Source organism: Yersinia kristensenii (genome assembly GCF_900460525.1).
Classification (GTDB): domain Bacteria; phylum Pseudomonadota; class Gammaproteobacteria; order Enterobacterales; family Enterobacteriaceae; genus Yersinia; species Yersinia kristensenii.
This window is the reverse complement of sequence record NZ_UHIY01000001.1, coordinates 2247396-2478081: the sequence shown is the minus strand read 5'-3', so window position 1 is coordinate 2478081 and position 230686 is coordinate 2247396. Positions and strand designations below refer to the sequence as shown.

Sequence of the window (230686 nt, the reverse complement as noted above, 5' to 3'; positions counted from 1 at the left end):
ATTGCATTAAATCGTTAGTCACACTTGTATATTATTTTATTCAAAGTTAGACGTTTGAACTTTTTTTTATGCCGATTTAATTTTAATAATTATTTTTCAGTATGTTGTAAAAATATCCGTGATGAGCATCTCCATCCAAATAGGTATAAAAATGGTATATAAAAATCTAGTCACCAATATCCGGAAGTTAATAAATCATCAAGATGTTTCTGTGGGTGACTGCTTGCCCTCTGAAATTCAGTTAGCTGAACGTTTTGGCGTATCACGAATGACCGTCAGAAAAGCATTGGATGTTTTAATTCAGGATGGTTTATTAGAACGCCAACAGGGCCGGGGTACTTTTATTATTGGGAAAGACCTTAAACACGATAATAATCATCTAAACAGTTTTACTGAACACATGAAAATGCTCGGTAAGACACCACATACAGAAGTGTCTGAATTCAAGATTATTAGAGCTCCACAAGCTATTGCCAGCCAATTAAATATCCAACAAGATGATAAAACATATTATATCAAGCGATTACGCTATGCGGACAAACAGATTATTCAAATAGAGGAAAGTTACCTGCCTGTCACTTTGATGCCGGATTTAACCTACCACCATCTTGAATCATCAAAATATGACTTTATCGAAAAACAGGCTAATTACCAGATTGAGGGTTGCCGACAGACATTTTTACCCATTGTTGCTAGCCAGGAGTTCGCTTTACAGCTCCATTGCGACCCACGAACCCTGTTAATACAATTATTGGCCGTGTCTAATACTACTGATGGAGTTATTGTGGATTTTTCGGTGATTACCTTTAATCCGGCGGATTATAAAATCAGTTATTACCTCAAGCGCCATCCGTTAAGTTAAATATGAAATAAGTGCACTAACCCTGCTATTGGCAGATTAATGCACTGAGTGTTATGTCAACCTAATGATATTTCTCTTCACCCTACCCCGGCAATAAGTTCCCCAAACCGATAAACAAACCGGCAATAGTGGCACTCATCAAGTTAGATAATGTCGCCGCTAGTAATGCACGGAATCCTAAACGGGCGATTTCAGAGGCTCTTTCAGGGGCAACGGCACTAAAAGCCCCCACTACCACAGCAATCGAGCCAAAATTGGCGAAACCGCACAGAGCAAAAGAAATAACAGCAATAGTTTTTACATCTAACGTCCCGATAGTTTCTTTCAGATAAGGAGAGAAACTCAGATAGGCGACAAACTCATTAATTGCTAACTTTTGGCCAATAAAACCGCCAGCCAAGGAAGCATGTTCCCACGACACCCCCATAATATAAGCCAGAGGCGAGAACACATAACCAAGCATACTTTCAAGACTCAGGTGCTCAAAACCAAATAAGCCACCGATACCGCCAATAATACCATTAATTAATGCTATCAACGCGACAAAGGCCATCACCACAGTAGCCACCCCTACTGCAATTTTCAGCCCCAGCATCGCACCATTAGCGGCGGCTTCAATAATACTGGCTGGGCGTTTATCACTGAAAGTCATTTCATTAAACTCTACTTTTGACTCTTCAGTCGCAGGGCTGATAATTCGAGCAAACAGTATCCCCCCAGGGATAGCCATCAATGACGCCGCCAATAAATATTCAATTGGAACGCCGAGGCCAGCATATCCAACCAACATAGAACCCGCGATGGATGCCATACCGCTACAAATCACGGTAAACAGCTCATTACTGTTCATTTTATTAATAAAGGGCTTTACCACGGCAGGAATTTCATTTTGCCCCAAGAAAATAGTCGTCACAGCAGCAAATGACTCAACTTTGCTGATACCCAGTAATTTTTGAAAAATAGAACCAAGAATATTGATCAACCAGCCCATAATCCCCAGATAATAAAGGATGGATATTAGTGATGTGATAAAAATAATGGCTGGTAACACATGGAAAGCGAAAACAAAACCTGCACCATCAAATAACTCATTCATTTTGGGGCTAACTAAACCACCAAAAATAAATGCGCTACCGGCATCGCTATAAGAAATAACTCTATTAACTGCATTAGCAATAGAGGAGATAAACCACTTCCCTGCGGGGACATATAGCATCACTGCACCTAACGTTATTTGCAGTAATAATGCCGCCCCTACCGTTCTCAATCTTATTTTTCTTTTATTTACCGAGAAAATATAGGCAATAAGTAATAATATACACATCCCTGCTAAACTACGCAATAAATCCATAAATCCCCCGAAGTACCTATATAGATAGGCCCATGCCCGAAAAGGTGCCCCTCGGACAACGAATGTGTCAGGGCACCTCAAAGATATGAGCTATTATTTAGCAACTGTAATAAGGACACTATTTAAGGCGTATTACCTTTCTACATATTAAATAATACTTTGATATGAGCAGGCGATTTTAGCTGCCAATTTTGCATTATTAAATACCAACTGAATATTGGCATTTAAACTGTCCCCCCCGGTTAATTCAGCAACTCGGGCTAATAGGAATGGTGTACTTTCCTTACCAATAACGCCCTGTTCTTCTGATTCTTTAACTGCCTGCTCAATAGCAGCATTAATCATACTTTCTGATAGCGCATATTGTTCAGGAATTGGATTAGCAACAACCATCCCCCCGCGTAGCCCCATTCCCCACTTGGCATTCATTGCCGCAGCAATTTGTTCCGCTGTGTTTAAAGTAATACTGACCTCAAACGGACTGGTACGGCAAAAGAATGCAGGTAGTGAGCGGGTTTGATAACCAATAACCGGAACGCCATTGGTTTCCAGATATTCAGTGGTTAAACCCAAGTCCAAAATAGATTTAGCCCCCGCACACACCACGGTTACATTTGTTTTCGCCAGTTCTTGTAAATCAGCTGAAATATCAAATGTCGTTGCCGCGCCTCGATGTACACCACCAATGCCTCCGGTTGCAAAAACTTTAATATTGGCCATTTCCGCAATAATCATGGTGGAAGCCACTGTTGTGGCACCATGTTGCCCATTAGCCACCACAAAAGGTAAATCACGGCGACTGACCTTCATGATGCTATGGCCTTCTTTCCCCAACAATTCTATTTCATCACGTGATAATCCCGCTTTCATTCGGCCATTTATGACTGCAATTGTGGCAGGAATTGCGCCATTTTCACGAATTTTCTGTTCAACAAGTAAAGCCGTTTCAACGTTTTGTGGGTAAGGCATCCCATGAGAAATAATGGTAGATTCCAACGCCACGACGGCTTTATTTTGCGCCAAGGCCAGCGCAACTTCGGGTGATATATCTAAATAAGATTGTGCCATTTCATTATTTTTCATGGTTGTAATTCCAATAGTTTTTTGACACTGCCATTCGACAGATTGGGGTTATTGGTCAGTTCCGAAGAAAGTGTTAATGCTGAACACCCTTGAGCAAAACGGATACTCTCAGCAAACTCCATGTCATCGAGCCAGCAACTTGCCAGCCCTGACATCATGGCGTCTCCGGCACCAGTCACATTCACAATGTTGATATTCAATGGCAATGACCAGCCGGTCTGCCCATCAATTTCGCTGAAATAAACGCCATCTTTACCCATACTCAGTGCCAGCCGCTGAACACCTTGTTGATGGAACCAATTCGCTACAGCTGGAATATCATTGCGACTATCAATCTTCATGCCACTCAGTATTTCTGCTTCAAGGCGATTAGGTTTCAATGTATGAATATGAGACAGCCAGTTCTTAATTCTGGGCGCTTTGAAAGCGGATACCGTATCGACAAAGACCGGTACATTACCGGCGTTGGTAAATATCCATGAGAGTGATTCTTCTGTTAAATTACAGTCAACGACGAGAATTCCCGCATGTTGAATTAATTCTTTAGTGGTAGCCAATAATGATGGCGTTAATTTTTCTAAAATACGCATATCATTAATTGCCACCAGCATTTCACCACTATTATCCAGTAACGAAACATAAGTTGAGGTATTTTCCCCATGAAGACTATGGCAATTACTGACATTAACACCGGCTCGTTTGGCCTCATCAATCAATGTGGCACCGTAAAAGTCATCGCCCACCACTGAAATCAAATGACATTCTTTTCCTAATAACGCGATATTCTCAGCAATGTTTCGACCCACCCCACCCGGGGTGCATTTTATTTTTCCCGGGTTAGAGTCTTCATAAATAAGTTTGCTGGCAGCATAACCACAAACGTCCATATTGACAGAGCCAATCACCACCACGTAGCTGTGCTCAGATAATATATATCCTTTCCCTTTGATATAGCCCTTTTGCATCAGATTCATAATGTGGCCGGCAACACCCGAGCGACTTATGCCTATAATATCGGCAATTTCTTGCTGGGGGATCAACGGATCTCGTCTCAGAAGCTGCAATATTTGCTTTTCTCGGCTGGTCATAATGGACACTTGTTTGTTTTTAAACATGTGTCTGTTTTATTATTTTGATTAGATAGAGTAAAGCATATTTTATTAATCTGTTTCAAAGTTGGGAGAATGATCGTAAGCACGTTATCACGCAATTACAGTCATTTTTTTGTGAAGTAACTCAAGTTATTCCTGTTATTAAATTAAATTTAAACAGTGTTGATTTTATATACAGAATATTCCTCTAAAAATAAGGATAGATAATCAATAAGATAAGTATTAATCAGAAAATAACCAAACAAGTGTTTGGTTGTCTATTTTTTAGGAAAGAAAGTTATGAATAGCTATAACTGTGTTTCATTGAATAATGATCTATTTCACAATACAGCGGATTTATTATCTCAGGTTTCCGCAATGGGAAATGGCAAGATAAAAATAAAGCGACATCGGCAGGTGCCAAATGTCGCTTTAAAGTGATTGAAGATGCCAAGTATCTTAAATGCGGACTAAATCATCACCATAACCAATCCACTTATAAGTTGTCAGTGCATCTAATCCCATTGGGCCACGGGCATGAAGTTTTTGCGTACTAACGGCCACTTCTGCGCCCAAACCAAACTGGCCGCCATCAGTGAAACGCGTACTGGCATTGACATAAACAGCTGAAGAATCAACCGCACGAACAAAATGTTCGGCGCTGCTCAGCGAGCGGGTCAAAATAGCATCAGAATGGCTGGTACCATGTTCACGGATATGGTCGATAGCAGCATCGATATCAGCCACAATATCCACATTGAGATCCAGAGATAACCATTCATCATCGTAATCGGCAGCTTCCACAGGCATAACCTTGGCTTTACCTTCCGCCAGATACGGCATAGCTTGCGAGCTGGCATGCAATGTCACACCGGATGCATGCATTCTGGCACTTAACACTGGCAGGAAGCACTCGGCGATTGCCTGATGAACCAGCAAAGTTTCCAGTGAGTTACACGCACTTGGGCGCTGAACTTTAGCATTTTCGATCACCAGCAGCGCTTTTTCAAAGTCGGCACTTTCATCGACAAAGGTATGGCAAACACCAATACCTCCGGTGATAACCGGAATAGTCGATTGCTCACGGCACAGTTTATGTAAGCCCGCGCCCCCACGTGGAATCAACATATCGATATAGTTGTCCATACGCAGCAATTGAGTGACCAACTCGCGATCTGGGCTTTCGATCGCCTGTACCGCAGCGGGCGGTAAGCCACATTGCTCCAGCGCTTGCTGGATAACTTTCACTGTCGCCTGATTAGTATGGTGTGTCTCTTTACCGCCCCGTAAAATAACCGCGTTGCCGGTCTTCAAGCATAAGCTAGCCACATCAATTGTAACATTAGGGCGCGCTTCATAAATAACACCAATGACACCCAGAGGTACGCGGCGGCGCTCCAGCTTTAAGCCACTGTCGAGCAAACTGCCGTCAATCACGCGGCCTACAGGGTCATTCAGCCGGCATACCTGGCGCACATCATTCGCAATGGCGGCTAAACGTGCGGGGCTAAGCAGCAACCTATCCAGCAGCGCCTCACTCATGCCACTGTCACGTGCAGCCGCCATATCTTGTTCATTAGCCTGTAAAATGGCCTGACTTTCAGATTCAAGCAGATTGGCTATCACGGCCAAAGCCTGATTTTTCTTTGCCGTACTCAGCATCGCCAATTGCCAGGAAGCCTGCTTAGCGGCTTTCCCCATCTGTTCCAGTATGCTCATACTTGCTCCTTAGCTGACAATCATATCGTCACGATGAACAGCCACTGGGCCGTATTCATACCCGAGAATTTCACTGATTTGTTGCGAATGGTGCCCCGCTAACATGCGTAAAGCATCACTGTTGTAGCGCGATACACCGTGAGCCAAATCGCGCCCACTGAGATTGCGGATACGAATAACTTCGCCACGTGAGAAATTCCCCAGCACGCTACGAATACCTTTTGGCAATAGCGAACTGCCCCGTTCCATAATAGCAATAACAGCACCATCATCGACGGTGATTTCACCTGCGGGCGGCGCGCCAAAAATCCAGCGCTTACGGTTTTCCAGTGGTGTTTCCAGCGCGTGGAATCGGGTGCCTACTGGCGTCCCCTCAATCACATCAGCAATAACCCCCACCTGACTGCCCGCAGCAATCACGACATCAATACCAGCACGACACGCCACATCCGCGGCCTGTAATTTTGTCGCCATGCCGCCAGTACCCAAGCCGGAGACACTGTCGCCCGCCACTCCGCGCAAAGCATCGTCGATACCATGCACTTCGCGGATTAATTCAGCTGCTGGATTATTGCGCGGATCGGCGGTGTACAGCCCGGCTTGATCAGTCAGTAACAGTAGCTTGTCGGCACCGGCCAGAATGGCGGCCAATGCTGAGAGATTATCGTTATCACCCACTTTGATTTCAGCGGTAGCCACGGCATCATTTTCATTGATTACCGGCACGATACGGTTATCTAATAAAGCATTCATGGTGTCACGGGCATTGAGGAAACGCTCGCGATCTTCTAAATCAGCCCGGGTCAGCAACATCTGACCGATATGGATACCGTAGATTGAGAACAACTGTTCCCAAAGTTGAATAAGCCGACTTTGCCCGACCGCGGCTAATAATTGCTTCGAGGCAATAGTGGCGGGTAATTCCGGATAACCCAAGTGTTCACGCCCGGCCGCAATGGCTCCGGAAGTAACAATAACAATACGATGACCTTTTGCGTGTTGCTGGGCGCATTGGCGCACCAATTCAACAATATGGGCACGGTTGAGACGACGGGAGCCGCCAGTCAGAACACTCGTCCCCAATTTCACAACCAAAGTCTGGCTGCCACTCATAATTTTTCTGCCGTTGGGATGAAGAATAAAAGAAAGGGTATAGGAGTCTTTTTAACAGGCGGGAGCCGTTATGCCAAGTACTTTGCGTATCAGCTTCTTAATTGGCATTGCAGGTTGAGTGCAAGCCTGCAATGCCAGTTAAACAGGTCTATTTTTACGCCGACAACTTAACCGGCTGCTCACTGAAATCTTGCGCCGGCTCCAATCTCATTTCAATGGAAGTTAGCATCTCGGCCAGGCGTTTATGGAAACCACGTAGCGTAGTCTCCAGTTTCTCTTGTACTTCAGGATCTTTAATCTTTTCCGCTTTCCAGTTGCCATCTTTATTAAACAGGCCGAGCTGGTAAACATAGGTAAAATGGTCAACTGCGGGTTCCAGTTCTATCCACCATCCCCAGAACTCACGCTTCTCTGGAGCAAGCTTCACATTGACGCACACAGCCAAGCAATCAAAGAAAAATCGGTCATTCTGGCACTGCCCTTCACGTAGGTATGGCCCTAAAGCGGCAAAACGTTTCATAAGCTTACTTTTAGGATGAGCACTGGTTGACGTCATTCTTAAATCTCCTTATGTAGGCCCACCTTTTTAGCAAACTGTTAAAAATTAGCAACTCATTAACGCATTTTATCTTCTAACCACTGACTGGTTTGCAATAATGCGCGATGGAAATTGTCATACAGTGGTGTTGATGATATGGGTAATAATTTGCCATCGGCAGAAGAAGAACAAATCAATTTAGCTTCCTCTTTCGGACTGAAAGGGTCGTTTTCCCAAAAGCCTGCTAACATTGGTGTTTGGCAACGCCGCCCCAATAACCCCTGCGTTTTCAAAGAATAGCGGTTCATTTCTGCTCTGAGTATTTCATCCGCCGCATCCGCCATTCCCAAGCGGCTGGCCATCACATCCATATACATGTCGGGCACTTTGCGCTGACTATCGGCATTACACAGAAGATGATGAACAATCGGCCCAAGGCACGCTACAGCGCGCACACGTTGCGGTTCTAAATACCCCAAACGAACCGCCACATTGGCACCAAAACGGAAACCAAAAACACTGACGCGTTGGTGATCAATCCACGGAACTGTTGTCAATGATTGCAACACTTGCTGATGCAGGAAACTGGTGTCCTGAGTGAGCTTCCACCTTGATGAAGCCCCGACGGATGGCATGTCGATGGTCAACATCGCTATCCCTTTGGGAGCCAGATAGTCGCGGAACAGGCGATAATAATCACTTTGCAATGTATCCAACCCGCCGCACATCAGCACCGTCGGGAATGGCGCGCTGCCAATAGTCGGCATATGCAAGAACCCGTTAAGAGTGCCGCCATCCGAAATATCAAAACTGAGTTCTTTCAAAGTGTAAGGCAGATGCTTAGCGGCCTCTTCATAAGCACGGTTAGACAGCACCTCGACTTGCTCGGCCAGCTCGTCCCCTTTCAAATGCGGATAACCGGCGATGCTGTATAAATTAGCCGCATTTAACCAATACTGGCCCGCATTCATCGGGTCCGCTTCGTCCATGGCTTTTTGCTGCCACTGCATCCCCTGATGGGCCCATTCATAAATCCAGTTACCGTTACGATAACCCACCACCGTATCCAGCAGGTCATTATCGCTGTGTTCCGCTTTCGAGCAGGCAATTCGTGATAATACTTCTTCAATTTCAAGCGGATCGACACCGCGCCACGTCCATATCAGGCGGTTGATCATCCGGTACCAATGGTGGGTGGTATCGCCATCCAATGCCGAGTGAACCGTCATAGGATTGCTGCAATGAGCATGCCGCACTAAAGTTGAAGTTTCAGGGTGCTTGAATTTTGGTTTGAACAGAATTTCAGAAAGGTTGGCTTGTGCCATGGTAACAATAGCCTCCATAAGCCGTGATTCAGGCCCGTTAAGGGCTGGTCAGATGGAGTCAGTGTACTCATACTGCACGGAAAATGAAACGCCCGGTAGGCACCGGGCATTTAAATGGCACTAAATTATTTGCCGCTCAATGGAGCGACGAAAGTTACCGCCATATCCCACGGCTGCTCAATCCAAGTACCTTGAGGAATATCAACCACATAGTCATCAACTAATGGGCGGCCCGCTGGTTTAGCAAAAATGGTCACAAAATGTGCTTTAGGATACATTTCACGGATAGCTTTCGCAGTGCCACCAGTATCAACCAAGTCATCAATCACGATAAAGCCTTCACCGTCGCCTTCTGCGCGTTTCAAAACTTTAAGCTCACCTTGGTTATCATGGTGATAGCTGGCGATGCAAACAGTATCGACATAACGAATACCCAGCTCACGCGCCAGAATACCCGCAGGTACTAACCCACCTCGGCTAACCGCGATGATACCTTTCCATTGCTCAGCAGGCAGTAAACGCTGTGCCAATTTGCGGGCATGAATTTGCAACATATCCCAAGTAACGACGTATTTTTCGCTCATAAAGTGTAATCCCAGCCAGTTATAGAAGTGGCTTGCCATGATTCAGAAGGGGAAAAAAGGTTGCGCGAGATTATAAAGAGCCAGCCGAATAAAAACCAGCAATTATCCGGCTAATTAGCAAAAATTACAGGCATCAAGCAGATATAAAAAACAAAAATTACTGCCTCAAAGGCCATAAAATAGTGTAGGGCTGAATGCTGCAAGAGAGACTGTAGAGCCAAAGGTTCTCGCCATAATCAGAAGCATCGATGACCATTCTGCGTTGTCGTTTAACGAACCAGTTTTAACAAAAATCTAAATTTAAAAATGAGAAAACCTCGGTAATAACTTGCCGACAACTGCCCAAAAAACTCAATAAAGAAACATAACATTTCATTATAAAATCCTATTGTATAACAATTAGTTAAGTTTTTATTGATTTGATTGGCGGTTCTCGAATCAGTCTTAATACAAACAAATCCACTCATCATTTGATATACAGAGTGGAATGATGGGAAAGCAGCCCACATGCCATCACCACTCAAATTAGTAACATTAAACTAACTATCACCTTTCCCTTGTAATTCTAGAGTATAAATACGAAAATATAGCCCATATGTAGGGCCGTGATAACATAAACAAGCTAGACGACCAAGTACAAAAATACAGCAATACATCAGGGTAATTTCAGTTTAATGCTAAAATGGTAATTGTGTGAAAAAACAGCAATTTGCCACGAGAAGCACAATATCAGAGTGTTGGCAGCTGTTAAGCCAAGGGCGGTAGCGTGGATCATGGCAGCAAAGATAAGGTGTTGGCAGAACAGGCTAAAAGTATATTTTTTCGTAAAAACAATGAATTAAGTCTATTTATGATTTATATCTAGCTAAGAAGTACTCTCTGTAAATAATTTCATGCTAAAAAATAGGTTGCTTTAGGCTAGTCAAAGAAGATTTCATTTTGACTAAAAATAAAATAGTCAGATATATCAATGGATTCAGTAGTAATAACCTCATCATTTTCTGGAAAGAAGATATTTAATTGTCTTTTTTTTAATGGATTGGATATTTTAATATATGAATGATAGTAGCAATAAAAATGATACCACACCAATAAAAAGTCAACGTTATGACTTATCTCATTTATCTCCACAACGAGATGAGGTCGACTTTTTTGAATTGATTACCGTTATTTTAAATTCTAAATTTAAAATAATAATAGTCACTTTTTTATTTATAGTAGCCGGCCTCACTGTAGCCTATATGCTCCCTAATCAATGGACAAGTACTGCTATTATAATCAAACCCAGTGATGAGTCCATTCAAGTTTTAGATAAAATAACCACTGATTTAGCCGCATTAGATATTATAATAGATGTTGATGCGGATTATTTATTATCTACATTTAAGCAAAATTTTGACTCACGAGATATGCGTGCTGAATATTTGGTTAACACTAACTATTTTAAAAAATTAATGGCAGAAAATCCACAAGATGAGGTGCGGAGAAAATATCTAATTGAAAAAATAATTAATCAGGATATTAGCTCCGTTAGCTCTCAGCAAGATAAAAACGATGATAAATCTGAGTACCGTTATTATAAATTGTCTCATAAAGCAGAGACGGCCAGTGATGCTCACGATCTTTTACTAGGATATATAAATTATGTAAAGAAAATCGTTGATGCTGATATTACACATAAAATAAAACGGACTATTGATAGAGAAAAAAATCTTAGCATAGAAAAATATAATTTAGATTTATTAAGAGCTAAAAACAAACAAGACGTTAAAGTTGAACGATTAAAATATGCGATCGACATGGCTAATGCCGCGGGCATTAAAAAGCCTATTTATGGTAGTGGTACTGTCATTAATGATGACCCTGACTTCCCAATTACTATTGGTTCAGATACATTGAGCAAAAAATTAGAAATTGAGAAATCCATTACCGACCCAGTTTTAATTGATCCAGATCTTTTGAACCGTAAGTTATATATAGAAAAACTGAATAATTTAAAAATTGATAATATCGACATCGTTCCCTTTAAATATCTACAGCAACCCACAGAACCGACAATAAAAGATGCAACTAAACGCTTGCTGATTCTAATATTATTTACACTGATTGGTTTCGTAGGGTCTGTAACTTTCGTTTTGATAAAACATTTTAAACGTGAATGGGAACAAAAAAATCAAGATACCCATATTGGTTAATATCAACAATTAAACACAGTTCATTTATCCAATAGAGAAAGTAGCTTCACCGCTGATCTATTGGATAAAATCATTACCAAGATAGAAATCCATTACTTTGCATGCGTAATAGACTAACAATATAACCAGATGATTTATATAACAATAATCTGATATCAATCTCGATCTAACTTTGTACAGGAGACTTACAGTGTCTGAACTGTCTCAACTTTCGCCTCAGCCGTTGTGGGATATTTTCGCAAAAATTTGCTCGATCCCTCATCCGTCTTACCATGAAGAAGCTCTGGCACAGCATATTATGACATGGGCCAAGGAAAAAGGCCTCCATGCGGAGCGCGATAAGGTCGGCAATATCCTGCTGCGTAAACCAGCGACTAAGGGGATGGAGAACCGTAAGCCCGTTGCGCTACAAGCTCACTTGGATATGGTGCCACAAAAGAATAATGATACGGAGCATGACTTTACCAAAGATCCTATCCAACCCTATATCGACGGTGAATGGGTTAAAGCCCGTGGCACCACATTAGGTGCGGATAATGGCATTGGTATGGCCTCTGCCTTGGCAGTGCTATCTGACGACAGCGTCGAGCATGGCCCACTAGAAGTGCTACTGACCATGACTGAAGAAGCCGGTATGGATGGCGCATTTGGTCTGCAACCTAACTGGTTGAAAGCCGATATTCTGATTAATACCGATTCCGAGCAGGAAGGTGAAATCTATATGGGTTGCGCCGGTGGTATTGATTTTATTACCACTTTAGCACTAAAGCGCGAAGCCATCCCCGCAGGTTACCAAGCACTGAAACTGACCATAAAAGGTTTGAAAGGCGGTCATTCGGGCGCTGATATCCATTTAGGGCTAGGTAATGCCAATAAACTGCTGGCCCGATTCCTGTTCGACCAGGCCAAAGATTTAGACCTGCGGATATTGGATTTGAATGGCGGCACACTACGTAATGCCATCCCACGTGAAGGTTCTGTGACCTTAGCGGTTGCCGCAGATAAAGTCGACCAGCTGAAAAACCTGAGCCAGGAGTATCTGGCGACCTTGAAAAATGAGCTGGCCGCAGTTGAAAAGAATCTGACTGTATTGCTTGAGCCGATATTGATTGATAATGCTAAGGCTCTGACAAAAGACACCCAACAGCGCCTGATCGCCTTATTGAATGCCACGCCAAACGGTGTCATTCGTATGAGTGATGCAGTAAAAGGCGTGGTTGAAACCTCACTGAATGTGGGTGTCGTTACCATGAATGAGAACGAAGTAGAAATCATCTGCCTAATTCGTTCTCTGATCGACAGCGGCAAAGATTACGTGGTGGGCATGCTGACGGCGATTGGTCAGTTGGCTGGCGCAGATACCTCGCCAAAAGGCGGCTACCCTGGCTGGCAACCTGACCCAACCTCACCGGTGATGGCGTTGGTGCGGGAAACCTACCAAAAACTGTTTAACAAAACACCCAATATCATGGTCATCCATGCTGGTCTGGAATGTGGTTTATTCAAAAAACCTTACCCAGAGATGGATATGGTGTCGATTGGGCCAACAATGACGGGGCCACATTCACCGGATGAACAAGTTCATATCGAAAGTGTGGGCCAGTATTGGCAATTGTTGACGGCGCTGCTAAAAGCGATTCCTGAGCGCGCATAAGCAAATTGGTTTTGTTTGTATATGATAACGGCGGCGCTTAGGCCCGCCGTTTTTTCTTAATCGGGGTTATTCCCAACTCAACAATAATTGCCGCTCGAGTTGCGGATCCAGTAAAGTGACATGTAACCCCACCAAACGCACCCCCCGCTCCGCCCGCCGTTCATTCCATGCTGCCCGCGCTACTTGCAATAAATCCGCTTTATTCAACTCTGGCCAAACATGCTCTTGCGTCGTTTGCTGAAAATCATGAAACTTCAATTTCACCCCTTGCCGGGCGATATGCAGATCCGGCCTAACCTTGCGAAGACGGGTTTCCAGCTCAATATAAAGCTTTTCAATCAATAACTCACAGCTTTCCCAATCATGAATATCCTCTGCCAGAGTCCGCTCAACCCCAACCGATTTGCGCAAGCGATCGGGAGAAACTTCGCGTTCATCAATACCGTGGCTGCGCTCCCACAGCACATGACCAAACTTACCAAAGCGCTTTAATAATTCAGCCTGTGGATAGTGTTGTACATCACTACAGGTTATCAGCCCCAGTTCTTGCAGACGTTTCGCCGTCACTTTGCCCACCCCTGGAATTTTACTCAGCGGCAAATCATGCAAGAAGGGCAATACTTTATCCGGGGTTATCACATACTGACCATTGGGTTTATTTAAATCAGACGCGATCTTGGCTAAAAACTTGACAGGAGCAATGCCCGCAGAAGCTGTTAGATTTAATTCCATCGCAATAGATTGGCGAATCTCTTGTGCAATTAATGTGGCGGAACCGCTGCATGCCTGACAATCAGAAACATCAAGATAGGCTTCATCCAGCGAAAGCGGCTCAATCAAAGGGGTGTAGCGAGCAAAAATCTCACGGATATGCAGCGAAGCTTCTTTATACGCCGCCATTCGGCCAGGGATCACTTTCAGTTGTGGGCAAAGTTTCAGTGCCATGGCGGTAGGCATTGCGCTGCGAACCCCATAACGCCGGGCTGGATAATTGGCGGTGCTAATCACACCGCGCCGGTCCTTACTACCGCCAATCGCAATAGGAATATCACGCAAACTGGGATCGTCACGCATTTCGACTGCCGCGAAGAAGCAATCCATATCGACATGAATAATTTTCCGCATGTTTATCCCCCCGCCAAACCACTGTATAAGAATACAGTTAAATCGGAGAAATTCAAGATTATCCTAGATCCTGACCAGGCAAATTTCGTGATAGCGGGAAACTAACCTGGAAGCAGAGCAATCGCTTCAATTTCCAAGGCCAAATCATGATGTAAAACGGGCACTGGCACCACGCAACGTGCCGGTTTATGTGGCCCCAACCAATCAGCATAAAGCGCATTAAAATGGGGCCATAGGGCAATATCACACAGATAAACTCGCACCTGAATCAAACTATTTACACTGCAATGACAATCCGCAAGTATCCCTTCAATATTGGCAAAAACCTGCATAACCTGAATATCAAAAGGTTGATTTGATAATGCCACGCCCTGCGCCGTGACGGGCAGTTGGCCAGAAAGATAGACCATACCGCCCGCACAGACAGCATGGCTATAATGGCCCGCTGGCGGCGGGCCCTGTGTAGAATTTATTAAGATAGGTGCGGACATCATCAAGACTTATCAATAAAGTGGGCCAAACGGGCTAAATCGACATTACCGCCCGATATAATCACTCCGACTCGTTTACCACGCAAATCCAGCTCATCACTAAAAGCGACTGCCGCCCCTAAGCAACCCGTGGGTTCCACCACAATCTTCATTCGGCTGGTGAAAAATTTCATTGCCGAGATCAATTGGTTATCCGTGGCCGTCAGAATATTATCAACCCGCTCCTGAATAACCGGGAAAGTATAATGTCCTAAAGCCGGAGTTTGCGCGCCGTCCGCAATGGTGACTGGCGTGTCAATTTTAACAATTTTTCCGCTGCGGAAACTCTGTTGCCCATCATTACCGGCGGCAGGTTCCACCCCAATTACCTGACAATTGGGGTAGAGCTCTTTGGCCACCGTAGCACAGCCGGACAACAGCCCGCCGCCGCCCAGTGGCACCAGCAGCACATCCAACTCACCCACTTCTTCAAATAACTCTTTCGCCGCCGTCCCCTGCCCGGCCATCACATCCGGATGGTCATAAGGTGGGATCAAAGTTAGTCCCTGCTCTTGTGCCAGTTGACGGCTAATGGCTTCGCGGTCTTCAAGATAGCGGTCATACAGCACCACTTCGCCGCCATAACCTCGTGTCGCCGCGATTTTAGCGGCTGGCGCATCTTTAGGCATGACAATAACCGCGCGAATGCCTAATTTACGCGCAGACAAAGCAATAGCCTGCGCATGATTCCCCGACGAGAAGGCAATAACCCCTTTTGCTTGCTGTTCTGGCGCTAATTTCACTAACGCGTTATAAGCGCCACGGAATTTAAACGCTCCCATATGCTGGAAATTTTCGCATTTAAAAAACAACTGCGCACCAGTTTGCTCATTGGCGGTGGAGGAAGTCAAAACTGGAGTTTTGAGCGCAAAACCCGCAATCCGTTGATGTGCTTGAATAATATCTTCGTAACTGATGACTAATGGGGCCATCTTCAACTTCCTTCAGTGGGGAGATAGGTATAGACAGTGGAGCGGGCGACACCAAGATTATTGGCAACCACGGTCTGAGCATTTTTTAAATCCATCAAACCCGCTTGCGCCAGTTGGCGCACAATTTCACGCCGCTGTGCCGGGTTCAGCGCGCGTGGAGTGGTATTGTGCGCGGCAGCAAATTGTTCCAGCTGAGTGCGCAACATCTCAAGGCGAGGTGATGCCAGAGACTCCTGAACCTCTGCCGGTGTCGTTTGGGTCAGTTGAGATAAACTGGCGCTGACGGCGGAAAACAGCGAGATATCCATATTGAGACAAAGTGCTCCGATGAATTCCCCTTTGCTATTTTTCAAGCCAATTGATGTGCTTTTGGCCGGACGACCATCAGGAAATTGGTTCGGGTAATTAAGAATAACTTCAGGAAAGTTAGGGTCAGCAATACGGCTTAGCCCCAGTTCAGTCGCTGGCTCACCGACTTCGCGACCGGATAAATTGTTTGAAATTGCCGCAATGGCATGTTCCGGCTGAGTAAGGTCGTGCAAGACAAATTCCACTAAGGGTGCAAATGTTTTGCCCAGTGCCTCAACGATTTTTTTGCTCTCCCGCAACAGGAGTTGATCTTCTGTCAGTTTCATAATTGAAGTATTGTCATTTACTGACAATTTGTCAATTTGATTCTGCAAGTAATAAAAAAGCTGCGCGCAGCAGCTCTTTTCCAAAGGATTGTGGGAGTCAGTATTATTTCAGAATCGAGCTTTTCAGCGATTTATCTTGCTGGTGCCGCTCTAAAGCCAACTCAATCAGTGTAGTGATCAATTCCGTCGAGCCCACACCGGTGGCGCGCCACAATTTGGGATACATACTGATATTAGTAAATCCTGGTAATGTATTTATTTCATTGATAATTACGTGGTTATCTGGGGTTAAAAAGACATCAACCCGCGCCATACCGCAGCATTCGAGCGCTCTAAATGTCGCTAAAGCCACCGTGCGAATGTTGTCGCTGGCAGCACTGTCTATGGCCGCCGGGATGATGACCTGAGCACCAGTTTCATTAATGTATTTAGTGTCATAGGAATAAAACTCGTCGCTGATGACCACCTCGCCACACAAACTGGCTTGCGGGTTGTCATTGCCCATGACTGCACATTCGATCTCCCGCCCAACAATAGCCGATTCCACCAGCACTTTATGGTCAAAATCAAAGGCTAATGCTACCGCCTGCTCATATTCGGCCGCATTACGCACTTTACTCACACCCACCGAGGAGCCCTGATTCGCCGGTTTAATAAATAAAGGTAATCCGAGTTTTTCCGTAATTTTTTCAAAACAATAGCTGTCTTTATTACCACGTGTCAGTGTAATAAAAGGCGCGATATTCAACCCGGCATCACGCAGTAATCGCTTAGTGATGTCTTTATCCATGCTGACCGCAGACCCCACGACACCTGAGCCGACAAAAGGAATATTGGCCATACGCAACAGGCCTTGCAAGGAACCATCTTCCCCTAATGTCCCGTGTACAATAGGGAAAATGACATCCAACTGAGCCAATGCAGCTGCATTATCCGTAGCAATGAGTTGCTGACTCTCTTGGCCAAGGATCAGCGCCACATTTTTGTTTGAATGATTCAGGGAAATTAACGCCGGATGTTCTGCATTTAACAAGTAACTGGATGCATCATTAATATGCCATTTACCTTGTTTATCAATACCTAACAGTGTCACTTCGAATTTTTCTTTATCAATCGCATCCACGATATTCTTGGCCGACTGCAATGACACTTCATGTTCAGCCGATTTACCGCCAAAAATCACACCAACTCGCAATCTTGACACACTACATTCCTTCTTAAGACCAGGCATTTACACCCAATAAAATCACATGTATACCCTAAATAATTCGAGTTGCAGGAGGCCAACGCACATGCAGCTTGAAGATGACCAGCATAACCCTAATACAACCAGTGCCTGCTCAACTAATGTTTTTTAAGATTTATCCAGAATTTTCTTATGACACTGCGTCTTAGATGATGAATTTAGCCCCCCACGCCAACTCAAGAACATTACAAATTAAATTACCGTCAGTGATATTCATAATTATCCTAATCAATGTGACAACAAATTTATGAAATAACAGAATGGAATCCTGTTATTGATATTTTTATCCTTTTTGTCATTTATTTTTAATGAAAAGTCATTAAATTCGATAAAGCCGAAGATTATTGGCTATATGATTAACATCACCCTGAAAAAATTCATTATCAGTCAATGGATGGAAACTAAATATTATGCGAAATTATATAATGGCGACTTTATTACTCTCTGCTAGTTTTGTCACACATGCTAATTCAGCTTCTTCAATGATCCCCCAGCAAGCACCACAAATTATTGCTCATCGGGGGGGGACTGCGGACGGCCCTGAAAACACAATTCCGACCATTCAAAAAGCGCTGAGTAATGGTGCTAATGCAATTTGGGTCACTATTCAACTATCAAAAGATAATAAACTTGTATTGTATCGCCCTTCTGATCTCAAAGAATTGACGGATAAATCGGGTAAAGTTTCTGATTATACCGCGCAGCAACTCGCCCAAACTGATGCCAGCTTTAATTATAATAAAAAACATGATCTTCATCCTGATCCAAAGACACACATTGGCATTCCTACGCTTGATGACGTATTGAAAAAATTCCCTACAACACAATTTTATCTCGACATTAAGTCCCCGGATGCAAATCCAATAATACTGGCTAAAGCCCTGCAAAAAACACTGGAAGCGACCGGTAAAAATGAAGAAAACCGGCTAGTCCGAACCCGCGTCTACTCAACCGATGACACTTATTTGAAGGCGTTGGATAAAGTGAATGAAACCAGCGATATTGCACATAAAATCCAACGATTTGAAAGCCGCGACTTTACGCGAACACAATTAGCCAACATCACGATGGATCATAAATGTGAATTACCGGCAGATAATAAAGAGCGCTGGTATGGTCTGGAGTTACACCGGAAAGTTGAAGTTGTCGAGAAATATACTCTCGGTGAAGGCCGCTCTAACGCAGTATTAAGTTGGGATAAAGAAGCGGTTGATTGTTTCCGTAAAAATACCAATGCACATATTATTTTCTTCGGAATTAATACTCCGGAAGATTATCAGAAAGCGAAAGAATTAGGTGCCAATGGGGTAATGGTGGATTCTCCAGCTCAATTTAAGAAAATAGTCCACGACAATAAATAATTAAACTCATCATACTTCAAACTGCATGTACATTTGCTTCCTGCAACTCAAATTATTTAAGGTATTGAAAATAGCCCCCAATCAACATTCATTGAATGGGGGCTTTAAATACCTATTTTACAGCCAGTAAAACAGGATCTCAGTTAGAGAATACGATATTGCGCCAATGCTTTCTGGCGCGCTGCCTCTTTAGCTAATCGTTTCTTGCGCGAATCACAAGGTTCAGGGCAATCACACACTTTTTCCATCCCCAAAGCCCCAATACCTCCGCAACTGCCCTGCAAAGTTTTACGTTTTACGATATAACCCAGCGACATCCCAGCGATGGCTAAGAGAAAAAAAACAAAAGACGCGATAAAAACAGTCAACATAATCTTCTCCTATCAAAGCCGCTTTTGTAGATACGGTTTGAATGACTCAGAAGAACGCTCCTCAAAGCCTTCATCGGTTTTGACTATCATAAACACCGGAATGCCCAGCAAATTAGCCAATGCCATCCCCCGCTCTGGCCCAAGGACACCTAAACCGGTCGAAAGTCCGTCGGCCGTCATACAGCTTGGATCTAAAACAGTAATTGAGACTAAACGATGGTTGATTGGCCGGCCAGTTTCGGGGTCAATAGTGTGTGAGTAACGCACACCATTTTGCTCAAAATAATTACGATAATCACCAGAGGTGGCTATCGCCATGAGACCGGGTTCGATAATTTCTTGAGTACTTTGTGTAGAGCCTGCGACAGGTTTTTCAATCGCGATACGCCAGGGTTTATTTTCCCCATTGTTACCACGAGTCCGGACTTCCCCACCGATATCGACCATATAATTATCGATATTCTGCGCTTCTAAATATTCGGCAACCACATCTACGCCATATCCTTTAGCTATAGCAGAAAGATCGACATATAGCTCGGGAATACGTTTTACCAAGGCACCATTTTCTACTGCCAAATTATCAATACCCACCCATTCCTGGCGCTTAGCAATTTCAGCATCTGTCGGCACCACATTTGGCCGCCCTTCAGGGCCAAAACCCCATAGATTAACCAACGGCCCAACCGTCACATCCAGCGCCCCATCAGTCAAACGATTAATACGAATAGCCTCTCGTACCACTTTGGCTGTCGCGGGTGAAACAGGAAATGGCGTATCTACTTTCTGACTTTTGTTGAAGCGACTCAATTCGGAGTTTGGCCGGTAAGTCGACATTTGATCATTAACCTGTTCCAGCTCGCGATCTATTTCCTGCTGTAGCTTTTCCGGGCTGATAGTTGTTGAGTCACTCATATACTTAATTGAATATGAGGTACCCATGGTCTTACCTTCAAGATTGATTTGCTCAGGGCCACAACCCGTTAGCAGCAAAACGCCCACCGCAGCCATCAGCCAAAGCATTATATGTCTTCGCACAATATCCCCAATTACTGTAGAAACCCGAGTGGCTGCAAATCAGCCACCGAAGTCATCGAGCATAATATTTTCATCTTCCACACCAAGGTCTTTTAGCATCTTGATGACTGCCGCATTCATCATTGGTGGACCACACATATAGAATTCACAATCTTCAGGTGCTGGGTGATTTTTAAGGTAGTTTTCTAATAACACGTTATGAATGAAGCCGGTATAACCGGTCCAATTGTCTTCTGGTTGTGGGTCAGACAAAGCCACATGCCAACGGAAATTATCATTCTCAGCCTGTAACTGATCAAAATCTTCTTCATAAAACATCTCGCGCCGTGAACGCGCGCCATACCAGAAACTAATCTTGCGCTTAGAATGCAGCCGTTTAAGCTGATCAAAAATATGCGAGCGCATGGGCGCCATACCTGCACCACCGCCAATAAAGACCATTTCGGCATCAGTATCTTTGGCAAAAAACTCACCAAATGGCCCGGAGATAACCACTTTATCACCCGGTTTTAGTGACCAGATGTAGGAAGACATGATCCCCGGAGGGGCATCTGGAACTGACGGTGGCGGCGTAGCGATACGCACGTTCAGCAGGATAATACCGTGCTCTTCTGGGTAGTTTGCCATGGAATAAGCACGCACGGTCGGCTCGGTAACCACTGACTCAAACCGGAACAAATTGAATTTATCCCAGTCGCCGCGATATTCCTCTGGCACATCAAAATCAGCGTATTTTACTGTATGGGGTTCGGCCTCAATTTGAATAAAGCCCCCTGCACGGAATGGCACTACCTCACCATCAGGAATTTTAAGCTTCAGCTCTTTGATAAATGTCGCTTTATTATCATTAGAGATAACTTCACATTCCCACTTTTTCACCCCAAAGATTTCTTCCGGCAATTCGATTTTCAGGTTTTGCTTCACACTAACCTGACATGCCAGCCGGCAGCCTTCTTTTGCTTCCCGCTTGGAGATATGAGAAAGCTCGGTCGGCAGAATATCCCCGCCGCCTTCTTTAATTGTTACCCGGCACTGCCCGCAAGAACCGCCACCGCCGCATGCTGAAGAAACGAATATGCCATGGCTGGAAAGCATATTGAGCAGCTTATCCCCGGCCGGAGCGGTAAAACTTTTATCCGTATCTTCATTTATATCAATTGTAATATCACCGGTATTCACCAGCTTTGACTTGGCAAATAAAATCATCACCGTCAATGCCAGTACAATGAGGGTGAACATCACTACGCCCAGAATTATTTCCATGAATTATTCCTGCCTTTATAGGTTCACGCCGGAGAAAGACATAAACCCTAAGGCCATCAATCCGGTGGTGATAAAGGTGATCCCTAGCCCCTGTAAGCCCGCGGGCACATTGGCATATTTCATTTTTTCGCGAATACCCGCTAACGCCACAATCGCCAGCATCCAACCAATACCGGAACCAAAGCCATACACAATGGATTCAGGGAAGTTGTAGTCACGCTGGGCCATAAATGACACACCGCCGAAGATGGCACAGTTCACCGTAATCAGTGGCAGGAAAATGCCCAATGCGTTGTACAGTGCGGGGAAATAGCGATCAAGAATCATCTCCAGAACCTGTACAATGGCGGCAATTACGCCAATAAAAGTGATGAAGTTCAGGAAGCTAAGGTCAACACCTTCAACCAATGCACCATCGCGCAGAACCAGGTTATAAACCAAATTGTTAGCGGGTACAGAAATGCCCAAAACTACTGTTACTGCAATGCCCAAGCCAAAAGCAGTCGAGACTTTCTTGGAAACCGCGAGGAAAGTACACATCCCCAAGAAAAACGCTAACGCCATATTCTCGACAAACACTGCGCGGACAAACAGACTGATGTAATGTTCCATCGTCAATTACTCCTTCTCAATCTGCGCAGGTTTCAGGGTTCGTAGGCCCCAAATCAGCAAACCAATGATAAAGAATGCGCTAGGTGCCAGCAGGAATAATCCATTAGGCTGATACCAACCGCCATTCTGGACAGTTTCCAACACCGTCACACCAAACAACTTACCCGAGCCAATCAACTCACGGACAAAGCCCACCAGCACTAGCACCACGCCATAACCCAAGCCATTGCCGATGCCATCCATAAAGCTTTCGATTGGCGGGGATTTCATTGCATAAGCTTCGGCACGCCCCATCACAATGCAGTTAGTGATAATCAGACCAACAAATACTGAGAGCTGTTTAGATATCTCATAGGCATAGGCCCGTAGGATCTGATCCACCACAATCACTAGCGAAGCAATAATCACCATCTGAACAATGATGCGCACACTGTTTGGAATATGCTTGCGGATCAGTGAGATGAAGAAACTGGAGAACGCCGTCACCAAGGTGACCGCCAGCGTCATCACTAAAGCGGTTTCCAGCTTGGTGGTGACGGCCAATGCTGAACATACGCCCAAGATTTGCAGCGCAATCGGGTTGTTATCAAATAACGGCCCCAATAAAACTCGTTTAATCTCTTTGCTATCAGCCATTTTTTAACGCCCCTTCGCGCACTTTTTTCAGGAACGGGCCAAAGCCGTTTTCACCGAGCCAAAAATCAAAGCTATTTTGTACCCCATTGGAGGTCAGCGTTGCTCCGGATAAACCATCTATTGCATGGGGATCGTTAGCAGGTGCCCGTCCTTTAACAATACGAATAGCCGGTTGCCCTTGGTCATCAAATAAGCGCTTGCCAATCCATTGGTTACGCCAAATTGGGTTCTCAATCTCGCCCCCAAGCCCCGGTGTCTCGCCCTGGTCGTAATAAGTAATGCCGCGGACTGTTTTGCCGTCGGTATCTATGGCAACAAAGGCATACATCATTGACCACAAACCAGAACCGTAAATCGGTAACACGATTTTATTTATCTGCCCGCTGTCATTGCGTACCAGATAAATTTCAACCACATTCGCCCGACGACGGATACCCGCAATATCTTGTGCCGGAGTCAGCGCGATACTCATTTGGTTATCACGTAGTGCCTGTGCGCGATCAAACGTCGCGGGATCTTGTTGAATGAACTCACCGCTTTGTAAATCGAGCAGACGCGGTTCAATCCGCTGTGCAAACTCACTCTGCACTTCCTCCGCTGGCATTCTCGGTTGCAGTAAACCGGCCACCGCTAAAATATTGCGCTGTTTATCCAACAAGCGCTGTTCTTGTTGCTTGGCTTTCAAGCCCACCGCCGCGCCAGCCACGATGACTGAACACACCAAACACAGCACAATGACCACCAGCAGTGTTTTGCCGATGCTGTCATTATTTCTTGGTTTATCATTCGCCACGGGCTTTCCTCCGCTTGATATTGGCCTGAACAACCACATAATCGAACAGTGGCGCAAACAGGTTAGCGAACAGAATCGCCAACATCATTCCCTCCGGATACGCTGGATTGGCCACGCGGATCAAAACACACATCGCGCCAATCAAGCCGCCATACCACCACTTGCCTTTATTGGTAAAGGAGGCGGATACCGGGTCGGTTGCCATAAAAATCATGCCGAAAGCAAAGCCGCCGAGCACCAAGTGCCAATACCATGGCATGGCGAATAAGGGGTTGGTGCTGGAGCCGACCCAGTTAAACAGGTAGGCCGTCGCCATCATGCCGATCATGACCCCAGCCACAATTCGCCAGGACGCTACACGCCCGAAGATGATAATGGCCCCGCCAATCAAGATCATTAGCGTAGAGACTTCACCAATAGAACCAGGAATATTGCCGAGGAATGCATCCATCCAGGTGATAGGTTGGCCGCTAATCGTATTGACTAAACTGTGGCTACCGTTAACACTCCATTGCGATAAGGGCGTTGCGCCAGAAAAACCATCGGCGGCAGTCCAGACCAAGTCACCAGATATTTGCGCCGGATAAGCAAAGAACAGGAAAGCGCGCCCAGCCAGTGCCGGGTTGAGGAAATTACGCCCAGTGCCGCCGAAGATCTCTTTACCAATCACCACCCCAAATGAGATCCCCAGCGCCGCCTGCCATAATGGCAATGTCGGCGGAACTATCAGGGAAAACAGAATCGAGGTCACAAAGAAACCTTCGTTGATTTCATGCTTGCGAATAATGGAGAACACCACTTCCCAGAAGCCGCCCACCACAAATACGACTGCATAAATGGGCAGGAAATAGACCGCCCCCAGCACCATTTTACTCACCCAATTGGCGTCTGGTGCCAATGATGCACCCAGCATTTGTGCCAGCCGGTAATGCCAATCGCTGGCAATAATCTGTTGCAGCTCCGCGCCACTGTAAAGTTGGTTTAAGGCCGGAATCGACTGCCCACCGACGTTATACATCCCCCAGAACATCGCCGGGAATACTGCCAGCCACACCAAAATCATCATTCGTTTTAGATCGATAGCATCACGAACGTGAGAGGCACCCGGTGTCACTTTGCCTTGCGTATAAAAAATGGTGGCCGCAGCTTCATACAGCGGATAATACTTCTCGAGCTTCCCACCGGCTTCAAAGTGGTGCTCTATTTTCTCAAGAAAACTTTTCAGGCCCATCGGTTATCCTTCCTGCTCAATCTTGGTCAGTATGTCGCGCAATACCGGCCCATATTCATACTTACCGGGGCAGACAAATGTACACAGAGCCAAATCTTCTTCATCCAATTCCAGACACCCCAGAGCCGCAGCGCTGTCGGTATCGCCAGATAACAGGTCACGTAGCAAATGAGTGGCCAGAATATCCAGTGGCATAACGCGCTCATAGTTGCCAATCGGCACCATCGCGCGCTCCCCCCCTTGCATATCAGTGGAGAAAGCAAACAATTTGCGCTTGAAGAAATGGCCCAATGTGGTGCGAGTAATAGAGTATTTATCACGCCCAGGCATCACCCAACCGAATAGCTCTTTCTCTCGCCCTTCGCGGATAACGGACACTTGTTGATGAAAACGCCCCAGATAGCCATGAGTGGCGGAGAAGGCAGTACCACTGAGCACTGAACCGGAGATAATGCGATTATCCCCCTCTTTCAGCCGACCGGTGGTCAATTCAGATAAACTCGCCCCGAGACGAGTGCGCAGTAAAACCGGCTGATTTACCTGTGGGCCTGCGACGGCGACGATACGATCAGTCCACAACTCACCACGGGTAAATAATTTTCCAATAGCAATGACATCCTGATAACCCACATGCCAGACAATCTTGTTCAGACTGACCGGTTCAAGGAAGTGGATGTGAGTCCCCACCAGACCGGCGGGATGCGGGCCGGAGAACTCATTGTAAGTCACCTGCGCATTCGGATGGCTGGCCACTATTTGCCTCGGCGCATGACAAACATGCACTTTGCCCTCCGTCAGGCGGGACAATACTGTTAAGCCGTGATTGAAAGCAGCAGACTCAGTGGCAATAATCACCTGCGGATCAGCCGCCAGCGGTTGGGTATCCATGGCGCTAACAAAAATAGCTCGTGGACGGCTACCGAGGGCCGGGGTCTTGCTGAAAGGGCGGGTTCGCAGCGCAGTCCATAAGCCGGATACCTGCAAAAGCCGCTGCACTTGTTCTTCGCTCAGTTGGCTGAGAGAAGACTCGTCATAATGCTCGAACGGGATTTGCTCATCGCCGTCAATGTCAATCACCACAGATTGTAAAACCCGGCGCTCACCGCGATTGATGGCACTCACTTTGCCACTAGCAGGGGCAGTAAATATCACGCCTGGATTTTTTTTATCTTCAAATAGCGGCTGGCCTTTCTTAACCCAATCACCTTCCTGAATTAACATTGAGGGGCGCATCCCCACATACTCTTCACCGAGCAAGGCCACATGATGAATTGCTGGCCCCTCTTCTATTACCTGTGCAGGTGCTCCAGCAATGGGGAGATCTAGTCCTTTCTTTATTTTAATCATAGAGTTGAACTACTTTATCAGTTATATCAAATGCTGCACTTAGCCCAGAATGTACAGCCACACAAAGAGAATATTCTTTCATTGTTCAGTTAAATGGCACTTTAATACTGAGTCAATTAGACAAACATAAATATTGGCCGAAAGAGTCTCAGAAATTAATGCTGACCCCATACCAGGTGTCATTGAATAGAAAACAACCATTAATTGAGCAGGTCATCAGCAGTGGGCAATTTTAGCATTTCCCTTTGGCACTGTCTGACAAATGCAGTGACTTGAGTCAAGCAAATACAAATAATTTACTGCAAAATCGGATATGTATTCGGTAAAATCGTATCATTAATTCATCTTTACCGATTTTGTATTTATTTTATACAAAACATAGTTTGCTAAAAAATCTCTGACTGATAATCTGCGCATATAAATCAAAGAATGCAGTGGCATAATTTACATAATATAAGTAGGAATAATAAATGGGCAAAATCGCGCCATTTTTTGCGATGAGAATGTCTGCAACGGTAATGTTTGCAGCGATAATTTGTCTGCCTGCGGTATCTTTCACCAGCTCAGCCAGTGAGCCTGTGGCGGTATCTAAAGAACTAAAACAGCAATTACTCGGGTCATCGGTCTATATTCAAATCTTCAAAGAAGAACGTATCCTGGAATTATATGCCCGGTTACAAGGCGAATATCGTTTGGTACAAAGCTACCGTATCTGTGAATTCTCCGGTGGACTTGGCCCAAAGCGCCGTGAAGGGGATTTTAAAAGTCCGGAAGGGTTTTACACTATTGATATGCGCCATTTAAAACCCGACAGTAAGTTTTATCGGGCAATCAATATTGGCTTCCCAAATGATTATGATAAGTCGCAAGGTTATTCAGGCAAATATCTGATGATCCATGGCGCTTGCAAATCAATCGGCTGTTATGCAATGACTGACGCCTATATGGACGAGATATTTAACTACGTGCAAACGGCATTTATCTTTGGGCAGGAAAAAGTGGATATCAATATTTACCCTTTCCGCATGACCGAACAAAATATGCAACGCCATCGTAACTCTTCGGATTATAACTTCTGGCGTCAATTGCAACCGGGCTATGAGTATTTTGCCAAAAACCGCATGCCGCCGTCAGTTTCGGTGGTTAACGGGCAATATGTGCTTAGCCGCCCGCCAACCTCCAGTGCACCAGAATCACAGTATGCCCTGACAAAATCAGATGCTCTGACCAAAGCCAATACGCTCACCAAAACAGAATAATTCAAATTCGCCTGGTGCAATTTTGTGCCAGGTTTCATTGCCGGTTAAGGGCTGCGTAGCAATCACCGTGACCACATCGTTGGGTGTGGTCTGGCGCTGAAAATCGATTTCAACATCTTGATCCAGCAAAGTCGCTTTACCGAAAGGAGCGCGGCGTGTTATCCAATATAAATTGGTCGAACAGAACGCCATGACAAAACGCCCATCCGAAAGCAACATATTAAACACCCCTTTAGCGCGTAATTGCTCACACAAGGTGCCAATATAGCGAAATACCGCGGGCCAGTTACTCGGCGTGCGGGGGTAGCGTTTTGCCAGTTGATTCAGTAGCCAGCAGAAAGCATATTCACTGTCTGTTTGGCCAATAGGCCGGAAAGTTCCGGTATCCCATTGGCGATAGCCTTTAAGTTGGCCGTTATGGGCATAAGTCCAATTTCGCCCCCACATTTCACGGGTAAAAGGATGGGTATTTTCTAATGCGACTTCCCCCCGATTTGCCTGACGAATATGGGAAACTACTGCACAGGATTTGATCGGATAATCTTGCACCAATCGGGCAATGGGCGAATTAAAACTGGGTTGAGGATCTTTAAACGTGCGGCACCCATTACCTTCATAGAAAGTAATTCCCCAGCCATCTTTGTGTGGGCCTGTTCCCCCGCCCCGTTGCACCAAACCCGTAAAGCTAAAGCAAATATCCGTCGGAACATTTGCGCTCATTCCGAGCAATTCGCACATATATTCCTCCGCGCACCAAATAGGGCTTCAAGCGCCGTATTGTTCACTTAGCCATAAGGTGATCAACTGGCCGTTGATCACCTCAGAAAATCAGGCTTTTACCATCTCTTTTTCAATCAACTGAATCAAGATGTGAATCACTTTAATATGAATTTCCTGAATACGATCTGCATAGCCGAAATGAGGAACACGAATTTCGATATCCGCAGAGCCGGCCATTTTGCCGCCATCTTTACCTGTCAGGGTAATGACTTTCATGCCTTTAGCACGTGCAGCTTCAATGGCTTTAATGATATTACCTGAATTACCTGAAGTGGAAATACCGAGCAGCACGTCCCCTTCACGGCCTACAGCTTCAACATAGCGAGAGAAAACATAGTCATAGCCAAAATCGTTACTGACACAAGAGAGATGGCTGACATCTGAAATCGCAATAGCCGGATAACCGGGGCGATTCTCACGGTAACGGCCGGTCAGCTCTTCGGCAAAATGCATGGCATCACAATGGGAGCCACCATTACCGCATGACAACACTTTACCGCCAGCTTTAAAAGAATCAGCTAATAATACAGCTGCGCGCTGGATGGCATCAATATTGGCATCATCTTTCAGAAAGTTTGCCAGTGTGTCTGCGGCTTCGTTCAGTTCACTGCGGATTAAATCCTGGTACATAGGAGCCTCTTTATCGTTCTATACCTAAATATTCGTCCGCCGCCAGTGTACCGGATAGCATAAACTGCGAGAAGTACTGTAATGAATTAGCCAGTACAGTTTTCGCGGTTAGTGCTGTCAATTTGTGAGGTGAGTTGTAAATAACATGTAATGGTATTGATAAAAATAATGAGATGAACTACAACAAATGTATCACTCAACAGGTCAGACCTCCTACATCTCAGGAGCTTCATTATGATGGTTCTTAGTATTGTTGCCTTGCTGGTTCTTATTGGTGTGCTGTTCTATCACCGGGTAAACCTGTACCTCAGCAGTTTGGTTCTGGTGGTTTACACCGCCGCTATGGGGGCTGTGCAGTTATGGTCATACTGGGCATTATTGCCGCTAGTGATTGTTCTACTGCCTCTGACCTTCACGCCGCTGCGCAAATCCCTATTTTCAGCGCGTGCATTGCGCATGTTCCGTAAAGTCATGCCAGCTATGTCACGAACTGAAAAAGAAGCGATTGATGCGGGCACAACTTGGTGGGAAGGGGATTTATTCCAGGGCCAACCTGACTGGAAGAAGCTGCACAATTATCCCAAACCGCAATTAACTGCCGAAGAGCAAGCTTTTATCGATGGGCCGGTTGAAGAAGCCTGTCGTATGGCGAATGACTTCCAGATTACCCATGAATTAGCTGATTTACCGCCAGAACTTTGGGCTTATTTGAAGGAAAATCGCTTCTTTGCGATGATCATTAAGAAAGAGTACGGCGGCCTTGATTTCTCCGCCTATGCTCAAGCCCGGGTATTACAAAAACTGTCTGGTGTATCGGGTATTTTGGCCATCACCGTCGGCGTACCTAACTCCCTCGGCCCCGGTGAATTACTGCAACACTATGGGACTGAAGAGCAAAAAAATCATTATTTACCGGGTTTGGCCCGTGGCGACGAAATTCCTTGTTTTGCTCTGACCAGCCCGGAAGCAGGTTCAGATGCCGGTGCCATCCCAGATACCGGGATAGTGTGTATGGGGGAATGGCAAGGTAAACAGGTACTGGGCATGCGCCTGACCTGGAACAAACGCTATATTACCCTCGCGCCCATCGCCACGGTACTCGGGCTGGCATTCAAATTATCTGACCCCGAACATTTACTGGGTGAGACAGTTGATTTGGGGATTACCTGCGCGCTTATCCCAACCAATACCCCAGGGGTGGAAATTGGTCATCGCCACTTCCCGCTGAATGTGCCATTCCAAAATGGCCCGACTCGCGGTAATGATATCTTTGTGCCCATTGACTACATTATTGGCGGGCCTCAAATGGCCGGTCAGGGCTGGCGGATGCTGGTAGAATGTCTGTCAGTGGGGCGCGGTATTACATTGCCTTCCAACGCCACGGGTAGCTTGAAAAGTGTGGCGATGGGGATTGGCGCTTATTCCTATATCCGCCGTCAGTTCAAAGTCTCAATTGGCAAAATGGAAGGGATTGAAGAGCCATTGGCCCGCATTGCCGGTAACACTTATGTGATGGATGCCGCCGCAACCTTAATTACCAGTGGCATCATGCTGGGCGAAAAACCGGCGGTACTGTCCGCCATTGTTAAATATCACTGTACTCATCGTGGCCAACGCGCGGTCATGGACGCGATGGATATTGCTGGCGGTAAAGGCATCTGTCTTGGCCCGGCTAACTTTATTGCCCGCGGTTATCAGGGCGCGCCTATCGGTATCACCGTGGAGGGCGCGAACATACTGACCCGCAGCATGATTATCTTCGGTCAGGGCGCTATCCGTTGCCATCCATTCGTACTTGATGAAATGGCTGCGGCGCAATCTAACGATGTTGCCGCCTTTGATAAAGCGCTGTTTGGTCACTTGGGCCACGTGGGCAGCAGCAAAGTTCGTAGCTTCTGGCTCGGGCTGACCAATGGCCGTACCAGCGCCACACCGGTCAAAGACAGTACTCGCCGCTATTATCAGCATCTAAACCGGCTGAGCGCCAATCTGGCATTGTTATCTGATGTCTCGATGGGGGTTCTGGGGGGCAGCCTGAAACGCCGCGAGCGTATTTCTGCCCGCTTGGGGGATATTCTTAGCCAAATGTATCTGGCATCAGCCACCTTGAAACGCTATGAAGATGAAGGCCGTCAGAAAGAAGATTTACCGCTGGTGCACTGGGGTGTGCAAGATGCCCTGAATCAAGCGGAACAAGCGCTGGATGATTTACTGCGTAACTTCCCGAATGGCTTTATTGCCGGGTTAATGCGGTTGGTTGTCTTCCCGTTCGGCCGTGTACATCAAGCGCCATCAGACCATCTGGACCATCAGTTGGCGCAACTGCTGCAAGTTCCGTCAGCCACCCGCAGCCGGATTGGTCGTGGTCAATATCTGACACCGAGCGAGTTTAACCCGGTTGGTTTGCTGGAGGCGGCATTGCTGGATGTCATTGCCGCAGAGCCGATTCATAAGCGCCTGAGTAAAGACGCGGGTAAGAGCCTGCCATTTACCCAACTGGATAAACTGGCTAAACGCGCATTAGCTGAAGGGAAAATTAATGCTGAGGAAGCCGCAATACTGACCAAAGCAGAAGCTAGCCGCCTGCGCTCTATTAATGTCGATGAATTCGAGGCTGATGAACTGGCTGCCAAGCCGGTGGCCAAGCAGCCCGCTAAACAACGGCAGACTGAAGCCGCATAATGACATTAGCCTTATTGATGTGAGTGTCTAATGCTTAAAACTAAGCCTCCAGTCATTGGAGGCTTTTTTATCATCTTCATCCCGCAAGACAATGATATAAATCACGAGCAATCTTGCAGTAAATCACGAACTATCACCCCAAACTGCTGAGGTTTGCCGGTAAATAACACCTTATCGGGTTGAATCTGTAACAGCCGTTGGCGTAAATCATTCCGCCATTTTTTATCGGTAATCAGCCGAACCGCTACCGCAATATATTCAGCCAAATCATGGGCAATTAGTTCTTCATCCAGCCCCAAGCGGCGAAATAATCCCTCATCAATGTGCTCGTGGACTTCGGCCCCACTCAGACACACACCGGGCAACCCCTGACGCACAGTATCGACGATGCCATTGGTGTTACCAAAAGGAAAGGGATTGATAAACAGATCACACTGATTAATCACCTGCAAATAATCCAAATATCCCAAGTGTTCATAGATTTTAGCTTGAGGGATAATGTCATTAATCGCTTTTTCCATCACTCGATGGGTGATACCCCAACAGAAACCCACCAGAAAATGAAATACCACCGGCGTAGAGGTTTGCTGAGCAATTTCAGCGCAAGTGGCTAAAAAGCGAGGATTAATTTTCATCGCGGATGCACAAACAGCAATATGTACCGCTGGCCGATCATTAAAATGCGATATGGGTTCCGGCTGATTGATATTGGCAGGCGGCACATAAGGCAAGCAATCTTTGGGTAATGAGACCACTTTCTCTGAGAAACACGTAATATCCCCCAGATAATCCTCTTCGACTAAAACTGCATCAATATAGTCAGAATGGGTAGTCGCGGGGTGCCCCAATGCCATGACCTGCAAGGGGGCCAACCGCAAGTTAGTCAGTGCAATAGTCTGTGGGAACATACCGACACTGGGGAAATAAATTACGTCCGGTCGTAGTTTCTGCGCCAATGCTACAATGGTCTCCACCGCCCCTGCTCGGCTAACCTCAGTGAAGTCATCAAAGACCTCCCGAGTGATGGCGTCAGTCGCTTCAACAATAGTGACTCCATGAGTAGAAAATTGCTCACGGGCTGCGCGTAAGGTACTGGAATGCGTACGATAAATTGAATGACCGCTATTAAACCATTCTAAGATAACCAACATTAAGGGCTTAGTGCGTGATGGCGGTGACAAGTCATTATCAGATAACCCATTGTGAAGCAGTGTGTTACGCAAATGAAAATTGATACTGCGTTTTATGGCGTGTTTTTGTGCCATATCAGCATAACTGCAATGCATATAAACATCGTGCAATATACGTTCAGGAAGATGTTCGAGACTCTCCAAAGTTAAGAGTTTTTCAGGTAACCAATCCAACAAAAGTTCACGTTTGGCATGACCTGCCACACTGGGTAAAATACGCGGCGATAATAATGCCAAAAACAAAGCGGCGGCGGCGTGCGGATTAAATTGCCACAATGTATCTGGCTGAAGCGGAATTCCCGATTCAGGTAAGTACGCCAGACAAAATTTCAGGAAATTATTTTTCTCAAACCGCAGAGGATGAGCACACCCCTCCCCAGCCTGATTAAGATTAGTAATAACATGATCCGCATGACCAAATGGAGAGGCGGCGAAAATTAATGCAATCCAGCGATGGAAATTAATCAGTTGTAAAAACCCTTTATCTGATAGCACGAATCCGGGATCAGAAAATAGATTGCCAATGGCCGCAGCTAATCGATTACAATAATACTCTTTCTGTTGTAATGGCTGTTTGTTAAGAGAGAAAACCTCCCAGCGACCATAGTGGGTATCCAATTGTTCCAGCATCAATATCAATACCCGCCCCGCCTCCTCATAGCGCCGCACACAAACTAAAAACTCGAAATAAGGTAATGAAAAGGTTGTCGACTTCTCCACCTCTTGGGCTAATTCACCTGTTTCGTTCACCATTGTCAGTCCTCCTTGTCACTCTGACATCACGACTTATCTAACGAATTTAGATAGTTAAGAATCCCATCATTCCCGATTTGATAGCCAAGGTAGTGGTTTCCAACGGCCCAAAACATGTTCGTCACAAAGTGCCTGTTTGGTGGTGACATACTCTGGATATTGAGTGGTTAAACCCTCTGGGATACAGACCGCGACACTGATTTTTTCGGCGATATTATGCTCAGATTCAGTCACGGTAGCTGGAGGTAACTGCTGTTCTTCGAGGGAACTGAGGGCCTGGCTTAGAGTCTTCAGTAAGCTGCCCGTTTTATCCCCTGTCTGAGGTTGCGCTGTTGGCTCTGAGGTTGTTTTCTCTTCTGAAGTTGGGTCAGGTTTAGTTCGCCCCCCTGTTGTATCTTTATTAACTGGCTTACCATTAATGGTCACATTCTCACCAATGCTTTCCGGCAAACTGATAAACACGGGTGGCTTATCGGAGCCGGTATTCCCGCTAATCGCAATTTCATTTATCGCAGCAAAATCATCGACGTAAACACCGTGATTATTACTCGAATTACCGTTTACCTCACCACCATTGACCGAGCCATTGATATGTACGCCATGGCCATCACCCGCAGCGTTACCATTGATGGTGGTATTACCTTTATTCGTTGTCGGGCCGGTGATCTCCACACCATGCCCGTCGATGGAATGACCATTTATGGTGGTGTTATCCAGCGTGTTATTACCATCAATATGAACACCGGTACCTTTTTCGCCCGTCGCATTGCCATTCACCGTCAGTGGATCGCCCTGCCCGCCGCCGCTCAAAGTGGCATTCTCACCGACATCCACCCCGGTGCCATTGACGGTATCGCCGTGCACTGCGCTGCCGTTGTTGCCGGTGAGGTTACCGGCAATTTCGACGCCCTTGCCGTCAGTGCTGTTGCCATTCAGCGTGGCGTTATCCAGTTGGGTATCGTCATCGACTTTGATGCCCGAACCGCTATCTGAAGTGCCATTGACTGTACCGCCGGTGATCGCGCCGTTGAGTTCCACCCCGTTGCCTTTATCCGCGTTGCCATCAATGGTGCTATTGCCGTTATTCACCAGCGGGCCGGTGATATCGACGCCGGTGCCGTCGGTGGCATTACCGGCTAAGGTGGTGTTATCCAGCGTGTTATTGCCCTCCAGCTGCACCCCGGTGCCGCTATCACCCGTGGCATTGCCGGTCACGTCCAGTGGGTCGTCAGTGCCGCCGCCAGTCAGCGCCGCATTCGGCACCACATCCACCCCGGTGCCATTAACGGTATCGCCGTGCACCGCGCTGCCATTGTTGCCGGTCAGGTTACCGGCGATCTCCACGCCCTTGCCGTCCGGGCTGTTACCGTTCAGCGTGGCGTTATCCAGTTGGGTATCGTCATCGACTTTGATGCCCGAACCGCTATCCGAGGTGCCGTTGACGGTGCCGCCGGTGATCGCGCCGTTGAGTTCCACCCCGTTACCGTCAGTGGCTTTACCGTCCACCGTGGTATTGCCTTTATTGGTTAGCGGGCCGTCGATATCCACCCCCGCGCCCTTGGTGGCATTACCGGCCAGCGTGGTGTTATCCAGCGTGTTATTGCCCTCCAATCGCACCCCGGTGCCGCTATCACCCGTGGCATTGCCGGTCACGTCCAGTGGGTCGTCAGTGCCGCCGCCAGTCAGCGCCGCATTCGGCACCACATCCACCCCGGTGCCATTAACGGTATCGCCGTGCACCGCGCTGCCATTGTTGCCGGTCAGGTTACCGGCGATCTCCACGCCCTTGCCGTCCGGGCTGTTGCCATTGAGGGTGGCGTTATCCAGTTGGGTATCGTCATCGACTTTGATGCCCGAACCGCTATCCGAGGTGCCGTTGACTGTACCGCCGATGATCGCGCCGTTGAGTTCCACCCCGTTGCCTTTATCCGCGTTGCCATCAATGGTGCTATTGCCGTTATTCACCAGCGGGCCGGTGATATCGACGCCGGTGCCGTCAGTGGCATTACCGGCTAAGGTGGTGTTATCCAGCGTGTTATTGCCCTCCAGTTGCACCCCGGTGCCATTGTCGCCAGTGGCGTTACCGGTCACTTCCAGTGGGTCGTCAGTGCCGCCGCCGCTCAAAGTGGCTTTCTCACCGACATCCACCCCGGTGCCGTTAGTGGTGTTGCCATTCACCGAACTGTTGTTATTACCGGACAGATTACCGGCAATTTCGACGCCCTTGCCGTCCGGGCTGTTGCCATTGAGGGTGGCGTTATCCAGTTGGGTATCGTCATCGACTTTGATGCCCGAACCGCTATCCGAGGTGCCGTTGACTGTACCGCCGGTGATCGCGCCGTTGAGTTCCACCCCGTTGCCTTTATCCGCGTTGCCATCAATGGTGCTATTGCCGTTATTCACCAGCGGGCCGGTGATATCGACGCCGGTGCCGTCAGTGGCATTACCGGCTAAGGTGGTGTTATCCAGCGTGTTATTGCCCTCCAGTTGCACCCCGGTGCCATTGTCGCCAGTGGCGTTACCGGTCACTTCCAGTGGGTCGTCAGTGCCGCCGCCGCTCAAAGTGGCTTTCTCACCGACATCCACCCCGGTGCCATTGACGGTATCGCCGTGCACTGCGCTGCCGTTGTTGCCGGTGAGGTTACCGGCAATTTCGACGCCCTTGCCGTCAGTGCTGTTGCCATTCAGCGTGGCGTTATCCAGTTGGGTATCGTCATCGACTTTGATGCCCGAACCGCTATCTGAAGTGCCATTGACTGTACCGCCGGTGATCGCGCCGTTGAGTTCCACCCCGTTGCCTTTATCCGCGTTGCCATCAATGGTGCTATTGCCGTTATTCACCAGCGGGCCGGTGATATCGACGCCGGTGCCGTCGGTGGCATTACCGGCTAAGGTGGTGTTATCCAGCGTGTTATTGCCCTCCAGCTGCACCCCGGTGCCATTGTCGCCAGTGGCGTTACCGGTCACTTCCAGTGGATCGTCAGTGCCGCCGCCGCTCAAAGTGGCGTTTTCACCGACATCCACCCCAGTGCCGTTAGTGGTGTTGCCATTCACCGAACTGTTGTTATTACCGGACAGATTACCGGCAATTTCGACGCCCTTGCCGTCCGGGCTGTTGCCATTGAGGGTGGCGTTATCCAGTTGGGTATCGTCATCGACTTTGATGCCCGAACCGCTATCCGAGGTGCCGTTGACTGTGCCGCCGGTGATGGCGCCGTTGAGTTCCACCCCATTGCCTTTATCCGCGTTGCCATCAATGGTGGTATTGCCGTTATTCACCAGCGGGCCGGTGATATCCACACCGGTGCCGTCGGTGGCATTACCGGCTAAGGTGGTGTTATCCAGCGTGTTATTGCCCTCCAGCTGCACCCCGATGCCGTTATCGCCAGTGGCGTTACCGGTCACTTCCAGTGGATCGTCAGTGCCGCCGCCGCTCAAAGTGGCATTCTCACCGACATCCACCCCGGTGCCATTGGCGGTATCGCCGTGCACCGCGCTGCCATTGTTGCCGGACAGATTACCGGCAATTTCGACGCCCTTGCCGTCAGTGCTGTTGCCATTCAGCGTGGCGTTATCCAGTTGGGTATCGTCATCGACTTTAATACCCGAACCGCTATCCGAGGTGCCGTTGACTGTACCGCCGGTGATCGCGCCGTTGAGTTCCACCCCGTTGCCTTTATCCGCGTTGCCATCAATGGTGCTATTGCCGTTATTCACCAGCGGGCCGGTGATATCGACGCCGGTGCCGTCAGTGGCATTACCGGCTAAGGTGGTGTTATCCAGCGTGTTATTGCCCTCCAGTTGCACCCCGGTGCCATTGTCGCCAGTGGCGTTACCGGTCACTTCCAGTGGGTCGTCAGTGCCGCCGCCGCTCAAAGTGGCTTTCTCACCGACATCCACCCCGGTGCCATTGACGGTATCGCCGTGCACTGCGCTGCCGTTGTTGCCGGTGAGGTTACCGGCAATTTCGACGCCCTTGCCGTCAGTGCTGTTGCCATTCAGCGTGGCGTTATCCAGTTGGGTATCGTCATCGACTTTGATGCCCGAACCGCTATCTGAAGTGCCATTGACTGTACCGCCGGTGATCGCGCCGTTGAGTTCCACCCCGTTGCCTTTATCCGCGTTGCCATCAATGGTGCTATTGCCGTTATTCACCAGCGGGCCGGTGATATCGACGCCGGTGCCGTCGGTGGCATTACCGGCTAAGGTGGTGTTATCCAGCGTGTTATTGCCCTCCAGCTGCACCCCGGTGCCGCTATCACCCGTGGCATTGCCGGTCACGTCCAGTGGGTCGTCAGTGCCGCCGCCGCTCAAAGTGGCATTCTCACCGACATCCACCCCGGTGCCATTGACGGTATCGCCGTGCACTGCGCTGCCGTTGTTGCCGGTGAGGTTACCGGCAATTTCGACGCCCTTGCCGTCAGTGCTGTTGCCATTGAGGGTGGCGTTATCCAGTTGGGTATCGTCATCGACTTTGATGCCCGAACCGCTATCAGAGGTGCCGTTGACCGTGCCGCCGGTGATCGCGCCGTTGAGTTCCACCCCGTTGCCTTTATCCGCGTTACCATCAATGGTGGTATTGCCGTTATTCACCAGCGAGCCGGTGATATCGACGCCAGTGCCGTCGGTGGCATTACCGGCTAAGGTGGTGTTATCCAGCGTGTTATTGCCCTCCAGTTGCACCCCGATGCCGTTATCGCCAGTGGCGTTACCGGTCACTTCCAGTGGATCGTCAGTGCCGCCGCCGCTCAAAGTGGCATTCTCACCGACATCCACCCCGGTGCCATTGACGGTATCGCCGTGCATCGCGCTGCCATTGTTGCCGCTCAGGTTAGCGGTGACTTCCACCCCTTTGCCATTGGGGCTGGTGCCGTTCAGCGTGGCATTATTAAGACTGGATTCGCCATCGACTTTGATGCCCGAACCACTATCTGAGGTGCCGTTGACCGTGCCGCCGGTGATCGCGCCGTTGAGTTCCACCCCGTTGCCTTTATCCGCGTTGCCATCAATGGTGCTATTGCCGTTATTCACCAGCGGGCCGGTGATATCGACGCCGGTGCCGTCGGTGGCATTCCCCGCCAGCGTGGTATTATCCAGCGTGTTATTACCCTCCAGTTGCACCCCGGTGCCGTTATCGCCAGTGGCGTTACCGGTCACGTCCAGTGGATCGTCAGTGCCGCCGCCGCTCAAAGTGGCATTCTCACCGACATCCACCCCGGTGCCATTGACGGTATCGCCGTGCACTGCGCTGCCGTTGTTGCCGGTGAGGTTACCGGCAATTTCGACGCCCTTGCCGTCAGTGCTGTTGCCATTGAGGGTGGCGTTATCCAGTTGGGTATCGTCATCGACTTTGATGCCCGAACCGCTATCAGAGGTGCCGTTGACCGTGCCGCCGGTGATCGCGCCGTTGAGTTCCACCCCGTTGCCTTTATCCGCGTTACCATCAATGGTGGTATTGCCGTTATTCACCAGCGAGCCGGTGATATCGACGCCAGTGCCGTCGGTGGCATTACCGGCTAAGGTGGTGTTATCCAGCGTGTTATTGCCCTCCAGTTGCACCCCGATGCCGTTATCGCCAGTGGCGTTACCGGTCACTTCCAGTGGATCGTCAGTGCCGCCGCCGCTCAAAGTGGCATTCTCACCGACATCCACCCCGGTGCCATTGACGGTATCGCCGTGCACTGCGCTGCCGTTGTTGCCGGTGAGGTTACCGGCAATTTCGACGCCCTTGCCGTCAGTGCTGTTGCCATTGAGGGTGGCGTTATCCAGTTGGGTATCGTCATCGACTTTGATGCCCGAACCGCTATCAGAGGTGCCGTTGACCGTGCCGCCGGTGATCGCGCCGTTGAGTTCCACCCCGTTGCCTTTATCCGCGTTACCATCAATGGTGGTATTGCCGTTATTCACCAGCGAGCCGGTGATATCGACGCCAGTGCCGTCGGTGGCATTACCGGCTAAGGTGGTGTTATCCAGCGTGTTATTGCCCTCCAGTTGCACCCCGATGCCGTTATCGCCAGTGGCGTTACCGGTCACTTCCAGTGGATCGTCAGTGCCGCCGCCGCTCAAAGTGGCATTCTCACCGACATCCACCCCGGTGCCATTGACGGTATCGCCGTGCATCGCGCTGCCATTGTTGCCGCTCAGGTTAGCGGTGACTTCCACCCCTTTGCCATTGGGGCTGGTGCCGTTCAGCGTGGCATTATTAAGACTGGATTCGCCATCGACTTTGATGCCCGAACCACTATCTGAGGTGCCGTTGACCGTGCCGCCGGTGATCGCGCCGCTGAGTTCCACCCCGTTACCGTCAGTGGCTTTACCGTCCACCGTGGTATTGCCTTTATTGGTTAGCGGGCCGTCGATATCCACCCCCGCGCCCTTGGTGGCATTACCGGCCAGCGTGGTGTTATCCAGCGTGTTATTGCCCTCCAATCGCACCCCGGTGCCGCTATCACCCGTGGCATTGCCGGTCACGTCCAGTGGGTCGTCAGTGCCGCCGCCAGTCAGCGCCGCATTCGGCACCACATCCACCCCGGTGCCATTAACGGTATCGCCGTGCACCGCGCTGCCATTGTTGCCGGTCAGGTTACCGGCGATCTCCACGCCCTTGCCGTCCGGGCTGTTACCGTTCAGCGTGGCGTTATCCAGTTGGGTATCGTCATCGACTTTGATGCCCGAACCACTATCCGAGGTGCCATTGATCGTGCCGCCGGTGATCGCTCCATTGAGTTCCACCCCGTTACCGTCAGGGGCTTTACCGTCCACCGTGCTATTGCCTTGGTTGATCAGTGGGCCAGTGATATCGACGCCGGTGCCGTCGGTGGCATTACCAGCTAAGGTGGTGTTATTAAGGGTGTTATTACCCCCTAACTGAATACCAGTACCCACCTGAACACCGGTGCCTTTATCACCCGTCGCATTACCGCTAATCGCTAACAGATCGTCAGAGGCGCTCCCGGAAAGAATGGCATCTCTATCGATATACACACCGGTGCCATTGACCACATCTCCCTGCACTGAGCTGCCGTGGCTACCCGTCAGGTCACCTGCGATCCCCACCCCTTTGCCATCAGTGCTATTGCCAACCAGCGCAGTATTATTAAGCACGGTGCTACCATCAACGCTAACCCCGGTACCAGTAGCCGAGATACCATTGATGCGGTTATCGTCAAGCACGCCATTCATGACCTGGATACCAATGCCGCTGACCGCAGTCCCATTCACTACACTGCCACTCAGAGAGCCATTAATCTGTACACCAATACCGGTGCCAGACGCGGTACCACTCAATTCCGACTTGCCTTGATTGGTCAGTGAGCCGGTGATATCTAATGCAACACCATCTACCGCCGAACCATTTAAGCTGGTATTACTTAAATCGTTATTGCCATTGAGTTTTATCCCAGTACCGGTATCGTTTATTGCCACGCCCTTTAGGGTCAATAAATCGATTTCACTGGTGCCAGTGACATTTAAATTCTGTGCTATATCAAGGCCATAACCAATACCATTGGTGGTGCCATTAATAACACTCTGATGAATACCTTTGATATCACCGGTTACCTCTACGCCTTTACCGTGGGTACTGCCGCCATTGAGCGTGGCATTATCCAATACGGTATAAGTCACAATATTAGAACCTGGCAGTGAACCCATTTTCACGCCACTACCATTAATTGATTTTCCGGTCAGTACAGTATCGGTAATCGTCGCATTGCCGCTAATGCGTAGACCATCGGCATGGGTTGAACTTCCAGTCACATTAATACGATTAACTTGATGCTCTGCGCTGAAGAGATGAACCCCAGTGCCATCGGTACTGGTGCCTTCAATAGTGACCGAGCCGGGGCTGTTATTAACCACACCAGAAATTGCCACCCCACTGCCACTAACACTACTACCTTTAATTAACGTGTCACCCTCACCATTTAATACCACGGTATTATTACTGGTAGGGAAGTTAATGCCGACGCCGCTGGTTGCGCGCCCCTCCATTATTAAAGAACCATTATTATTAATCGTTAATTGTTTGGGGCTGGTATAGGCGATGCCATTGCCCCCTGCGGAAGCTTGCGCACCTTTATTTTCACCAAGCAGGGATAATTGACTCCCCTTGGCAATATTGAATGTATTGGCACCACTAAATTCAATCCCTTTGCGGGTCGCACCGGTGCCATCTGTCTCGCCTTGAAACGCGATATTCCCTTCAACCGACAAGGTACTGTTGGCTCTAAAAATAAGTGCCGTGCCCTGCGTAGTATTCAGTGCTTTGCCAACAAACGATCCATTATTAGCCACTATGGCACTATTCCCGCCCAAGCTTAAGGTGCCACTTTGGCCAGCCAGTAGTGAAGTCACCGATTCGGAATAAACCGCAACATTACCTCGTGAGGCATTAAAATTAATGTTATTAAAATAAACATTTCCTGACCCAGTAGAAGATCCATTAACATTAATATTTTTAGTAGCTGATGTCAGATTAACATTTTCCAAATCAATAGATGTGGCTTGATTACGATTACCGCCACCATTCTTCCCTATAATAGTGATATTCCCTTGGGCAGTAATATTATTACGGGAGTCATTCGAAGAACCTTCAATATTAATCCCTTCAGATGAAATAAGTGTCTCACCCTTCAAATTAATATCTTTTTGTGCATTTAACGAGCTATTAGATTTAATAAAAATCCCTTTATTACTGGATGAACTTACATTGGCATTAATATTACCTGTAGTTGCTGTGATATTGGCATTTTCAAAAATCAATCCGTCAGCAATATTAGTAGCAGAGATAAAGTCAATCTCATTTGCGGTAAGATTGGTATTGGTGAGGGCTATACTTTTTGAACCATTGCTATTTGCTGTAAAGTTTCCGTTGTTAGTTTCAATATTAACATTATCAATACCAATACCCGCGCCTGATTTATTGCCATAATTTTGAGCTGTTAATGATATATTTTTTCCCACAGTAATATTTATTCTATTAGATGAGTCCCCAATAATTGTCATTGCCTGCACAGACGAATTAGAGGTATTGCCAACTATTGATATATTCTGACCTGCACTCATCCCACCATTACCTTTGAAATAAAAGGCTTTATACTTGAGAGAGCTTAAATTAGTTCTAATATCATCTTTAGCCGTAAGAAAGGTGTTCGTCATCACCACGGCATCATTATCACTGATATTGCCATTCAGTAAAATATTATTAGCACTGATATTGACATTATTGATAGGGCTACCCTTGATGCCCGTAACATTTAAATTAAAATCTCCATTCTCAGCTGTTATAGTGGCAAAATCTCCAGCGACGGTACTGCCGATTTCCGTTCCATTATTAACCGCAACCAGCGATATATTGCCACCGGCAGTCATATTAACCAGAACATTACTGGCATTACCGTTTATTTTTATTGCTTCAGCACCCGCAGTAGTAGAGTTACTGGTCACACCTTGCAAATTGATATTGCCACTGGCCTTTACATTGGTATTACCTGAAAACCAAATCCCTTTGGCGGTGGTAGTGACATTGGCATTAATATCGCCGGCTATAGCGGTAAGATTACTGTCTCTGAATAAGAAAGCATCAACCCCAGTGACATTGATGTTAAAGTTAACATTATTGGCACTAACTTGTGAATCCAGTATCCGCAACCCAAGATTAGCCCGAGTAAAAATATCTCCATTGATATCAAATGAAATATTGCCAGACTTAGAAGAAATGTTCCCATTAATAATATCCACTCCTCCTGACACACCATTATCCCCACTAACATTGGCCTGGAATATAATATCTTTATCACTGGTAATGGTTGCATTAGTGAATGTTCCCATCCACGAACTGTTAGAGTTAGACTTCATAGTAAATGACATATTACCCGCACCAGTTAGCACTGAGTTATCAGATACATCAATACCACGCCACCCTTGCCTATTTACATTACTACTTTCACCGGTAATACGCGTTTCACCTGCCACGGAAATATTAACGGCATTAGTGATACTCACCCCAATGAGAGAAGCAACCCTGCTATTACCTTCCAGAGTAAGGTTACCGATCTCATATCGTCCGCCATTAATAATAATACGAGTTGCACTTTTATCATCGGCATATTTTGCTAGTAAATCCCCTTTATTTAATAAAATATTACCATTATTTAATGTAATAACAGAATCTGCGGTGGAGTTTCCCGCTAACAAATTAAGGCTCAGCTTGCCGGCATTAGACGAAATATTATTGTTAATGGTAATATTGCCATCAGCATGCAATGTCAGCGTAGCATCGCCTCCGGCGGTTTTATTAATATCAGCACTCACCGTAATATTACACCAACGGCAATTGGTTAAACTGCTATTACTAGTGGTTACCGTCACATTAGTGCCACGATCGAGCTGAGTATTGATGCTGGTATTCAGTATTTGTGCAACATTGGCGGTTGGCGTAAAAACCTGTGCATTTTTCACATATCCCGCAGGAAGATCCCCGGACTGAACCGATGAACCACTCTCAGCACCACTGTCAACAATGTTGACCTCGGCCGGATCGAGTAACCAACGGCCTTTATTACCGAGAGTTGCACTTGCATCAACCTGACCAAAAGCCTGTAAATTGTGCTTACTGGATGTTTCTACCTTCCCACCATCACCTGATTGTGATCCACCACGGGCATGAATATTGCCATAGAAAGCGGTGTAATCTTCAGACCATAGTACAGCAGTTCCGCCCGCTCCTTGATGCGAGGAGGAAACATCAATATTCGCCCCTTTATCCATGACGACTGCGCGGGCATTTTTTATTAGTTTATTTTTACCTTGCCAGTCGCCGCCGACCAGCACTTTGCCACCGCCCTTGGCTCCACGTGCATCAATTTTACTCGCAGCAACCAAATGTATGTTTTTACCTTGCAGAATAATATTGCCGCCGTGGCCTTGCGGGTCACTGGCATTAATGACTCCCTGCTGGCTCACTATCCCATCACTGCCACCATCGAGGTAAATAACACCATTTTTTTCAGCCAAACCGCGCGCCTGCAAAATACCGGTATTATCAATCACGGTATTCATTAACATCTCTTTACCGAGAGCAGTCAGTTGGATAACCCCGCCGTCAGCCTGAATCAGCCCGCCGTTTTTTAGCAAAGTGCTGACCTGTTCACCCTGAATTTGCACTCCGAGTAAACTGCCATGGTCCAGATTAAGAGTAACGCGGCCCCCACTTGCTAGTGCTACTTTCCCTTGCGGTGTATTGATAATACCTGAAGTTTGATTATCAACCTGTTGACCAATCAGCGCGATATAGCCGCCCGATGTGGTACGCAAATTAGCCTGATTAATCACTTGGCCTTCATGGCCACGGCTGGTCAGCGTATAGCATCCGCTAATAAAATCTTTATTAGACATAGATTTAGTACTGGCAACTAAACCCCCCGCATCAACTTGTGCGCCTTTACCAAATAGAATTCCATTTGGATTAAGTAAAAAGACCTGACCATTGGCCTTTAAGTTGCCATATATTTGTGATGCATCGCGGCCTAATACTCGGTTCAGTGCAATACTCTGCTGCCCGGGCTGGTTATAAATAACGCTGTTACCTTGCGCGATATCAAAACTGCCCCAATTGATCGCCAACTTATCACTTTGCTGAGTCACAGTAAGGGTGGTGTTATTAACATCCAATACACCTTGACCAATAACAACCTTGCCGTTAACCGGCAGTGAGGAATGAGCAAATACCAGTAAAGGGCAGGTGCCGAGCGCTAATCCCATCAATATAGCCAGATGGCTTAATATTCCGGTCTTATTATTATCATTAATTAATTTTCCTCCAGGAGACGAAAACGAACGCCCATAAGCTCGAGTATATTCCCCGACAGCAATCAAACATCCCAACCGATGACAAAAAACAAGTTTGTATAATTTACTGTTCATTATTCACGTCCATTAAATCTGACAAATATGCCGATAAGCGCTAAAACATCTTGTAAGCGCTAAGCCAAAGTTGGTCGTTATCCGATTGAGGAGTTGCAGCCTGGCCGGTACGATGTGCCCAGGTCAGATTCAAAGAATAATCTGCCGCACGAGAGAGATATATATAAGCACCGAAACCAGACAGGTTAATATTATTCCCCGTCAGGCCCTCGATAGGTTGGCGATAATAAGACCCCCACCCTTGATCAAAGAATGCCGCAAAGGTAATTTGATTTCCTACACCAGTCCAAGCAGGGAGAGGAGGTTGCCAGTGAGCACGTAATTCGGTGGTAAAAACAGTACCTTTATCCACCGCCCTTTCGCCAATACCATAAGCGCGAACCGCCAATGGTCCACCTAACAATAGCTTTTGTGAGCTATCAAGATTCTTACTGGCCATCTGACCGGTAAATTGATTGAAGAAAGAAAAGTTAGGGCCCAAACCCTGATCATGACCGACACGATAATTAAAACGGGCAAAAGTACCGCTAATATTAGTCAAAGAATTTATGTTCTTACTGAATTCATCATCCAGTGACAGGTGACCTGCCGTGCTCAGTAAATTAAAATTGCTGAGCCCGCGAGGGATTGCAGTAAAGGTGCCATTAATACCTAACTCCCCAGCATCTAAATTACGTTTTTGTTCCGGTAGCATTATCAATGAATCTCGCATCCGGCCCTGATAATAACCGATATTCACATCAATTCTTGCTGCCGAATGACGGGTCCACGGATGGCGTAAATCAATGCCCCAAGTATTAGAATGGCCGCGAGCATCCAATATATCGAAAGGCCCCTTAAGGGTATAATCCAGATAGCTATAATTCACTGCGGCACGGGTGCCATAAGTATTAATAGGAAAGTTATAGTCCAACATGCCATTGAATACATCGGCCGAACTGGATAGAATCAAATCTGCGCGTAATTGGTCCCCCCACCCCGTTATATTATTCAACGCGCCGCCCATTAATAACCGATTGTGACCGGAGTAATCATTACCCTGATTATCGGCACCAATATATCCCATAGCAGTTTGGCCCGGCGTCATATCAGCATAGACTCTTGTCATTCCCGATTGGGTTCCCGGTTTCAATGCTAACGAGGCGTCAATACCAGGTATCTCATTAAGGACAATGGCGGTTCTTTCAAGGCGGGATAATTCAGCTGGAGAAGCTGCGCAATATTTATCACCAAAAAAACCCACCTCCTTGCTGCAACTATTACTTTCAATCACCGCAGTAGCAAAGCCCGTATTTAACCTGCTCTGATTATTGACTTCCGGTTTATCTAATCTGCCAGCAAGAATACGGACGACGACAACACCCTCACGGATAGTTTGTGGCGGTAATATTGCCTGAGCTGCAACGAATCCTTGTTGTCGATAAAAACGCGTTACCGCTAACGTCATGGCTTGTAAATCGTTAAAGGTTAATCGTTGCCCCAACCAGGGCGTAATGACGGTTCGTAAAACTTTATTATTCCCATCGCTGGGCAGCAATAATTGGGTATCACCCTCGAACTTGACCTCACGTAAAACGATTTTTTCCACCACTGTAGAACGGCTGGATAATGAGGGGGAAACCAAAAGCGGAAGCTTGACTTCAGCTTCCGGTGGTGCGCGCAATGGCTCCTGCGTTGTTTGCCGTATTTCGTTACTAATCGTACCAGCATTCGGTACATTTATTATCTGAGGAGCGGAGACTACCTGTGAGCAAAAAAAAAGGGTCGTTATTATTGTTTGAGCTCTAAATTTATTCTGACACCATAATTTTTCTGGACAATAAAAATATCGCATAAAATACGCCTGCTTAGTATGATGATAACTCCAGTTTAAATAAAAATTATTAGTTATTTAACACTGGTCCATAGGGTTGGGTTTAAATTATCAAGTTACATATTTATTAAAGAATACAGAATAGAATTAAACAGGGTGTCGCAACCAAATAAATACAAACATACTAAAACAGTGTTCTTTGTAGTTTCAGACTAATATCCACTTCATATTTATAACAAATAGTTATTTGTGATAGATGCATCATAATTTACATGAGATAATAATAAAGAAAGATTAAAATTGAAGATTAAAATAATTTTAACTTATATAGATAGAATGGTAATTAAATAATCAACTGAAATATATACGTTAAAATAAAATACATCCTTATAAAACATATTAACCATAATTAAAAGCAACAAAACCATAATTTAAAAAAACAGAATGATAAGTTAAAAAAATAATTAAAATAACAGTGAAAAATATTAATCACATTTAAACCAGCCTAAATATCAATGATTCAGTCATTTTTTGTGATGCTACTTTCAATAATTATAGATACCATACGCAATAGTAATTTATATAATAAAAAACCCCGTATTACTTAACGGGGTTACTATATTGAGGCAATCATTAATCTATAGTATTACATCGAGCAATTTCACAACCCATTCTGCCTAATGCGAGCAATCAAATCATCAACACCACCAATGTGTGGCGCAGCCAATATCAAAGTACGCCCCAAACTCAAAACATGACGTTGGCACGCCCTACGCATCTCATCATCAACAATACTATCAAGATCAGCCACATGGGCCAGTCCAATGGTGCGACGGATCAATTCACTGCCACAATACCCCACCGCATCTTGCCAAACCTGCTGTAAAAACAGTTGTGCGTAACCAGCGGTTGCCAATGTTGAGTCTTGGGTTTTTTCCTCACTTAAGGCCAGAAAACGGCTAGCGAAGGTTTCCCACAGAATATGAATATCTTTCAGCCGCTGTTCACGACCTGCCGCCGCATCACGCGGGCCAGCTAATCCCGGTAACCCACAGTAATTAAGCAATAAATTTCCCAACGCGGTACCGATATCAAAACCTATCGGGCCATAAAAACCAAACTCGGCATCAATGGCTTTCAGGCGGCCATCCGCGACAAAAATGGAGCCACTGTGAATATCGCCGTGAAGGTGTGCCTCGGCTTTGCTCAAGAAACGGTGCTTTAGCGAAGCCACGGCTAACTTGAGTGCATTATCCTGACGTAAAGCCAACACATCCGCTAATAGCGCCGGGTCGAAATTATTACGTTCATGATCAATATAAGGATCAGTAAAGAATAAATCTTCGGTGATTTGGCACAATTCCGGGTTGGTATAGCGACTCACAGCAGCCTTTTTAGCTTGAGCCGATTGATAGAAATCTGAGGTATGGAATAAGGTTTGCGCTAAATACTCAGCCAGTTGTCCCGCAGCTTGAGGATAGTATTTTCCCTTAACTAATTCACTGCGCCAGATTTGATGATCAGATAAATCTTCCTGCACCATCACTGCCAATTCTGCATCATGGTGCAGGACATTAACCGTATGCTGTGGGCAAAATTGGCTATGAGTCAGCAGGGTTTCTGCTTCAATTCTGGCACGATCCAAGGTCAGCGGCCAGGATTCACCCACACAACGCACATAAGGTAATGCCTGTTTCACAATTACCCGACTAATCCCGGCAGCATCACGGATTTTAAACACCAGATTGAGATTTCCATCTCCAATTTCGTCGGCCGTCACCAAGGTCAGCGGGTCAGCTATCTGACCAAATTGGCGAGCATATTCAACGGCATCTGCAGCAGTAAATGTATGGTAGCGCGACATTTTCAACCTCTTTTTTCTTTATCTAATTCTGATTCACTCACCGCCAACCATTTGCTTAGCCGTGAAATAATTCCCTGTTCGAGCAAAAAAATTCCGTATTTAGGCGTAAAACCATATAGACGTCTACACATCCGTAAGATATGTTGGCAGAATAAGAAACCAGATGCAATAACGCAACATGGATTTAACTGACAATGCAGACGCTTAACACCTTCGATTTACAGACCACTAGCCTAAAAATTATCAATAATCAGCTTTGGATACTTGATCAACAGGCGTTGCCGCAGCGCCAGGAATGGCTATCTGCCGATACTGTGGAATTACTGATTGAGCATATTCAAGCGCTGCGGGTGCGCGGCGCGCCATTAATTGGCTTATCAACCAGCCTGTTGTTGGCTTTACTGGCTGATCGCGGCTTACCGCAAGTGCAGCTTGAGCAAGCCCTGATTGCGCTGCGGGAATCACGGCCCACCGCAGTGAATTTAATGAATAATCTGGCACGGATGCAGCAGGCATTATTGCAAGCCAATTGGGTTGAAGCCATGGCCCACGAGGCGCTGCGTCTGGTCGAAGAAGACCGCGAGTTATGTGAATGCATTGCCCAGCACGGCGCACAATTAGTCAAACCCGGCAGTAACTTACTCACTCATTGCAACACTGGCGGCCTGGCCACCGCGGGCATTGGTACCGCTATTGGCGTATTACTGCGCGCTCATCAGCAGGGCAAAATCCGCCAAGTGTGGGTTGATGAAACCCGCCCTTTGCTACAAGGCGGACGCTTAACCGCTTGGGAACTGGGCGAGTTGGGTATTCCATATCAATTAATTTGTGATTCGATGGCGGCCAGTTTGATGGCTCAGGGCAAAGTAGATGCTATCTGGGTTGGTGCGGACCGCATTGCTGCCAACGGCGATGTAGCGAATAAAATTGGTACCTATAGTTTGGCGGTATTGGCGCATTATCACCGCATTCCATTCTATGTGGCGGCTCCGCATACCACTCATGATCCTGATTGCCCGAATGGTGCAGCAATCCCCATTGAGCAGCGTGATGCCAGCGAAGTCCAAGGCGTGTCTGGGGGGTTTGGTCATTGCCAATGGGCACCAGAAGATGCTCCAGTATATAACCCGGCGTTTGATGTCACCCCAGCCGCATTAATTAGCGGTTGGGTATTAGACAGCGGTGTTATCACGCCAGAACAAGTCGCCGCAGGCTTCTTCCAGCCGAAGACGGTATTATCGCCTTAGATTTCATGCTGTTAATAACGTTTATATGCGGGGAAATGTGCCGAATGGGTCGTAGCGACGAGAGTCGCCGGAGCGCCCATCGGTGCAGTCGCCCCGCCAGTCTCCGTACTGAAAGATTTTATATTTTTAATCCAGGCGCGGGTAGGCATCGGCTATCTTATCGCCGGTAAAATGTGCCACCCAACCTTCAGGATTATCAAATACGCGGATAGCGGTAAAATTCGGTTTAGACCCCATATCAAACCAATGTGGGGTATCTGCTGGCACTGATAGCAAATCATTCTTTTCACACAAAATCTGATAAATTTTGCCATTCAGATGCAAGCAAAATAACCCGCTCCCTTCGACAAAGAAACGCACTTCATCTTCACCGTGGGTGTGCTCTGATAAAAACTTCTCGCGCAACACTTCGCGCTGCGCGTTATCAGGGCGCATGCTGATCACATCCCAACTCTGATAGCCTTTTTCTGCCACCAGCCGATCAATTTCATGCTGATAAGCGGCAATCACTGCTTCCGGTTGTGGGTTTTCACCCAGTTCGCGATCCGCCTGCCAGCGCTCAAAACGCACGCCAATAGCGGTCAATTGCTGTTGAATTTCATCAGCATCGCGGCTTTGCCACAGTGGCTGTTCTGGCTGCTCATCACTAAAAATGGTTAATCCACTCATGCTGTAAAACCCTCTATATCTATCTCATCAAAACGGCTGACCTGGGGATGACGGCTTTCGCTGTCGGGAAGATCTCGAATCAACTGACAAGTTTGCCAGCCAGCAAGCTGTGCTGCGTCCAATTCCTGACGAATATCAGATAAAAACAGCAATGCTTGCGGTGCAATACTCAGTTGCTTGGCAATATTCTGGTAAGCGCTCACTTCGCGCTTCGCCCCCACATGGGTGTCAAAATAACCACTGAATAATGGCTGTAAATCCCCCGCATCACTGTAACCAAACAATAATTTCTGTGCAGCAACCGAGCCGGATGAATAAACATACAGCTTCAGCCCTTGCAGCTGCCAATCCACCAGTTGCGGGGCAACATCGGAATACAAGTGACCACGAAAATCCCCTTGCAGATAACCACTGCGCCAAATAATGCCCTGAATGGCTTTTAGCGCAGTAGATTTGCGGTCTTCATCCATAAAACTGTGCAATGTGGTAATCAGAGTTTCAATATCTGCATCCGGTTGTTCAATCTCGCGCCGCAAACTGACCAATGCGGCAGCAACCTCTTCATCCTGTTGATGTTCTTGTAAAAAAGGCGTCAGTCGCTCGCGGGCATAAGGGAACAGCACTTGATGGACAAAGCGGATGTCGGTGGTGGTGCCTTCAATGTCGGTCACTATTGCCTGAATCATTTTGCCTCCGCTTTATAATTGACATCCAATAGGCGGCGTTGCAGTTCACACTGGAACAAAAACTCCAGCCCTTCCAAATGGCGGCGGGCTTCAGACACGCTATTGCCCCAACAATACAAACCATGCCCACGGACCAAAAAGCCGTAACGTAATGGGTGATTATCAGCCCGCGCGGCAACCCGCTGTGCCAAGGCCGGGATATCCTGATCATTATCGAAAATGGGGATCACCACGCTATCAAGGTGGCTGCGCTGACCCGCGAGAGATTTCTGCATCTCATAGCCGTGCAATACCAACTCATGACTCCGCTCAACGCGTGATAACACCGTAGCATTCACCGAGTGAGTATGTAAGACCGCATTGATTTCCGGATACAGACGATAGAGCAAGGTATGCAGGCCGGTTTCCGCCGATGGGGTACGTCCGCTAGGCACATGGTTATTAGCCGTCTCCACCAGCAAAAAATCATCAGCCGTTAAACTCCCTTTATCTTTGCCCGACTCCGTTACCAAACATTGAGCCGAATCCAGCCGCAAGGACATATTGCCGCCGGTCGCCGGGCACCAGCCCTTCTCACCAATCCAGTGGCAGGCGGCTAACAGCGCGCCAAGTTGTACATTTTCGGTCATTGCATATCCCTGTAGTGATGTTGGCTGTAGTGGTGTTGGCTGTAGTGATGCTGGCTAAAGTGGTGTTGCTGTCAGAGCATATTGCCATGCCCCTCGGTCAGACGATTACCCTTAGCACAAATTTATCTATACTTAGCCAATTATGTCATTTAGCCGTTTAAACATCCAAACGTCTTGATTGCCAAATATTAACATCGTGATATATTTACGGCAACATACAGCGCCAGGAGTATTCACCCGCGATGAGCACTTTATCTTTTATTCCAGACAGTAAATTACCCGCACAGGGCACCACCATCTTCTCGCAAATGAGTGCATTGGCGCAAAAACATCAAGCTATTAACCTGTCGCAAGGCTTCCCGGATTTCGATGGCCCCGATTATCTCAAGCAACGATTAGCCTATCATGTGAGTCAGGGCGCTAACCAATATGCCCCGATGACCGGCGTCGCGCCGCTGCGCACGGCTATTGCCGAGAAAACAGCTAAAATCTACGGCTGGCAGCCCGATGCTGACAGCGAAGTGACTGTCACTACCGGTGCCAGTGAGGCCTTATTTGCTGCGATTACCGCGCTGGTACGCCCTGGTGACGAAGTCATTTGCTTTAATCCCAGCTATGACAGTTATGCTCCGGTGGTGAAATTGGCCGGCGGCATTCTCAAGCGCATAGCGCTCAAACCCCCGGCATTCGCTACTGATTGGGCCGAGTTTGCTGACCTGATTTCAGAACGTACCCGGCTGGTGATTGTGAATACGCCGCATAACCCATCAGCAACTGTTTGGCACGCAGCAGATTTTGAGCAACTGTGGCAAGTGATTGCCGAACGCAATATTTATGTCCTCAGTGATGAAGTTTACGAACACATCTGTTTCAGCGCCGCCGGTCACGCCAGCGTATTGGCGCACCCACAATTGCGCCAACGGGCTATTGCGGTTTCCTCTTTTGGCAAAACTTTTCATATGACCGGCTGGAAAGCGGGTTATTGCATCGCACCCGCCGCGATCACTGCTGAAGTGCGCAAAATTCATCAATATTTGACGTTTTCAGTCTGTACTCCAGTACAGTTTGCACTGGCTGACATGCTGAATAGCGAACCGGAGCACTGGCAACAATTACCGGAATTCTATCGCGCGCGCCGCGATCGCTTCGTCAATGCGCTCTCCACCAGCCGCTTCAAAATTCTGCCCAGTGAAGGAACCTACTTCTTGCTGGCCGATTACAGTGCTATTTCTGACCTCGACGATGTTGAATTCTGCCAATGGCTGACCGAGCACGTGGGTGTGGCCGCAATACCTTTATCCGTCTTCTGCGCCGGCCCGTTCCCCCATAAACTGATCCGGCTGTGCTTCGCCAAACAGGATGCCACGCTGGACGCCGCTGCGGAGCGCTTGTGTCAACTTTAAAACTGACTGTGTTACAACAACCGCTAGTGTGGCTGGATACCGCAGCCAATCTACGTCACTTTGACATGCTGCTAGAACCCATACGGCAGCGTGATGTGATTGTGTTACCGGAAATGTTTACCACTGGTTTCGCAATGAATGCGGCGGAGAATGCGCTGCCAGAAACTGAGGTCATCGACTGGTTGCGCTATTGGTCGGCCCGCACCGATGCCCTGATTGGCGGCAGTGTGGCGCTAAAAACACCCGACGGCGCAGTTAATCGTTTTCTGTTGGCGCAACCGGATGGCAAAATCCATCACTATGACAAGCGCCACTTATTCCGCATGGCCGGTGAACACCATCACTATCTGGCGGGGGGCGAGCGCAAAATTGTCGAGTGGCGCGGCTGGCGAATTCTGCCGCAAGTCTGTTATGACCTGCGCTTTCCGCTGTGGTCGCGCAACCAACAAGATTATGATTTAGCACTATATGTGGCGAACTGGCCCGCCGCGCGCGCCAAACATTGGCAAACCTTGCTGGCGGCGCGGGCAATAGAAAATCAAGCTTATGTCGCCGGTTGCAATCGGGTCGGTGATGATGATAATGGCCATTATTATCAAGGTGATAGTGTAATTTTGGATGCCCAAGGTGAGATTCTGGCCCAAGCTGAGCCGGGGCAAGCGGCGCAGTTGGACGCAGAGTTATCTTTGGAAACGCAGCTGAGTTATCGGAAAGCATTCCCGGCGTGGCGCGATAGCGATAAGTTTTTGCTGTTGTAAGTTAACAACCCCCCAATCTTATGGGCTGAGGATAGACAGAAGAGTGAAGCCTCCGCGCCAAGAATGGCGCGGTTCGAGCCTACATGAATGCTTGTTTTAACCAAAGAAATACGGCGTCTTTAGGATCTGTCGGTTCTCACGGCGACTGATGCCGCCCACGACAACACCGTCTCCAGATAAGCTTGAAGAGCTTTCGCGACATCATCGCAAGTCACAGATTCATCCGGATGATGGCTTACCCCGCCTTTGCAGCGCACAAATAACATCCCCACCGGCCAACATTCAGCAACAGCAATGGCATCATGGCCCGCGCCGCTGGGCAATGCTAATGAGCGCCCTTGCACCTGACTAACACTGTCACCAATACACTTCTGCAAGTTATCATCACAGGCGGTGGCATTGATGCGGTAAAACTCTTCCGTGGCAAAAGTCAGGCCACGGCGCGCCGCGATCACCTCCGCCCGCGCCAATAAATGCGCTAATAACTCGCTAACACCATTGTCTTGCGGGCCGCGAATATCCAAAGTCAATCTCACCTGCCCCGCAATCACATTCACCGCACCGGGTAAACAGGCCAGCGTTCCCACCGTCGCCACCAGATGCTCGCCATAATGCTCGGCCAACTGCTCAACTGCACAAATCCATTCGGCAGCAGCGGCTAATGCATCCTGCCGCTGCCCCATTGGCACGGTACCAGCATGGCCCGCCAGCCCGGTAAATTGGCAATTTAAGCGGCGCGCACCATTAATCGCCGTCACCACACCCAATGCCAAATCGGCCTGTTCCAAACATGGCCCTTGTTCAATATGCAGTTCAAGATAAGCACAGAAATCACTCGCGGCCCGTTGCGCTTGCACCACCGCCGCCGGATCAAACCCCGCATTTTCCATCGCCTGCGCCACAGTGATGCCCTCGGCATCCGTCTTGTTCAGCCAATCTGCTGGCCAGCACCCGGTAATCCCTTTACTGCCGAGCAAGGTGATTCCAAACCGCGTGCCCTCTTCATCGGCAAAACCAATCACCTCAATCGCAACTGGCAACCGCCGCTGTTGGCGATGTAAATACCCCACCACTTCCAGTGCGCTCAACACCCCCAACATGCCGTCAAAGCGGCCTGCATTGCGCACGGTATCAAGGTGGGAACCCAATAAGATGGCTGGCGCATTGGATTGCAAACCTTCATAACGGCCACAAATATTCCCAACCGCATCCTGCCAAACTCGCATCCCATGCGCTTGCATCCATTTCCCCACTTGCTGATTTGCTCGCAAATGTTCAGGAGATAAATACACTCGCGTCAGCATAGCGGGTGACTCACTGATTGCCGCCAGCACATCACTGCGGGCTAAAACCCGTAATGCGGCTTGCTCTGCCTCGGCATCAGGCAGGGTAACGGCCATCAGTTGGCTCCATGTTGTTCAGCTTGATAAACATCCCACGCCGCTTGCAGCCCAGCGCCCTGAACAGTCGAAAATCCTAATCGATTCAATACCGCTTCCAATGCCACCAACGTTTGCATCACACAATCTTTGCGGGCGTTATAGCCCATGGTGCCAATGCGCCAAATTTTGCCATTCAGCGGCCCAAATGAAGTGCCAATTTCAATACCAAAATCATTCAGCATCAACTGCCGCACTTGCTCACCGGGAATGCCCGCCGGAATAACCACCCCCAGCACATTGTTCATCCGGTGCTTCAAATCACCAAACACCGCCAGCCCCATGCCCTGAATCCCCGCCAGCAATGCCGCGCCGTGCAAGGCGTGGCGGGCAATGCCGTTATCTAAGCCCTCTTCCAACATCACCCGCGCGCACTCTCGGGCAGCAAACAACATACTGGTGGCCTCGGTATGATGATTCAGGCGCTCCGGCCCCCAATAATCCATGATCATGCCCAAATCAAAATAATTGGAATAGATCATTTCTTCGTCGCCGTCAGTATGATCCGCCGTACGAATCCCCTGCTCAATACATTTACGACGACGAATTTGTTCGCCGAATTGTGGACTCAGTGTCACTGGCGAACTCCCCGATGGCCCACCGAGGCACTTTTGTAACCCAGCCGAGACCGCATCCAACCCCCAAGCATCGGTTTCCAATCTATTACCGCCCAAAGACGCGGTGGCATCGGTATAGAACAGCACTTGATGGCGGCGGCAAATGTCGCCCAGTTCAGCCAGTGGCTGCAACATGGTGGTCGAGGTATCGCCCTGCACCGTCAGCAACAGGCGCGGGCGGACTTTTTTGATGGCATCCTCGATCATATCCGGGGTGAATACTTCGCCCCACGGCACTTCAATAATGTGTACCTCGGCGCGGCAACGGCGGGCAATTTCACATAACAAATGACCGAAACGCCCAAAAACCGGCACCAGAACTTTATCGCCAGGGCGAATAGAAGAGAGCAAAACGGCCTCAATACCGGCGCGGGAGGTGCCATCAATCAACATCGTCCACGGGTTTTCAGTGCAAAAAACACCGCGATACAGCGCCATCACCTGATTCATATAATTTGTCATCGCCGGATCATATTGCCCGATCAACTGGCTGGACATCGCGCGCAGCACCCGCGGATCGGCATTGATCGGCCCTGGCCCCATCAGTAGCCGTGCTGGCGGATTAATCTGACTAAACAATGGGTTAGGATTTATTGCCGACATAGAAAATCTCCATCCTGATATCAATCAGTAAAATGTGTGTTACAAACCACGGACTGAGGATATAAATTGTTTGAATTCAGCGGTTTGTGGGTGTGCGAATAACGCGCGACTTTCGCCCTGCTCCCACACCCGACCCTGATGCATAAACACCACGCGGTCACCGACTTCACGCGCAAAACTCATCTCATGAGTCACCAAAATCAAGGTCATACCTTCCACCGCGAGCTGCTCGAGGACTTTCAGCACTTCCCCCACCAGCTCAGGGTCTAGCGCAGAGGTAATCTCATCACACAGCAAGACTTTAGGTTGCATCGCCAGTGCGCGGGCAATCGCCACGCGCTGCTGCTGACCACCAGAAAGATTGGCGGGGTAATAATCCATTCGGTCCGCCAGCCCGACTTTGGTCAGCATTTCTGTGGCCAGTTCGCGGCACTCGGCGGCGCTTTTTTTCAATACCCGCCGCGGCGCCAGCATCACATTCTCAAGTGCGGTCATATGCGGGAACAAATTGAAACTCTGAAACACCATCCCCACTGAGCGGCTGATTTCACGTGCTTGCGAATCACGGTGGGTCACTGTCATGCCCCCCAGTTTGATACTGCCGTCCTGATACTCCTCCAGCCCATTAATGCAGCGCAGCAAGGTACTTTTACCTGAACCGCTGCGGCCAATGATCGAAATGACTTCGCCCATCTCAATATCCAGATCCACACCTTTTAGCACATGGTTCTGGCCATAGTATTTTTGAACCTGATTAATGGTGATCAGCGGCATGGAATTTTCTCTCCAGATAATGGCTGTAACGCGACAGCGGGTAACACAGCAGAAAATAGCCCAGCGCCACCAGACCAAAGACTTTAAATGGCTGATAAGTCACATTATTGAGCATGGTGCCCGCCTTGGTCAGCTCAACAAAACCGATGATGGAGGCCAGCGCCGTCCCTTTGATAACTTGCACGGAAAACCCCACCGTGGGCGCAATGGCAATGCGCATCGCCTGCGGGGCGATCACGCGGCATAAGGTTTGGCTAAAACTCAGCCCCAAACAGCGCGAAGCTTCCCACTGGCTTTTCGGCAAAGCATCAATACTGCCGCACCAGATATCCACCAAAAAGGCACTGGTAAACAGAGTTAACGCCAAGGCAGCCGCCACCCACGGGCTGACATCAATGCCCAGCAATGCCAAACCGAAGAATGCCAAAAACAGTTGCATCAGCAGCGGGGTGCCCTGGAAGAGTTCGGTATAACCACGGACAAAACCGGCCATCCAGCGCCAACGACTCAAGCGCATCAGCATCAGTGGCAAGGTCACCAAAGTGCCGCCGAGAAAGGCAGTCAATGACAGTAATAGAGTCCAGCGGGCCGCCAGTAACAGATTGCGGATGATATCCCAGTCAGTAAACATCATGAGGCACAGCTCCCAAAGCATCGACGCCCAGCGGCTAACAACAACTGGCGCATCACGATGGACAACAACAGGTAGAGCAATGTGGTCACCAGATAGACCTCAAAACTGAGGAAAGTGCGCGACTGAATCAGGTTGGCGGCAAAGGTCAGTTCTTCAAATGACACCTGCGACACCACCGCAGAACCGAGCATCACGATGATGCACTGGCTGACCAGCGCCGGATAAATCCGCTGTAATGATGGCGGTAAAATCACGCGGAAAAAAACCTGACTGCGGCTCAGCCCCAGCACCCGTCCGGCTTCCCACTGACCTTTGGCACTGGCCTGGATCCCAGCACGGATAATCTCGGTGCTGTAAGCACCCAAATTGATGGTCATCGCCAGCACTGCCGCCTGTCCGGCACTTAATTTCAGCCCCAGCGCCGGTAAACCAAAAACGATGAAAAATAGCTGCACCACAAAAGGGGTATTACGCACAATTTCCACATAACCGCCCCATACCCGTCGCAATATGACCTTATCGAGTCGAGGGTTATGGCTACAGCGGATCGCTGCACCGACCACTCCCAGCGCAATACCGCCAATAGTCGCCATCGCCGTCAGCTCAATGGTCACCAGCAGGCCCGAGAGCAACTCGGGCAGATAGGGCCACAGAGCAGAAAAATTCAGCTGATAGGTCATCGCCCGCTCCTGTTATGCGCCGAGAGAGGCAGGTAACGGGGCCTTCAACCATTTTTCGGACAAACTATTGAGAGTTTGGTCTTGCAAAGCTTCGGCAATCAGCGCGTCCACCTTGGCTTTCAGTGCAGGCTCCCCCTGACGCAAGCCGATATAGCACGGAGAATCTTTCAGCATAAATTTTGCTACCGGTGCCTGGGCTGGGTTCTGGCGGGCCAAAGCACTCACCACCAGATTGCCGGTCGCCAGATAATTCACCTGGCCGGAGAGATAGGCCGATAGCGTGGTGCTGTTATCTTCGTAGCGTTTTATTTGTGCATCTTTCGGGGCTAATTCACTCAGCACCATGTCTTCCACCGCGCCACGCGTCACGCCCACGGTTTTACCCGCCAGTTGTGCGGGCTGTTGCAGCGCATCCTCTTTCGCCCCAAATACCCCAAGGAAAAACGGCGCATAAGCACGGCTGAACGCGATGGCTTTCTCCCGCTCCGGATTTTTCCCCAAACTGGAAATCACTAAATCCACTTTATCGGTTTGCAGATAAGGCACCCGGTTAGCACTGCTCACTGGCACCAATTGCAACTTTAGTTTCATCTTATCGGCCAGATAATGGGCCATATCGATATCATAACCTTGTGGCTGAAGGTCGGTACCGACTGAACCAAACGGCGGGAAATCCTGTGGAACCGCAACACGTAGCACACCACGCTGTTGAATTTGCTCTAATTGATCGGCTAACACGGTGGGAGCCTGAACCAATATCAATGCCGCACCCAGTATCGCCAACATCCGCTTTTTCATGTTCATAGCCTATCTCCGATAACTCAGTAATGAAACAATAGATTCTTAAATCAAGACAGTGAAATCTTAGTTGCAACTACTGTGCCAATAACCCTCCCACAAAAAATCCCATTTTCAGGGGGGTTAAGCTATATCCAGAGAGTAAATCGGCGGAAGAAATTCACAAAAAAAGTGCAGGGGGAACCTTGAAGCGCACTACTAATGTGCATCTGTAGCTAACGCTGCTCCAACTCCCCCAAAGAATCATATAAGTCAGCAATTTGATGAATCCGCTGCCGGCCTTGCACCAACATCTCATGCAACAATGCATTACTCAGTAAATTCGCCAAACTCATCGCCGAAGAATAACTGTCAAAAGCAGAAACACTGTCGAGCGGCGTGGTCAGCCGCCAGCGCGCCAATGGCAACAATGACTGCGCCTGCGGCTCACAAATCAATAAGGTAGGCACGCCTTGCACCTGCATTTGCAGCAAAATTTCACGGATAATCTTAGGACGACGACGGAATGCCACCACAATCACCACATCACGCGAGCTGATATCCACCAGCTCCTCCGACAATGTCTGCCCCGCTTGCGGTATCAATTGGACAGACTGGCGCACCTGCAATAACTGCTGACGCAGATGCAGCGCGATCGGATAACTGTTACGCAGCCCCAGCAACAAGATACGCGGCGCGCTGACTAATGCATTGATAACTTGACTAAATTGCTGGCCGTCCAACTGATTAATCCAATGGGTCAGGTTCGCCATTTCCTGCTTATAATGCCGCGCCAGCAAAGTATTCCCTTGCACGGCATCGCGATTATCCGTCAGTGGCATCCCGCTTTGGCGCAAGGTTCGCACCTCTTCCCGCATCTCGCGATAACTGCCGTAGCCCAGCCGCTTAAACAGCCGACTGACGGTAGCTTTAGATACCCCGCTTAGTCGTGCCAACTCGGCACTGTTATAACTGATCAGATCGTCAAAATGATCAAAAATAAAATCGGTAACTCGCTGTTCCTGCGGAGTTAATTGTGCGTAATGTGTCCGCAAGCGCTCATCAATCTGTTTCATACTCTTCTCCAGCCAATGAAACTGTTTTCTGGTTAATGAAACCATCGTTTCAATATTGGCATTTTTGCGGAACATAACACACAAGCCCCCGCCGCTAATATGAGAATTTCCATTCTCCCCACAAAATTCAACATTCTCTGCATAAACCCACCATTGTGGAACACCTCTTGCTTAATGAATGTCTGCTAGCCAGTTTTTCTATATTCAATACATCGGCAATAAGGAAAGCAGCAATGATCAACAGCAACATGGCCCCGCGAGGAATGGTGGTCACCCCGCATCATTTAGCCAGTGAAAGCGCTTTGGCCGTATTACGTGAAGGCGGCAATGCAATTGAAGCCATGGTCGCGGCGGCGGCCACTATTGCCGTGGTTTACCCGCATATGAATGGATTGGGCGGCGATGGTTTCTGGCTCATTGTTCCAGCCAATGGCGATCCGATTGCCATTGATGCCAGTGGTGCCGCCGGTTCACTCGCCACTCTTGAGCGCTACAGCGCCTATCAACACATCCCGCACCGTGGCCCGCAAGCAGCATTGACAGTTGCCGGCACGGTCGGCGGCTGGGAAGAAGCGCTGAATGTTGCGAGTGAACTCGGCGAGAATGCACTGCCACTGCGCCGCTTATTGGCGGATGCGATTACCTATGCAACGCGGGGTATTCCGGTCACCCCCTCACAGGCGGCAGCTACCCGGGCGAAATCCTATGAACTGGCTGAATTCACTGATTTTACTGACGTTTTCATGCCGCACGGCCATCTCCCTACGGCGGGCGAACACTTTGTTCAGCCGCAGTTGGGCCAAACCCTGATAGCACTGGCAGAACAAGGGCTTAGTAGCTTTTATCGCGGCCCGCTGGCCGAAAAAATCATCATTGATATCACCGCCGCAGACATGCCGATTACTGCCCAAGATCTGGCTGAATATCGCCCTAAACGCCGAACGCCCTTGCGGCTACAGCACCAGCAAGGGGAAATATTCAACCTAACCCCGCCGACGCAAGGGTTGGTATCGCTGGCTATTCTTGGGTTAGCTGACCGCAAACCGGTCGCCAAAATGAATGAGGGCCAAACCATTCACACCCTCGTGGAAGCTACCAAACTCGCTTTTCGCCTGCGAGATCAAGTGATTACCGACCCTCTGTGGATGAAACATTGCCCACAATCATTGCTGGAAAAAGAATCGCTCGACCCATTGGCGGCGGATATCAATAGTGAGCAAGCCGCCGATTGGGGCGGCGGGCGCGGGCCGGGCGATACTGTCTGGATGGGGGTGATAGACAAAAACGGGCTGGCGGTTTCCTTTATTCAAAGCATTTATCATGAGTTTGGCAGTGGGGTATTACTGCCCGCGACCGGCATTGTTTGGCAAAACCGTGGCGCATCTTTCAGTCTTGCCCCCCAACATTTGCTAGCGTTAGCGCCGGGGAAACAGCCATTCCACACACTAAACCCTGCCGCCGCGCGCCTGACAGATGGCCGAACGCTGGTGTATGGCGCGATGGGCGGCGATGGTCAGCCACAAACTCAGGCAGCGGTGTTTGTCCGCCACATTGTGCAAGGTTTGCCCTTACAGCAGGCCATCACGGCACCGCGCTGGCTACTGGGCCGCACTTGGGGAGAAAGCTCCGATTCACTGAAATTGGAGGCGCGCTTCGGCGCCGAAACCCTTGATTACCTGCGCCAGCGCGGGCATCAGGTGGAGCTGCTACCTGATTTCAGTGAAGTGGTCGGTCATGCCGGAGCAATAGTTCGCCACTCAAACGGCATGTTGGAAGGCGCATTTGACCCGCGCAGTAATGGCAGCGCCGCCGGTTATTAATTTCATATGTATTTATTCAGCACAGGAATGACCATGAAAGAAACATCAGAAAAAATCGCCATGGATTGGGCTGCATATATTCGGCAAATGGAAGTCTTATTAGCATTAGAGCTGGACGATACCCGCCGTGCGGCCTTGCTACTGCAACTGGAACGCATTGCCGCCATGGCTGGCCCATTGATGGCCGTGCCTTTGGACGAAAAGCAAGAGATAGCTGGAGTGTATCGGCTATGAAACAGATTTCAGCACTGAGCATCACCGAGATCCAACAAGCCCTAAATCAAGGTGAAATATCTGCACAAGAAATCGCCTTGCAAACACTGGACACCATCAATGCGGTTAATCCCGCTATCAATGCTTATACCCATATCACCGCCGACCGCATGTTGTGCGAAGCCCATCGGCTGGATACCCTGCGCGCCAAAGGCCAAGCCCTGCCGCTACTGGCGGCCATTCCTTACGCGGTGAAAAATCTGTTTGATGTGGCGGGCGAAACCACCCTCGCCGGTGCCAGTCTATTTTGTGAACGCGCCCCCGCCCGGCAAGATGCGCCGGTCATTTCGCGCCTTTCCCAACAAGGGGCGCTGCTTTCCGGCATGCTGAATATGGATGCCTACGCCTACGGTTTTACCACTGAAAATAGCCATTACGGCGCGACCCGCAACCCGCACGATCTGAACCGTATTGCTGGCGGCTCCTCGGGCGGATCGGCGGCGGCTGTTGCAGCGGGGTTGGTGAATTTCTCCCTTGGCAGTGACACCAACGGCTCTATTCGCGTTCCGGCCGCGCTGTGCGGCATTTTCGGGCTGAAACCGACTTTTGGCCGATTATCACGCGGCGGCACTCAGCCATTTGTCGCCAGTTTGGATAGCATCGGCCCAATGGCGCGCTGTACGCAAGATTTGGCCGCCGTTTATGATGTCATGCAAGGTGTGGATATTCAGGATAGTTTTCAATCAGATAAACCCAACACGCCCAGTCTAAATTTACTGTCACGCGGCCAACAAGGTTTGAGAAGCGCGGTGCTGGGCGGTTATTTCCAGCAATGGTGCGATGACGACGCCAAAGCAGCGGTGCAAGCCGTCGCCAAAGGACTGGAAGCAGAAACAGAAACTGAGATGCCGCAGAGTGATTTGGCCCGAACAGCGGCATTTATTATCAGCGCCGCCGAAGGGGGAAATCAGTATCTCCCCGCCCTGCGAGAATCTCCACAGCGCTTTGAACCACTCTCACGCGAACGGCTGTTAGCCGGAGCCATGCTGCCCGCCAGCTGGTATGTTCAGGCCCAACGTTTCCGCCATCATTTTCGCCAACAAATTCTGCCATTGTTTGAGCATTGGGATATTTTGATTGCGCCCGCAACGCCTTGTAGCGCCACACTTATTGGGCAAGAAATGATGCAAATTAATGATATCGACCTCCCCATTCGCGCCAGTATGGGGATGCTAACCCAGCCGATTTCATTCCTCGGTTTACCGGTGGTAACGGTGCCGCTGAAAACAGCTGGCGGCCTGCCCATCGGTGTTCAACTGATTGCCGCCCCATGGCGGGAAGACCTCTGCCTGCGGGCCGCCTATGCACTGGAACAACAGGGATTAGTCAGCGCCCGAGTGAGCCCTATCATTCGATGAGAACTTTTGAGAATAATAATATGAAAAATGAGTTTATTGATCGTCCGGCAATTCTTGCGCAGGTAAATGCAGCATTTTACCGCTATGAACAGGCGCTGATGAGTAACGACATTCCGGTATTGGATGAACTTTTTTGGCACGATAACCGCACTGTCCGTTTTGGTGCGGGAGAAAATCTATTTGGGATTGATGCCATCCGAGAGTTTCGTCAGAGCCGCCCCGCAAAAGGATTAGAGCGCACTTTAGAGAATACCCTGATCACCACTTTTGGCGAGGACATGGCGGTCGCCAGCACCGAGTTTTATCGCGCCGACCATTCACCAGTGGGCCGGCAGATGCAGACCTGGGTTAAGCTGCCCTGCGGCTGGCGGATTGTGGCGGCGCATGTGAGTGTGATTTCAGAATAAAGTTTTGGTTGATATTCTCCGATCTGCACTTCAGATAAAATCTAATAAAATTTATCCCTTGGCTTATCCCACTCATTTATCTAATACTGTCTCTCTTCTCAATTTCGAATAATTCCTCATGATACAAAAAACTGAAAAATCGGGGCTGAGCCCGGCCTTGATCGCGCTAATGTCGGTCGCTACCGGGCTGGCCGTCGCCAGCAACTATTATGCCCAGCCTTTGCTGGAAACTATCGCGCAAGCCTTTAATCTTTCAGTCAATCAGGCCGGTTTTATCGTGACCGCCGCCCAGTTGGGCTATGCGGTGGGCCTAATGTTCCTGGTTCCGCTGGGGGATATGTTTGAACGGCGCGGGCTGATTGTCGGCATGACTCTACTGGCGGCCGGTGGGATGTTGATTACCGCCATGTCGCAAAACCTCGCCATGATGATTGTCGGCACCGCCCTCACCGGTTTGTTCTCGGTAGTCGCACAATTACTGGTGCCACTAGCCGCCACACTGGCCGCCCCCGAAAAACGCGGTAAAGTAGTCGGTATTATCATGAGCGGCCTGTTGCTGGGTATTTTACTGGCACGAACCGTGGCGGGCGCATTGGCCTCGATTGGCGGCTGGCGCACCATTTATTGGGTTGCCAGTGTCTTGATGATAATTATGGCGTTGGTTTTATGGCGCTATCTGCCGCGCTATAAGTCTCATAGCGGCCTGAATTATGGTCAGTTGCTCGGCTCAATATTTTCTTTATTTATCCGCACTCCGGTATTGCGCACCCGCGCCTTGCTTGGCGCACTGTCATTTGCCAACTTCAGTGTCTTGTGGACTTCAATGGCCTTTCTGCTGGCTTCGCCGCCTTTTGGTTATTCAGAAGCCACTATCGGGCTGTTTGGTTTAGTCGGGGCGGCGGGGGCATTAATGGCCACCAAAGCTGGCCAATTGGCCGATAAAGGCAAAGCCCGCATCACCACCAGCATCGGCTTGGGATTATTGCTATTGTCATGGATACCCATAGCCTTGGGGCAACATTCAATCATCGCGCTGATTATTGGGATTATCGTGTTAGACCTGGCGGTTCAAGGGGTACATGTCACCAACCAGAGTGTGATATACCGCATGATGCCAGAAGCCCGAAATCGCTTAACTGCGGGTTATATGACCACTTATTTTATTGGTGGGGCCTTGGGGTCGCTGATTTCTGCCGCAGCCTATCAACATGCAGGCTGGTATGGCGTAGCTATCGCCGGGCTGGTGCTGTGTATCTTGAACATTACCACCTGGCTAGTCGGTAAACGATTTGATCCCCCGGCTAATCAACCTGTGGAGTGATGTTAATTAGTTAGCTAACTAATAATCAATGAAGATATAAATTTGGGTTATAGGGTGTTAAGACAATTACCACTCTGGTAATGTGACTTAACTTTATTCTATACCCTAAATAATTCGAGTTGCAGAAAGGCGGCAACGGAGGCAATCCCCAGTCACTTACATAAGCCAGTGACTGGGTGAGCGAAGGCAGCCAACACATATGCAGCTTGCAATATGACGGATATATAACCCAAATTATCGATAGTTGACTCTATGCCAAGCCAAATCACCGACGCCCCCTCGACGGATCAGTCGACCGCCACATTCACTGAAGGAATAACCGATAGTCTACCCATTGTTATTGGTTATTTACCCGTGGCTTTCGCCTTTGGTTTGAGCTCGGTAAAACTGGGTTTTACCCCGTGGGAAGGTATTTTCTTTTCTTGCATTATTTATGCCGGAGCCAGCCAATTCGTCATCACCGCCCTGCTCAGTGCTGGGATGTCATTGTGGGTTTCCGCATTGACCGTAATGGCCATGGATGTCCGCCATATCTTGTATGGCCCCGCACTGAAACACCGCATTGTGGCTAAGTTGTCCGGCAAAAAAACTGCCCTGTGGGCGTTTGGCCTGACCGATGAAGTGTTCGCCGCCGCCACCACCAAATTGATGAAAGACCAACGGCGCTGGAGTGAAAATTGGATGCTCGGCATCGCGTTCACCTCTTGGCTATCTTGGGTGGCTGGCACCGCCATCGGCGCGATGTTTGGTAATGGCCCGCTGGAAAATTATCCGGCCATTGAAGCTTCTCTTTCCTTTATGTTGCCAGCGCTGTTTCTCAGCTTTCTATTGGCGTCATTTAAACGCCAATACAGCCTCACGGTTATGGCCTCTTTGACCGGCGCATTGCTCGGTGTGTTGTTGTTCTCTATTCCCGTGGCTATTTTGGCCGGAATTAGCGGCGGATGTCTGGCGGCCTTACTCCAACCCGCGCCAGAAGTAGCCGCAGAATATGGCGAGAGTGATAAACAGGAGCAGAAACCATGAATATGGATGTGCTGATTATTGGCCTGGTGGTGGGAACTGTAAATTACCTGTTTCGCTATTTGCCGTTGCGCCTGGGGCCAGCACGCAAACAAGCGGGTCTGCAACGCGGTAAAGTGTCACTGTTGCTCGACAGCATCGGGATCGCCTCAATTTGTGCTCTGTTGGTGGTATCCAGTACACCGGAAATTATGCATAACCCACAGAAATTAGTTCCTACGCTTATTGGTTTTTTGGTTATCTGCGGATGCTTTTATAAAACTAACAGTATTATCTTTGCCACGTTACTGGGGGCACTCAGCTACGGTCTGACATTTAAGTTACTGATGATTTTGGCGTAACAATTTGCCTGATTTCTTGACTAAAACATAATATCCTTACAATCAATAAGACTAATGACTCACACACAGTGACTGAATAACACTAATTGCTAAATTTTTCTCTTATTAACCCGTTTACATTATTAGTCACTACCGTTACTGTACCACTTGAAATTAATGAGGCTCCTTATAATGGAAAGTTCGTTTAGTCCCATAGAACAGATGCTTAATTCTCGTGCCAAACGGCAGAAAGATTTCCCTTATCAAGAAATCCTACTGACGCGATTATGTATGCATATGCACAGTAAATTGTTGGAAAACCGCAACAAAATGCTGAAAGCGCAAGGAATTAACGAAACTCTGTTTATGGCACTCATTACGCTGGAAGCACAAGCGAGCCACAGTATTCAGCCGTCAGAATTAAGTGCTGCACTGGGATCTTCACGTACCAATGCCACTCGAATTGCTGACGAGTTGGAAAAAAAAGGCTGGATTGAACGTCGTGAAAGCCACAATGACCGCCGTTGCTTGCATTTGCATCTCACTGAAGCGGGCGTTGAGTTTTTAAATCAATTACTGCCCCCACAACATAAGTGTCTGCATTTTCTTTGGTCAACACTTGACGCCGACGAACAGCAACAGCTTGAAACGCTGACGCGCAAGTTACTGACGCGTTTAGACCAAATGGAAATACCGGAACAGTAATTCCAACATATCTACACCCTAAATAATTCGAGTTGCAGGAAGGCGGCAAGCGAATAAATTCCGATGAGTTGACGCCAGTCAATGATGAGGAAGAGAGCGGCCAACACCTATGCAGCTTGAAGTATGAAGGGTATATCCAGGTACATAACTATGCTATCCCCACATAGCTGGAGACTCACGCCCTTGTTCGCCGTTTTAGTACTGGCGGGCTGCGCCTCAAGCGATAATATTGCGCCTCAGTCTCAAATGCTGGATAACCAACAACTCCAATTGGCGCAACCTAAAGTCAGTTCGTTGGCGCTAAGTCCTCAGTGGTGGCGGGTACTGGAAGATCCCCAACTTGATGCTTTGATGACCCAAAGCTTGCAAACCTCACCTTCGCTGAAACAAGCGGCGGCGCGGGTACGTGAAGCACAAAGTGTAATGGGTCAAGCCGATGCAGCTAATGGCCCAAACTTGGATCTCTACGGCAGCAGCAATCGGGAAAAAATCTCGCAGAATACACTGCAACCCTTTTTACAGTCTTATCCCGACAAGCCTTTGTATGAAACCGCGAATACTCTTGGCCTGAATCTTAGCTATGAGTTTGATTGGTGGGGTAAATATCGCAATCGGGTCAATGCTGCCAATGCGCAGGTTAATGCTGCCCGCGCGGAACAGCAGCAGGCCACACTGACACTGACCAGTTCAGTGGCCTCGGTTTATTACCAGTTACAGAGCAATTTTGCCCTGCAAAACGTATTGCAACAGGAAGTCGATAATAATGACAGTCTGGCTGAGCTGCGCACTAAGCAATATCAGGCGGGTATCTATAGCATTGAAGTTCCACAGCAAACGCAAGTTCAGGCGGATACTGCCAAGCAGCAAATCATCCAACTGCAATCACAAGGTGAACAGCTGAAACATCAGTTGGCCGCCCTGACAGGTCAAGGCCCGAGTGCCACGCAAAACTTACGCCCAGTTCCCTTGCCAGAGCTAACTCGCCTGGCCCCTAAAGGCGAGTTGACCACAGATTTACTGGGGCAGCGGCCAGATATCACCGCCCAGCGCCAACTGGTTGAATCTTATGATCAACGGGTTAAAGCTGCACGCAAAGAGTTTTATCCCAGCTTATCCATTACTGGATTTGCCGGTTTCTCTACCACGAACTTCCAGGGCACTAACCCCAATCTGTTGGAAGCCGCCAGCCAAGCATGGAATTTTGCCCCTGCAATTTCACTGCCTATTTTCCACGCTGGCGCGTTGCGCAGTAAGTTAGGCGAAGAATCAGCCCTTTATGATGAAGCGGTTGAGTCTTACAACCAGACTATCCTCAATGCCGTGCGGGAAACTGCGGATGCCATCACTATCCAGCAAAGCAGCCAACGCCAATTACAGCAAGCCATATCAGCATCGCAATCTATGCAAAAGGTTTATAGCGTCGCCGATGCCCGCTACAAGGCAGGGGTTATTGGGCGCGATGAACTGTTAATTAGCCAGTCACAATATCTACAGCAGCAGCAATCAGAACTCAGTGCCAGCAACAATTTATTGCAGGCCAAGATTGGTTTGATCCGTTCACTCGGCGGTGGCTATCAAGCCCCTGTCAGTGATGGTTCACAAAATAAAACAATATAAAATGTGGGGAAAACCATGAGTGCAAGCGCGGAAGCTCAAGTGCCGCAACAACCGCAGAATAAAAAGAAGCAACGTAAACGCGTGCTGCTCTTACTGACGGGTATTTTCATTATTATCGGGGTGGCTTACTTTATTTATTGGTTCCTGGTGCTACGTCATCACCAAGAGACTGATAATGCTTATGTTTCTGGCAATCAAGTCCAGATAATGTCGCAGGTTCCCGGCAGTGTTGTCAGTGTTAATTTTGAGAATACTGACTTGGTCAAAAGTGGCGATATCCTGCTGACACTTGACCCAACGGATGCCGAACAAGCTTATGAGCAGGCAAAAACCGCACTGGCAAACAGTGTGCGCCAAACCCACCAGCTCATGATTAACAGCAAGCAATATCAGGCCAATATTGCGCTGAAAAAAACCGAGCTGAGCAAAGCACAAAATGACCTAAAACGCCGTGTGGTACTGGGTTCTGTTGATGCTATTGGCCGCGAAGAACTGCAACATGCCCGTGATGCTGTCGATGCTGCACAAGCTTCATTGGACGTGGCGATTGCACAATATAACGCCAATCAGGCGCTGGTGCTGAATACCCCGCTGGAGAAACAACCGGCTGTCGAGCAAGCGGCTGCCAAGCTGCGCGATGCCTGGCTTGCCCTGCAACGCACCAAAGTTGTCAGCCCAATCACCGGTTTTGTGTCACGCCGCAGTGTGCAAGTGGGCGCGGAAATTGCCAATGGCGCGCCACTGATGGCCGTCATTCCGGCTAACGAAATGTGGATTGACGCCAACTTCAAAGAAACCCAGTTAGCCAATATGCGCATCGGCCAACCCGCCACTGTGGTGACTGATTTCTATGGCGATGATGTGGTTTTCCAAGGGAAAGTTGTCGGTTTGGATATGGGGACAGGCAGTGCCTTCTCACTGCTCCCCGCGCAAAACGCCACCGGTAACTGGATCAAAGTGGTTCAGCGCTTGCCGGTTCGTATTCAGCTTGATGCCAAACAGTTGGCTGAGCATCCGCTGCGTATTGGCTTATCGACCACGGTGCGGGTAGATACCGCCAATGTCGAAGGCCAAGTGTTAGCGCAAAACGTGCGCAAAGAACCAGCATTTGTCACCAACGCGCTGTCCTTGGATTTAGCGCCGGTTAATCAAATGATTAGCGACATTGTTCATGCGAATGCGGGTTAATATTGATGCAAATGCAAGTTAAGCGCACCGGGGGCCACTGTGGCACAAAAACCGCTTGAAGGTGCCCAACTCGCCTGGATGACAGTCGCGCTATCATTAGCGACTTTCATGCAGGTGCTGGACTCCACTATTGCTAACGTGGCTATTCCGACCATTGCCGGGGATCTTGGTTCGTCCAACTCCCAAGGCACATGGGTTATCACCTCATTCGGCGTGGCAAATGCGATTTCCATCCCTATCACCGGTTGGTTAGCAAAACGCATCGGTGAAGTCAGATTGTTCCTGTGGTCGACGGGGTTATTCGCACTGGCTTCATGGCTGTGTGGCGTATCAAATAGCCTGGGGATGCTTATCTTCTTCCGGGTCATTCAAGGGCTGGTTGCGGGCCCATTGATCCCATTGTCACAAAGCTTGCTACTCAATAACTACCCGCCCGCGAAGCGAAGTATGGCCCTGGCATTGTGGTCGATGACCATTGTTGTCGCCCCAATCTTTGGGCCGATCCTTGGCGGTTATATCAGTGATAACTATCACTGGGGCTGGATTTTCTTTATCAACATTCCTATCGGGGTGGTGGTCATTTTAGTCGCGGGCAGCACCTTGAAAGGGCGAGAGACCAAAACCGAAATCAAACCTATTGATACCGTGGGGTTGGTATTATTGGTGGTGGGTATTGGTGCCCTGCAAATCATGCTTGACCAAGGTAAGGAGCTGGACTGGTTTAACTCGACCGAGATAATCGTCCTGACGGTTATTGCCGTGATTGCCATTACCTTCCTGATAGTGTGGGAGCTAACTGACGACCACCCGGTGATCGATTTGTCATTATTCAAATCGAGAAACTTTACCATTGGTTGTTTGTGTATCAGCCTGGCCTATATGTTGTACTTCGGTGCGATTGTCTTGCTGCCGCAGCTATTACAGGAGGTGTATGGCTATACCGCCACCTGGGCCGGCTTAGCATCAGCACCGGTAGGTATCTTGCCAGTGCTGCTGTCGCCAATCATTGGGCGCTTCTCACATCGAATTGATATGCGCCAGTTAGTCACATTCAGCTTCATTATGTATGCGGTTTGTTTCTACTGGCGAGCATATACATTCGAACCGGGAATGGACTTCGGTGCCTCGGCATGGCCGCAGTTTGTGCAAGGTTTTGCTATTGCCTGCTTCTTTATGCCATTGACGGCGATTACTTTGTCCGGTTTACCGCCGGAGCGTATGGCGGCGGCTTCCAGTTTATCTAACTTCCTGCGAACACTGGCCGGGTCGATTGGGACGTCAATCACCACCACCTTGTGGACGCAAAGAGAATCGATGCACCATTCGCAGTTAACGGAATTTGTTAACCCGTTCAACCCGAATGCCACGCAGATGTATCAGGATCTGGAAAAACTGGGCATGAATCAGCAGCAAGCATCGGCTTATCTGGCGCGGGAGATTACCAATCAGGGGCTAATTATCTCGGCCAATGAGATATTCTGGCTCTCGGCGGGCGTGTTCTTGCTGCTACTGGCGCTGGTGTGGTTTGCTAAACCGCCATTTACCTCCGGCGGCGGAGGCGGTGGCGCGCACTAGCAGCAAAAACTGACTCATAAAAAAAGGGTGCTGACTTATCATCAGTGCCCTTTTTTATTTTATGGTTCAGTTACATATACCCAAAGTCATTTGAGTTGCAGCCAGCCCCTGCGGCGTCAAGGGCGCAGGGTATTTTGACGCCACCATTCTGCTAAGAGAATCCCGGTCGCCACTGACACATTCAAACTTTCAACTTTGCCAGTACCGCCAATAGAGACACTCACATCACCCTGCTGCCAGGCGCTGTCGGTTAGGCCATCGCTTTCTTGCCCTAAAACCAGCACCATTTTGGCTGGCAATTCAGCTTTCGCCAAACTGACACCTTTATGGCTTGAAGTGGTCACTATGGTGTAACCCGCTTTACGGAAGGTATCCAACACAGAAAGAAAATCATCAGCATTGATTGCTTTGATATGCTCCGCACCGCCTTCTGCTGTCCGAACAGCCGCACCAGACTCTAACACTGCGGGGTCTTGCAGCAACACACCGTTGATACCAAAATGCGCACAGGTCCGCATAATGCCGCCCAGATTATGTGGGTTACCCACATCTTCCAGTGCCAACACGCAATCTTTCGCCTGAGTCTGCTGTTGCAGATAAGTTTCTGCATCCAAACCCTGACGTTTTTTAATCAGGAAGCACACGCCACCGTGGTGTTCAGTGCCAGATGCTTTCGCCAGCTCATCTTCTTCAACCACATGATAAGCCTTGCGGTTAGCCGCCATCCATTTCAATGCTTCACGGAAACGTGGGGTAACTGACTGCACAAACCAGGCGCGCACGATAGCATCAGGACGGCTTTCAAACAGCGCTTTACAAGCATTTTCGCCATAAACGCGTGTTTCTTCAGCCCGCTGACGGCGCAATTGCGCTGGGTCTACATGGCTTTTACCGCTGATACCGCCGTGATCAAACTCGGGTTCTTCAGTGGGGGCGCGAGACACCGTTTTCCACGGTGAATCGTAAGGGCCACTGCTGTCAGAACGCGCCGGACGGCTAGGACTCGTGCGTTCATTACGGCCTGAATCATTACGACGTGAGTCATTATTACGCGATGAGCTGCCGCGACCGGCATTATCACCCGGGCGGCCTTTGCCTGCCGGACGCGGGTTTTTACCACGGTTATTGTTACTACGGTCGTCGCTGCTGTTTTCGTCACTGCGGACGTACATCACTTTAACTTTGCCGTTTTTGCCACTAAATGAATCGTTCATTGTCTTCTCCACCAACGCGCAGGGCGCGAAGATTACCTGATGTCTGCTCGGTTAGCCATAAGCAAGCGCTAAAAGCTAGCAACTATCGTATTCATCGAATAAACCATTTTGGCACTAACTTCATTTATATCCATAATAGATAACAACAACGAAACAATTCAGGTCACATTGACTGTATGGTTTCCCTCAATCTACTCAGATACTCAATAAAGGCTAATTTATGAATACGGTATGTACAGCTTGTATGGCGACCAATCGCCTACCGGAAGCACGTATTGATGACGGCGCTAAATGTGGGCGCTGCGGCCACTCTTTATTTGATGGCGAAGTCATTAACGCCACCGCCGAAACACTGGATAAACTGCTGCAAGATGACCTGCCGGTGGTCATAGACTTCTGGGCACCATGGTGTGGCCCTTGCCGCAGCTTCGCGCCCATCTTTGAAGATGTTGCCGCAGAGCGAGCCGGAAAAGTTCGCTTCGTTAAAATCAATACTGAAGCAGAACCCGCACTCAGCGCGCGTTTCCGTATCCGCAGCATCCCCACCATTATGCTGTATCGAAACGGCCAAATGGTCGACATGCTTAGCGGCGCATTGCCAAAGGCACCTTTTGATAATTGGTTAAATGAGCAATTATCAGTGGAACCTACCGCGCGCTAAGCTAGTTTAACTCATTTATCACCCTTCGGGGCCACTCAAGTGCCCGATAAAGTGTGGTTATAATCCAAAACAGCACCCTGACAGTTTTCCGTTGGGGTGTTGTTTTTTCTTTTATGGTATGACTGAGCACCAGGGTTGATTAGAATAGCGCTATTTCTTCAGGAGTCCGTCGTGACTGAATCATTCACCACCGACCATATTTTACCGACGGTCATAACGACGGAAAATGCAGTACTACGTTTACGCCAGCAGCGGTTATCCGCATCCACTCGCCCTTATCGCGCCCGTGGTTGCCGCGCCATTCGCTGCCAAGGCTGCCTGCTAACTGAGCGATTTTGCTTATGTGACACTATCAAACAACAGCCGGCTAACAGCCGCTTCTGCCTGATTATGTTTGATACTGAACCCCTCAAGCCCAGTAATACTGGCCGCCTAATTGCTGATGTTCTACCAAATACTCACGCTTTTCTCTGGGCGCGAACAGAAGTTGACCCTGAACTGTTAGCCGCGATACGCGACCCTCAGCGCCAGCCTTATGTGGTCTTCCCGGAAAAATATGCCGACCCTGGGCGGCAAGTATTCAATCAATTACCTGTTAGCGATAAACCACCGTTATTTATTCTGCTGGACGGTACCTGGACTGAAGCTAAAAAAATGTTTCGTAGAAGCCCGTATCTTGCCGAACTACCGATATTGTCGCTGAATGTCAGCAATACCTCGGATTATATGCTGCGAGAAGCAGCACGCCCGGAACAACATTGCACCGTCGAAGTGGCCGCAGCCTTACTCCAGCAAGCGGGTGACATTCAAGCAGCGGATGGATTAACAGCCCATTTTCATTATTTTCGCCAACAATATTTAGCCGGAAAACCTCACCATCCAGTGGGCCGAGTCACAGCAAGTACTGAAGAAATCGCATAAAATTAGCAAAGCCGCCTTTAACTTACGCAACTTGAAAGATGACGGGGATAATATGAGCCAACGTGGATTAGAAGCCCTACTGCGCCCTAAATCTATTGCGGTCATTGGCGCATCCGAAAAACCGGAACGCGCGGGTTTTCTGATGATGCGTAATTTGCTCGATGGCGGCTTTAATGGCCCGATTCTGCCGGTTACTCCTACTCATAAAGCCGTGTGCGGTGTGTTGGCTTACGCCAATATCGCTAGCCTGCCCATGACCCCCGACCTGGCCATTTTGTGCACCCATGACCGCCGTAACCTTTCACTGCTGGAAGATTTAGGCACTCGTGGCTGTAAGGCCGTGATTATCTTGTCGGCGGCAACTGAACAATTCCCTGAGCTGAAAGCCTGCGCGCAACGCCACCACATGCGCCTACTTGGCCCAAACAGCTTGGGTTTACTGGCACCGTGGCAAGGGTTAAATGCCAGCTTCTCCCCAGTGCCTATCAAAAAAGGCCGACTGGCGTTTATCTCCCAGTCAGCGGCAGTAGCCAACACCATTTTGGACTGGGCGCAGCAACGCGAAGTGGGCTTCTCTTACTTCATTGCTTTGGGTGATAGTCTGGATATTGATGTCGATGACTTACTCGACTTCCTTGCCAGAGACGGGAAAACCAGCGCTATCATGTTGTATATCGAGCATATCAGTGATGCGCGCCGCTTCTTATCCGCCTCCCGCAGTGCCTCGCGCAATAAACCTATCCTGGTAGTCAAAAGTGGCCGCAGCCAACGTGCCCAGCAATTACTCAATGGCCAGCAAGGGTTGGATGCCGCCTATGATGCAGCCATTCAGCGCGCTGGCCTGTTGCGGGTTCAAGATACGCACGAGCTATTCTCGGCAGTCGAAACCCTGAGCCACATGCACCCATTGCGCGGTGAGCGGCTACTGATTGTCAGCAATGGCGCTGCCCCGGCGGCAATGGCCTTGGATGAGCTGATTAGCCGTAATGGCAAGCTGGCAACACTGTCTGATACCACTCAATCCGCCCTGAGCGCGGCACTGCCTTCTTTTGTTTCCTTACGAAACCCGATAGACCTGCGGGATGATGCTAGCGCTGAGCGCTATTTAGCAGCGCTTAAACCCTTATTGGACAGTACCGATTATGACGCCCTACTGCTAATTCACTCACCAAGCGCGGCAGCGCCGGGCAGTAAAACCGCTGAGTTATTGATATCTGCTATCCGCCAGCACCCACGCGGCAAGCGTATTACTTTGCTGACTAACTGGTGCGGTGAATATTCATCACAAGATGCTCGCCGTTTATTCACGGAGGCCGGTATTCCGACCTATCGCACGCCAGAAGGCGCGATAACCGCATTTATGCACATGGTCGAATATCGCCGCAACCAAAAGCAGTTGAAAGAAACACCGGCCTTGCCTATCGGCCTCACAGCCAATACCGCCCATGTGCACCAGTTAATTCGCCAGGCCTTAGCAGAAGGAACGACCCAACTTGATACCCATGAAGTGCAGCCGATCCTTGAAGCCTATGGCCTCAGCATGTTGCCAACCTGGATTGCCAGTGACAGTGTCGAAGCAGTACACATTGCTGAGCGGTTGGGTTATCCGGTTGCCATCAAATTGCGTTCGCCAGATATTGCACATAAATCCGAAGTTCAAGGAGTCATGTTATACCTGCGTACCGCAATGGAAGTGCAACGGGCAGCGGACGATATTCTTGATCGAGTCAAACGCACCTATCCCCAAGCCCGTATCGACGGTTTATTAGTGCAAAGTATGGCAAACCGCGCTGGAGCTCAGGAGCTGCGAATTGCGGTGGAGCAAGATGCCATTTTCGGCCCGCTCATTATGCTGGGGGAAGGTGGCATTGAATGGCACCATGAAACGCAAGCTGCAGTTGCATTACCGCCACTCAATATGGCGTTAGCCCGCTATCTGATAATCCAGGCGGTCAAAGGTGGGAAAATCCGCAGCCGTGGTTCACTACAACCTCTGGATATCCCCGGTTTAAGCCGTTTGTTAGTGCAAGTCTCTAACCTGATTCTTGATTGCCCTGAAATCTCACGTTTAGATATTCACCCAGTGCTTGCTTCTGGCAGTGAGTTCACACTGCTGGATGTATCAATGCAGTTGGCCCCCATCACTGGCGACCCACAAGCGCGCCTGGCTATCCGCCCCTACCCGCACGAGTTAGAACAAACCGTGATACTAAAAGACGGTTCCCATTGCTTATTCCGTCCTATTTTGCCGGAGGATGAGCCGCTGCTAAAACTGTTTATTGATCAAGTCACTAAAGAAGATCTTTACTATCGCTACTTCAGTGAAATCAACGAATTCAGTCACGATGATTTGGCTAACATGACACAGATTGACTATGATCGAGAAATGGCCTTTGTTGCAGTGCGTCAAAATACAACAGGCTCGGAAATTATTGGTGTTACGCGGGCGCTATCTGATCCTGATAATATTGATGCGGAGTTCGCCGTCTTGGTGCGCTCAGATTTAAAAGGATTGGGGCTGGGACGAGAGTTGCTTGAGAAGATGATCCAGTATACCCGCAGCCATGGGCTAACTCGGCTAACAGCTGTCACCATGCCCAATAATAGGGGCATGATTGGATTGGCGAAAAAACTGGGTTTTAGTATTGATGTACAAATGGAAGATGGCATCGTTAATCTGGAGCTGACACTTTGATTTCAATCACCTGAATCGCTGTGATATAGGCCACATAGATAAGCGATTCGGTCTACGGTTGGCAAAACTTGCGCACAATCCGGAAAAGTAGTGGTATTATCGCCCGACTCTATGGATTAGTGTTTTTTTGGATATGGCGGTTCTGCCATCAAATAACAAGAGAAGAAGCGCACTGTGATGTTGTCAAAATTCAAACGTAGCAAACATCAACAACACCTTGCACAACTGCCCAAACTCCCCCAGTCAGTTGATGATGTCCAAACGCTTTATTGCCCCAAGGTTTTCCGCTCTACTCTGCTGGAATTAATAGGCCAGGCGACCAAACGTATCTATCTGGTGGCGCTTTACCTTGAGCAGGATGATGCAGGCCGCGATGTGATGAGTGCTCTCTATCAAGCCAAACAGCGGTATCCTGAGCTGGAAATTTGTGTATTAGTAGATTGGCATCGCGCCCAACGTGGCCGCATCGGGGCCGCCGCTGTTAATACTAATGCAGATTGGTATTGTGAGATGGCAGACAAGCATCCGGATATCTGTGTACCAGTTTATGGTGTTCCGGTGAATACCCGTGAAGCCCTTGGTGTATTGCATCTGAAAGGTTTTATCATTGATGACACTGTGATTTATAGCGGTGCCAGCATCAATGATGTCTATCTTTATCAAAACGATAAGTATCGCTATGATCGCTACCAGTTAATCACGAATCCATCATTAGCCAATATTATGGTTGATTATGTGAAGCAACGGGTACTGAGTGCCGGTGCGGTTCAACGCCTCGATCGCGCTGATCGCCCTACCAATCCTGAAATCAAAAATGAAACTCGGCAGTTTCGATCATCACTGCGAGATATTGGTTATCAATTTCCAGCACAAGCTGGCAATGATGAATTAGCCGTGACTCCGTTGGTTGGGTTAGGTAAAAAAAGCCAACTCAACAAAACTATTCATCATTTAATGGCTTCCGCGGATGAACGCCTTACTATTTGTACGCCCTATTTCAATCTGCCCGCATTGTTAGTTCGCAATATCATTTATCTACTGCGCGAAGGTAAACAGGTTGAGATTATTGTTGGCGACAAAACAGCGAACGACTTTTATATCCCGGAAGATCAGCCGTTTAAAATCATTGGCGCTTTACCGTACTTATATGAAATCAACTTACGCCGCTTCCTAAGTCGCTTACAGCGCTTTGTGGATAATGGTCAACTGATTGTTCGTTTATGGAAAGATGGCGACAATACTTATCATCTGAAAGGGATGTGGGTAGATAATAACTGGCAGCTGATCACCGGTAATAACCTGAATCCACGTGCATGGCGTCTGGATCTGGAAAATGCCATTTTGATCCACGACCCTAAGCATGAGATGCATGAGCAGCGTGCAAAAGAACTGGAATGCATTCGAACGCATACTAAAGTGGTTTCACACTATCTTGAGCTAGAAAATATTCAACAATATCCAGTCAAGGTACGCAAACTGATACGCCGCTTACGCAGAATTCGCATCGACCGGCTCATTAGCCGTATTCTGTAAAATTAAAACAAAAAACCTGGTTCTATTGCCGGGTTTTCTGTCTCTAGCCAGGAGAGACGGTATGTGGTGTCCACCTTATCTTCGTCCTTTAATTATTACCCCGCTACTTTTCACCAGCTCCGCATGTACCCATATGGCTAACGACAGCTGGACAGGAAAAGATAAAGCCCAACATTTTTTTGCCTCTGCTGCACTAGCCGCTGCGGGTACAGCCTATGGCGAACATCAGAATTGGTCAGATGCAAAAAGCCGCAATTTCGGTTTACTATTCTCGATAAGTATCGGCGCAGCTAAGGAGCTATATGATAGCCGTCAAGGTGGCACTGGCTGGAGTTGGAAAGATTTTGCCTGGGATGTCGCTGGCGCAGTGACCGGCTATGGCCTCTATCAGGCAGTTAACTAATTAAGCTCGTTAGATCAAACTGTAAGACTGAGGACATTATGGCAGTAAATGCTGATGGATTTATAGAAACTATCGCGTTCTCGGGTATTCAGCGTGAATTTGAAATTGTTGTTGAAAATGTATGCTACTTACTAAACCAACAACTTAGTAATTTAATTCACAGTATCTATATTTACGGTAGCGTAGCAGAGGGCAGTGCTGTTCCTTACCAATCAGATTTAGACCTTTCTATTATTCTCACCCGGCTACCTCTGGCACAAGAAACTAATATCTTAGAGGATATCCGTAAAAGTATGGATTTTCATCCGAACTAAACGCAAAAAGGCCACCCGCAGGGTAGCCTTCTCATCTATTCGGCGCTTCAAATATAAAACCCACGCTAAATTCCATGTAAAAAACCTATTTCTACAGTTTTTATATTCTTCACATAGCAAAAACCCCACGCTTTTGGCATGGGGTCTCGGCTTTATTTGATGCCTGGCAGTGTCCTACTCTCGCATGGGGAGACCCCACACTACCATCGGCGCTACGGCGTTTCACTTCTGAGTTCGGCATGGAGTCAGGTGGGTCCACCGCGCTATGGCCGCCAGGCAAATTCTGTCTAAACTAACCCGCTCAGTATCTCTACCTCGCCAGTCAGCCCAATCTCGGAACTTCGCTGAAAATATCAATCAATCTCTCAAATACAAAACACCTTCGGTGTTGTAAGGTTAAGCCTCACGGATCATTAGTACTGGTTAGCTCAATGCATCGCTGCACTTACACACCCAGCCTATCAACGTCATAGTCTTTAACGTTCCTTCAGGGGGCTTAAAGCCCCAGGGAAGACTCATCTCGAGGCAAGTTTCCCGCTTAGATGCTTTCAGCGGTTATCTCTTCCGAATTTAGCTACCGGGCAATGCCATTGGCATGACAACCCGAACACCAGTGATTCGTCCACTCCGGTCCTCTCGTACTAGGAGCAGCCCCTCTCAATCTTCCAACGCCCACGGCAGATAGGGACCGAACTGTCTCACGACGTTCTAAACCCAGCTCGCGTACCACTTTAAATGGCGAACAGCCATACCCTTGGGACCTACTTCAGCCCCAGGATGTGATGAGCCGACATCGAGGTGCCAAACACCGCCGTCGATATGAACTCTTGGGCGGTATCAGCCTGTTATCCCCGGAGTACCTTTTATCCGTTGAGCGATGGCCCTTCCATTCAGAACCACCGGATCACTAAGACCTACTTTCGTACCTGCTCGAGCCGTCACTCTCGCAGTCAAGCTAGCTTATGCCTTTGCACTAACCTCACGATGTCCGACCGTGATTAGCTAACCTTCGTGCTCCTCCGTTACTCTTTGGGAGGAGACCGCCCCAGTCAAACTACCCACCAGACACTGTCCTCACCCCGGATCACGGGGCCGAGTTAGAACATCAAACATTAAAGGGTGGTATTTCAAGGTTGGCTCCATGCAGACTGGCGTCCACACTTCAATGCCTCCCACCTATCCTACACATCAAGGCTCAATGTTCAGTGTCAAGCTATAGTAAAGGTTCACGGGGTCTTTCCGTCTTGCCGCGGGTACACTGCATCTTCACAGCGAGTTCAATTTCACTGAGTCTCGGGTGGAGACAGCCTGGCCATCATTACGCCATTCGTGCAGGTCGGAACTTACCCGACAAGGAATTTCGCTACCTTAGGACCGTTATAGTTACGGCCGCCGTTTACTGGGGCTTCGATCAAGAGCTTCGCCTTGCGGCTGACCCCATCAATTAACCTTCCAGCACCGGGCAGGCGTCACACCGTATACGTCCACTTTCGTGTTTGCACAGTGCTGTGTTTTTATTAAACAGTTGCAGCCAGCTGGTATCTGCGACTGGCTTCAGCTCCGAGAGCAAATCTCTTTACCTAATGCCAGCGTGCCTTCTCCCGAAGTTACGGCACCATTTTGCCTAGTTCCTTCACCCGAGTTCTCTCAAGCGCCTGAGTATTCTCTACCTGACCACCTGTGTCGGTTTGGGGTACGATTTAATGTTACCTGATGCTTAGAGGCTTTTCCTGGAAGCTTGGCATCAACTACTTCATCACCGTAGTGACTCGTCATCACACCTCAGCGTTGATAAGCAACCGGATTTACCAAGTCACTCCGCCTACATGCTTAAACCGGGACAACCGTCGCCCGGCTAGCCTAGCCTTCTCCGTCCCCCCTTCGCAGTAACACCAAGTACAGGAATATTAACCTGTTTCCCATCGACTACGCTTTTCAGCCTCGCCTTAGGGGTCGACTCACCCTGCCCCGATTAACGTTGGACAGGAACCCTTGGTCTTCCGGCGTGCGGGTTTTTCACCCGCATTATCGTTACTTATGTCAGCATTCGCACTTCTGATACCTCCAGCAACCCTCACAGGTCACCTTCAACGGCTTACAGAACGCTCCCCTACCCAACAACGCCTAAGCGTCGCTGCCGCAGCTTCGGTGCATGGTTTAGCCCCGTTACATCTTCCGCGCAGGCCGACTCGACCAGTGAGCTATTACGCTTTCTTTAAATGATGGCTGCTTCTAAGCCAACATCCTGGCTGTCTATGCCTTCCCACATCGTTTCCCACTTAACCATGACTTTGGGACCTTAGCTGGCGGTCTGGGTTGTTTCCCTCTTCACGACGGACGTTAGCACCCGCCGTGTGTCTCCCGTGATAACATTCTTCGGTATTCGGAGTTTGCATCGGTTTGGTAAGCCGGGATGGCCCCCTAGCCGAAACAGTGCTCTACCCCCGAAGATGAGTTCACGAGGCGCTACCTAAATAGCTTTCGGGGAGAACCAGCTATCTCCCGGTTTGATTGGCCTTTCACCCCCAGCCACAAGTCATCCGCTAATTTTTCAACATTAGTCGGTTCGGTCCTCCAGTTAGTGTTACCCAACCTTCAACCTGCCCATGGCTAGATCACCGGGTTTCGGGTCTATACCTTGCAACTAGACGCCCAGTTAAGACTCGGTTTCCCTACGGCTCCCCTATTCGGTTAACCTTGCTACAAAATATAAGTCGCTGACCCATTATACAAAAGGTACGCAGTCACACCACGAAGGTGCTCCCACTGCTTGTACGTACACGGTTTCAGGTTCTATTTCACTCCCCTCGCCGGGGTTCTTTTCGCCTTTCCCTCACGGTACTGGTTCACTATCGGTCAGTCAGGAGTATTTAGCCTTGGAGGATGGTCCCCCCATATTCAGACAGGATGTCACGTGTCCCGCCCTACTCATCGAGTTCACAGCAAGTGTGTTTTTGTGTACGGGAGTATCACCCTGTACCCTGCGACTTTCCAGACGCTTCCACTAACACACAAACTGATTCAGACTCTGGGCTCCTCCCCGTTCGCTCGCCGCTACTAGGGGAATCTCGGTTGATTTCTTTTCCTCGGGGTACTTAGATGTTTCAGTTCCCCCGGTTCGCCTTGCATGGCTATGTATTCACCATGCAATAGTGCAACGAATTGCACTGGGTTTCCCCATTCGGGTATCGTCGGTTATAACGGTTCATATCACCTTACCGACGCTTTTCGCAGATTAGCACGCCCTTCATCGCCTCTGACTGCCTAGGCATCCACCGTGTACGCTTAGTCGCTTAACCTCACAACCCGAAGGTGTTTCTTCTTTATTGGTGTGGCTGCGAACACACTCTGCGTTGTTGTGCAGTGCGCGCAATCCTCATGAACGTAGAGTTCACTCCGGTTGCTGTGCGCTGTACGCCTTGCTGAGTATCTTCTCGCTCACACTGCAACAATGATAAACACATTAGCATTGCGATTATTTGAGAGACTCTAATACAGGTTAATCCTTATCTCAGTACATCTACGGAGAGATAAGTTTCAGCTGTATTGTTTCAATTTTCAGCTTGTTCCAGATTGTTAAAGAGCAATATCTTAAACACGACTCGTTAAAGTCATCTTTAAGATATTCAGGTGATAATGTCTTTCACACATTATCGGAGTGGCGTCCCCAAGGGGATTCGAACCCCTGTTACAGCCGTGAAAGGGCAGCGTCCTAGGCCTCTAGACGATGGGGACACAAAAATTTCTACTAAATCACAGATTCAGTATTTTTGTGTAAAGGTGAGAATGTGGTGACACATTCGAACGACTGATGCAGTGAAATCTCAATATCGAGGTTTTACAACACAAGTCATCACCCTCATCAACAGGTGCTCTTGCTCATTGACATTCATCAGACAATCTGTGTGGACACTGCGCAATGCGTATCGTTAGGTAAGGAGGTGATCCAACCGCAGGTTCCCCTACGGTTACCTTGTTACGACTTCACCCCAGTCATGAATCACAAAGTGGTAAGCGCCCTCCCGAAAGTTAAGCTACCTACTTCTTTTGCAACCCACTCCCATGGTGTGACGGGCGGTGTGTACAAGGCCCGGGAACGTATTCACCGTAGCATTCTGATCTACGATTACTAGCGATTCCGACTTCATGGAGTCGAGTTGCAGACTCCAATCCGGACTACGACAGACTTTATGTGGTCCGCTTGCTCTCGCGAGTTCGCTTCACTTTGTATCTGCCATTGTAGCACGTGTGTAGCCCTACTCGTAAGGGCCATGATGACTTGACGTCATCCCCACCTTCCTCCGGTTTGTCACCGGCAGTCTCCCTTGAGTTCCCACCATTACGTGCTGGCAACAAAGGATAAGGGTTGCGCTCGTTGCGGGACTTAACCCAACATTTCACAACACGAGCTGACGACAGCCATGCAGCACCTGTCTCACAGTTCCCGAAGGCACCTAAGCATCTCTGCTAAGTTCTGTGGATGTCAAGAGTAGGTAAGGTTCTTCGCGTTGCATCGAATTAAACCACATGCTCCACCGCTTGTGCGGGCCCCCGTCAATTCATTTGAGTTTTAACCTTGCGGCCGTACTCCCCAGGCGGTCGACTTAACGCGTTAGCTCCGGAAGCCACGCCTCAAGGGCACAACCTCCAAGTCGACATCGTTTACAGCGTGGACTACCAGGGTATCTAATCCTGTTTGCTCCCCACGCTTTCGCACCTGAGCGTCAGTCTTTGTCCAGGGGGCCGCCTTCGCCACCGGTATTCCTCCAGATCTCTACGCATTTCACCGCTACACCTGGAATTCTACCCCCCTCTACAAGACTCTAGCTTGCCAGTTTCAAATGCAGTTCCCACGTTAAGCGCGGGGATTTCACATCTGACTTAACAAACCGCCTGCGTGCGCTTTACGCCCAGTAATTCCGATTAACGCTTGCACCCTCCGTATTACCGCGGCTGCTGGCACGGAGTTAGCCGGTGCTTCTTCTGCGAGTAACGTCAATGCTCAGTGCTATTAACACTGAACCCTTCCTCCTCGCTGAAAGTGCTTTACAACCCGAAGGCCTTCTTCACACACGCGGCATGGCTGCATCAGGCTTGCGCCCATTGTGCAATATTCCCCACTGCTGCCTCCCGTAGGAGTCTGGACCGTGTCTCAGTTCCAGTGTGGCTGGTCATCCTCTCAGACCAGCTAGGGATCGTCGCCTAGGTGAGCCATTACCCCACCTACTAGCTAATCCCATCTGGGCACATCCGATGGCGTGAGGCCCGAAGGTCCCCCACTTTGCTCTTGCGAGGTCATGCGGTATTAGCTACCGTTTCCAGTAGTTATCCCCCTCCATCAGGCAGTTTCCCAGACATTACTCACCCGTCCGCCGCTCGCCGGCAAAGTAGTAAACTACTTCCCGCTGCCGCTCGACTTGCATGTGTTAGGCCTGCCGCCAGCGTTCAATCTGAGCCATGATCAAACTCTTCAATTTAAGATTTGTTTGATTTGCTATGAGTTAACATAGCGATGCTCAAAGATTACTTTCTGCAAATATGCATTCGAACCGAAGTTCAAATGTGTACTGCTTTGGTCACTCTTCAAGACTTTGATATTTCTTCTGCCTGTCGAAACAGGCTTCGATATCGTCTTGCGAGTGCCCACACAGATTGTCTGATAAATTGTTAAAGAGCAGTGCGTTAGCAACACGTGGTTGGTAACGCGAGGTGCGCATATTACGCTTTCCTCATTCAGAGTCAACACTTAATTTCGTTGAATTTCTCTGTTCTCTTCGCCGGTCACTTAACTACTTGATTCGTTGTGTGCCGTCTCGATGGATGCGCATTATAGGGAGTTCTCAGCCGCCCGCAACCGCTAATTTCAATAAAAATGACTGTTTGCTGCATTCCACAGCAAAACCCCTCTTTATACCAAGTTGTGCACAAACTTATCCACAGATTGAATCTGTGCTCAAAATTGACGAGCATCACGCAATCGTTTTCGCTACAATTCCCCGCGTCGAAAAAGAGTGACCTCGTCGGCAAAATATCGATGGCACGGGGTGATTTTTTAGAAAATGGGGTAATGAGGTACGTGATAAAGCGTATTTTAATGTTGTAGAGGGCAAATCTCTCCCTGAAAGTCATCGCCAACGGACTTTACCCCCTGTTTGGGACGTTATCTGAATCTGCTCCTTTCTCTATATAGCTATCTATATAGAAGGAGGGATTCATATAACGCTCTATTGAATGATTGTGAAGAATAACTGCGACTCCAAAGCCAAGGGATAAAACCATGCAACAACGCCGCCCAATCCGCCGTGCTCTACTCAGTGTGTCCGACAAAGCTGGTATCATCGAATTCGCCGCCGCTCTTTCTCAGCGTGGTATCGAGTTACTTTCCACCGGTGGGACTGCCCGACTGCTGGCTGATGCCGGTTTGCCTGTCACCGAAGTATCTGACTACACCGGTTTCCCGGAAATGATGGACGGACGCGTTAAGACTTTGCATCCAAAAGTACATGGCGGCATTTTAGGCCGTCGTGGCCAAGACGACGGCATCATGGCTCAACATGACATTCAGCCCATTGATATTGTCGTCGTAAACTTGTATCCGTTTGCTCAGACGGTTGCCCGACCGGATTGCTCACTGGAAGATGCGGTTGAGAATATTGATATCGGTGGCCCAACCATGGTGCGCTCTGCGGCCAAGAACCATAAAGATGTCGCGATTGTGGTTAAGAGCAGCGACTACCCTGCGATTATTGCTGAGCTGGATGAGAATGAAGGCTCACTGACTTACCCCACTCGTTTCGACCTGGCTATCAAAGCATTCGAGCACACTGCCGCTTACGACAGTATGATTGCCAACTACTTCGGCGCGCTGGTGCCACCTTATCATGGTGATACCGAGCAGCCATCAGGCCATTTCCCTCGCACTCTGAATCTTAACTATATAAAGAAACAGGATATGCGTTACGGTGAGAACAGCCACCAGCAAGCCGCCTTCTATATAGAAGAAAACGTCACAGAAGCCTCAGTGGCCACCGCCCAGCAATTGCAGGGCAAGGCGCTCTCCTACAACAACATCGCCGATACCGATGCCGCACTTGAGTGTGTGAAAGAATTCAGTGAACCGGCCTGTGTTATCGTCAAGCACGCCAACCCTTGCGGCGTGGCTATTGCTGACTCTCTGTTGTCGGCTTACGACAAAGCCTATAAAACTGACCCGACGTCAGCTTTCGGCGGCATTATTGCCTTTAACCGTGAATTAGATGCCGAAACAGCCAGCGCTATTATCAGCCGCCAATTCGTTGAAGTCATTATCGCGCCCTCCGTCAGTGCTGAAGCATTGGCGCTGTTAGCCGCTAAACAGAATGTCCGTGTTCTGACTTGTGGTCAGTGGCAAGAACGTTCTGCCGGTCTGGATTTCAAACGTGTCAATGGCGGCTTGTTAGTGCAAGACCGCGATTTAGGCATGGTGACTGCGGCGGATCTGCGTGTGGTATCCAAACGCCAACCGACCGATCAAGAGCTACGTGATGCTCTCTTCTGTTGGAAAGTGGCTAAATTCGTTAAATCAAACGCGATTGTCTATGCGCGCGACAATATGACTATCGGGATAGGCGCAGGCCAGATGAGCCGTGTATATTCCGCCAAAATAGCCGGCATAAAAGCGGCTGATGAGGGATTGGAAGTGGCGGGATCGGCCATGGCCTCTGATGCATTCTTCCCATTCCGCGATGGTATTGATGCCGCCGCCGCCGTCGGGATCACCTGTGTTATCCAACCGGGCGGTTCTATTCGTGACGATGAAGTGATTGCCGCCGCCGATGAACACGATATCGCGATGATCTTTACCGACATGCGCCATTTCCGTCATTAATTAAACCGCTTAACGGAGTCATCCAAATGAATATTTTGATTATTGGTAATGGCGGGCGCGAGCATGCGTTGGGCTGGAAAGCAGCACAGTCGCCTTTAGCAGATAAAATTTATGTTGCACCAGGTAATGCCGGTACTGCGCTGGAACCTGGTTTAGAAAATGTCGATATCGCCGCCACTGATATTGCCGGTTTACTGGCATTTGCTCAGAGCCACGATATTGGCCTAACCATTGTTGGCCCGGAAGCACCATTAGTGATTGGTGTGGTTGATGCTTTCCGCGCCGCAGGTCTGACTATCTTTGGCCCAACCCAAGCCGCCGCTCAGCTTGAAGGTTCTAAAGCTTTCACCAAAGACTTTCTGGCCCGCCACCATATTCCAACCGCGTTTTACCAGAACTTTACCGAGGTAGAACCGGCTTTAGCCTATGTGCGCAAAATTGGTGCGCCCATCGTGATTAAGGCTGATGGACTGGCTGCGGGTAAAGGCGTGATTGTTGCGATGACGCTGGAAGAGGCGGAAACCGCTGTTCATGACATGCTGGCTGGCAATGCATTTGGTGATGCCGGCCACCGTATCGTGGTGGAAGAGTTCCTCGATGGCGAAGAAGCTAGCTTTATTGTGATGGTTGATGGCGAAAACGTGTTACCGATGGCCACCAGCCAAGATCACAAACGCGTTGGCGATAATGATACCGGCCCGAATACCGGCGGCATGGGCGCTTATTCTCCTGCACCGGTGGTCACGGATGAAGTCCATCAACGGGTCATGGATCAGGTTATTTGGCCAACCGTGCGTGGTATGGCAGCGGAAGGCAATGTTTATACCGGCTTCCTTTATGCAGGCTTGATGATCTCAGCCGACGGGCAACCGAAAGTGATTGAATTCAACTGCCGCTTTGGTGACCCAGAAACTCAGCCAATAATGCTGCGTATGCGTTCTGACTTGGTTGAACTATGTTTAGCCGGTGCGCAAGGCAAATTGAATGAGAAAACGTCTGATTGGGATGAACGCCCGTCACTGGGTGTCGTCTTGGCGGCAGGGGGTTACCCGGCTGATTACCGTCAAGGTGATATTATTCATGGGCTACCACAGCAAGAAGTAGCGGAGGGAAAAGTGTTCCACGCCGGTACCAAACTGAATAGCAATAATGACGTCGTGACCAGCGGTGGCCGCGTATTGTGTGTCACGGCACTCGGTGCAACCGTCGCCCAAGCACAGCAGAACGCGTACAAATTAGCGAAAGACATTCAGTGGGAAGGTGCTTTCTGCCGTAAAGACATTGGCTATCGGGCGATTGCCCGTGAAAAATAATTGCCCGTGGGAAATAATTGTTCGCGGTAAATAAGTCTTCAAGGTTTTCAAAGGGGTACTGTTCGCGGTGCCCCTTTTCTTACAAACAGTTTTCTTACAAACAGTTTTCTTACAAGCTGCCTGATTGAGGTTCCCAACTGCAGAAATCCTGATTGGCAACCAACAGCAATTGCTGACCTTCCGGTGAATCCAACCATGCAATACCCAAAGGTTCCGCACTATTCGCACCGCGTTTGGTCAACCATGATTGCGAATTATCATCAAGGTTCGGGCGTATTGTCTTCCCGGCGCAAGTTGTCACGATGCCGTCCTGCCAACGTCCCTGGATTAACCGAATGTTGCCCACGCGCAATGCTGTGCTCAGCTCCAAAACTCGCTTAGCCTCTAACTGATAAACTGCAATATTATCCGCAGAGAGTTGCTCACGGCGTGTCGCCAGCTGGCGTTGCATAAAACTGACCTGCCCTTGCTCATCAAAACGTAATTCGACACTTTGCGGGTTATGCCCTAAATCATTGCGTCGGATTTCTCGTAATACGCCATTTTGATATTCGTAGAAGGTCACGCGGGTATTATCCCCCGAGTAGGGACTGTAGACGCTCATCAGCACTTGTGGCTGCTGCTGTGTATTATCCTGACGCCATATGCGCACCACACCGCTGTCGGCGATATAACCGCTGGCACTGAATTGGGGAGGGCCGGATTGACTGCTACAAGCACTGAGACCAAAGGCTAAACCGAGGGTCATCAGCACCCGCTGCATAAACAAAAGGGGCTTTGCCACCCCCTTGTTTATTATTTTCACTGACACACTATTAAGATTTAACAGCGTCTTTCAATGCCTTACCAGAAACAAACGCTGGCACATTAGCTGCAGCAATTTTGATTTCTTTACCGGTCTGTGGGTTGCGGCCAGTGCGCTCATTACGATGGTTTACTTTGAAAGTACCGAAACCAACCAATTGTACTGCATCACCCTCTTTCAGAGATTCGGTAATTGCAGCCAATGTGGACTCCAAAGCAGCTTTTGCTTGTACTTTAGAAAGGTCCGCTTTGTCCGCGATTACGTCAATCAGTTGAGTCTTATTCATAAGTTATCCTTACAGTGTGTTTATCGTTTGCAAAGCATCAAGTGCGACGGATATGCCGATGGACAGCACTCTCCTGCATACACGCACCGATAGCCACTTTTTTTCGCCCCCCAAATGTAGAACAGACAGGGGGCAGATGTGAAGCCTTAAGACGTGACAAATCAGGCGTTAAATCACGTTTTCTTGCCTTATTGCGTTAAATTTATGCCAATGTTGCTAACAGCCGCTTCCCGTAGGTCAGATCGTAACCCTTTGATCAGATCCAAGTCGCGCTCTTCGCAGTCAGCTAACAGGCGGAAAATCTCCCATTGAATATCCCATTCCTCTTCAATCGCAGGTAAGATTTTCAGTTCTTCATCGGTCATTTCTTTACCAGCCAAAGTCATTTCTAACATCGCAACAGTGCGGATGGACGCTTCGCTGATAGCAATAGCATGTTCCAGTGTTTCGCCACTCAAACGCGAATGAATAGCTTCACTTAATGCAATACATGCATCAATAGCTGGGTAGACGCCGTAGATAGCATAGTCATCAGCGGAAGGAATTGCCTCTTCCAGCTTCTCTAACTGGCTATCAAAATTGACCTTGGCATCTTTTACTACCAATGTTTCCCAGATAAGATCCAGAATACGTCGATAAACGGCCGGATCACCAAACTCGGTTTCCAAACAAAATTGCTGATAGTTGGGATACATCCGCTCACATAAACACGCCATGAAAGTCAGATGTTGCCAACTTTCCAGCTTCTCGAGACGTAGATGAATCGGATTGCGTATCATTATAAGTTCTCATTATTCATTATCTGCGCGGCAGTGTACCCGAAATTAAATCATATCCCTATGCTTGCCAAGCAAATCAGGATTTTTCCGCACACCACCGCTGAAATTGCGGGCGGTTTGAGGCGATAGCATCGGCCCAACGGGTCGGTTCCGGCAAACGGTAACCCGCCATACAAAGCTGCACCCATTCCAACGCACTGCCCACACTCACCCGATGACCGGGCGAAATAAACAAAGGATTACAACGCGCTTTGCTGCGCCACACCCAACCAAGCTGCTCATCGGCATCAAACAATGGCTGTAATGCACCATTATCGTTACCCAATGGCTCAAAGTGCCCACACAGGCGGCTTTTGGCAACACCAATAGTCGGAACATCAACGAGTAAGCCAAAATGGCTGGCAACCCCTAGACGACGGGGATGCGCAATACCCTGCCCATCAACAAAAACCAACTGAGGCCGTTGCTGTAACAGCTTCCAAGCGGCTAATAATGCAGGATATTCACGAAAGGAAAGTAAACCGGGGATATACGGCAATGAAGTTGCCACGCGGGCAACCTGATATTCCACCAGTTCCAACGAGGGATAATGCAAAATCGCGATAGCTGCCCGGGTGACTTCCCCCTGCTGCTCAAAACCCACGTCCGCCCCGGCAATAAAGCGCACGGAATCACTAGCAATATCATCTTGAAGACTAATTTCAGATGCCCGTTGTTGCTGTTCTGCCCGCAGCGCTTTGGTGTCTATCATCTGCTCCCCGGTCTATAAACTAATTACTTTTGGTGATAAGGCTTTGATAATGCATGGACTGCCTTAACAAAAGCACCCGCATGTTCTGGCGGGACATCCTGATGGATACCGTGGCCCAGATTAAATACATGCCCATCCCCTTGCCCAAAACTGGCCAGAATCGTGCTGACTTCTTCTTCAATACGCGCCGGGGGGGCATAAAGAACAGAAGGGTCCATATTGCCTTGTAGAGCAACTTTATCCCCCACACGGCGGCGCGCATCGGCAATATCCGTAGTCCAGTCCAGCCCCAATGCATCACAACCCGTCGCGGCCATCGCTTCTAACCATTGCCCACCGCCTTTGGTAAACAAAGTGACCGGAACCCGACGCCCGTCGTTTTCGCGGATCAGGCCATCGACGATTTTATGCATGTAATTCAAGGAGAACTCAGCATAATCGCGCCCGGTCAGCACCCCACCCCAAGTATCAAACACCATCACGGATTGTGCGCCAGCTTTGATTTGAGCATTGAGGTACAAAATGACACTGTCAGCCAATTTATCTAGCAACAAATGCAAAGTCTGTGGCTCGGCATACATCATTTTCTTCAGTTTGGTGAAAGCTTTGCTACTGCCACCCTCGACCATATAGGTCGCCAGAGTCCATGGGCTACCGGAAAAACCAATTAATGGCACCGCACCGGCTAGCTCACGGCGAATGGTTCTCACCGCGTTCATAACATAGCCCAATTCTTGTTCTGGATCGGGAATGGGCAGTTTTTCAACATCAGCCCGGCAGGTAATGGGGGATTGAAAACGCGGGCCTTCGCCGGTTTCAAAGTAGAGCCCCAACCCCATAGCATCAGGAATGGTCAGAATGTCTGAAAAAAGAATCGCCGCATCCAGCGGATAACGACGCAAGGGTTGCATCGTCACTTCACAGGCCAACTCAGCATTTTTGCACAGCGACATAAAATCCCCGGCAATAGCACGGGTGGCTTTATACTCTGGCAAATAGCGGCCTGCCTGGCGCATCATCCACACCGGAGTCACATCTACCGGCTGGCGTAGTAAAGCGCGCAGATAACGATCGTTTTTCAACTCATTCATGATAAAGCTCCCTTGATTATCTCCACGCATTGTAGCATGCCAGATAATACTTTCCTGTTGCGGCTAATGGCGGTTTTTAGCTACTCACCCGCATTGAACTGCTCTTCGCGACATAATACGACGGTATCTTCAATCAGTCGGCGTGCCACGGTGCCTGGCGGCGGCAGTAATGGCAATTGGTCATAGCGATACCAACCGGCATTCAACAGCTCTTTAGGATCGTGTTGTAGCTCACCGCTATCATACTCCGCCATAAAGGCCATCATCAGTGAATGCGGGAATGGCCACGGCTGTGACGTCACATAGCGCAGGTTTTTAATGTGGATATTACTTTCTTCCAGCACTTCGCGGGAAACCGCCTGTTCCAGCGTCTCCCCCACTTCGACAAACCCGGCCAACACAGTGTTAATACCGCCACGATGGCGAACATGTTGCGCCAATAAAATTTCATCACCACGGCGAATGGCAACAATCACGCAAGGGGCGATTTGTGGATAATAACGTTCACGGCAATGATTACACAGACAAGCCCACTCGGTGCGGCTGGCATGCATTTGATGCCCACAATAGCCACAATAGCGGTGAGATCGATAAAACTCGGCCAATTGTACGCCGCGCCCCGCCAGTTGAAACAAACCGCGATCGACATCCAGCAATTGCCGTACTGAACCCATCTCGGTGGACATCATCTGGCGAATCAGCCAAACAGCCTGCCCTTGCCATTCACCAATCTGCCGTGCGGTCGCGCCCTGTAATGACCAATTGGCTGCATTACCCTGCGGTAACTCCCCGTTTGGTAACCATAATTTGTTCTCGTGGCTGACAATCCACCAGCCACTTTCTTTACCTGTAAGTTGTAGTTCCATATCGTTGTTGCACAACCTCGACTTCACTGGCAATCTAGAATCCGGCTTGTTACATTTTTGTAACCCACTTTTACTTTTTCTTACTTACGGAGTCGATCATGCTCAACCGACTGGAAAGCCTGACTCAACGCGTTGGCGGCAGTAATGAATTAATTGATCAATGGCTTCATGCACGTAAAGAACTTTTAGTCTCGTATTGCACAGTGATCGGTATTAAGCCGCAAAAAGAAAAGCATACCCCGCTTAATGAAAAAGCGCTGGAGAACTTTTGTCATAATCTGGTGGATTATCTCTCCTCCGGACATTTCAATATCTACGACAGAATTATCAAACAGGTGGAAGGCGCATCCAGCCCGAAAATGGCTCTGACCACCAAAGTTTATCCTGCTTTGAAAAATAACACTCAAACTATCATGGCATTCCATGATCGCTATACAAACATTGAGATAGATGACGATAGCTGCACCGAGTTTCAACAAGCTTTATCTGATATCGGCGAATCACTTGATGCCCGTTTTCGGCTGGAAGATCAATTAATTCAATGGGCGGCCGAGTCGTGGCAAGCCGCCCAGCCAGTTATTCAAACAGAGCAGGTAAAATAGCCCACTGATCAGCACGGGCTTGTAGTTTTAATTCAACCTCGTATAGTAACGATTCTTGTCGGAGTGCCTAGCACCTGTTTTCTGAGGAAAACAAACGCAGGCTGAGACCGTTAATTCGGGATCCGCGGAACCTGATCGGGTTAATACCCGCGAAGGGAACAAGAGTAATTTATCGCTACAGGCCCGGCATTCCCCTGACAGGTGGCTGCCGGTCACTGGCCAACATCGTTACTCCCGCCAAGCTCCAGACAAGCAATTTTCCCCTTAACCACATTGGTAGGAATTGCTATGTCTAATAATGTCACCACTAAAAACCCATCACGCCCGCGCAAGGCACAACGTGAAGAAGCCCAGCAGTTTATTGATACCCTGCAAGGGGTTACCTTCCCTAATTCACAACGAATTTATCTGCAAGGCTCACGGCCCGATATTCAAGTTCCCATGCGCGAGATCCAACTCAGCCCAACATTGATCGGGGGCGGTAAGGACTCACCTCACTATGAAGAAAATGAAGCTATCCCGGTGTATGACACCTCCGGCCCTTATGGCGATCCCAGCGCTAAGCTGGATGTGCATGCCGGTTTACCCAAACTGCGCGAGAACTGGATAGCCGATCGTCAGGATACTGCCGCGCTCAGCTCGGTCAGTTCCGGCTTTACCCAACAGCGCTTGGCCGATGAGGGTTTGGACCATTTGCGTTTTGAGCATCTGCCGCGTCCGAAAAAAGCCCTTGCGGGCCAATGTGTGACCCAGTTGCATTACGCCCGAGCCGGTAAAATCACCCCAGAAATGGAGTTTATCGCCCTGCGGGAAAATATGGGCCGTGAACGTATTCACAGTGAAATATTACGCCAGCAGCATCCGGGGCAAACATTTGGCGCGCATCTGCCCGACAATATCACCGCAGAGTTTGTCCGACAGGAAGTCGCCGCCGGTCGAGCTATCATCCCCGCGAATATTAACCACCCCGAATCTGAGCCGATGATTATTGGCCGTAACTTTTTGGTGAAAGTGAACGCCAACATCGGCAATTCTGCCGTGACCTCCTCCATTGAGGAAGAAGTGGAAAAACTGGTGTGGTCGACCCGCTGGGGGGCTGACACCGTGATGGATTTGTCCACTGGCCGCTATATTCATGAAACCCGTGAATGGATACTGCGTAATAGCCCAGTCCCCATTGGCACTGTCCCTATCTATCAGGCGCTGGAAAAAGTGAATGGCGTGGCGGAGAACCTCACCTGGGAAATGTTCCGCGACACCTTGCTAGAACAGGCCGAACAAGGGGTTGATTACTTTACTATTCATGCCGGTGTGTTGCTGCGTTATGTGCCGATGACCGCCAAACGCCTGACCGGTATCGTCTCCCGTGGTGGGTCGATTATGGCGAAATGGTGTCTTTCCCATCATCAGGAGAATTTCCTGTATCAGCATTTCCGCGAAATCTGCCAGATCTGCGCGACTTATGATGTTTCATTATCACTGGGTGATGGCCTGCGCCCTGGCTCCATTCAGGATGCCAATGATGAAGCCCAATTCGCTGAGCTGCATACCTTGGGCGAATTGACCAAAATTGCCTGGGAATATGATGTGCAGGTGATGATTGAAGGCCCTGGGCATGTGCCAATGCAAATGATTCGCCGCAATATGACTGAAGAATTGGAGCATTGCCACGAAGCGCCATTTTATACCTTAGGCCCCTTGACCACCGACATTGCCCCCGGCTATGACCATTTCACCTCCGGCATAGGTGCGGCGATGATTGGCTGGTTTGGCTGCGCCATGCTGTGTTATGTCACGCCCAAAGAGCACCTTGGCTTACCTAATAAAGAAGATGTAAAACAAGGACTTATTACTTATAAAATTGCTGCTCATGCTGCTGATTTAGCAAAAGGCCACCCCGGTGCGCAAATCCGCGACAACGCCATGTCAAAAGCACGTTTTGAATTCCGTTGGGAAGATCAATTCAATTTGGCTCTCGACCCCGAAACCGCGCGTGCTTACCACGATGAAACCCTGCCACAAGAATCCGGCAAAGTGGCGCATTTCTGCTCCATGTGTGGGCCGAAATTCTGCTCAATGAAAATTTCGCAGGAAGTGCGCGATTATGCCGCGAAGCAAGAACTGGCAGCGTCACAAGGAACAGCAGCCCAACCTATCGAAGTTTTGCAATCCGGTATGGAGCAAATGTCAGCTGAGTTCCGCTCCCGTGGTAGTGAGTTATATATCAATAAATCACATCACGCCCCCGCCAGTCTGAAAGTGGAGGCGAATAATGAGCCCGTCTAATCATGCTTTATTTTCTGCTGAGAAAGGTTTCCCCGCCACCAAACAGCGCCTTGGTCTGTATCCGGTGGTCGATTCCGTGCTGTGGATAGAGCGCCTGCTTGCGGCAGGCGTGACCACCATCCAATTGCGTATCAAGGCGTTAGAGGATGCGCAGGTAGAACAAGATATTGCTACCGCCATTCAATTAGGTAAACGCTATCAGGCGCGGTTATTTATCAATGATTACTGGCGGTTGGCGATTAAACATGGCGCTTACGGGGTGCATCTGGGGCAGGAAGATCTGGAAACCACTGATTTGGCGGCAATTCAGCAGGCCGGATTACGGCTTGGGGTCTCCACCCACGATGAACACGAACTGGCGATAGCCAAAGCTGTCCGCCCTTCTTACATTGCAATGGGGCATATTTTCCCGACCCAAACCAAGCAGATGCCATCCTCCCCACAAGGGCTGGCGGTGCTTAAACAGATGGTCGACAACACCCCGGATTACCCGACAGTCGCTATTGGCGGCATCAGTGTTGAGCGCGTCCCCGCGGTATTAGCAACTGGCGTCGGTAGTGTGGCGGTGGTCAGCGCCATTACTCAGGCCGATAACTGGCAGCAGGTCACTGCGCAATTACTGCATCTCATTGAGGGCAAGGAGCGGGCGGATGATCAACACGCATGAGTTGAGTGATAGTGAATTCTTGCGCTACAGCCGCCAGTTATTGCTGGAAGATATTGGCCCTGAGGGCCAATTGAAACTGAAAAGTGCCAGTGTATTAGTTGTCGGTCTCGGGGGGTTGGGCTCCCCAGCAGCGCTCTATCTGGCAGCTGCCGGTGTTGGAAAATTATTATTGGCCGACGATGACCCGCTGGAACTGACAAATTTGCAGCGCCAAATCCTGTATCGCACCACGGATCTCGACCCAAAATTTTCCACTAAGCAAACTAAAGCGCGGTTAGCCCACCGTCATCTGCAAAGTCTTAACCCACTGATTGAGATTATCGCGTTGGAAACGCGGCTAGCCGACCAAGCGCTGGCTGATGCTGTCGCTGGAGTTAATTTAGTGCTCGATTGCAGTGACAATATGGAGACGCGACATCAGGTAAATGCCGCCTGTATTAAAGCACAAAAACCGCTCATTAGCGGCAGCGCAGTGGGGTTGAGCGGGCAGTTGTTAGTGATTGAACCGCCCTATTCCCAAGGTTGCTATGCTTGTCTTTATCCCGACAAAGACCTGCCCCAACGTAACTGCCGTACTGCCGGTATATTGGGGCCGGTGGTCGGTGTCATCGGCACCTTGCAAGCACTGGAGGCCATTAAAATGTTGGCCGGCCTCACTTCTCCGCTCAGTGGAAAATTGCGCCTATTTGATGGTAAGCAACAGAGTTGGAGCACCTTACAACTCACGCGGGCGAAGCACTGCCCAGCTTGCGGAGGTGGATTGTGACCACAACTCATATGCAAATTATGCTCAATGATCAGCCGCTTGAGGTAGAAATTGCTATCACCGCCGAAATGCTGCTCCAACAACTGAACCGCCACCAGCCGGGTACCGCGCTGGCGATTAATCAGGTCATCATCCCCCGCACTGATTGGGAAACATGTCAGTTGCGCGAGGGCGATAACATTTTACTATTCCAAGCCATTGCCGGAGGCTGACATGCTGAAAATCGCCGATACTACCTTTACCTCACGTTTATTGACTGGCACCGGCAAATTTGCCACGGCTGAATTGATGCTGGAAGCACTACGCGCTTCGGGTTCACAACTGATTACCATGGCGATGAAGCGGGTTGACTTGCGGGCCGGTAATGATGCCATTCTGGCCCCGTTGCGCCAGTTGGGGGTGCGCTTACTGCCGAACACATCCGGCGCGAAAACCGCCGAAGAAGCGGTGTTTGCCGCCCGCCTGGCTCGCGAAGCACTGGGCACCCACTGGGTAAAACTGGAAATTCATCCCGATGTGAAGTATTTACTGCCCGACCCAATAGAAACCCTGAAAGCCGCTGAAATACTGGTGAAAGAAGGATTTGTGGTTTTACCTTACTGCGGCGCGGACCCGGTATTATGCAAACGGCTGGAAGAAGTCGGCTGTGCGGCGGTTATGCCATTGGGTGCGCCTATTGGTTCCAATCTAGGATTACGCACCCGCGACTTTCTGCAAATCATTATCGAACAGGCCAAAGTTCCGGTGGTGGTTGATGCCGGGATTGGTGCACCGAGTCATGCACTTGAGGCCATAGAACTCGGCGCAGATGCTGTTCTGGTGAATACTGCAATAGCTGTTGCTCACTCACCCGTGCAAATGGCTCATGCATTTCGCTTAGCGGTGGAGTCTGGCGAGTTGGCGCGTCAGGCGGGGCTGGGTAATCGACAGTTTGACAAGGCCATTGCCACCAGCCCGCTGACCGGATTCCTTAGCCAGCTTGAGGAAGAAAATCATGTCTGAAGACTTCAATCAGCGCTGGCAGCAATTGGATTGGGATGATATTTCTCTGCGCATCAACAGCAAAACCGCCGCAGATGTTGAGCGAGCGATTAATGCTGCTAAACCGAATCGTAATGATTTAATGGCACTTATTTCTCCCGCCGCACTGGCTTTTCTGGAGCCGATGGCACAGAAAGCCCGACAACTGACTCGCCAGCGCTTTGGCAATACGGTCAGTTTTTATGTGCCGCTCTACCTTTCTAATCTGTGCGCCAATGATTGTACTTATTGTGGTTTTTCAATGAGTAATCGCATCAAACGCAAGACATTGAACAAAACTGAAATCATCCGCGAGTGTGCCGCTATCAAGGCACTGGGTTTCGAGCATTTGCTACTGGTCACTGGTGAGCACCAGGCAAAAGTGGGAATGGATTATTTCCGACGTCATTTGCCGACTATCCGCAGCCAATTCAGCTCGCTGATGATGGAAGTTCAGCCATTAGCAGAAGAAGAATATGCAGAGCTCAAAACACTGGGATTGGATGGCGTGATGGTTTATCAAGAAACCTATCATCCAGCAACTTATCAGCGCCATCACTTGCGCGGCCATAAACAGGATTTTCACTGGCGACTGGCAACGCCTGATCGTCTGGGCCGTGCCGGGATCGATAAGATCGGATTAGGTGCTTTGATTGGCTTGTCGAACAGTTGGCGCACTGACTGCTACATGCTGGCAGAACATCTGTTTTATTTGCAACAAACTTACTGGCAGAGCCGCTATTCCATCTCGTTTCCGCGGTTACGGCCATGTGCCGGAGGAATTGAACCTGCCTCTCTGATGAGCGAGTCACAATTGCTGCAATTGATTTGTGCTTTCCGTCTGTTTGCACCGAATGTGGAACTGTCGCTCTCGACCCGTGAATCGCCTTTCTTCCGCGATAATGTCATTCCGCTGGCAATAAATAATGTCAGCGCCGGTTCGAAAACTCAGCCGGGCGGATATGCCGATGACCATCCAGAGCTTGAGCAATTTGCCCCGCATGATAATCGCACTCCAGCACAGGTCGCTCAAGCATTGACGCTGGCTGGGTTACAGCCGGTGTGGAAAGATTGGGATAATCATTTCGGGCGTTCTCTTCAATAAACTCCTCTTTTCATCCTGAAAAATAAGCAAAAAAAACCGCCCCGAAAGGAGCGGTTTTGACTTTGGTGGCGAACAAAGAGATTAGCCTTTGTTGTTACCAAAACCGGCGTTGAGCAATTCAGCCAGGTTAGCAGTCGCTTCATCCGCGCTGACTTGCGGAACCACTGGTGCTTCACCCTGTGCTTTACGGCGCATACGATCCTGATGATAAGCGTAACCGGTACCGGCTGGGATCAGACGGCCCACGATGACGTTTTCTTTCAGGCCACGCAGTTCATCACGTTTACCGGCAACTGCCGCTTCAGTAAGAACGCGCGTGGTTTCCTGGAACGAAGCCGCAGAGATAAAGGACTCGGTCGCCAAGGATGCCTTGGTGATACCCAGCAGGTCACGTGTAAACGTAGCCTCGATTTTGCCTTCAGCTGCCAGCTTACGGTTAGCGATTTTAACGCGAGACATTTCTGCCTGCTCGCCTTCCAGGAAGTCAGTGCTACCTGAGTCAACGATGGTGCCTTTACGCAACATCTGACGAACGATAACTTCGATGTGTTTATCGTTAATCTTAACGCCTTGCAGACGGTAAACTTCCTGCACTTCGTTGGTGATGTAACGGGTAACCGCGTGAACGCCACGCAGACGCAGAATGTCATGTGGAGATTCTGGGCCGTCGGATACCACGTCACCGCGTTCTACAATTTCACCTTCGAACACGTTGAGCTGACGCCATTTCGGAATCATCTCTTCGTATGCATCGCTACCATCTAACGGTGAAATCACCAGACGACGCTTGCCTTTGGTCTCTTTACCGAACGAGATGATCCCGCTGATTTCAGCCAGGATTGCAGGCTCTTTCGGACGACGTGCTTCGAACAAGTCAGCAACACGTGGCAGACCACCGGTAATATCCTTGGTACCGCTTGATTCCTGCGGAATACGCGCCAGGGTATCACCCGCACCAATTTGAATACCGTCTTCCAGCTGAACAATCGCTTTACCTGGCAGGAAGTATTGAGCAGGCATATCAGTACCTGGGATCAATACATCGTCGCCTTTGGCATCAACGATTTTCAGTGCCGGACGCAGGTCTTTACCGCTACCGGTACGCTCTGCGCTGTCCAGTACTACCAGAGAAGACAAACCAGTCAGTTCGTCGGTCTGGCGGGTAATGGTCTGGCCGTCAACCATGTCCGCGAAGCGGATGAAACCGCTCACTTCGGTGACAACTGGCATGATGTGCGGATCCCAGTTAGCAACGGTTTCGCCGCCCTGGACTTCTGCGCCATCGCCTTTAGCCATTACCGCACCGTAAGGCACTTTGTAGCTTTCTTTAGTACGGCCGAATTCGTCGATCAGCTTCAGCTCAGTATTACGAGAAGTAATCACCAGCTTGCCCGCTGCATTGGTAACGAACTTGACGTTGCTTAGTTTCAAGCTGCCTTTGTTCTTAACCTGAATGCTAGACTCTGCTGCCGCACGAGATGCCGCACCACCGATGTGGAACGTACGCATCGTAAGCTGGGTACCCGGCTCACCGATGGACTGTGCTGCAATAACACCGACCGCTTCACCTTTGTTGATGATGTGACCACGTGCCAGGTCGCGACCATAGCAGTTTGCACACACACCAAAGTCAGTTTCACAGCTTACTACTGAACGAACTTTAACGCTGTCGACGGAGTTTTCTTCTAACAGATCACACCATTTTTCGTCCAACAGGGTGTTACGCGGAACCAGAATATCAGCCGTACCCGGCTTGATAACTTCTTCAGCGGTCACTCGACCCAGAACGCGGTCACGCAGTGGCTCTTTAACATCACCACCTTCGATAACCGGGGTCATCACGATACCGTTATGGGTACCACAATCGTCTTCGGTTACGACCAGATCCTGTGCCACGTCAACCAAACGACGGGTCAGGTAACCGGAGTTCGCAGTTTTCAATGCGGTATCCGCCAAACCTTTACGCGCACCGTGGGTTGAGATGAAGTACTGAAGTACGTTCAAACCTTCACGGAAGTTCGCGGTGATTGGCGTTTCAATGATCGAACCATCTGGCTTAGCCATCAGGCCACGCATCCCTGCCAGCTGACGAATCTGTGCAGCAGAACCACGCGCACCGGAGTCGGCCATCATAAAGATGCTGTTGAATGACACTTGCTGTTCGACAACGCCGTCACGGTTGACAACATCTTCTACTGACAAGTTATCCATCATCGCCTTAGCAACACGTTCGTTAGCCGCGGCCCAGATATCGATCACTTTGTTATAACGTTCGCCTGCTGTTACCAGACCGGATTGGAACTGCTCCTGGATCTCGGCAACTTCAGTTTCAGCTTCTTCGATGATCCCTGCTTTCGCTTCTGGGATAACCATGTCATCGATACCTACAGAGGCACCTGAACGGGCTGCGTAAGCAAAACCGGTGTACATGATCTGGTCAGCAAAGATAACCGTTGGCTTCAAGCCCAAGATGCGGTAACAAGTGTTCAGCATCTTGGAGATAGCTTTTTTACCCAGCGGCTGGTTCACGATAGAGTAAGGCAAGCCTTGTGGGACGATCATCCACAAAATAGCACGGCCTACTGTGGTATCAATGATGCTGGTACGCGTAATGCTTTCGCCTTCGGTATTACGAATTTCTTCAGTAATACGCACTTTTACGCGGGCATGCAGAGATGCCAGACCAGCGCGATAAATACGCTCAGCTTCTTTCGGGCCAGTCAGTACCATGCCTTCGCCTTTGGCGTTAACACAGTCACGGGTCATATAATACAAGCCCAATACAACGTCCTGAGAAGGAACGATGATTGGCTCGCCGTTCGCTGGTGACAGGATGTTGTTGGTAGACATCATCAACGCACGCGCTTCTAACTGAGCTTCCAGTGTCAGCGGTACGTGAACAGCCATTTGGTCACCATCGAAGTCGGCGTTATATGCCGCACAAACCAGTGGATGCAACTGGATGGCTTTACCTTCGATCAGAACCGGTTCAAACGCCTGGATACCCAAGCGGTGAAGGGTTGGTGCACGGTTCAGCAGTACTGGGTGTTCGCGGATAACTTCATCCAAGATATCCCAAACAACGGCTTCTTCACGCTCAACCATCTTCTTAGCAGCTTTAATGGTGGTAGCAAGACCACGCAATTCTAGCTTGCCGTAGATGAACGGCTTGAACAGCTCAAGAGCCATTTTCTTTGGCAGACCGCACTGATGCAGACGCAGGTATGGACCAACGGTGATTACCGAACGACCAGAGTAGTCAACTCGTTTACCCAGCAAGTTCTGACGGAAACGACCTTGCTTACCTTTGATCATGTCAGCCAGTGACTTCAACGGACGCTTGTTAGAGCCGGTAATCGCACGACCACGACGGCCGTTATCCAGCAATGCATCCACTGCTTCTTGCAGCATACGCTTTTCGTTGCGCACGATGATGTCAGGAGCAGCCAAGTCCAGCAGGCGTTTCAGACGGTTGTTACGGTTGATCACACGACGATACAAATCGTTCAGATCAGAAGTCGCAAAACGACCACCATCCAACGGTACCAATGGACGCAAGTCTGGCGGCAACACAGGCAACACAGTCAGGATCATCCACTCTGGCTTGTTGCCAGACTGTACGAACGCTTCCAGCAGCTTGATACGCTTGGTCAGCTTCTTACGCTTGGTTTCAGAATTTGTTTCGTTCAATTCTTCACGCAGGATCTCGCACTCAGCTTCCAGATCCATGTTTTTCAACAGGGCCTGAATAGCTTCGGCGCCCATTTTCGCGTCGAACTCATCACCAAACTCTTCCAACGCGTCCAGATACTGCTCTTCAGTCAGGATCTGACGACGTTCCAGGTTGGTCATACCGCCTTCAATAACCACATAGGATTCGAAGTACAGTACACGTTCGATGTCACGTAATGGCATATCCAGCAGTAAACCGATGCGAGATGGCAACGATTTCAGGAACCAGATGTGCGCAGTTGGAGAAGCTAGCTCGATGTGACCCATACGCTCACGGCGTACTTTGGTTTGAGTCACTTCAACGCCGCATTTCTCACAAATAACACCGCGGTGTTTCAAACGCTTGTACTTACCGCACAGGCATTCGTAATCTTTTACTGGGCCAAAGATACGGGCGCAGAAAAGGCCGTCACGTTCTGGTTTGAACGTACGGTAGTTAATGGTTTCCGGCTTTTTAACTTCGCCGAACGACCATGAACGGATCATGTCTGGCGATGCCAGAGCAATTTTGATCGCATCAAACTCTTCGGTCTTAGTTTGCGCTTTCAGAAACTTTAATAAGTCTTTCACGGATTGGCTCCTGTCGGAGTTAGACCTGATAGGCGCTCAAACCTAAGCATGTAAAAACCTAAGTTTGAGCGCCCCTGTGACCAGTACGAACCACCAGCAGACTCCCGGCTGTCAAAGTCTGCCGTCTGGAGAAGAATTACTCTTCTTCCAGCTCGATATTGATGCCCAGCGAGCGGATTTCTTTCAACAATACGTTGAAGGACTCCGGCATACCTGGTTCCATACGGTGATCGCCATCCACGATGTTTTTGTACATCTTGGTACGGCCGTTTACATCGTCGGACTTGACGGTAAGCATTTCCTGCAATGTGTACGCGGCGCCATAAGCTTCCAACGCCCACACTTCCATCTCACCGAAGCGCTGACCACCGAACTGAGCCTTACCACCCAGCGGCTGCTGAGTAACCAGGCTGTAAGAACCGGTAGAACGCGCATGCATCTTGTCATCAACCAAGTGGTTCAGTTTCAGCATATACATGTAGCCGACAGTAACCTGGCGCTCGAACTGCTCACCGGTACGGCCGTCAAACAGAGTAATCTGACCAGAAGTTGGCAGGCCACCCAGCTGTAACAGTTCCTTGATTTCTTTCTCTGTCGCACCATCGAACACTGGTGTTGCGATTGGCATACCTTTTTTCAGGTTCTCAGCCAGACGCAATACTTCGTCATCGGTGAAAGTGCTCAGATCAACTTTCTGACAAACGTTGTCGCCCAGATCGTAGGCTTTCTGGATAAACTCACGCAGTTTGGCAACTTCTTCCTGCTTCTTCAGCATGGCGTTGATTTTCTCGCCGATGCCTTTCGCTGCCATCCCTAAATGGGTTTCCAAAATCTGACCGATGTTCATACGCGATGGTACGCCCAGCGGGTTCAGAACGATGTCTACCGGCGTACCGTTTTCATCGTAAGGCATATCTTCGATCGGGTTAATCTTGGAGATAACACCTTTGTTACCGTGACGACCAGCCATCTTGTCACCCGGTTGAATCTGACGTTTAACAGCCAGATACACCTTGACGATCTTCAGCACGCCTGGTGCCAAATCATCACCTTGGGTGATCTTACGACGCTTGGCATCCATCTTCTTCTCGAATTCGGATTTCATTTCGTCGTACTGCTCTGCCAACTGTTCCAGCTGGTTTTGCTTGTCTTCGTCGGTCAGGCCAAGTTCCAGCCAGCGATCACGTGGTAATTTGCTCAGCTTGTCAGCTTCGATGCCACCAGAAACCAGTACTGCGTGGATACGTGCAAACAGGCCAGCTTCCAGAATCTGCAATTCTTCAGTCAGGTCTTTCTTGGCCTGCTTCAGTTGCATCTCTTCGATTTCTAACGCACGTTTGTCTTTTTCTACGCCATCGCGAGTAAAGACTTGTACGTCGATAACCGTACCGGAAACACCGTTTGGTACACGCAGAGAAGAATCTTTAACATCAGACGCTTTCTCACCAAAGATCGCACGTAACAGTTTCTCTTCTGGCGTCAGCTGGGTTTCACCTTTAGGTGTCACCTTACCCACCAGAATGTCACCGCCAGTCACTTCAGCACCGATATATACGATACCGGATTCATCCAGTTTGGAGAGCGCAGCTTCACCGACGTTCGGGATATCAGCAGTGATCTCTTCTGGCCCCAGCTTGGTGTCACGAGACACACAGGCCAGTTCTTGAATGTGAATGGTAGTGAAACGATCTTCTTGCACCACGCGCTCGGAGACCAAGATGGAGTCTTCGAAGTTGTAGCCGTTCCAAGGCATGGACGCTACACGCATGTTCTGACCCAATGCCAGTTCGCCCAGGTCTGTCGATGGGCCATCTGCCAGCACGTCACCGCGCTCGATTGGCTCACCCAGATTCACACACGGCATCTGATTGATACAGGTGTTCTGGTTAGAACGGGTGTATTTGGTCAGGTTATAAATATCAATACCTGCTTCGCCCGGATACATTTCGTCTTCGTTAACTTTAATCACGATACGAGATGCATCTACATACTGAACAGTACCGCCACGTTTAGCTACAGAGGTTACCCCTGAGTCAACCGCTACCGCACGTTCCATACCGGTACCCACTAACGGCTTATCTGCACGCAGAGTAGGAACCGCCTGACGTTGCATGTTCGCACCCATCAAGGCGCGGTTGGCGTCATCGTGTTCCAAGAATGGAATCAGAGAAGCACCAACGGACACCACCTGTTGAGTGGAAACGTCCATGTAGTCAACTTGATCGCGGCTGAACAGGCTTGATTCGCCTTTGCTACGACAAGTGACTAAGTCTTCAATGAAGCGGCCGTCTTCGTCCAGGTTGGAGTTCGCCTGAGCGATAACGAAGTTGCCTTCTTCAATAGCAGACAGATAGTTAATTTCATCGGTCACCACACCATCACGTACGCGACGATAAGGTGTTTCCAGGAAACCATACTCATTGGTCTGTGCGTACACGGACAAGGAGTTGATCAGACCGATGTTTGGACCTTCTGGCGTTTCGATTGGACATACGCGACCGTAGTGAGTCGGGTGTACGTCTCGAACTTCAAAGCCAGCACGTTCACGGGTCAAACCGCCCGGGCCCAATGCAGAGATACGGCGTTTATGCGTAATCTCAGACAACGGGTTGTTCTGGTCCATAAATTGTGACAACTGGCTGGAACCAAAGAACTCTTTCACCGCAGCCGAGATAGGCTTAGCGTTGATCATGTCCTGAGGCATCAGTGTGTCGAGGTCGCCCAGAGACAAACGCTCTTTAACGGCACGCTCAACACGAACCAGACCTACACGGAACTGGTTTTCAGCCATTTCACCAACGGAACGAATACGACGGTTGCCTAAGTGGTCGATATCATCCACTTCGCCTTTACCGTTACGGATATCGATGAGCTTCTTCATCACTTCTGTGATGTCTTCTTTGCTCAGGATACCGGAACCTTCGATCTCGTCACGCAACAGAGAACGGTTGAACTTCATCCGGCCAACCGCAGACAAATCGTAGCGGTCTTCAGAGAAGAACAGATTCTCAAACAGATTTTCAGCTGCTTCACGTGTTGGTGGCTCACCAGGACGCATCATGCGGTAGATCTCAACCAAAGCGCTCAGACGATCGCTGGTTGGGTCAACACGCAGGGTCTCGGAGATATAAGCACCGTGATCCAGGTCGTTGGTGAATAATGTTTCGATTTGCTTGTGACCAGACTGGCTCAACTTCGCCAGTAAATCCAGTGACAGCTCCATATTGGCTGCACAGATTAGCTCACCGGTGTTCTCATCAATGTAGTCTTTTGCGACCACTTTACCGGCAATGTATTCAACCGGAACTTCGATGCGATCAATACCGTCTTTTTCAAGCTGGCGAATATGACGTGCAGTAATACGACGCGCTTTCTCGACGTAAACTTTGCCATTCGCTTCAATATCAAAGGATGCCGTTTCACCGCGCAGACGCTCTGGAACCAATTCCATCTGCAGCTTGTTGTCACGAATCTCAAAGACCACTTTGTCAAAGAACAGATCAAGGATCTGTGTTGTGGTGAAATTCAATGCACGCAGAATGATGGTTGCAGGCAATTTACGACGACGGTCAATACGGACGAACAGGTTATCTTTCGGGTCAAACTCGAAATCTAACCATGAACCGCGGTAAGGGATGATACGTGCGTTATACAGCACTTTACCCGAGGAATGGGTTTTACCCTTATCGCTGTCAAAGAATACGCCAGGACTACGGTGCAGCTGAGATACGATAACCCTCTCAGTACCGTTAATGACAAAGGTACCGTTTTCGGTCATGAGTGGAATTTCACCCATGTAGACTTCTTGTTCTTTGATGTCTTTGACCGTACCTTCCGGAGCCTCACGCTCATAGATTACCAGGCGCAGTTTAACGCGCAGCGGTGCAGAATAAGTCACACCACGGATTTGGCACTCTTTGACGTCAAATACTGGCTCACCAAGACGGTAGCTAACGTATTGCAGCTCCGAATTGCCGCTGTAGCTCTGGATTGGAAACACAGAACGGAATGCTGCTTCCAGGCCGTGCTGTCCTTCGGGATCTTGCTCGATAAACTTCTGGAACGAGTCAAGTTGGATAGAAAGGAGATAAGGTATGTCCAAAACTTGTGGACGTTTACCAAAATCCTTACGAATACGTTTTTTCTCGGTATAGGAGTAAACCATAGGGTTCCTCAGCTCGCTGAAAAGTCGACCCACTCTGTCTGCCCTAAACTAGGACAGGTCATGCAACACTATTATTTAGAATGAGAAGTCGAAGCACTTCTCGGAATACTCTTTTCTATCACTCTTAAACCATTTCATCGCGTTACTTTGACTACCGAGCTACCCGAGTGGGTCGTAGCTGAGAACGCAGTATATTAAGTCGTCAATAGAAAGGAATATTAGGGGTTAGTTAGCCGCTAAACAGTGTGAAATGCGACTAACGCCCTACAGCGCAAAAAGGCTGATGACTAAAAAGTCACCAGCCATCAGCCTATAAGTTAGGCTGCAAACTCAAAGCTTAACTTACTTGATCTCAACAGAAGCACCGGCTTCTTCCAGAGATTTTTTCAGAGTTTCAGCTTCGTCTTTGTTCACGCCTTCTTTCAGAACTGCTGGTGCAGATTCAACCAGGTCTTTAGCTTCTTTCAAGCCCAAGCCAGTTGCGCCGCGAACAGCTTTGATTACTGCAACTTTGTTCTCGCCGAATGAAGCCAGAACAACGTTGAATTCAGTTTGTTCTTCTACAGCTTCAGCAGCAGCAGCAGGACCTGCAGCAACAGCAGCAGCTGAAACGCCGAATTTCTCTTCCATAGCAGAGATCAGTTCAACGATTTCCATTACAGACAGAGCTGCAACGCCTTCAAGAATTTGGTCTTTAGTGATAGTTGACATAACAAGTGTTCCTAAAATACAGAAATAGTTTATACGTTAAAAAGCAATGACTGAAAAAGTGAGGGCAAATTAAGCCGCTTCAGCTTCTTTCTGGTCACGCAGCGCAGCCAATGTACGAACCAATTTGCCGGCAGCGGCTTCTTTCATGGTTCCCATCAGACGTGCGATTGCTTCTTCGTAGGTTGGCAGAGTTGCCAGGCGGTCGATCTGAGCCGCAGGGATTAACTCGCCTTCAAAGGCTGCTGCTTTAACCTCGAATTTTGCATTATCTTTAGCAAATGCTTTGAACAGACGAGCAGCTGCGCCCGGGTGTTCTGAAGAGAATGCAATCAAGGTTGGACCAACAAACGTGTCTTTCAGGCATTCGAATGGAGTGCCTTCAACAATGCGACGCAGCAAGGTGTTACGAACAACTTGCATGTGAACGCCAGCTTCACGACCTGCTTTACGCAGTTCAGTCATTTTATCAACGGTAACGCCACGAGAATCCGCAACAACCGCAGACAGCGCACCTTTGGCTACTTCTTTAACTTCAGCAACAATCGCTTGTTTGCCTTGAAGATTTAGTGCCATTAGTTCTTGCTCCTGGATTAACCGGGGATTAATTCCCCGGAACTCACGTCACCCAATCCACAACAAAATTGCAGTGAACGGGCGTTGAAACACGGTGAGCAGAATCCAGCAAAGACGATTCTTTATCATTCTTTATAAACAAATAAAGAAAGAAAAAATTTCTTCAGGTTCTGTCACCGTCTACGCAGGAAATTAAGTGTTTCGCAACACACCTGCGGTCTTGGACGGAGGCTTGGATAAGGCCAAGCTCCAACCGAAAATTCTGTTTTCTGCCAATTGAGCATTTGTCATTAACAAATAAGCCATCAACAGAAGCATGGGCGTAAGATTCTAGACAAACCTTACGCCCACGTAAAGCGATAAAAGCAAATAGTGATTAGCTCACTACTGCTGACAGGCCGCTTTGATCAATCGCAACGCCGGCGCCCATGGTGGTGGACAGGCTGATTTTCTTGATATAAACGCCTTTCGCTGTAGCAGGTTTAGCACGCTTCAGCGCAACAACCAGAGATTCTAAGTTTTCTTTCAACTTTTCTGAGTCAAAATCAACTTTACCAATGGTCGTGTGGATAATACCGTTTTTGTCGTTGCGATAACGAACCTGACCTGCTTTAGCATTCTTAACTGCTTCAGCAACGTTAGGAGTAACAGTACCCACTTTAGGGTTTGGCATCAGGCCACGTGGGCCCAAGATTTGGCCTAATTGACCTACAACGCGCATTGCATCCGGGGAAGCAATAACAACGTCGAAGTTCATTTCGCCTTTCTTGATTTGATCAGCCAGATCTTCCATACCTACCAATTCAGCGCCTGCTTCTTTCGCAGCTTCAGCGTTTGCACCCTGAGCGAAAACAGCAACACGAACTGAACGGCCAGTACCATGTGGCAACACAGTTGCGCCACGAACGTTCTGGTCAGATTTACGTGCATCGATGCCGAGGTTAACGGCAACGTCCACGCTTTCTACGAATTTAGCAGTAGCCAGCTCTTTCAGCAGGGCAACAGCTTCGTTGATATCGTATTGCTTAGTAACATCAACTTTGTCACGGATCACGCGCATGCGCTTGGTCAGCTTAGCCATCTATTAACCCTCCACTACCAGGCCCATGGAACGAGCAGTACCTTCAATTGAACGCATCATGTCGTCAATTGAAGCACCAGTCATATCCGCAGCTTTGGTTTCTGCGATTTCACGGACCTGAGCACTGGTCACAGTCCCTACTTTGTCTTTGTTCGGCTTGCCGGAACCAGACTTAATACCTGCCGCTTTTTTCAGCAGAACTGCTGCTGGCGGGGTTTTAGTAACGAAGGTGAAAGAGCGATCAGAATAAACAGTAATAACAACAGGGATCGGCAGGCCTTTTTCAATGCTTTCAGTCTTAGCATTGAACGCTTTACAGAATTCCATGATGTTAACACCCTGCTGACCCAATGCTGGGCCAACTGGTGGACTTGGGTTCGCCATACCAGCTGCAACTTGCAGCTTGACATAGGCTTGTACTTTCTTAGCCATTTACGATTTCCTCGATTTGGGTAGTATCGCCTCGCGTTCGAGGCTCCCCGTGTTTTGTCTCGCTATTATTTACTATGAAATAAATTGCCACGCATGACAAAAAGCAAGACATCTAAAAACAAAAGGCGCGAAATTATAGTGTAATTTCACGCCTAAGACAAGACTCAAGTTTCAACCGATGGTGAAAAATGAATCAGCCTTTTTCTACCTGACTGAAATCCAGTTCGACCGGTGTTGCACGGCCAAAGATGGAAACAGACACTTTCAAGCGACTTTTTTCGTAGTCCACTTCTTCAACGACACCGTTAAAGTCTGCAAACGGACCATCGCTGACACGTACCAGTTCACCTGGCTCAAACAGTGTTTTAGGACGTGGTTTATCACCCACTTGTTGAAGGCGATTCATAATCGCATCAACTTCTTTATCACTGATTGGTGCAGGGCGATCGGATGTACCACCGATAAAGCCCATTACACGTGGCACGCTACGCACTAAGTGCCAGCTGGCATCTTCCATCACCATCTGAACCAGTACATAGCCAGGGAAGAATTTACGTTCACTTTTACGACGTTGACCGCCACGAATTTCGACGACTTCTTCCGTTGGGACCATGACTTCGCCAAACAGCTCTTCCATGTTATTTAACTTGATATGCTCACGCAGCGATTGAGCTACGCGGCCTTCAAAACCGGAAAACGCCTGAACGACGTACCAACGCTTTTTTGGTGCTTCAGACATCTTAGAACCTCAGGCCAGTAATAAATGATACCAAGCGGACCAGAATACCATCCAGCCCCCATAGAATCAGTGACATTACAGCAGTTACCGCAGCAACGATTAACGTTGTATGCAGAGTTTCCTGACGGGTAGGCCAAATCACTTTACGCACTTCCGTGCGTGCTTCACGAGCAAACGCAACAGTGGCTTTACCTTTTGCCGTCATCAGCGCAACAGCACCGGCAACAGCGATAATTACTACAACTGCCAACGCGCGCAGCGGCAGGCTGAAATCACGGTAATAATAATTACCAACAATAGCGGCAACTAATAATACAGCAACGATTAGCCATTTAGCCGTTTCCAGGCCGCGTCCGCTCCCTGGAGCCTCGGTATTCGCACTCATAAACCAACCTGTCACTATGATTCAGAACAAACAACTTTGCTTCGCACCGCAAAGCAAACCAAGCCGAAGGATGCTCTAGAAACTCTCTAATCGGCACCACTCAACACTATTCGCCGTACTTCCAGAGCCCATCTCACCAGTAATTATGATGAAAAAACCGCTGATGAGATAGGTTCTAGTATGACAACGTATAAAAAGGGCATCAAATGATGCCCTTTTATCGCATGTCGCGTCAAATCTTATTCAATGACTTTCGCAACAACACCAGCACCAACGGTACGACCACCTTCACGAATCGCGAAGCGCAGACCGTCATCCATTGCGATAGGCGCAATCAGGTTAACAATCATTTGGATGTTATCACCTGGCATGACCATCTCAACGCCTTCTGGCAATTCAATAGTACCGGTTACGTCAGTTGTACGGAAGTAGAACTGAGGACGGTAGCCTTTGAAGAACGGAGTATGACGACCACCTTCATCTTTGCTCAGAATATAAACTTCTGATTCAAATTTGGTGTGTGGCTTGATGGAGCCCGGTTTAGCCAAAACCTGACCACGTTCGATATCTTCACGCTTGATACCACGCAGCAGTACGCCAACGTTCTCACCAGCACGGCCTTCGTCCAGCAGTTTGCGGAACATTTCAACGCCAGTACACGTAGATTTAACCGTATCTTTCAGGCCAACAATTTCGACCTCTTCACCTACTTTGACAATACCACGCTCTACACGACCGGTTACAACCGTACCACGGCCAGAGATAGAGAATACGTCTTCGATTGGCAATAGGAATGGCTTATCAATAGCACGCTCTGGTTCAGGGATGTAAGAATCCAGGTAGCCAGCCAGTTCGATAATTTTCGCTTCCCATTCAGGTTCGCCTTCCAATGCTTTCAGCGCTGAACCACGAACAACCGGCGTATCATCGCCTGGGAAATCGTAGGTAGACAGAAGATCACGCACTTCCATCTCTACCAGCTCCAGCAGCTCTTCATCATCAACCATGTCACATTTATTCATGAATACAATGATGTAAGGAACGCCAACCTGACGACCCAACAAGATGTGCTCACGAGTCTGTGGCATAGGGCCATCAGTTGCGGCAACAACCAGAATAGCGCCGTCCATCTGAGCAGCACCGGTGATCATGTTTTTAACGTAGTCGGCGTGCCCTGGGCAGTCAACATGCGCATAGTGACGAGACGGGGTGTCATATTCAACATGAGACGTGTTGATGGTGATACCACGCGCCTTCTCTTCCGGAGCGTTGTCAATCTGGTCGAATGCACGAGCACTCCCGCCGTAGGTTTTAGCCAGAACGGTGGTGATTGCAGCAGTTAGGGTAGTTTTACCATGGTCAACGTGGCCGATAGTACCCACATTAACGTGCGGTTTTGTACGTTCAAACTTTTCTTTAGACATCGATTGTCCCTCTAAGACACGGAATCGGTGGTTTCACCACATCAACCAAGCGCATGCTTGCTGAATCCATAACACAGAAAGAAAATCAGGGGACGAGAGAATGAGAAGTGGTGCTGATAGGCAGATTCGAACTGCCGACCTCACCCTTACCAAGGGTGCGCTCTACCAACTGAGCCATATCAGCACATCTTGGAGCGGGCAGTGGGAATCGAACCCACATCATCAGCTTGGAAGGCTGAGGTAATAGCCATTATACGATGCCCGCATCTTAGAACTCGGCTACCTGACTTAATCTGCAGAAACTTGAAAGGAAGGGCCTGGCCACTTCACTCTTCATCGAGAGCGTTGCTCTCGCCTTGAGTGTTGATTGGGGTTCGATCTTCTGAATCACCCTGAGACTCAAGGTTAAATATGGTGGTGGGGGAAGGATTCGAACCTTCGAAGTCGATGACGGCAGATTTACAGTCTGCTCCCTTTGGCCGCTCGGGAACCCCACCTAATTTTAGTACTTGAATGGTGCCGGCACCAAGAGTCGAACTCGGGACCTACTGATTACAAGTCAGTTGCTCTACCAACTGAGCTATGCCAGCATCAAGTGCAGCGCATTCTAGGTAGAGTGGGCCTATGATGCAACAAAAAAATCGCATAACCTGCCCTTTCGCTCATAAAATCGCCACTTTTCAAACACCAGATGTATTATTAACCAAGGTTAGCTTAATTAGCGCCCAGTGCTTTAGTTATTCTAACCAACTCTATAGCAGAAAATCACCTCAAAAAACCGATAATGTTCCATTGTCGAACAATCTTATTGTCCACACAGCGAAAAAAATTTAGTTCTATGCCCCAAAATGGGGAAATCTTTCCATTAAGGTGCATAAAACATAAAAGATAATCGCTCAATTCTCACCATCACACGGTTACATATCTGGCGTATTTATTGCTTAAACATAACTATTTATTTTAAACATATATGCAGGTCGACTGTTGGAGAGGAGCTTAGTGATGAAGATAGTTTTACTTAATGCGGCGACATTGCCGATATACCGAAGCGAACTGGCCAGTTTACTGATTGATGCCGTCTCTCATGGTGCTTCAATCGGCTACAACACCCGTACCCTCTCACAAGAAGAGGCTGAGAGCTACTACCATGGCCTGCGCACAGCTATCACTAAAGGCACGTTATTATTATGGATAGCACGTGATGATGCGGGGATAGTGGGAACCATCCAATTAGATCTCTGCCAAAAACTAAATGGACTAAATCGAGCCGAAGTACAAAAATTATTAGTTCATAGCCGTAGCCGTCGTGCTGGGATTGGGCATAAATTGATTATTGAAATGGAGAAGATGGCGGTTCAACTTCGCCGCGGATTGTTATACTTGGACACTGAAGCTGGCTCTCCTGCTGAATCTTTTTACCGTGCACAAGGATATAGATGTATGGGTGAGATTCCTGATTATGCCTGTACTCCTGATGGTCATTATCATCCGACCGTTATTTATTTCAAACGTTTATTCCATGTAAATCAAACATATAGTGTTATAGCTAGCTAGTGATGATAAAGGTCTTTAGCCATAAGACGGAAGTTTGGCATGTCCCTTCTCAATTTATTGGAATAGCAACATACATCAAAGAAATCACTCACTAAATACAAAAATGTCTACGCCAAAAAGCAAGCTGCCTATAATATGCAGCTTGTTTATTATCTGGAGTTGGCGTCCAGCGCCTTTCCCAACCTGCGTTAACAGGCAGAATTTGGCTTATGATAAAAAGAGATCAATCGTTAGCGACGCCTTATCTACAGTTCGATCGTACTCAGTGGGGGGCTTTACGCGACTCAGTACCCTTGACACTAACAGAAGAAGAAATCGTTAAACTCAAAGGGATTAACGAAGACCTTTCCTTAGATGAAGTGGCACAGATTTATCTGCCACTCTCACGACTACTTAATTTTTATATCAGTTCTAATTTGCGTCGCCAGGCAGTTCTGGAGCAATTCCTTGGAACTGATGGCCAACGTATTCCTTATGTGATTGGTATTGCGGGCAGTGTCGCTGTCGGTAAAAGTACCACTGCCCGTTTATTGCAGGCGTTACTGAGCCGCTGGCCAGAGCACCGCAGCGTAGAGCTGATTACTACTGATGGTTTTCTTTATCCGAATAAAGTGCTTAACGAACGCGGATTGATGAAGAAAAAAGGATTCCCCCAATCCTATGATATGCACAGTTTGGTGAAGTTTGTCTCTGAAGTAAAATCGGGGGCTGACTATGTTACTGCGCCCGTTTATTCCCACTTAATATATGACATTGTCCCAGATGGTAATAAAATCATCAAACAGCCGGACATCCTTATATTGGAGGGGTTGAATGTATTACAAAGTGGGATGGATTACCCTCATGACCCACATCATGTATTCGTTTCTGACTTTGTAGATTTCTCTATATATGTGGATGCACCTGAAGATTTACTCCAAAGTTGGTATATAAATCGGTTCCTTAAGTTTCGCCAAGGCGCATTTTCTAATCCTGACTCTTACTTCCATAACTATGCAAAATTGCCTGAGACCGAAGCAGTCAAGATTGCAACACAGTTATGGAAAGAGATTAATGGATTGAATTTAAAGCAGAATATATTACCAACCCGTGAGCGAGCAAGTCTGATAATGACGAAAAGTGCCAATCATGCGGTTGAAAGTGTGCGTTTAAGAAAATAGTGAAATAGCGGGTAGTCATAACTGCCCGCTTAGCTTATTGACTAAACTCCGCGAAGGGATATTTCGCCACCAATATAAGGTTTTACATTACCGTTTTGTTCTAATAATAATGCGCCTTGTTGATCTATACCCCGAGCAATACCAAATATCTCTTGATTCCCAATAATCAACTTTACAGGACGATCAAGATAATTATCCATTTCCCGCCAGCGAGAAATAAAGGCGGACAGTCCTTCATTTTCAAATTTAACTACCGCAAGCCGTAATTCAGATAATAATTCAGCCGTCAGTTTATTACGATCAATAATAACCCCAGTTTCCTGTAAGTTAATCCAATCTTGGCTAATAACATTGGTCGTGGACTCACGCATGGTCAGATTGATACCGGCACCAATAACCAACTGTGCTGCGTCACCCGTTTTACCGGTGAGCTCTACTAATATACCCGCCAGCTTCTTATCATTTAAATACAAATCATTCGGCCACTTAACGCGAACTTGACCTGCACCCAGTTTGTGCAGTACCTCGGCCATGACAATACCCACGACTAAACTTAACCCCATCGCGGCCGCAGGACCTTGTTCTAATCGCCAGAACATTGATAAATAAAGGTTGGCACCAAAAGGAGATACCCACTGGCGGCCACGTCTACCACGCCCTGCTTGCTGATATTCAGCAACACAAGCATCACCAGATTTAAGTTCAGAGATGCGATCTAAGAGATATTGATTCGTCGAATCAACTACTGGTAATACAGCTACTTGACCGGCAGGTAAATAACTTAATATGGCCTGTTCATCAAGTAATTGGATAGGTGCTGGCAAACTATAACCCTTACCAGGTACAGTGAAGACATCAAGTCCCCATTCTCTAATAGTTTGCATATGCTTATTAATTGCAGCACGGCTCATACCCAGCATTTCACCCAATTGCTCACCTGAGTGAAAAGCACCATCGGCCAATATGCCAATTAATCGCAAGGGGACTTTAATATCTTTCAAGACAAATACTCCACTGCATTAACTTCACCATCACTTGCGATAAAACGCACCTCTGGTTCCAGCCAGATGGCAAATTTCTTTGCAACCTGCTGACGAATATAGCTCGCAAGGCCTAGTACATCTTGGCCTGTCGCTTCTGCGAAGTTAATCAGTACCAAAGCTTGCTGCTGATGCACCGCAGCCCCACCAATTTGGTATCCTTTTAGCGCGCATTGATCAATAAGCCAGCCCGCAGCCAGCTTCACGGACCCATCTGGCTGTGGGTAGTGGGGGGCACTGGGAAAGAGCTTCACGATGTCTGCAGCCACAGTTGCATCCACAACAGGGTTCTTGAAGAAACTGCCAGCATTGCCAGTCACTGTAGGGTCAGGTAGTTTACTCCTACGCATCGCGCAGACTGAGTTGAAGATATCTTTTGCTGTCACAGTCAATGGATCCATCCGAGTTAAATCACCATAGCCCAATGTTGGCGTCCAAGACTTCACTAACTTGATACCTACTGCAACGATCGCAAACCCATTGCCATAGTGATGCTTAAATATGCTATCACGATAGCCAAACTGACAATCTAACGCAGAAAGGCGCACAACAGTGCCCTTCTCCATATCAAGTAAATCAACGTATTCACATACTTTTTGCAGCTCAACACCATATGCACCAATATTTTGGATTGGGGCAGAGCCGACACAACCCGGGATCAAAGCCAAGTTTTCTAGACCCGGCATGTTATTTTGCAACGAATAACAGACTAATTGATGCCAATTCTCCCCTGCTCCAACATGCAGATGCCAGGCAATATCATCTTCAGTGAGGGTGATGCCCTTGATGCGATTAAGCAACACTGTTCCTGAATAATTTTCGATAAATAGCACATTGCTACCTTCACCAAGCAAAAGTACGGGCTGATGCTTAGAAACAGACTCACGCCATGCATCAACCAATTCTTCAGGAGAGTTGGCACTGATGACATTGCTCGCATAAGCTGATAACGCGAAAGTATTGAGATGTTTTAGCGGGGAACGTTGATTCGACATAACATTAAGTACTCATTCTTACTGGCTCTAGCGCTAGTCTAACCGATCAATATACTCATATTGTATTTTGTTTTAAGTGAATACATAAAAAAGCCCTCTGCGCAGCAGAAAGCTTTTCTCTTTATCCCATAGCAAAAACCCCACGCTTTTGGCATGGGGTCTCCGCTTGATTGAATACCGGGCACGGCACGAATGACTTTCCTGCCCTTCGCCCTGCGGACCGTTGCAAGCAATGTTAAAAATCTTTCCCGACGATTTTTCCCACGGCATTCGTCTCATCATGATGAGTCCCACTCCGATGGGGCCCGCACAAACACGATTCAAACTGCCTGCGCAGTTTGTTGTATCCCATGCGCGAATAGCTCTCTGTACACCCCATAAGCAAAAAAGGCCACCCGTTAGGGTAGCCTCTTTTGTTTATTTGATGCCTGGCAGTGTCCTACTCTCGCATGGGGAGACCCCACACTACCATCGGCGCTACGGCGTTTCACTTCTGAGTTCGGCATGGAGTCAGGTGGGTCCACCGCGCTATGGCCGCCAGGCAAATTCTGTCTAAACTAACCCGCTCAGTATCTCTACCTCGCCAGTCAGCCCAATCTCGGAACTTCGCTGAAAATATCAATCAATCTCTCAAATACAAAACACCTTCGGTGTTGTAAGGTTAAGCCTCACGGATCATTAGTACTGGTTAGCTCAATGCATCGCTGCACTTACACACCCAGCCTATCAACGTCATAGTCTTTAACGTTCCTTCAGGGGGCTTAAAGCCCCAGGGAAGACTCATCTCGAGGCAAGTTTCCCGCTTAGATGCTTTCAGCGGTTATCTCTTCCGAATTTAGCTACCGGGCAATGCCATTGGCATGACAACCCGAACACCAGTGATTCGTCCACTCCGGTCCTCTCGTACTAGGAGCAGCCCCTCTCAATCTTCCAACGCCCACGGCAGATAGGGACCGAACTGTCTCACGACGTTCTAAACCCAGCTCGCGTACCACTTTAAATGGCGAACAGCCATACCCTTGGGACCTACTTCAGCCCCAGGATGTGATGAGCCGACATCGAGGTGCCAAACACCGCCGTCGATATGAACTCTTGGGCGGTATCAGCCTGTTATCCCCGGAGTACCTTTTATCCGTTGAGCGATGGCCCTTCCATTCAGAACCACCGGATCACTAAGACCTACTTTCGTACCTGCTCGAGCCGTCACTCTCGCAGTCAAGCTAGCTTATGCCTTTGCACTAACCTCACGATGTCCGACCGTGATTAGCTAACCTTCGTGCTCCTCCGTTACTCTTTGGGAGGAGACCGCCCCAGTCAAACTACCCACCAGACACTGTCCTCACCCCGGATCACGGGGCCGAGTTAGAACATCAAACATTAAAGGGTGGTATTTCAAGGTTGGCTCCATGCAGACTGGCGTCCACACTTCAATGCCTCCCACCTATCCTACACATCAAGGCTCAATGTTCAGTGTCAAGCTATAGTAAAGGTTCACGGGGTCTTTCCGTCTTGCCGCGGGTACACTGCATCTTCACAGCGAGTTCAATTTCACTGAGTCTCGGGTGGAGACAGCCTGGCCATCATTACGCCATTCGTGCAGGTCGGAACTTACCCGACAAGGAATTTCGCTACCTTAGGACCGTTATAGTTACGGCCGCCGTTTACTGGGGCTTCGATCAAGAGCTTCGCCTTGCGGCTGACCCCATCAATTAACCTTCCAGCACCGGGCAGGCGTCACACCGTATACGTCCACTTTCGTGTTTGCACAGTGCTGTGTTTTTATTAAACAGTTGCAGCCAGCTGGTATCTGCGACTGGCTTCAGCTCCGAGAGCAAATCTCTTTACCTAATGCCAGCGTGCCTTCTCCCGAAGTTACGGCACCATTTTGCCTAGTTCCTTCACCCGAGTTCTCTCAAGCGCCTGAGTATTCTCTACCTGACCACCTGTGTCGGTTTGGGGTACGATTTAATGTTACCTGATGCTTAGAGGCTTTTCCTGGAAGCTTGGCATCAACTACTTCATCACCGTAGTGACTCGTCATCACACCTCAGCGTTGATAAGCAACCGGATTTACCAAGTCACTCCGCCTACATGCTTAAACCGGGACAACCGTCGCCCGGCTAGCCTAGCCTTCTCCGTCCCCCCTTCGCAGTAACACCAAGTACAGGAATATTAACCTGTTTCCCATCGACTACGCTTTTCAGCCTCGCCTTAGGGGTCGACTCACCCTGCCCCGATTAACGTTGGACAGGAACCCTTGGTCTTCCGGCGTGCGGGTTTTTCACCCGCATTATCGTTACTTATGTCAGCATTCGCACTTCTGATACCTCCAGCAACCCTCACAGGTCACCTTCAACGGCTTACAGAACGCTCCCCTACCCAACAACGCCTAAGCGTCGCTGCCGCAGCTTCGGTGCATGGTTTAGCCCCGTTACATCTTCCGCGCAGGCCGACTCGACCAGTGAGCTATTACGCTTTCTTTAAATGATGGCTGCTTCTAAGCCAACATCCTGGCTGTCTATGCCTTCCCACATCGTTTCCCACTTAACCATGACTTTGGGACCTTAGCTGGCGGTCTGGGTTGTTTCCCTCTTCACGACGGACGTTAGCACCCGCCGTGTGTCTCCCGTGATAACATTCTTCGGTATTCGGAGTTTGCATCGGTTTGGTAAGCCGGGATGGCCCCCTAGCCGAAACAGTGCTCTACCCCCGAAGATGAGTTCACGAGGCGCTACCTAAATAGCTTTCGGGGAGAACCAGCTATCTCCCGGTTTGATTGGCCTTTCACCCCCAGCCACAAGTCATCCGCTAATTTTTCAACATTAGTCGGTTCGGTCCTCCAGTTAGTGTTACCCAACCTTCAACCTGCCCATGGCTAGATCACCGGGTTTCGGGTCTATACCTTGCAACTAGACGCCCAGTTAAGACTCGGTTTCCCTACGGCTCCCCTATTCGGTTAACCTTGCTACAAAATATAAGTCGCTGACCCATTATACAAAAGGTACGCAGTCACACCACGAAGGTGCTCCCACTGCTTGTACGTACACGGTTTCAGGTTCTATTTCACTCCCCTCGCCGGGGTTCTTTTCGCCTTTCCCTCACGGTACTGGTTCACTATCGGTCAGTCAGGAGTATTTAGCCTTGGAGGATGGTCCCCCCATATTCAGACAGGATGTCACGTGTCCCGCCCTACTCATCGAGTTCACAGCAAGTGTGTTTTTGTGTACGGGAGTATCACCCTGTACCCTGCGACTTTCCAGACGCTTCCACTAACACACAAACTGATTCAGACTCTGGGCTCCTCCCCGTTCGCTCGCCGCTACTAGGGGAATCTCGGTTGATTTCTTTTCCTCGGGGTACTTAGATGTTTCAGTTCCCCCGGTTCGCCTTGCATGGCTATGTATTCACCATGCAATAGTGCAACGAATTGCACTGGGTTTCCCCATTCGGGTATCGTCGGTTATAACGGTTCATATCACCTTACCGACGCTTTTCGCAGATTAGCACGCCCTTCATCGCCTCTGACTGCCTAGGCATCCACCGTGTACGCTTAGTCGCTTAACCTCACAACCCGAAGGTGTTTCTTCTTTATTGGTGTGGCTGCGAACACACTCTGCGTTGTTGTGCAGTGCGCGCAATCCTCATGAACATAGCGTTCACTCCGGTTGCTGTGCGCTGTACGCCTTGCTGAGTATCTTCTCGCTCACACTGCAACAATGATAAACACATTGGCATTGCGATTATTTGAGAGACTCTAATACAGGTTAATCCTTATCTCAGTACATCTACGGAGAGATAAGTTTCAGCTGTATTGTTTCAATTTTCAGCTTGTTCCAGATTGTTAAAGAGCAATATTTCACAACACACTGTGTCTTTCGACCGCAGTACGTTTTGAAATAGTTTTTTATATGGTGGAGCTAAGCGGGATCGAACCGCTGACCTCCTGCGTGCAAGGCAGGCGCTCTCCCAGCTGAGCTATAGCCCCATATAAAAAGCAAATCACCTTATTGCTGCAACTCAACAGGGAATGGTGAGTTGGTGGGTCTGAGTGGACTTGAACCACCGACCTCACCCTTATCAGGGGTGCGCTCTAACCACCTGAGCTACAGACCCAACAAGGTACTAAAGCCCGACTAATTTCTCAGCCCGGCCTTATTTGCTCGTTACTTTCTATCAGACAATCTGTGTGGACACTGCGCAATGCGTATCGTTAGGTAAGGAGGTGATCCAACCGCAGGTTCCCCTACGGTTACCTTGTTACGACTTCACCCCAGTCATGAATCACAAAGTGGTAAGCGCCCTCCCGAAGGTTAAGCTACCTACTTCTTTTGCAACCCACTCCCATGGTGTGACGGGCGGTGTGTACAAGGCCCGGGAACGTATTCACCGTAGCATTCTGATCTACGATTACTAGCGATTCCGACTTCATGGAGTCGAGTTGCAGACTCCAATCCGGACTACGACAGACTTTATGTGGTCCGCTTGCTCTCGCGAGTTCGCTTCACTTTGTATCTGCCATTGTAGCACGTGTGTAGCCCTACTCGTAAGGGCCATGATGACTTGACGTCATCCCCACCTTCCTCCGGTTTGTCACCGGCAGTCTCCCTTGAGTTCCCACCATTACGTGCTGGCAACAAAGGATAAGGGTTGCGCTCGTTGCGGGACTTAACCCAACATTTCACAACACGAGCTGACGACAGCCATGCAGCACCTGTCTCACAGTTCCCGAAGGCACCTAAGCATCTCTGCTAAGTTCTGTGGATGTCAAGAGTAGGTAAGGTTCTTCGCGTTGCATCGAATTAAACCACATGCTCCACCGCTTGTGCGGGCCCCCGTCAATTCATTTGAGTTTTAACCTTGCGGCCGTACTCCCCAGGCGGTCGACTTAACGCGTTAGCTCCGGAAGCCACGCCTCAAGGGCACAACCTCCAAGTCGACATCGTTTACAGCGTGGACTACCAGGGTATCTAATCCTGTTTGCTCCCCACGCTTTCGCACCTGAGCGTCAGTCTTTGTCCAGGGGGCCGCCTTCGCCACCGGTATTCCTCCAGATCTCTACGCATTTCACCGCTACACCTGGAATTCTACCCCCCTCTACAAGACTCTAGCTTGCCAGTTTCAAATGCAGTTCCCACGTTAAGCGCGGGGATTTCACATCTGACTTAACAAACCGCCTGCGTGCGCTTTACGCCCAGTAATTCCGATTAACGCTTGCACCCTCCGTATTACCGCGGCTGCTGGCACGGAGTTAGCCGGTGCTTCTTCTGCGAGTAACGTCAATGCTCAGTGCTATTAACACTGAACCCTTCCTCCTCGCTGAAAGTGCTTTACAACCCGAAGGCCTTCTTCACACACGCGGCATGGCTGCATCAGGCTTGCGCCCATTGTGCAATATTCCCCACTGCTGCCTCCCGTAGGAGTCTGGACCGTGTCTCAGTTCCAGTGTGGCTGGTCATCCTCTCAGACCAGCTAGGGATCGTCGCCTAGGTGAGCCATTACCCCACCTACTAGCTAATCCCATCTGGGCACATCCGATGGCGTGAGGCCCGAAGGTCCCCCACTTTGCTCTTGCGAGGTCATGCGGTATTAGCTACCGTTTCCAGTAGTTATCCCCCTCCATCAGGCAGTTTCCCAGACATTACTCACCCGTCCGCCGCTCGCCGGCGAAGTAGTAAACTACTTCCCGCTGCCGCTCGACTTGCATGTGTTAGGCCTGCCGCCAGCGTTCAATCTGAGCCATGATCAAACTCTTCAATTTAAGATTTGTTTGATTTGCTATGAGTTAACATAGCGATGCTCAAAGATTACTTTCTGCAAATATGCATTCGAACCGAAGTTCAAATGTGTACTGCTTTGGTCACTCTTCAAGACTTTGATATTTCTTCTGCCTGCCGAAACAGGCTTCGATATCGTCTTGCGAGTGCCCACACAGATTGTCTGATAAATTGTTAAAGAGCGTTCGTTACCCGTTTGCCTTTCGGCGAATCTTACGGTAACGCGGGAGGCAGATAATACGCTTTCCCGCTACAGAGTCAACCACTTAATCAGTTAAATTTCCTCTGTTCTCCCCGGCCACTCTGTGAAGTTGCTCACAGCGCCGTGTCGATGGATGCGCATTATAGGGAGCTGCTTCAGAATGGCAAGGGTTTATATTAAAGTTTTTTTCGTTTGCTGACTATTTAAACGAAATGACTATTTGTGACGCGTTTTTATCACTTTTGGCAGGTCAGCCAGACTATTTAGTACCAAATCCGCTGCTGTCTCACCTTCCGCGGTCACAGGCTTGCCAGTACGAACTAATACTTTAGTACCGATATTTGCAGCCAATGCTGCCTGCATATCTTCAATTTTGTCGCCAACCATATAAGAGGCAGCCATATCGATGTTCAATTCACTTTGTGCTTGCAGTAACATGCCTGGCAATGGTTTACGGCATTCACATGTTTCACGGAACTCCGCTACACTGCCATCGGGGTGATGCGGGCAGAAATAGATACCATCTAAATCAACACCACGATCAGCAAGAGACCAATCCATCCACTCGGTGAGGCTCAAAAATTGTTCTTCGGTAAAAATACCGCGCGCAATCCCTGATTGGTTGGTGACCAAAACCAGAGCAAAGCCCATTTCTTTCAATTCACGGCAAGCATCAATAACACCGTCTATAAACTGAAAATTATCAATTTCGTGGACATAACCATAGTCGACATTAATTGTACCATCACGATCTAAAAATATTGCGGGGACGGGCTGAGTCACTTATCTGCTCCTGAGGGCTGTAAACTTGGTTAGTATCGCATGTTTTATTACCGATTGAGAATGAAAGAGAATCAGTGTTGCCAGTTGACTTAGCCGTCTAGACGCCTTAACATCCAATCCATGCTTTGGTTTTACCAAAGCTGACTTTTTATCTAGCCACGGAAATGACGATAAAATAAGAATAATATGATTAAACTTTCTCACATCAGCAAAGTGTTCCAGCAGGGTTCGCGCAACATTACCGCGCTTTCAGACGTGAGCTTACACGTCCCAGCTGGACAAATTTATGGCGTTATTGGTGCCTCTGGTGCCGGTAAAAGTACCTTGATCCGATGCGCCAATATGTTAGAACGCCCCACCAGCGGACAAGTATTGGTCGATGGGCAAGATCTGACAACTTTATCTGAAGGCCAACTAACACGCGCACGTCGTCAGATTGGCATGATTTTTCAGCATTTCAATTTACTCTCCTCCCGCACAGTGTATGGCAATATCGCGTTGCCGCTTGAGCTGGACAACACATCACGTGCAGATATAAAGAAGAGAGTCACTGAGTTGCTGGATTTAGTTGGGCTTGCCGATAAGCAAGATGCTTACCCTGCAAATCTGTCCGGAGGGCAAAAACAACGCGTTGCTATCGCCCGCGCTTTGGCCAGTAACCCTAAGGTTCTACTGTGTGACGAAGCTACCAGCGCGCTGGACCCTGCAACTACCCGCTCAATTCTGGAATTGCTAAAAGATATTAATCGCCGTTTGGGTCTAACCATCTTGCTTATCACCCATGAGATGGATGTAGTGAAACGCATTTGTGATCAAGTTGCGGTTATCAGCGAAGGCAAATTGATTGAAAAAGACAGTGTCAGCGAAGTGTTCTCTCATCCAAAAACACCGCTGGCGCAACAATTTATTCAATCAACCCTACATTTGGATATTCCAGAAGATTACGCACTGCGTATGACTCAAGAACCCACCAAAGATCGGGTGCCACTGCTGAAACTGGAATTTACCGGTCAGTCGGTTGATGCTCCGTTAATATCACAGGCTGTACGTCGCTTTAATATTGATATCGGTATCCTTAGCTCGCAAATGGACTATGCCGGCGGTGTTAAATTTGGTGTCATGCTAGCAGAGTTGCATGGCGACAATCAGGATGGCCTTGCTGCCATCAAGTTCTTGCAAGATCATCATGTAAAAGTAGAGGTTCTGGGTTATGTCTGAGGCAATGATGTGGTTAATGGGCCGAGGCGTCTGGGAAACTCTAATGATGACGTTTGTCTCTGGCTTCTTTGGTTTTGTGTTGGGGCTACCGGTGGGGGTTTTACTGTATGTCACCCGCCCTGGGCAAATTATTGCGAACAATAAGATTTACCGCACCCTGTCTGGGGTTGTGAATATCTTCCGCTCCATACCTTTTATTATCTTATTGGTATGGATGATTCCGTTCACTCGGATGATCGTCGGCACTTCTATTGGTTTGCAGGCGGCAATTGTACCGTTAACGGTAGGTGCTGCTCCGTTTATTGCCCGCATGGTGGAAAATGCTCTTTTGGAAATTCCATCAGGTTTGGTTGAGGCAGCCCGTGCCATGGGTGCTACCCCCATGCAAATCATCAAAAAGGTGTTATTACCCGAAGCGCTACCTGGCTTGGTAAATGCGGCCACAATTACTTTAATTACCTTAGTGGGTTATTCCGCTATGGGGGGCGCAGTTGGTGCCGGTGGCTTAGGTCAAATCGGCTATCAGTATGGTTACATTGGTTATAACGCCACGGTAATGAATACAGTGTTGGTGCTATTAGTTATTTTGGTTTATCTGATTCAGTTAAGTGGCGATCGGATCGTAAAAGCCGTTACCCACAAGTAATTATTAATTCATAAAGTACCCAAAGAAATTGGGATTGCAGGTAAGCAGCGAGTGAATAAATCCTGATGAGCTTATTCAAGTAAGTGATTCAGGTGAGTGAACGTAGCGAACAACCCTGTAGCCCAAAGTACGAAGGGTATAGCGACGGCCTCACACAGCGGCGCATCTTAACAAGTGTTTATAGAGGAAAGAATATGTCTTTAAAATTCAAATCTATCGCAGCGGTCAGTGCATTAATCGGTACTCTGGCACTAGTGGGTTGCGGCCCAGCGGAAAAAGATCCAAACCATATTAAAGTCGGTGTAATTGTGGGCGCTGAACAGCAAGTTGCTGAAGTTGCGCAAAAAGTAGCAAAAGACAAGTATGGCCTGGATGTTGAGTTGGTCACCTTCAATGATTATGTATTACCGAACGAAGCACTGAGCAAAGGCGATATTGACCTGAATGCTTTCCAGCATAAACCTTATCTGGATCAGCAAATCAAAGATCGCGGCTACAAACTAGTTTCTGTTGGTAACTCATTCGTTTACCCAATTGCTGGCTACTCTAAAAAAATCAAATCATTGGAAGAACTACAACCTGGCTCACAGGTAGCATTGCCAAATGACCCGACTAACCTGGGCCGTTCACTGTTGCTGCTGCAAAAAGTCGGTCTGATTAAACTGAAAGACGGTGTTGGTCTGCTGCCAACAGTGCTGGATGTGGTTGAGAACCCTAAAAACCTGAAATTGATTGAACTGGAAGCACCTCAGTTGCCACGTTCTTTGGATGACCAGCAGATCGCCTTGGCGATAATCAACACCACTTATGCTAGCCAGATTGGCCTGACACCGGCTAAAGATGGCCTGTTTGTCGAAGATAAAGACTCACCTTACGTTAACCTGATCGTGGCTCGTGAAGACAACAAAGATGCGGAAAACGTGAAGAAGTTCGTTCAAGCTTATCAATCTGACGAAGTTTACGACGCAGCAAACAAAGCATTCAACGGTGGTGCAGTTAAAGGCTGGTAATTGTTAGTTAGCTATTTTGCTGAAGGCTGCACTTGCTGAATATAAGGTTTCATAAATTCAGTGTTTGCTAAATATATTGCAAGACGGGCTATAGCCCGTCTTGTTATTTGCATAATAGATTGCTTCAATAGCGCTTCTTAAATAAAAAGGCTGAGGAATTTCTATGCGTGCGTTACCTCTGTGCCTGTTAGCACTCTCGCTAACTGGATGTTCCGTGCTTCAATCAAAGCCATCCACCACAGAAAATCCGGTTAAGCAACCGCCTCCGGTTATCAAATCCAGCTCTACGGTTGCTCCTCGCCCGGCGCCGGTAAAACTGTATAAAAGCGCAGAAGAGCTTGTTGGCAAGCCTTTCCGCGATTTAGGCGAAGTGTCCGGTGAATCTTGCCAATCCACTGTTCAGGACTCCCCACCGAGTATCGCAACCGCTCGGAAGAGAATGCAGACTAAAGCATCCTATATGAAAGCCAATGCAGTCTTACTGCATCAATGTGAAATACAAAGTGGAGTTCCCGGCTGTTATCAACAAGCCGTGTGTCAGGGCTCTGCACTGAACGTTTCATCAAAATGAGTGTATTTTCCTTTAATCAGATTGGCGTCATCCGCTCCCCCTATAAAGAAAAGTTTGCCGTGCCGCGCCAACCGGGTCTGATTGAGGATGGTGGTGGCGAATTACATCTATTAGCGCCCTATAACCAAGCGGAAGCGGTGCGAGGCTTGGCTGATTTTAGTCATTTATGGGTGATGTTCGTTTTCCATCAAACCATGGACGGCGGTTGGCGGCCTACGGTTCGCCCTCCACGTCTGGGGGGGAATGCCCGAATGGGGGTATTTGCCACCCGCTCCACTTTTCGGCCCAACCCGATTGGCATGTCCCTCATCGAATTGAAAGGGGTGCATTGCCAGGGAGGGCAAGTCATTTTGGCGCTAGGCAGTCTGGATCTTGTTGATGGTACGCCAGTGATTGATATCAAACCCTATTTGCCTTTCGCGGAGAGCCAACCCCACGCGCGCGCAGGTTTTGCTCAAACAGCACCAGATGCAGACATGCTAGTCAGTTTTTCTCCCACCGCCGAGCAGCAATTAATGCAGCAACAACCACGTTATCCACATTTGCGGCGTTTTATCACCCAGGTTTTAGCGCAAGACCCACGCCCAGCCTACCGTAAAGGTGATCATGAAAGCCGAGAATATGCGGTTCTACTGCTAGAATTTAACGTGCGCTGGCGGGTTATTTCAGGTCAAACGGAAGTGTTATCACTCGACCCATACTAAATTTCACCCAGCTCTCTTTTGACAACCCGCACTCGCTGGTAAACTAAACTACTTTTTACTTTTTTGGCTGCCTCTACTTGTTGCAGTGCCAATGGAACCAAAACATCATGCGTACTAGCCAATATTTGCTCTCCACTCTGAAGGAGACACCTGCTGATGCTGAAGTGATCAGCCACCAGTTGATGCTCCGCGCCGGGATGATCCGTAAACTGGCCTCAGGTCTTTATACCTGGTTGCCGACCGGAGTCCGGGTATTGAAGAAAGTCGAAAACATCGTGCGCGAAGAAATGAATAATGCCGGTGCAATCGAAGTTTCAATGCCTGTCGTGCAACCGGCTGATTTATGGCAAGAGAGTGGCCGTTGGGAACAATACGGCCCTGAGCTGTTACGTTTTGTTGATCGCGGCGAGCGCCCTTTTGTGCTCGGCCCAACTCATGAAGAAGTCATTACTGACCTGATTCGCGGTGAGATCAACTCTTACAAACAATTACCACTGAATTTCTTCCAGATTCAGACCAAGTTCCGTGATGAAGTTCGCCCACGTTTTGGCGTGATGCGTGCCCGTGAGTTCCTGATGAAAGATGCTTACTCTTTCCATACCACTCAGGAATCATTGCAGGAAACTTATGACGCAATGTATGCCGCATACAGTAAAATTTTCAGCCGCATGGATCTGAATTTCCGTGCAGTACTGGCAGATACTGGCTCAATCGGTGGCAGTGCCTCCCACGAGTTCCAAGTGCTGGCAGACAGTGGTGAAGACGATATCGTGTTCTCAACCGGTTCTGATTATGCTGCTAACATTGAATTCGCTGAAGCGCTGGCACCGGCTGAACCACGAGCAGCGGCGGCAGAAGAGCTGCGTATCATTGATACTCCGAATGCAAAAACCATCGCTGAATTAGTCGAGCAGTTCACACTGCCGATTGAAAAAACCGTAAAAACCTTAATCGTTCATGCTCATGAAGAGAGTGGGCACAAGTTGGTTGCTCTACTGGTTCGTGGTGATCACGAGCTGAACGAGGTTAAAGCTGAAAAATTGCCACAAGTTGCCAAGCCACTGACTTTCGCGACAGAAGAAGAAATTCGCGCCGCTATTGGTGCTGGCCCAGGTTCATTAGGCCCGGTCAATCTGCCATTGCCTGTTGTCGCTGATCGCAGTGTCGCTGTGATGAGTGATTTTGGCGCGGGCGCGAATATCGATGGTAAACATTACTTTGGCATTAACTGGGAACGTGATTTGCCGCTGCCACACATTGCGGACCTACGCAATGTGGTTGAAGGCGATATCAGCCCAGATGGTCAAGGCACTTTACTGATCAAACGCGGTATTGAAGTGGGTCATATCTTCCAGTTAGGGACTAAATACTCGGAAGCAATGAAAGCCACGGTTCAAGGTGAAGATGGCCGCAACCAAGTGATGACCATGGGTTGTTACGGTATTGGGGTTTCCCGCGTAGTGGCTGCTGCCATTGAACAGAATCATGATGACCGCGGTATTATTTGGCCAGATGCTATTGCGCCATTCCAGGTCGCTATTTTGCCAATGAATATGCATAAATCTTTCCGCGTCAAAGAACTGGCAGAGGAGTTATATACCACCCTGCGCGCTCATGGGATTGACGTTATTCTCGACGATCGTAAAGAACGGCCGGGCGTGATGTTTGCTGATATGGAATTAATTGGCGTGCCACACAATGTGGTTATTGGTGACCGCAATCTCGACAGTGAAGAAGTGGAATACAAAAACCGCCGTGCCGGTGAAAAGCACATGATTAAAACCAGTGAAATCATTGATTTCTTACTGAGCCAAATCAAACGCTAATTAGCTAAAAATATAAAGCCGCCAGAGTGTGAACAACAGCTGGCGGCTTTTTTATTGCAGCAACGGAGACTCTCTACTGACTGTCGCAGCTCTTATTGGCATTGAACTGAATATCGCCTGCCGGGATCAGTGTTTTATCTGATTGCCCTTCCTCCATTGACGGCCGAATATCAAAATGGCCATTAAGGGTTAGGAATACTGGCTCCCCCACATTTTTGCGCGTTTTTAAATATCCCTTTTCCAAGGTGATATTATTTTCTACTGGGAAAGTTTTGCCCGTTGCACAATCGGTAAATACTGCCGCATCAGCAAAGTATTTATACATACCGCTGAGTGGCATCGGCGTTTTAGGTAAAGGCTGATCGCTGGGTACTAATTGATAATTCAACTTGGATACAATTGGCAGGCCTTGTTGATCAAGCATCACCAGGTTTTTACCAACAGGCCGGAAATAACGTTTTTCCCCCTGCCCGGTAGTTAACACTAATTTATCCGCCGTGCGGGCCCAGTGACCATATTCTGCGAATGCTTGGTCGCCATCTTTACTGCCAAGATAAACTTCTTTCAAAATAAAAGTTCCATCACTGTCGAGGAACAATGAAGTATCCAGGCCGCTGCAATCCGCACAGGGCAAAACTCCCTGATAACTTTGCTGCATCGGTTGTAAAACCTGCTCAACCGGCTGATGCCGATTATTACAACCTAATAATGACAGCGCACCTACTGCCAAAAACAGTGTTATTGTTAATTTACTCACAGTCACTCTCCCATACTGTGTCCGATATAAGGAATGAGGCCATATACAGCCACCATGTGGTCAGATATCAGCATCAATCCTGATGTATTTTACCGCGCAGCGCTTTTGTTGCCCCTTTGCGGACTTTGCTTTCAACTCGCCTGATTTTTGAACCTCTGGTCGGTTTCGTCGCCCGGCGGGGTTTTTCTATCACCATCGCCTGACGGATTAATGCCACCAGCCGCTGCTGTGCAGCCTCGCGATTCATATCCTGGCTACGGTATTCTTGCGCTTTGATAATGATGACCCCCTCAGCGGTCATCAAATGGCTATTGAGCAATAATAACCTTTCTTTATAATACTCTGGCAGGCTTGACGCCTTAATGTCAAAGCGCAAATGGATGGCCGTTGAGGTTTTATTCACATGCTGCCCGCCCGCACCTTGGGCTCGAATAGCCGTCAGTTCAACCTCGCTGTCGGGTAGGCTGACATTATTGGATATAATCAACACACTTATTGCCCATCGCCTTGCCATTCATCAAAACTAATTTCCAGATTATTCTGATCATCTGATAGCCAAATAGTTCCCTCTTGCAGCGTGGCTTGCAATGACATATTGCGCTGAGACAGTGCAGCCAACTTTGCCATCTTTTCATCATCCAGGAAGCGTACCCGAAGATTACGGTGCCCCGATAACTTTTCCTTCACCTGTGGCCACCACACTTTAGCGGCTCTTTCGCTGTAAGCATAGAGCACAACTTGCTGTGACTGGTTACAGGCTTTACGCAACCGTTTTTCCTCCGGTAGCCCCAATTCAACCCATAGTTCAATGCCATTGTGATCATTGTGACGCCAAATTTCTGGCTCATCATCAGCGCTCAAGCCTTTGGTAAACAGCAAACGCTCATCAGCATGACAAATCCATGCCAATAAACGCAACATCATGCGCTGGTCAGTTTCAGATGGGTGTTGTGCAATAGTCAGGTTAACATCCTGAAAGAAATTACGATCCATATCTGCGATGTTAACTGCGGCTTTATGGATGGTTGCTTTTAGCGCCATGAGTGACCTCTTAATTATCTGGCTGACAGTGTACTTGATTAGGTCTGTTTGCAGCCAGCCCGGTATAAAGAGAGTTATTAGTTGTATCAATACTAAAAAGAAAGCTTAGTTCTGACTCTAATATCTCTACCACTCCTGTGCTATAGTCCTTATAAGTTCAGAGTTTATCTTCATAGGTTGACAGCGCGACGTTTCCGCAGAGAATCTACTGAGTTAAACTTTTCCGGGAGGATTACTGTGCAGCAATACTGTGAATTAGTGCGCCGTTTTTATGCACAAATTGCTAGTGGTGACCAGGGCTACGTGTCAGATGCACTGGGTTGTGTATTGAAAGCATTGGACGAAGTTGCGGCTAATGACGCACTCCCGTCCTCCGTTAGGGAACAGGCGGCTTTTGCCGCCGCTAACTTATTGGTGAGCGATTATGTCGATGAGTGAAGAGTATCAACCCATCAATTGTGATGACTACGATAATCTGGAACTCGCCTGCCAACATCACCTGATACTGACGTTGAAGTTGAGAGGCGGTGAGATCGTAGAAGGAAAAGCTTGCGATCTGCTGCTGAGAAAAAAGGTCGAATACCTGATTGTCGAGCAAGAAGGGACAATACGTGAGTTACGTCTTGACCACATAGCCAGCTTCAGCCACCCCGAAATCGGGACTGTAGTAGTAAGTGCATCATAATTCAGCACCTTGATAACGACGGGCCACTCAAAAAGTGGCCCGTTTTGCATTTAGGGCAAACCAAACCGCATCAAGGTTTTAAACTCGCATAATAAGCCGCCAGATCAGAGATATCATCGTCGGTTAAAGGAGTAACATAAGCCTGCATCACTCCAGCTTGCCCTCCCGTCCGCTCTCCTTTTTTATATGCTTTTAATGATTGCTCTAAATACATCGCATTTTGCCCAGCAAGGTTTGGATACATAGGCACTGAAACTTTACCCTGTGCGCCATGGCAAGCCACGCAGCTGGCTGACTTCGCGCGACCGGCTTCAATATCATTTTTTGCCAGTGCCGAAAAACTACATAAACTGAGTGCCACTATACTAACGACTAATTTCATCATTGCTCCTCAAAAATTAACGATCTTATTTATTCTTATTATTTAATGCCGGTTTGGCCCAATGAAGGTACCAGCACGGTTCATTTTCTTGAGCCTGCCCAGCTTGAGTGACAAAAACCCCCGCCGCAGCAATCAACTGCTCACCAAAATACAGCAACGGAATACGTTCTCGCTGCCACGGTGGGATGCCTAACTCTTGCCATATTTTTTTGCTTTGGCGTGAATGCTGCCGCCCGACAATTTTTATATCCCCTTGTAAACCAAAGCGAATGCTTATTTCCTCACCAAGGGCGGGAGGCTTAATAGCTTGCTCACCCTCGTGCGTAAAACTCAGCACCCCAAGATTGGCAGGCAAAATCAAAGGCTTGGGCACAACTGCCATTCCGTCAGGTGCGGCCTGAACTTTAGCCCAAGAGAGATGCGGTATTCGTATCTCTGCTAGTGGTGATAGCAGATACAAGTATTGCCTGAAACGGCGAACTTGATGAGTGCCCAGAATCAATTGAGGCTCGGCATCCTGCCTGGCCATCGCCACTTCTAACCACAAACGTTGCAGTTGGCTTTGTGATGGCATTAAAGCCCCCCCTCCCGCCAACCAACGCCGTAATATTGCGGCGCGCTTAACCTCTGAGGCGAGTAATAACCCCTCGATAGACAGTGCACCATCAGCATTTTGCAGTTGTTGCAGATTATCGGCCAGCAACTCATCCAACAGTTGCTCCTGCTCTGCACATAAACTGGCACTGCGCGCCGCTGCTTGAGCAAAATGTGGCCAGCGCTGAGTCAGCAAAGGTAAGATTCTTAATCGCAGGAAATTACGATCAAAACGATCATCCTGATTACTATCATCTTCAATCCACTGTAATCGCTGTACTTGAGCATAGTTCTCAAGTGTCTCACGGGAAAATGCCAATAATGGCCGCCATAATTGGCTATGCGCAAAAGGCATTTTAGCCGCCATTGCGGATAGGCCTGCCGGGCCGCTGCCGCGTTTGAGTGCCAGTAAGAAGGTTTCACATTGGTCATCTAAATGCTGGGCAGTCACTAATACTTCATTCGCGGCTAAATGTGAGGCAAATGCTTGATAACGCACAGTTCTAGCCGCTGCTTCAATACCCGTGTGGCGGGCGTCGATATTGACTCGCACCACTTCAAGTGGGATGTTCCATTGCTCACATTGCTGCTGGCAATGTCTTACCCAAGTGTCTGCCAAGGGGTTTAAACCATGGTGAATATGAATGGCGCGAATCATCAAGTCAGGAATAAGTTTATCACGCAGGCAAACCAATAAATGCAACAGTACGCTGGAATCCAAGCCACCACTGAACCCGACCAGCACATGGCGCTGTTCACCAAATTGCGCGAACAGTGGGTTGAGTAAAACATTGGGTGTCGCTGGAGTGGCGTTCATCTTATTCCGCTGTCAGTTCATAGAGCTCCAGAGGTAAACCATCTGGATCGTTAAAGAAAGTAAAACGTGAGCTTGTGTAGGGATCAATGCGAACTGCTTCGCAAATCACACCAACCGCGTCAAGTTCTCGTATCGCCAGTTCAATATCATCGACCTGAAAAGCCAAATGCCGTAAGCCACATGCTTCCGGGCGACTAGGCCGGGCTGCGGGCGAGGGAAATGAGAATAACTCAATCGTATACTGGCCGTTTAATGCCAGATCGGCTTTCCACGAGTCCCGCGCATCACGATAAACTTCACTCAGGAGGCTAAAACCCAGTATTTCACAGTAGAATTTTTTGCTCGCCTGATAATCTGAACCAATTATCGCAATATGATGAACCTGACGTATTGCCAGCATGTATTACTCCCATTTAGTCATTGGTATTGAGTATGTTGACCCAGTAACGTCCATCATCATCGCGCTTGGCACCATGTATATCCGTTTCAAACCCGGGATAGTGTGCGCCAATAGCACAAAGCATCAGCAGGAAATCCAATACTGCACGGCTCTCCTCGGTGATAGTTTCACCCGGCATGACTAATGGGACTCCCGGTGGATAAGGTAAAATCATATTAGCGACAACTTTGCCAATCAAATCAGCCATATCACAAGCGACTATATTACCGCGGATCTGCTGTTGGAACATGTCATATGGCGTAAGTTTCATCTCAGGTAGTACATCAAAAGACTTGCGCATCAGGCGAGGTAAATCATGTTGGCGGATCATGTTATGAATACCTGCCGCCAGATCCTGAATACGCATATGGCGATAAAAATCAGGATCTTCAGCAAACAGATCTGGCAGCATATTTTTAATCCGCAAATTAAGATCAAAAGCGCGCTTAAAGTCGGTCAGGCCGCGCAATAAACTCATTGCCTTAGTTTTATCAATGCCGATACTAAATAAGAATAGCAAATTATAGGGGCCGGTTTTTTCTACCACGATCCCACGTTCATCCAGAAACTTTGCTACCAATGCGGCGGGGATCCCTTCCTCTTCAAGTGCTCCTTCGTGATTCATTCCCGGCGTCAGAATTGTCACTTTGATCGGATCAAGATACATATGATCAGCATCTGCAGAGCTAAAACCATGCCACGCTTGCCCCGGTTGGAGTGGCCAGCAGGCTATTTCGTCAATATCTTCCGGCTGCCAAACATCAAAGAACCAGTTATCACTTTCTGAGCGTAAGCGGCGCACTTCCTTGCGAAAATGCATAGCCCGTTCGATGGAGCGCAAAATCATGCGTCGGCCAGGATTGCCACGCATCATTGCCGCCGCCGTCTCCATTGAAGCGACAATCCCGTAATTAGGGGAGGTGGTGGTGTGCATCATGTAAGCTTCATTAAAGGTGCTTTCATTGTAATCACCTTTAATATGAATCATTGATGCCTGAGAGAATGCGGCCAGTAATTTATGGGTTGATTGCGTTTCATAAAATACTTTTCCTGCAATTCGCTCGCCACTCATACCACTTTTACCCTCATAAATTTCATGAAAATTGGTATAAGGAACCCAGGCCGAATCAAAATGAATGGAAGGAACATCCAATGTTTGCTTAATATAATCCGTATTATAGAGCAAGCCATCGTAGGTCGAGTTGGTGATTACCGCATGTACCGGCCAACTGGCATTCTTAGTCTGCGCAACTTTTGCCTCAATGGAGGTTTTAGTAAATTCGCGCTGCGGAATGCCGCCTAAAATGCCATAAGCATTTCGCGCAGGACACAAATAAATAGGGATGATATCGCTCATCATCAATAGATGCGTCAGAGACTTATGGCAATTACGGTCAATCAACACTGTGCTGCCTGCTGGTGATGAATACATACCAATGATTTTATTTGCCGTCGACGTGCCATTGGTTACCATATAACTCTGTTCGGCATTGAATGTGCGGGCAATATATTCCTCGGCCTCCAAATGTGGCCCGGTATGATCTAATAATGATCCCAGTTCAGTAACGGAGATTGAAATATCCGCTTTAAGGGTATTAGCGCCGAAAAAATCATAGAACAAACTCCCCACTGGGCTTTTTTGAAAAGCTGTTCCCGCCATGTGTCCAGGAGTACAAAAGGTATACTTTCCTTCTTTAACATAATTAAATAGCGCTTTGGTTAACGGCGGGGTAATACTATCCATATACTCTGCCGTATATTGTTCAATATGCTGTACAATATCTTCAGCAGCATTGAGGGTATATTCAAAGAAATAAAGTGCCATGCGCATTTCATTCAAACTGACATCCAGTGACGATGTGGTATTGATAAATGCATAGAGTGGGAGATATTCGTTTAGATCATTAATCTCAGCGCAAAGCTCATTACTGTGTTGGTCCCAATCAAAAATCACACCAATAATCCGCGCATTATGTTCAATAAGCTTGAGCAGATCACCGTGACTCTTAGGATAGATTAGCTGAAAACCTCTGGCGAGCAGAGCATCGTTCAACTCTCGAATGGGTTCATCTTTATAGTAAACCCCCATAGGCCCCATGATTGCGATGATATTCATTGGTGAATCCTCAATTTGTTCACTAGTCATCTATAACAACATGAAAATTCAACACAGGGTATCTTTTACCTGAAAGTTATGAGGTTAAACATTATTTTGAGATAAATACTCAATCGGCATCTGCGATATTGAAAGAGTATTATTTATCTATAGATAAATGATCGTTACAAGCTGAACGGATATAAATAAGGGGATGATCTAATGAGATTAGCAAGGCGACTTACAAACAAAAAATCCGGTACACAATATAGGTACCGGATTTCATTATCTAGCTTAGATGACCAGTATTTCGGTCACTATTAATCAGCAATAACCATAATTCATTAAACGCTGATAACGACGATTTAATAACTCTTCGTCATTCAGAACATCCAGATCACTAAGATCAGCCAGAAGCTGTGCTTTCAGTGAGGCGGCTATCGCCAGGTAATCACGATGCGCTCCCCCTAAAGGCTCAGGAATGACGGAATCGATCATTTTCAGTTCTTTCAAACGATGGGCGGTAATACCCATGGCTTCTGCGGCTAAAGGCGCTTTATCCGCACTTTTCCACAAAATAGACGCACAGCCTTCTGGGGAGATAACAGAATAAGTGCTGTATTGCAGCATATTCACTTTATCACCTACACCAATTGCCAATGCACCGCCGGAACCCCCTTCACCAATCACGGTACAAACGATTGGCACATTCAGGCGTGACATTTCGCGCAAATTACGTGCAATGGCTTCAGATTGACCACGCTCTTCAGCGCCGACACCGGGGTAGGCCCCTGGTGTATCAATGAAAGTAATGATGGGCAGTTTAAAGCGCTCAGCCATTTCCATCAAACGCAATGCTTTACGATAACCTTCTGGTGCTGGCATCCCAAAGTTACGGCGAATCTTCTCTTTGGTTTCACGGCCTTTTTGGTGACCAATGATCATCACCGGGCGACCGTCCAGACGAGCAATACCACCAACGATAGCTTTATCGTCAGCATAGGCACGATCACCGGCCAGCTCTTCGAAATCGGTAAAGATATTAGCGATATAATCCAGGGTATAAGGACGACGAGGATGGCGTGCCAATTGGGCAATTTGCCATGCACCGAGATCCGAGAATATCTTCCGCGTCAGCTCGACACTTTTCTCACGTAGACGCTGAACCTCTTCGTCCAGATTAATATCTAATTTTTCGTCTTGACGGCTGACTGCGGTCAGCGAGTCAATTTTCGCTTCCAGCTCTGCAATCGGCTGTTCAAAATCAAGAAAATTCAGACTCATAGCATTCCTATTTTAGTCAAATTCCAGTTCCACCTGCTCATTACCTACCAACGTTCGCAAATCTATCAATAAGCGATCGGTGGGCGTCACGCGCCATGTGGCTCCAAACCGCAGCCGGGCACGAGCATCTTCCCGTTGGTAATAAAGATGCACTGGGATCGTCCCCGCTCGATGGGGTTCCAACGACTGACGGAGACGGTTCAAAAGCTGGTCATCAATTTGCCTGTCGGTCAGCGATATAGCAAGCCCACGGGCATATTTTTCACGAGCTTCACTGATATCCATTAACTCACGGGCGGTCATTTTAAGTCCACCACTAAAGTCATCAAAGCTGACCTGTCCGGTGGCTATCAGGATACGGTCTTTTTCCAACAAATGCTGATATTTTTCCAACGCATCGGTGAATAGCATGACTTCAAGACGCCCAGAACGGTCGTCCAATGTACAAATGCCAATACGATTTCCGCGTTTTGTCACCATAACTCTCGAGGCGATAACCAACCCCGCAGCCATGGTCATTTTGCCCCGATCCGTCGGGTGCATATCTTTCAAACGCAGCCCGCCGGCATAACGCTCTATTTCCTTAAGATATTGGGTGATGGGATGGCCGGTCAGATACAGCCCCAACGTTTCCCGCTCACCGTCTAAAACAATCTGTTCCTGCCACGGCGGCACATTAGCATAAGATTGCTCAACCTGCTCAGGAGCATCGGCTAATACACCAAACATATCAACCTGACCAATGGCTTCAGCCTTAGCATGTTGGTCTGCGGCTTTTAATGCTTCGCCCAGTGAACTCATTAATGCAGCGCGATGCGGCCCCAAACGGTCAAAGGCACCGGACATAATAAGCTTTTCTAAAATCCGACGATTAAGTTTTTTAGTATCGACTCTGGCACATAAATCAAATAACTCTTTGAAATAGCCGCCCTCTTTACGGGCTTCCAACATGGCCTCAATCGGCCCTTCGCCAACACCTTTAATTGCGCCGATACCATAAACAATTTCGCCCTCATCATTAACATGGAAATGATACAGGCCGCTGTTGATATCAGGAGGCAGAATTTTCAGCCCCATGCGCCAACACTCATCGACCAGCCCCACCACCTTATCGGTGTTGTCCATATCGGCCGTCATTACCGCCGCCATAAACTCCGCAGGATAATGGGCTTTCAACCATAAAGTTTGGTAAGAAACCAAAGCATAGGCTGCAGAGTGTGACTTGTTAAAACCGTAACCCGCAAATTTCTCTACCAGGTCAAAAATCTTAATCGCCAGTTCACCCTCGACCCCCTGGCTTTTCGCACCATCTTCAAATATAGAGCGCTGTTTCGCCATCTCCTCCGGGTTCTTTTTACCCATCGCACGCCGCAACATATCCGCGCCGCCGAGTGAATAACCAGACAGAACCTGAGCAATCTGCATAACCTGTTCTTGATATAAAATGATGCCATAGGTTGGCTCAAGAACTGGCTTTAGCGATTCATGCTGCCATTCAATATCAGGATAGGATATTGCTTCGCGACCATGTTTACGGTCAATGAAGTTATCAACCATTCCTGATTGCAATGGACCGGGGCGGAATAATGCCACCAACGCGATCATATCTTCGAAGCAGTCAGGTTTTAGGCGCTTGATAAGATCCTTCATACCTCTGGATTCAAGCTGGAATACCGCCGTCGTTTCAGAACGTTGCAGCATATCGAAGCTTTTTTTATCATCCAGTGGAATAGAGGCAATATCAATCGGCTCTAACCCGGTTTTCGCACGCCGGGCGTTGATCATCTCCAATGCCCAGTTAATGATAGTGAGTGTTCGCAAACCAAGGAAGTCGAACTTCACCAACCCGGCATATTCCACATCATTCTTATCAAACTGAGTAACCGGGTTATTCCCTTCGGCATCGCAGTATAGCGGGGCAAAATCGGTAATTTTTGTTGGCGCGATAACCACCCCACCAGCATGTTTACCGGCGTTACGCGTTACCCCTTCCAACTTACGCGCCATGTCAATTAGCGCTCTAACCTCTTCATCTGCCTCATAAATTTCAGGCAGTTGCGGTTCCGCGGCGAATGCTTTTTCTAACGTCATGCCCGGATCTGGCGGGACTAACTTTGAGATGCGGTCAACGAAACCATAAGGATGGCCTAAGACCCGGCCCACATCGCGGATGACCGCTTTGGCTGCCATGGTACCAAAGGTAATTATCTGAGAAACCGCATCACGGCCATACATTTCAGCCACATGTTCAATGACCAGATCGCGTTTTTCCATACAGAAGTCAACGTCGAAGTCGGGCATTGATACACGTTCGGGGTTTAGAAAACGTTCGAACAGCAGGTCAAATTCCAGTGGATCAAGATCAGTAATCTTCAGCGCATAAGCCACCAGAGAACCTGCACCAGAACCACGCCCCGGCCCTACCGGCACGCCGTTATCTTTTGACCACTGAATAAACTCCATTACAATCAGGAAGTAACCAGGGAAGCCCATCTGGTTAATCACTTTTAGTTCAATTTCCAGACGTTCATCATATTCAGGGCGTTTTTGTGCCCGAACTTCAGGATCAGGGAATAAGAATTCCAACCGCTCTTCTAAACCTTGTTTAGACTTTTCAACCAGAAAGTCTTCTGTGCTCATATCGCCGGTCGGGAATTGCGGTAGGAAATACTCACCAAGCCGGATAGTCACATTACAACGTTTGGCTATTTCAACACTGTTAATCAGCGCCTCAGGAATATCCGCGAAAAGCTCACACATTTGCTCTTCATCGCGCATAAATTGCTGAGGGCTATAATTCTTAGGCCGCTTAGGGTCAACCAATGTAAAGCCGTCATGAATAGCCACGCGGATCTCATGGGCGTCAAAGTCAGACTCATCGATAAACCGCACATCATTGGTTGCGACTACCGGTAAACCACGCTCAGTGGCTAATGCCACCGCGGCATGCAGGTAGTTTTCTTCATCAGGGCGGCCAGTCCGAATTAATTCCAGATAATAACTGCCAGGGAAATGCTCCTGATAAAACTCAAGGCACAAATCAACCTGAGTGTGATTACCCCGCAGAATAAACTTGCCAACATCCCCCATCCGGCCACCAGACAGCAGAATCAGACCTTCTTTATGTTTAATCAACCAGTCACGGTCAATAATAGGTCCTGCAGCACCATACCCGCGTTGATAAGCTTCAGATATCAGCAAAGTCAGGTTTTGATAACCTTCATTATTACGTGCAAGAACAGTCAGGTGAGCTAATTCATCACCTAAAATTTCACTTTGCACGTAGAAGTCTGCGCCGATGATGGGTTTGATCCCAGCACCATGAGCGCTACCGTAGAATTTTACCAAGCCACACAGGTTGGTGAAGTCGGTAATGGCCAGAGCGGGCATGCCTAAGGCGGCAGCTCTCTTCACCAAGGGTCCAATCTTGGCTAATCCATCGATCATGGAGTAATCGCTGTGAACACGCAGGTGGACAAAACGAGGTTCGGCCATATCCAGATACCAGAAATTAGTGGATTGAATCATATCCCAAGCAATTCATTGCCAAGGAATCATACCCATACATTATGGATGTTGCTTTATTTTATAGATGCAAGTCGCTGTTTACACTAAACCCAGCACACGCTTAACTGGGCCAAAACTGCGCCGATGATGTTCAGTTGCACCCAAAGCTGCCAATTTTTCCAAATGGACAGCGGTTGGATAACCTTTATGTTGCGCGAAACCATATCCGGGAAATTGAAGGTCCAGCTCAGTCATTTCGCGATCACGGGTTACTTTGGCCAGAATTGAAGCGGCGCTTATCTCCGCTACCCGACTGTCACCTTTCACTACAGCCAATGACGGCATAGCTAATTTTGGACACCGGTTACCGTCGATCAAGACATAATCGGGCGCTATGTGTAGCCCAGCTACCGCTCTTTGCATTGCCAACATAGTCGCGTGCAATATATTTAGATGATCAATTTCTTCTGGCTCAGCGCGACCAAGGCTCCATGATAAGGCCTTGTCTATAATTTCGTCATAAAGTGATAAACGGCGCTTTTCACTCAGTTTTTTCGAGTCGGCTAAGCCCACAATGGGCCGTTTCGGATCGAGAATAACTGCAGCGGTAACAACGGCCCCCACTAAAGGGCCACGGCCCACTTCATCCACACCGGCAATTAGGTTTGCTGGTGGATAAATAAAGATATCAGTCATCGTCCTGCTAACTCCAATACTGCTTGTGCCGCCTGTTCATCCGCACCACAGCGGATGCTCTGATGTAAGATCAGGAAGCGCTCTTTTAAAGCCTCAACCGCCTTTCCACCTTGTAATAAAGGCAGCAGCGCATCTGCGAGCTTCTGCGGTTGACACTCTTGCTGCAACAACTCTGTCACTAGCTCTTCGCCCGCTAACAAATTGGGTAACGAAACATAAGGAGTCTTAACCAACCTCTCAGCCAACCAGAATGTGAAAGGTTTCATACGATAACCAACCACCATTGGGCACTTGGCCAACATGCATTCTAGCGCAGCCGTACCGGAAGCCAGCAACGTCGCATCAGCAGCAATCATCGCCAGACGGGCATTACCATCAAGCAAATGTACTGACAGATCAGGTGCAATTTCGGCCTTAATTCGCTCGAATTGCTCTCGACGCTTGCTATTTACCAGCGGAACCAGCACTTCCAGATTGGGCAATTGTTGCTTCAAAATAGCCGCGGTGCGCAGGAAATCACCACTGAGCATTTCTACTTCAGAATGGCGACTACCCGGCAATAAAGCCAGACAAGGTGTTTGGGATGCAATGCCAAGCTCGACTTTTGCCGCGAGTTTATCGGGAACCAATGGCATGGTATCAGCCATGGTATGGCCGATAAAACGGCAGGGAACATTAAAACGATCGTAAAACGCTTTTTCAAAAGGAAGGAAAGCGAGCACCATATCGGTCGCTTTGCCAATTTTGAAAACACGCTTTTGTCGCCAAGCCCATACGGATGGGCTGACATAATGAACAGTTCGAATACCACGCTGTTTCAAACGCCCTTCGAGGGTAATATTGAAATCAGGCGCATCGATACCGACAAAAACATCCGGCAAGAGCTCACTAAAGCGTTGAGTCAGCTCCTTTCGGATTTTCAGTAGCCGTGGCAGTCGCTCTAACACTTCAACAACGCCCATCACCGCTAATTCTTCCATCTCAAACCAAGCTTCACATCCTTCAGCTTGCATCAGAGGCCCTGCCACCCCGACAAAGTGAGCATCAGGAACCTGAGCTTTCAGTGCACGAATCAATCCTGCACCTAAGATGTCGCCGGAGGTTTCACCGGCGACTAAACCTATAGTTAAAGGACGCACGCCGTTTGACGGCCGATCAACAGATAATGGGCTATTTTGCATAAGTCAGCGAATAATGCCGCGAGTCGAACGAGCAAAGAAATCAATGAATGCTTGAACTGATGGGTGCTGTTCCGCCAATTCAGCAATTTCAGGTTTCACTTCATCCAACGTCCGGCCACTGCGATACAATAATTTGTATGCATTGCGGATAGCATGGAGTGATTCTTTGTCGAAACCACGGCGTTTTAACCCTTCGATATTGATACCGAATGGTGTCGCATGGTTACCCTGAGCGATGACAAAAGGAGGCACATCCTGAGCTACACCAGAACAACCGCCCACCATGACATGCGCACCAATCACGCAGAATTGATGGATAGCAGTCATTCCGCCAATAATGGCAAAATCGTCGATTTCTACATGACCACCCAATGTTGCATTATTTGCAAGAATACAACGATTGCCAATGATGCAGTCATGGGCAATGTGGGCATTAATCATCAGTAAATTATCGCTGCCTACTTTTGTTAATCCACCACCTTGCACGGTGCCTCGGTGGATAGAAACACTTTCACGGATACGATTGCGGTCACCGATCTCTACGCGAGTAGGCTCGCCAGCATATTTCAGATCCTGATTTGCTTCACCAATCGAAGCAAACTGATAAATCTGATTATCACTGCCGATTTTTGTTATTCCATTAACGACGACATGGGATTTCAGTTCCGTGCCAGCGCCGATTTCCACCTGGGATCCGACAAAGCAAAAGGGGCCAATACGAACACCGGCGCCAATAACTGCACCTTCTTCGACGATAGAACTAGGATGGATAACGGCGGTTTTGTCAATCACGTATCAGGACTCCTTAACGTCAGACTTTGCAACTTCAGATTTTGCAACTACAGCTGTTGCTGGTTTGCTACGAGCACACATCATTGTTGCCGTACAAACGATTTCACCATCAACTTTCGCAACCCCCGTAAAACGGGTCAGACCACGGCGTTCTTTAACAAACTCAACTTCCATGATCATTTGATCGCCAGGCACTACTGGACGTTTAAAGCGAGCGTCATCAATGCCAGCAAAATAATAAAGCTCACCCGGTTCAAGTTTACCGCGGCTCTTAAACGCCAAAATCCCGGTAGCCTGTGCCATCGCTTCTAATATCAGCACACCAGGGAAGATTGGCTTGCCTGGGAAATGGCCTTGGAAAAATGGCTCGTTGAAAGAGACGTTCTTCACTGCACGCAGAAATTTCCCTTCCTCAAAATCAAGGACGCGATCTACCAGCAAAAATGGAAAACGGTGCGGGAGTAGATCCAGAATCTCTTCAATGTGCAGAGTATGAGTGTCAGTAGTCAAAATACTCTTCCTGTCTAAAAACTGATGCTATCAACAACACGGCCTGCACTGCCCCAAAAGGGAGGCATTAGGCAGGCCGCAAATTAGGAACTCTTTACACTTACTTTTGGCATCAATTGCCAATAAGTTTGATTATTTGCTCAGAGTTTCGGGCTTAAGTGATTATTCTTTATCGATTTTACGCTCAATCGCTTTTAAGCGTTTATTTATCCCATCAATATTCATCACTAAAGCAGCTGTTTTGCGCCACACTTTATTGGGTTGTAGCGGAATACCGGAGGAGTATAACCCAGGTTCAGTGATTGGGCGCATCACCATTCCCATTCCGGTGATTGTGACTTTGTCACAAATCTCCATATGACCATTGATCACACTTGCGCCGCCAATCATACAATAGCGTCCAACTTTCAGACTGCCAGCCATGATAACACCACCCGCAACCGCAGTATTGTCGCCAATCACAACGTTATGTGCAATCTGACATTGGTTATCAATGATGACACCATTACCAATAATCGTATTATCCAGCGCACCACGGTCAATTGTTGTACAGGCACCAATCTCAACACGGTCGCCAATATGTACAGAACCAAGCTGCGGTATTTTTATCCAGTTGCCACGATCATTTGCATAGCCAAAACCATCTGCACCAATGACCGTACCGGATTGAATCAGGCAATTTTGCCCAATAACAACTTCATGATAAACGGAGACATTGGCCCACAAACGGCTACCAGCACCAATGTGAGTATTCTTGCCAATAAAACAGCCAGCACCGATAACCACGTTATCGCCCAACACAACACCAGACTCTATCACTGCATTCGCACCGATAGATAAGTTCTTACCCAACGTTGCCTGTGGAGAAATCACCGCACTTGGGGCAATATCTTGCGCAGGTTGAGGTGTGGTATCCATTATCTGTGCCATGCGTGCATAGGTTAAATACGGATTTTTAACCACCAATGCCGCAGATTTACAGAAAGGTAAGTCAGCCTCAGTCAACACCACCGCACCTGCATTGCAAGTTGCGAGTTGCTCCTGATAACGGCTGTTTGACAAAAATGTGATTTGCGAAGGCTCGGCAGAATGCATAGAAGCGATGCCGGTGATGACAAGAGAGCCATCACCGTGCACCTGTGCATCCAACTGCTGGGCTAAATCAGCCAGTCGAATTGAAAGCATGTTTTATTTAACCTGTTTCAGCACGTCAGCAGTGATATCTTTAGAAGGATCTGCATATGCAACAGCATTTGCATCAATCACTACGTCATAACCACCTTTGCTGGCGACAGATTTAACAGCATCCTGAATACGGCTCAGAATTTTGTTACGCTCTTCCATCTGACGACGGCGATTATCTTGCTCAAAAGCCTGGGCTTTAGTAGAGAAAGTTTCACGCTGTTTCATTACGTCGCTTTCCAGCTTAGTACGATCACTGGCTTTCATAGTAGAACCGTCACGTTGCAGTTTCTGCATTTTAGTCTGCAGATCGCGCTCCATTCCTTGCAGTTCGGTTGCACGGCCTTTGAATTCATTCTCCAGCTGTTTAGCTACGGTTTCACGCGCAGGTAATTGTTGGAAAATGCTGGAAACGTTAACAATAGCAATTTTGTCTGCGGCTTGAACGCTGGCAGAAGCTGCCAATGCTAAACCAAGACCTGCGGCACACAACCACTTTTTCACTATAAACTCCTTACCATTACCTGTTTGTGTCAGAGACACCTTGAAGTGCACTTAATACTGAATAATTCCTAAGAGCGCGCCAGCCTAAGCCGACGCAACTTTAGGTTATTTCAACTACCAGTGCTGTCTTTAAAATTCAATGTTACTTTGCCAATCAATTACCAAGTTTTACCGATGTTAAACTGGAATTGCTCTGACTTATCGCCTTCGTAATCTTTAACCGGTTTAGCATATGAGAACACTAGAGGCCCTAATGGAGACATCCATTGTAGTGCCACACCGGCAGAGACACGAATATTGCTAGCTTTACTATAATCAGGAATACCTGCCGCTCGTGTTTCTGCGGTATTTTCCCAATTGGTATCCCATACGGTACCTGAGTCAATAAAGACTGAAGTACGTACAGAATTTGAGTATTTCTCACTAATGAACGGCGTCGGTGTAATCAGTTCTAGACTGGCCACCGCCATGGCGTTCCCCCCTACCGCATCGGTAGAGTTACTAACTGTAGTCCCATTATTGCCATAGTATGCCGCTTTGGGACCAATGTTATTAGAACGGAAACCACGGACAGAGCTGGCACCACCGGCATAGAAGTTCTCGTAGAATGGCATTTCTTTCGAACCGATGCCGCCGCCGTAACCCAAGCGACCACGGCCCAACAGCACCCATGAACGATCTTCATCTAATGGCTGGTATGCTGATGTATCGAATGTGACTTTGTAGAACTCATTATCTGAGCCAGGTACAGTCACTTTCGTATTCACCGAGGATTTCACACCCGAAGTTGGGAAGAAGCCACGGTCCAAGTTGTTATATGTCCAACCCAGATTCAGCGTAAAGTCATCAGTAGTAAAGCCTGTACGCCCGGTGTAATCAGGACGTTGGCCTACCGACTCTAGATAGCGCCACATCGCAACTTGCGGTTCCATGTCAGACAGGTCGTTGTGGACGTAACCTAAGCCAACACGCAATGAGTTATTCTCATTGATTGGGAAGCCTAACGTACCGTCAACACCATAACTGCTGTTGGTATAACCGGATAGGTCTGCGTTATCTGCTTTAAAATCATTATAGAAGATACGCCCACCCAAACTGACACCGTCAACGGTGAAGTATGGGTCAGTTAAGGTAAACTCAGCATAGGTCTGGTAGTCGTTTTTCGTGCCGTTAATACCGACAGTGTTACCGGTACCCAACCAGTTATCTTGCTGCACGCCGACCTGGAAGCTCACACCACTTTCAGTACCGTAACCGATACCAAAGTTTAGACTACCGGTGTTTCGTTCCTTCACTTTGTAAGTCACATCGACCTGATCAGCCGTTCCTGGGACTCGTTGAGTTTCAACATCAACAGTCTCGAAATAGCCTAAACGGTTCAGACGTTCTTTACCGGCTTCAACTTGATCATTACCCAGCCATGCACCTTCCATTTGACGCATTTCACGGCGCAACACTGAGTCTTTACTGGTGTCATTACCTTCGAAACGGACGTTACGGACATAGAAACGGTTACCCGCATCTACATTGATATGCAATTTAACTGTTTTATCAGCATCGTTAATTTCAGGCTGAGATACAACGCGCGGGTAAGCATAGCCATAGCGGCCCAACATCTTCTTGATGTCTTCTTCCATGCGCGTCACTTTACTGCCGTTAAACAGTTCACCCGGCTCAATCTTGGTCAGCTTATCCGCTTCAGATTGATGGCCCGCAAGATTACCGCTCACAACCACGCTGTTAAGCTTGTATTGGTCACCTTCAGTAATATTGATAGTGATATAGATGCCTTTTTTATCTGGCGTCAAACTCACTTGGGTTGAATCAATGTTAAATCGGGCATAACCACGATCCAGATAGAAACTGCGTAAGGTTTCGAGGTCACCAGCCAGTTTCTGCTTCTGATATTTACGATCACCGACCACGTTCCACCATGGCACTTCATCGCGCAGTTGGAAGCGCGAGATAAGTTCATCAGTTGTGAAACTGTGGTTACCTACGATGTTGATCTGCTGAATTTTTGCAGATACACCCTCGGTAAAGACCAATTTTAGATCGACACGATTACGTGGCAATGGAGTAACAACAGCCTTCACTGAAGCGCTGTATTTACCCACACTGTAGTAGAAGTCTTCGAGTCCTTTTTCAATGTTGGATATAGTGGTACGGTCCAGGGCTTCGCCAACCCGGACGCCAGAGGCCTCCAGATTCTGCTTAAGCATGTCATCTTTCACCGCTTTATTACCGGAGAAAGTGATGCTGGCAATCGTTGGGCGTTCTTTGACTTGAACAATCAGCGTATCACCATCGCGCAGGACGCGAACGTCCTCGAAGTTGCCTGTAGCAAACAACGCACGGATAGTTTGACCGATGTCATCATCACTGACGGTATCGCCTACGCGAACCGGCATATTAAGTAACGCCGCACCGACGGCGACCCGTTGCAGGCCTTCGAAATGAATATCTTTCACTACGAACCCGTCTGCACCGTATACGGTGGCGCTGCCAAACAGCAGCGACGCTATGAGCAACTTTTTCATCGCCATCGTTGTTATGCGTTCTTCCTAACCTATCCCCTGCCGTTAAAGACGGGAGAAATCATTGAAAAGTGCAAGCCCCATTAATAACACCAGCAAAATCGAGCCGATGCGATAACTGAAGTCCTGTACTCGCTCAGAAACCGGCCCACCCTTCAGCTTTTCTATCGCCAGGAAGAGCAGATGTCCACCATCTAACACCGGTAACGGGAACAAATTGATAATGCCCAAGTTGACACTGATCAGTGCCAAAAACATCAGGTAATACACCAACCCGTACTCAGCTGAAACCCCAGCACCTTGTGCAATAGATATCGGGCCACTCAAGTTATTCAGCTTAACATCACCAGTAATCAGTTTACCCAACATGCTTACCGTCAAATGCATCAACTGCCAGGTTTTATCCCCAGCTTGGTAGAGTGCAGTGAACGGGCCATATTGGCGAATCGTTTTATATTCATCCGGAAGCGGTATAACTTTCGGCACTACACCCGCAAAACCTTCACTGCGGTTCTCTCCAACCGATTTTGTATCTGGTATCAAGGTTAAAGACAAGGGGGTACCCCCCCTTTCAATATCTAACACCAGCGCTTTACCGGGGTTATCTCGAACTTGTAAAACAAATGATTGCCAACGATCCAGCAACTGGCCGTTAACTTTAACTACCCTATCCCCTGCTTGTAAACCCGCCTTTTGTGCCGCTGACCCTGGTTGGACTTCTGCCAAGACGGATTCAATCTGCGGGCCACGCGGGATAATGCCTAGCGCAACCACTGGATCTTGTTTATCTGGCTCAAATTGCCACTGACGCAAATCCAGTGTCTTTTGCTCCACATTAGTAGATCCAAATGGAGCAACACCGACTTGTGTCTGCTTGTCACCAATCTTGCCAACTAAAGCTAAACGAACAGAATCCCAGTCAGGCGTTTCGATACCATCTACCGACTTAAGTTCCATTCCCGGAGAAATATTGGCTTGTGCAGCAATGGATTGTGGCGAAATATCACCCACAACCGGACGCACACTTGGTACGCCAATGATAAATACCAGCCAGTAAGCAATGATAGCAAAAAGGAAGTTAGCAATAGGACCCGCGCTGACGATTGCCGCACGCTGTAAAATGGTTTTATTGTTAAAAGATTGATGACGGAGCTCCGGAGCAACCGCTTCTACGCGCTCATCCAACATTTTAACGTAGCCGCCCAATGGGATAAGGGCGATAACATACTCGGTTCCCTGACGATCAGTTCGACGCCATAACGCTTTACCAAAGCCAATTGAAAAGCGTTCAACACGGACACCACAGCGCCGTGCCACCCAAAAGTGGCCAAACTCATGCACTGTAATTAAGATCCCAAGTGCGATAATAAACGCGGCCAGGCTCCAGAGTATGCTCATCATATTCCCTAAACTCCCCGTCAGTGACGGATTAAAACACTAACAGCATTAAGCAGGCAAATACCGGCACAGCTGCGGTCAGGCTATCGATACGATCCAGTATCCCACCATGACCAGGAATCAAATGACCACTGTCTTTGATTCCCGCTTCACGTTTAAACATACTTTCGGTCAAATCGCCGAGTACCGAGGCCAATGCAGCGACCACGGAACAGATTAACAGTTTTTCGGGAATGATATCCAACGGAGCATATCGACCAAACAACCATGATATCAGAGCTGATGTCAGTAAACCGCCAATTAATCCTTCCCACGTTTTACCCGGTGAGACTTTAGGCGCTAATTTATGTTTACCGAACAATTTACCGAACATGTAGGCGCCAGAATCTGCTCCCCACACCAGCAGCATCACATACAGTAACCACCAGGCGCCAATATTATGGTCCTGCTCATAGCCATACTGGCGTAGTGCGACCATACCCCAGAAGAATGGGACAATGGTTAGAATGCCGAAAACTATACGCAACAGACGTGAATCGCGCCAAACTACCGCAGAGCGTGGGTAAGTAAGCACCAACAGCAATGCAGCGATCCACCAGCCCATAGAAAGCCAGAGAGGCACGCTCACTTGTGGAAGATGAGCTGAATGTTGGTAAGCCGGGAGGCTAAGCAACATTAGAACAAGTAAAAAGCCACACAGTATGGCTAGCCAAATACGCTGAGAACGACTGGCAAACCCGGCTAATTGTCCCCATTCCCAAGCAGCAAGCATGCTGACGACAAGAGTGACAATAGCAAAACCAACCGGCGGAAGCAGGAACAGTGCACCAATGACAACCGGAATCAAGATTAAAGCAGTTATGAGACGATACTTCAGCAAAAGTTCCCCCTAGGATGCAGTTGCATCGATAGGTGTAGTTCCCCCGAAGCGACGCTCTCGTTGTGCAAATGCATTCAGCGCACCTTCAAAGACATGTTCATCAAAATCAGGCCAGAGTACATCAGTAAAGTAAAGCTCAGCATAGGCGATTTGCCACAACAAGAAATTACTGATGCGATGTTCACCACCGGTTCTGATCACTAAATCTACCTCAGATTGCTCATGAAGGCAGATATGCGAGTTTAGCGATTTTTCACAGATATCTGTGGGTTGCAACTCCCCTCGCTGTACCTGCTCAGCTAAGTGACGCACTCCCTGAATAATATCCCAACGGCCACCATAATTGGCAGCAATGTTAAGTCTCAGACCGTCATTATTTGCCGTTAACTCTTCTGAGCGACGGATCCGTTTCTGCAAACGTTCACTAAAGCGACTAATATCACCAATAACAGATAAACGAACTTTATGTTTATGCAGACTTTTTACTTCGCTGTCCAGCGCATGAACAAAAAGTTCCATTAATGCGGTGACTTCTTGGGCAGGGCGGTTCCAGTTTTCACTGCTAAAAGCATAAAGCGTGAGTGCATCCAACTGATGAGTAGCAGCAAAACTGACCGCTCTGCGAACTGATTTCACTCCCGCTTTATGACCGAAGACCCTTAATTTACCCTGTTTTTTTGCCCAACGCCCATTACCATCCATAATGATAGCAACATGGCGTGGGGTCAGGGGGGACAAGTTAGCCCTATCTTCATTTACAGACGACATAATGCGAACTCATTTCCTCAATAAATCAATTGTCCATCCCGAACATTAGGCAGCAAGCGCACAAAAAAAGCCGTGTACCAAGTCACGGCTTCTTCAGTGACAGCCAAAATAGACGGTTTAAATACCTATTGGGCCACTAATCAACAGTCTATCTACCCATTGACGGTGCAGACTATATCATCTCAGCCTTGTCCTAACAAATTCCCACATCAGCCAATAAGGCTTTTAATTATTCAATTTCGCTATTACTTGAACCGCCATATCGCGGGCTTTACGGTCAATCACCAACACCTCATCCACACTGGCTGGTTCTGGTAATGATAACTGCTCCACAACAGTACGATTAATCACTGCAATATCAGTGAAACGAATTTGCGAATCCAAGAATGCCATGACAGAAATTTCGTTGGCTGCATTCAGAGCGGTAGTGGCGGCTTGCCCTGTATTTGATGCATCGATAGCCAACTTCAAGCACGGATAACGCTGATAATCTGGCTCTGCAAAGGTAAGCTCGCGGATCTTGCAGAAATCCAGTGGTGCAACGCCGGAACTCACTCGCATTGGATAGGCCATCGCATGTGCAATGGGAGTACGCATATCTGGTGTACCCATCTGCGCCAATACACTGCCATCATGGTAGCGCACCATTGAATGAATGACAGATTGAGGGTGTAAAATAACTTCCACCTGTTCTGCGCTAGCATTAAATAACCACCGCGCTTCGATATACTCCAGCCCTTTGTTCATCATTGTCGCTGAGTCGACCGAAATCTTGCGCCCCATAGACCAGTTTGGATGTGCACAAGCTTGATCTGGGGTGACATCTGCAAATTGTGCTAATGGAGTTTCACGTAGTGGGCCACCAGAACCCGTTAAGATAATGCGGGAAACACCATTCTCACTTAATGAAGAATAGCCTAATTGAGACTGAACCCTTTCAGGTAAACTCTGAAAAATAGCATTATGTTCACTGTCGATGGGTAACAGTTGTGCACGGCTGTGCTTCACTTCATCCATAAAGAGCTTGCCACAAGTAATTAGTGACTCTTTGTTGGCCAGTAATACTTGTTTCCCTGCGCGGATAGCCGCCAGTGTTGAGGGCAACCCTGCAACGCCGACAATCGCCGCCATCACCTGATCAACATCGCCGATAGCCGCCAGCTCACACGCGGCTTTTTCGCCGGAGTAAACTTCTGTTCTTGAACCGTTTTCTGCCAATAACCGGCGCAATGCTTTAGCCGAAGTTTCATCGGACATAGCTGCATAACGGGGAGTGAATTCAAGACATTGCTGGGCCATCTGATCAACATTGCGACCAGCAACCAATGCGGTGATTTTGAATAATTCGGGATTAGCGCGCACAACACCCAGAGTGCTGTTGCCGATGGAACCTGTAGAACCAAGAATAGTCAGTTGCTTCATGAGAGTACTCTGAATAACTGTGTTTATACCCGTCATACTTCAAGCTGCATGTACGTTGGCTGCTTTCATTCACCCCAGTCACTTACCTGTGTAAGCTCTTCGGGATAATGAGTCTCTTTGAGACTCACCCTGCGGGCGAGCATAAATGCTGTTCAAACCGGTCTTCGACCAATTTGTCACTCAATTGCCGCTTTCCTGCAACTCGAACTATTTAGGGTATTATGATAGGCGCGGCATCAATCTAATAACATATTGAATTCGCTAAAACAAAGCGCCAACTAAGCGGCGCTTTGTCATGCCGAGTAAGGATTAGAAATCCATCAACTCGGTTTCTTTAGCGGCCAATGCAGCATCAACTTTCTTGATAAAGGCATCGGTCAGTTTTTGTATGTCTTCTTGAGAGCGACGATCTTCGTCTTCGCTGATCTCTTTATCTTTCAACAAAGCTTTTACTTTATCATTAGCATCACGACGCACGTTACGAATAGAAACGCGGCCCTGCTCTGCTTCTGCACGAACAACTTTGATTAAGTCTTTACGGCGTTCTTCTGTCAATGCTGGCAATGGAACACGGATAACGGTGCCCGCAGAAGAAGGATTCAGGCCTAAATCAGAAGTCATGATCGCTTTTTCAACCGCGGCACTGAGGCTACGGTCAAAAACAGTCAAAGCCAAAGTCCGGGAGTCTTCAACGACGATGTTAGCCAACTGGCGCAATGGCGTTGCAGTACCATAATACTCAACCTGGATGCCATCAAGAATACTAGGAGAAGCGCGGCCGGTACGGATCTTACTGATGTGATTCTGGAATGCTTCTAAGCATTTTTCCATACGCACTTCGGTATCTTTTCTAATTTCGTTAATCACGTTGTGAACCCTTGAAAACTGGTTACTTGGCAGGCCATACCTTGAGTATAGCCAGTGAATATACAAACCAACAGTTGCTGGCGTTAGGGGCAGACCTCGACAACACGGACAATCGCTTATTTAGCTGCCGATATCACTTCTTTAGTGATTAATGTCCCTTCGTTCTCACCCATCACCACACGGCGTAGAGCGCCAGGTTTATTCATGTTGAAAACACGAATTGGCAGATTGTGGTCACGGGCCAAAGTGAAGGCCGCCAGATCCATAACTTTCAGCTCACGCTCTAAAACGTCCTGATAGGTTAACTGTTCGTACAGTGTTGCGTCAGGATTTTTCACCGGATCTGCGGAGTAAACCCCATCGACTTTTGTTGCTTTTAACACAACATCAGCTTCAATTTCGATACCACGCAGACAAGCCGCGGAGTCTGTAGTGAAAAATGGGTTACCCGTACCCGCAGCAAAAATGACCACACGGTTGTGACGCAGCAGGCTGATAGCTTCGGCCCAGCTGTAATTATCACACACACCATTAAGTGGAATAGCAGACATCAGGCGGGCGTTCACATAGGCACGGTGCAGTGCATCTCGCATTGCCAGGCCGTTCATTACGGTAGCCAGCATTCCCATGTGGTCGCCCACTACGCGGTTCATCCCAGCTTGTGCCAAACCGGCACCGCGGAATAAGTTACCACCGCCAATCACCACACCGACTTGAATGCCCAATTCGACCAGCTCTTTAACTTCTTGAGCCATGCGATCCAAAACGCTTGCGTCGATACCAAAACCTTCTGCGCCTTGCAGGGCTTCACCGCTAAGCTTAAGCAGGATACGCTGATATACGGGTTTTGCATTGGTTGCCATGGTGTTCTGTCCTAAGCAGCAGTAATAATATTGGGGACTTGACTGTCAGGATTTCAAAGCAATATTGGGCATTGAAAACTGACAAGCCTAAGCTTATACCCTCTATAATTCGAGTAGCAGGAAGACGACAACTGAGCGAATCCTCAGGAGCTTACATAAGTAAGTGACTGAGATGAACAAAAGCAGTCAACGCACCTGTAGCTTGAAATATGACGGGTATCGAGTGGATAAAATGGAACCGCCTGGTGGCGGCCCCATTTTTAGCATTAAGACTGTTTGCTCATTGCTGCAACTTCAGCAGCAAAGTCAGTCTCAACTTTCTCAATGCCTTCGCCCACTTCGAAGCGGATGAAGTTTACAACGTCAGCGTTGTGCTCTTTCAACAGATCGCCAACAGTTTTGCTTGGGTCCATAACGAAGTTCTGACCAGTCAGAGAAACTTCGCCGGTGAACTTACGCATACGGCCTTCAACCATTTTCTCAGCAATTTCACGTGGTTTGCCGGATTCGATAGCGATGTCCAACTGGATTTGGTGCTCACGAGCAACAACTTCAGCAGGAACATCTTCTGGCTTAACATATTCAGGTTTGCTTGCAGCGATGTGCATAGCAATGTGCTTAACCAGCTCTTCATCAGCGCCAGTTGCCGCAACCATAACACCGATACGTGCACCGTGCAGATAAGTCCCCAGAACATCGCCTTCCAGAGCAGCAACACGGCGAATGTTGATGTTCTCACCGATTTTAGCTACCAGGTTAGCGCGTTGTTCTTCGAACTTAGCTTTCAGAACGTCGATATCAGCAATTTTGTCAGCCAGAGCTGCGTTGATCACTTCTTCGCCGAATGCTTTGAAGCCAGCATCTTTAGCAACGAAGTCAGTTTCGCAGTTCAGTTCCAGAATCACACCGAATTTGCCGTCAGCTGAAATTTTAGCCAGGATAATACCTTCAGCAGCGATACGGCCTGCTTTCTTGGCAGCTTTAGCCTGACCAGATTTACGCATATTGTCGATGGCAAGCTCGATGTCGCCGTTAGCTTCAACCAACGCCTTTTTACATTCCATCATGCCTGCGGCAGTACGCTCACGCAGTTCTTTTACCAAAGCAGCGGTAATAGCAACCATTTCAATTTCCTCGGTTCTCTTGTGAAAACAAGATCTCACATTAGATACGCAAAGGGGGCCTATAAAGGCCCCCTAACCAACATATTTCAATACCTGGTTAATAAGGGCTCACGACGAGCCTGACTTATTATTCAGCTTCTACGAAGCTTTCTTCCGCTTGAACGGCCAGATCTTGAGAACGACCTTCAGTGACGGCAGTAGCAACAGCGCTCAGGTACAGTTTAACTGCACGGATTGCGTCATCGTTACCTGGGATGATGAAGTCAACGCCATCTGGATCGGAGTTAGTATCAACGATAGAGAATACCGGGATACCCAGGTTGTTAGCTTCTTTGATAGCGATGTGTTCGTGATCAGCATCAACAACGAACAATGCGTCTGGTAAGCCGCCCATGTCTTTGATACCGCCCAGGCTGTTTTCCAGCTTGTTCAGTTCACGAGTACGCATCAGCGCTTCTTTTTTGGTCAGCTTGTCAAAGGTGCCGTCTTGAGACTGGATTTCCAAATCTTTCAAACGTTTGATGGACTGACGAACGGTTTTCCAGTTAGTCAGCATCCCGCCCAACCAGCGATGGTTCACGAAGAACTGGTCGCAGTTGTTGGCAGCTTCTTTTACCGCTTCGCTTGCTGCGCGTTTAGTACCAACGAACAAGATCTTACCTTTACGGGAAGAGATCTTTTTCAATTCAGCCAGAGCTTCGTTGAACAATGGTACGGTCTTTTCCAGGTTGATGATGTGAACTTTGTTACGTGCGCCGAAGATGAAAGGCTTCATTTTCGGGTTCCAGTAACGGGTCTGGTGACCGAAGTGAACACCGGCCTGGAGCATGTCGCGCATGGAAACAGTTGCCATGATTAAAACCTCTATAGTATCAGTTGGGGTTATGCCTCCACGTGTCCCATAACGCCGACCCCACAAGCTATTGATCATAATCAAAAACTTTAGGGCACCCCGGCGTATGTGTCGACACGTGTGTGTTATTTACACATATGAGTGCGATTGGTATTACTCGACTAAACAGCACGTTACTTATCAGAACATGCCAAGGAACTCTTAGAGAGACCCAAGAACAATAATAAAGAAAAATAGTACGGTTCGCCGGCGCGCTTTATACCATAAACAGCCACAACACACCAACTTTTGTTGTATTTAATGCGGTCACTGTAAACGAACATTTGGCAGCAAATTGCTGGGCTGATACCATTAGCGCAGATTTTTTATTTATACCCGTCATACTTCAAGCTGCATGTGTGTTGGCTACGCTCTATCACCCGAATTACTTACTGATGTAAGCTCATCGGGGCTCTCTCGCTTGCCGCCTTTCTGCAACTCGAATTATTTAGGGTATATGATATTTATTCACCTGCTTATTATCACGGCGGCTGAAACTCACAGCCCCTACGGACACTTTTGCATGGCAATCTCAATCAAAACACCTGAAGATATTCAAAAAATGCGCGTTGCTGGCCGCCTGGCTGCTGAAGTGCTGGAAATCATTGAGCCTCACGTAAAACCAGGCGTCACCACTGGCGAACTTGATCGTATTTGTCACGACCATATTACCCACCACCAGCAAGCAATTTCAGCTTGTCTTGGTTATCACGGCTTTCCGAAATCGGTTTGTATTTCTGTCAATGAAGTTATCTGCCACGGTATCCCAAGTGACGAAAAAGTCCTGAAAGATGGCGATATAGTGAACATCGACGTGACCGTGATTAAAGACGGTTTCCATGGCGACACGTCAAAAATGTTTATTGTCGGCAAGCCAACCATCCTCGGTGAGCGTTTGTGCCGGGTGACCCAAGAGAGCCTGTATCTGGCGATCAAAATGGTCAAACCGGGTATCCGTCTGCGTACCTTAGGTAAAGAAATTCAGAAATTTGTAGAAGCGGAAAACTTCTCTGTCGTCCGTGAATATTGTGGTCACGGCATTGGTGAGGGCTTCCATGAAGAGCCACAAGTTCTGCACTACGATGCTGATGACGGTGGCGTTGTCCTACAAGCCGGTATGGCTTTCACCATTGAACCTATGGTCAATGCTGGCGATTACCGCATCCGCACCATGAAAGACGGTTGGACAGTAAAAACTAAAGATCGCAGCTTGTCGGCGCAGTATGAGCATACTATTGTGGTAACTGATAACGGCTGCGAAATAATGACGTTGCGCAAGGATGACACCATCCCCAACATCATAACGCACGAGTAATATGACAAGCCGGCATCCGCCGGCTTTTTTATGGGTTGCGTCTTTTTATCAACGGGGAATATATGTCTGACAATCACTCCGAGCATACTCTATCGCTGATCCCCACACCGGTTATTCCTGAGCAACCCGCATCACCGACCACCTATCTTGATAGCGAGCTTAATTGCCCGATACTCAAGCAACGGCTCGAGACTTTTCAGTCTTGGTTGGCTGATGCATTTAATGGCGGCATCAGTGCGGAGACATTAATTGCTGCGCGCAGTGATTACATCGACCGCCTGTTGCGGCGACTGTGGACATTCTATGGCTTTGATGATGTGCCAGAAACCGCGCTGGTGGCCGTCGGCGGTTATGGTCGTGGTGAATTGCACCCACTGTCCGATATCGATGTCCTGATTCTGACCAAACAACACCTGAACGACGAACAAGCTCCGCGAGTCGGCCAATTAATTACGTTGTTATGGGATCTGAAGCTGGAAGTCGGTCATAGTGTGCGCACCCTGGAAGAGTGTTTGCTGGAAGGTTTGGCCGACCTCACTGTTGCCACCAATATGATTGAATCGCGTCTAATTTGTGGCGATGTCGCCCTGTTCCTACAGATGCAAAAACATATTTTTAGCGAAAACTTCTGGCCCTCCCCCCAATTTTTCCATGCCAAAGTAGTAGAGCAACAAGAACGGCATAAACGCTATCACGGCACCAGTTATAATCTGGAGCCAGATATTAAAAGCAGCCCCGGTGGATTAAGGGATATTCATACCTTACAGTGGGTTGCCCGTCGCCATTTTGGGGCCACATCCTTAAGTGAGATGGTTGATTTTGGTTTTCTCACTAAAGCCGAGCGCAATGAACTGATTGAAAGCCAAAGTTTTTTATGGCGCATCCGCTTTGCATTGCATTTGGTACTGACCCGCTACGACAACCGCTTGTTATTTGACCGCCAACTGAGTGTTGCTCAACTTTTACAATATCAGGGCGAAGGAAATGAGCCAGTCGAGCGCATGATGAAAGATTTTTATCGCATGACGCGCCGGGTCAGTGAACTGAACAACATGCTGTTACAGCTATTTGATGAAGCCATATTGGCGCTGGATGCCAATGAGAAACCCCGCCCGCTGGATGATGAATTTCAGTTGCGTGGCGATTTAATCGATCTGCGTGATGAAAATCTCTTTGTTGAGAAACCTGAAGCTATTATGCGCATGTTCTATCTCATGGTGCGCAATCAGGATATCAAAGGCATTTACTCCACCACCGTGCGCCGTTTACGCCATGCCCGTCGGCATCTAAAACAGTCATTATGTCATATCCCTGAAGCACGCAGGCTGTTTATGGCCATTTTGCGCCACCCTGGGGCGGTTTCCCGTGCGCTGTTACCTATGCATCGCCACAGTGTGCTGTGGGCCTATATGCCGCAATGGGGCAGTATTGTCGGGCAAATGCAATTTGACCTGTTTCATGCTTATACCGTCGATGAGCACACTATCCGGGTGTTACTTAAACTCGAAAGTTTCGCCGATGAAACAACCCGCCCGCGTCACCCTCTTTGTGTCGAACTTTATCCGCGTTTGCCTCAGCCTGAATTATTGCTGCTCGCGGCGCTGTTCCACGATATAGCCAAAGGACGTGGTGGCGACCATTCAATATTGGGCGCTCACGATGTACTGGAATTTGCCGAGCAACATGGGCTGAACTCACGCGAGGCCCAATTAGTCGCCTGGCTAGTCCGTTGCCATTTATTGATGTCAGTTACAGCTCAACGCCGAGATATTCAAGACCCGGCAGTTATTCAGCAATTCTCCGCAGAGGTGCAAAGTGAAACCCGCCTGCGCTACTTAGTCAGCCTGACAGTGGCCGATATTTGTGCCACCAATGAAAACCTGTGGAATAGTTGGAAACAAAGCCTGCTACGCGAACTTTATTTCGCTACAGAGAAGCAACTGCGCCGCGGTATGCAAAACAGCCCGGATTTACGCGAACGCGTCCGCCATCATCGGTTACAAGCGCTGGCATTGCTGCGCATGGATAATATTGATGAAGAAGCGCTGCACCGTATCTGGAGCCGCTGTAGAGCGGATTACTTCCTGCGCCATTCACCCAATCAATTAGCTTGGCATGCCCGCCATTTACTGGAGCATGACTCAACCAAACCATTGGTGCTGGTAAGCCGCCAGGCCACTCGTGGTGGAACCGAGATCTTTATTTGGTGCCCTGATCGCCCGTCGTTATTTGCTGCTGTTGTTGGTGAATTGGATCGTCGAAACCTAAGTGTCCATGACGCACAGATTTTTACTAATCGAGATGGCATGGCGATGGATACTTTTATTGTGTTGGAGCCGGATGGCAGCCCATTGGCACAAGATAGGCACCCTATTATCATCCATGCTTTGCAGCAAGCGATGACGCGACAAAACTACCAACACCCACGTGTCAGACGGATATCACCCAAATTGCGGCATTTCAGCGTACCGACTGAAACCAATTTTTTGCCAACGCACAATGAACGCCGGACCTATCTGGAGCTCATTGCGCTCGACCAGCCGGGCTTACTGGCGCGTGTTGGTGACATTTTTGCTGATTTAGGGCTATCACTGCATAGCGCGCGTATCACCACAATCGGCGAGCGAGTGGAGGATTTGTTTGTGTTAGCAGATAGGGATCGCCGTGCTTTAAGCATTGAAACTCGTCGTGAATTAGCACAACGATTGACAGATACCCTCAATCCGAACGATAAACTGTGATACAAATATCTTTTTAGTCATTAATTTTTCTTACGATGGGAAAAAACAGGATGCAGCAACTACAGAACGTTATTGAAACCGCTTTCGAGCGCCGTGCAGATATCACCCCGGCAAATGTCGACACCGTAACGCGCGAAGCGATTAACCACGTGATTGATCTGCTGGATACCGGCGCTCTACGTGTTGCAGAAAAGATTGATGGCCAATGGGTTACTCACCAATGGCTGAAAAAAGCCGTGCTGCTGTCTTTCCGCATCAATGACAACCAGGTCATGGAAGGCGCAGAAACGCGTTACTACGATAAAGTCCCGATGAAGTTTGCGGGTTATGATGAAGCACGTTTCCAGCGTGAAGGTTTCCGTGTCGTGCCACCGGCAACCGTGCGTAAAGGCGCATTTATTGCGCGGAATACTGTATTGATGCCGTCCTACGTCAATATCGGTGCTTTTGTTGATGAAGGCACCATGGTAGATACTTGGGCAACTGTCGGTTCTTGTGCGCAAATTGGTAAGAACGTTCATCTGTCTGGTGGCGTTGGCATTGGTGGCGTATTGGAGCCACTGCAAGCTAACCCGACCATTATCGAAGACAACTGCTTTGTCGGCGCGCGTTCAGAAGTGGTCGAAGGGGTTATTGTTGAGGAAGGCTCGGTTATTTCCATGGGTGTTTTCATTGGTCAAAGCACCCGTATTTATGACCGTGAAACCGGCGAAATCCATTATGGCCGTGTTCCCGCTGGTTCTGTCGTCGTTTCAGGTAATCTGCCATCAAAAGACGGCAGCTACAGCCTGTACTGCGCGGTTATCGTGAAGAAAGTGGACGCGAAAACTCGAGGGAAAGTCGGTATTAATGAGTTATTACGCACCATCGACTAAGATTGAAGATAGCGGGCTAATCCCCCGCTATTTTTTTGCCTTGTGACCTAATCACATTTTTTGGCGAAAATTACCGTCATAATCATAAACTGTGGAATATAAAACTAAAAAGGTGGCGCTATGTATGACAATCTGAAAAGCTTAGGAATCACACAACCAGAAGATGTCGATCGCTATAGCCTGCGTCAGGAGGCCAATAACGACATTCTGAAAATTTACTTCCGCAAAGATAAAGGTGAATTTTTTGCTAAGAGTGTGAAGTTCAAATACCCACGCCAACGCAAAACTGTGGTTGCTGATAATGCCGGCCATGGCTATAAAGAAATCAATGAAATCAACCCAAATCTACGTTATGTCATTGATGAACTTGACCAACTGTGCAAACGCGATCAAGTTGAAGTTGATTTGAAACGTAAGATTCTGGATGACTTGCGTCATTTAGAGAGTGTAGTGACCAATAAGATTGCTGAAATTGAAGCTGATCTGGAAAAACTGACCAACGGTCGCTAAATCTGGTTTTTAATATTGCTAAAGTCACTGGAGTTGCAGGTGAATAAACATCGCTCTCACCTGCAATTTCATGAATAGAGATATATAGCCTAAATAATTCGAGTTGAATTATGAGGGTTATTTTACTGAAGCAAGCGGCCCCACTGCTCCACCCACGAGGCGGAAAACACCTCTGGCTCCGGATGCTCAATAGCATCAATTTCTAGCCTTTCGCCAATTCTCGTCGCACCCTGCTCTTGCAATAATTCATCAAATGCACGCCCGGCACCGCAAAAACTATCATAACTGCTGTCACCCAGCGCAATGACGCCATAACGCAACTCAGGCTGGAATCCAACTTGATCGCGCACAGCGGCAAAGAGCGAAGCAATACTGTCAGGAAAATCTCCCTGCCCGGTTGTCGACGTCACCACCAGAGCATAATGTTGGCGATAATACTGCCAGGCCTCTAAGGTGCCTTCATCAAACACTTTGACCTCATGCCCCTGTTCTTTCAGTATATTCTCAGCTTCTTCCGCCACTAATAGCGCGTTGCCGTAGACCGTGCCGACAAAAATCCCGACCTGAGCCATAAAAATATTTCCTTTTGACGAGAAAAATTACGCACTATCCTGACCTGCAGTTGCTGGAAACTCAACCCTTTCAAGATGAGGGACAATACCCTGCCACCTAAAATGTGACATCAGTTGTTGCCAGGAATCATCCCAGCGCGCAGTCAAGCTGAGTGGCTCTCCGGTCACGGGGTGATTCAGATTCAAATGGCTGGCATGAAGCATGAGCCGCGAGCAATCAAAATGCTCCGCAATTCCACGATTTTGGCGTAAATCGCCATGGGTGCTGTCACCGATGATCGGGTGGCGAATGTGCGCCATATGCCGCCGTAGCTGGTGCTTACGCCCCGTTTCTGGCTTTAATTCCATTAAGCTAAAGCGCGCAGTGTCATAGCGCCCAATGGCAATAGGCACTTCCACTTGAGCCAGTGCATGATAATGGGTAACTGAAGGCTGCGGGGCTTTATCTGGCCGGGAAAATTTATCCGCGATTTTGTCTAACTCTTCGGTCATCTCGTAATCAATCGTGCCATCTTCCAGTACATATCCACGTACAACCGCGTGATATGTTTTCTGAATCTGATGCTGTTCAAATTGTAACGAAAGAGCACGGGCCACATCGCTGGACAGCGCCATTAGCAACACACCCGACGTCGGGCGATCCAGGCGATGGACGGTATAAACATGCTGGCCAATTTGGTCGCGTACCGTTTGCATGACAAATACCGTTTCGTTGCTATCCAACCAACTGCGGTGGACAAGCCAACCGGCCGGTTTATTAACCGCCACGATATGTTCATCTTGATAAAGTATTTCCAACATTAGTGACTTTCTTTATTCAGTAGGTCATCGAGGCGCTGTAATTCTACCAGCAGTAAGCTGCAATCTGGGCGACCCTCACCACTCAGCGCCTCTTCAAAGTAGGGTGTAATGGCAAAACGCGTCGGGAGTGGCCCTTTCGATTCCAACAATGCATACATCCGAGGAATAAGTACCCATTGCAACCACTGCTCAGCATCCATGGTATCAATGCTGAAAGGCTCATTACTTTCAAAAGCCTCGACTACTGGAGGAACGGATTGCCAAAGATCAATTGCCCGCATGGCAAGCTCGATATTCTGTAGGCTCTGACGCACCTGATTTTCTGTATTCATGATTATACTCTCAACCAAAAAATAACCATTTACCGGGCTGGTTCAACGGCGGCCAAGCATACCATTGAAGAAGAAGATGCCCAAATACCCCCTAGACGATAGGTATAAGTTGAAAAGATACAGATAAAAAAAGGGGTACTGTTTTACCAGTACCCCTCTATTCGTTTTATAGCAATCCAGCTAAAAGTGATGCTCCCTGCTCAATCCTTGAAAACTTTTCCGTGCGGTTATCCTAACCAGCAATCCGTCGCGTTGTCCTACACCATCCCGGCGTCAATCCTAAAGTTATCCTAACCCACCAATCATCCTGAACTGGCTCTCAATCTCCATCCTGGAGGTGTCCTTTGTTTCGTCCTGAAACATCCCTTCACTCATCCTAAGCAGTCCCTGTGTTCTTCATCCTGAAGTGGCATCATCCCGATACCGTCCTTCTCGACCAGATCCTATCCGGCGAGTAAAGGATCGCTTAATCAACAAAGAGAGACAAGGTACCACCAGAATAATGATGAGATACTTTTATATATAAAAAAATGAATGTTTATAACAAAATGATTTTATTGAAGATAAATAGAACACAATAATTTCACATAGAATGAATAGAAGTGATGTCTCACAGCCCGTGTGCGAGATCTCTCACACGGGCTGCATTGGAATAATTGATAACCATTTATTTATTCAGGAAATACTGGCCGTAATGCATCCAAAAAATGAGTGAGAGTTGATGCCAGTAATGTACGTTTTCCGCTACCAAACTCCTCTAATACCACATTACCAGTGACATTACACAATGAGGCCATGGTCATATCTGATTCTGTTGTCGCCAAAAACAGGGTCGGTGAGAGTTTTAGCCTTTTTTGTGTTACCAAATGGCCAATGAGATTCTCCTGTAAACGGATAAAATCATCTTCACTCCAGACTTGCAGCAAGGTAAAGCGGTGATCACCTAAATCTGCTTTCATATCGCCGGCATATTGCTGGGTATAAAACTCATGAATATCGGGGTGAAGCTGAATCTCCAGTGCCCGTTCAATATTAGTAAGATTGGCGTCCGCGGCAAAAGGTTGTGGTAACCAAAACACCTGATTATCCTCAGTTTCTATATTGCACGGAGAAGGAACGCCATACAGTTCCTCACTGGCTGGTGGTCGCCCGGTTTGTTGCTGCCATAAATCAATATAACGTTGAGTAAAGCTCTTGAGTGCCGTTGAAACGTTCTGATCCATTATTATTCTCTGTATCGCGGCGGCTTGCGCTGCACCCAGGTGGGCATAGCCCTCACTCAGAAATGCAGTTAAACGCGGCATTAATTGATAAACTACAGCTATTGTACCTTTCTCTCATCATGGGAACAGCATGTCTTCATATCAAGACCACAAGGCTCTGGCGGAACTGACGCTAGGCAAACCGACTGCATACCGCGATCACTATGACGTAACCTTATTACAGGCCGTGCCACGCAGCATGAACCGCGAACCTCTCGGCTTATATCCGGATAACCTGCCTTTTCATGGCGCGGATATCTGGACGTTGTATGAGCTGTCCTGGCTAAACAGTAAGGGCTTACCACAAGTTGCTGTGGGTGAAATTAGCCTAAATGCTGATAGTGCTAATCTCATTGAATCAAAGAGTTTTAAGCTTTATCTCAACAGTTTTAACCAAACCACTTTTGCGGATTGGGAAAGTGTACAAACCACTTTGCAGCGGGATTTATCCGCCTGTGCTCAAGGGGATGTCAGTGTCAGGCTATACCGCCTGGATGAAATAGCACATCAACCGATTGCCAATTTCACGGGGGAATGTCTGGACCAACAAGATATTCGCATTGATAACTATGAGTTCAACGCCGATTATCTGCACGGCGCTGCGGGTAATCATTACGTTAAAGAGAGTCTGGTCAGCCACTTGCTTAAGTCCAACTGCTTGATAACTCACCAACCGGACTGGGGGTCAGTCCAAATCAGCTACAGCGGCCCACAGATTAACCGGGAAGCCCTACTCCGCTATCTGGTCTCTTTCCGCCATCACAATGAGTTTCACGAGCAATGTGTCGAGCGCATTTTCAATGACATAATGCATTTTTGTCGGCCAGAAACATTGTCTGTCTATGCGCGTTATACTCGTCGCGGAGGGCTGGATATTAATCCCTGGCGTTCCAATACTGATTTTGTGCCATCAACTGGCCGCCTTGCACGGCAATAAATGCGTACCGATGCGCAACTTTATCACCAGCAGCACGTTAGTATTGGCAAAAAATGAGCAGCGACGTTAAGGTTATTTATAGGTTTCTCATGCTATTTTCAGTATAAGAATCAGTAATGGATACTTAGTGGCCTCTGATATTCCACGGAAAACAGAAAGCAACACTCTGATACACAGGCACTACCACCCTCAAGGGTGTAAAGGAGTAACTTTGATTACACATGTCAGCCCACTCGGCTCAATGGATCTGTTGTCACAGCTCGAAGTGGATATGCTCAAGCGCACAGCCAGCAGTGATCTGTACCGCTTATTCCGTAATTGCTCATTGGCTGTTCTCAATTCAGGTAGCCTGACCGATAACAGCAAAGAACTTTTATCTCGCTATGAATCCTTTGATATCAACGTGCTTCGCCGCGAACGCGGTGTAAAACTCGAACTGGTTAATCCACCAGAGCATGCTTTTGTTGATGGTAAAATTATTCGCTCTTTGCAGGCAAATCTGTTCGCAGTCTTGCGTGACATCCTGTTTGTGAATGGTCAAATCGTAAACGCTGGGCGTTTCCAACATCTGAATATGGAAAACTCCAGCCATTTGACCAACCTGGTCTTTTCAATTTTGCGTAATGCCCGTGCCCTGCATCTTGATGAAGACCCCAATATGATTGTGTGCTGGGGCGGCCATTCAATCAATGAAACCGAATACTTGTATGCCCGAAAAGTTGGCAGCCAATTGGGTTTGCGTGAATTGAATATCTGTACTGGCTGTGGGCCAGGGGCGATGGAAGCACCGATGAAAGGTGCCGCTGTTGGTCATGCCCAACAACGTTACAGACAAGGCCGCTTTATCGGGATGACCGAGCCGTCAATCATTGCCGCAGAGCCACCAAACCCGTTAGTCAATGAGCTAATTATCATGCCAGACATTGAAAAACGGCTAGAAGCTTTCGTCCGTATCGCCCATGGCATTATTATTTTCCCTGGCGGCGTGGGGACAGCAGAAGAATTGCTTTATTTGTTAGGCATTCTGATGAACCCCCATAATAAGGAGCAGGTTTTACCCCTGATCCTGACGGGGCCTAAAGAGAGCGCAGATTATTTCAGGGTCGTGGACGAATTCATCATGAACACGCTGGGTGATGAAGCACGTAAATACTACCAAATAATTATTGATGATCCCGATGAAGTCGCGCGTCAGATGAAGAAAGCCATGCCATTGGTGAAAGAGAATCGCCGTAATACTGGTGATGCTTATAGTTTTAACTGGTCTATTCGTATTGAGCCAGATTTGCAGCATCCTTTCGAGCCAAACCATGAAAATATGGCGAATCTGGATTTATCCCATAATCAAGCCCCTGAGAAGCTGGCGGCAGCATTACGCCGTGCTTTCTCCGGTATTGTGGCGGGTAACGTCAAAGAAGTCGGGATTCATGCGATTGAAGCTCATGGACCATTCAAATTGCACGGTGACCCACTACTGATGAAGCAAATGGATCAATTACTGCAAGGTTTTATTATCCAGCAACGAATGAAATTACCGGGCAGTGCTTACACACCTTGCTATGAAATTTGTAGTTAAAAAATAAATAACTTTCACCGGTAGCGCGGGCACACTCCCTCGGCTGGCGCTACCTAAAAGTTATTTGAACCCCTGCAGGTTCGCTCTTTATAGTAAAGAATGACCAATAAAATAGCCCTTATGGGATAGGTTTTTAGACAGTCCATGCAAATTCACCTTCTGATCGTCGATGCCCTTAACCTAATTCGCCGCATTCACGCGGTGCAAGGTTCACCTTGTGTGAATGCTTGTCAGCATGCACTGCAACAGTTGCTTTCACATAGCCAACCAACACATGCAGTCGCCGTTTTTGATGAAGATGACCGCTCGGATAGCTGGCGTCATCAACGCTTGCCCGATTACAAAGCGGGTCGCTCACCGATGCCAGATAATCTGCAACAAGAAATGCCGCTGATCCGTGAAGCATTCCATTCATTAGGGGTTAATTGCTGGAGTTCACCGGGCAATGAAGCTGATGACCTGGCTGCAACATTGGCAATAAAAATTGGTGGAGCTGGGCATCAAGTAACGATTGTTTCGACCGACAAAGGCTATTGCCAGCTGTTAGCACCGAATGTGCAGATTCGCGATTACTTCCAAAAACGCTGGCTGGATATGCCGTTCGTAAAGCAAGAATTTGGTGTATTACCGTACCAATTGCCTGACTACTGGGGGCTCGCTGGGATAAGTAGCAGCAAAATTCCGGGGGTTGCTGGTATTGGAGCAAAAACCGCCACACTGTTATTACAACAAGCCAGCAGCCTGGAGGAACTCTATCAGCAACTAGATTCAATACCGGAGAAATGGCGCAAAAAGTTGCAACAGCACCAAGAGATGGCCTTTATTTGTAAGCAAATTGCGACACTAAAAACTGATTTGCCATTAAGCGGCAATTTGCAGCAATTGCGTTTAAATCGATGATATCAGCATAAAAACAAAGGGGCCAATTGGCCCCTTGTGCGTAAGACAGACAGGTCTATCACTAAAATTTAAAAACGCTCATCACGGCGGCCCGGCACACCAGACCAGATACGGCGCACATGTACCGTGACTTCTTCGCGGTCATGATAGAGCTGTTTGGCCTGAATATGGGCATTAATGCCATTCTCTTTTAGCTGTTCATCAATCATTTCCAGATTTTCTGAAACAACTTCAAAACGCTTTTTCATCGGTAATTTTAGGTTGAAAATCGCCTCACGGCACCAACCATTCACCAACCATTTGATAATAAGTTGGCTTACTTTGGCCGGTTTCTCCACCATATCGCATACTAACCAGTAAATATTACTGCGCGTGGGTTCATATTTAAAACCATCAACACGATGATGCGTAACCTGCCCGGTATCCATCAAACTTTGTGCCATCAAGCCATTATCAATAGCCTGAACCATCATGCTGCGCTGCACTAGCTGATAAGTCCAACCTCCAGGGCAAGCACCTAAATCAACAGCATGCATACCGCTGGCCAATCGCTCTTCCCATTCATCTTGTGGAATAAATACGTGGAAAGCTTCTTCCAGTTTTAAGGTTGAGCGGCTTGGCGCGTCAGATGGGAACTTAAGACGCGGGATCCCCATATAAAACGGGGAGTTATTGTTGCTGTAAGAATAACCCACATAACAACAGCCCGAGGCAATAAAGAACACATGCACCACTGGCCGGTGTGCGTTCTCACGAGCAGACAGAATTTTTTGTTCACGCATTGCGCTACGCAGCGGCACTGTCAACTTACGGCAAAACTTAAGTAACTCTTTGCTTTCATTGGTATCAGCAACTTCAACCCGAAGTTCACCGGCTTTTTCGACAACACCGACCAACATACCAACAATGGGCGAAACTCGATCTTCCGGCGGTAAATCTTTCAATAGCTCACCCACAACCATCATCTGGCGGGCGAAAATCAATTCGCGGAATGGTACTTGACGAATCAAACGATCCGCATCTTCCAACTGATAGCATTCAAATAGCACATAACCGCTGTTTTCTTTTACCCGCGCGAAGCCAAAGATTTCAAGCTGTGCTGCTTTGGCGGTAATTTCCGCCGCACACTCTTTCTCAAAGCCTGAGCGGCAATATAAAGCAATTTTATTATTCATGGCGTTCTGCCCTTTTTCTTAGACGCAGCGCGCCAATCAACATCAAAATCCATCCCGCCAGAAAACATACTCCGCCCACTGGCGTGATATATACCCACAGTTTCAGGTGCGATAGAGCCAGGCAGTATAAACTGCCACTAAAGAGTAGCGTTCCGAGCGCTAACAAGGCTCCACTCCAGTAAAACCAAATACTTATCTGCCGTTGCATTGCAACCGCGAGTGCCAGGATAGCCAATGTATGGAACCCCTGATACTCCAGCCCGGTATGAATCCAAGCCATTTCATTCGCTCCCAACGAGGCACTCAATACATGAGCCCCAAAGGCACCGAAAGCAACATAGAAAAAACCGCTCAGGGCGGCAAATATCAGCATTAAACGACCATTCATCGTCATTAACCTTAAATTAATATCGCCTGGTAATAATTAAAATTAGTTGTCGTAGCGAAAACGGAGTTTTTCCTGCTCGCTAGCTGCTCTTGCCAGTATCCACTGACGAAAGGCGGCTATTTTACCCAGTTCTGCCTGACTGTCATGACAAACCAGATAAAAAGCATTTTTACTTACCAGCACGTCATTAAACGGGCACACCAATCGCCCTGCTTCAATCTCAGATTGCGCCATAACATTATTCACCAGCGCAATACCTTGACCATGAACAGCGGCCTGAACCACCATCACACTGTGGCTAAATATGGGGCCTTGCTGCACGTTAATCTGCGGTACACCCAATTGACGGGTATACGCCATCCAATCTCGGCGGGAAGTATCATGCAACAGGGTATGATTAGCCAGATCTGCGGGTACTTTTAATCCATTATCGCCCATTAGTAGGCTGGGAGCACAAACAGGAAGCAAGAATTCGGCATACAGACGTTCAGTACGCAAACCGGTCCAATTTCCCCGACCATAAAATATCGCCACATCCACATCATCAGCAAGTTTGTCCTCCTCCCGATCCACCGCTTGGATCCTGACATCAATGCCCGGATAAGCGGCATTGAATCCAGAAAGGCGAGGAACCAACCATTGAATAGCAAAACTGGGGGGAAGACTGACAGTCAAAGCACCTTTGGCGCTGCGTGCCTGCAATTTGCGAGTGGCTTCATTGATAGAGGTGAAAATCTCTTTGATATCGAGGTAATAACTCTGGCCTTCTTCGGTCAGCAATAGAGAACGGTTACGCCGACGGAACAGTTTTAGCCCGAGAAAATCCTCCAGTGACTTTATCTGGTGGCTAACAGCAGCTTGCGTGACAAATAATTCATCAGCAGCTTTAGTAAAACTCAGGTGGCGTGCGGCCGCATCAAAGACCCGCAAGGCATTCAGTGGTGGTAATCGTTTTGACATGAATTGGATACTTTTTTATAACGGCTCACCTACAGGTAAGACCCTTTGTTTACTTATTAGTTTTTGTAATCCGAGACATTATAAATTGTCCGTTGATGATGCGCCAGCAAATACCTATAGTGGCGGCACTTCCCAAGCCGGAACGAAAAGTAGGTTTAGTATCCAGGTACTGAATTGCTTTTGGCTTTGTGGTTGTGATGTTGTGTTTGCAAATGGTCTGGTGTACCAGACATAGTAGCTAAGCTACTGTTTTTTTTTCACTTCCTGTACATTTACCCTGTCTGTCCATAGTGATTTTATGCAGCACCGCAATTTTTGCGGTGCTTTTTTTTGCCCTATTCCCAGCACTGACTTATTTTTAAAACCTAAATGTAAGCGCCACTTGGTATTGCACAGAGTTAAGCTTAAATTTAAGTTGTTGCAGAGAATGCCAGACATATCAGGTTTCTTTCGAAAACAACATAGCGGCTTAACTACTTGCCCTCAGCCATTTCTTTGACTTCTGAGCGATTAATTTGCTGTTCGGTGCCATTGGCATCGGTGTAGCTTATCATCCCAGTGTCGTCATCTACTTTAGGTTTACCATCAGCAACGATAGTGCGACCATCATTAGTGTGCATCACATAGTTGCTTGAACAGGCTGCTAAGGTAAAAGTGAGCATAAGTGCAGAAATTACGGCAGCTGTCTTTTTCATGGGTGACTCCTTGCAGATTAAAATGCTAAAAAAATCGTTTCCATTACCAGACAAATGGTTATGTCCGTTACTATTTAGCATAACCCTCTTGAGTCATATTGCCAGCCATCAGGGCCATTAGTGGGCTAATTGTAGCTAAAATGAGACAGTTCCGAAGTGAATCAAAGGATGCGAACAACAGAATGAAGTCTTTTAATCCAACGGATTTTCGCCAGGAATTCCCGGCAATTAACGATGAAATAATCTATCTGGACAGTGCAGCGACGGCCCTGAAACCGCGCGCCATGATTGAAGCTACCCAGTTGTTTTATCAACAAGACTCCGCGACAGTACACCGCAGCCAACATCAATCGGCGTTGTCCTTGACCGTTCGTTTTGAAGAAACCCGCCAGCAGGTAGCTGACTTTATTAATGCGCCGGACGCAGAAAATATTGTTTGGACTCGCGGCACAACCGAAGCCATCAATCTGGTCGCGCAAAGTTATGCTCGCCCCCGCCTACAGGCTGGGGATGAAATCATTGTCAGCGAAGCAGAACATCATGCCAATTTAATACCCTGGCTTATGGTTGCCGAACAAACAGGCGCAAGAATCATTAAATTACCCATTGGCCTCGATCATCTGCCCGACCTACAACTATTACCGCAGTTATTCAGCAATAAAACCCGAATATTGGCGCTAGGCCAGATGTCTAATGTGACAGGCGGTAGCCCGCAATTAACAGAAGCCATTGAACTCGCCCATCAACATGACTGCATCGTGATGGTCGATGGCGCACAAGGAATTGTTCATAGCCCAGCAGATGTTCAAGCACTTGATATTGATTTTTATGCTTTTTCCGCTCACAAATTGTATGGGCCGACCGGCATTGGCGTGCTGTATGGCAAATCTGAACTGCTGAAAGAAATGCCCGCCTGGCAAGGCGGCGGTAAAATGCTTACCCACGCCTCATTCGGCGGTTTTACCCCCCATGAAGTGCCTTACCGCTTTGAAGCTGGCACTCCTAATATTGCGGGTGTGATTGGTTTCTCGGCGGTATTGAGTTGGCTGGAACATATTGATCTGGGTGAGGCCGAAATCTATAGCCAAAAACTGGCGACTTTAGCGGAGAATAAACTGGCTCAATTACCGGGTTTCCGTAGCTTCCGTTGTCAGCAATCAAGCTTGCTTGCATTCACTTTTGATGGTGTCCACCACAGCGATTTAGTCACGCTATTGGCAGAACAAGGGATCGCGCTGCGCGCCGGCCAACATTGCGCACAACCATTAATGGCGGCGCTAGGAGTCAGTGGCAGTTTGCGTGCTTCTTTTGCGCCTTATAATACCGAAAAAGATGTTGAAACACTGTGTTCAGCGATCGCCAAGGCGCTGGAATTATTACAAGATTAACAACTGGTAGATAATAATTTCGCTAATAAGAGAAAAAAATGATGATTGCTCCACACCCCTTTGGGCACGATATTACTGCCGCCAATTTGCTGGAAACGTTCAGTGCCCATAAACAGTGGGAAGATCGCTACCGCCAGTTAATCTTGCTGGCCAAGCAGCTCCCGCCATTGCCAGAATCATTAAAGCAAAATGAATTGGAATTGACGGGCTGTGAAAACCGGGTGTGGTTGGGGCATGAATGCTTGCCGGATGGGCGCTTACATTTCTACGGTGACAGCGAGGGCCGCATTGTTCGAGGGTTGCTGGCTGTTATTCTGACAGCCGTAGAAGGCAAAACACCACAGCAAGTATTGGCAGAAAATCCCCTGGCACTGTTTGACTTATTGGGGTTACGGCAGCAATTAAGTACTTCGCGCGCCAGCGGTTTACAAGCACTGGCGCAGGGTGTGCAGGCGATTGCGGCTAAATATGTGTCATGATGGCTATAACCCCTGACGGGCAGCTTTTGCCATCATTTTCTTCAATGCATGGGACACCGCAACAAAACCAAACGTGGCGGTGACCATGGTGGCCGAGCCAAAACCTGAAGTACAATCCATCTTTTTTGGCCCTTCGGCAGTGCTGCGCGATGCGCACACCGAACCATCACTTTGCGGATAAACTAAGGGTTCACTGGAGAAAACACAGTCAATTCCCAATTTACCTTTGCTGTTTTTCACCACGTTAAAATCACTTTTCAGTCTTTCGCGCAACTTCGCCGCTAAAGGATCTTGGATCGTTTTCGCCAAATCCACCACTTCAATACGGGTCGGGTCGATTTGCCCACCAGCACCGCCCGTCGTCACTACCGGGATTTTATAGCGACGGCAATAGGATAGCAGGGCAGCTTTAGGGCGCACGCTATCAATAGCATCAATAACATAGCTAAAGTTTTTATCTAAAAGCTCCGCAACATTATCCGCAGTAATAAAATCATCAATACACGTTACCTGACATTCAGGATTGATAGCCCGAATGCGTTCCGCCATAACTTCCGTTTTAGCCTGTCCGACATTGCTCCGTAAAGCATGAATCTGGCGATTGGTATTCGTGACGCAAACATCATCCATATCAATTAATGTAATAGCACCAATCCCAGTACGCGCCAATGCTTCGGCCGCCCATGAACCCACGCCACCAATACCGATGACACAAATATGCGCCTGCGAAAAAAGTGTCAGCGCCTGCTGCCCATAGAGGCGGGCAATGCCACCGAATCTCTGTTGGTAAGCTTCAGAATAGGCGGTGCTCATAGACTTGTTACCTTCATCACTTATTACCTTTATAACCTGGAAAAATAATACGAATACAAAAGCGGCCAATTGGCCGCCTGATAAAGAGGAGAATCGACCACATCAAACGGCTGGTTACTGACCCTGATTCTTCACTAAGAGCGAGGAACTATTCGCGGATGGGGCGGTTGTTTTACCCCCTTGATAAGCCGTAAACAGTGGCCCGCTACTTTGCGCATTTTTCAGCACCCAAACCCGGCCATAATGGTTGTAGAAACCAGCAGCCTGACCCGCTTCGTGACCAATTCCCTGATAAATATCGAAATGTTGGCCTTTAATGGCTCCGCCCACATCCAGCGCCACCATCAACCGCATCTGATATTGGCCGGTAAATTTCCCTTTCTCGTCTAATAAGGGAACCTCAGCCAATAATGTGGTGCCCGGTGGAATCAGTGAACGGTCAGAGGCGACCGACGCTTTGGCAATCAATGGAACCGCACTGGCCCCTTTCACCGGCGCATACATTTCCGGTTTGAAGAAGACAAAGGACGGATTCTGCTCTAATAGCTCTCTGACCTCAGCTTCGCTGTGAGTTTCAGCCCAATGGCGGATAGCTTGCATCGACATATCCGCTCTGGCGACTTCACCGCGGTCAATCAGCACTTTACCGATACTGCGGTAAGCATGACCATTTTTACCCGCATACCCGAAGAAGGTCAGTGGCCGTCCATCACCGTAGTCAACATAGCCACTGCCCTGCACTTCCATCATAAAGTTATCCACCAACGAATTGGTGTACGCGATAATTAAATTGTTATTATCCAATGCGCCTGAATATATAGCTGCGCGATCGGGTAGACGGCGCTTTCCTTTAGCCGGCATACGATAAAGTGGATGGCGGAATTCGCCTTGTGGTGTATAGCGAGCTTGCAGTACCGGCGTGTAGTAACCGGTAAATTGAACATTACCGAAATTATCTACCCCTTCCATCTGATAGGCATTCAGCCCAAACAGACTTAACTTACTGGTATCTGCTCCGGCTAACATCCAATTTTCAACCGCATTAAAGGTGCTGCTGTTGCGGTTATACAGGCCTGGTGAAGATTGGTTAATCACTTTCACCTGATCAGAAAAATCTTTGGCGTTGACTGGCTTACCTGTTGCGTGAGGTTCATTCACCAACTCCAGTGGATGCTCAAGACGCCCATCTTTATATTGCTGCCCACGATCGGTTGGCCGAGATTGGCAACCGGCCAAAACAGCAATCATTATTCCACTCAGTAGGTATTTGCCCCAACGACTTGTCATTTCACGCCTTCTCTTACTTATTTTATCTACTGGATTTTATCTACCGGCGAACGATAACAAACGCCTATAGATAAAGGAATCAGCATGCAGAAAAAAATCCCCTGACGCCATTGTGGGGAAAAAGGAAACAGATAGTTGATAAATTAATCGAAAAACCCTATTTACCTTAATTAAGTGGCAAAACTACTTGCAACAGATCTCATCCAGAGTATAGTGCGCTCAATCGGACGCGGGGTGGAGCAGCCTGGTAGCTCGTCGGGCTCATAACCCGAAGGTCGTCGGTTCAAATCCGGCCCCCGCAACCAACCGATACTGGCTACCAGCAGTATCAAATGTCGTCCGATAGTCTTGAAAGTTAAGATGAATTAGGTAGAATACTTGTTCAGTAGTAAAGATAGCAGTAAAATGTAATGACGGACGCGGGGTGGAGCAGCCTGGTAGCTCGTCGGGCTCATAACCCGAAGGTCGTCGGTTCAAATCCGGCCCCCGCAACCAATTACATCATTAAGTCACAAAGTAGTCAGATAGAAAAAGTATTAAGACGGACGCGGGGTGGAGCAGCCTGGTAGCTCGTCGGGCTCATAACCCGAAGGTCGTCGGTTCAAATCCGGCCCCCGCAACCAATTCTTAATCATTTCATATCGCCATCAGACACCCTTAAGGGTGTTTTTTTATTTCTGGCGTTATACCCGTCATACTTCAAGCCGCATGTGCGTTGGCTGCTTTCGTTAATCCGAATCATTGACTCGCGTCAACTCATCGGGATGAATATGCCTCATCCCTGAGGCACACCCTCCGGGCAGCATAAATGCTGTTCAAATCGGTTCCCGACCGATTTGTATCTCAGTTGCCGCCTTCCTGCAACTCGAATTATTTAAGCTATATGTATCAATCAATAGCAACGTACAACATACTAAAGCCGGGCCATCGCCCCACCATTGGCAAAATAAGCTTTGATACCTGCAAAGATGGACTCAGCAACTTGCTGCTGAAAATGGCTGGTTCGCAACTTTCGCTCTTCTTCCAAATTACTGATAAACGCCGTTTCTACCAAAATTGATGGAATATCAGGTGCTTTCAAGACGGCAAAACCCGCTTGGTCAACACGATTTTTGTGGAGTTTATTAATTTTCCCCATACGATTCAGCACTTCTTTACCAAATTTCAGGCTGTCATTGATAGTCGCCGTTTGCAGTAAATCAATCATGGTATGGTCGAGATAGCGATCACCACTCTTGCTGACCCCGCCAATCTGGTCTGACTCATTCTGTGTTTGTGCCAAGAAACGCGCAGCGGTACTGGTTGCTCCTTTGGTTGATAGCGCAAAGACAGAGGAGCCTCTAGCGGCCTGGCTGGTAAAGGCATCGGCATGGATCGAAATGAATAAATCCGCACGAAGCTTGCGGGCTTTAGCTACCCGCACTTTCAAGGGAATAAAGACATCTTCATTGCGAGTCATAAATACCCGCATATTCGATTCTTTCTTGATTAAAGCCTGCAATCGACGGGCAATTTGCAGCACAATATCTTTCTCACGAGTTTTATTACGGCCAATGGCCCCAGGGTCTTCTCCGCCGTGTCCAGGATCTAACATGATAACAATCGGCCTATCTCGCCCTGCTTTACCCGCTTTGGGCGCTTCTACCGGTAAAGTGCGTTCCACATTGCCTTTATTGTAATCTTCTAATAATGCCAGCAACGGATCATCTTCAGCCGAGGTTTTCCCCTCTTGTGGATAAAGATCCACCACCAGGCGATTTTTGAACTCAGCAAAAGGTTTAAGGGTAAAAAGTTGCGGACTAATACTTTGCTTCAACTCTAAAACCAACCGGACAGTATTTTTATCAAACTGCCCGACCCGCGCCTGCTTGAGGTAAGGGTCTCCAGACTGAACTTGCTTGGTAATCTCTTTCAGTACGCTATTAAGATGCACACCTTCAATATCAACCACAATCCGGTCCGGATTCGCTAGCGCAAATTGACGATATTTAAGCGGGGTACTGGATTCCAGCGTTACCCGGGTATAGGTTGATGAGGGCCAAATCCTGACGGCAATAATATGTGAAGAAGCAGCAAATCCAACCCGACTGACACTCAGTAGCCAGGCTGCAGCAGCATCGTGTAGTAGACGGCGACGCCCAGAATTATGATTTGAATCTGCCATGTAACTCCAAAGTAACGACCAAAATATGAATAAAAATAGAACAAAAAAACTCACGAGGAAAAACTTTAACGAATCGATCCCATGCTGTCATTAGAAAATCATTTTTATGTGATTCAACTTATTAATACAGATACGCCATACATATGCATTTAAAAGCAATTTCTTGCTTGCCATCCGGGCCAAAAAAGAATAAAAATACAAAAATACCGAATAAAAATTCAAAGAGGATCTGCCGTGAAGGAACGTAGTACTGAACTGGTCCAGGGATTTCGTCACTCAGTTCCCTATATAAATGCGCACCGCGGCAAGACATTTGTGGTCATGCTGGGTGGCGAGGCAATTGAGCATGAAAACTTTTCTAGTATCGTTAACGATATAGGCTTATTGCATAGCCTTGGGATCAGGCTGGTTGTGGTCTATGGCGCTCGTCCACAAATCGACAACAATCTGGCACAGCATCACTACGAACCTATTTATCACAAGCATACCCGAGTCACTGATGCCCGGACGTTGGAAATGGTCAAGCAGGCGGCGGGTTTATTGCAATTGGATATTACTGCCAGATTATCAATGAGTTTGAATAATACCCCGCTCCAGGGCGCGCATATAAATGTGGTCAGCGGCAACTTTATTATTGCTCAGCCCTTGGGTGTAGATGATGGTGTGGATTATTGCCACAGCGGCCGTATCCGCCGAATAGATGAAGAAGCGATTCATCGCCAATTAGACAATGGCGCTATTGTGTTGCTGGGGCCTGTTGCGGTGTCAGTAACTGGCGAGAGCTTTAATCTGACCTCGGAAGAAGTGGCGACTCAGCTAGCTATCAAACTGAAAGCCGAAAAAATGATTGGTTTTTGTTCATCCCAAGGGGTAACAGATAACGACGGCAATATTATTTCAGAACTGTTCCCGAATGATGCTCAAAAACGGATTGAAGATCTGGAGCAAGAAGGCGATTACAACTCTGGGACGGTACGTTTTCTGCGTGGGGCTGTAAAAGCTTGCCGCAGCGGAGTACGCCGCAGCCATTTACTGAGTTATCAGGAAGATGGGGCATTAGTGCAAGAACTCTTCTCCCGTGATGGTATCGGCACCCAGATTGTGATGGAGAGTGCGGAACAAGTTCGTCGTGCCACCATTAATGATATTGGTGGCATATTGGAGCTGATTCGCCCGCTGGAACAACAAGGTATTTTGGTGCGCCGTTCGCGCGAGCAACTAGAGATGGAAATAGACAAGTTCACCATTATCGAACGGGATAATTTGACCATTGCCTGTGCCGCGCTTTATCCCTTCCCCGAGGAACAGATCGGGGAGATGGCCTGTGTCGCGGTACATCCGGATTATCGCAGCTCCTCCCGAGGTGAAATGCTGTTAAAACGAGTGGCTAATCAGGCGCGCCAAATGGGCCTTAAAAAGCTGTTTGTGTTAACCACCCGCAGTATTCACTGGTTCCAGGAACGCGGTTTTACTCCCGCCGAAGTTGACGTGTTACCGATTCAGAAGCAAGAGTTGTATAATTATCAACGCCGCTCAAAGATTCTGCTGGCAGATTTGTAATCTGAAAGGGCATTTGCCCTTTCAATATTTTCAGGTCAATTGATTCAAACGTTCTACTAATCCGCTAACACGATGTGTAGGTGTCCGGATCGCGTGGCTCAATACCGTATCACTACAATACAATGTCAAACGCTGACGGGCGCGGGTAATGGCGGTATAGACCAATTCGCGAGTTAACACGGGCATGAATGTATTGGGTAAAACCAATGCCGTATGTTCAAACTCCGAGCCTTGAGATTTATGCACTGTCATAGCATAAGCGGTTTCATGGCTGGGAAGACGGCTCGGTTGCACAGATTTTATATTGCCGTCTGGTAATTGGAAATGCACTCGCAACTCGCCCTCACTGTCATATAAAGCAATGCCAATATCGCCGTTGAATAAACCAAGTGCGCTGTCATTTAGCCCTATCATCACCGGCCTGCCAACATACCAACGTCCCGATGGCCCTGGTGTTCGCTCAATTAACCGCTTGCGATGCAATAGTTGTTCAATGCGCTCATTTAAGCCGCTGACACCAAATGGCCCGGATCGTAATGCACACAATAATTGATAGCGCCCAAATGCGGCCAGCACCTCAACTGCATGAACACCTGCTGCGGCCAGTTCGAGATAGTGCCGATAGCCCGCAGCACAGTCTTCCAGCAATACCTGATAATCGTCTGAATCTGCCAATGAGAAATTTTCAATATCGGAATATGCACCGTTTAAAACAGATAATGCATCCCGATACCTTCCGGCATTCACCGCTAAAGCAAGTTGTCCAATCCCGGATTTCTCATCAAAGCGGTAGCTCTTACGCAACAAACACAAGCTATCACGGACATTGACTGTATCTGTCTGCACATCACCAATCGGGATATTTCCCGCCAATGTGCATCCTGTTAAGCGAGTTAGTTGTTCCGCCCGTGATTCGCTGTAACCCAACTCAGCAAAACGGCATATGTCGCCCAGCACTGCCCCTGCTTCTACCGAAGCCAATTGGTCACGGTCACCGAGAAAAATCACCTGAGCTTTGGCTGGCAATGCTGCAATTAGCCGCGCCATCATAGGCAAATCCACCATTGATGCTTCATCGACCACCAGCACATCAAGATTTAGGGGGTTACCACGGTGATAACGTAGGCGCTGGCTATTAGGTTGCGCGCCCAACAAACGGTGCAATGTGGATGCCTGGTCGGGGAATAACTTACGTTCATCGTCAGTCAGTGAGAGTTGGCGAATGGCTTTGCCCAGTGATTCCGTCAAACGTGCAGCAGCTTTACCGGTGGGTGCAGCAAGTTGAATACGCAAACGTTGTCCTTGGCTAAGTTGTATCAGCGCAGTCAATAATTTGGCGACTGTGGTCGTTTTACCTGTCCCTGGGCCACCGGAAATCACGGAAATACGGCGGGTAGCGGCAACAGCGGCAGCCAACTTTTGCCAGTCGACCTCAGTGCTCGCTGGCCCAAATAGGCGGTCGAGCGTCTCTCTTAATAATGCCTCGTTCACATCTCTGGTTTCATTGATAAATGACGCCGTATTGTCACTGGCCATAAAACGCACCACATCCCCTTCGTATTGCCACATCCGTTGTAGATACAAACGGTCATTTTGCAAAACTAGCGGTGTGGGCAGTGTGCCATCACTGACGGCTGGAGAGTTATTGAGTGTTTGCATCCAATGTAATTGATCCGGCGCACCAATTGCCTGCCACAGCGCTTGCGCTAGTGCTGGCTGCCGCCCGCCAAATAGCTGATCTGGCTGCAAATAGCTGAGTGGCAAACATACATGTCCAGCACCAGCTTCGGCACTCAGAACAGCCGCTGCCAATTGCAGCATAGGGGCATTATCACCCGCTATCATCCGTGAGAACTGAATATCCAGCGGGCGGAGTAAGTGGTCACGAACCGCCTGCTCCAGTAACGTCATCATATTGATGTGCCCTCACCGGTAGTCGCAATACCACTTTTATCGCCAATGTGCCGTTCTACCTCACGACCACTGAATAGACAATCCATTCTTTCAATCAGCTCCCAGTCAGGACGACAACTAAAAATACCATTCCCCGGATGTTGGCTATCAATACCCCGCAGGAAGAGATAAATGACGCCACCAAAGTCGCGCTGATAGTCATAATCTTCCAGTCGATGACGTAAATAGCGATGTAATGCCAGAGTATAAAGCTGATATTGCAAATCATAGCGATGCTCTGCCATGGCTTGGACCATCGCCTCATTGGTGTAAGCGCTGCTGTCTTCTCCCAACCAATTGGATTTATAATCCAATAAGTAATATTTCCCCTGCCAGCAGAAAACCAGATCAATAAATCCTTTTAGCATCCCACGGACTTGCTGAAAATCCAATGCAGGGCACTGACGAGAAAGTGGGTCATAGCGCTTGATTAAGGTGTCTAACTCTCGGGCTTGCAGTAATGCGTCTATCGGCAAATAAAATTGCAATTCAGCCTGCTTACTCTGTGGTGTCAATTCCGCCAATGTCACCCCAGTTTCATTCAGAGGGGTTTGTACAATGTCATTTAGCCATTGATACAACATAGGTGACCATTGTTCGCCAAAACCTTGTTGCTGTAACTGTTCAGTCAGCCAGTCTTGTTCGATCGGCTGACTGAAATCCAAAGGTTCCAGCAGATCATGCAGGAAAGTCCCTGGTGCCGCACCGCGAGGGAAGGTATGAGGGGTTAATTGCGGCTCTGTTATTAATGCTTGCTCGCCAACGGCATCTGTATCCAGCCGCGGTAATAATTCCTGTAATGGCACATTCAGCGCCTGTGATACTCCACTTTTACTCGAACCATGCTGTTGTAAACCTGAATAGCTGGTGACCCGCCAAAAATCGTGTATTTGACGGCTAAACTGGCGAGCGGCAAGGGCTGGCAACGCTTCCGACTGGGGATGCCAAGGCGTTTCGTCCAGTTGTCCGGCTGGCGAAACAGAAATATCTCCACCAGCCAGGGTTGCTAACTCTGCGAGTTTATCAGCAAGATACCGTGCATCTCCCGACTGTCCTTGTTGCACCAGATAACCTAGCGCGCTGAGGTGCATGTCACTTTCACCCTGTTTTTTTCGCCCACCTTTAATCAGTGGGGCAATACCTATACTGCAATGATAAACCGCTCGGGTGAGGGCAACATATAATAGCCGTAAGTCTTCTGCCAGACGCTCTTCCTCCGCCAAAGCTTGACTCTCTTCGTCGGCGTTCAGGTCAAGTAATGCTTCAAAGCTATGACGATCATGGTAAAGAACATCCTGCTGTTGGCGGAAATTGCCCACAAAAGGTAACCACACCAGCGGGTATTCCAGCCCTTTCGATTTATGGATAGTAATCACTTGCACCAAATGGCGGTCACTTTCCAAACGTAATTGTTGGTTATCAGACTGATGATTCGGCTGGGCTATTTGCTGTGCCAACCAACGGATTAGTGCGTGCTCACTATCAAGCTGCGATGCGGCTTCTTGTAATAATTCGCCCAGATGCAGCAAATCTGTCAGCCGCCGTTCACCGCCCTGTGTTGCTAACAAGTTTTCAGCCAAATGCCGATGAGCCATAACCTCTCGCAGCATCGGGAGCACACCACGGCGCTGCCAATGTTGACGGTAGCCATCGAACTCATCAACCAAAGCATCCCAAGCTCGCTCATCGTGATTCAATTCATCCAGCATTTGTGCATCCAGCCCGAGCATACCAGTCGCCATGGCACTGCGTAATGCCCGTTCCTGTTCAGGAGCCAGAACAGCCTGCAATAACCACAGCAAATCTTTGGCTTCTGCGGTATCAAATACGCTATCACGATTAGATAAATAAACAGATGGGATAGCCAATGCACTCAGGGCATCGCGCACTAATGCCGCCTCTGCCCGGCTGCGCACTAATATAGTGATATCTGATGCCTGAACCGGCCTTGAGCTTGTGGCCGTCACTAATTGAGCCAATCCCTGCTGACCCGAGGTGAGCCAGTCACGGATTTGGGCTGCACACTGTCGCGCCATTAATTGTTGGTACTCACTAACCCCGACACCCTCGCCCGGCTGCAACCAGAAAGACATTGCTGGCTGTTTTTTTCCTTTTATTTCAAATGATAACTGCTTATTTTTTTGCGCAGGTACCACATTTATAAAGGGGATTTGTTTAAACAAAAAAGGAATGTCGACCAAACTAAAAAGTCGATTGACTGATTGCACCATCGGGAAGGATGAGCGCCAGTTAGTCTCTAGTGTGTAGTGTGCACTTACTTCCGAGCGGGCCCGAATATAAGTAAAAATGTCAGCACCACGGAAAGCGTAAATAGCTTGTTTAGGATCCCCGATCAGCAATAAACCACACTCTCCTTGCCCACCATAAAGTGTGTGGAAAATACGGTATTGCTGCGGGTCGGTATCTTGAAACTCATCAATCATTGCGACGGGATAACGAATGCGAATAGATTGAGCTAACAATTCCCCGCCCGGTTGCTGCAATGCAGCATCCAATTTACTGAGCAGATCATCAAAACCTAATTCTGCTCGCTGCCGTTTTTCTTGCTGTACAGAGGCTCGTATTTCACTGATAGCTCTGGCTAAAATCAGATCTCTGAGTGTCAGAGGTTGTTCAAATATTCGGTCTATAGCATTGAATATATCGTGTTGGGGGGCTTCCCCCTTTTTGGTTTTTTCAAATAATACTGACTGACGAAATTTTTCTAGCTCTTTGGGTAACTGATAATCGCCGGTTTCTTGCTCCGCCCATACACCGACTTTTTCCAGCCAGTTAGGTAAATATCGCGCACTGTAGCTGCGTTTATCCACTCCCGACCCGCTAATCAGCGCCTCTAACTCAGGAGCCGCTGCTCGCCATTGCGCTTTGACCGCATCAATTTGCATCACTATCTGCTGATGCCGACTGAGTATTGTTTCATCATCGCCGGGAGCTTGCCGAAATTTTGGCGTTTCACCTTGCAAGTAAGCAGAAAGGTCTTTCAGTAATGCCTCCGGCCCACTCCACTCCTGACTCACTGCCCTGGCGAGAGCCAGAGGGAGCGGGTAGCAATGACGCCGCCAGAAATCGGCGCAAGCTTGCCTGCGTAATGGCTGTTCATCCTGCACCAAAGTTTGTTCAAATAAGATGCCAGATTCAAAGGCATTGTTAGCCAACATGCGCTGACAAAAACCGTGAATAGTATAAATTGCCGCTTCATCCATCTGCCGCTCAGCCGCCAAAAGGTCTGCGGCTGCTTTATTCAGATCAGTGATTTCCGCCAGTAAATCCTTATGCATCGGGTCATCGCTGACTCCCCGTACGCAGGCAATACGCAACTCATGAATATTGTCACGAATTCGCCCTCTCAGTTCCTCAGTTGCCGCCTCAGTAAAGGTCACCACCAGGATTTCCTCAACCATGAGAGGGCGACGAAACGCCGCCTCCCCGCCTAAGCCAAGCAGCAATCTAAGATAAAGAACCCCGATGGTAAAAGTCTTACCGGTACCGGCGGAGGCTTCAATTAGCCTCTCGCCATACAAGGGCAGCGTTAGCGGCTCCAGGCGCTGGGGAGTCATTGATGTCATGGAGCCAATACCTTCTGCGGCAAGGTTGCTTGCAAGGCTGAAATTGTTGGGTAAGTCGTCCATCCTTTAAGCACCGCATACCCACCCTCAGTTTGCCCTTGGCCTTTGACCTGAGAAAGTAGCGCCAAACCTTGTGGTTTAATAACAGCTTGCTGGAAGAAATCTGCCAATGCAGTGTTCGTCAGCGGCTTCACCTGAGTAATCATTTTCTCGCGGCTATCAAACGCAAAATTATTGCGATTGAAATCATTATTGTAACGGCTGGCTTCTTCATCCAGCGTTTGTGGACGTTGCAGTAATTGGTTAATGAGTGCCTGTTTATATTGTTCAAAATCAGCCGGTTTCATTTCACGCAACCGCTTCTCAGCTTGTGGATAGAACGCAAGGTAGCGCTGATAAAGATAATCAGGTTGTTTGCTATTACTTTGCAGTAAGAAACCTAAGCCCCATTGACGCCCAACTGACATTGGGAAGGCAAAGACCGCGTAGCCGAGTTGCTCTGCTGTGCGTAGTTGGTCATAGAACCACGGCTGAACAATTTGCCCCAGCAATGCGCTACGCGCCATGCCCTCAATTTCTGTATAGCCAGTCGGCACATAGACGGCAGCCAGCGCCGCATCTGAGCTACTGCCAAGCCGTTCCATGTTGGCAAGCTGAGTTTTATCAACAATGACATCCTCGCCAGTCCACCAAGTTGTTCCAGTCCAATTGAGCTGTTTTTTCAATGACTCGGCCAGAGATGTTACTTGCCCGGCAGTCATATTACCCACTGCTAATACTTCTACCGCAGACTGTTTGAGTAAGTCATCACGATAGGTTACGACATCTTGCACACTGATGGTGTCTAGCAATTTACGCCGCTCGCTACGTTCTGAGTAGGGAACATGAGACAGTAACTTGGCCGGCTGAATTGCCAACTCATAAGCTTTGCCTTTCTCGGCAACTTCCAGTTGTTCACGATACCAAGACTTGGCCTGTGCCAATTGATCTTTTGTCGGAGTGAAACTGGCGTAACCCTCCACCAAAGAAGTCAGTAACTGCGGCATCCGCTGTGTGAAGCCATTCGCACTGACATACAAACCGTTATTCGGTGCAGTAGAGAAGCTAATCCCACCAATTGAGGCCTGATAACTCAACTCATCGAGTGACAACCCAGCCAGATAATCAGTCAAAGCAAAAAGAACCTGATGACGGGCAGTATCCAATGCATGTGGGTTACGGAAAGCAACCGAAATATCAGCTTTAGGTTCGTCAGCAAAATACTGGCTTGGCATATAGAACACCCGCAACCCCGGTTGTTGTGCCACTTGCTGTGGTCGGGTGATATTTTTATCAGCTTTGATTAAGGAGAAATTGTCCGGAATATAGGGGTTAAGTGCCGGTAAACTCAGCGTGATGTCTTTCCCCAGTTTTTGCCATTCTTGTATCTCTTGCGGGCTGATTTTATTGACCTGATAAGGGGCATCAACAAAATAGGCCACCTTATTGTGGGGTTCTTCTGGGCTGACAAACCAAATACGCGCATTTTCCGGTGTCATTTCAGCCAATCGCGCAGCGATGGCTTTCGGATCATAGTGATCAGCCAGATAAGGGGCATCAAGTACATGTGCGACAGGTACCCGCAACATCATATCCACCAGCCACTCAATGTAGTCCATATCCCGTGTGATTGAGGGATAGCGGAAATCCAGATTTAATACATCGGCAATTTCATCAAAATAACTCTTTTTGATGCCATCTTTGTGCAACATATTGATGTAGTCAAAAATGGCGGCGACCACGACATCACGATTGGCCAAACCTTTATCCGTGAGTGATACCGAAATGGAGAATACACCGCCATTCCTATCCACCATCGGGTCAGCCCCGGCATTAATGGCATCTGCCAACCCTTGTTTTTGCAACCAGTCAGACAGGGTATCTTTGCTACGGTTACCTATTAAATAGCTGATATAAGTATCTGTTTTACTGCGGAATTCTGCACTGTTATTCTCAATACGGAATTCTACTTTTAGTTGTTTGCGAGGTTGGGCGGGAACATAATGAATAATAATGCCGGTTTGATCCGGTGTGACCGCAGGTACTGTAATCGGTGGTACTTTTGCATCCCGATTAGGGATTCGGCCAAAGGTATCGGCAGCTAATTGCGCCAATTGTTCCAAGGACTGATTGCTATACAGCACACCTACCATCAGGTTAGCTGAGTAATAATGGTGATAGAAACTCAGCAGCTCATCATGTAATTTACCATCAGGTTTATCTTTAAGTGTCTCCAGATTCCCGCCGGAAAAACGCGCACTTGGATGAGCCGGGTTTAAGGTTTCCGCATTCACTTGCGCCATACGCATACCATCGCGAGAGCGGGCCATCGTCAATTCTGCATTTACCGCATTACGTTCACGGTCGGCATTAATTGGGTCTAACAGCGGCTCAGCAATTGCATCAGCTAAACGGTCAACCGCCGGGGCCAATGCATCATTTTCAATTTCAAGATAATAAGCGGTTCGATAAGAAGCCGTGCTCGCGTTATGGCTACCGCCATGTTTTTTCAAGAATTCAGAGAAACTGCCGGGCTCAGGGAAGCGCTTAGAGCCCATCAGTAACATATGTTCTAAATAATGAGCTAATCCCAATTGATTATTAGGATCTTCCAGGGAGCCAACAGGTAATGCCAAGGCAGCTAAGGATTTAGGTGCTTGCTCATCAGAAACCAACAACACAGTCATACCATTAGGCAATTTTATCGCCTGATATTTGCGTAAGTCGTGTTCACTTTTGTGAATAGCTTCTGCCAGTGGTTGCCATGCAGGAATGTCAGCCCAACTCAGTGGAGCCAGCAAACCTAATAAGAAAAATATACCAATGATGCGAGCAAACTGTTTATGCATTCCGTCTCTCCCTCTAACCCCTTAAAGATTGCCGCTAACGCGTATATCCGGCTTCTTGTATTTAATATGTATGAAAATCTGGTTTAGTCATGCGCAATTATCACGCCTTATTATGGCGGGCTATGGGTAATAAATAACGTTCAGTTTCGTGTAATATCGTGTCGAGATGTTGGTTATCCATCAGGCGGAATACCCTTTGTATATAGTTATCCTCACCTTCCCCAGCAATCCGTTGATCACCTTGCCAAACCTGTAAAAGCTTCATTCGAGCTTTAGTTTGTGTTTCTTCATCCCACAAAATTTGACCAGACTCACGATCAAAACACTGACTCAACCAAGCCCAGCCACTTTTACTCAACAGCAGTAAAGGTTCGCACATACCTTGCTGATAGCCACTGATTAGCTGCTGTAAATATTTCCGTGCTTCGTCACAATCCAGTGGGGCATAACGCCATGCTGTTCCTTTACGGCCATACATTCGGCTTTCACCCTCTCCACCGGCCACGCAATACACCAGATGCTCAACCCACAACAAAAGCCCATCGACCGCAGTTAATGCCGCGGGTCGCCAACGAATTAAACCGTCCTCCTGAATTTGATGAATCCATCCGGTCAGAGTGGTATTTCCAAATTCAACATTCAGCTCAATGCTGTAACTCTCTTTACGTTCAGCGCGAATTTGCTCAGCTAATGGCACCATTTCTTCTTTCTGGCTTTCCCAATAAAGCTCGCCGAAAGAACCATAAGGAAGGTTACCCGCCGCACGGGCACGGCTAAATACAGTATTAATATCACTTTCTTCAATCAGTGCATTCAGCAGTTGAGTATTAAACTGATAGCGGTTGAGGTTATCTAAGATAAAAGGTTCTTCATCCGGTAACTCCGTCTCTTCAATAACGAAATTCACCCCCAAGCGGAGTTGGAAAAATGCTCTCACAGGGTGGCGATAGAAACGGATTAATTCATCAAGAGTGATTTCAGGCAAGGGTTCAGGTGGCAAAGGTTGATTAAATTCTGGGTGTGCCAATCCCTTGGATTCAGCAGAGGGCAACCATTCAGCCGCATAACTCTGTAGCTCACTGTTTTGGATGAAATTTTCTGCTGCGAACGGCATGCGTGGATGCCAGCAGAGCAAATGTTGAATAACTCGTTTGGCGCTGTCATCAGCACTGAGGTCTTCATCACCAGGCAAGCGATAACTTTGCGAAATGTATTCAATCAACTCACTAACCAATACCGAGGGATAGCGTTTACTATTGTCTTGAATTGAGCGCCCGATATAGCTGATATAAAGCTGTTGCTGGGCAGAGAGTAATGCCTCCAGGAACAGATAGCGATCATCGTCACGTCGGCTGCGGTCACCACGGCGAACCTGTTTAGCCATTAAATCAAAGCCCAACGGCGGCAGAGTTCGTGGGTAAACACCGTCATTCATCCCCAATAAGCACACCACTTTAAACGGGATAGAACGCATAGGCATCAATGTACAGAAATTGATGGGCCCGGCGAGAAAACGCTGGCTAATGCGCTCATTATCCAAGCGCGAAGCCAGTTCATCCCGTAGCAGATTCAGTGGCACGATATCCGGATATTGGGCAGCAATACCATAGCTGATAACCTTCTGCCATTGCTGTTCAATCAGTACCAGCACCGCTTCCGTATCATTATCGGGTTCAAAGAAGGTATCCAATAATTGACGACATAACGGCAGCCACTCACTGAGCGCGCGGGATTCACTTAACTGCTGCCGCCACTGACTTAATTGCATCAGCATATCCGCTAGTTGCCCCGCGAGCTCTGCCGCCAAACCACTGGATTCATCATAGGGTAGCACCCCTTGCCAATCACCGGCACTGCTATCCATGGCATAGCCAAGTAACATACGGGTTATGCCAAAATGCCAGGTATGCTGGCCGGTTGCGGGCAGAGATAATTCGCGCACATTGTCATCATCTAATCCCCAACGGATACCGGACTCGCCAACCCATTGCCGCAAACGGCGCAATCCATCCTCATTAATACCAAATTTATTGGCTAAAGCGGGCACTTCCAGCAGGGCTAATACCTGCTCAGAAGTAAAACGACTCTGGGGCAAATCAAGCAGAGTAATAAAAGCCTGAAGTGCGGGATGAGCCTGACTGGCCTTGCGATCGGAAATAGCAAAGGGTAAATAACGCTCCCCGGTAGCATTACCAAATGTGGCCTGAATATAGGGGGTGTAACTGTCAATATCCGCGACCATCACAATGATATCGCGTGGGGTCAAATCTGGAGAATCCTCCAATAATTTCAGTAAATTATCTTGTAAAACTTCTACTTCGCGTTGCGGACTGTGGCACACATGCAGGCTCAAGGAGCGGTCCGAGAGTTCCAAAACACGTTTTTGGTGGCTGTGGGCTAAGGTTTCTGGAGTGACGCCAATAATAGCGTGGTCTTCCAGCTCCAGCATGTCATGCTGAACGCCATGTAAGAGATTATCCGGCTCAATATCAACAAAAGCATGAACCTCTTGAATCTCATCAACCTGAGATAATAAATACATATGGTCACGACCAAGCCGCCCCCATGAGGCTAACAGCGGGTTACTCAGATCTTGCTCACCATCATCATTAAATAGCTGATCGGCCTGTTCAGGGTGACGAAAGAGTTTTACGTCCATAGTTCCACTTTCAGCCGGCTCACGATAATGCCTGCGTTTGCGACTTTGCAATTTTGCCAAAAAAGCATAATCCTGAATATCACCCCAGAAATAACGGCATGGGTTAGTAAACATTAGGTGAATATCAATGTGTTTACCCAGCGCTTGCAAGGCTTGTAAATAAATTGGGGGCAATGCAGATATACCGCAAATGAATACTCGTTTGGGCAGCCCTGCGGGGCAAACATCGGATTCGAGTAAAGTTCGGATAAAACGCTGATAGAGATTAGCGCGGTGCCATTCCGGTTGTGCTAACTGACGGGTATAGCGCGTTAGTTCAACCCAGAGCAAAGCTTGCCATTGCTGGGCATCGTCCAGATTATCAATCAGTTGGCCACGCTCCCAACTTTCAAGCCATTCAGGGCGATACACCAGATATTGGTCAAAAAGGTCAGCGACGCGTGCCGCCAGTTGGTGAATTTTACGTTTATCGCTATCGTCACTTAAATAGCGTTTCATCGCAGAAAATACCGGATTTTCCAGTAATTCAGGCAATAACCACATGAGTTTCCATGTCATGGCATCTTTGCTAAATGCGCTTTCTTTCGGGATGCCGGGCAACACGCGGGTAAACATATCCCAAATAAAAGTCGCGGGAAGTGGAAACTCAATATTGGCTGCAATACTAAACTGTTGAGCCAGTTGCATTTGCAGCCATTGGGCCATCCCTGGGCTCTGAACCAGCACCACTTCTTGCTGGAAAGGGTTATCCAACGGTTCTCGTTCTATCAGCGCAGTCGTTAGCGCTTTGAGTAAATCCAATTGATTAGAATGATAAACCGTGAACATGATGGCTCCCTTAAAGCTCTATATAGAGAATATCCATAAATGATTAAACCAACTGACTACCACTTGTGGATAAATCCTGAAGTTTAATACTCTAACTTGATAATGAGTGAGTGCAATAGGTTATCTTCATTATCATATTTATAGCTGCGGTTAGCTGCCTTCACTCGCAATACAAAACCACCGACTTAACTCTGCTTGCTGCTTAGAGTGCATTTTCAGGATGAATGTAAACTCCGTACACTCCCCATCGATTCGATTTATAAACTGGTTATATCGCCAATTAGGTTTCATTCCTGCAGGAAATGCTTTCGCTGATTCGCCGCTGCTGCTTTCAATATGTTGATTAAGCAAAGACCACGCCTGACGTTGCTGCCATAAAGAGGAAAAACCCTGCAAAAGTGCCTGATGGTATTGCAGTAATCCCAGCAGCGAGACAGAGAAAAAAAGTGCCGCGATTAAGACCTCTGGTAGGCTAAACCCCTGTTGAAAATGAGAATTCCCTCCCTCTCTGGTATACTGTGACTTGCAGCTATATCTGACTAAATACAAAATTGTGCATCCTTATCCGGGCAAAAATCTGACCAACCATGAGCAACTTTAACCAACCGATGCTCTCCTCTAACTCCCTGAGTAGAATGCAGTTGGACGCGTTGATAAAGCATCAAAGGCGGCTGTGTTCCGAAAGATTGGCTCTCTCCCCTGAGGATAAAAAAACCGGCCAGCGAGGCAGGTTTAAGACAGGCTTTTAAGCCATATTGCAGGTGCTCATTGCAATGCCATGTTGAACCGGCTTGCCACGGCATACTGAATGACCACTTCTGCCCCACCCCCCAATTCAATGATGATGTTGCCTGATTAAAGGCCCGTAAATGGTGTTGTTCCTCGGCGGTAATATGCTGAATATTATCCAATTTTCGGTGTAAAGCTGATAACAAAAATAAACCGAGAGAAAAAAGAGTAGCAACAGCAGCCAGGGTACTTGTCCCCCGTTGATGATCACAGCTCATAAATTATTCCCACGGATGGTATAACTCAGCTGACTATGTATGGCTGGGTTACCGGTACTTTGCCCCGCCAGTTGCACGCTATAAACCTGACCCGAAGTTTGCTGCGGTAATGGGGTAACAGAAAAGTGCGTTATGGTGATACTTTGTGGATCAAACAGTTTTTCCCAACCACTGCCAGAACAATTCAGCTCACCGCGCTGACCTTCTAATGCTTTATTGCGTAGCCGATAACCAAAATATTCAGATTCCTGATGTTTCGCCCCTTCCCACCGACCATTGCGGTTGAGGTCATAAGCAACAATCAAGCAAGAGTTTGTCACTTCCCCTGGATAATGCTGTGTAGTCATCGCGTTGCCCTGACACTCACCGTGACAAAATCCAGCCCGCCGTAGGTCTTTTTCCAATGCAGCCATAGTTTGGCTCAGCGCTAACTCCAGATGATAGTGTTGCTGTAACCTTGCTATTTGCTTGTGTAACCGAGGGAAAGTCTGAGTGGCCGCCATAATAATCAAGCTACCCACACTCAGCGCCAGCATCATTTCGGGTAGGGTAAAACCCGTCATACATTTATGTAAAAAGTAACCTGATACGGCGGCCTCTGGTTTTTTTATCGTTACTAACATAAATGAATACCCGCTATTGATTGCTCATCGCTACATAGCCTCATTCGCCCGCGACTGGAGATAATGAGCCGAATACGCCCAGCCGGACTACTGAGCATTATATTTCCTGCTTGTGCGGTATTCCTTACACCAAAGAAACCCATTTCTTTTTGCAGAGAAATCGCAATAGAAACATCAGGATAAGGTGGAATAAACACTGAACCATCTAATGAGGAACAGGGTGTGGCAGGCTTATCACCACTGCCTAAACACCCCTGTTCTTCTTGCTGTATCCATAACAATGCCGTGTTGTTACTGCGATTCGTTTTGGCCTGCAAATGAGTTAGAAAGGCAAGTAACTGGCGAGCACTGTCCGCGAGCCTCTCCCGTTGCCGATAATGGTGCCAATTTTGTGCCCCCCATACAGCCATAACACCGGCTAAGGCAATGACCAACAGCAGTTCAATAAGACTGATACCATTTTGTTTTTTAAGAATATTATTTTTATGCATGAAGTATATTGAGCCGTAGATTGGTTTTCATGGCGTAAGTTTACGTTGTGAAAATTTGAGATCCAGTAGCTGCTTATCAAGGCTGGAAGAGCTGCGCAAAATTTTATTCACGGCGACATAAATGCAGAAAAGTGTGCGGCATGGCTCGCAATTTGATTGCCGATGGGCTTAGTAGATAAAGTGAAGAGAAGGGCTATTAGGAGGATGATTGCGGGCTAAAATGGCGGGTATAAACCGAAACCGGAGCCAAATGGCTCCGGTAAAAGATTAGATAGCGATCGGCGCTTTAATGCCAGGGTGCGGGTCATACCCTTCGATTTCAAAATCTTCAAAACGATAATCAAACAATGAATCAGGTTTACGTTTGATAATCAGTTTCGGTAATGCCCGCGGTTCGCGGCTCAATTGCAGATTTGTCTGATCAATATGGTTGCTGTATAAGTGCGTATCACCCCCCGTCCAGACAAAATCACCTACTTCCAAATCACATTGTTGCGCCATCATATGCACCAATAATGCGTAGCTGGCGATGTTAAATGGCAAGCCGAGGAACACGTCACAGGAGCGTTGATATAGCTGACAAGACAGCTTGCCGTCAGCAACATAAAACTGGAAGAAAGCATGGCAAGGTGCCAAAGCCATTTGATCCAACTCACCGACATTCCATGCTGAAACAATGATACGGCGGGAGTCTGGGTCTTGCTTGAGCTGTTGCACCACTTTGCTCAGTTGGTCAATCTGGCGGCCATCAGCAGCGCCCCAAGCGCGCCATTGCTTACCATAAACCGGGCCAAGGTCACCGTTTTCATCCGCCCATTCATCCCAGATTGAGACGTTATTTTCCTTCAAATAGGCAATATTAGTATCGCCATTGAGGAACCATAACAGCTCATGGATGATGGAGCGCAAATGGCAGCGCTTAGTGGTCACCAGCGGGAAACCATCTTGTAAATTGAAACGCATCTGATGCCCAAAAATCGACACAGTCCCGGTACCGGTACGGTCAGCTTTAGGAGTGCCTTCTTCCAGCACTTTTTTCATCAAATCCAGATACTGTTTCATGTTACCTCACGAAAGTTGTTGCGCAGGACGGCGATACGCCCAAATCATCATAATGATACCGGCCAGAATCATAGGCACAGAGAGAATCTGCCCCATGCTGATCACGCCGTCGAACAAGCCGAGCTGGGCATCTGGCTGGCGGAAACATTCAACAATAATACGGAACGCGCCATAACCAATCAGGAACAGGCCTGAAACACTGCCCATCGGGCGCGGCTTACGGATAAATAGGTTCAGGATAATAAACAGCACCACCCCTTCCAATATCATTTCATACAGTTGCGAAGGGTGGCGCGGCAATACACCGTATTGATTGAAAATCGCCTGCCATTTAGCCGGATCCGCGGCAACAATCGCAATATCTTCGCCCCGAGAAGTGGGGAACAGCATCGCCCACGGGGTATCTGTCGTGACACGGCCCCACAGCTCGCCATTGATAAAATTACCCAAACGACCAGCACCTAAGCCAAATGGAATTAGTGGAGCCATAAAATCAGCGACCTGGAAGAAATGACGCTTGGTGCGGCGAGCAAACCACAGCATCACACAGATAACACCAATCAAACCGCCGTGGAATGACATGCCGCCATCCCATACCTTAAACAGATACAGTGGATTATCGAGGAACATCGGCAAGTTATAGAACAGAACATAACCGACACGGCCACCAACAAACACCCCGAGGAAACCGGCGTAAAGCAGATTTTCGACTTCTTCTTTGGTCCAGCCACTACCCGGTTTGTTAGCCCGACGAACCGCCAACCACATCGCGAAGACAAAGCCCACCAAATACATCAGGCCATACCAATGCAGGGAAACCGGACCAATGGAGAAAATGACCGGATCAAATTTAGGAAACGCCAGATAGCTATTGCTCATCTATCACCACGAAATATCTCTTGTTTTGAGAAAATTAATGTTCTTGCCCGGTTAGGGCGACAGGTAGCGCATAATAGCATAGGGCAGCGGTTGTCTGGACTGCACCAAACAGAAAAGTTCTGTAAACCCGGTCAACTCTATTGACCATCGCAAACTTATTGACCATCACAAAGTTATTTACCACCGCGAATCAGGCCCCCTAACCCTTTGCGCTCCATGAATGCCGCGGTTAAATGACGTACATCGGTGGTCATTTGCGCACTTAGTACTCGCTCGGCCAGAGCTTGCGCATCCACTAAATCGATATTACGCAGCAGGTATTTAATGCGCGCTACACTGCGACCATTCATGCTGAGATTGCGATAACCCAGCCCAACCAGCAATAAAGCGCCCATCGGATCACCGGCCATTTCACCACATAAACTCACTTGCAGGCCAGACTGTGTCGCCTGCGTCAAGATGTGGCTAAGCACTTGTAACATCGCGGGATGTAAACTGTCATACAGTGAAGCCACGCGGGTATTATTGCGATCCACCGCCAGCAAATATTGGGTCAGATCATTGGTACCGACTGAGATAAAATCGACCCGTGATTTCAGATACGGCAGCATAAATATCATGGCGGGCACTTCAACCATCACGCCCAGTTTGGGCTGCGGCAATGCATAGCCCAGAAGTTCCTGAACTTCACGGCCCGCGCGATCAATCAGGCGTTTTGCCTCGTCGACTTCTTCCAGGCTAGTGATCATCGGCAATAAAATACCCAAATTGCCGGTTCCAGCATTGGCTCTAAGCATTGCTCGGACTTGGATCAGGAAAATCTCTGGCTGATCGAGAGTCACACGGATGCCGCGCCAGCCCAGACAGGGATTCTCTTCACTGATAGGCATATAAGGAAGCTGTTTATCGGCACCAATGTCCAATGTTCTGAGTGTTACTGGCTTGTTCGGGTAAAGCTGCAACATGCCCTGATACTGCGTTACCTGCTCTTCCTCAGAGGGGAAGCCGCTTTGCAACATAAACGGAATTTCGGTGCGATATAAGCCCACGCCATCCACTCGTCCCCCCAGTAGTTGCTCATGTTCCGGGCTAAGACCTGCGTTCAGCATCACTTGAATCCGCTCACCACTTTTCAGAGCAGCAGGCTGTTCAACATCATCTTCAGCCAGTTTGCTAAGTTCAATCTCTTCTGTGACCAGCCGCTGATACTCTTTGACTAACACCGGCTCCGGATCAACCAGCACTTCGCCACGATAACCATCAACAATGAGTAACCGCTGATTCAGTAACGCGGGTTGAATATCCGCGCCCATTACCGTCGGGATCCCCATGGCGCGCACCAAAATGGCAGCATGGGAGTTAGCCGCACCATCACGCACCACGACACCGGCGAGGCGATCCTGTGGAACTTCGGCCAAGAGTGTCGCGGTGAGTTCATCAGCCACCAGAATGAAACGCTCTGGCCATTGGCTGGCCCCAGAGGTGCTGTCATCGAGATGGAATAGCAAGCGCTGGCCTAATGCCCGCAGATCACTGGCACGCTCGCGCATATAAGTGTCTTGCAAGCTGGCAAACTGCGCAGCAAATTGCTCGACCACTTGCTTAACTGCCCATTCCGCCACCGATCCGGCGTCAATTTGAGCAAAAAGTTCGCGCTTTAGACGGGCGTCATTGAGCAAGTGGGAATAGAGATCGAAAATCGCCGCGCTCTCTTTTTGTGAGCTGGCAGCAAAGCGCTTACTGAAACGGCGGAATTCGGCCGCAGCCTCTTCCAGTGCTTGTGTTAGGCGTTCACGTTCTTGGGCGGTATCAAGTGTCGAAGCTTCGTAAACCAAATCAAGGGAAGGCTGCGAAGTATCCTGCCACCCCTCAGCGACCGCGACACCGGGAGCCGCAGCCAATGCGCGGATCCGCGTTTGGCGATATTGACCAAAAATGGCATTAAGCTGCGATTGAGAAAGGATCCCTGCCAGTTGCGTTGCCAGCGTGACCATGAACGACTCTTCGCTCTCATCAAATTGGCGATGTTCACGTTGCTGAACCACCAGCACGCCAAGCAACTGACGGCGATAAATAATAGGAACCCCGAGGAATGCCCGGAAGCGATCCTCTTTGACTTGGGGAACATATTTAAAACTAGGGTGGCTCTGGGCATCAGCCAGGTTAATGGGTTCTGCCAGACGCCCGACTAGCCCGACGATGCCCTCGTCAAAGGCCAGCGTAATGGTGCGACCACGGGGCTTTTTCAAACCCCGTGTCGCCATCAGGTAATAACAACGGCGGTCATTGTCTGCCAGATAAATCGAGCAAACTTCCGTGTCCATCGCCAGACAGGTTTCATTGACCAACAGCTCTAACGCATCCGTCAGGCTGGTTGCCATCGCCACTTTCTCAACTATTTCTCGCAAACGCGTGAGCATGATCGGCTTAACTTAACCTCTTTTACGGCGATAAGCGGGTGGTACCCGTGGCAGAACAGCCTCCTGCACAGGCATTACAGTAGGTGCAAACTCTTTCATCACGCGCCGATAAACATCCCGTTTAAAAGACACCACCTGACGCACCGGATACCAATAACTGACCCATCGCCAGCCATCAAACTCCGGGGTGCTACTCCGTTGCATATTTATATCGGCTTCATTACACATTAACTGTAGTAGAAACCATCGCTGTTTTTGGCCGATGCATACCGGCTTTGTATCCCAACGCACCAAACGTTTTGGTAATTTGTAACGTAACCAGTTACGGGTTGAAGCCAGAATTCGGACATCCTTTTTGTTAAGTCCTACCTCTTCAAAAAGTTCACGATACATTGCCTGCTCTGGTGTTTCACCGGGATTGATCCCCCCTTGAGGAAACTGCCAAGAGTGCTGACCGTAACGCCTGGCCCACAACACTTCTCCCTGTCGATTACAAATTACAATACCCACGTTCGGGCGGTAGCCATCATCATCGATCACCGGACTACCTCGATAAGCTTAAAACTCAAAGATGCTCTGATTGTTTCACACTAGCAACAGGCGGTAAACCACTGCTTATCCGCCAGCGAAACCAGATAACTCTGGGATAACTCACAGATATTGGCAAAGTTATAAACACCCTGAGGTCTACACTCGCCATTTTATTCACTTTTTCTGTGGATATAGGTGTGCAGAACTCTAGGGAAAAGCAGGTACAACTCATTTTAACGTAATTATACGCTCAAAATATAAAAAAAAATAAATGATTAATTTCAATGAAGTAACAGGTTTCCCACAGGTATCAACACCCCGTAAATGTGATCTGTATCCGTTTTGGATCTGAGACTGGCTAAAGATCCATCAATGCAGTTTTTATCCACAGATAATGAGGCAAAGTTGTGCAAAAAAGAGCAAAACTCGCAAATAAACCTGTCGTCAAGGCTGTAAATTGAACCAGTGATCATGATTTATTGGGGTTATCCAACAAATCTGTGGATAAATAGGTGTAAGATCCTGTTCATTATTCCTGTCAGCAGGTGTACAAGATAGCCAAAATAAAAGTATTTCCAGCGGGGGAGGCAAGAAAACCTCCGTTAAATCATGCTATTATTTGTTTCTGCTGGACTGGATAACAATACATCTACGGTCACTTTTATTTCAGCTTATTTTCTAACCGACTTTAGCAGGTTTCCACTCTATGTCTGTTTATTCACTGCCCCCGGCACCACCCACTGATGAACATCAACTTTTTCAACGTGCTGAGGCGTTATCAGGTTTTACCCTTGGCGAATTGGCCATCAGAGCGGGCTGGAACATTCCGGCGGATTTAAAACGCGTTAAAGGCTGGGTTGGCATGCTGCTAGAATTCTATCTGGGGGCCAGCGCGGGTAGTAAACCTGAACAGGATTTTGCCGATATTGGTATCGAGCTGAAAACCATTCCTATCAGCGCCCAAGGCAAGCCGCTGGAGACCACTTTCGTCTGCGTCGCCCCACTGACCGGTAATAGCGGTATCACCTGGGAAAGTAGCCACGTGCGGCACAAGCTAGCCCGAGTGTTGTGGGTGCCTGTCGAAGGGGAGCGGCAAATTCCGTTAGCGCAGCGCCGTGTGGGCGCACCTTTATTGTGGAGCCCTAATGAGGAAGAGGAAGAATTACTGCGATGCGATTGGGAAGAATTAATGGATCTTATCGTTTTGGGTAAAGTTGAAACCATCACAGCTCGCCATGGCGAAGTATTGCAGCTGCGTCCAAAAGCGGCTAACAGCCGAGCATTGACTGAGGCCATCGGCGAACATGGGCAACCTATCATGACGCTACCCCGCGGTTTTTACCTGAAAAAAACCTTTACCGGCCCGCTGCTCGCTCGGCACTTTTTGCTTTAACAGACGAATCTGATTATTCCGATTAATGAATAAACGCGTATAATTGTATTTTTGTGTTTCCGTAAGGTGTAAGGCACGATGTTTGAATGGATTGCCGATCCAAATGCTTGGTTGGCGCTAGGCACACTGACTATCCTCGAGATCGTTCTCGGTATAGACAATATTATTTTCCTTTCTCTAGTCGTTGCGAAATTACCTAAAGCGCAGCAAAACAAAGCCCGCCGCTTGGGTTTGGCCGGAGCAATGTTAATGCGTTTGGCATTACTGGCTTCTATTGCTTGGGTCATCCGCCTGACGGAGCCGTTGTTTACGGTGGCTGGCCATAGCATCTCTATGCGGGATCTTATTTTGCTGTTGGGGGGCTTGTTCCTGATTTGGAAAGCCAGCAAAGAAATCCATGAAACCATAGAAGGTAGCGATACCGAGCACAACAGTAATGTCAGCTCTTTTTTTGCGGCTATTGTGCAAATCATGCTGTTGGATATCATCTTTAGCTTGGACTCGGTGATAACCGCAGTGGGGCTGTCAGACCATCTGTTTATTATGATGGCTGCTGTTGTCATCGCCGTGGGCGTGATGATGTTTGCCGCCCGGCCGATTGGTGAGTTTGTTAACCGCCACCCATCAGTCAAAATGCTGGCATTGTCTTTCCTGATCCTAGTCGGATTTACCTTGATGTTGGAAAGTTTCCAGATTCACATTCCGAAAGGTTATATCTACTTCGCCATGTTCTTCTCAATGGGTGTTGAAACCCTTAACCTCATGCGCGGGAAGAAAAATAAGCGAGTGAAATAAACCACTCTCGGGTGCGATTCGTCGCACCCGTTCCCCACTATTCTCTGCACTTTTTCCTTGCCCTCTTCCCCCTGCCGCAGTGCTTCGTTATAGTCGGATAAGGCGGGTTTGACTTAGCCTGATAACTTCAGACACAAAGGAAGGTCGGCAATGCAATATCATCGTATTCCCCACAGTTCATTAGAAGTAAGCCTGCTGGGTCTGGGCACCATGACTTTTGGTGAACAAAACAGTGAAGCCGATGCCCATGAACAACTGGATTATGCCGTTGCAGCCGGTATTAACTTGATTGATACCGCAGAAATGTACCCGGTTCCCCCAAAGCCAGAAACCCAAGGGTTAACTGAGCAATATATTGGTAGCTGGATAAAAGCGCGTGGTAGCCGGGACAAAATCATTTTAGCCAGCAAAGTCTCCGGGCCATCGCGCGGCAGTGACCAGCCTATTCGTCCTAATATGGCACTGGATCGGAAAAACATCCGTGAGGCACTAGATGCCAGTCTTAAGCGCCTGAATACCGACTATATCGATTTATATCAACTGCATTGGCCACAACGTGAAACCAACTGTTTTGGTAAGTTGAATTATCGTTACAGTGAACAAACCGCTGTCATCACCTTGCTTGAGACGCTGGAAGCCCTGAACGAACAGGTGCGCGCCGGTAAAATCCGTTACATTGGCGTCTCGAATGAAACACCTTGGGGCGTGATGCGTTATCTGCATTTGGCAGAAAAGCATGACTTACCGCGTATTGTGTCGATTCAAAATCCCTACAGTTTGCTTAACCGTAGCTTTGAAGTGGGTTTAGCCGAGATAAGCCAACACGAAGGGGTGGAGCTGCTGGCTTATTCTAGCCTGGCGTTTGGTACCCTCAGTGGTAAATATCTTAATGGCGCACAACCCGCTGGAGCGCGTAATACTTTATTCAGCCGATTCACCCGCTATACCGGGCCACAAGCCCAATTAGCGATAGCTGAATATGTGGCATTAGCAAAACGTCATGGATTGGATCCGGCACAAATGGCACTGGCTTTCGTGCGCCAGCAACCTTTTGTTGCCAGCACCTTGTTGGGCGCGACCACTCTGGAACAACTGAAAAGTAACATTGATAGCCAGGATGTGGTGCTGGCCCCGGAAATATTGAAGGCATTGGAAGAGATTCACACCCGCTTTACCTTCCCGGCACCTTAATATCAGCGCAGTCCAAATAGCAAAAAGGCCGCTTAGGCGGCCTTCAGATTGCTGACAAAGTAAAATGAAGGAGAATCGTGCCGTTGGGGTCGTAGTGGCGTAAGCCACCGAAGTGCCCCTGGGTGCGGTAAATCCTTCTATTACAGGGTTATAAGTAGGTTTAAGTTATTACACCGCTTTGCGCCGCTGTTGCCGCCACTGCCAGCCCCAAAGCAGCGCTATCGCCAGTGCAAATATCACGCCGAAGCCAACGCCTACTGCCACCACTGGCACTCCGAGTTTCACCACCACCGAGAACAAGCCCAGCATCACCAGCATCGCGGTGTTTTCACCCAAATTTTGTACCGCAATGGCATTACCCGCACCGACACTATTTTTACCACGTTCCTGCAATAAAGCATTGAGCGGAACCACAAAGAACCCGCCCAAAATCCCGATGATAATCAGCAGCAGATAAGCCATTGGCATACTGTGTTGCAGAGCAAAAATCGCCACTGCCACGCCAATCAGTACCCCCGCAGGTAAGCAACGTTTCACGGTTTTCAAGGTAACAAAACGGGCCGCAGCCCCTGCCCCGACGACAATGCCAATCGCCACCATGGCATTGAGCAGTGTCGGAGTCGTGTTATCCGTAATTCCTAGCGCAATAGGCACCCACAGCACCAGTAGGAAGCGCAATGTGACCCCCGCGCCCCAAAACAAGCTGGTTCCCGCCAGTGAAAAACGGGTTTCGCCATCGCGCCATAAAATCCGGCAAGCTGCAAAGAAGCTGCCAGTCATTGCCCGCGGCCGCCATGAGCTACCTGAGCGAGCGGCGGCTAACCTTGGGATAAACATATTCGCGACCACCGCAATAGCATAGACCAGCGCGCATACAGCCAATGCCGCCCCCAGATGCCAATCTGCCAGCACGCCCCCCGCAACCGAGCCGAGTAAAATGGCGGCGATAGTTGAAGCTTCCATCATGCCGTTGGCTTTAACCAACTGTTCTCCGGAGGTGATTTCCCCCAGAATCCCATATTTAGCAGGTGAATAGGCCGCAGCCCCCACGCCCACCAGGCTATACCCCAGAAAGGGATTAAAACCAAAGCAGATAACCAATGCACCGGCCAGTTTCAAGCCGTTCGCCACCATCATCACCCGCCCCTTAGCAAAGCTATCGGCAAATTGCCCGACAAACGGAGCCAGAATAATATAGGTCGCGACGAATGCCATTTGTAAAATGGGTTGGCTCCAGTCGGGGTATAGCTGCTGCTTAATTAATGCCAAGGTGGCGAAAAGCAGTGCATTATCACCAAAAGCTGAGAAAAATTGCGCACAGAGAACCGCGACCATCCCTTTTGATAACAGGGGCTTATCTACTAATGCTGACTGACTCATGCGCTCATCTCCGGATCTTCCGCCATTTTAGTTAACGTCACAAAATCAGGTTTACCGCTCCCCAGTAAAGGCAAGGCTTTCACCACCCGAATGTCGCGCGGTACCGCCAGTTCAGGTACCCCATTTTCCCGTGCTGCTTTGACTAATTTCTCGCGGGTGATTTCACTGTCGGTGGTAAATAACACCAAGGCTTCCCCTTTGGCGCTGTCTGTTTTGGCCGCCGCCGCATGTTGCCCTTCTGGCGAAATCCGCAATGCCAGTTGCTCGACACTCTCCAATGAGACCATTTCTCCGGCTAATTTAGCAAAGCGCTTCATCCGGCCACGAATGGCGCAGAACCCTTGCTCATCAATCGCCACAATATCCCCGGTGTCATACCAACCCGCTTCCTGCTCACCCTGAGCATTTTCAGCAGAGGGTTGCTCCAGCACCCCCGGATTTTCTACCCGCAGGTAGCCGCGCATAATATTCGGGCCGCGCAATTGTAAACGCCCGCCCTGCTCAATACCCGGCACGGGGATCAAGCGGGATTCCATACCCGGCAGAATGCGGCCCACAGTATTCACTTTTGCCGCCATCGGTACGTTAATGGCCACCACTGGCGCACATTCAGTAACGCCATAACCTTCCAAAATACGAATACCAAACTTATCCTGCCAAATCTGTTTAGTGCTATCGGCTAACTTTTCCGCCCCTGCCACCACATAACGCAAGCGGGCAAAATCATACGGATGGGCAAAGCGGGCATAATTACCCAAGAAAGTGGACGTCCCAAACAGCACAGTACAGTTGCGGTCATACACCAGTTCAGGCACCACCCGATAATGCAGCGGGCTGGGGTAAAGGAATACACGGCTGCCGGTCATTAACGGAGTGAATAAACCCACTGTCAGGCCAAAAGCATGGAACAGCGGCAGTGACGACATAAAACGATCACGCGGTGTGAAATCTGCAATGGTGCGGATCTGCTCGACATTTGCCAATAAACTGGCATGTGAATGTACCACGCCTTTCGGGTTGCCCTCTGAACCCGAGGTAAACAAAACTAAGGCGCTATCATCAGTCTGCTGCGGCACCATCGCCCGGCGCGGACAGCATAAGTGGAATAAAATCCATAACTTATCCACCAGCGTAACCGTGTCTTTTAAATCTTCCAGATAGACCCAATTGGCCTCAGTCACCTGTTCAGGCAAATGTGTCAGTTTGCCTTTTTCCAAGAACTGGCGTGAGGTGACGATAGTCTTCAATGAGGCCGCGGTAATAGCGCTTTTCAAGCCTTTAGCGCCGGAGGTGTAGTTAAGCAGCGCCGGGATACGGCCCCGCAGGGTAGCACCAAAAATCGCCGCTGCCGTGATAGTCGCATTGGGCAATAGCATCCCCACATGCTCTCCCTGCACGGTAAAACGTTGCAGGATACGGCTGACACCTAAGATTTTCTTCAGCAACGTTTGATAGCTATCTTCTTTAAAGGAAATGTCTTCGATGCAAGGTTTGAAGCGCCCATAACGGGTTTGTGCTGATAGCAATGCTTCAAATAGCGTTTCGCGGGGCACAATAGCCATACGCGCCGCCATCATAATGGCGTGTAAGCGCTCACCCGCCAACACCCGGCGGTCACGGGCACGCGGAGCTTGTGGCATGGGTAAGGGGGTCGCTGGCAGCACATGAATACTGATTTTTGGGAACCAACGGACTTTTAGCACCTCGCCCAATCGGCCAAAACGCGTAAATTCTGGGCCTTCTAAACGGATAGGAACTACCATCGCGCCTGATTTCGCGGCAACAAATGCAGCGCCATCATAGATTTTCATCAATGAACCCGTCACGGTGATTCGCCCCTCAGGGAATATCACCACCGGCCTGCCCTGCTCGACCATTCTGACCAAGTGTTTGATAGCCATTGGCTTGGTCGGATCAAGCGCGACAAAATCCACATAGGCCCGCAACCAGCGCATATACCAGCTTTCAGTGATGTTGGAATAAACAGCAAACACCGGTTTTATCGGGAGAAACAGCGCTAACAAAGCACCATCAAGGAAAGAGACATGATTGGGGGTAATAATCAGTTTTTGGTGCGAAAACTGGTCAGTAACCCCCGTGATGGTGACGCGAAATAACCCACGAAAAAGAGTACGCAACAAACGATAAGCCATGTCTGTTTCTCTATAAGCCGATGAATATGATAAGGAGAGAATACTATAAGAGGGGCTGTTTTATATCTAAGATCACACTGAGAATGGGGAGTTAAAGCAGAAATAAAAAAAAACCTACGCATCTGCGTAGGTCGGTGCAAATAAAAAACTGGCTTTAACACACAGCGTATGTTGATTATTCACCAATTAATACCTCTGGGATCACTACTGTATCCGTTTGTGTTAAACCTCTACCAGCAAGCAATCGCAACATTTACGTGCAAAGTGTAACCAGGAGTGAACATTGTGAGTGAGCCGAAAAGGTTTGTAATTCATTAAGGTACATTCTGTGTATTAATATAGCGCCACCTCAACCAAGCAACTCATCGCGTTCGGGCCTTGAGTCAAACGAGACGTCCCAATATCCAATGTCAGGACATTCGGGTTACCGGATTGCTCAACTTGAGGTTGTTGACTATCAACATGTTGTTTGCTGCCAAAGCCGGGGTCAAACCATGCACCGGTTGCCATCAACACCACGCCACGAGTCACCCCATCAGTAATGCGCACCCCCGCCAGACAATCACCCCGTAAATTACTCACTTTTACCTGGCTGCCCTCGGTAATTTCACGACTGGCCGCATCCTGTGGATGCATAAAGAGTGTTTCGCGCCCTGCGGTTTTATTCCCCTGCGCCAATGGGGCCGGATCAAGCTGGCTATGCAGGCGATCGCCCGGTTGGATAGAAATCAAATGCAGTGGCCATTGCTCCGCTTGCGGTGCGCCAAGCCATTCAATCGGCGGCTTCCATTGTGGATGCGGAGCAAAATCATCATATTGATAACTGGCGATTTTTTCACTGAATAATTCAATTTTGCCGCTCGGCGTCTGAAGTGGATTAACCTGTGGATCGGCGCGGAAAGCATCAAAGAAAACAAACTCTTTCTGGGGAGCCGGTAAATCCACATGCCCGCGTTGCCAGAAAGTATCAAAATCAGGCCAATCCACCCCATGGGGCTGTTGCGCAGCACCACATTCTTGATAGATATGCTTGATCCACGCCATTTCATCGCGCCCCTCAGTAAAGGTGTCGCGATAACCTAGCCGCTCAGCCAGATCAGCAAAAATATCAAAATCGTGCCGAGCCTGATGCTGCGGGGCAATAGCCTGATGCATCGCCAAAACATAGCGATCCCGCGACGAGCCGCCAATATCATTGCGCTCCAGCGAACTGGTCACCGGCAACACGATATCGGCCATTTTCGCCGCCGGTGTCCACCAGATATCCTGCACAATCACGGTATCCGGCTTTTGCCAGCCCTCCACCAGCCGGTTCAATTGCTGATGATGGTGGAAAGGATTGCCGCCCGCCCAGTGCACCAAATGAATATCCGGATAGGTATGGGTTTCACCCTGAAACTGATAAGGCTGCCCCGGTTGCAGCAACATGTCACAAATCCGCGCGACCGGAATCGCCAGCCCGGATGGATTTTTCCCTACCGGCATAGTTGGCCCTGGGGTATCAATTCTGGGGTTACCAACGCCATTCATTGAGCCGTGACCAAAGGAGAAACCGCCGCCCGGCAAGCCCACTTGCCCTAACATGGCGGATAACGCAATCACCATCCAGTAAGGTTGCTCACCGCGATGTGCGCGCTGAACTGAATAGGAACAAGTCATAAAGCTGCGCACGCCAATAAGTTGCTGTGCTAACTGACTTATTCTTGCCGCCGGAATACCGGTAATGTCACTGGCCCAGTCTGGTGTTTTCGCTACGCCGTCATTCACTCCACGAATGTAATCAGCTAATTGCTCATAACCCACACAGTGGCTAGCCAGAAAAGCGCGATCTTCTCCCCCTACCCGCTGAATTTCATATGCCAGCGCCAACATCAGTGCCACATCGGTATTCGGACGAATGGGGATCCATTCCGCATTAACAAAGTCTGGGCAGTCATCGCGCATTGGGCTGATGTTAATCACCTGTGTGCCTTTTTGCGCCAGTTTCTCCAGCCAAGGTTTTAAGGAGTGTTCCGCCGAACCGCCAGAGGAAACCTGAGCATTTTTCAGGGCTAATCCACCAAAGGCGATAAACAGTTCACAGTGCTCGACCACACTCGGCCAAGAGGTGACCCTGCCAGTCAGCGGACTAAAAGTCCCGATCACATAGGGTAAGAAAAACTGCGCCGATCCCCAGCTGTAGTTACCTAGTTGATCAACACCACCACCGCCACTGAAATAGAAACGCCGGACTAATGAGCGAGCGTGATGTAAACGCCCAGCAGAAGACCAGCCATAAGAGCCGGTAAATAGCCCTGATGGGCCATATTTGTCCCTCACGCGGCGGTTCTCTGCGGCGACTAAATCCAGCGCAACATCCCAGTCCACCTCAACAAAATCTTCCCGCCCCCGTAAAGTGCGATCACTTTTTTCCCGCTGCTGTAACCACGAACGGCGCACCGCAGGTTTACGGATACGTTTATCGGAATAGACCATGGGGGCAATGGAATCCAATAAGGGAGAAGGATTGGGGTCATCGGCAAAAGGTTCGCAGCGAATTAATTTGCCATCGTCAACGACAGCGGTATATGCGCCCCAGTGGGCTAGCTGGGGGTAACGGGTGATGGACATGGCTATCTCAAACAATTAAATAGATCATAAAAGTAACATTTACCCGGCAGTAAGCCCAAAGCACAATTTTGACTAAACCTACTGATTTTGAACTAAGCCTACTGATTTTGGCCTAAACCTCCCTGTTTTGGACTAAGCTGGCCGGGCTATTTTGTTGTGCGGTCTCTGGCAGAGTGACTTTTTGTCGTCAATCGTGGGTCATGTCCCTAATTTCCGCTGCTGCGGCTTTTTCTCATCAAGTTGCGATCATCCCCCCTTGCGGACAGCGCCGTTTTCCGCAAAACTGGGTGATGTAAGCGATTACCCTGAAAATCTCTGGAAGAAAAATGGCCACTATTAAGGATGTTGCCAAGCTGGCGGGTGTTTCCGTCGCGACGGTATCTCGTGTTATCAATAATTCGCCCAAGGCCAGTGAAACATCAAGAAAAGCGGTATGTGACGCTATGGAGCAGTTGCAATACCACCCGAACGCCAATGCTCGGGCGCTGGCGCAACAATCAACAGAAACCGTCGGTATGATTGTTTCCGATGTATCCGACCCCTTCTTTGGCTCGATGGTCAAAGCCGTCGAGCAAGTGGCTTATGCCACCGGTAATTTTCTACTGATTGGAAACGGTTACCATGAAGAGGAAAAAGAGCGTCAGGCCATCGAACAACTGATTCGCCATCGCTGTGCCGCGTTAGTCGTCCACGCCAAAAAATTATCCGATGAAGAATTGACGTCATTAATGAAACAAATTCCCGGTATGGTGTTGATTAACCGCACCTTACCCGGCTTTGAAACTCGCTGTGTCGCATTGGATGATCGTTACGGTGCCTGGCTGGCAACCCGCCATCTGATTCAGCAAGGTCATAAACGGATTGCTATTATTTGCTCCAACCATCAGATTTCAGATGCTATTGATCGGCTGCAAGGTTATCTGGATGCACTCGAAGAGTTTAGTCTCCCGGTTGACGACCGCTTAATTTCCTACGGGACACCAGATGAAATCGGTGGTGAGCAGGCCATGACAGAGCTACTTGGCCGTGGCAAACATTTTACGGCAGTCACCTGTTATAACGATTCGATGGCTGCTGGGGCATTATCAGTGCTTAGTGATAACAGTATCGAGGTGCCGCAAGAGATCTCACTGATCGGTTTTGACGATGTATTAATCTCGCGTTATCTGCGCCCTCGGCTGACCACCATTCGCTACCCGGTGGTGGCGATGGCGACACAGGCGGCGGAATTGGCATTAGCGCTCGCCAATAACACGCCACTGCCCGAAATCACCAATATGTTCAGCCCAACCCTGGTGCGCCGCCATTCGGTCGCCAGCCCGCAATCCCCACAGGTAGATGAGTGAGGTATTGGGCCACTGTGATTAAATCAGCTCTAATGCGATAAGTTCTTCGATGGTTTGGCGGCGGCGGATTAAGCGCGGCTGCCCTTGTTCGAATAATACTTCCGGTAATAATGGGCGGCTATTATAGTTTGAAGACATTGACGCCCCATAAGCCCCGGTATCGTGGAATACCAGATAATCGCCAATTTTGGCGGCGGGCAATGCGCGGGTTTCCAGCCCACCACCGGCTTCTTGAGTAAACACATCCCCTGACTCACAAAGCGGCCCTGCTACCACCGTGTCAATCAGGGGTTCGCCAGCCAGTAAGCGCCCATCAGCAGGTAGCAAAGAAATATGGTGGTAACTGCCATACATGGCCGGCCGCATCAAATCATTAAAGCCCGCATCCACTAACACATAGTGCCGACTACCCATATTTTTCACCGCCCGGACTTGTGCAATTAACACACCGGATTCTGCTACCAAGAAGCGGCCGGGTTCAATTTCAAGACTGACAGCATGGCCCAAATATGCGGCAATTTTCTCGCGAGCGCGGTTCCATAAACCATAATAATGCTCGGTATCAATCTCATCATCACCAAATTGATAGGGAATTGATAACCCGCCACCTGCCGAAATCGCGCTGATATCCTGCCCAAGCGCGATAACCTGCTGCACCATGGCGTCACAGACTTGTTCCAAATGCTGGTAATCAACACCGGAGCCAATATGCATATGAATGCCTACCAGGGTTAGGCCATATTGCTGAATTTTTTCAATCGCTTGTGTTAAATCTTCATGCCAAATACCGTGTTTACTGTTTTCACCGCCGGTATTGGTTTTCTGACTATGCCCATGACCGAACCCCGGATTGACCCGCAGCCAGACTGGGTGGCCAGGCGCATGCTGCCCCAATTGATCAAGCATATCGATGGAGCCGGCATTCACCGGAATGTTTAATTCCGTCACCCGCAGTAAGGTGGCGTGATCCAGTAAATCAGCGGTAAAGACTATCTCCGCGGGCTCCTGTCCCGGCAGAAAACCGGCCTGTAATGCGCGTTCTATTTCGCCCAGAGATACCGAATCGACTTTAACCCCTTGCTCGCGCATCAACCGCAATATATGAATATTTGAGCACGCTTTCTGGGCAAAACGAATCACATCAAAATGACGTAATTGATTGATTTTTTGCGTAATAACTTCACCATCATAGGCCCAAACCGGGCAACCAAAACGCTCTGGTAAAGCAATCAGATTTTGGGCAGTCAGTGCCGTAGAAATATCGTTAAGTGCGCGCGGCATAGGTATGTCCTAATAATGGGTGGTCAATATAGGGGGCGAAAATAAGGATTTCGCGGATGACTTATTATTAACGACAGAGTGCTTGTGAGGAAAATATCTATTTACCCTTAGTCTATTCATTTATGATATGGATTAGATGACTTTTACACCACCGCCGGAGTGCTGTGATGCCCGCTATTTCTCTACGACAAATAGAAATTTTTCATGCTGTTATGACCACCGGTAATCTGACTGAAGCCGCATTATTGCTTCAGACATCACAACCGACCGTCAGCCGTGAATTGGCTCGCTTTGAGCAATTAGTCCAGTTAAAACTGTTTGATCGGGTGCGCGGGCGGCTGTATCCCACCGTACAAGGTTTGCGCTTATTTGAAGAGGTTCAGCGCTCCTATTATGGGCTTGATCGTATTAAACAAGCCGCCGAGGGGATCCGCCAATTCCAGCATGCACAACTTTCTATTGCTTGCCTGCCAGTATTTTCTCAATCACTGCTACCGGCGGTGTGCAAACCCTTTATTGACCGCTATCCCGAAGTAAGTTTGAGTGTTATTCCGCAAGAATCGCCTTTATTAGAAGAGTGGCTTTCAGCCCAGCGGCACGACCTCGGCCTGACAGAAAATACCCAGACCCCGGCAGGTACAGTGCGCTATGCGCTGATGACGGTAAATGAAGTTTGTGTCTTACCCAGTGACCACCCGTTGCGGGAGAAAACCGTGCTCACACCGCATGATTTCCAGGGCGAGAATTTTATCAGCCTGTCGGTCACTGACAGTTATCGCCAGTTGTTGGACAATCTCTTTACTGAACAAGGGATTAATCGAAGATTAGTCTTGGAAACTCACAGCGCGGCATCTGTTTGCGCCATGGTGCGAGAAGGTGTGGGTGTCTCCATTGTGAACCCATTAACCGCGCTGGATTATATCGGTAAAGGGGCCGGTGACGGCGTTTGCGTGCGACGGTTCAGTGTTGAGATTCCTTTTACTATCAGCTTGATACAACCGATACATCGCCCATCATCCAGCTTAGTGGATACTTTTATCGAGCATCTAAAACAGCAGGCAATCACCTTCCAACAACGTCTGGCTGCGGTGATTGCCCAACAGTATTAAGCTGTTAATTAAGCCGTCGTGGCCTTACTGGCGCGCGCCCGAGAAAAAGTAAACAGACACAGCAGCAAACCAATAACTGCGAGTGCGGCGGCGGCCAGCGGGACGGCCGTCAATCCCAATCCTTTGGCGATCACCACACCCCCGACCCATGCTCCTAAAGCATTACCGACATTGAAGGCCGCAATGTTAAGGGTTGAGACCAGATTAGGGGCTTTTTTGCCGTAAGTGACGACGTTAATTTGCAACGCTGGTACAGCGGAGAATGCCGCAGCTGACCACAAAAATAACGTCACTTCCGCGGCCAGGAAGGAGTTGCTGGTCCAACTAAAGAGGGCTGATAATATCGCGATGAGTAAGAACGTCATCGTCAAGCTCGTCGATAATCGCCAATCCGCTAAGCGACCGCCAACAATATTACCTAATGTCAGGCCCACCCCCATCAACAATAATGTCCAACTGATGCCGTGCTCAGAAACCTGAGTCACTTCAGTCAGAATTGGCGCGATATAAGTAAAGAGGGCGAACATCGCCGCGGCAAAAAAGACCGTCATCAGTAAAGATAACCAGATACCGCCACCGCGCAGCGCCGCTATCTCTTTGCGTAACTCGGTCGGTGATTCGTCCTGAGCAGAAGGCAGCTTGCTATAAAGTGTTGCCAGTGAAAATAAGCCGATGACCGAGACGACCCAAAATGTCGAACGCCAGCCGAAAGCTTGCCCCAAAGCCGTTCCCAAAGGCACGCCCAACACATTCGCCAGTGTCAGGCCGGTAAACATCAGCGCCACCGCAGACGCTCGTCTATTAGGTGCCACCAGATTAGACGCCACCACGGCCCCAATACCAAAAAAGGCCCCATGACTCAGCGCCGTAATGACCCTGGCTAACATCAGGAAATCGTAACTGTATGCCAGAGCACACATCAGGTTCCCGATGATAAAGATGACCATTAATAGCAATAATGTCTTTTTACGCGGTAATTTAGCCGTCAAAACCGCCATGATAGGTGCGCCGATAGCCACCCCCAGCGCATAGCCACTGATTAACCAACCTGCCGTTGGAATCGAGATGTGCAAATCACCCGCCACCTGCGGTAACAATCCCATAATAACAAATTCAGTGGTACCAATAGCAAAAGCACTCAGTGCTAATGCCAATAGCGCAACAGGCATAATCAAAGCTCCCAGTCAGATAATATCTACCCGTCGTAGGTCACAGGCGGATCAAATGGTTGCCAGTAATAATTAACCGACATGTGGTAGTAAGTAGAAAAAAGGCAAAAGAAAGGGGTCAATTGCCGAATAATGCAGCAATAACCCTATTATTTATAATCGTTTAATTTCTCAACTTGTAATACCCAATCGACTTCAACATGACGGGTATAGATAGAAATAGCATGAGTTGAGGAATGATGACCAGTAATGAACAGAGTTATAACTAGCCTGATAAGTAATAAATGCTCATTTTTCGCGATAACCAAATGAAATAAATAATAATTTAGGCACATCGCCAATAATAAAAATATGTTTGAGAATGTAACCACGCAGCTAACACCGCTGCGGTTTCAGTTAGGCAAGGGGTGGGTGGCAAACCACTCCACCAAAAAATCCAACATCGACCTTAATGTGGCTGGCATTTGCCGGCGTGAGGTATAAATGCCATAAATTCCCATCGCCTGTGGCTGATAATCTGGCAATAATCTTATTAGCTCGCCACGGGCAATATAAGGCGCGGCGGAGTAGCTGGGTTGCAAAGTGATACCGGCGCCATCTAATGCTCCGCTGAGTAAAACGACCGATTCATTGGCACTAAGATTCCCCCCTACCGCGACAGATGATTTAATTCCTTGGTGATCAAAATGCCATAAACTTTTCCCAAAATAGGAATAGGTCAGGCAATTGTGAACCGCCAAATCAGGTGGGCTTTTCGGTATTCCTTTAGCTGATAGATAACTCGGCGCGGCGCAAACAACAGAATGGCAGATGGAGAGTGGACGAGCGATTAAATTGGGGTCTAAATCATTGGTAATGCGCAGTGCCAAATCAATACGTTCCTCCACCAGATTGACAGTTCGGTTATCCATTTGTAAATCCACTGCGACCTGAGGATGGCGGCGTAAATAGTCAGTAACGGCAATCGCCACTGCACTTTGTCCGAGGGATTGAGAGCAACTAATACGCAACAAACCGCGTAGTTCATCATTTTCTTGCCCCTCAACTAAATCCATATCTTTAGCAAATTCAAGCATATGTCGGCAACGCGTGAGTGTGGACTCCCCCGCATGAGTCAAACTCAATTTTCGAGTTGTTCGGTGCAATAAACGAGCTCCGGCCCATTGCTCCATCTGCGCCAAATAGCGTGTCACCATTGCCCGCGACATATTCAAAGCTTCGGCGGCGGCAATCATACTGCCCCGCTCAACAATAGCGACAAATACCTCTGCTGCGGTAATTCTATCCATTATTAGCTCGATTTAAGCAACAAACAATTGCCCATTATCGGGTTTTTCTATCGATATAAGCAATCTATTATCTAGCCCATACCCCAGTCACTCCCAGGAAAACGAACATGTTAAATAAAACTCTATTACAAATGGCCTTTGCTGGCCTGACAACTTTCGCGGCTATATCAACCGCTAGCGCTGCTGAACAGCTGAAAATGGAAGTTTATAACCCCGGTGAAAAAAGTATCTTCCCGGTATCCTCTGAAATTATCAGCGGTAAAACTGAAGTAGCACTTATTGATACTCAATTTCAGCGCAATGATGCTGAAGCACTGGTGAAAAAAATTCAGCAAAGTGGTAAGAAACTGACCACTATTTATATTAGCCAAGCCGACCCAGACTTCTATTTTGGTTTGGATGTAATTACCAAGGCGTTTCCGCAAGCTAAAATAATAGCAACACCGCAAACCATTGAAGAAATTAAAGCCACTAAAGACGGGAAAATGGCCTATTGGGGCCCTATTTTGAAAGAAAACGCCCCTACCCGTGTCATTGTCCCGCAAGAAATGCAAGGCAAAAGCTTTACGGTTGATGGGCAAAAAATTAACGTTGAAGGCTTAGATGGGCCATCGCCAGAAAAAACATTTGTCTGGATCCCATCATTAAAAGCAGTCGTCGGTGGTGTTGCCGTCTCAGGTAATATTCATTTATGGGTCGCTGATACTCAAACAGCTGAGTCACGCCAAAACTGGCTGACAACACTGGACAAAATCAAAGCATTGAAACCAGCTACCGTGGTCCCAGGACATTATCTTGATAACGCGCCACAAACATTGGAATCGGTGAACTTTACTCAACACTATTTAACTACGTTAAATGCAGAAATTCCCAAAGCAAAAGACTCCGCAGAGCTAATTGCAGCGATGAAAAAACATTACCCTGAACTGAAAGATGAATCTAGCTTGGAATTAAGTGCCAAGGTGCTTAAAAACGAAATGAAATGGCCACAATAAAAGCTATCAACATTAATTATGACTGAATGAGTAGATCAGAAAATATAATTTTAGGAAAACACAATGGCCAGTACAAAGTTGCATTACATTTTTGATCCATTATGTGGCTGGTGTTATGGTGCCGCGCCACTGGTGCAAGCTGCACAAAAAATCCCTAAGCTCACTCTGGTATTACACGGTGGTGGAATGATGTCTGGAGCTAATCGTCGCCAAATAGATAGCCAATGGCGTAGCTATGTTATGCCCCATGACCAACGTATTGCACAGCTAACCGGGCAAATCTTTGGTGATAATTATTTTAATAATTTACTGAATGATACTTCAGCTATTATGGATTCCACACCACCGATCGCCGCTATTCTGGCAGCAGAGATACTTGCAGGCCGGGGTGCAGAAATACTGCACCGCATCCAATACGCTCATTATGTTGAAGGCCGCCGCATTGCAGATACTCCTGTATTAACGGAACTTGCTGTGGAACTTGGGTTAGATAGGGATTTATTTATAAACGCCTACAATAGCGCCTTAACAACATCCAGCCAGCATATTGCTGAAAGCCGAGCATTACTGGCTAAAGTACATGGACACGGCTTCCCGACATTTGCACTGGAAGACGAACAAGGGAAAATAGCCCTCCTGCCCGCAAATGAATATTATGGAAATCCGTCTGGCTGGAGCGAGTTGTTAAAAAGCATTACGGCACATTAAAAACTAACCGCGACCTCCTCATTAATACGTTGAGGAGGCTGTATTGTAGTTGGCAAACAAAAACGAGCCACAGACTGGTTGAGTTGAAAAATTTGCTGCTGTAAAACCTCGGAAGCGCGAGTGGATTGGCCGACTAGTTCAGCATTCAGTTTTGTAACCTCATTAATCATCCCTACCCGCGCGGTTATATCCTCAATACCTTTACTTTGTTCATGTGATGCAGCAGATATTTCTGCCATCAAATCCGTCACTTTTATAACCGCGTCAATAATAGCGTGCAAGTTGTCACCAGAGCGGCCCACCAACCCGGCCCCTGCCGAAATATAGGTTGAAGAGTTCTCAATAAGGCGCTTAATATTCAGTGCTGAATGCCCACTTTGGTGCGCTAACATCCCCACTTCTCGTGCAACAACGGAGAATCCCCGTCCGTGTTCGCCAGCATGGGCAGCTTCAATTGCAGCATTTAAAGCTAAAATATTGGTCTGAAAAGCGACTGATTCAATCAAGGTGATAATCTCAGCTATCTCCTGCGAGCCCGCAGAAATATCCGCCATCGAACTCACCACACTCGACATCATGTCTCCACCTTGGCTGGCGATATTTTTGGCTTCAATTGCCAAATGATTCGCCTGGTCCGCACTCAATGAGTTCTGTTTTACGCGTTCGGTAAGTTGATGCATATTCAGTGTCGTGGTAGCAAGTGACAATGTTTGTGATTGTGTTTGCTCAGAAATACGATGGCTGTCTGCAGCTATTTGATTAACGCCGGTAAGGATAAGATCAACACCACCACGAACCTGATTAACCAATGCAACTAATCCGTACTGCATTTGATATATACTGTCAGTTAACTGCCGAACTTCCCGGCTGGTAAAAGCGTTATGTTCAATCTGCCGAGATAAATCTCCCGCCGCAATAACGTGAATTTGTGAAATAATATAATTAAGTGGCCTAATAACCCAGCGAGTTACCCCTAACCAAACAGAAAATGCAAGACACAATAGAATAACCAAAGCAATAATAACGGCTTGCTTTGCCAAGGATAATGAAGAGAGTAATTGACTATCCATTACCATGCGGTTGTTTTCGCTTTCCTGCAAATAACGGTAATACTTTTCGGTGAAATCACTTTGAAAACCTTGAATGGGAACTTCAAAAAAAGCATCAATATTGTTGTTCTTGAGCAAACCTTGTCCAAGTTCGGTTAAGCCTTGATACAACTGTTGATAGCTTTCTTTCAGAGCAATGAACTCCGGCCGCTCATCATGAGCAAAAAGCTGCAACAACTGGCGGTAATTATCCTGTGACTGCTGCATAGAGAGCATTGCTTCACTCAATAGACTCTGCCAGCTCCCTTCAGAGCCAGTCTCTTTGTCCTCCATATAATAGATGCCTGCACGATTGAGTTTATCACTGGCAATTAATAACTCCATCCTGGCTCGATCCATTAATACTTCTTGCCGATGACTATAGTGCGTTTTTTCAACATTACCTTTTGTGTTATCCAATATATGAGATAAATATCCTATTGAAAATAGTTGTAATAAAGAGAAAAGACTAATAACCAAGATAAGCCCCGACAAAATACCAAGCCTTCCATTCGTCAATGAACTTATAGATTTAACACCAGGCACAAGTCTCTTAACAAAAAATCCAATGCGGGAGAACATTATTTTCACACTTAGCTAGGGTTGATATAGCAATATTACGCATTAAATATGACAGATATATTTCAATAAACAGAAGGACATGTTTGTATATCATTACGACTCAGTAAACGTAAGCTATTAACAGGATGCCCCTGTGATTGTTCTATCAAAACCGCATCTTCGTTCAGGCGATAGAAAATAGGATAACTTACTGTATATGGCGTATTTATAATGTTATCCAGATAACGATCTTTATCCTCTATAATAGTCATAGATAATATGTTACCGATGAAAATATTCTCCTTAACATCTACCACATCAAAAGAAATTGTTCTTCTTGCTTTTATATAACCATCATTATCATATACATCAGCAGATGATTTAACCTCCCTCCCAATAATACTAACTCTAGAACAAACATGATATTTTTCTGTTAAATGATTAAAATAATGATTAACTGCCCAGTAACCTTCTATATCTTTCATTGGATGAACGTAGGAATACCCCCTCCCTAAGACATATCCTAATCCAGCACCAAATAAAATTCCAAAACATACTATTTTCGTCATTTTTTTTCGCATTCTAGCCCCCTATTCTGAAGTTTGCAGATAGTGTAATCACCATTTTTTTGTTTTTTTAAAAACACATAGGGATCTTTATTATAGGAGAACAAAAAATCCTTATCGCGAACTTCATCTAAATTCACTAAGATAGGTAGTTTTCTCACATTAATAATTTTCACCTGATAATGATTGGATGTCATATTGAATGAAATAAATAAAAAAAAACAAAAAGCAATAAACGTAATGATTTTGCAAGTAAAACCAATAGACTCCGAGGATGCATAGATAAGTTTATCTTTAAGATGATCGACAAAATCAATACCAGTAATTAATGAATTTGGTGTGAAACCATTGATGGAAAAATCAGGTTTAATCCCAATACAATATCCTTTCTTAGGAATTGTGGTAACTAATTCATGTTTTTTATCATCCAAAGCATGCCGTAAATTACTAATCGTTTGAGTTAACGTATTGTCAGTAACATAACTTCCCGACCATATTTTCTTCTCGATATTCTCACGAGACATGGCCTCCGGATAGTGAGAACACAATAAAGACAAAACTTCAGATTCTTTATTCCTTATCTTAAGGATACACCCTCTTTTATTAAGGGTTCTTTTTCGTGGAGAAAAAATAATATCACCAATAATTATTTCATCCATTTTATTTCTCACATTTAAAAATATAACTTAAGAAACTAACAGAAATGACAACATTAAACCCTAACTGGAGGATATAAAAAAAATCAAAAACAATAATTTCAATAAAAATTAAATAGTCATAAAAATAGCAACCACTTAAACTTATCAATCTATCAAAAAAAATAGATTAGTAATAAAAAATGTAAATCATTATTTTATAAATTATAAGATACAATTTGCAAAGTAGTAATAAAAATAAACTTACTCTATAGAAGACACACATGAAAACCAAAAAATACAAACTTGTTTTATTAATCATACCAATTATTTTTGGATGTGAATCAAATAATAAAAAAAATTCATTTAATGAAGATGTAATAGAAAAAATAACGGCCCTTACATCGGGCATCCATTTTCTAAAGGAAATATGTTTGCGAGAAGGTCTACCTAATGAAAAGGAGATAATCAATGTGGCAATTAAAGCACTGAGAAAAGATAAAGAGAAAAGTACCTATGAGTTTCATACAAAAATAGCGACTCTGACTAAGATAAGATATGAAGAAATAAAATCACATAAGATAGATGACAAGACAAAATGTCATGAACTTGAAAAAATCCTTAAACGCTTTATTAATATAATAAACTCGTAATATAATCACCCCAAAAAATATATCCAACACCAGCTAACGAGATATAAGGTCCGAATGCTATGAATTTTCTTTTTTCATTTGAAAATCTATCAATAACCACATAGGAAATAATACCCAAACTGGAGGAAAATAAAACCAGAAAAGGTATCGCCGTTATGCCAAACCAAGCCCCTAAGGCCGCCATTAACTTAAAATCACCATATCCCATACTATCAATATCTTTTAATAGTTTAAATATCCAATAAGGTAGCCATAAAAATACATAACCCATTACTGCACCAAGAACTGAAAATGACAAGGATGAAAAAGTATCATTTATATTTAAAACAAGCCCGCACCAGAGTAATGGTAATGTAATACAGTCGGGAAGAATATAGTAGCTAAGGTCAATAAAGGCCAAAGCAATAAGAGCCCAAACTAATAACAAACTACAAAAGACTAAATAAACATCTTGAACAAAAAAACCGATAATCAAAGTCAGGGATGCCGTCAATAGTTCGACAATGATGTAACGAGGATTTATTTTTCGGTTACAACATTTAGTCATACCTCGTAAAAAAAACCACCCCAATATGGGTATATTATATTTAAGTGGCAAGGGGCTATAACAATGTGGACAAAATGATTTAGGGAAGCACAAATTAAACCCACGTTTAAAAGTATCGGCCTCTTTTTTATTTATAATATTTTCAGGAACAGCATCTAAAAGCATAATAGGAAGACGATAAATAACAACATTTAAAAAACTTCCCACACATACCCCAAGAGAAATATAAATTAAAAGCCAGGTAAAAAAGTGTATATCAATCATAATATTATTCTATACCTTCTTATCATTTACATAATAGAGTCACATAACCATTAACATAATCATTATCTTTATTAATGGTTATATTAGCGTTAATTATTTCAAATCTTTCATCTTGCGATAGTATAAGAAAGACATTAAGAAGTTGAGAAAAATCAGCCATTTTAACTTCCAATAAAATAGAGTTTTGTTGTAAATAAGTAATTTTTAATGCAATAGAGTTTTCATTAAATAATTTCATTAATGTATCATTCAAGCTTTCACTAGAAAGTTCACTAACTCCAGAGTTTGAATTCCTTTTCATCTTTAGCCTCTCAGCAATAGATGATAGACTGGTAACCTTACTGTTTAATATATCGTATTGTTGTGAATTTCTTTTATTTTCCCATGATAACTTCATAGCAAAACAAAAAATGATAAGTGCAATAAAAAAAACAATATTCGGTTTGAATGATAATAAAACTGAACTATTTTTGTTTGATTTCATAAACAGTATTCAAATATTATATCGCGAGTTCCATTATCATTTATTTTTTTTAAAACACTAAATCCTTCACTTTTTTCATCTACTTTTTTTAATTCTACATCTATCTCACTCCCCTTCGACACTGCTACATTAAAGCTGATTTTATTCTGTTTTTTATCAAAGACAATACTATTTATAGTGGCATCAGTCTTGCCAAAAACCTCACTCGCCACATGCAGAAAATGAATAAAGTCATGACCTATCATATGAGTATGATATATACTCTCATGAACATTAATACTTTCCATTTCCTCATATTTTTTCATGGCCGGATATTGAGTATAAAAATCCTGTAAGACTACATTTAGCATATGGATATCTCGTAATATATCAATTTTATAAAACCACGAATTTAAACACATAACTATAGATAATAAAAAACACAAGTGAATAGTTCTATACATAGGCGCATTATGAATAATTTTTTTTCTATGCCGATAGTATCTTCCTCTCAATAAATTAACATTATTATTTTCAAGATTATCTACCATAATGCGTAGTACTTCGCGATAGTGTATTGAATGAGAGTCGGTTGTTTGAACATTATGGTGGCTAAGTAAATTTTCAGGAAGAGATAATGACTTTGACCGATATAACACTTCAAATATATCTTCCTTAATTGAAAAACCCGACATATCACCGTTTCTTATTATCCATTCATTATCTAATTTTATTGAAAACCATTTTCCATCACTAAATGGTAATGTTAATACATCCGGGATCATAGCGGTCGCAGATATACCTGCATCCTTTAACCACCCTAACCAAACATTCATTAACTCATGCTCAATGGCAGCTATGTAACAAAAAGTACTATCTGCTTTTAGTATCACTACATGGAAATCTTCTATATTACTAACAATCGAACGCTCAATAGAGAAAGCAAGGGATTTTTTATTATTTAATATCTCTTTATTCTTTATCCTAATTCTTCTAAAAATAACAAAACTAGCGGGAATTAATATTTTAACATCACAATTAAACCATATAGAAATGCTCTTCAATTCAGTATAATGATCTATCATTCCATATTCTTCACCCTCTTCTATTTTGGCATACCAATAAATGGGATCACTTGTATGGTTCCCCAACCTAATCATTAGTGTTGATCGAGGGTAATCTACTTTTTTTATATTCTTCACTAAAGCTCAATCTCCGTTGTAATACAGTAACATCTTTCTCATTCATATGAAAAAGACTCATTAACTGATGCACTCCCCCCTTACTCTCTAACCTAAAAATAGATAAGAAATAATATTCATCATGTAAAAACCTCAATCTATTAATATCTCTAATTTTATTAATATTATTTATATCTATAATGGAGTTGGTTACAATGAAGTCAAAAAACGACTCAATAATTTCAAGTTTATTATTATATTTAAACAATATTAGTTTGTTAATATCAATTTCATTTATTTCATTCATAAAAATGGCTTGTAATAATGGGCTATGCTTAGCTTCAAGAGTATTTATATTAATTAATAATGTTGTATCATTTCTATAGCAAAGAAATGGGATTATTTTCAAAAAATCCTCATCATCAATGTTAAGTAAACTACCTATCGAGTCACCCACTAAGAGAGCATTCCTTATAGCTAATATTGAATGGCTATATCCATTATTAATATTTCTCTGTTTTGAACTATCTTGATAAGCATGGTTAAAATCCATTATTATTTCATTTAATACTGTTGATTGTATATTATTTAGTTGAAGAAGATATTTTAATACTAACCAAGGGTAGATATAATCATCATTGTTAATATAACTAAGATTGTAGTGAAGAGTATTTACATTAAAACAATTTGTTTTATCAATTATCTTATAATGCACATCTCTATTATTTACTCTTATAACTGACTCTGAAGTTAATAACATCGATGGAATAGCTTCAAAACTTACTTTATTTGATATTTTTTCAATTATATTCTTTAGCAAAACATCCTCAGAACTCAGCAGTAATCTTTTGTTAGATTGATTAAGTTGACTATTAGCCACAAAATAAAACATATCAATTAGATAAAAATAGGCAATAGAAACCATTAAACTCATCAATAGAGTAACAGATAAAACAAGTAATAGAGCAACACCACGTTGTTTCACTTATTCATCCTTAGTTAAACAGTCTTATTTAATAAAAGAATAACTTTTCTTATAGTGCCTATATTTTCCATCTCGAGAGTTAACTCAATTCCCTCAGGTAAATGGGCCATTTCGTCCCACTTATTTAACCATTTATTTTTATGATAAACTCTAATACGAAATGCAGTCACACCATCTAGAATTTTTGATACTGTCGGTTGATTTTTATCTAAGTGATATGATAGTTTTTCTAAAATATTATTCCTTAATCTATACCCTAATACTTGTGATTCCATGCGGTAGGGAAAATCAGTATTAATACTAATGTCATACGAAAAGTAAATGCCAAAGTCATCACTATCCAATAAAAACTCACCCATCCTGATACTATTATCAAATGTCTGATTGTGTTGTGAATAAACATATATCATTATATGTGAAATTTGATGGTCTAGTATATTTATCACGTGCCGTAACTTATTGACCTGTTTTGATTTTTTATTAACTGCGCTACTTCCTTGGCTAACAACAGTCATGGCTTGGTAAACAGTTAAGCTTATTAAAGTAAAAATAATTATAGCTAATAAAGTCTCTAATAATGTAAAACCTTGAGCGGGACGTTTATTCATTAATGACGCGATACCCTTCCAGGATAAAAATAGGCTCTTTACTGATTTCTTGGCTACGAACTTCAACCGTCAAGACACCTATCGTTTCACTTATGACTTCTCTTGATTGCCAATACCATAATTTGTTGACAATAAAATCGCTTCCTTTTATCCAATCTTCAGTTTGCTCTATTCTTTCCAATTTAATTTGAGCTAAAACATTCTCCGCAATCCACGAGGCCGATACCCTATCTTCGAGTGTTTTGACCCATAGTAATTGTTCACTAATAATCGCCATGATTCCGATACCTACAACAGAAAAAATTGCCATTGATAGTATGGACTCTAGCAATGTGAAACCCGAGCAATATCGCAAGTATCACCTATTACACCCTAAAGGCCCAATTATTTATAAACCGTTTTTAGTGTCATTTTTTACTAATGATGTTAACCAGTTACCTATATCATCTTCAGTCCCTACTTCTCTATCTGGACCAGCTGAGAATATATCAATATCCTCATGTCGGCCGGGATTATTCATCAGATATGAGTTACCCCATGGGTCTTTTGGTAATCGTCTAATATATCCACCATTAGGGTAAATACGTGGAATCGGCAGATCTATTGGTTTAATAACTAATGAAATAATACCTTGCGATTCAGTTGGATAGTAACCATTATCCAACTTATACATATCTAATGCATTCCCTATTGCTGCGATATCACTTAATGCCTTTTGCTGGTCAGCTCTACTTTTATTTTCCATTAAACTAGGTACTGTCAAGCTAGCAAGCAAGCCTAAGATAATAATAACCACCATCATTTCTAATAATGTAAAGCCATTATTTTCAATATTACCCATAGATATCCTTAGATAAAATCATAAAATCAAACTATTCATTTCCAGTATTGGTTGGAATATTGCCAAGACAATGAAAAATATAAATGTAGCCATGAAGATCATTATTATTGGCTCAATTAATATTACAAAGATATTTATTTTATCAATTAATTCCTGCTCTTGAATATCTGTTATTTTTTCCAAAATAATATCTAGCGTTCCACTACGCTCGCCAGATACAATCATATGTAAAATCATAGGGGAGAATCCATTGCTATGGGCTAGAGATGATGACAGGCTACCACCTTCCCTAACTAATTTTGCAGCATGTTCTAATCCCTGTTTTATATATAAGTTAGTTACCACAGAACTACTAATTTCCATCGTCTTAATCAGACTAACACCATTAGAATTTAAAATTGTCATCATTCTTAAATATCTGGATATGTTTAAAATAAATATTGCTCTACCTAAAATTGGTATTCTCAGATAATAGTATTCAAAAATTATTTTTATCTTTATTATTTTTAATAGTCCATACCCCCCCACAAAAACAACAATTAAAATCATAGCAATGAACAAAATATTATCTTCAACCCAATGACTCGTCACCATGAGGACTCTAGTAGATAATGGCAAAACTTTATCATAAGAAATAAACTGCTCAATTATATTAGGGATTATTACAGACAATAGTATTATTATAACGCCTATAGATATTAAAATTAAAATAACAGGATAAACTAACGCTTGAATTATTTTATTCCTCACCTTATATGCTTGTTCGATATGATCGGCCAGCTTAGATAGAACCAAACCCAAATGACCTGATAGTTCACCTGCGGCAATCATAGATCTGTATAGTGAATTAAAAACAACCGGAAATTGAGAGAGTGAATCGGAGAAAGAATGACCTTCAAGGATTTTCTTTCTTATCTCATGAATCACGCTGTTAACATTATTTTTCGCACCTTGTTTTTCAATTATCTCCAGTGTTTCGTCTAATGGTATTGAAGCATTAACTAAAATAGACATCTGTCTGGTAATTAAAACAAGATCCATGTTGTTTATTTTTTTAATACTGTTAGCCCAGCGTAAAAATAAGTTTTCATGCTTGAGTTTGATACTTAATAAAACTAATTTTCTTTGATAAATAACATGTCTGGCTGACAATATATTTTCAGCAACAATACTGCCTTTTATTTTTATACCTTTATTGTTAATAGCTGAATAATTAAATATCGGCATGTTTATCTTCTAAACTTACCCTCATTACTTCTTCTATTGTCGTGAGGCCTATAATTATTTTTTCAATACCATCTTTCTCAATGCTGCGTATATATCCCTTAGCTACTTTATTTAATTCAAGTTCACTGTCCCCTTTATAAATACCCTCACGTAACTTGTTATTAATAATTAGCAATTCATGTAAAGCGATTCGCCCACGATAACCTGTTTTATTACAATGATTACAGCCAACAGCACGAAAGCCATGTCCCTCCATAGGAGTTTGATCATAAATATTCAACATTTTTAGAGCATCCTGCGGGTAAGAGTATTGTTGTCTGCATTCAGCACATAATCTTCTAACTAAGCGTTGAGATAAAACAGCCAACAATGAACTCGATAACATAAATGGTTCAATGCCCATATCTTTGAGTCTAGTGACAGCACCAATCGCACTGTTAGCGTGCAATGTTGATAAAACTAAATGCCCAGTTAAAGAAGCTTGAACTGCTATTTGTGCGGTTTCTGCATCTCGTATTTCACCGATCAAAATAACATCAGGGTCTTGGCGCAGAATTGCTCTTAAGCTACGTGAAAAAGTCATATCGATCTTTGAATTAACTTGCGTCTGAGAAATTCTATCTATGTCAAATTCAATAGGATCCTCCACTGTCATGATATTCCTTTCGCATGCATCTATTCCCATTAATGCAGCATAGAGCGTAGTGCTTTTACCTGCACCAGTAGGCCCAACGATTAATATAATACCATGAGGTTTAACAACCAATGATTTCATAGTGTGGCAGTTTTTTTTCGACATCCCCAAACATTCTAAATCTAGTTTAAGGCTATTTTTGTCTAATAGGCGCATGACAACTCGCTCACCATGATTTACTGGCAATACCGAGACACGAACATCCAATGATCGTCCGGCTAAACTGAGCGCCATACGGCCATCTTGTGGGATACGTTTTTCTGCAATATCTAATTTTGCCATGATTTTAATTCTAGAAACTAATAATAACGCAACTCGACGTTGTAGTTCTAATATGTTTTTTAGTACACCATCAATACGAAATCTTATAATTATTTTCTCATCGAAAGATTCTATATGTATATCTGAAGCTAATTCCTTAATGGCCTCTACCAAGATTGTATTTATTAGTTTTATTACTGGGGCTTCATTGTCACTATCGAGTAAATCCTCACTAATGGGAAGATCACCACTAAACGAATAAATAGCAATTTCATCACTTATAGCATTCATTATCTTATGTGATTGTACTGAGCTATTTTGATATACGGTAGCAAGTTGGAGGTCAAACTCATCATCGGCCACGATTTGGAGCCCAATAGGTTGATTGCCGACTCTGTTACCTTCAAGTATTGCCTCAAGAGAAGCGGAGTTACGGCAAATAATATGGTAACCTTGTTTAACAGGCGCTAAAATAACACCATTATCCCTTGCCCAGCTAAAAGCTAATGGCAGTAATTCAGATTTACTTAGGGTCATATTTTACCCCTATCATTTCATAAAATTTTACTATGTCATTTTTAAGAGAGTTGAATTCATCATTATTTATTTTATCTGATAATATTTCTATAGGTTCTTTTATATCTATAGAATACAAATTATTATGCTCAGCATATTTATCTGCCGTAACTTTACTATAATCATTCGTCTCTCTGAGTATTGTTGGCCTGATAAATAGAATCAGGTTACTTTTTTCAATATTTTCTTTCCTCTGCTGGAATAGTCGACCAATTAAAGGAATATCACCTAAAAAAGGAACTTTATTTATAACCTTACTCAGTTTTTTATCTAATAGCCCCCCAACGACAACTGTTTCACCACTTTTAACCAATACTGCATTGTTAACAACTCTCTTATTAAAAACCGAACCTAAATTATTGGCATTAGTACCAGAACTGTCAGCAACACTTGATACCTCTTGCCGAATTTCCAGCAGAACTGAATCACCTTTATTTATCTGTGGTTTGACTTTCAGCATAACACCAACCGATTGTCTCGAAATCGAGTTATATACCTTATCTGTAGCCGTTGTTTGTGTCGAAGTCAGCACCGGGACTTCTTGACCGACATTGAACTCAGCCTCCATATTATCTAGAGTGACAATACTTGGCGTAGCAAGAATATTATTATTTGAATTAGTTGCCAGAGCAGTGAACAGACCATCCCAATTTCCTTTGTAGAAACCGGCTGTTAACCCTGATATTACCGTGGGTATGGGGTTTTCACTGTTATTATTTGCTCTTATTCTATCTGGATTTTGGAGAAAATTAACCCCCCCATGAAACTTATTAGCCCATTTAATACCCAGATTTAGCCCTTCTCCATTTTGAGTTTCAACTATAATAGCTTCAACCAATACCTGAGCCCGTCTAACATCTAGTTTTTCAATAACC

At 47.5% G+C, this 230686-nt stretch carries 186 protein-coding genes, 10 tRNA genes, 6 rRNA genes and 1 riboswitch (1 of these 203 running past the window's edge); of the genes, 66 read left to right on the top strand and 136 right to left on the bottom strand.

The window, feature by feature from the left end; genetic code table 11:
• Positions 1 to 151 precede the first annotated feature (151 nt).
• Positions 152 to 862, top strand: a complete 711-nt coding sequence (locus tag DX162_RS11305) for a GntR family transcriptional regulator (protein ID WP_004392297.1) — start codon at positions 152 to 154, stop codon at positions 860 to 862.
• A gap of 82 nt (positions 863 to 944) precedes the next feature.
• On the opposite strand, the gene DX162_RS11300 is transcribed toward DX162_RS11305, so the two are convergent.
• The 8 genes from DX162_RS11300 to gpt form a co-directional block, all read right to left on the bottom strand.
• Positions 945 to 2213 (bottom strand): NupC/NupG family nucleoside CNT transporter, encoded by a 1269-nt coding sequence (locus tag DX162_RS11300; RefSeq protein WP_004392298.1) that lies wholly within the window; start codon positions 2211 to 2213, stop codon positions 945 to 947.
• 147 nt (positions 2214 to 2360) lie between these two features.
• Positions 2361 to 3296, bottom strand: coding sequence for a pseudouridine-5'-phosphate glycosidase (locus DX162_RS11295; RefSeq protein WP_172460432.1), 936 nt, complete (start codon positions 3294 to 3296; stop codon positions 2361 to 2363).
• On the bottom strand, positions 3293 to 4384 hold the full coding sequence (locus DX162_RS11290) for a PfkB family carbohydrate kinase (RefSeq protein ID WP_227744197.1): 1092 nt from the start codon (positions 4382 to 4384) through the stop codon (positions 3293 to 3295). Before DX162_RS11290 ends, DX162_RS11295 begins: the two co-directional genes overlap by 4 nt.
• A 462-nt stretch (positions 4385 to 4846) precedes the next feature.
• Positions 4847 to 6100, bottom strand: a complete 1254-nt coding sequence (gene proA / locus DX162_RS11285) for a glutamate-5-semialdehyde dehydrogenase (protein WP_032820753.1) — start codon at positions 6098 to 6100, stop codon at positions 4847 to 4849.
• A gap of 15 nt (positions 6101 to 6115) precedes the next feature.
• Positions 6116 to 7219 carry a glutamate 5-kinase gene (gene proB, locus DX162_RS11280; RefSeq protein ID WP_004392304.1) on the bottom strand — a complete coding sequence of 368 codons (1104 nt, stop codon included), beginning with the start codon at positions 7217 to 7219 and terminating at the stop codon, positions 6116 to 6118.
• 154 nt (positions 7220 to 7373) lie between these two features.
• The gene (crl, locus tag DX162_RS11275) at positions 7374 to 7775 is read right to left on the bottom strand and encodes a sigma factor-binding protein Crl (protein WP_032820734.1); all 402 of its coding nucleotides are present in this window, start codon (positions 7773 to 7775) and stop codon (positions 7374 to 7376) included.
• Positions 7776 to 7834: 59 nt separating this feature from the next.
• Positions 7835 to 9082: an esterase FrsA gene (frsA, locus tag DX162_RS11270; RefSeq protein WP_098081146.1), complete on the bottom strand. Its 1248-nt coding sequence runs from the start codon at positions 9080 to 9082 to the stop codon at positions 7835 to 7837.
• Positions 9083 to 9207: 125 nt separating this feature from the next.
• Positions 9208 to 9666, bottom strand: coding sequence for a xanthine phosphoribosyltransferase (gene gpt, locus DX162_RS11265; protein WP_032820735.1), 459 nt, complete (start codon positions 9664 to 9666; stop codon positions 9208 to 9210).
• A 1055-nt stretch (positions 9667 to 10721) separates the two neighbouring features.
• Between gpt and wzz(fepE) the strand changes: the two genes are divergently transcribed.
• Both wzz(fepE) and pepD read left to right on the top strand, forming a co-directional pair.
• A complete protein-coding gene (wzz(fepE), locus tag DX162_RS11260) occupies positions 10722 to 11861 on the top strand; it encodes an LPS O-antigen length regulator Wzz(fepE) (RefSeq protein WP_004392311.1) in 1140 nt (379 codons plus the stop codon).
• 190 nt (positions 11862 to 12051) lie between these two features.
• On the top strand, positions 12052 to 13515 hold the full coding sequence (pepD, locus tag DX162_RS11255) for a beta-Ala-His dipeptidase (protein WP_004392312.1): 1464 nt from the start codon (positions 12052 to 12054) through the stop codon (positions 13513 to 13515).
• Between the two features lie 66 nt (positions 13516 to 13581).
• Here pepD and dinB read toward each other — a convergent pair whose 3' ends face one another.
• The 5 genes from dinB to ddlA form a co-directional block, all read right to left on the bottom strand.
• Complete coding sequence (gene dinB / locus DX162_RS11250; protein WP_004392313.1) at positions 13582 to 14640, bottom strand: DNA polymerase IV; 1059 nt, start codon at positions 14638 to 14640, stop codon at positions 13582 to 13584.
• Positions 14641 to 14741: 101 nt separating this feature from the next.
• Positions 14742 to 15134, bottom strand: a complete 393-nt coding sequence (locus tag DX162_RS11245) for a RidA family protein (protein WP_032820737.1) — start codon at positions 15132 to 15134, stop codon at positions 14742 to 14744.
• The gene (locus DX162_RS11240; RefSeq protein ID WP_032820739.1) at positions 15134 to 16102 is read right to left on the bottom strand and encodes a threo-3-hydroxy-L-aspartate ammonia-lyase; all 969 of its coding nucleotides are present in this window, start codon (positions 16100 to 16102) and stop codon (positions 15134 to 15136) included. Before DX162_RS11240 ends, DX162_RS11245 begins: the two co-directional genes overlap by 1 nt.
• A 2-nt stretch (positions 16103 to 16104) precedes the next feature.
• Positions 16105 to 16737, bottom strand: a complete 633-nt coding sequence (locus DX162_RS11235) for a helix-turn-helix transcriptional regulator (protein ID WP_004392317.1) — start codon at positions 16735 to 16737, stop codon at positions 16105 to 16107.
• Between the two features lie 103 nt (positions 16738 to 16840).
• Positions 16841 to 17941 carry a D-alanine--D-alanine ligase gene (ddlA, locus tag DX162_RS11230; protein ID WP_032820740.1) on the bottom strand — a complete coding sequence of 367 codons (1101 nt, stop codon included), beginning with the start codon at positions 17939 to 17941 and terminating at the stop codon, positions 16841 to 16843.
• Between the two features lie 452 nt (positions 17942 to 18393).
• Between ddlA and DX162_RS11225 the strand changes: the two genes are divergently transcribed.
• Positions 18394 to 19344: a glycerophosphodiester phosphodiesterase family protein gene (locus tag DX162_RS11225; protein ID WP_032820741.1), complete on the top strand. Its 951-nt coding sequence runs from the start codon at positions 18394 to 18396 to the stop codon at positions 19342 to 19344.
• Positions 19345 to 19487: 143 nt separating this feature from the next.
• Here DX162_RS11225 and nqrM read toward each other — a convergent pair whose 3' ends face one another.
• The 8 genes from nqrM to DX162_RS11185 are packed head-to-tail and all read right to left on the bottom strand — an operon-like array spanning position 19488 to position 26632.
• Positions 19488 to 19715 carry a (Na+)-NQR maturation NqrM gene (gene nqrM, locus DX162_RS11220; protein ID WP_004392321.1) on the bottom strand — a complete coding sequence of 76 codons (228 nt, stop codon included), beginning with the start codon at positions 19713 to 19715 and terminating at the stop codon, positions 19488 to 19490.
• Positions 19716 to 19727: 12 nt separating this feature from the next.
• On the bottom strand, positions 19728 to 20735 hold the full coding sequence (locus tag DX162_RS11215; RefSeq protein WP_004392322.1) for an FAD:protein FMN transferase: 1008 nt from the start codon (positions 20733 to 20735) through the stop codon (positions 19728 to 19730).
• Positions 20736 to 20789: 54 nt separating this feature from the next.
• Positions 20790 to 22013, bottom strand: a complete 1224-nt coding sequence (gene nqrF / locus DX162_RS11210; protein ID WP_004392324.1) for an NADH:ubiquinone reductase (Na(+)-transporting) subunit F — start codon at positions 22011 to 22013, stop codon at positions 20790 to 20792.
• A 15-nt stretch (positions 22014 to 22028) separates the two neighbouring features.
• A complete protein-coding gene (gene nqrE / locus DX162_RS11205; RefSeq protein WP_004392325.1) occupies positions 22029 to 22625 on the bottom strand; it encodes an NADH:ubiquinone reductase (Na(+)-transporting) subunit E in 597 nt (198 codons plus the stop codon).
• A gap of 6 nt (positions 22626 to 22631) precedes the next feature.
• Positions 22632 to 23261: an NADH:ubiquinone reductase (Na(+)-transporting) subunit D gene (locus DX162_RS11200; protein WP_032820744.1), complete on the bottom strand. Its 630-nt coding sequence runs from the start codon at positions 23259 to 23261 to the stop codon at positions 22632 to 22634.
• Positions 23254 to 24054, bottom strand: a complete 801-nt coding sequence (locus DX162_RS11195) for a Na(+)-translocating NADH-quinone reductase subunit C (protein WP_032820746.1) — start codon at positions 24052 to 24054, stop codon at positions 23254 to 23256. Before DX162_RS11195 ends, DX162_RS11200 begins: the two co-directional genes overlap by 8 nt.
• Positions 24044 to 25285 carry an NADH:ubiquinone reductase (Na(+)-transporting) subunit B gene (locus tag DX162_RS11190; RefSeq protein ID WP_004392329.1) on the bottom strand — a complete coding sequence of 414 codons (1242 nt, stop codon included), beginning with the start codon at positions 25283 to 25285 and terminating at the stop codon, positions 24044 to 24046. The genes DX162_RS11195 and DX162_RS11190 overlap by 11 nt, the downstream gene beginning before the upstream one ends.
• A gap of 3 nt (positions 25286 to 25288) precedes the next feature.
• Positions 25289 to 26632, bottom strand: a complete 1344-nt coding sequence (locus tag DX162_RS11185) for a Na(+)-translocating NADH-quinone reductase subunit A (RefSeq protein WP_004392330.1) — start codon at positions 26630 to 26632, stop codon at positions 25289 to 25291.
• A gap of 470 nt (positions 26633 to 27102) precedes the next feature.
• Here DX162_RS11185 and dpaA point away from each other — a divergent pair, with 470 nt between their 5' ends.
• Positions 27103 to 27891, top strand: coding sequence for a peptidoglycan meso-diaminopimelic acid protein amidase (gene dpaA / locus DX162_RS11180; RefSeq protein ID WP_032820747.1), 789 nt, complete (start codon positions 27103 to 27105; stop codon positions 27889 to 27891).
• On the opposite strand, the gene DX162_RS11175 is transcribed toward dpaA, so the two are convergent.
• Both DX162_RS11175 and lpcA read right to left on the bottom strand, forming a co-directional pair.
• Positions 27847 to 28629 carry a class II glutamine amidotransferase gene (locus DX162_RS11175; RefSeq protein WP_032820748.1) on the bottom strand — a complete coding sequence of 261 codons (783 nt, stop codon included), beginning with the start codon at positions 28627 to 28629 and terminating at the stop codon, positions 27847 to 27849. The genes dpaA and DX162_RS11175 overlap by 45 nt on opposite strands.
• Before the next feature lie 90 nt (positions 28630 to 28719).
• Complete coding sequence (gene lpcA / locus DX162_RS11170; RefSeq protein WP_004392333.1) at positions 28720 to 29301, bottom strand: D-sedoheptulose 7-phosphate isomerase; 582 nt, start codon at positions 29299 to 29301, stop codon at positions 28720 to 28722.
• A gap of 234 nt (positions 29302 to 29535) precedes the next feature.
• On the opposite strand from lpcA, the gene fadE reads away from it, so the two are divergent.
• The gene (fadE, locus tag DX162_RS11165) at positions 29536 to 31983 is read left to right on the top strand and encodes an acyl-CoA dehydrogenase FadE (protein ID WP_004392334.1); all 2448 of its coding nucleotides are present in this window, start codon (positions 29536 to 29538) and stop codon (positions 31981 to 31983) included.
• Between the two features lie 101 nt (positions 31984 to 32084).
• Here the strand turns inward: fadE and DX162_RS11160 are convergent, their stop codons facing one another.
• From DX162_RS11160 to mtnK, 4 genes are all read right to left on the bottom strand, one after another.
• Positions 32085 to 33926 (bottom strand): hypothetical protein, encoded by a 1842-nt coding sequence (locus DX162_RS11160; RefSeq protein ID WP_004392335.1) that lies wholly within the window; start codon positions 33924 to 33926, stop codon positions 32085 to 32087.
• Positions 33927 to 33992: 66 nt separating this feature from the next.
• Positions 33993 to 45851 carry an ESPR-type extended signal peptide-containing protein gene (locus tag DX162_RS11155; protein ID WP_098081143.1) on the bottom strand — a complete coding sequence of 3953 codons (11859 nt, stop codon included), beginning with the start codon at positions 45849 to 45851 and terminating at the stop codon, positions 33993 to 33995.
• A 40-nt stretch (positions 45852 to 45891) separates the two neighbouring features.
• Positions 45892 to 47685, bottom strand: coding sequence for a ShlB/FhaC/HecB family hemolysin secretion/activation protein (locus tag DX162_RS11150; protein WP_098081140.1), 1794 nt, complete (start codon positions 47683 to 47685; stop codon positions 45892 to 45894).
• A 640-nt stretch (positions 47686 to 48325) separates the two neighbouring features.
• On the bottom strand, positions 48326 to 49528 hold the full coding sequence (mtnK, locus tag DX162_RS11145; RefSeq protein ID WP_004392917.1) for an S-methyl-5-thioribose kinase: 1203 nt from the start codon (positions 49526 to 49528) through the stop codon (positions 48326 to 48328).
• 194 nt (positions 49529 to 49722) lie between these two features.
• Between mtnK and mtnA the strand changes: the two genes are divergently transcribed.
• On the top strand, positions 49723 to 50775 hold the full coding sequence (mtnA, locus tag DX162_RS11135) for an S-methyl-5-thioribose-1-phosphate isomerase (protein WP_004392918.1): 1053 nt from the start codon (positions 49723 to 49725) through the stop codon (positions 50773 to 50775).
• A 126-nt stretch (positions 50776 to 50901) separates the two neighbouring features.
• Here the strand turns inward: mtnA and DX162_RS11130 are convergent, their stop codons facing one another.
• From DX162_RS11130 to DX162_RS11120, 3 genes are read right to left on the bottom strand one after another with little or no spacing between them, the layout of a single operon-like run.
• A complete protein-coding gene (locus DX162_RS11130; protein WP_032821053.1) occupies positions 50902 to 51444 on the bottom strand; it encodes a 1,2-dihydroxy-3-keto-5-methylthiopentene dioxygenase in 543 nt (180 codons plus the stop codon).
• Positions 51441 to 52130, bottom strand: a complete 690-nt coding sequence (mtnC, locus tag DX162_RS11125) for an acireductone synthase (protein WP_032821055.1) — start codon at positions 52128 to 52130, stop codon at positions 51441 to 51443. The genes DX162_RS11130 and mtnC overlap by 4 nt, the downstream gene beginning before the upstream one ends.
• Positions 52127 to 52759 carry a methylthioribulose 1-phosphate dehydratase gene (locus DX162_RS11120; RefSeq protein WP_004392921.1) on the bottom strand — a complete coding sequence of 211 codons (633 nt, stop codon included), beginning with the start codon at positions 52757 to 52759 and terminating at the stop codon, positions 52127 to 52129. The genes mtnC and DX162_RS11120 overlap by 4 nt, the downstream gene beginning before the upstream one ends.
• 242 nt (positions 52760 to 53001) lie before the next feature.
• Between DX162_RS11120 and DX162_RS11115 the strand changes: the two genes are divergently transcribed.
• Positions 53002 to 54162, top strand: a complete 1161-nt coding sequence (locus DX162_RS11115) for a pyridoxal phosphate-dependent aminotransferase (protein WP_115155862.1) — start codon at positions 53002 to 53004, stop codon at positions 54160 to 54162.
• Positions 54150 to 54920 (top strand): amidohydrolase, encoded by a 771-nt coding sequence (locus DX162_RS11110; protein WP_032821057.1) that lies wholly within the window; start codon positions 54150 to 54152, stop codon positions 54918 to 54920. Before DX162_RS11115 ends, DX162_RS11110 begins: the two co-directional genes overlap by 13 nt.
• 119 nt (positions 54921 to 55039) lie before the next feature.
• Here DX162_RS11110 and hpxK read toward each other — a convergent pair whose 3' ends face one another.
• The 7 genes from hpxK to DX162_RS11075 form a co-directional block, all read right to left on the bottom strand.
• Positions 55040 to 56320, bottom strand: coding sequence for an allantoate amidohydrolase (gene hpxK / locus DX162_RS11105; RefSeq protein WP_004392926.1), 1281 nt, complete (start codon positions 56318 to 56320; stop codon positions 55040 to 55042).
• Entirely contained in the window at positions 56320 to 57579 is a 1260-nt protein-coding gene (locus DX162_RS11100) for a pyridoxal-phosphate-dependent aminotransferase family protein (RefSeq protein ID WP_032821059.1), read from the bottom strand. The genes hpxK and DX162_RS11100 overlap by 1 nt, the downstream gene beginning before the upstream one ends.
• A gap of 39 nt (positions 57580 to 57618) precedes the next feature.
• The gene (locus DX162_RS11095; RefSeq protein ID WP_032821061.1) at positions 57619 to 58353 is read right to left on the bottom strand and encodes an amino acid ABC transporter ATP-binding protein; all 735 of its coding nucleotides are present in this window, start codon (positions 58351 to 58353) and stop codon (positions 57619 to 57621) included.
• Entirely contained in the window at positions 58334 to 58987 is a 654-nt protein-coding gene (locus tag DX162_RS11090) for an amino acid ABC transporter permease (protein WP_032821063.1), read from the bottom strand. Before DX162_RS11090 ends, DX162_RS11095 begins: the two co-directional genes overlap by 20 nt.
• A complete protein-coding gene (locus tag DX162_RS11085; RefSeq protein WP_004392928.1) occupies positions 58984 to 59667 on the bottom strand; it encodes an amino acid ABC transporter permease in 684 nt (227 codons plus the stop codon). Before DX162_RS11085 ends, DX162_RS11090 begins: the two co-directional genes overlap by 4 nt.
• Before the next feature lie 12 nt (positions 59668 to 59679).
• Complete coding sequence (locus DX162_RS11080; RefSeq protein ID WP_004392929.1) at positions 59680 to 60471, bottom strand: transporter substrate-binding domain-containing protein; 792 nt, start codon at positions 60469 to 60471, stop codon at positions 59680 to 59682.
• Between the two features lie 209 nt (positions 60472 to 60680).
• A complete protein-coding gene (locus DX162_RS11075) occupies positions 60681 to 61520 on the bottom strand; it encodes a MurR/RpiR family transcriptional regulator (protein WP_032821086.1) in 840 nt (279 codons plus the stop codon).
• A gap of 233 nt (positions 61521 to 61753) precedes the next feature.
• Between DX162_RS11075 and DX162_RS11070 the strand changes: the two genes are divergently transcribed.
• The 11 genes from DX162_RS11070 to emrB all read left to right on the top strand — a co-directional run bounded on the left by DX162_RS11070 (position 61754) and on the right by emrB (position 73127).
• On the top strand, positions 61754 to 63340 hold the full coding sequence (locus DX162_RS11070) for a gamma-glutamyltransferase family protein (protein WP_004392931.1): 1587 nt from the start codon (positions 61754 to 61756) through the stop codon (positions 63338 to 63340).
• 33 nt (positions 63341 to 63373) lie between these two features.
• Complete coding sequence (hpxX, locus tag DX162_RS11065; protein WP_032821065.1) at positions 63374 to 63574, top strand: oxalurate catabolism protein HpxX; 201 nt, start codon at positions 63374 to 63376, stop codon at positions 63572 to 63574.
• Entirely contained in the window at positions 63571 to 64971 is a 1401-nt protein-coding gene (locus DX162_RS11060) for an AtzE family amidohydrolase (protein ID WP_032821067.1), read from the top strand. Before hpxX ends, DX162_RS11060 begins: the two co-directional genes overlap by 4 nt.
• Before the next feature lie 20 nt (positions 64972 to 64991).
• Positions 64992 to 65378, top strand: a complete 387-nt coding sequence (gene hpxZ, locus DX162_RS11055; protein ID WP_004392934.1) for an oxalurate catabolism protein HpxZ — start codon at positions 64992 to 64994, stop codon at positions 65376 to 65378.
• Between the two features lie 121 nt (positions 65379 to 65499).
• Positions 65500 to 66699 carry an MFS transporter gene (locus tag DX162_RS11050; protein WP_172439505.1) on the top strand — a complete coding sequence of 400 codons (1200 nt, stop codon included), beginning with the start codon at positions 65500 to 65502 and terminating at the stop codon, positions 66697 to 66699.
• A 252-nt stretch (positions 66700 to 66951) separates the two neighbouring features.
• Complete coding sequence (locus DX162_RS11045; protein ID WP_004392936.1) at positions 66952 to 67725, top strand: AzlC family ABC transporter permease; 774 nt, start codon at positions 66952 to 66954, stop codon at positions 67723 to 67725.
• Complete coding sequence (gene ygaH / locus DX162_RS11040; protein ID WP_032821071.1) at positions 67722 to 68063, top strand: L-valine transporter subunit YgaH; 342 nt, start codon at positions 67722 to 67724, stop codon at positions 68061 to 68063. The genes DX162_RS11045 and ygaH overlap by 4 nt, the downstream gene beginning before the upstream one ends.
• 171 nt (positions 68064 to 68234) lie before the next feature.
• Positions 68235 to 68747 carry a transcriptional repressor MprA gene (mprA, locus tag DX162_RS11035; protein ID WP_032821073.1) on the top strand — a complete coding sequence of 171 codons (513 nt, stop codon included), beginning with the start codon at positions 68235 to 68237 and terminating at the stop codon, positions 68745 to 68747.
• 150 nt (positions 68748 to 68897) lie between these two features.
• Complete coding sequence (locus DX162_RS11030; protein WP_032821075.1) at positions 68898 to 70364, top strand: efflux transporter outer membrane subunit; 1467 nt, start codon at positions 68898 to 68900, stop codon at positions 70362 to 70364.
• Positions 70365 to 70379: 15 nt separating this feature from the next.
• Positions 70380 to 71552, top strand: coding sequence for a multidrug efflux MFS transporter periplasmic adaptor subunit EmrA (emrA, locus tag DX162_RS11025; protein ID WP_032821077.1), 1173 nt, complete (start codon positions 70380 to 70382; stop codon positions 71550 to 71552).
• A 39-nt stretch (positions 71553 to 71591) separates the two neighbouring features.
• The gene (gene emrB / locus DX162_RS11020; RefSeq protein ID WP_004392942.1) at positions 71592 to 73127 is read left to right on the top strand and encodes a multidrug efflux MFS transporter permease subunit EmrB; all 1536 of its coding nucleotides are present in this window, start codon (positions 71592 to 71594) and stop codon (positions 73125 to 73127) included.
• Between the two features lie 116 nt (positions 73128 to 73243).
• On the opposite strand, the gene DX162_RS11015 is transcribed toward emrB, so the two are convergent.
• Positions 73244 to 74341: a tRNA/rRNA methyltransferase gene (locus DX162_RS11015; protein WP_004392943.1), complete on the bottom strand. Its 1098-nt coding sequence runs from the start codon at positions 74339 to 74341 to the stop codon at positions 73244 to 73246.
• A 220-nt stretch (positions 74342 to 74561) separates the two neighbouring features.
• On the opposite strand from DX162_RS11015, the gene trxC reads away from it, so the two are divergent.
• From trxC to DX162_RS10985, 6 genes are all read left to right on the top strand, one after another.
• On the top strand, positions 74562 to 75002 hold the full coding sequence (gene trxC / locus DX162_RS11010) for a thioredoxin TrxC (protein ID WP_032821079.1): 441 nt from the start codon (positions 74562 to 74564) through the stop codon (positions 75000 to 75002).
• A 171-nt stretch (positions 75003 to 75173) separates the two neighbouring features.
• On the top strand, positions 75174 to 75923 hold the full coding sequence (locus DX162_RS11005) for a tRNA-uridine aminocarboxypropyltransferase (RefSeq protein WP_004392947.1): 750 nt from the start codon (positions 75174 to 75176) through the stop codon (positions 75921 to 75923).
• A gap of 52 nt (positions 75924 to 75975) precedes the next feature.
• On the top strand, positions 75976 to 78618 hold the full coding sequence (locus DX162_RS11000; protein ID WP_032821081.1) for a bifunctional acetate--CoA ligase family protein/GNAT family N-acetyltransferase: 2643 nt from the start codon (positions 75976 to 75978) through the stop codon (positions 78616 to 78618).
• 180 nt (positions 78619 to 78798) lie between these two features.
• Entirely contained in the window at positions 78799 to 80151 is a 1353-nt protein-coding gene (pssA, locus tag DX162_RS10995) for a CDP-diacylglycerol--serine O-phosphatidyltransferase (protein ID WP_373920349.1), read from the top strand.
• Between the two features lie 61 nt (positions 80152 to 80212).
• On the top strand, positions 80213 to 80554 hold the full coding sequence (locus DX162_RS10990) for a YfiM family lipoprotein (RefSeq protein WP_032821084.1): 342 nt from the start codon (positions 80213 to 80215) through the stop codon (positions 80552 to 80554).
• Between the two features lie 38 nt (positions 80555 to 80592).
• Positions 80593 to 80868: a nucleotidyltransferase domain-containing protein gene (locus tag DX162_RS10985; protein ID WP_004392951.1), complete on the top strand. Its 276-nt coding sequence runs from the start codon at positions 80593 to 80595 to the stop codon at positions 80866 to 80868.
• A gap of 161 nt (positions 80869 to 81029) precedes the next feature.
• On the opposite strand, the gene rrf (DX162_RS10980) is transcribed toward DX162_RS10985, so the two are convergent.
• The 5 genes from rrf (DX162_RS10980) to DX162_RS22290 all read right to left on the bottom strand — a co-directional run bounded on the left by rrf (DX162_RS10980) (position 81030) and on the right by DX162_RS22290 (position 86585).
• Positions 81030 to 81145, bottom strand: a 5S ribosomal RNA gene (rrf, locus tag DX162_RS10980).
• Positions 81146 to 81260: 115 nt separating this feature from the next.
• Positions 81261 to 84167, bottom strand: a 23S ribosomal RNA gene (locus DX162_RS10975).
• A 360-nt stretch (positions 84168 to 84527) separates the two neighbouring features.
• Positions 84528 to 84603 (bottom strand) — tRNA-Glu (locus tag DX162_RS10970).
• Positions 84604 to 84802: 199 nt separating this feature from the next.
• A 16S ribosomal RNA gene (locus tag DX162_RS10965) occupies positions 84803 to 86345 on the bottom strand.
• The 16S, 23S and 5S rRNA genes sit together here with 1 tRNA gene alongside, the layout of an rRNA operon.
• 99 nt (positions 86346 to 86444) lie before the next feature.
• Positions 86445 to 86585: a hypothetical protein gene (locus DX162_RS22290; protein WP_162472779.1), complete on the bottom strand. Its 141-nt coding sequence runs from the start codon at positions 86583 to 86585 to the stop codon at positions 86445 to 86447.
• 560 nt (positions 86586 to 87145) lie between these two features.
• On the opposite strand from DX162_RS22290, the gene purH reads away from it, so the two are divergent.
• Positions 87146 to 88735 (top strand): bifunctional phosphoribosylaminoimidazolecarboxamide formyltransferase/IMP cyclohydrolase, encoded by a 1590-nt coding sequence (gene purH, locus DX162_RS10950; RefSeq protein WP_004393605.1) that lies wholly within the window; start codon positions 87146 to 87148, stop codon positions 88733 to 88735.
• Between the two features lie 26 nt (positions 88736 to 88761).
• The gene (gene purD / locus DX162_RS10945; RefSeq protein WP_004393604.1) at positions 88762 to 90048 is read left to right on the top strand and encodes a phosphoribosylamine--glycine ligase; all 1287 of its coding nucleotides are present in this window, start codon (positions 88762 to 88764) and stop codon (positions 90046 to 90048) included.
• 109 nt (positions 90049 to 90157) lie between these two features.
• Here the strand turns inward: purD and DX162_RS10940 are convergent, their stop codons facing one another.
• The 6 genes from DX162_RS10940 to nudC form a co-directional block, all read right to left on the bottom strand.
• Entirely contained in the window at positions 90158 to 90811 is a 654-nt protein-coding gene (locus tag DX162_RS10940; RefSeq protein ID WP_004393602.1) for a DUF1481 domain-containing protein, read from the bottom strand.
• Positions 90812 to 90863: 52 nt separating this feature from the next.
• Positions 90864 to 91139, bottom strand: a complete 276-nt coding sequence (hupA, locus tag DX162_RS10935) for a nucleoid-associated protein HU-alpha (RefSeq protein WP_004393601.1) — start codon at positions 91137 to 91139, stop codon at positions 90864 to 90866.
• Between the two features lie 188 nt (positions 91140 to 91327).
• Positions 91328 to 91918: a YjaG family protein gene (locus DX162_RS10930; protein WP_038638459.1), complete on the bottom strand. Its 591-nt coding sequence runs from the start codon at positions 91916 to 91918 to the stop codon at positions 91328 to 91330.
• 76 nt (positions 91919 to 91994) lie between these two features.
• Positions 91995 to 92669, bottom strand: a complete 675-nt coding sequence (gene nfi, locus DX162_RS10925) for a deoxyribonuclease V (RefSeq protein ID WP_004393599.1) — start codon at positions 92667 to 92669, stop codon at positions 91995 to 91997.
• A 23-nt stretch (positions 92670 to 92692) separates the two neighbouring features.
• The gene (gene hemE, locus DX162_RS10920; RefSeq protein WP_032821296.1) at positions 92693 to 93760 is read right to left on the bottom strand and encodes a uroporphyrinogen decarboxylase; all 1068 of its coding nucleotides are present in this window, start codon (positions 93758 to 93760) and stop codon (positions 92693 to 92695) included.
• An 80-nt stretch (positions 93761 to 93840) separates the two neighbouring features.
• Positions 93841 to 94626: an NAD(+) diphosphatase gene (gene nudC, locus DX162_RS10915; protein WP_004393597.1), complete on the bottom strand. Its 786-nt coding sequence runs from the start codon at positions 94624 to 94626 to the stop codon at positions 93841 to 93843.
• Positions 94627 to 94724: 98 nt separating this feature from the next.
• On the opposite strand from nudC, the gene DX162_RS10910 reads away from it, so the two are divergent.
• From DX162_RS10910 to thiH, 7 genes are all read left to right on the top strand, one after another.
• A complete protein-coding gene (locus DX162_RS10910) occupies positions 94725 to 95228 on the top strand; it encodes an Rsd/AlgQ family anti-sigma factor (RefSeq protein WP_004393596.1) in 504 nt (167 codons plus the stop codon).
• Positions 95229 to 95277: 49 nt separating this feature from the next.
• A riboswitch (TPP riboswitch) is annotated at positions 95278 to 95403 on the top strand.
• A 113-nt stretch (positions 95404 to 95516) separates the two neighbouring features.
• Positions 95517 to 97514, top strand: a complete 1998-nt coding sequence (gene thiC, locus DX162_RS10905; protein ID WP_032821183.1) for a phosphomethylpyrimidine synthase ThiC — start codon at positions 95517 to 95519, stop codon at positions 97512 to 97514.
• Positions 97501 to 98181: a thiamine phosphate synthase gene (gene thiE, locus DX162_RS10900; RefSeq protein ID WP_032821182.1), complete on the top strand. Its 681-nt coding sequence runs from the start codon at positions 97501 to 97503 to the stop codon at positions 98179 to 98181. The genes thiC and thiE overlap by 14 nt, the downstream gene beginning before the upstream one ends.
• A complete protein-coding gene (locus DX162_RS10895; protein WP_032821181.1) occupies positions 98165 to 98947 on the top strand; it encodes a HesA/MoeB/ThiF family protein in 783 nt (260 codons plus the stop codon). Before thiE ends, DX162_RS10895 begins: the two co-directional genes overlap by 17 nt.
• 20 nt (positions 98948 to 98967) lie before the next feature.
• On the top strand, positions 98968 to 99159 hold the full coding sequence (gene thiS / locus DX162_RS10890) for a sulfur carrier protein ThiS (RefSeq protein ID WP_172460442.1): 192 nt from the start codon (positions 98968 to 98970) through the stop codon (positions 99157 to 99159).
• Position 99160: 1 nt separating this feature from the next.
• Complete coding sequence (locus DX162_RS10885; protein WP_004393391.1) at positions 99161 to 99949, top strand: thiazole synthase; 789 nt, start codon at positions 99161 to 99163, stop codon at positions 99947 to 99949.
• The gene (thiH, locus tag DX162_RS10880) at positions 99942 to 101072 is read left to right on the top strand and encodes a 2-iminoacetate synthase ThiH (protein WP_032821179.1); all 1131 of its coding nucleotides are present in this window, start codon (positions 99942 to 99944) and stop codon (positions 101070 to 101072) included. Before DX162_RS10885 ends, thiH begins: the two co-directional genes overlap by 8 nt.
• Before the next feature lie 81 nt (positions 101073 to 101153).
• On the opposite strand, the gene rpoC is transcribed toward thiH, so the two are convergent.
• The 13 genes from rpoC to DX162_RS10815 form a co-directional block, all read right to left on the bottom strand.
• The gene (gene rpoC, locus DX162_RS10875) at positions 101154 to 105374 is read right to left on the bottom strand and encodes a DNA-directed RNA polymerase subunit beta' (RefSeq protein ID WP_004393389.1); all 4221 of its coding nucleotides are present in this window, start codon (positions 105372 to 105374) and stop codon (positions 101154 to 101156) included.
• Between the two features lie 136 nt (positions 105375 to 105510).
• Positions 105511 to 109539, bottom strand: coding sequence for a DNA-directed RNA polymerase subunit beta (rpoB, locus tag DX162_RS10870; protein ID WP_115155861.1), 4029 nt, complete (start codon positions 109537 to 109539; stop codon positions 105511 to 105513).
• A 342-nt stretch (positions 109540 to 109881) separates the two neighbouring features.
• Positions 109882 to 110250 carry a 50S ribosomal protein L7/L12 gene (gene rplL / locus DX162_RS10865; RefSeq protein ID WP_004393387.1) on the bottom strand — a complete coding sequence of 123 codons (369 nt, stop codon included), beginning with the start codon at positions 110248 to 110250 and terminating at the stop codon, positions 109882 to 109884.
• A gap of 69 nt (positions 110251 to 110319) precedes the next feature.
• On the bottom strand, positions 110320 to 110823 hold the full coding sequence (gene rplJ / locus DX162_RS10860; protein WP_004393386.1) for a 50S ribosomal protein L10: 504 nt from the start codon (positions 110821 to 110823) through the stop codon (positions 110320 to 110322).
• A gap of 376 nt (positions 110824 to 111199) precedes the next feature.
• The gene (gene rplA, locus DX162_RS10855; RefSeq protein WP_004393385.1) at positions 111200 to 111904 is read right to left on the bottom strand and encodes a 50S ribosomal protein L1; all 705 of its coding nucleotides are present in this window, start codon (positions 111902 to 111904) and stop codon (positions 111200 to 111202) included.
• A 3-nt stretch (positions 111905 to 111907) separates the two neighbouring features.
• Positions 111908 to 112336 (bottom strand): 50S ribosomal protein L11, encoded by a 429-nt coding sequence (gene rplK / locus DX162_RS10850; protein WP_004393384.1) that lies wholly within the window; start codon positions 112334 to 112336, stop codon positions 111908 to 111910.
• A 193-nt stretch (positions 112337 to 112529) separates the two neighbouring features.
• Positions 112530 to 113075 (bottom strand): transcription termination/antitermination protein NusG, encoded by a 546-nt coding sequence (gene nusG / locus DX162_RS10845; RefSeq protein ID WP_004393383.1) that lies wholly within the window; start codon positions 113073 to 113075, stop codon positions 112530 to 112532.
• A gap of 1 nt (position 113076) precedes the next feature.
• Positions 113077 to 113460: a preprotein translocase subunit SecE gene (gene secE, locus DX162_RS10840; RefSeq protein ID WP_004704671.1), complete on the bottom strand. Its 384-nt coding sequence runs from the start codon at positions 113458 to 113460 to the stop codon at positions 113077 to 113079.
• Positions 113461 to 113699: 239 nt separating this feature from the next.
• Positions 113700 to 114884, bottom strand: a complete 1185-nt coding sequence (gene tuf, locus DX162_RS10835) for an elongation factor Tu (RefSeq protein ID WP_004393380.1) — start codon at positions 114882 to 114884, stop codon at positions 113700 to 113702.
• A gap of 108 nt (positions 114885 to 114992) precedes the next feature.
• Positions 114993 to 115068: transfer RNA gene (locus tag DX162_RS10830), tRNA-Thr, on the bottom strand.
• Positions 115069 to 115074: 6 nt separating this feature from the next.
• Positions 115075 to 115149 (bottom strand) — tRNA-Gly (locus DX162_RS10825).
• 147 nt (positions 115150 to 115296) lie between these two features.
• Positions 115297 to 115381 (bottom strand) — tRNA-Tyr (locus DX162_RS10820).
• A gap of 17 nt (positions 115382 to 115398) precedes the next feature.
• Positions 115399 to 115474, bottom strand: a tRNA-Thr gene (locus tag DX162_RS10815).
• Between the two features lie 412 nt (positions 115475 to 115886).
• Between DX162_RS10815 and DX162_RS10805 the strand changes: the two genes are divergently transcribed.
• Positions 115887 to 116438 carry a GNAT family N-acetyltransferase gene (locus DX162_RS10805; RefSeq protein WP_032821177.1) on the top strand — a complete coding sequence of 184 codons (552 nt, stop codon included), beginning with the start codon at positions 115887 to 115889 and terminating at the stop codon, positions 116436 to 116438.
• A 209-nt stretch (positions 116439 to 116647) separates the two neighbouring features.
• A complete protein-coding gene (coaA, locus tag DX162_RS10800; protein ID WP_032821176.1) occupies positions 116648 to 117598 on the top strand; it encodes a type I pantothenate kinase in 951 nt (316 codons plus the stop codon).
• A 41-nt stretch (positions 117599 to 117639) separates the two neighbouring features.
• Here coaA and birA read toward each other — a convergent pair whose 3' ends face one another.
• The 8 genes from birA to gmhB form a co-directional block, all read right to left on the bottom strand.
• Positions 117640 to 118599, bottom strand: a complete 960-nt coding sequence (gene birA, locus DX162_RS10795) for a bifunctional biotin--[acetyl-CoA-carboxylase] ligase/biotin operon repressor BirA (RefSeq protein WP_032821175.1) — start codon at positions 118597 to 118599, stop codon at positions 117640 to 117642.
• Positions 118596 to 119633, bottom strand: coding sequence for a UDP-N-acetylmuramate dehydrogenase (gene murB / locus DX162_RS10790; RefSeq protein WP_004393376.1), 1038 nt, complete (start codon positions 119631 to 119633; stop codon positions 118596 to 118598). The genes birA and murB overlap by 4 nt, the downstream gene beginning before the upstream one ends.
• Positions 119634 to 120059: 426 nt before the next feature.
• Positions 120060 to 120175, bottom strand: a 5S ribosomal RNA gene (rrf, locus tag DX162_RS10785).
• Between the two features lie 115 nt (positions 120176 to 120290).
• Positions 120291 to 123197, bottom strand: a 23S ribosomal RNA gene (locus DX162_RS10780).
• Positions 123198 to 123542: 345 nt separating this feature from the next.
• Positions 123543 to 123618, bottom strand: a tRNA-Ala gene (locus DX162_RS10775).
• Between the two features lie 51 nt (positions 123619 to 123669).
• Positions 123670 to 123746: transfer RNA gene (locus tag DX162_RS10770), tRNA-Ile, on the bottom strand.
• 102 nt (positions 123747 to 123848) lie between these two features.
• Positions 123849 to 125391, bottom strand: a 16S ribosomal RNA gene (locus tag DX162_RS10765).
• A 434-nt stretch (positions 125392 to 125825) separates the two neighbouring features.
• Entirely contained in the window at positions 125826 to 126392 is a 567-nt protein-coding gene (gene gmhB, locus DX162_RS10755) for a D-glycero-beta-D-manno-heptose 1,7-bisphosphate 7-phosphatase (protein WP_004391670.1), read from the bottom strand.
• Positions 126393 to 126578: 186 nt separating this feature from the next.
• Here gmhB and metN point away from each other — a divergent pair, with 186 nt between their 5' ends.
• The 6 genes from metN to proS all read left to right on the top strand — a co-directional run bounded on the left by metN (position 126579) and on the right by proS (position 132367).
• Positions 126579 to 127610, top strand: a complete 1032-nt coding sequence (gene metN, locus DX162_RS10750) for a methionine ABC transporter ATP-binding protein MetN (protein ID WP_004391671.1) — start codon at positions 126579 to 126581, stop codon at positions 127608 to 127610.
• A complete protein-coding gene (locus DX162_RS10745; RefSeq protein WP_032813821.1) occupies positions 127603 to 128256 on the top strand; it encodes a methionine ABC transporter permease MetI in 654 nt (217 codons plus the stop codon). Before metN ends, DX162_RS10745 begins: the two co-directional genes overlap by 8 nt.
• Positions 128257 to 128450: 194 nt before the next feature.
• Entirely contained in the window at positions 128451 to 129266 is an 816-nt protein-coding gene (locus DX162_RS10740; RefSeq protein WP_004391674.1) for a MetQ/NlpA family lipoprotein, read from the top strand.
• Between the two features lie 163 nt (positions 129267 to 129429).
• Positions 129430 to 129837 carry an Rcs stress response system protein RcsF gene (gene rcsF / locus DX162_RS10735; protein WP_032820349.1) on the top strand — a complete coding sequence of 136 codons (408 nt, stop codon included), beginning with the start codon at positions 129430 to 129432 and terminating at the stop codon, positions 129835 to 129837.
• Positions 129834 to 130541, top strand: coding sequence for a tRNA (N6-threonylcarbamoyladenosine(37)-N6)-methyltransferase TrmO (gene tsaA, locus DX162_RS10730; RefSeq protein ID WP_004391675.1), 708 nt, complete (start codon positions 129834 to 129836; stop codon positions 130539 to 130541). Before rcsF ends, tsaA begins: the two co-directional genes overlap by 4 nt.
• 107 nt (positions 130542 to 130648) lie before the next feature.
• Positions 130649 to 132367, top strand: coding sequence for a proline--tRNA ligase (proS, locus tag DX162_RS10725; RefSeq protein WP_004391676.1), 1719 nt, complete (start codon positions 130649 to 130651; stop codon positions 132365 to 132367).
• A gap of 73 nt (positions 132368 to 132440) precedes the next feature.
• Here proS and nlpE read toward each other — a convergent pair whose 3' ends face one another.
• From nlpE to DX162_RS10710, 3 genes are all read right to left on the bottom strand, one after another.
• Positions 132441 to 133124: an envelope stress response activation lipoprotein NlpE gene (gene nlpE, locus DX162_RS10720; protein WP_032820351.1), complete on the bottom strand. Its 684-nt coding sequence runs from the start codon at positions 133122 to 133124 to the stop codon at positions 132441 to 132443.
• Between the two features lie 73 nt (positions 133125 to 133197).
• Positions 133198 to 133614 (bottom strand): alternative ribosome rescue aminoacyl-tRNA hydrolase ArfB, encoded by a 417-nt coding sequence (gene arfB / locus DX162_RS10715; protein ID WP_004391678.1) that lies wholly within the window; start codon positions 133612 to 133614, stop codon positions 133198 to 133200.
• Positions 133615 to 133616: 2 nt separating this feature from the next.
• Positions 133617 to 134165 (bottom strand): YaeQ family protein, encoded by a 549-nt coding sequence (locus DX162_RS10710; RefSeq protein ID WP_004391679.1) that lies wholly within the window; start codon positions 134163 to 134165, stop codon positions 133617 to 133619.
• A gap of 237 nt (positions 134166 to 134402) precedes the next feature.
• On the opposite strand from DX162_RS10710, the gene DX162_RS10705 reads away from it, so the two are divergent.
• Both DX162_RS10705 and rof read left to right on the top strand, forming a co-directional pair.
• Positions 134403 to 134603 carry a YaeP family protein gene (locus DX162_RS10705; RefSeq protein WP_004391680.1) on the top strand — a complete coding sequence of 67 codons (201 nt, stop codon included), beginning with the start codon at positions 134403 to 134405 and terminating at the stop codon, positions 134601 to 134603.
• Positions 134590 to 134850 carry a Rho-binding antiterminator gene (rof, locus tag DX162_RS10700; protein ID WP_032820353.1) on the top strand — a complete coding sequence of 87 codons (261 nt, stop codon included), beginning with the start codon at positions 134590 to 134592 and terminating at the stop codon, positions 134848 to 134850. The genes DX162_RS10705 and rof overlap by 14 nt, the downstream gene beginning before the upstream one ends.
• Before the next feature lie 70 nt (positions 134851 to 134920).
• Here the strand turns inward: rof and DX162_RS10695 are convergent, their stop codons facing one another.
• The 21 genes from DX162_RS10695 to rpsB form a co-directional block, all read right to left on the bottom strand.
• Positions 134921 to 135235: a c-type cytochrome gene (locus DX162_RS10695; RefSeq protein ID WP_032820355.1), complete on the bottom strand. Its 315-nt coding sequence runs from the start codon at positions 135233 to 135235 to the stop codon at positions 134921 to 134923.
• Positions 135236 to 135257: 22 nt separating this feature from the next.
• Positions 135258 to 136643 (bottom strand): tRNA lysidine(34) synthetase TilS, encoded by a 1386-nt coding sequence (gene tilS / locus DX162_RS10690; protein ID WP_004391682.1) that lies wholly within the window; start codon positions 136641 to 136643, stop codon positions 135258 to 135260.
• 1 nt (position 136644) lies between these two features.
• The gene (locus tag DX162_RS10685) at positions 136645 to 137043 is read right to left on the bottom strand and encodes a VOC family protein (RefSeq protein ID WP_004391683.1); all 399 of its coding nucleotides are present in this window, start codon (positions 137041 to 137043) and stop codon (positions 136645 to 136647) included.
• 13 nt (positions 137044 to 137056) lie between these two features.
• The gene (locus DX162_RS10680; protein ID WP_032820357.1) at positions 137057 to 139198 is read right to left on the bottom strand and encodes a lysine decarboxylase LdcC; all 2142 of its coding nucleotides are present in this window, start codon (positions 139196 to 139198) and stop codon (positions 137057 to 137059) included.
• Between the two features lie 303 nt (positions 139199 to 139501).
• On the bottom strand, positions 139502 to 140461 hold the full coding sequence (gene accA, locus DX162_RS10675; protein ID WP_004391685.1) for an acetyl-CoA carboxylase carboxyl transferase subunit alpha: 960 nt from the start codon (positions 140459 to 140461) through the stop codon (positions 139502 to 139504).
• A gap of 12 nt (positions 140462 to 140473) precedes the next feature.
• A complete protein-coding gene (dnaE, locus tag DX162_RS10670) occupies positions 140474 to 143956 on the bottom strand; it encodes a DNA polymerase III subunit alpha (RefSeq protein WP_032820386.1) in 3483 nt (1160 codons plus the stop codon).
• A gap of 111 nt (positions 143957 to 144067) precedes the next feature.
• The gene (rnhB, locus tag DX162_RS10665; RefSeq protein ID WP_032820358.1) at positions 144068 to 144664 is read right to left on the bottom strand and encodes a ribonuclease HII; all 597 of its coding nucleotides are present in this window, start codon (positions 144662 to 144664) and stop codon (positions 144068 to 144070) included.
• The gene (gene lpxB, locus DX162_RS10660) at positions 144661 to 145845 is read right to left on the bottom strand and encodes a lipid-A-disaccharide synthase (RefSeq protein ID WP_004391688.1); all 1185 of its coding nucleotides are present in this window, start codon (positions 145843 to 145845) and stop codon (positions 144661 to 144663) included. The genes rnhB and lpxB overlap by 4 nt, the downstream gene beginning before the upstream one ends.
• Positions 145846 to 145848: 3 nt before the next feature.
• Entirely contained in the window at positions 145849 to 146637 is a 789-nt protein-coding gene (gene lpxA / locus DX162_RS10655) for an acyl-ACP--UDP-N-acetylglucosamine O-acyltransferase (protein ID WP_004391689.1), read from the bottom strand.
• Positions 146638 to 146640: 3 nt separating this feature from the next.
• Positions 146641 to 147147: a 3-hydroxyacyl-ACP dehydratase FabZ gene (fabZ, locus tag DX162_RS10650; RefSeq protein WP_038631264.1), complete on the bottom strand. Its 507-nt coding sequence runs from the start codon at positions 147145 to 147147 to the stop codon at positions 146641 to 146643.
• 162 nt (positions 147148 to 147309) lie between these two features.
• A complete protein-coding gene (lpxD, locus tag DX162_RS10645) occupies positions 147310 to 148332 on the bottom strand; it encodes a UDP-3-O-(3-hydroxymyristoyl)glucosamine N-acyltransferase (protein ID WP_004391691.1) in 1023 nt (340 codons plus the stop codon).
• A gap of 3 nt (positions 148333 to 148335) precedes the next feature.
• On the bottom strand, positions 148336 to 148833 hold the full coding sequence (gene skp / locus DX162_RS10640; RefSeq protein WP_032820361.1) for a molecular chaperone Skp: 498 nt from the start codon (positions 148831 to 148833) through the stop codon (positions 148336 to 148338).
• Between the two features lie 158 nt (positions 148834 to 148991).
• On the bottom strand, positions 148992 to 151379 hold the full coding sequence (gene bamA, locus DX162_RS10635) for an outer membrane protein assembly factor BamA (RefSeq protein WP_004391693.1): 2388 nt from the start codon (positions 151377 to 151379) through the stop codon (positions 148992 to 148994).
• Between the two features lie 36 nt (positions 151380 to 151415).
• On the bottom strand, positions 151416 to 152771 hold the full coding sequence (gene rseP / locus DX162_RS10630) for a sigma E protease regulator RseP (protein ID WP_049560376.1): 1356 nt from the start codon (positions 152769 to 152771) through the stop codon (positions 151416 to 151418).
• A 28-nt stretch (positions 152772 to 152799) separates the two neighbouring features.
• Positions 152800 to 153648 carry a phosphatidate cytidylyltransferase gene (gene cdsA, locus DX162_RS10625; protein WP_032820363.1) on the bottom strand — a complete coding sequence of 283 codons (849 nt, stop codon included), beginning with the start codon at positions 153646 to 153648 and terminating at the stop codon, positions 152800 to 152802.
• Positions 153649 to 153657: 9 nt separating this feature from the next.
• Positions 153658 to 154416, bottom strand: a complete 759-nt coding sequence (gene ispU / locus DX162_RS10620; protein WP_004391699.1) for a (2E,6E)-farnesyl-diphosphate-specific ditrans,polycis-undecaprenyl-diphosphate synthase — start codon at positions 154414 to 154416, stop codon at positions 153658 to 153660.
• A 225-nt stretch (positions 154417 to 154641) separates the two neighbouring features.
• Positions 154642 to 155838, bottom strand: coding sequence for a 1-deoxy-D-xylulose-5-phosphate reductoisomerase (gene ispC, locus DX162_RS10615; protein WP_004391700.1), 1197 nt, complete (start codon positions 155836 to 155838; stop codon positions 154642 to 154644).
• Between the two features lie 309 nt (positions 155839 to 156147).
• Positions 156148 to 156705, bottom strand: a complete 558-nt coding sequence (gene frr, locus DX162_RS10610) for a ribosome recycling factor (protein WP_004391701.1) — start codon at positions 156703 to 156705, stop codon at positions 156148 to 156150.
• Positions 156706 to 156821: 116 nt separating this feature from the next.
• Complete coding sequence (gene pyrH, locus DX162_RS10605) at positions 156822 to 157568, bottom strand: UMP kinase (protein WP_004391702.1); 747 nt, start codon at positions 157566 to 157568, stop codon at positions 156822 to 156824.
• Between the two features lie 266 nt (positions 157569 to 157834).
• Positions 157835 to 158692 carry a translation elongation factor Ts gene (tsf, locus tag DX162_RS10600; protein ID WP_004391703.1) on the bottom strand — a complete coding sequence of 286 codons (858 nt, stop codon included), beginning with the start codon at positions 158690 to 158692 and terminating at the stop codon, positions 157835 to 157837.
• 127 nt (positions 158693 to 158819) lie between these two features.
• A complete protein-coding gene (gene rpsB, locus DX162_RS10595) occupies positions 158820 to 159545 on the bottom strand; it encodes a 30S ribosomal protein S2 (protein ID WP_004391704.1) in 726 nt (241 codons plus the stop codon).
• A 562-nt stretch (positions 159546 to 160107) separates the two neighbouring features.
• Here rpsB and map point away from each other — a divergent pair.
• From map to DX162_RS10575, 4 genes are all read left to right on the top strand, one after another.
• A complete protein-coding gene (map, locus tag DX162_RS10590) occupies positions 160108 to 160899 on the top strand; it encodes a type I methionyl aminopeptidase (protein WP_032820364.1) in 792 nt (263 codons plus the stop codon).
• A gap of 62 nt (positions 160900 to 160961) precedes the next feature.
• On the top strand, positions 160962 to 163640 hold the full coding sequence (gene glnD / locus DX162_RS10585) for a bifunctional uridylyltransferase/uridylyl-removing protein GlnD (RefSeq protein WP_004391707.1): 2679 nt from the start codon (positions 160962 to 160964) through the stop codon (positions 163638 to 163640).
• 50 nt (positions 163641 to 163690) lie between these two features.
• Positions 163691 to 164515, top strand: a complete 825-nt coding sequence (gene dapD, locus DX162_RS10580; protein ID WP_004391708.1) for a 2,3,4,5-tetrahydropyridine-2,6-dicarboxylate N-succinyltransferase — start codon at positions 163691 to 163693, stop codon at positions 164513 to 164515.
• Positions 164516 to 164635: 120 nt separating this feature from the next.
• The gene (locus DX162_RS10575) at positions 164636 to 165025 is read left to right on the top strand and encodes a DUF3461 family protein (protein ID WP_004391709.1); all 390 of its coding nucleotides are present in this window, start codon (positions 164636 to 164638) and stop codon (positions 165023 to 165025) included.
• A 122-nt stretch (positions 165026 to 165147) separates the two neighbouring features.
• On the opposite strand, the gene DX162_RS10570 is transcribed toward DX162_RS10575, so the two are convergent.
• The 4 genes from DX162_RS10570 to syd form a co-directional block, all read right to left on the bottom strand.
• Entirely contained in the window at positions 165148 to 165597 is a 450-nt protein-coding gene (locus tag DX162_RS10570) for a flavodoxin (protein WP_004391710.1), read from the bottom strand.
• Between the two features lie 27 nt (positions 165598 to 165624).
• Positions 165625 to 166398, bottom strand: a complete 774-nt coding sequence (truC, locus tag DX162_RS10565; protein WP_004391711.1) for a tRNA pseudouridine(65) synthase TruC — start codon at positions 166396 to 166398, stop codon at positions 165625 to 165627.
• Complete coding sequence (locus DX162_RS10560) at positions 166398 to 166730, bottom strand: YqcC family protein (protein WP_032820365.1); 333 nt, start codon at positions 166728 to 166730, stop codon at positions 166398 to 166400. Before DX162_RS10560 ends, truC begins: the two co-directional genes overlap by 1 nt.
• A 671-nt stretch (positions 166731 to 167401) precedes the next feature.
• The gene (gene syd / locus DX162_RS10555; protein ID WP_032820388.1) at positions 167402 to 167953 is read right to left on the bottom strand and encodes a SecY-interacting protein; all 552 of its coding nucleotides are present in this window, start codon (positions 167951 to 167953) and stop codon (positions 167402 to 167404) included.
• Positions 167954 to 168083: 130 nt separating this feature from the next.
• Between syd and queF the strand changes: the two genes are divergently transcribed.
• From queF to xni, 3 genes are all read left to right on the top strand, one after another.
• On the top strand, positions 168084 to 168929 hold the full coding sequence (gene queF, locus DX162_RS10550) for an NADPH-dependent 7-cyano-7-deazaguanine reductase QueF (protein ID WP_004391715.1): 846 nt from the start codon (positions 168084 to 168086) through the stop codon (positions 168927 to 168929).
• A gap of 211 nt (positions 168930 to 169140) precedes the next feature.
• Positions 169141 to 170505: a nucleotide 5'-monophosphate nucleosidase PpnN gene (gene ppnN / locus DX162_RS10545; protein WP_004391716.1), complete on the top strand. Its 1365-nt coding sequence runs from the start codon at positions 169141 to 169143 to the stop codon at positions 170503 to 170505.
• A gap of 144 nt (positions 170506 to 170649) precedes the next feature.
• On the top strand, positions 170650 to 171405 hold the full coding sequence (xni, locus tag DX162_RS10540) for a flap endonuclease Xni (protein ID WP_004391717.1): 756 nt from the start codon (positions 170650 to 170652) through the stop codon (positions 171403 to 171405).
• Between the two features lie 68 nt (positions 171406 to 171473).
• On the opposite strand, the gene rlmM is transcribed toward xni, so the two are convergent.
• From rlmM to DX162_RS10515, 4 genes are all read right to left on the bottom strand, one after another.
• Positions 171474 to 172580, bottom strand: a complete 1107-nt coding sequence (gene rlmM, locus DX162_RS10535) for a 23S rRNA (cytidine(2498)-2'-O)-methyltransferase RlmM (protein ID WP_004391718.1) — start codon at positions 172578 to 172580, stop codon at positions 171474 to 171476.
• Positions 172573 to 172968, bottom strand: a complete 396-nt coding sequence (locus DX162_RS10530) for a DUF423 domain-containing protein (RefSeq protein WP_072076318.1) — start codon at positions 172966 to 172968, stop codon at positions 172573 to 172575. Before DX162_RS10530 ends, rlmM begins: the two co-directional genes overlap by 8 nt.
• Positions 172969 to 173010: 42 nt before the next feature.
• Positions 173011 to 173928 carry a transcriptional regulator GcvA gene (locus tag DX162_RS10525; RefSeq protein ID WP_049560416.1) on the bottom strand — a complete coding sequence of 306 codons (918 nt, stop codon included), beginning with the start codon at positions 173926 to 173928 and terminating at the stop codon, positions 173011 to 173013.
• A 473-nt stretch (positions 173929 to 174401) separates the two neighbouring features.
• Positions 174402 to 174623 carry a YgdI/YgdR family lipoprotein gene (locus DX162_RS10515; protein ID WP_032820367.1) on the bottom strand — a complete coding sequence of 74 codons (222 nt, stop codon included), beginning with the start codon at positions 174621 to 174623 and terminating at the stop codon, positions 174402 to 174404.
• 182 nt (positions 174624 to 174805) lie between these two features.
• On the opposite strand from DX162_RS10515, the gene csdA reads away from it, so the two are divergent.
• Together csdA and csdE are read left to right on the top strand one after the other, a co-directional pair.
• On the top strand, positions 174806 to 176011 hold the full coding sequence (gene csdA / locus DX162_RS10510) for a cysteine desulfurase CsdA (protein ID WP_004391723.1): 1206 nt from the start codon (positions 174806 to 174808) through the stop codon (positions 176009 to 176011).
• 38 nt (positions 176012 to 176049) lie between these two features.
• Positions 176050 to 176490, top strand: coding sequence for a cysteine desulfurase sulfur acceptor subunit CsdE (gene csdE, locus DX162_RS10505; protein ID WP_032820369.1), 441 nt, complete (start codon positions 176050 to 176052; stop codon positions 176488 to 176490).
• Between the two features lie 3 nt (positions 176491 to 176493).
• Here the strand turns inward: csdE and tcdA are convergent, their stop codons facing one another.
• The gene (gene tcdA / locus DX162_RS10500; protein WP_004391725.1) at positions 176494 to 177303 is read right to left on the bottom strand and encodes a tRNA cyclic N6-threonylcarbamoyladenosine(37) synthase TcdA; all 810 of its coding nucleotides are present in this window, start codon (positions 177301 to 177303) and stop codon (positions 176494 to 176496) included.
• A gap of 114 nt (positions 177304 to 177417) precedes the next feature.
• Positions 177418 to 178590 carry a murein transglycosylase A gene (gene mltA / locus DX162_RS10495; RefSeq protein ID WP_032820371.1) on the bottom strand — a complete coding sequence of 391 codons (1173 nt, stop codon included), beginning with the start codon at positions 178588 to 178590 and terminating at the stop codon, positions 177418 to 177420.
• Positions 178591 to 178818: 228 nt separating this feature from the next.
• Here mltA and DX162_RS10490 point away from each other — a divergent pair.
• The 3 genes from DX162_RS10490 to DX162_RS10480 all read left to right on the top strand — a co-directional run bounded on the left by DX162_RS10490 (position 178819) and on the right by DX162_RS10480 (position 179213).
• Positions 178819 to 178895 (top strand) — tRNA-Met (locus tag DX162_RS10490).
• A 113-nt stretch (positions 178896 to 179008) separates the two neighbouring features.
• A tRNA-Met gene (locus tag DX162_RS10485) sits at positions 179009 to 179085 on the top strand.
• Between the two features lie 51 nt (positions 179086 to 179136).
• Positions 179137 to 179213: transfer RNA gene (locus DX162_RS10480), tRNA-Met, on the top strand.
• A 290-nt stretch (positions 179214 to 179503) separates the two neighbouring features.
• Here the strand turns inward: DX162_RS10480 and amiC are convergent.
• Positions 179504 to 180754 carry an N-acetylmuramoyl-L-alanine amidase AmiC gene (gene amiC / locus DX162_RS10475; RefSeq protein ID WP_115155859.1) on the bottom strand — a complete coding sequence of 417 codons (1251 nt, stop codon included), beginning with the start codon at positions 180752 to 180754 and terminating at the stop codon, positions 179504 to 179506.
• 234 nt (positions 180755 to 180988) lie between these two features.
• On the opposite strand from amiC, the gene argA reads away from it, so the two are divergent.
• Positions 180989 to 182314, top strand: a complete 1326-nt coding sequence (gene argA, locus DX162_RS10470) for an amino-acid N-acetyltransferase (protein WP_032820373.1) — start codon at positions 180989 to 180991, stop codon at positions 182312 to 182314.
• 30 nt (positions 182315 to 182344) lie between these two features.
• Here the strand turns inward: argA and recD are convergent, their stop codons facing one another.
• The 12 genes from recD to rppH all read right to left on the bottom strand — a co-directional run bounded on the left by recD (position 182345) and on the right by rppH (position 201251).
• Positions 182345 to 184225 (bottom strand): exodeoxyribonuclease V subunit alpha, encoded by a 1881-nt coding sequence (gene recD, locus DX162_RS10465; RefSeq protein WP_408642849.1) that lies wholly within the window; start codon positions 184223 to 184225, stop codon positions 182345 to 182347.
• The gene (recB, locus tag DX162_RS10460) at positions 184225 to 187854 is read right to left on the bottom strand and encodes an exodeoxyribonuclease V subunit beta (protein ID WP_098081135.1); all 3630 of its coding nucleotides are present in this window, start codon (positions 187852 to 187854) and stop codon (positions 184225 to 184227) included. Before recB ends, recD begins: the two co-directional genes overlap by 1 nt.
• The gene (gene ptrA / locus DX162_RS10455) at positions 187851 to 190742 is read right to left on the bottom strand and encodes a pitrilysin (RefSeq protein WP_004391732.1); all 2892 of its coding nucleotides are present in this window, start codon (positions 190740 to 190742) and stop codon (positions 187851 to 187853) included. Before ptrA ends, recB begins: the two co-directional genes overlap by 4 nt.
• 100 nt (positions 190743 to 190842) lie before the next feature.
• On the bottom strand, positions 190843 to 194229 hold the full coding sequence (gene recC, locus DX162_RS10450; RefSeq protein ID WP_004391733.1) for an exodeoxyribonuclease V subunit gamma: 3387 nt from the start codon (positions 194227 to 194229) through the stop codon (positions 190843 to 190845).
• Between the two features lie 150 nt (positions 194230 to 194379).
• Complete coding sequence (locus DX162_RS10445; RefSeq protein WP_032820377.1) at positions 194380 to 194778, bottom strand: prepilin-type N-terminal cleavage/methylation domain-containing protein; 399 nt, start codon at positions 194776 to 194778, stop codon at positions 194380 to 194382.
• Entirely contained in the window at positions 194769 to 195236 is a 468-nt protein-coding gene (locus tag DX162_RS10440; protein ID WP_032820379.1) for a YgdB family protein, read from the bottom strand. Before DX162_RS10440 ends, DX162_RS10445 begins: the two co-directional genes overlap by 10 nt.
• On the bottom strand, positions 195233 to 195799 hold the full coding sequence (locus DX162_RS10435) for a prepilin peptidase-dependent protein (RefSeq protein WP_004391736.1): 567 nt from the start codon (positions 195797 to 195799) through the stop codon (positions 195233 to 195235). The genes DX162_RS10440 and DX162_RS10435 overlap by 4 nt, the downstream gene beginning before the upstream one ends.
• 53 nt (positions 195800 to 195852) lie before the next feature.
• Complete coding sequence (locus DX162_RS10430; protein WP_004391737.1) at positions 195853 to 196350, bottom strand: prepilin peptidase-dependent protein; 498 nt, start codon at positions 196348 to 196350, stop codon at positions 195853 to 195855.
• A gap of 267 nt (positions 196351 to 196617) precedes the next feature.
• Positions 196618 to 197412 (bottom strand): thymidylate synthase, encoded by a 795-nt coding sequence (gene thyA / locus DX162_RS10425; protein WP_004391738.1) that lies wholly within the window; start codon positions 197410 to 197412, stop codon positions 196618 to 196620.
• 6 nt (positions 197413 to 197418) lie between these two features.
• Positions 197419 to 198291 (bottom strand): prolipoprotein diacylglyceryl transferase, encoded by an 873-nt coding sequence (gene lgt, locus DX162_RS10420; RefSeq protein ID WP_004391739.1) that lies wholly within the window; start codon positions 198289 to 198291, stop codon positions 197419 to 197421.
• A 173-nt stretch (positions 198292 to 198464) separates the two neighbouring features.
• Positions 198465 to 200711, bottom strand: coding sequence for a phosphoenolpyruvate--protein phosphotransferase (gene ptsP, locus DX162_RS10415; RefSeq protein ID WP_004391740.1), 2247 nt, complete (start codon positions 200709 to 200711; stop codon positions 198465 to 198467).
• A gap of 12 nt (positions 200712 to 200723) precedes the next feature.
• Positions 200724 to 201251 (bottom strand): RNA pyrophosphohydrolase, encoded by a 528-nt coding sequence (gene rppH, locus DX162_RS10410; protein WP_004391741.1) that lies wholly within the window; start codon positions 201249 to 201251, stop codon positions 200724 to 200726.
• A gap of 697 nt (positions 201252 to 201948) precedes the next feature.
• Between rppH and mutH the strand changes: the two genes are divergently transcribed.
• From mutH to DX162_RS10390, 3 genes are all read left to right on the top strand, one after another.
• On the top strand, positions 201949 to 202635 hold the full coding sequence (gene mutH, locus DX162_RS10400) for a DNA mismatch repair endonuclease MutH (protein ID WP_098081132.1): 687 nt from the start codon (positions 201949 to 201951) through the stop codon (positions 202633 to 202635).
• 78 nt (positions 202636 to 202713) lie between these two features.
• Positions 202714 to 203430 carry a TerC family protein gene (locus DX162_RS10395; RefSeq protein WP_004391743.1) on the top strand — a complete coding sequence of 239 codons (717 nt, stop codon included), beginning with the start codon at positions 202714 to 202716 and terminating at the stop codon, positions 203428 to 203430.
• Between the two features lie 150 nt (positions 203431 to 203580).
• Complete coding sequence (locus tag DX162_RS10390; RefSeq protein ID WP_004391745.1) at positions 203581 to 204621, top strand: NADP(H)-dependent aldo-keto reductase; 1041 nt, start codon at positions 203581 to 203583, stop codon at positions 204619 to 204621.
• Between the two features lie 168 nt (positions 204622 to 204789).
• Here DX162_RS10390 and lplT read toward each other — a convergent pair whose 3' ends face one another.
• The 3 genes from lplT to DX162_RS10375 form a co-directional block, all read right to left on the bottom strand.
• Complete coding sequence (gene lplT / locus DX162_RS10385) at positions 204790 to 206001, bottom strand: lysophospholipid transporter LplT (RefSeq protein ID WP_098081129.1); 1212 nt, start codon at positions 205999 to 206001, stop codon at positions 204790 to 204792.
• Complete coding sequence (aas, locus tag DX162_RS10380) at positions 205998 to 208154, bottom strand: bifunctional acyl-ACP--phospholipid O-acyltransferase/long-chain-fatty-acid--ACP ligase (protein WP_004392562.1); 2157 nt, start codon at positions 208152 to 208154, stop codon at positions 205998 to 206000. Before aas ends, lplT begins: the two co-directional genes overlap by 4 nt.
• A 333-nt stretch (positions 208155 to 208487) precedes the next feature.
• A complete protein-coding gene (locus tag DX162_RS10375; protein WP_004392563.1) occupies positions 208488 to 210764 on the bottom strand; it encodes a molybdopterin guanine dinucleotide-containing S/N-oxide reductase in 2277 nt (758 codons plus the stop codon).
• Between the two features lie 326 nt (positions 210765 to 211090).
• On the opposite strand from DX162_RS10375, the gene galR reads away from it, so the two are divergent.
• On the top strand, positions 211091 to 212110 hold the full coding sequence (gene galR / locus DX162_RS10370) for an HTH-type transcriptional regulator GalR (protein WP_004392564.1): 1020 nt from the start codon (positions 211091 to 211093) through the stop codon (positions 212108 to 212110).
• An 18-nt stretch (positions 212111 to 212128) separates the two neighbouring features.
• Here the strand turns inward: galR and lysA are convergent, their stop codons facing one another.
• Positions 212129 to 213391, bottom strand: coding sequence for a diaminopimelate decarboxylase (gene lysA / locus DX162_RS10365; protein WP_004392565.1), 1263 nt, complete (start codon positions 213389 to 213391; stop codon positions 212129 to 212131).
• 167 nt (positions 213392 to 213558) lie between these two features.
• Between lysA and DX162_RS10360 the strand changes: the two genes are divergently transcribed.
• Positions 213559 to 214500: a LysR family transcriptional regulator gene (locus DX162_RS10360; RefSeq protein WP_032820866.1), complete on the top strand. Its 942-nt coding sequence runs from the start codon at positions 213559 to 213561 to the stop codon at positions 214498 to 214500.
• Positions 214501 to 214508: 8 nt separating this feature from the next.
• Here DX162_RS10360 and DX162_RS10355 read toward each other — a convergent pair whose 3' ends face one another.
• Positions 214509 to 215669 carry an MFS transporter gene (locus DX162_RS10355; RefSeq protein ID WP_004392568.1) on the bottom strand — a complete coding sequence of 387 codons (1161 nt, stop codon included), beginning with the start codon at positions 215667 to 215669 and terminating at the stop codon, positions 214509 to 214511.
• 392 nt (positions 215670 to 216061) lie between these two features.
• Entirely contained in the window at positions 216062 to 216958 is an 897-nt protein-coding gene (locus tag DX162_RS10350; protein ID WP_004392570.1) for a LysR family transcriptional regulator, read from the bottom strand.
• A 107-nt stretch (positions 216959 to 217065) separates the two neighbouring features.
• On the opposite strand from DX162_RS10350, the gene DX162_RS10345 reads away from it, so the two are divergent.
• Both DX162_RS10345 and DX162_RS10340 read left to right on the top strand, forming a co-directional pair.
• Complete coding sequence (locus tag DX162_RS10345; RefSeq protein ID WP_115155858.1) at positions 217066 to 217953, top strand: MBL fold metallo-hydrolase; 888 nt, start codon at positions 217066 to 217068, stop codon at positions 217951 to 217953.
• Between the two features lie 63 nt (positions 217954 to 218016).
• On the top strand, positions 218017 to 218661 hold the full coding sequence (locus DX162_RS10340) for a DsbA family protein (RefSeq protein WP_032820868.1): 645 nt from the start codon (positions 218017 to 218019) through the stop codon (positions 218659 to 218661).
• Here DX162_RS10340 and DX162_RS10335 read toward each other — a convergent pair.
• From DX162_RS10335 to DX162_RS10325, 3 genes are all read right to left on the bottom strand, one after another.
• Positions 218658 to 220331 carry a methyl-accepting chemotaxis protein gene (locus DX162_RS10335; protein ID WP_098081126.1) on the bottom strand — a complete coding sequence of 558 codons (1674 nt, stop codon included), beginning with the start codon at positions 220329 to 220331 and terminating at the stop codon, positions 218658 to 218660. The genes DX162_RS10340 and DX162_RS10335 overlap by 4 nt on opposite strands.
• A 62-nt stretch (positions 220332 to 220393) precedes the next feature.
• Positions 220394 to 220891: a hypothetical protein gene (locus DX162_RS10330; protein WP_032820869.1), complete on the bottom strand. Its 498-nt coding sequence runs from the start codon at positions 220889 to 220891 to the stop codon at positions 220394 to 220396.
• The gene (locus tag DX162_RS10325; RefSeq protein ID WP_098081123.1) at positions 220876 to 221535 is read right to left on the bottom strand and encodes a winged helix-turn-helix domain-containing protein; all 660 of its coding nucleotides are present in this window, start codon (positions 221533 to 221535) and stop codon (positions 220876 to 220878) included. Before DX162_RS10325 ends, DX162_RS10330 begins: the two co-directional genes overlap by 16 nt.
• Before the next feature lie 260 nt (positions 221536 to 221795).
• On the opposite strand from DX162_RS10325, the gene gspS reads away from it, so the two are divergent.
• Positions 221796 to 222164, top strand: a complete 369-nt coding sequence (gene gspS / locus DX162_RS10320; RefSeq protein ID WP_098081120.1) for a type II secretion system pilot lipoprotein GspS — start codon at positions 221796 to 221798, stop codon at positions 222162 to 222164.
• On the opposite strand, the gene DX162_RS10315 is transcribed toward gspS, so the two are convergent.
• The 10 genes in view from DX162_RS10315 to gspD are tightly spaced (at most 33 nt apart) and all read right to left on the bottom strand, a layout consistent with a single transcriptional unit that may run on beyond the window.
• Positions 222145 to 222975 (bottom strand): prepilin peptidase, encoded by an 831-nt coding sequence (locus DX162_RS10315; RefSeq protein ID WP_004392578.1) that lies wholly within the window; start codon positions 222973 to 222975, stop codon positions 222145 to 222147. The genes gspS and DX162_RS10315 overlap by 20 nt on opposite strands.
• Before the next feature lie 22 nt (positions 222976 to 222997).
• Complete coding sequence (locus tag DX162_RS10310; protein WP_098081117.1) at positions 222998 to 223459, bottom strand: hypothetical protein; 462 nt, start codon at positions 223457 to 223459, stop codon at positions 222998 to 223000.
• Positions 223456 to 224640, bottom strand: a complete 1185-nt coding sequence (gspL, locus tag DX162_RS10305; protein WP_227744196.1) for a type II secretion system protein GspL — start codon at positions 224638 to 224640, stop codon at positions 223456 to 223458. Before gspL ends, DX162_RS10310 begins: the two co-directional genes overlap by 4 nt.
• Positions 224591 to 225604 carry a type II secretion system protein GspK gene (locus tag DX162_RS10300; protein WP_004392581.1) on the bottom strand — a complete coding sequence of 338 codons (1014 nt, stop codon included), beginning with the start codon at positions 225602 to 225604 and terminating at the stop codon, positions 224591 to 224593. The genes gspL and DX162_RS10300 overlap by 50 nt, the downstream gene beginning before the upstream one ends.
• 14 nt (positions 225605 to 225618) lie before the next feature.
• Positions 225619 to 226212, bottom strand: coding sequence for a type II secretion system minor pseudopilin GspJ (gene gspJ / locus DX162_RS10295; RefSeq protein WP_032820871.1), 594 nt, complete (start codon positions 226210 to 226212; stop codon positions 225619 to 225621).
• Positions 226205 to 226567: a type II secretion system minor pseudopilin GspI gene (gene gspI, locus DX162_RS10290; protein ID WP_086017149.1), complete on the bottom strand. Its 363-nt coding sequence runs from the start codon at positions 226565 to 226567 to the stop codon at positions 226205 to 226207. Before gspI ends, gspJ begins: the two co-directional genes overlap by 8 nt.
• 33 nt (positions 226568 to 226600) lie before the next feature.
• Complete coding sequence (gspG, locus tag DX162_RS10285) at positions 226601 to 227053, bottom strand: type II secretion system major pseudopilin GspG (RefSeq protein ID WP_004392584.1); 453 nt, start codon at positions 227051 to 227053, stop codon at positions 226601 to 226603.
• A gap of 18 nt (positions 227054 to 227071) precedes the next feature.
• Positions 227072 to 228280: a type II secretion system F family protein gene (locus DX162_RS10280; protein WP_032820872.1), complete on the bottom strand. Its 1209-nt coding sequence runs from the start codon at positions 228278 to 228280 to the stop codon at positions 227072 to 227074.
• On the bottom strand, positions 228267 to 229772 hold the full coding sequence (gspE, locus tag DX162_RS10275; protein WP_032820873.1) for a type II secretion system ATPase GspE: 1506 nt from the start codon (positions 229770 to 229772) through the stop codon (positions 228267 to 228269). Before gspE ends, DX162_RS10280 begins: the two co-directional genes overlap by 14 nt.
• Positions 229759 to 230686, bottom strand: partial view of a type II secretion system secretin GspD gene (gene gspD, locus DX162_RS10270; RefSeq protein WP_004392588.1) — the final stretch only. Its footprint extends 980 nt past the window's final position; 928 of the gene's 1908 nt are visible here — the last part of the coding sequence; its start codon lies beyond the right edge, outside the window — the gene reads right to left on this strand; its stop codon occupies positions 229759 to 229761. The genes gspE and gspD overlap by 14 nt, the downstream gene beginning before the upstream one ends.

Coding starts and splice junctions, on each gene's coding strand:
- DX162_RS11305 (WP_004392297.1), top strand. CDS start 152: ATGGTATATAAAAATCTAGTCACCAATATCCGGAAGTTAATAAATCAT.
- DX162_RS11300 (WP_004392298.1), bottom strand. CDS start 2,213: ATGGATTTATTGCGTAGTTTAGCAGGGATGTGTATATTATTACTTATT.
- DX162_RS11295 (WP_172460432.1), bottom strand. CDS start 3,296: ATGAAAAATAATGAAATGGCACAATCTTATTTAGATATATCACCCGAA.
- DX162_RS11290 (WP_227744197.1), bottom strand. CDS start 4,384: ATGACCAGCCGAGAAAAGCAAATATTGCAGCTTCTGAGACGAGATCCG.
- proB (WP_004392304.1), bottom strand. CDS start 7,219: ATGAGTGGCAGCCAGACTTTGGTTGTGAAATTGGGGACGAGTGTTCTG.
- crl (WP_032820734.1), bottom strand. CDS start 7,775: ATGACGTCAACCAGTGCTCATCCTAAAAGTAAGCTTATGAAACGTTTT.
- frsA (WP_098081146.1), bottom strand. CDS start 9,082: ATGGCACAAGCCAACCTTTCTGAAATTCTGTTCAAACCAAAATTCAAG.
- gpt (WP_032820735.1), bottom strand. CDS start 9,666: ATGAGCGAAAAATACGTCGTTACTTGGGATATGTTGCAAATTCATGCC.
- dinB (WP_004392313.1), bottom strand. CDS start 14,640: ATGCGGAAAATTATTCATGTCGATATGGATTGCTTCTTCGCGGCAGTC.
- DX162_RS11245 (WP_032820737.1), bottom strand. CDS start 15,134: ATGATGTCCGCACCTATCTTAATAAATTCTACACAGGGCCCGCCGCCA.
- DX162_RS11240 (WP_032820739.1), bottom strand. CDS start 16,102: ATGGCCCCATTAGTCATCAGTTACGAAGATATTATTCAAGCACATCAA.
- DX162_RS11235 (WP_004392317.1), bottom strand. CDS start 16,737: ATGAAACTGACAGAAGATCAACTCCTGTTGCGGGAGAGCAAAAAAATC.
- DX162_RS11225 (WP_032820741.1), top strand. CDS start 18,394: ATGCGAAATTATATAATGGCGACTTTATTACTCTCTGCTAGTTTTGTC.
- nqrM (WP_004392321.1), bottom strand. CDS start 19,715: ATGTTGACTGTTTTTATCGCGTCTTTTGTTTTTTTTCTCTTAGCCATC.
- DX162_RS11215 (WP_004392322.1), bottom strand. CDS start 20,735: ATGCTTTGGCTGATGGCTGCGGTGGGCGTTTTGCTGCTAACGGGTTGT.
- nqrF (WP_004392324.1), bottom strand. CDS start 22,013: ATGGAAATAATTCTGGGCGTAGTGATGTTCACCCTCATTGTACTGGCA.
- nqrE (WP_004392325.1), bottom strand. CDS start 22,625: ATGGAACATTACATCAGTCTGTTTGTCCGCGCAGTGTTTGTCGAGAAT.
- DX162_RS11200 (WP_032820744.1), bottom strand. CDS start 23,261: ATGGCTGATAGCAAAGAGATTAAACGAGTTTTATTGGGGCCGTTATTT.
- DX162_RS11190 (WP_004392329.1), bottom strand. CDS start 25,285: ATGGGCCTGAAAAGTTTTCTTGAGAAAATAGAGCACCACTTTGAAGCC.
- DX162_RS11185 (WP_004392330.1), bottom strand. CDS start 26,632: ATGATTAAAATAAAGAAAGGACTAGATCTCCCCATTGCTGGAGCACCT.
- dpaA (WP_032820747.1), top strand. CDS start 27,103: ATGGGCAAAATCGCGCCATTTTTTGCGATGAGAATGTCTGCAACGGTA.
- DX162_RS11175 (WP_032820748.1), bottom strand. CDS start 28,629: ATGTGCGAATTGCTCGGAATGAGCGCAAATGTTCCGACGGATATTTGC.
- lpcA (WP_004392333.1), bottom strand. CDS start 29,301: ATGTACCAGGATTTAATCCGCAGTGAACTGAACGAAGCCGCAGACACA.
- fadE (WP_004392334.1), top strand. CDS start 29,536: ATGATGGTTCTTAGTATTGTTGCCTTGCTGGTTCTTATTGGTGTGCTG.
- DX162_RS11160 (WP_004392335.1), bottom strand. CDS start 33,926: ATGGTGAACGAAACAGGTGAATTAGCCCAAGAGGTGGAGAAGTCGACA.
- DX162_RS11155 (WP_098081143.1), bottom strand. CDS start 45,851: ATGAACAGTAAATTATACAAACTTGTTTTTTGTCATCGGTTGGGATGT.
- DX162_RS11150 (WP_098081140.1), bottom strand. CDS start 47,685: ATGCGATATTTTTATTGTCCAGAAAAATTATGGTGTCAGAATAAATTT.
- mtnK (WP_004392917.1), bottom strand. CDS start 49,528: ATGTCGCGCTACCATACATTTACTGCTGCAGATGCCGTTGAATATGCT.
- mtnA (WP_004392918.1), top strand. CDS start 49,723: ATGCAGACGCTTAACACCTTCGATTTACAGACCACTAGCCTAAAAATT.
- DX162_RS11130 (WP_032821053.1), bottom strand. CDS start 51,444: ATGAGTGGATTAACCATTTTTAGTGATGAGCAGCCAGAACAGCCACTG.
- mtnC (WP_032821055.1), bottom strand. CDS start 52,130: ATGATTCAGGCAATAGTGACCGACATTGAAGGCACCACCACCGACATC.
- DX162_RS11120 (WP_004392921.1), bottom strand. CDS start 52,759: ATGACCGAAAATGTACAACTTGGCGCGCTGTTAGCCGCCTGCCACTGG.
- DX162_RS11115 (WP_115155862.1), top strand. CDS start 53,002: ATGAGCACTTTATCTTTTATTCCAGACAGTAAATTACCCGCACAGGGC.
- hpxK (WP_004392926.1), bottom strand. CDS start 56,320: ATGGCCGTTACCCTGCCTGATGCCGAGGCAGAGCAAGCCGCATTACGG.
- DX162_RS11100 (WP_032821059.1), bottom strand. CDS start 57,579: ATGTCGGCAATAAATCCTAACCCATTGTTTAGTCAGATTAATCCGCCA.
- DX162_RS11095 (WP_032821061.1), bottom strand. CDS start 58,353: ATGCCGCTGATCACCATTAATCAGGTTCAAAAATACTATGGCCAGAAC.
- DX162_RS11090 (WP_032821063.1), bottom strand. CDS start 58,987: ATGATGTTTACTGACTGGGATATCATCCGCAATCTGTTACTGGCGGCC.
- DX162_RS11085 (WP_004392928.1), bottom strand. CDS start 59,667: ATGACCTATCAGCTGAATTTTTCTGCTCTGTGGCCCTATCTGCCCGAG.
- DX162_RS11080 (WP_004392929.1), bottom strand. CDS start 60,471: ATGAACATGAAAAAGCGGATGTTGGCGATACTGGGTGCGGCATTGATA.
- DX162_RS11075 (WP_032821086.1), bottom strand. CDS start 61,520: ATGAAACAGATTGATGAGCGCTTGCGGACACATTACGCACAATTAACT.
- DX162_RS11070 (WP_004392931.1), top strand. CDS start 61,754: ATGATCAACAGCAACATGGCCCCGCGAGGAATGGTGGTCACCCCGCAT.
- hpxX (WP_032821065.1), top strand. CDS start 63,374: ATGAAAGAAACATCAGAAAAAATCGCCATGGATTGGGCTGCATATATT.
- DX162_RS11060 (WP_032821067.1), top strand. CDS start 63,571: ATGAAACAGATTTCAGCACTGAGCATCACCGAGATCCAACAAGCCCTA.
- hpxZ (WP_004392934.1), top strand. CDS start 64,992: ATGAAAAATGAGTTTATTGATCGTCCGGCAATTCTTGCGCAGGTAAAT.
- DX162_RS11045 (WP_004392936.1), top strand. CDS start 66,952: ATGCCAAGCCAAATCACCGACGCCCCCTCGACGGATCAGTCGACCGCC.
- ygaH (WP_032821071.1), top strand. CDS start 67,722: ATGAATATGGATGTGCTGATTATTGGCCTGGTGGTGGGAACTGTAAAT.
- mprA (WP_032821073.1), top strand. CDS start 68,235: ATGGAAAGTTCGTTTAGTCCCATAGAACAGATGCTTAATTCTCGTGCC.
- DX162_RS11030 (WP_032821075.1), top strand. CDS start 68,898: ATGCTATCCCCACATAGCTGGAGACTCACGCCCTTGTTCGCCGTTTTA.
- emrA (WP_032821077.1), top strand. CDS start 70,380: ATGAGTGCAAGCGCGGAAGCTCAAGTGCCGCAACAACCGCAGAATAAA.
- DX162_RS11015 (WP_004392943.1), bottom strand. CDS start 74,341: ATGAACGATTCATTTAGTGGCAAAAACGGCAAAGTTAAAGTGATGTAC.
- trxC (WP_032821079.1), top strand. CDS start 74,562: ATGAATACGGTATGTACAGCTTGTATGGCGACCAATCGCCTACCGGAA.
- DX162_RS11000 (WP_032821081.1), top strand. CDS start 75,976: ATGAGCCAACGTGGATTAGAAGCCCTACTGCGCCCTAAATCTATTGCG.
- DX162_RS10990 (WP_032821084.1), top strand. CDS start 80,213: ATGTGGTGTCCACCTTATCTTCGTCCTTTAATTATTACCCCGCTACTT.
- DX162_RS10985 (WP_004392951.1), top strand. CDS start 80,593: ATGGCAGTAAATGCTGATGGATTTATAGAAACTATCGCGTTCTCGGGT.
- DX162_RS22290 (WP_162472779.1), bottom strand. CDS start 86,585: ATGCGCACCTCGCGTTACCAACCACGTGTTGCTAACGCACTGCTCTTT.
- purH (WP_004393605.1), top strand. CDS start 87,146: ATGCAACAACGCCGCCCAATCCGCCGTGCTCTACTCAGTGTGTCCGAC.
- purD (WP_004393604.1), top strand. CDS start 88,762: ATGAATATTTTGATTATTGGTAATGGCGGGCGCGAGCATGCGTTGGGC.
- DX162_RS10940 (WP_004393602.1), bottom strand. CDS start 90,811: ATGCAGCGGGTGCTGATGACCCTCGGTTTAGCCTTTGGTCTCAGTGCT.
- hupA (WP_004393601.1), bottom strand. CDS start 91,139: ATGAATAAGACTCAACTGATTGACGTAATCGCGGACAAAGCGGACCTT.
- DX162_RS10930 (WP_038638459.1), bottom strand. CDS start 91,918: ATGATACGCAATCCGATTCATCTACGTCTCGAGAAGCTGGAAAGTTGG.
- nfi (WP_004393599.1), bottom strand. CDS start 92,669: ATGATAGACACCAAAGCGCTGCGGGCAGAACAGCAACAACGGGCATCT.
- hemE (WP_032821296.1), bottom strand. CDS start 93,760: ATGAATGAGTTGAAAAACGATCGTTATCTGCGCGCTTTACTACGCCAG.
- nudC (WP_004393597.1), bottom strand. CDS start 94,626: ATGGAACTACAACTTACAGGTAAAGAAAGTGGCTGGTGGATTGTCAGC.
- DX162_RS10910 (WP_004393596.1), top strand. CDS start 94,725: ATGCTCAACCGACTGGAAAGCCTGACTCAACGCGTTGGCGGCAGTAAT.
- thiC (WP_032821183.1), top strand. CDS start 95,517: ATGTCTAATAATGTCACCACTAAAAACCCATCACGCCCGCGCAAGGCA.
- thiE (WP_032821182.1), top strand. CDS start 97,501: ATGAGCCCGTCTAATCATGCTTTATTTTCTGCTGAGAAAGGTTTCCCC.
- DX162_RS10895 (WP_032821181.1), top strand. CDS start 98,165: ATGATCAACACGCATGAGTTGAGTGATAGTGAATTCTTGCGCTACAGC.
- thiS (WP_172460442.1), top strand. CDS start 98,968: ATGCTCAATGATCAGCCGCTTGAGGTAGAAATTGCTATCACCGCCGAA.
- DX162_RS10885 (WP_004393391.1), top strand. CDS start 99,161: ATGCTGAAAATCGCCGATACTACCTTTACCTCACGTTTATTGACTGGC.
- thiH (WP_032821179.1), top strand. CDS start 99,942: ATGTCTGAAGACTTCAATCAGCGCTGGCAGCAATTGGATTGGGATGAT.
- rpoB (WP_115155861.1), bottom strand. CDS start 109,539: ATGGTTTACTCCTATACCGAGAAAAAACGTATTCGTAAGGATTTTGGT.
- rplL (WP_004393387.1), bottom strand. CDS start 110,250: ATGTCAACTATCACTAAAGACCAAATTCTTGAAGGCGTTGCAGCTCTG.
- rplJ (WP_004393386.1), bottom strand. CDS start 110,823: ATGGCACTAAATCTTCAAGGCAAACAAGCGATTGTTGCTGAAGTTAAA.
- rplA (WP_004393385.1), bottom strand. CDS start 111,904: ATGGCTAAGCTGACCAAGCGCATGCGCGTGATCCGTGACAAAGTTGAT.
- rplK (WP_004393384.1), bottom strand. CDS start 112,336: ATGGCTAAGAAAGTACAAGCCTATGTCAAGCTGCAAGTTGCAGCTGGT.
- nusG (WP_004393383.1), bottom strand. CDS start 113,075: ATGTCTGAAGCACCAAAAAAGCGTTGGTACGTCGTTCAGGCGTTTTCC.
- secE (WP_004704671.1), bottom strand. CDS start 113,460: ATGAGTGCGAATACCGAGGCTCCAGGGAGCGGACGCGGCCTGGAAACG.
- tuf (WP_004393380.1), bottom strand. CDS start 114,884: ATGTCTAAAGAAAAGTTTGAACGTACAAAACCGCACGTTAATGTGGGT.
- DX162_RS10805 (WP_032821177.1), top strand. CDS start 115,887: ATGAAGATAGTTTTACTTAATGCGGCGACATTGCCGATATACCGAAGC.
- coaA (WP_032821176.1), top strand. CDS start 116,648: ATGATAAAAAGAGATCAATCGTTAGCGACGCCTTATCTACAGTTCGAT.
- murB (WP_004393376.1), bottom strand. CDS start 119,633: ATGTCGAATCAACGTTCCCCGCTAAAACATCTCAATACTTTCGCGTTA.
- metN (WP_004391671.1), top strand. CDS start 126,579: ATGATTAAACTTTCTCACATCAGCAAAGTGTTCCAGCAGGGTTCGCGC.
- DX162_RS10745 (WP_032813821.1), top strand. CDS start 127,603: ATGTCTGAGGCAATGATGTGGTTAATGGGCCGAGGCGTCTGGGAAACT.
- DX162_RS10740 (WP_004391674.1), top strand. CDS start 128,451: ATGTCTTTAAAATTCAAATCTATCGCAGCGGTCAGTGCATTAATCGGT.
- rcsF (WP_032820349.1), top strand. CDS start 129,430: ATGCGTGCGTTACCTCTGTGCCTGTTAGCACTCTCGCTAACTGGATGT.
- tsaA (WP_004391675.1), top strand. CDS start 129,834: ATGAGTGTATTTTCCTTTAATCAGATTGGCGTCATCCGCTCCCCCTAT.
- proS (WP_004391676.1), top strand. CDS start 130,649: ATGCGTACTAGCCAATATTTGCTCTCCACTCTGAAGGAGACACCTGCT.
- DX162_RS10710 (WP_004391679.1), bottom strand. CDS start 134,165: ATGGCGCTAAAAGCAACCATCCATAAAGCCGCAGTTAACATCGCAGAT.
- rof (WP_032820353.1), top strand. CDS start 134,590: ATGTCGATGAGTGAAGAGTATCAACCCATCAATTGTGATGACTACGAT.
- DX162_RS10695 (WP_032820355.1), bottom strand. CDS start 135,235: ATGATGAAATTAGTCGTTAGTATAGTGGCACTCAGTTTATGTAGTTTT.
- tilS (WP_004391682.1), bottom strand. CDS start 136,643: ATGAACGCCACTCCAGCGACACCCAATGTTTTACTCAACCCACTGTTC.
- DX162_RS10685 (WP_004391683.1), bottom strand. CDS start 137,043: ATGCTGGCAATACGTCAGGTTCATCATATTGCGATAATTGGTTCAGAT.
- DX162_RS10680 (WP_032820357.1), bottom strand. CDS start 139,198: ATGAATATCATCGCAATCATGGGGCCTATGGGGGTTTACTATAAAGAT.
- accA (WP_004391685.1), bottom strand. CDS start 140,461: ATGAGTCTGAATTTTCTTGATTTTGAACAGCCGATTGCAGAGCTGGAA.
- dnaE (WP_032820386.1), bottom strand. CDS start 143,956: ATGGCCGAACCTCGTTTTGTCCACCTGCGTGTTCACAGCGATTACTCC.
- rnhB (WP_032820358.1), bottom strand. CDS start 144,664: ATGACTGATATCTTTATTTATCCACCAGCAAACCTAATTGCCGGTGTG.
- lpxB (WP_004391688.1), bottom strand. CDS start 145,845: ATGCAAAATAGCCCATTATCTGTTGATCGGCCGTCAAACGGCGTGCGT.
- lpxD (WP_004391691.1), bottom strand. CDS start 148,332: ATGCTTTCAATTCGACTGGCTGATTTAGCCCAGCAGTTGGATGCACAG.
- bamA (WP_004391693.1), bottom strand. CDS start 151,379: ATGGCGATGAAAAAGTTGCTCATAGCGTCGCTGCTGTTTGGCAGCGCC.
- rseP (WP_049560376.1), bottom strand. CDS start 152,771: ATGATGAGCATACTCTGGAGCCTGGCCGCGTTTATTATCGCACTTGGG.
- ispU (WP_004391699.1), bottom strand. CDS start 154,416: ATGTCGTCTGTAAATGAAGATAGGGCTAACTTGTCCCCCCTGACCCCA.
- ispC (WP_004391700.1), bottom strand. CDS start 155,838: ATGAAGCAACTGACTATTCTTGGTTCTACAGGTTCCATCGGCAACAGC.
- pyrH (WP_004391702.1), bottom strand. CDS start 157,568: ATGGCAACCAATGCAAAACCCGTATATCAGCGTATCCTGCTTAAGCTT.
- tsf (WP_004391703.1), bottom strand. CDS start 158,692: ATGGTTGCTATTACCGCTGCTTTGGTAAAAGAACTGCGTGAGCGTACT.
- rpsB (WP_004391704.1), bottom strand. CDS start 159,545: ATGGCAACTGTTTCCATGCGCGACATGCTCCAGGCCGGTGTTCACTTC.
- map (WP_032820364.1), top strand. CDS start 160,108: ATGGCAATCTCAATCAAAACACCTGAAGATATTCAAAAAATGCGCGTT.
- glnD (WP_004391707.1), top strand. CDS start 160,962: ATGTCTGACAATCACTCCGAGCATACTCTATCGCTGATCCCCACACCG.
- dapD (WP_004391708.1), top strand. CDS start 163,691: ATGCAGCAACTACAGAACGTTATTGAAACCGCTTTCGAGCGCCGTGCA.
- DX162_RS10575 (WP_004391709.1), top strand. CDS start 164,636: ATGTATGACAATCTGAAAAGCTTAGGAATCACACAACCAGAAGATGTC.
- DX162_RS10570 (WP_004391710.1), bottom strand. CDS start 165,597: ATGGCTCAGGTCGGGATTTTTGTCGGCACGGTCTACGGCAACGCGCTA.
- truC (WP_004391711.1), bottom strand. CDS start 166,398: ATGTTGGAAATACTTTATCAAGATGAACATATCGTGGCGGTTAATAAA.
- DX162_RS10560 (WP_032820365.1), bottom strand. CDS start 166,730: ATGAATACAGAAAATCAGGTGCGTCAGAGCCTACAGAATATCGAGCTT.
- syd (WP_032820388.1), bottom strand. CDS start 167,953: ATGGATCAGAACGTTTCAACGGCACTCAAGAGCTTTACTCAACGTTAT.
- queF (WP_004391715.1), top strand. CDS start 168,084: ATGTCTTCATATCAAGACCACAAGGCTCTGGCGGAACTGACGCTAGGC.
- xni (WP_004391717.1), top strand. CDS start 170,650: ATGCAAATTCACCTTCTGATCGTCGATGCCCTTAACCTAATTCGCCGC.
- rlmM (WP_004391718.1), bottom strand. CDS start 172,580: ATGAATAATAAAATTGCTTTATATTGCCGCTCAGGCTTTGAGAAAGAG.
- DX162_RS10530 (WP_072076318.1), bottom strand. CDS start 172,968: ATGAATGGTCGTTTAATGCTGATATTTGCCGCCCTGAGCGGTTTTTTC.
- DX162_RS10525 (WP_049560416.1), bottom strand. CDS start 173,928: ATGTCAAAACGATTACCACCACTGAATGCCTTGCGGGTCTTTGATGCG.
- DX162_RS10515 (WP_032820367.1), bottom strand. CDS start 174,623: ATGAAAAAGACAGCTGCCGTAATTTCTGCACTTATGCTCACTTTTACC.
- csdA (WP_004391723.1), top strand. CDS start 174,806: ATGAAGTCTTTTAATCCAACGGATTTTCGCCAGGAATTCCCGGCAATT.
- csdE (WP_032820369.1), top strand. CDS start 176,050: ATGATGATTGCTCCACACCCCTTTGGGCACGATATTACTGCCGCCAAT.
- tcdA (WP_004391725.1), bottom strand. CDS start 177,303: ATGAGCACCGCCTATTCTGAAGCTTACCAACAGAGATTCGGTGGCATT.
- mltA (WP_032820371.1), bottom strand. CDS start 178,590: ATGACAAGTCGTTGGGGCAAATACCTACTGAGTGGAATAATGATTGCT.
- amiC (WP_115155859.1), bottom strand. CDS start 180,754: ATGGCAGATTCAAATCATAATTCTGGGCGTCGCCGTCTACTACACGAT.
- recD (WP_408642849.1), bottom strand. CDS start 184,225: ATGACGTTACTGGAGCAGGCGGTTCGTGACCACTTACTCCGCCCGCTG.
- recB (WP_098081135.1), bottom strand. CDS start 187,854: ATGACATCAATGACTCCCCAGCGCCTGGAGCCGCTAACGCTGCCCTTG.
- ptrA (WP_004391732.1), bottom strand. CDS start 190,742: ATGCATAAACAGTTTGCTCGCATCATTGGTATATTTTTCTTATTAGGT.
- recC (WP_004391733.1), bottom strand. CDS start 194,229: ATGTTCACGGTTTATCATTCTAATCAATTGGATTTACTCAAAGCGCTA.
- DX162_RS10440 (WP_032820379.1), bottom strand. CDS start 195,236: ATGAGCTGTGATCATCAACGGGGGACAAGTACCCTGGCTGCTGTTGCT.
- DX162_RS10435 (WP_004391736.1), bottom strand. CDS start 195,799: ATGACGGGTTTTACCCTACCCGAAATGATGCTGGCGCTGAGTGTGGGT.
- DX162_RS10430 (WP_004391737.1), bottom strand. CDS start 196,350: ATGCATAAAAATAATATTCTTAAAAAACAAAATGGTATCAGTCTTATT.
- thyA (WP_004391738.1), bottom strand. CDS start 197,412: ATGAAACAGTATCTGGATTTGATGAAAAAAGTGCTGGAAGAAGGCACT.
- lgt (WP_004391739.1), bottom strand. CDS start 198,291: ATGAGCAATAGCTATCTGGCGTTTCCTAAATTTGATCCGGTCATTTTC.
- ptsP (WP_004391740.1), bottom strand. CDS start 200,711: ATGCTCACGCGTTTGCGAGAAATAGTTGAGAAAGTGGCGATGGCAACC.
- mutH (WP_098081132.1), top strand. CDS start 201,949: ATGTCTGTTTATTCACTGCCCCCGGCACCACCCACTGATGAACATCAA.
- DX162_RS10395 (WP_004391743.1), top strand. CDS start 202,714: ATGTTTGAATGGATTGCCGATCCAAATGCTTGGTTGGCGCTAGGCACA.
- DX162_RS10390 (WP_004391745.1), top strand. CDS start 203,581: ATGCAATATCATCGTATTCCCCACAGTTCATTAGAAGTAAGCCTGCTG.
- lplT (WP_098081129.1), bottom strand. CDS start 206,001: ATGAGTCAGTCAGCATTAGTAGATAAGCCCCTGTTATCAAAAGGGATG.
- aas (WP_004392562.1), bottom strand. CDS start 208,154: ATGGCTTATCGTTTGTTGCGTACTCTTTTTCGTGGGTTATTTCGCGTC.
- DX162_RS10375 (WP_004392563.1), bottom strand. CDS start 210,764: ATGTCCATCACCCGTTACCCCCAGCTAGCCCACTGGGGCGCATATACC.
- galR (WP_004392564.1), top strand. CDS start 211,091: ATGGCCACTATTAAGGATGTTGCCAAGCTGGCGGGTGTTTCCGTCGCG.
- lysA (WP_004392565.1), bottom strand. CDS start 213,391: ATGCCGCGCGCACTTAACGATATTTCTACGGCACTGACTGCCCAAAAT.
- DX162_RS10360 (WP_032820866.1), top strand. CDS start 213,559: ATGCCCGCTATTTCTCTACGACAAATAGAAATTTTTCATGCTGTTATG.
- DX162_RS10355 (WP_004392568.1), bottom strand. CDS start 215,669: ATGCCTGTTGCGCTATTGGCATTAGCACTGAGTGCTTTTGCTATTGGT.
- DX162_RS10350 (WP_004392570.1), bottom strand. CDS start 216,958: ATGGATAGAATTACCGCAGCAGAGGTATTTGTCGCTATTGTTGAGCGG.
- DX162_RS10345 (WP_115155858.1), top strand. CDS start 217,066: ATGTTAAATAAAACTCTATTACAAATGGCCTTTGCTGGCCTGACAACT.
- DX162_RS10340 (WP_032820868.1), top strand. CDS start 218,017: ATGGCCAGTACAAAGTTGCATTACATTTTTGATCCATTATGTGGCTGG.
- DX162_RS10335 (WP_098081126.1), bottom strand. CDS start 220,331: ATGTTCTCCCGCATTGGATTTTTTGTTAAGAGACTTGTGCCTGGTGTT.
- DX162_RS10330 (WP_032820869.1), bottom strand. CDS start 220,891: ATGCGAAAAAAAATGACGAAAATAGTATGTTTTGGAATTTTATTTGGT.
- DX162_RS10325 (WP_098081123.1), bottom strand. CDS start 221,535: ATGGATGAAATAATTATTGGTGATATTATTTTTTCTCCACGAAAAAGA.
- gspS (WP_098081120.1), top strand. CDS start 221,796: ATGAAAACCAAAAAATACAAACTTGTTTTATTAATCATACCAATTATT.
- DX162_RS10315 (WP_004392578.1), bottom strand. CDS start 222,975: ATGATTGATATACACTTTTTTACCTGGCTTTTAATTTATATTTCTCTT.
- DX162_RS10310 (WP_098081117.1), bottom strand. CDS start 223,459: ATGAAATCAAACAAAAATAGTTCAGTTTTATTATCATTCAAACCGAAT.
- gspJ (WP_032820871.1), bottom strand. CDS start 226,212: ATGAATAAACGTCCCGCTCAAGGTTTTACATTATTAGAGACTTTATTA.
- gspG (WP_004392584.1), bottom strand. CDS start 227,053: ATGGGTAATATTGAAAATAATGGCTTTACATTATTAGAAATGATGGTG.
- DX162_RS10280 (WP_032820872.1), bottom strand. CDS start 228,280: ATGCCGATATTTAATTATTCAGCTATTAACAATAAAGGTATAAAAATA.
- gspE (WP_032820873.1), bottom strand. CDS start 229,772: ATGACCCTAAGTAAATCTGAATTACTGCCATTAGCTTTTAGCTGGGCA.